General features: G+C 65.4%; 222 protein-coding genes, 4 tRNA genes, 3 rRNA genes, 2 other RNA genes and 1 pseudogene (1 of these 232 only partly in view). 116 read left to right on the top strand and 116 right to left on the bottom strand.

Going from position 1 to position 223,544, the window contains the following annotated elements; all coding sequences use genetic code 11:
* The 4 genes from KWG56_RS00275 to tkt all read right to left on the bottom strand — a co-directional run.
* A protein-coding gene (locus tag KWG56_RS00275) for a carbon starvation CstA family protein (protein WP_219353264.1) crosses the window boundary here: on the bottom strand, positions 1-512 show its 5' portion. 1,576 nt of this gene lie to the left of the window's left edge; only the first 512 of its 2,088 coding nucleotides appear in the window; it begins with the start codon at positions 510-512; its stop codon lies off the left edge, out of view.
* Positions 513-603: 91 nt separating this feature from the next.
* Positions 604-1,797 (bottom strand): formate-dependent phosphoribosylglycinamide formyltransferase, encoded by a 1,194-nt coding sequence (gene purT, locus KWG56_RS00280; protein ID WP_219353265.1) that lies wholly within the window; start codon positions 1,795-1,797, stop codon positions 604-606.
* A 34-nt stretch (positions 1,798-1,831) separates the two neighbouring features.
* Positions 1,832-2,698: an alpha/beta hydrolase gene (locus KWG56_RS00285; protein ID WP_244999579.1), complete on the bottom strand. Its 867-nt coding sequence runs from the start codon at positions 2,696-2,698 to the stop codon at positions 1,832-1,834.
* Positions 2,699-2,875: 177 nt separating this feature from the next.
* Complete coding sequence (tkt, locus tag KWG56_RS00290) at positions 2,876-4,867, bottom strand: transketolase (RefSeq protein WP_219353266.1); 1,992 nt, start codon at positions 4,865-4,867, stop codon at positions 2,876-2,878.
* Between the two features lie 96 nt (positions 4,868-4,963).
* Here tkt and KWG56_RS00295 point away from each other — a divergent pair, with 96 nt between their 5' ends.
* The 5 genes from KWG56_RS00295 to KWG56_RS00315 all read left to right on the top strand — a co-directional run bounded on the left by KWG56_RS00295 (position 4,964) and on the right by KWG56_RS00315 (position 7,424).
* Positions 4,964-5,218 (top strand): hypothetical protein, encoded by a 255-nt coding sequence (locus tag KWG56_RS00295; protein ID WP_219353267.1) that lies wholly within the window; start codon positions 4,964-4,966, stop codon positions 5,216-5,218.
* On the top strand, positions 5,218-5,538 hold the full coding sequence (locus KWG56_RS00300) for a cell division protein ZapA (RefSeq protein ID WP_201096655.1): 321 nt from the start codon (positions 5,218-5,220) through the stop codon (positions 5,536-5,538). The genes KWG56_RS00295 and KWG56_RS00300 overlap by 1 nt, the downstream gene beginning before the upstream one ends.
* 89 nt (positions 5,539-5,627) lie before the next feature.
* A non-coding RNA gene (ssrS, locus tag KWG56_RS00305) (6S RNA) lies at positions 5,628-5,788 on the top strand.
* Between the two features lie 207 nt (positions 5,789-5,995).
* Entirely contained in the window at positions 5,996-6,592 is a 597-nt protein-coding gene (locus tag KWG56_RS00310) for a 5-formyltetrahydrofolate cyclo-ligase (RefSeq protein ID WP_280638415.1), read from the top strand.
* Positions 6,593-6,602: 10 nt separating this feature from the next.
* Positions 6,603-7,424, top strand: coding sequence for a TIGR00282 family metallophosphoesterase (locus tag KWG56_RS00315; protein ID WP_219353269.1), 822 nt, complete (start codon positions 6,603-6,605; stop codon positions 7,422-7,424).
* Positions 7,425-7,430: 6 nt separating this feature from the next.
* Here KWG56_RS00315 and KWG56_RS00320 read toward each other — a convergent pair whose 3' ends face one another.
* The 5 genes from KWG56_RS00320 to purL all read right to left on the bottom strand — a co-directional run bounded on the left by KWG56_RS00320 (position 7,431) and on the right by purL (position 14,030).
* Positions 7,431-8,522, bottom strand: a complete 1,092-nt coding sequence (locus KWG56_RS00320) for a glycosyltransferase family 4 protein (protein WP_244999580.1) — start codon at positions 8,520-8,522, stop codon at positions 7,431-7,433.
* 64 nt (positions 8,523-8,586) lie between these two features.
* Positions 8,587-9,159 carry a tyrosine-protein phosphatase gene (locus KWG56_RS00325; protein ID WP_244999581.1) on the bottom strand — a complete coding sequence of 191 codons (573 nt, stop codon included), beginning with the start codon at positions 9,157-9,159 and terminating at the stop codon, positions 8,587-8,589.
* Positions 9,160-9,236: 77 nt separating this feature from the next.
* Positions 9,237-10,622 carry a cytochrome P450 gene (locus KWG56_RS00330; RefSeq protein ID WP_219353270.1) on the bottom strand — a complete coding sequence of 462 codons (1,386 nt, stop codon included), beginning with the start codon at positions 10,620-10,622 and terminating at the stop codon, positions 9,237-9,239.
* Positions 10,623-10,686: 64 nt separating this feature from the next.
* Positions 10,687-11,772 (bottom strand): glycosyltransferase family 4 protein, encoded by a 1,086-nt coding sequence (locus KWG56_RS00335; RefSeq protein WP_244999582.1) that lies wholly within the window; start codon positions 11,770-11,772, stop codon positions 10,687-10,689.
* Positions 11,773-11,813: 41 nt separating this feature from the next.
* The gene (gene purL / locus KWG56_RS00340) at positions 11,814-14,030 is read right to left on the bottom strand and encodes a phosphoribosylformylglycinamidine synthase subunit PurL (RefSeq protein WP_219353271.1); all 2,217 of its coding nucleotides are present in this window, start codon (positions 14,028-14,030) and stop codon (positions 11,814-11,816) included.
* Between the two features lie 111 nt (positions 14,031-14,141).
* On the opposite strand from purL, the gene KWG56_RS00345 reads away from it, so the two are divergent.
* Both KWG56_RS00345 and KWG56_RS00350 read left to right on the top strand, forming a co-directional pair.
* Positions 14,142-14,282 (top strand): hypothetical protein, encoded by a 141-nt coding sequence (locus KWG56_RS00345; protein ID WP_201096665.1) that lies wholly within the window; start codon positions 14,142-14,144, stop codon positions 14,280-14,282.
* Positions 14,282-14,527 carry a Tat pathway signal protein gene (locus KWG56_RS00350; protein ID WP_219353272.1) on the top strand — a complete coding sequence of 82 codons (246 nt, stop codon included), beginning with the start codon at positions 14,282-14,284 and terminating at the stop codon, positions 14,525-14,527. Before KWG56_RS00345 ends, KWG56_RS00350 begins: the two co-directional genes overlap by 1 nt.
* A 14-nt stretch (positions 14,528-14,541) precedes the next feature.
* Here the strand turns inward: KWG56_RS00350 and KWG56_RS00355 are convergent, their stop codons facing one another.
* Positions 14,542-15,336 carry a hypothetical protein gene (locus KWG56_RS00355; protein ID WP_219353273.1) on the bottom strand — a complete coding sequence of 265 codons (795 nt, stop codon included), beginning with the start codon at positions 15,334-15,336 and terminating at the stop codon, positions 14,542-14,544.
* A 150-nt stretch (positions 15,337-15,486) separates the two neighbouring features.
* On the opposite strand from KWG56_RS00355, the gene KWG56_RS00360 reads away from it, so the two are divergent.
* Together KWG56_RS00360 and KWG56_RS00365 are read left to right on the top strand one after the other, a co-directional pair.
* Positions 15,487-15,888: a hypothetical protein gene (locus tag KWG56_RS00360; protein WP_201096671.1), complete on the top strand. Its 402-nt coding sequence runs from the start codon at positions 15,487-15,489 to the stop codon at positions 15,886-15,888.
* A gap of 55 nt (positions 15,889-15,943) precedes the next feature.
* Positions 15,944-16,132, top strand: coding sequence for a hypothetical protein (locus tag KWG56_RS00365; RefSeq protein ID WP_201096673.1), 189 nt, complete (start codon positions 15,944-15,946; stop codon positions 16,130-16,132).
* A 16-nt stretch (positions 16,133-16,148) separates the two neighbouring features.
* On the opposite strand, the gene purQ is transcribed toward KWG56_RS00365, so the two are convergent.
* From purQ to KWG56_RS00380, 3 genes are all read right to left on the bottom strand, one after another.
* Positions 16,149-16,811 carry a phosphoribosylformylglycinamidine synthase subunit PurQ gene (gene purQ, locus KWG56_RS00370; RefSeq protein ID WP_201096675.1) on the bottom strand — a complete coding sequence of 221 codons (663 nt, stop codon included), beginning with the start codon at positions 16,809-16,811 and terminating at the stop codon, positions 16,149-16,151.
* A 33-nt stretch (positions 16,812-16,844) separates the two neighbouring features.
* Positions 16,845-18,059 (bottom strand): MFS transporter, encoded by a 1,215-nt coding sequence (locus KWG56_RS00375; RefSeq protein WP_201096678.1) that lies wholly within the window; start codon positions 18,057-18,059, stop codon positions 16,845-16,847.
* Positions 18,060-18,125: 66 nt separating this feature from the next.
* Complete coding sequence (locus KWG56_RS00380) at positions 18,126-18,605, bottom strand: YbhB/YbcL family Raf kinase inhibitor-like protein (protein ID WP_219353274.1); 480 nt, start codon at positions 18,603-18,605, stop codon at positions 18,126-18,128.
* A gap of 106 nt (positions 18,606-18,711) precedes the next feature.
* On the opposite strand from KWG56_RS00380, the gene KWG56_RS00385 reads away from it, so the two are divergent.
* Positions 18,712-19,878: an SAM-dependent methyltransferase gene (locus KWG56_RS00385; RefSeq protein WP_219353275.1), complete on the top strand. Its 1,167-nt coding sequence runs from the start codon at positions 18,712-18,714 to the stop codon at positions 19,876-19,878.
* 56 nt (positions 19,879-19,934) lie between these two features.
* Here KWG56_RS00385 and purS read toward each other — a convergent pair whose 3' ends face one another.
* Positions 19,935-20,171: a phosphoribosylformylglycinamidine synthase subunit PurS gene (gene purS, locus KWG56_RS00390; RefSeq protein ID WP_201096682.1), complete on the bottom strand. Its 237-nt coding sequence runs from the start codon at positions 20,169-20,171 to the stop codon at positions 19,935-19,937.
* Positions 20,171-20,929 (bottom strand): phosphoribosylaminoimidazolesuccinocarboxamide synthase, encoded by a 759-nt coding sequence (purC, locus tag KWG56_RS00395; RefSeq protein ID WP_201096684.1) that lies wholly within the window; start codon positions 20,927-20,929, stop codon positions 20,171-20,173. Before purC ends, purS begins: the two co-directional genes overlap by 1 nt.
* A gap of 292 nt (positions 20,930-21,221) precedes the next feature.
* Between purC and KWG56_RS00400 the strand changes: the two genes are divergently transcribed.
* The gene (locus tag KWG56_RS00400; protein ID WP_201096686.1) at positions 21,222-21,545 is read left to right on the top strand and encodes a DUF1476 domain-containing protein; all 324 of its coding nucleotides are present in this window, start codon (positions 21,222-21,224) and stop codon (positions 21,543-21,545) included.
* A gap of 185 nt (positions 21,546-21,730) precedes the next feature.
* Here the strand turns inward: KWG56_RS00400 and KWG56_RS00405 are convergent, their stop codons facing one another.
* From KWG56_RS00405 to purB, 4 genes are all read right to left on the bottom strand, one after another.
* Positions 21,731-22,357, bottom strand: coding sequence for a fasciclin domain-containing protein (locus tag KWG56_RS00405; RefSeq protein ID WP_219353276.1), 627 nt, complete (start codon positions 22,355-22,357; stop codon positions 21,731-21,733).
* Between the two features lie 106 nt (positions 22,358-22,463).
* Complete coding sequence (gene purU, locus KWG56_RS00410) at positions 22,464-23,315, bottom strand: formyltetrahydrofolate deformylase (protein ID WP_219353277.1); 852 nt, start codon at positions 23,313-23,315, stop codon at positions 22,464-22,466.
* A complete protein-coding gene (locus KWG56_RS00415; protein WP_219355365.1) occupies positions 23,315-23,794 on the bottom strand; it encodes a DNA-deoxyinosine glycosylase in 480 nt (159 codons plus the stop codon). Before KWG56_RS00415 ends, purU begins: the two co-directional genes overlap by 1 nt.
* Before the next feature lie 33 nt (positions 23,795-23,827).
* A complete protein-coding gene (gene purB, locus KWG56_RS00420) occupies positions 23,828-25,126 on the bottom strand; it encodes an adenylosuccinate lyase (RefSeq protein ID WP_219353278.1) in 1,299 nt (432 codons plus the stop codon).
* Positions 25,127-25,297: 171 nt separating this feature from the next.
* Between purB and KWG56_RS00425 the strand changes: the two genes are divergently transcribed.
* The 3 genes from KWG56_RS00425 (at position 25,298) to KWG56_RS00435 (ending at position 26,527) form a co-directional block, all read left to right on the top strand.
* On the top strand, positions 25,298-25,618 hold the full coding sequence (locus KWG56_RS00425) for a DMT family transporter (RefSeq protein ID WP_219353279.1): 321 nt from the start codon (positions 25,298-25,300) through the stop codon (positions 25,616-25,618).
* Positions 25,619-25,644: 26 nt separating this feature from the next.
* Positions 25,645-26,292 carry a glutathione S-transferase gene (locus KWG56_RS00430; protein ID WP_219353280.1) on the top strand — a complete coding sequence of 216 codons (648 nt, stop codon included), beginning with the start codon at positions 25,645-25,647 and terminating at the stop codon, positions 26,290-26,292.
* Between the two features lie 91 nt (positions 26,293-26,383).
* Positions 26,384-26,527 carry a hypothetical protein gene (locus KWG56_RS00435; RefSeq protein ID WP_219353281.1) on the top strand — a complete coding sequence of 48 codons (144 nt, stop codon included), beginning with the start codon at positions 26,384-26,386 and terminating at the stop codon, positions 26,525-26,527.
* On the opposite strand, the gene KWG56_RS00440 is transcribed toward KWG56_RS00435, so the two are convergent.
* Both KWG56_RS00440 and KWG56_RS00445 read right to left on the bottom strand, forming a co-directional pair.
* Positions 26,524-28,218 (bottom strand): lytic transglycosylase domain-containing protein, encoded by a 1,695-nt coding sequence (locus tag KWG56_RS00440; protein ID WP_244999584.1) that lies wholly within the window; start codon positions 28,216-28,218, stop codon positions 26,524-26,526. The genes KWG56_RS00435 and KWG56_RS00440 overlap by 4 nt on opposite strands.
* 93 nt (positions 28,219-28,311) lie before the next feature.
* Positions 28,312-29,124: a uracil-DNA glycosylase gene (locus tag KWG56_RS00445; protein ID WP_219353282.1), complete on the bottom strand. Its 813-nt coding sequence runs from the start codon at positions 29,122-29,124 to the stop codon at positions 28,312-28,314.
* Positions 29,125-29,322: 198 nt separating this feature from the next.
* Here KWG56_RS00445 and KWG56_RS00450 point away from each other — a divergent pair, with 198 nt between their 5' ends.
* The 9 genes from KWG56_RS00450 (at position 29,323) to KWG56_RS00490 (ending at position 42,546) form a co-directional block, all read left to right on the top strand.
* Positions 29,323-30,975 (top strand): electron transfer flavoprotein-ubiquinone oxidoreductase, encoded by a 1,653-nt coding sequence (locus tag KWG56_RS00450; protein ID WP_219355367.1) that lies wholly within the window; start codon positions 29,323-29,325, stop codon positions 30,973-30,975.
* Between the two features lie 68 nt (positions 30,976-31,043).
* Positions 31,044-32,891, top strand: a complete 1,848-nt coding sequence (locus KWG56_RS00455) for a tetratricopeptide repeat protein (RefSeq protein WP_244999585.1) — start codon at positions 31,044-31,046, stop codon at positions 32,889-32,891.
* 3 nt (positions 32,892-32,894) lie between these two features.
* Positions 32,895-33,764, top strand: a complete 870-nt coding sequence (locus KWG56_RS00460; RefSeq protein WP_219353284.1) for a 4-(cytidine 5'-diphospho)-2-C-methyl-D-erythritol kinase — start codon at positions 32,895-32,897, stop codon at positions 33,762-33,764.
* Positions 33,765-33,975: 211 nt separating this feature from the next.
* Positions 33,976-34,719 (top strand): fasciclin domain-containing protein, encoded by a 744-nt coding sequence (locus KWG56_RS00465; RefSeq protein ID WP_219353285.1) that lies wholly within the window; start codon positions 33,976-33,978, stop codon positions 34,717-34,719.
* Between the two features lie 99 nt (positions 34,720-34,818).
* Positions 34,819-35,712 (top strand): glycine--tRNA ligase subunit alpha, encoded by an 894-nt coding sequence (locus KWG56_RS00470; protein WP_201096703.1) that lies wholly within the window; start codon positions 34,819-34,821, stop codon positions 35,710-35,712.
* Positions 35,712-37,772, top strand: coding sequence for a glycine--tRNA ligase subunit beta (gene glyS, locus KWG56_RS00475; protein WP_219353286.1), 2,061 nt, complete (start codon positions 35,712-35,714; stop codon positions 37,770-37,772). Before KWG56_RS00470 ends, glyS begins: the two co-directional genes overlap by 1 nt.
* 218 nt (positions 37,773-37,990) lie before the next feature.
* Positions 37,991-38,947, top strand: coding sequence for a DMT family transporter (locus KWG56_RS00480; protein WP_219353287.1), 957 nt, complete (start codon positions 37,991-37,993; stop codon positions 38,945-38,947).
* Positions 38,948-39,111: 164 nt separating this feature from the next.
* A complete protein-coding gene (gene ppdK, locus KWG56_RS00485; protein WP_219353288.1) occupies positions 39,112-41,790 on the top strand; it encodes a pyruvate, phosphate dikinase in 2,679 nt (892 codons plus the stop codon).
* 228 nt (positions 41,791-42,018) lie between these two features.
* Positions 42,019-42,546: a porin family protein gene (locus KWG56_RS00490; RefSeq protein ID WP_219353289.1), complete on the top strand. Its 528-nt coding sequence runs from the start codon at positions 42,019-42,021 to the stop codon at positions 42,544-42,546.
* 103 nt (positions 42,547-42,649) lie between these two features.
* On the opposite strand, the gene KWG56_RS00495 is transcribed toward KWG56_RS00490, so the two are convergent.
* Entirely contained in the window at positions 42,650-42,910 is a 261-nt protein-coding gene (locus KWG56_RS00495; protein WP_219353290.1) for a hypothetical protein, read from the bottom strand.
* A gap of 145 nt (positions 42,911-43,055) precedes the next feature.
* On the opposite strand from KWG56_RS00495, the gene KWG56_RS00500 reads away from it, so the two are divergent.
* On the top strand, positions 43,056-44,249 hold the full coding sequence (locus KWG56_RS00500; RefSeq protein WP_219353291.1) for a M48 family metalloprotease: 1,194 nt from the start codon (positions 43,056-43,058) through the stop codon (positions 44,247-44,249).
* A gap of 9 nt (positions 44,250-44,258) precedes the next feature.
* On the opposite strand, the gene KWG56_RS00505 is transcribed toward KWG56_RS00500, so the two are convergent.
* From KWG56_RS00505 to KWG56_RS00525, 5 genes are all read right to left on the bottom strand, one after another.
* Complete coding sequence (locus tag KWG56_RS00505) at positions 44,259-45,410, bottom strand: beta-ketoacyl-ACP synthase III (RefSeq protein ID WP_219353292.1); 1,152 nt, start codon at positions 45,408-45,410, stop codon at positions 44,259-44,261.
* A gap of 112 nt (positions 45,411-45,522) precedes the next feature.
* On the bottom strand, positions 45,523-47,577 hold the full coding sequence (locus tag KWG56_RS00510) for a capsular polysaccharide biosynthesis protein (RefSeq protein WP_244999586.1): 2,055 nt from the start codon (positions 47,575-47,577) through the stop codon (positions 45,523-45,525).
* 75 nt (positions 47,578-47,652) lie between these two features.
* Positions 47,653-48,483 (bottom strand): HpcH/HpaI aldolase/citrate lyase family protein, encoded by an 831-nt coding sequence (locus KWG56_RS00515; RefSeq protein WP_219353293.1) that lies wholly within the window; start codon positions 48,481-48,483, stop codon positions 47,653-47,655.
* Positions 48,483-49,172, bottom strand: coding sequence for an SDR family NAD(P)-dependent oxidoreductase (locus KWG56_RS00520; protein ID WP_219353294.1), 690 nt, complete (start codon positions 49,170-49,172; stop codon positions 48,483-48,485). Before KWG56_RS00520 ends, KWG56_RS00515 begins: the two co-directional genes overlap by 1 nt.
* Positions 49,173-49,207: 35 nt before the next feature.
* On the bottom strand, positions 49,208-49,705 hold the full coding sequence (locus tag KWG56_RS00525) for a GAF domain-containing protein (protein WP_219353295.1): 498 nt from the start codon (positions 49,703-49,705) through the stop codon (positions 49,208-49,210).
* 146 nt (positions 49,706-49,851) lie between these two features.
* Here KWG56_RS00525 and KWG56_RS00530 point away from each other — a divergent pair, with 146 nt between their 5' ends.
* The 3 genes from KWG56_RS00530 (at position 49,852) to KWG56_RS00540 (ending at position 50,955) form a co-directional block, all read left to right on the top strand.
* Positions 49,852-50,016: a hypothetical protein gene (locus tag KWG56_RS00530; RefSeq protein ID WP_219353296.1), complete on the top strand. Its 165-nt coding sequence runs from the start codon at positions 49,852-49,854 to the stop codon at positions 50,014-50,016.
* A 292-nt stretch (positions 50,017-50,308) separates the two neighbouring features.
* A complete protein-coding gene (locus KWG56_RS00535; RefSeq protein WP_219353297.1) occupies positions 50,309-50,572 on the top strand; it encodes a hypothetical protein in 264 nt (87 codons plus the stop codon).
* A complete protein-coding gene (locus tag KWG56_RS00540; protein ID WP_219353298.1) occupies positions 50,569-50,955 on the top strand; it encodes a hypothetical protein in 387 nt (128 codons plus the stop codon). The genes KWG56_RS00535 and KWG56_RS00540 overlap by 4 nt, the downstream gene beginning before the upstream one ends.
* Here KWG56_RS00540 and KWG56_RS19005 read toward each other — a convergent pair.
* Complete coding sequence (locus tag KWG56_RS19005; protein WP_373274037.1) at positions 50,927-51,088, bottom strand: YlcI/YnfO family protein; 162 nt, start codon at positions 51,086-51,088, stop codon at positions 50,927-50,929. The genes KWG56_RS00540 and KWG56_RS19005 overlap by 29 nt on opposite strands.
* A 107-nt stretch (positions 51,089-51,195) precedes the next feature.
* Between KWG56_RS19005 and KWG56_RS00545 the strand changes: the two genes are divergently transcribed.
* The 3 genes from KWG56_RS00545 to KWG56_RS00555 are packed head-to-tail and all read left to right on the top strand — an operon-like array spanning position 51,196 to position 52,558.
* Positions 51,196-51,531, top strand: a complete 336-nt coding sequence (locus KWG56_RS00545; RefSeq protein WP_219353299.1) for a hypothetical protein — start codon at positions 51,196-51,198, stop codon at positions 51,529-51,531.
* Positions 51,528-52,052 (top strand): hypothetical protein, encoded by a 525-nt coding sequence (locus KWG56_RS00550; protein WP_219353300.1) that lies wholly within the window; start codon positions 51,528-51,530, stop codon positions 52,050-52,052. The genes KWG56_RS00545 and KWG56_RS00550 overlap by 4 nt, the downstream gene beginning before the upstream one ends.
* The gene (locus KWG56_RS00555; RefSeq protein ID WP_219353301.1) at positions 52,049-52,558 is read left to right on the top strand and encodes an HNH endonuclease; all 510 of its coding nucleotides are present in this window, start codon (positions 52,049-52,051) and stop codon (positions 52,556-52,558) included. Before KWG56_RS00550 ends, KWG56_RS00555 begins: the two co-directional genes overlap by 4 nt.
* Positions 52,559-52,649: 91 nt before the next feature.
* Here the strand turns inward: KWG56_RS00555 and KWG56_RS00560 are convergent, their stop codons facing one another.
* From KWG56_RS00560 to KWG56_RS00725, 34 genes are all read right to left on the bottom strand, one after another.
* Positions 52,650-52,907, bottom strand: a complete 258-nt coding sequence (locus KWG56_RS00560) for a hypothetical protein (protein WP_219353302.1) — start codon at positions 52,905-52,907, stop codon at positions 52,650-52,652.
* On the bottom strand, positions 52,891-53,223 hold the full coding sequence (locus tag KWG56_RS00565; RefSeq protein WP_219353303.1) for a hypothetical protein: 333 nt from the start codon (positions 53,221-53,223) through the stop codon (positions 52,891-52,893). Before KWG56_RS00565 ends, KWG56_RS00560 begins: the two co-directional genes overlap by 17 nt.
* The gene (locus tag KWG56_RS00570; RefSeq protein WP_219353304.1) at positions 53,220-53,741 is read right to left on the bottom strand and encodes a M15 family metallopeptidase domain-containing protein; all 522 of its coding nucleotides are present in this window, start codon (positions 53,739-53,741) and stop codon (positions 53,220-53,222) included. Before KWG56_RS00570 ends, KWG56_RS00565 begins: the two co-directional genes overlap by 4 nt.
* Before the next feature lie 147 nt (positions 53,742-53,888).
* On the bottom strand, positions 53,889-54,263 hold the full coding sequence (locus KWG56_RS00575) for a hypothetical protein (RefSeq protein WP_219353305.1): 375 nt from the start codon (positions 54,261-54,263) through the stop codon (positions 53,889-53,891).
* 67 nt (positions 54,264-54,330) lie between these two features.
* Entirely contained in the window at positions 54,331-55,248 is a 918-nt protein-coding gene (locus KWG56_RS00580) for a hypothetical protein (RefSeq protein ID WP_219353306.1), read from the bottom strand.
* A gap of 4 nt (positions 55,249-55,252) precedes the next feature.
* Positions 55,253-56,878, bottom strand: a complete 1,626-nt coding sequence (locus KWG56_RS00585) for an SGNH/GDSL hydrolase family protein (RefSeq protein WP_219353307.1) — start codon at positions 56,876-56,878, stop codon at positions 55,253-55,255.
* 76 nt (positions 56,879-56,954) lie between these two features.
* Positions 56,955-57,131, bottom strand: a complete 177-nt coding sequence (locus tag KWG56_RS00590) for a hypothetical protein (protein WP_219353308.1) — start codon at positions 57,129-57,131, stop codon at positions 56,955-56,957.
* Complete coding sequence (locus KWG56_RS00595) at positions 57,128-59,314, bottom strand: hypothetical protein (RefSeq protein ID WP_219353309.1); 2,187 nt, start codon at positions 59,312-59,314, stop codon at positions 57,128-57,130. Before KWG56_RS00595 ends, KWG56_RS00590 begins: the two co-directional genes overlap by 4 nt.
* The gene (locus KWG56_RS00600; RefSeq protein WP_219353310.1) at positions 59,302-59,721 is read right to left on the bottom strand and encodes a DUF6950 family protein; all 420 of its coding nucleotides are present in this window, start codon (positions 59,719-59,721) and stop codon (positions 59,302-59,304) included. The genes KWG56_RS00595 and KWG56_RS00600 overlap by 13 nt, the downstream gene beginning before the upstream one ends.
* On the bottom strand, positions 59,709-60,308 hold the full coding sequence (locus KWG56_RS00605; RefSeq protein WP_219353311.1) for a hypothetical protein: 600 nt from the start codon (positions 60,306-60,308) through the stop codon (positions 59,709-59,711). The genes KWG56_RS00600 and KWG56_RS00605 overlap by 13 nt, the downstream gene beginning before the upstream one ends.
* Entirely contained in the window at positions 60,308-61,006 is a 699-nt protein-coding gene (locus tag KWG56_RS00610; protein WP_219353312.1) for a hypothetical protein, read from the bottom strand. The genes KWG56_RS00605 and KWG56_RS00610 overlap by 1 nt, the downstream gene beginning before the upstream one ends.
* Positions 61,007-61,020: 14 nt before the next feature.
* Entirely contained in the window at positions 61,021-63,762 is a 2,742-nt protein-coding gene (locus KWG56_RS00615) for a phage tail length tape measure family protein (protein ID WP_219353313.1), read from the bottom strand.
* Positions 63,759-63,911, bottom strand: a complete 153-nt coding sequence (locus KWG56_RS00620; protein ID WP_219353314.1) for a hypothetical protein — start codon at positions 63,909-63,911, stop codon at positions 63,759-63,761. The genes KWG56_RS00615 and KWG56_RS00620 overlap by 4 nt, the downstream gene beginning before the upstream one ends.
* An 8-nt stretch (positions 63,912-63,919) precedes the next feature.
* Positions 63,920-64,492 (bottom strand): hypothetical protein, encoded by a 573-nt coding sequence (locus KWG56_RS00625; protein WP_219353315.1) that lies wholly within the window; start codon positions 64,490-64,492, stop codon positions 63,920-63,922.
* Positions 64,492-65,814 (bottom strand): phage tail tube protein, encoded by a 1,323-nt coding sequence (locus tag KWG56_RS00630; protein WP_219353316.1) that lies wholly within the window; start codon positions 65,812-65,814, stop codon positions 64,492-64,494. The genes KWG56_RS00625 and KWG56_RS00630 overlap by 1 nt, the downstream gene beginning before the upstream one ends.
* Before the next feature lie 30 nt (positions 65,815-65,844).
* Positions 65,845-66,276: a hypothetical protein gene (locus KWG56_RS00635; protein ID WP_219353317.1), complete on the bottom strand. Its 432-nt coding sequence runs from the start codon at positions 66,274-66,276 to the stop codon at positions 65,845-65,847.
* A 1-nt stretch (position 66,277) separates the two neighbouring features.
* Positions 66,278-66,967: a DUF6441 family protein gene (locus KWG56_RS00640; protein WP_219353318.1), complete on the bottom strand. Its 690-nt coding sequence runs from the start codon at positions 66,965-66,967 to the stop codon at positions 66,278-66,280.
* On the bottom strand, positions 66,967-67,314 hold the full coding sequence (locus KWG56_RS00645; RefSeq protein ID WP_219353319.1) for a head-tail joining protein: 348 nt from the start codon (positions 67,312-67,314) through the stop codon (positions 66,967-66,969). Before KWG56_RS00645 ends, KWG56_RS00640 begins: the two co-directional genes overlap by 1 nt.
* A complete protein-coding gene (locus tag KWG56_RS00650; RefSeq protein WP_219353320.1) occupies positions 67,311-67,652 on the bottom strand; it encodes a DUF2190 family protein in 342 nt (113 codons plus the stop codon). Before KWG56_RS00650 ends, KWG56_RS00645 begins: the two co-directional genes overlap by 4 nt.
* Positions 67,653-67,744: 92 nt before the next feature.
* Positions 67,745-69,844: a phage major capsid protein gene (locus KWG56_RS00655; RefSeq protein ID WP_219353321.1), complete on the bottom strand. Its 2,100-nt coding sequence runs from the start codon at positions 69,842-69,844 to the stop codon at positions 67,745-67,747.
* Positions 69,845-69,856: 12 nt separating this feature from the next.
* Positions 69,857-71,383 carry a phage portal protein gene (locus KWG56_RS00660; RefSeq protein ID WP_219353322.1) on the bottom strand — a complete coding sequence of 509 codons (1,527 nt, stop codon included), beginning with the start codon at positions 71,381-71,383 and terminating at the stop codon, positions 69,857-69,859.
* Entirely contained in the window at positions 71,383-71,592 is a 210-nt protein-coding gene (locus KWG56_RS00665; protein ID WP_219353323.1) for a hypothetical protein, read from the bottom strand. The genes KWG56_RS00660 and KWG56_RS00665 overlap by 1 nt, the downstream gene beginning before the upstream one ends.
* Positions 71,589-73,589 carry a phage terminase large subunit family protein gene (locus tag KWG56_RS00670; RefSeq protein WP_219353324.1) on the bottom strand — a complete coding sequence of 667 codons (2,001 nt, stop codon included), beginning with the start codon at positions 73,587-73,589 and terminating at the stop codon, positions 71,589-71,591. The genes KWG56_RS00665 and KWG56_RS00670 overlap by 4 nt, the downstream gene beginning before the upstream one ends.
* Entirely contained in the window at positions 73,589-74,245 is a 657-nt protein-coding gene (locus KWG56_RS00675) for a hypothetical protein (protein WP_219353325.1), read from the bottom strand. The genes KWG56_RS00670 and KWG56_RS00675 overlap by 1 nt, the downstream gene beginning before the upstream one ends.
* 214 nt (positions 74,246-74,459) lie before the next feature.
* The gene (locus tag KWG56_RS00680) at positions 74,460-75,215 is read right to left on the bottom strand and encodes a hypothetical protein (RefSeq protein ID WP_219353326.1); all 756 of its coding nucleotides are present in this window, start codon (positions 75,213-75,215) and stop codon (positions 74,460-74,462) included.
* A 274-nt stretch (positions 75,216-75,489) separates the two neighbouring features.
* Positions 75,490-77,181, bottom strand: coding sequence for a DNA primase family protein (locus KWG56_RS00685; protein WP_219353327.1), 1,692 nt, complete (start codon positions 77,179-77,181; stop codon positions 75,490-75,492).
* A complete protein-coding gene (locus KWG56_RS00690; protein WP_219353328.1) occupies positions 77,178-79,049 on the bottom strand; it encodes a bifunctional DNA primase/polymerase in 1,872 nt (623 codons plus the stop codon). The genes KWG56_RS00685 and KWG56_RS00690 overlap by 4 nt, the downstream gene beginning before the upstream one ends.
* Complete coding sequence (locus KWG56_RS00695; protein WP_219353329.1) at positions 79,046-79,408, bottom strand: hypothetical protein; 363 nt, start codon at positions 79,406-79,408, stop codon at positions 79,046-79,048. Before KWG56_RS00695 ends, KWG56_RS00690 begins: the two co-directional genes overlap by 4 nt.
* Positions 79,405-80,364 carry an AAA family ATPase gene (locus tag KWG56_RS00700; RefSeq protein WP_154725457.1) on the bottom strand — a complete coding sequence of 320 codons (960 nt, stop codon included), beginning with the start codon at positions 80,362-80,364 and terminating at the stop codon, positions 79,405-79,407. Before KWG56_RS00700 ends, KWG56_RS00695 begins: the two co-directional genes overlap by 4 nt.
* Positions 80,365-80,366: 2 nt before the next feature.
* Positions 80,367-81,047, bottom strand: a complete 681-nt coding sequence (locus tag KWG56_RS00705; RefSeq protein ID WP_219353330.1) for a DUF2312 domain-containing protein — start codon at positions 81,045-81,047, stop codon at positions 80,367-80,369.
* Complete coding sequence (locus tag KWG56_RS00710; RefSeq protein WP_219353331.1) at positions 81,044-81,823, bottom strand: hypothetical protein; 780 nt, start codon at positions 81,821-81,823, stop codon at positions 81,044-81,046. The genes KWG56_RS00705 and KWG56_RS00710 overlap by 4 nt, the downstream gene beginning before the upstream one ends.
* A 59-nt stretch (positions 81,824-81,882) precedes the next feature.
* Positions 81,883-82,575 carry a DNA methyltransferase gene (locus KWG56_RS00715; protein ID WP_219353332.1) on the bottom strand — a complete coding sequence of 231 codons (693 nt, stop codon included), beginning with the start codon at positions 82,573-82,575 and terminating at the stop codon, positions 81,883-81,885.
* A gap of 47 nt (positions 82,576-82,622) precedes the next feature.
* Complete coding sequence (locus KWG56_RS00720; RefSeq protein ID WP_219353333.1) at positions 82,623-82,811, bottom strand: hypothetical protein; 189 nt, start codon at positions 82,809-82,811, stop codon at positions 82,623-82,625.
* Entirely contained in the window at positions 82,808-83,200 is a 393-nt protein-coding gene (locus KWG56_RS00725; protein ID WP_219353334.1) for a hypothetical protein, read from the bottom strand. Before KWG56_RS00725 ends, KWG56_RS00720 begins: the two co-directional genes overlap by 4 nt.
* 29 nt (positions 83,201-83,229) lie before the next feature.
* Between KWG56_RS00725 and KWG56_RS00730 the strand changes: the two genes are divergently transcribed.
* Positions 83,230-83,580: a hypothetical protein gene (locus tag KWG56_RS00730; protein ID WP_219353335.1), complete on the top strand. Its 351-nt coding sequence runs from the start codon at positions 83,230-83,232 to the stop codon at positions 83,578-83,580.
* Between the two features lie 60 nt (positions 83,581-83,640).
* Here KWG56_RS00730 and KWG56_RS00735 read toward each other — a convergent pair whose 3' ends face one another.
* On the bottom strand, positions 83,641-84,336 hold the full coding sequence (locus KWG56_RS00735; protein ID WP_219353336.1) for a hypothetical protein: 696 nt from the start codon (positions 84,334-84,336) through the stop codon (positions 83,641-83,643).
* The gene (locus tag KWG56_RS00740; RefSeq protein ID WP_219373670.1) at positions 84,333-84,614 is read right to left on the bottom strand and encodes a hypothetical protein; all 282 of its coding nucleotides are present in this window, start codon (positions 84,612-84,614) and stop codon (positions 84,333-84,335) included. The genes KWG56_RS00735 and KWG56_RS00740 overlap by 4 nt, the downstream gene beginning before the upstream one ends.
* Before the next feature lie 104 nt (positions 84,615-84,718).
* Here KWG56_RS00740 and KWG56_RS00745 point away from each other — a divergent pair, with 104 nt between their 5' ends.
* Positions 84,719-85,279: a S24 family peptidase gene (locus tag KWG56_RS00745; RefSeq protein ID WP_219353338.1), complete on the top strand. Its 561-nt coding sequence runs from the start codon at positions 84,719-84,721 to the stop codon at positions 85,277-85,279.
* Here KWG56_RS00745 and KWG56_RS00750 read toward each other — a convergent pair.
* Positions 85,267-85,758: a hypothetical protein gene (locus KWG56_RS00750; protein WP_219353339.1), complete on the bottom strand. Its 492-nt coding sequence runs from the start codon at positions 85,756-85,758 to the stop codon at positions 85,267-85,269. The genes KWG56_RS00745 and KWG56_RS00750 overlap by 13 nt on opposite strands.
* A 539-nt stretch (positions 85,759-86,297) precedes the next feature.
* Positions 86,298-86,567, bottom strand: coding sequence for a hypothetical protein (locus KWG56_RS00755; protein WP_219353340.1), 270 nt, complete (start codon positions 86,565-86,567; stop codon positions 86,298-86,300).
* Here KWG56_RS00755 and KWG56_RS00760 point away from each other — a divergent pair.
* From KWG56_RS00760 to KWG56_RS00810, 11 genes are all read left to right on the top strand, one after another.
* A complete protein-coding gene (locus tag KWG56_RS00760; RefSeq protein WP_219353341.1) occupies positions 86,566-86,898 on the top strand; it encodes a hypothetical protein in 333 nt (110 codons plus the stop codon). The genes KWG56_RS00755 and KWG56_RS00760 overlap by 2 nt on opposite strands.
* On the top strand, positions 86,895-87,293 hold the full coding sequence (locus KWG56_RS00765) for a hypothetical protein (protein WP_219353342.1): 399 nt from the start codon (positions 86,895-86,897) through the stop codon (positions 87,291-87,293). Before KWG56_RS00760 ends, KWG56_RS00765 begins: the two co-directional genes overlap by 4 nt.
* The gene (locus KWG56_RS00770; RefSeq protein WP_219353343.1) at positions 87,290-89,032 is read left to right on the top strand and encodes a ParB/RepB/Spo0J family partition protein; all 1,743 of its coding nucleotides are present in this window, start codon (positions 87,290-87,292) and stop codon (positions 89,030-89,032) included. The genes KWG56_RS00765 and KWG56_RS00770 overlap by 4 nt, the downstream gene beginning before the upstream one ends.
* The gene (locus KWG56_RS00775) at positions 89,032-89,487 is read left to right on the top strand and encodes a LexA family protein (RefSeq protein WP_219353344.1); all 456 of its coding nucleotides are present in this window, start codon (positions 89,032-89,034) and stop codon (positions 89,485-89,487) included. The genes KWG56_RS00770 and KWG56_RS00775 overlap by 1 nt, the downstream gene beginning before the upstream one ends.
* Positions 89,488-89,498: 11 nt before the next feature.
* Positions 89,499-89,666, top strand: coding sequence for a hypothetical protein (locus KWG56_RS00780; protein ID WP_219353345.1), 168 nt, complete (start codon positions 89,499-89,501; stop codon positions 89,664-89,666).
* Positions 89,663-89,989 (top strand): Lar family restriction alleviation protein, encoded by a 327-nt coding sequence (locus KWG56_RS00785; protein ID WP_219353346.1) that lies wholly within the window; start codon positions 89,663-89,665, stop codon positions 89,987-89,989. The genes KWG56_RS00780 and KWG56_RS00785 overlap by 4 nt, the downstream gene beginning before the upstream one ends.
* Entirely contained in the window at positions 89,986-90,381 is a 396-nt protein-coding gene (locus tag KWG56_RS00790) for a hypothetical protein (protein ID WP_219353347.1), read from the top strand. The genes KWG56_RS00785 and KWG56_RS00790 overlap by 4 nt, the downstream gene beginning before the upstream one ends.
* An 87-nt stretch (positions 90,382-90,468) precedes the next feature.
* The gene (locus tag KWG56_RS00795; protein WP_244999587.1) at positions 90,469-90,900 is read left to right on the top strand and encodes a helix-turn-helix domain-containing protein; all 432 of its coding nucleotides are present in this window, start codon (positions 90,469-90,471) and stop codon (positions 90,898-90,900) included.
* The gene (locus tag KWG56_RS00800; RefSeq protein WP_219353348.1) at positions 90,900-91,229 is read left to right on the top strand and encodes a hypothetical protein; all 330 of its coding nucleotides are present in this window, start codon (positions 90,900-90,902) and stop codon (positions 91,227-91,229) included. The genes KWG56_RS00795 and KWG56_RS00800 overlap by 1 nt, the downstream gene beginning before the upstream one ends.
* Positions 91,229-91,507 (top strand): hypothetical protein, encoded by a 279-nt coding sequence (locus KWG56_RS00805; RefSeq protein WP_219353349.1) that lies wholly within the window; start codon positions 91,229-91,231, stop codon positions 91,505-91,507. The genes KWG56_RS00800 and KWG56_RS00805 overlap by 1 nt, the downstream gene beginning before the upstream one ends.
* A complete protein-coding gene (locus KWG56_RS00810) occupies positions 91,507-91,911 on the top strand; it encodes an ASCH domain-containing protein (RefSeq protein ID WP_219353350.1) in 405 nt (134 codons plus the stop codon). Before KWG56_RS00805 ends, KWG56_RS00810 begins: the two co-directional genes overlap by 1 nt.
* Positions 91,912-91,916: 5 nt before the next feature.
* On the opposite strand, the gene KWG56_RS00815 is transcribed toward KWG56_RS00810, so the two are convergent.
* Complete coding sequence (locus tag KWG56_RS00815; RefSeq protein WP_219353351.1) at positions 91,917-92,189, bottom strand: hypothetical protein; 273 nt, start codon at positions 92,187-92,189, stop codon at positions 91,917-91,919.
* Positions 92,190-92,275: 86 nt separating this feature from the next.
* Between KWG56_RS00815 and KWG56_RS00820 the strand changes: the two genes are divergently transcribed.
* From KWG56_RS00820 to KWG56_RS00835, 4 genes are read left to right on the top strand one after another with little or no spacing between them, the layout of a single operon-like run.
* Positions 92,276-92,497: a hypothetical protein gene (locus KWG56_RS00820; RefSeq protein WP_219353352.1), complete on the top strand. Its 222-nt coding sequence runs from the start codon at positions 92,276-92,278 to the stop codon at positions 92,495-92,497.
* Entirely contained in the window at positions 92,494-93,606 is a 1,113-nt protein-coding gene (locus tag KWG56_RS00825) for a phage Gp37/Gp68 family protein (protein WP_219353353.1), read from the top strand. The genes KWG56_RS00820 and KWG56_RS00825 overlap by 4 nt, the downstream gene beginning before the upstream one ends.
* Positions 93,603-93,797 carry a hypothetical protein gene (locus KWG56_RS00830; protein ID WP_219353354.1) on the top strand — a complete coding sequence of 65 codons (195 nt, stop codon included), beginning with the start codon at positions 93,603-93,605 and terminating at the stop codon, positions 93,795-93,797. Before KWG56_RS00825 ends, KWG56_RS00830 begins: the two co-directional genes overlap by 4 nt.
* Before the next feature lie 5 nt (positions 93,798-93,802).
* Positions 93,803-94,849 carry a tyrosine-type recombinase/integrase gene (locus KWG56_RS00835; protein WP_219373671.1) on the top strand — a complete coding sequence of 349 codons (1,047 nt, stop codon included), beginning with the start codon at positions 93,803-93,805 and terminating at the stop codon, positions 94,847-94,849.
* A gap of 49 nt (positions 94,850-94,898) precedes the next feature.
* Here the strand turns inward: KWG56_RS00835 and KWG56_RS00840 are convergent.
* Positions 94,899-94,974 (bottom strand) — tRNA-Ile (locus tag KWG56_RS00840).
* A 218-nt stretch (positions 94,975-95,192) separates the two neighbouring features.
* Here KWG56_RS00840 and KWG56_RS00845 point away from each other — a divergent pair.
* Positions 95,193-95,948, top strand: coding sequence for an SIMPL domain-containing protein (locus tag KWG56_RS00845; RefSeq protein WP_201100660.1), 756 nt, complete (start codon positions 95,193-95,195; stop codon positions 95,946-95,948).
* Between the two features lie 73 nt (positions 95,949-96,021).
* On the opposite strand, the gene panD is transcribed toward KWG56_RS00845, so the two are convergent.
* Positions 96,022-96,378 carry an aspartate 1-decarboxylase gene (gene panD / locus KWG56_RS00850; protein ID WP_219353356.1) on the bottom strand — a complete coding sequence of 119 codons (357 nt, stop codon included), beginning with the start codon at positions 96,376-96,378 and terminating at the stop codon, positions 96,022-96,024.
* Between the two features lie 224 nt (positions 96,379-96,602).
* Here panD and sppA point away from each other — a divergent pair, with 224 nt between their 5' ends.
* The 15 genes from sppA to KWG56_RS00925 all read left to right on the top strand — a co-directional run bounded on the left by sppA (position 96,603) and on the right by KWG56_RS00925 (position 113,069).
* The gene (gene sppA / locus KWG56_RS00855) at positions 96,603-98,384 is read left to right on the top strand and encodes a signal peptide peptidase SppA (protein WP_219353357.1); all 1,782 of its coding nucleotides are present in this window, start codon (positions 96,603-96,605) and stop codon (positions 98,382-98,384) included.
* 141 nt (positions 98,385-98,525) lie between these two features.
* Entirely contained in the window at positions 98,526-98,849 is a 324-nt protein-coding gene (locus tag KWG56_RS00860; RefSeq protein ID WP_219353358.1) for a hypothetical protein, read from the top strand.
* 12 nt (positions 98,850-98,861) lie between these two features.
* Complete coding sequence (locus KWG56_RS00865) at positions 98,862-99,623, top strand: peptidoglycan recognition protein family protein (protein ID WP_219353359.1); 762 nt, start codon at positions 98,862-98,864, stop codon at positions 99,621-99,623.
* Between the two features lie 32 nt (positions 99,624-99,655).
* Positions 99,656-100,033: RNase P RNA component class A (rnpB, locus tag KWG56_RS00870), an RNA gene on the top strand.
* Positions 100,034-100,527: 494 nt separating this feature from the next.
* Entirely contained in the window at positions 100,528-101,004 is a 477-nt protein-coding gene (locus tag KWG56_RS00875) for a division/cell wall cluster transcriptional repressor MraZ (RefSeq protein WP_201100664.1), read from the top strand.
* The gene (gene rsmH / locus KWG56_RS00880; RefSeq protein WP_219353360.1) at positions 101,001-101,966 is read left to right on the top strand and encodes a 16S rRNA (cytosine(1402)-N(4))-methyltransferase RsmH; all 966 of its coding nucleotides are present in this window, start codon (positions 101,001-101,003) and stop codon (positions 101,964-101,966) included. Before KWG56_RS00875 ends, rsmH begins: the two co-directional genes overlap by 4 nt.
* The gene (gene ftsL, locus KWG56_RS00885; protein WP_201100666.1) at positions 101,963-102,361 is read left to right on the top strand and encodes a cell division protein FtsL; all 399 of its coding nucleotides are present in this window, start codon (positions 101,963-101,965) and stop codon (positions 102,359-102,361) included. Before rsmH ends, ftsL begins: the two co-directional genes overlap by 4 nt.
* Positions 102,358-104,139: a peptidoglycan D,D-transpeptidase FtsI family protein gene (locus tag KWG56_RS00890; RefSeq protein ID WP_219353361.1), complete on the top strand. Its 1,782-nt coding sequence runs from the start codon at positions 102,358-102,360 to the stop codon at positions 104,137-104,139. The genes ftsL and KWG56_RS00890 overlap by 4 nt, the downstream gene beginning before the upstream one ends.
* On the top strand, positions 104,136-105,599 hold the full coding sequence (locus KWG56_RS00895; protein WP_219353362.1) for a UDP-N-acetylmuramoyl-L-alanyl-D-glutamate--2,6-diaminopimelate ligase: 1,464 nt from the start codon (positions 104,136-104,138) through the stop codon (positions 105,597-105,599). Before KWG56_RS00890 ends, KWG56_RS00895 begins: the two co-directional genes overlap by 4 nt.
* Positions 105,592-107,040 (top strand): UDP-N-acetylmuramoyl-tripeptide--D-alanyl-D-alanine ligase, encoded by a 1,449-nt coding sequence (locus KWG56_RS00900; protein ID WP_219353363.1) that lies wholly within the window; start codon positions 105,592-105,594, stop codon positions 107,038-107,040. Before KWG56_RS00895 ends, KWG56_RS00900 begins: the two co-directional genes overlap by 8 nt.
* Positions 107,041-107,049: 9 nt before the next feature.
* Entirely contained in the window at positions 107,050-108,159 is a 1,110-nt protein-coding gene (gene mraY / locus KWG56_RS00905) for a phospho-N-acetylmuramoyl-pentapeptide-transferase (protein ID WP_219353364.1), read from the top strand.
* A 4-nt stretch (positions 108,160-108,163) separates the two neighbouring features.
* On the top strand, positions 108,164-109,561 hold the full coding sequence (gene murD, locus KWG56_RS00910; protein ID WP_219353365.1) for a UDP-N-acetylmuramoyl-L-alanine--D-glutamate ligase: 1,398 nt from the start codon (positions 108,164-108,166) through the stop codon (positions 109,559-109,561).
* Complete coding sequence (gene ftsW / locus KWG56_RS00915; protein ID WP_219353366.1) at positions 109,558-110,736, top strand: putative lipid II flippase FtsW; 1,179 nt, start codon at positions 109,558-109,560, stop codon at positions 110,734-110,736. Before murD ends, ftsW begins: the two co-directional genes overlap by 4 nt.
* A gap of 13 nt (positions 110,737-110,749) precedes the next feature.
* The gene (murG, locus tag KWG56_RS00920) at positions 110,750-111,838 is read left to right on the top strand and encodes an undecaprenyldiphospho-muramoylpentapeptide beta-N-acetylglucosaminyltransferase (protein ID WP_219353367.1); all 1,089 of its coding nucleotides are present in this window, start codon (positions 110,750-110,752) and stop codon (positions 111,836-111,838) included.
* A gap of 91 nt (positions 111,839-111,929) precedes the next feature.
* Complete coding sequence (locus tag KWG56_RS00925) at positions 111,930-113,069, top strand: mechanosensitive ion channel family protein (protein WP_219353368.1); 1,140 nt, start codon at positions 111,930-111,932, stop codon at positions 113,067-113,069.
* Here KWG56_RS00925 and KWG56_RS00930 read toward each other — a convergent pair.
* The 5 genes from KWG56_RS00930 to KWG56_RS00950 form a co-directional block, all read right to left on the bottom strand.
* The gene (locus KWG56_RS00930; RefSeq protein ID WP_219353369.1) at positions 113,038-113,460 is read right to left on the bottom strand and encodes a surface-adhesin E family protein; all 423 of its coding nucleotides are present in this window, start codon (positions 113,458-113,460) and stop codon (positions 113,038-113,040) included. The two genes, KWG56_RS00925 and KWG56_RS00930, sit on opposite strands and share 32 nt — an antisense overlap.
* Positions 113,457-116,894 carry a chromosome segregation protein SMC gene (gene smc / locus KWG56_RS00935; protein WP_219353370.1) on the bottom strand — a complete coding sequence of 1,146 codons (3,438 nt, stop codon included), beginning with the start codon at positions 116,892-116,894 and terminating at the stop codon, positions 113,457-113,459. Before smc ends, KWG56_RS00930 begins: the two co-directional genes overlap by 4 nt.
* Positions 116,895-116,906: 12 nt before the next feature.
* Positions 116,907-117,509 carry a thioredoxin domain-containing protein gene (locus tag KWG56_RS00940; protein ID WP_244999588.1) on the bottom strand — a complete coding sequence of 201 codons (603 nt, stop codon included), beginning with the start codon at positions 117,507-117,509 and terminating at the stop codon, positions 116,907-116,909.
* A gap of 4 nt (positions 117,510-117,513) precedes the next feature.
* A complete protein-coding gene (locus tag KWG56_RS00945) occupies positions 117,514-118,158 on the bottom strand; it encodes a DsbA family protein (protein WP_219353372.1) in 645 nt (214 codons plus the stop codon).
* 96 nt (positions 118,159-118,254) lie between these two features.
* Complete coding sequence (locus tag KWG56_RS00950; protein ID WP_219353373.1) at positions 118,255-118,806, bottom strand: DUF721 domain-containing protein; 552 nt, start codon at positions 118,804-118,806, stop codon at positions 118,255-118,257.
* Between the two features lie 20 nt (positions 118,807-118,826).
* Here KWG56_RS00950 and mutY point away from each other — a divergent pair, with 20 nt between their 5' ends.
* A complete protein-coding gene (gene mutY / locus KWG56_RS00955) occupies positions 118,827-119,864 on the top strand; it encodes an A/G-specific adenine glycosylase (protein WP_219353374.1) in 1,038 nt (345 codons plus the stop codon).
* Between the two features lie 7 nt (positions 119,865-119,871).
* Here the strand turns inward: mutY and KWG56_RS00960 are convergent, their stop codons facing one another.
* From KWG56_RS00960 to KWG56_RS00975, 4 genes are all read right to left on the bottom strand, one after another.
* Positions 119,872-122,019, bottom strand: a complete 2,148-nt coding sequence (locus KWG56_RS00960; protein ID WP_219353375.1) for an amylo-alpha-1,6-glucosidase — start codon at positions 122,017-122,019, stop codon at positions 119,872-119,874.
* A gap of 127 nt (positions 122,020-122,146) precedes the next feature.
* Positions 122,147-123,262 carry a glycosyltransferase family 4 protein gene (locus tag KWG56_RS00965; protein ID WP_201100682.1) on the bottom strand — a complete coding sequence of 372 codons (1,116 nt, stop codon included), beginning with the start codon at positions 123,260-123,262 and terminating at the stop codon, positions 122,147-122,149.
* Positions 123,263-123,389: 127 nt separating this feature from the next.
* Positions 123,390-124,469, bottom strand: a complete 1,080-nt coding sequence (locus KWG56_RS00970) for a site-specific DNA-methyltransferase (RefSeq protein ID WP_219353376.1) — start codon at positions 124,467-124,469, stop codon at positions 123,390-123,392.
* Between the two features lie 96 nt (positions 124,470-124,565).
* Positions 124,566-126,647 (bottom strand): catalase, encoded by a 2,082-nt coding sequence (locus KWG56_RS00975; RefSeq protein WP_219353377.1) that lies wholly within the window; start codon positions 126,645-126,647, stop codon positions 124,566-124,568.
* A gap of 163 nt (positions 126,648-126,810) precedes the next feature.
* On the opposite strand from KWG56_RS00975, the gene murC reads away from it, so the two are divergent.
* Positions 126,811-128,253, top strand: a complete 1,443-nt coding sequence (gene murC / locus KWG56_RS00980) for a UDP-N-acetylmuramate--L-alanine ligase (RefSeq protein ID WP_219353378.1) — start codon at positions 126,811-126,813, stop codon at positions 128,251-128,253.
* A gap of 22 nt (positions 128,254-128,275) precedes the next feature.
* Here murC and KWG56_RS00985 read toward each other — a convergent pair whose 3' ends face one another.
* Positions 128,276-128,956, bottom strand: a complete 681-nt coding sequence (locus KWG56_RS00985) for a hypothetical protein (RefSeq protein ID WP_219353379.1) — start codon at positions 128,954-128,956, stop codon at positions 128,276-128,278.
* Positions 128,957-129,047: 91 nt separating this feature from the next.
* Here KWG56_RS00985 and murB point away from each other — a divergent pair, with 91 nt between their 5' ends.
* The 7 genes from murB to lpxC all read left to right on the top strand — a co-directional run bounded on the left by murB (position 129,048) and on the right by lpxC (position 140,108).
* Entirely contained in the window at positions 129,048-129,962 is a 915-nt protein-coding gene (murB, locus tag KWG56_RS00990) for a UDP-N-acetylmuramate dehydrogenase (RefSeq protein ID WP_219353380.1), read from the top strand.
* A 106-nt stretch (positions 129,963-130,068) separates the two neighbouring features.
* A complete protein-coding gene (locus KWG56_RS00995) occupies positions 130,069-131,010 on the top strand; it encodes a D-alanine--D-alanine ligase (RefSeq protein ID WP_219353381.1) in 942 nt (313 codons plus the stop codon).
* Positions 130,998-131,876, top strand: a complete 879-nt coding sequence (locus KWG56_RS01000) for a cell division protein FtsQ/DivIB (RefSeq protein WP_219353382.1) — start codon at positions 130,998-131,000, stop codon at positions 131,874-131,876. Before KWG56_RS00995 ends, KWG56_RS01000 begins: the two co-directional genes overlap by 13 nt.
* Before the next feature lie 153 nt (positions 131,877-132,029).
* Positions 132,030-133,247, top strand: a complete 1,218-nt coding sequence (ftsA, locus tag KWG56_RS01005; protein ID WP_244999716.1) for a cell division protein FtsA — start codon at positions 132,030-132,032, stop codon at positions 133,245-133,247.
* A gap of 721 nt (positions 133,248-133,968) precedes the next feature.
* The gene (locus KWG56_RS01010; RefSeq protein WP_219373672.1) at positions 133,969-137,217 is read left to right on the top strand and encodes a TonB-dependent receptor domain-containing protein; all 3,249 of its coding nucleotides are present in this window, start codon (positions 133,969-133,971) and stop codon (positions 137,215-137,217) included.
* A 236-nt stretch (positions 137,218-137,453) separates the two neighbouring features.
* Positions 137,454-139,019, top strand: a complete 1,566-nt coding sequence (ftsZ, locus tag KWG56_RS01015) for a cell division protein FtsZ (RefSeq protein ID WP_201100691.1) — start codon at positions 137,454-137,456, stop codon at positions 139,017-139,019.
* A gap of 189 nt (positions 139,020-139,208) precedes the next feature.
* Positions 139,209-140,108, top strand: a complete 900-nt coding sequence (gene lpxC, locus KWG56_RS01020) for a UDP-3-O-acyl-N-acetylglucosamine deacetylase (RefSeq protein ID WP_219353384.1) — start codon at positions 139,209-139,211, stop codon at positions 140,106-140,108.
* Between the two features lie 185 nt (positions 140,109-140,293).
* Here lpxC and pgeF read toward each other — a convergent pair whose 3' ends face one another.
* From pgeF to lgt, 3 genes are read right to left on the bottom strand one after another with little or no spacing between them, the layout of a single operon-like run.
* On the bottom strand, positions 140,294-141,064 hold the full coding sequence (gene pgeF, locus KWG56_RS01025) for a peptidoglycan editing factor PgeF (RefSeq protein ID WP_219353385.1): 771 nt from the start codon (positions 141,062-141,064) through the stop codon (positions 140,294-140,296).
* A 9-nt stretch (positions 141,065-141,073) separates the two neighbouring features.
* Positions 141,074-142,165, bottom strand: coding sequence for a class I SAM-dependent methyltransferase (locus tag KWG56_RS01030; protein ID WP_219353386.1), 1,092 nt, complete (start codon positions 142,163-142,165; stop codon positions 141,074-141,076).
* The gene (gene lgt, locus KWG56_RS01035; protein ID WP_219353387.1) at positions 142,162-143,031 is read right to left on the bottom strand and encodes a prolipoprotein diacylglyceryl transferase; all 870 of its coding nucleotides are present in this window, start codon (positions 143,029-143,031) and stop codon (positions 142,162-142,164) included. Before lgt ends, KWG56_RS01030 begins: the two co-directional genes overlap by 4 nt.
* A gap of 188 nt (positions 143,032-143,219) precedes the next feature.
* Here lgt and KWG56_RS01040 point away from each other — a divergent pair, with 188 nt between their 5' ends.
* The 3 genes from KWG56_RS01040 (at position 143,220) to KWG56_RS01050 (ending at position 144,881) form a co-directional block, all read left to right on the top strand.
* The gene (locus tag KWG56_RS01040; protein WP_201100696.1) at positions 143,220-143,507 is read left to right on the top strand and encodes an accessory factor UbiK family protein; all 288 of its coding nucleotides are present in this window, start codon (positions 143,220-143,222) and stop codon (positions 143,505-143,507) included.
* A 76-nt stretch (positions 143,508-143,583) separates the two neighbouring features.
* Entirely contained in the window at positions 143,584-144,087 is a 504-nt protein-coding gene (locus KWG56_RS01045) for a type III secretion system chaperone family protein (protein WP_201100697.1), read from the top strand.
* Positions 144,087-144,881, top strand: a complete 795-nt coding sequence (locus KWG56_RS01050) for a pyrroline-5-carboxylate reductase family protein (protein WP_219353388.1) — start codon at positions 144,087-144,089, stop codon at positions 144,879-144,881. Before KWG56_RS01045 ends, KWG56_RS01050 begins: the two co-directional genes overlap by 1 nt.
* Positions 144,882-144,884: 3 nt before the next feature.
* On the opposite strand, the gene KWG56_RS01055 is transcribed toward KWG56_RS01050, so the two are convergent.
* The 3 genes from KWG56_RS01055 to KWG56_RS01065 all read right to left on the bottom strand — a co-directional run bounded on the left by KWG56_RS01055 (position 144,885) and on the right by KWG56_RS01065 (position 147,650).
* Complete coding sequence (locus KWG56_RS01055; RefSeq protein ID WP_201100699.1) at positions 144,885-145,412, bottom strand: hypothetical protein; 528 nt, start codon at positions 145,410-145,412, stop codon at positions 144,885-144,887.
* A gap of 99 nt (positions 145,413-145,511) precedes the next feature.
* On the bottom strand, positions 145,512-146,891 hold the full coding sequence (locus KWG56_RS01060; RefSeq protein WP_219353389.1) for an ATP-binding protein: 1,380 nt from the start codon (positions 146,889-146,891) through the stop codon (positions 145,512-145,514).
* Positions 146,892-146,918: 27 nt separating this feature from the next.
* Positions 146,919-147,650: a response regulator gene (locus tag KWG56_RS01065; protein WP_370874350.1), complete on the bottom strand. Its 732-nt coding sequence runs from the start codon at positions 147,648-147,650 to the stop codon at positions 146,919-146,921.
* 88 nt (positions 147,651-147,738) lie between these two features.
* On the opposite strand from KWG56_RS01065, the gene KWG56_RS01070 reads away from it, so the two are divergent.
* The 7 genes from KWG56_RS01070 to KWG56_RS01100 all read left to right on the top strand — a co-directional run bounded on the left by KWG56_RS01070 (position 147,739) and on the right by KWG56_RS01100 (position 154,540).
* Positions 147,739-148,617 carry a branched-chain amino acid aminotransferase gene (locus KWG56_RS01070; protein ID WP_219353390.1) on the top strand — a complete coding sequence of 293 codons (879 nt, stop codon included), beginning with the start codon at positions 147,739-147,741 and terminating at the stop codon, positions 148,615-148,617.
* Positions 148,618-149,262: 645 nt separating this feature from the next.
* Positions 149,263-150,723 (top strand): 16S ribosomal RNA (locus KWG56_RS01075).
* A gap of 180 nt (positions 150,724-150,903) precedes the next feature.
* Positions 150,904-150,980, top strand: a tRNA-Ile gene (locus KWG56_RS01080).
* A 78-nt stretch (positions 150,981-151,058) separates the two neighbouring features.
* Positions 151,059-151,134 (top strand) — tRNA-Ala (locus KWG56_RS01085).
* 266 nt (positions 151,135-151,400) lie between these two features.
* Positions 151,401-154,180, top strand: a 23S ribosomal RNA gene (locus tag KWG56_RS01090).
* 89 nt (positions 154,181-154,269) lie between these two features.
* A 5S ribosomal RNA gene (rrf, locus tag KWG56_RS01095) occupies positions 154,270-154,384 on the top strand.
* Together the 16S, 23S and 5S rRNA genes with 3 tRNA genes alongside form the textbook arrangement of a ribosomal RNA operon.
* Before the next feature lie 79 nt (positions 154,385-154,463).
* Positions 154,464-154,540 (top strand) — tRNA-Met (locus KWG56_RS01100).
* 179 nt (positions 154,541-154,719) lie between these two features.
* Here KWG56_RS01100 and KWG56_RS01105 read toward each other — a convergent pair.
* The 4 genes and pseudogenes from KWG56_RS01105 to KWG56_RS01120 all read right to left on the bottom strand — a co-directional run bounded on the left by KWG56_RS01105 (position 154,720) and on the right by KWG56_RS01120 (position 158,705).
* Entirely contained in the window at positions 154,720-154,995 is a 276-nt protein-coding gene (locus KWG56_RS01105) for a hypothetical protein (RefSeq protein WP_219353391.1), read from the bottom strand.
* A 47-nt stretch (positions 154,996-155,042) separates the two neighbouring features.
* A complete protein-coding gene (locus KWG56_RS18670; RefSeq protein WP_244999589.1) occupies positions 155,043-155,414 on the bottom strand; it encodes a hypothetical protein in 372 nt (123 codons plus the stop codon).
* A pseudogene (locus KWG56_RS19010) lies at positions 155,391-156,260 on the bottom strand (DDE-type integrase/transposase/recombinase); the annotation flags it as partial. The gene KWG56_RS18670 and the pseudogene KWG56_RS19010, both read right to left, overlap by 24 nt.
* 210 nt (positions 156,261-156,470) lie before the next feature.
* Positions 156,471-158,705 (bottom strand): alpha-galactosidase, encoded by a 2,235-nt coding sequence (locus KWG56_RS01120; RefSeq protein ID WP_219353394.1) that lies wholly within the window; start codon positions 158,703-158,705, stop codon positions 156,471-156,473.
* Between the two features lie 239 nt (positions 158,706-158,944).
* On the opposite strand from KWG56_RS01120, the gene KWG56_RS01125 reads away from it, so the two are divergent.
* Positions 158,945-161,674, top strand: a complete 2,730-nt coding sequence (locus KWG56_RS01125) for a TonB-dependent receptor (RefSeq protein WP_219353395.1) — start codon at positions 158,945-158,947, stop codon at positions 161,672-161,674.
* A 114-nt stretch (positions 161,675-161,788) separates the two neighbouring features.
* Here the strand turns inward: KWG56_RS01125 and KWG56_RS01130 are convergent, their stop codons facing one another.
* The 4 genes from KWG56_RS01130 to KWG56_RS01145 form a co-directional block, all read right to left on the bottom strand.
* Complete coding sequence (locus tag KWG56_RS01130; RefSeq protein ID WP_201101221.1) at positions 161,789-162,520, bottom strand: FadR/GntR family transcriptional regulator; 732 nt, start codon at positions 162,518-162,520, stop codon at positions 161,789-161,791.
* Between the two features lie 68 nt (positions 162,521-162,588).
* The gene (locus KWG56_RS01135) at positions 162,589-163,503 is read right to left on the bottom strand and encodes a 2-dehydro-3-deoxygalactonokinase (protein ID WP_219353396.1); all 915 of its coding nucleotides are present in this window, start codon (positions 163,501-163,503) and stop codon (positions 162,589-162,591) included.
* A 2-nt stretch (positions 163,504-163,505) separates the two neighbouring features.
* Positions 163,506-164,132, bottom strand: a complete 627-nt coding sequence (locus tag KWG56_RS01140; RefSeq protein ID WP_219353397.1) for a 2-dehydro-3-deoxy-6-phosphogalactonate aldolase — start codon at positions 164,130-164,132, stop codon at positions 163,506-163,508.
* Between the two features lie 15 nt (positions 164,133-164,147).
* On the bottom strand, positions 164,148-165,029 hold the full coding sequence (locus KWG56_RS01145) for an SMP-30/gluconolactonase/LRE family protein (protein WP_219353398.1): 882 nt from the start codon (positions 165,027-165,029) through the stop codon (positions 164,148-164,150).
* A 217-nt stretch (positions 165,030-165,246) separates the two neighbouring features.
* Between KWG56_RS01145 and dgoD the strand changes: the two genes are divergently transcribed.
* The 11 genes from dgoD to KWG56_RS01200 all read left to right on the top strand — a co-directional run bounded on the left by dgoD (position 165,247) and on the right by KWG56_RS01200 (position 176,940).
* Positions 165,247-166,431 carry a galactonate dehydratase gene (dgoD, locus tag KWG56_RS01150; RefSeq protein ID WP_201101217.1) on the top strand — a complete coding sequence of 395 codons (1,185 nt, stop codon included), beginning with the start codon at positions 165,247-165,249 and terminating at the stop codon, positions 166,429-166,431.
* Positions 166,425-167,420, top strand: a complete 996-nt coding sequence (locus KWG56_RS01155) for a substrate-binding domain-containing protein (protein WP_219353399.1) — start codon at positions 166,425-166,427, stop codon at positions 167,418-167,420. The genes dgoD and KWG56_RS01155 overlap by 7 nt, the downstream gene beginning before the upstream one ends.
* Positions 167,420-168,937, top strand: a complete 1,518-nt coding sequence (gene araG / locus KWG56_RS01160) for an L-arabinose ABC transporter ATP-binding protein AraG (RefSeq protein ID WP_219353400.1) — start codon at positions 167,420-167,422, stop codon at positions 168,935-168,937. The genes KWG56_RS01155 and araG overlap by 1 nt, the downstream gene beginning before the upstream one ends.
* Before the next feature lie 18 nt (positions 168,938-168,955).
* Positions 168,956-169,957, top strand: a complete 1,002-nt coding sequence (araH, locus tag KWG56_RS01165; protein ID WP_219373673.1) for an L-arabinose ABC transporter permease AraH — start codon at positions 168,956-168,958, stop codon at positions 169,955-169,957.
* Between the two features lie 10 nt (positions 169,958-169,967).
* Positions 169,968-170,711, top strand: a complete 744-nt coding sequence (locus KWG56_RS01170) for an SDR family NAD(P)-dependent oxidoreductase (RefSeq protein ID WP_219353402.1) — start codon at positions 169,968-169,970, stop codon at positions 170,709-170,711.
* Positions 170,711-171,775 carry an aldose epimerase family protein gene (locus KWG56_RS01175; protein WP_219353403.1) on the top strand — a complete coding sequence of 355 codons (1,065 nt, stop codon included), beginning with the start codon at positions 170,711-170,713 and terminating at the stop codon, positions 171,773-171,775. Before KWG56_RS01170 ends, KWG56_RS01175 begins: the two co-directional genes overlap by 1 nt.
* Positions 171,776-172,185: 410 nt before the next feature.
* Positions 172,186-172,437: a hypothetical protein gene (locus tag KWG56_RS01180; protein WP_219353404.1), complete on the top strand. Its 252-nt coding sequence runs from the start codon at positions 172,186-172,188 to the stop codon at positions 172,435-172,437.
* Positions 172,438-172,620: 183 nt separating this feature from the next.
* Entirely contained in the window at positions 172,621-173,145 is a 525-nt protein-coding gene (locus KWG56_RS01185; RefSeq protein WP_219353405.1) for a hemerythrin domain-containing protein, read from the top strand.
* A gap of 34 nt (positions 173,146-173,179) precedes the next feature.
* Positions 173,180-174,196, top strand: a complete 1,017-nt coding sequence (gene galE, locus KWG56_RS01190) for a UDP-glucose 4-epimerase GalE (RefSeq protein WP_219355371.1) — start codon at positions 173,180-173,182, stop codon at positions 174,194-174,196.
* A gap of 270 nt (positions 174,197-174,466) precedes the next feature.
* Entirely contained in the window at positions 174,467-175,501 is a 1,035-nt protein-coding gene (locus KWG56_RS01195) for a glycoside hydrolase family 1 protein (protein WP_219353406.1), read from the top strand.
* 104 nt (positions 175,502-175,605) lie between these two features.
* Complete coding sequence (locus KWG56_RS01200) at positions 175,606-176,940, top strand: UDP-galactopyranose mutase (protein WP_244999590.1); 1,335 nt, start codon at positions 175,606-175,608, stop codon at positions 176,938-176,940.
* A 123-nt stretch (positions 176,941-177,063) separates the two neighbouring features.
* On the opposite strand, the gene KWG56_RS01205 is transcribed toward KWG56_RS01200, so the two are convergent.
* Entirely contained in the window at positions 177,064-177,813 is a 750-nt protein-coding gene (locus KWG56_RS01205; protein WP_219353407.1) for a Crp/Fnr family transcriptional regulator, read from the bottom strand.
* 181 nt (positions 177,814-177,994) lie between these two features.
* On the opposite strand from KWG56_RS01205, the gene KWG56_RS01210 reads away from it, so the two are divergent.
* Positions 177,995-178,210, top strand: coding sequence for a hypothetical protein (locus KWG56_RS01210; protein ID WP_219353408.1), 216 nt, complete (start codon positions 177,995-177,997; stop codon positions 178,208-178,210).
* 315 nt (positions 178,211-178,525) lie between these two features.
* Here KWG56_RS01210 and KWG56_RS01215 read toward each other — a convergent pair whose 3' ends face one another.
* Positions 178,526-178,687 (bottom strand): hypothetical protein, encoded by a 162-nt coding sequence (locus tag KWG56_RS01215; protein WP_219353409.1) that lies wholly within the window; start codon positions 178,685-178,687, stop codon positions 178,526-178,528.
* A 593-nt stretch (positions 178,688-179,280) separates the two neighbouring features.
* Here KWG56_RS01215 and KWG56_RS01220 point away from each other — a divergent pair.
* Positions 179,281-179,868, top strand: a complete 588-nt coding sequence (locus KWG56_RS01220; protein ID WP_219353410.1) for a DUF4142 domain-containing protein — start codon at positions 179,281-179,283, stop codon at positions 179,866-179,868.
* A 214-nt stretch (positions 179,869-180,082) separates the two neighbouring features.
* Entirely contained in the window at positions 180,083-180,292 is a 210-nt protein-coding gene (locus KWG56_RS01225) for a hypothetical protein (RefSeq protein ID WP_219353411.1), read from the top strand.
* Between the two features lie 29 nt (positions 180,293-180,321).
* Here KWG56_RS01225 and KWG56_RS01230 read toward each other — a convergent pair whose 3' ends face one another.
* Both KWG56_RS01230 and KWG56_RS01235 read right to left on the bottom strand, forming a co-directional pair.
* A complete protein-coding gene (locus KWG56_RS01230; protein WP_219353412.1) occupies positions 180,322-182,445 on the bottom strand; it encodes a glycoside hydrolase family 65 protein in 2,124 nt (707 codons plus the stop codon).
* On the bottom strand, positions 182,442-182,588 hold the full coding sequence (locus KWG56_RS01235; protein WP_219353413.1) for a hypothetical protein: 147 nt from the start codon (positions 182,586-182,588) through the stop codon (positions 182,442-182,444). The genes KWG56_RS01230 and KWG56_RS01235 overlap by 4 nt, the downstream gene beginning before the upstream one ends.
* 418 nt (positions 182,589-183,006) lie before the next feature.
* Here KWG56_RS01235 and KWG56_RS01240 point away from each other — a divergent pair, with 418 nt between their 5' ends.
* Entirely contained in the window at positions 183,007-183,552 is a 546-nt protein-coding gene (locus KWG56_RS01240) for a DUF6894 family protein (protein ID WP_425331936.1), read from the top strand.
* Positions 183,553-183,586: 34 nt separating this feature from the next.
* Here KWG56_RS01240 and KWG56_RS01245 read toward each other — a convergent pair whose 3' ends face one another.
* The 3 genes from KWG56_RS01245 to KWG56_RS01255 form a co-directional block, all read right to left on the bottom strand.
* Positions 183,587-184,345 (bottom strand): Crp/Fnr family transcriptional regulator, encoded by a 759-nt coding sequence (locus KWG56_RS01245; protein WP_219353415.1) that lies wholly within the window; start codon positions 184,343-184,345, stop codon positions 183,587-183,589.
* A 161-nt stretch (positions 184,346-184,506) separates the two neighbouring features.
* Positions 184,507-185,169 (bottom strand): HWE histidine kinase domain-containing protein, encoded by a 663-nt coding sequence (locus KWG56_RS01250; RefSeq protein WP_219353416.1) that lies wholly within the window; start codon positions 185,167-185,169, stop codon positions 184,507-184,509.
* Positions 185,166-185,855 (bottom strand): Crp/Fnr family transcriptional regulator, encoded by a 690-nt coding sequence (locus KWG56_RS01255; protein ID WP_219353417.1) that lies wholly within the window; start codon positions 185,853-185,855, stop codon positions 185,166-185,168. Before KWG56_RS01255 ends, KWG56_RS01250 begins: the two co-directional genes overlap by 4 nt.
* On the opposite strand from KWG56_RS01255, the gene KWG56_RS01260 reads away from it, so the two are divergent.
* A complete protein-coding gene (locus KWG56_RS01260) occupies positions 185,817-186,020 on the top strand; it encodes a hypothetical protein (RefSeq protein WP_219355416.1) in 204 nt (67 codons plus the stop codon). The genes KWG56_RS01255 and KWG56_RS01260 overlap by 39 nt on opposite strands.
* A gap of 56 nt (positions 186,021-186,076) precedes the next feature.
* Here the strand turns inward: KWG56_RS01260 and KWG56_RS01265 are convergent, their stop codons facing one another.
* Entirely contained in the window at positions 186,077-186,382 is a 306-nt protein-coding gene (locus KWG56_RS01265) for an energy transducer TonB family protein (protein WP_219353418.1), read from the bottom strand.
* Between the two features lie 136 nt (positions 186,383-186,518).
* Between KWG56_RS01265 and KWG56_RS01270 the strand changes: the two genes are divergently transcribed.
* Positions 186,519-187,412 carry an SDR family oxidoreductase gene (locus KWG56_RS01270; RefSeq protein WP_219353419.1) on the top strand — a complete coding sequence of 298 codons (894 nt, stop codon included), beginning with the start codon at positions 186,519-186,521 and terminating at the stop codon, positions 187,410-187,412.
* Between the two features lie 24 nt (positions 187,413-187,436).
* Here KWG56_RS01270 and KWG56_RS01275 read toward each other — a convergent pair whose 3' ends face one another.
* The 5 genes from KWG56_RS01275 to KWG56_RS01295 all read right to left on the bottom strand — a co-directional run bounded on the left by KWG56_RS01275 (position 187,437) and on the right by KWG56_RS01295 (position 190,837).
* A complete protein-coding gene (locus KWG56_RS01275; RefSeq protein ID WP_219353420.1) occupies positions 187,437-187,610 on the bottom strand; it encodes a hypothetical protein in 174 nt (57 codons plus the stop codon).
* Between the two features lie 54 nt (positions 187,611-187,664).
* Complete coding sequence (locus KWG56_RS01280; protein WP_219353421.1) at positions 187,665-188,354, bottom strand: MgtC/SapB family protein; 690 nt, start codon at positions 188,352-188,354, stop codon at positions 187,665-187,667.
* A 78-nt stretch (positions 188,355-188,432) separates the two neighbouring features.
* Positions 188,433-189,206, bottom strand: coding sequence for a metallophosphoesterase family protein (locus KWG56_RS01285; protein WP_219353422.1), 774 nt, complete (start codon positions 189,204-189,206; stop codon positions 188,433-188,435).
* Between the two features lie 11 nt (positions 189,207-189,217).
* Positions 189,218-189,997, bottom strand: coding sequence for a nucleotidyltransferase family protein (locus KWG56_RS01290; RefSeq protein ID WP_219353423.1), 780 nt, complete (start codon positions 189,995-189,997; stop codon positions 189,218-189,220).
* 99 nt (positions 189,998-190,096) lie between these two features.
* Positions 190,097-190,837: a Crp/Fnr family transcriptional regulator gene (locus tag KWG56_RS01295; RefSeq protein ID WP_219353424.1), complete on the bottom strand. Its 741-nt coding sequence runs from the start codon at positions 190,835-190,837 to the stop codon at positions 190,097-190,099.
* A 272-nt stretch (positions 190,838-191,109) separates the two neighbouring features.
* On the opposite strand from KWG56_RS01295, the gene KWG56_RS01300 reads away from it, so the two are divergent.
* The gene (locus KWG56_RS01300; RefSeq protein WP_219353425.1) at positions 191,110-191,328 is read left to right on the top strand and encodes a hypothetical protein; all 219 of its coding nucleotides are present in this window, start codon (positions 191,110-191,112) and stop codon (positions 191,326-191,328) included.
* A 336-nt stretch (positions 191,329-191,664) separates the two neighbouring features.
* On the opposite strand, the gene KWG56_RS01305 is transcribed toward KWG56_RS01300, so the two are convergent.
* The 6 genes from KWG56_RS01305 to KWG56_RS01330 all read right to left on the bottom strand — a co-directional run bounded on the left by KWG56_RS01305 (position 191,665) and on the right by KWG56_RS01330 (position 194,926).
* A complete protein-coding gene (locus tag KWG56_RS01305) occupies positions 191,665-191,892 on the bottom strand; it encodes a hypothetical protein (RefSeq protein ID WP_219353426.1) in 228 nt (75 codons plus the stop codon).
* Positions 191,868-192,626: a cysteine hydrolase family protein gene (locus tag KWG56_RS01310; RefSeq protein ID WP_244999592.1), complete on the bottom strand. Its 759-nt coding sequence runs from the start codon at positions 192,624-192,626 to the stop codon at positions 191,868-191,870. The genes KWG56_RS01305 and KWG56_RS01310 overlap by 25 nt, the downstream gene beginning before the upstream one ends.
* A 72-nt stretch (positions 192,627-192,698) precedes the next feature.
* The gene (locus KWG56_RS01315) at positions 192,699-193,208 is read right to left on the bottom strand and encodes a YciE/YciF ferroxidase family protein (RefSeq protein WP_219353427.1); all 510 of its coding nucleotides are present in this window, start codon (positions 193,206-193,208) and stop codon (positions 192,699-192,701) included.
* A 443-nt stretch (positions 193,209-193,651) separates the two neighbouring features.
* The gene (locus KWG56_RS01320; protein WP_219353428.1) at positions 193,652-194,296 is read right to left on the bottom strand and encodes a hypothetical protein; all 645 of its coding nucleotides are present in this window, start codon (positions 194,294-194,296) and stop codon (positions 193,652-193,654) included.
* Between the two features lie 46 nt (positions 194,297-194,342).
* Complete coding sequence (locus KWG56_RS01325; protein WP_219353429.1) at positions 194,343-194,687, bottom strand: hypothetical protein; 345 nt, start codon at positions 194,685-194,687, stop codon at positions 194,343-194,345.
* Positions 194,684-194,926 carry a hypothetical protein gene (locus KWG56_RS01330; protein WP_219353430.1) on the bottom strand — a complete coding sequence of 81 codons (243 nt, stop codon included), beginning with the start codon at positions 194,924-194,926 and terminating at the stop codon, positions 194,684-194,686. Before KWG56_RS01330 ends, KWG56_RS01325 begins: the two co-directional genes overlap by 4 nt.
* A 118-nt stretch (positions 194,927-195,044) precedes the next feature.
* Between KWG56_RS01330 and KWG56_RS01335 the strand changes: the two genes are divergently transcribed.
* From KWG56_RS01335 to KWG56_RS01405, 15 genes are all read left to right on the top strand, one after another.
* Entirely contained in the window at positions 195,045-195,659 is a 615-nt protein-coding gene (locus tag KWG56_RS01335; RefSeq protein WP_219353431.1) for an STN domain-containing protein, read from the top strand.
* Between the two features lie 96 nt (positions 195,660-195,755).
* A complete protein-coding gene (locus KWG56_RS01340) occupies positions 195,756-196,358 on the top strand; it encodes an energy transducer TonB family protein (RefSeq protein ID WP_219353432.1) in 603 nt (200 codons plus the stop codon).
* 7 nt (positions 196,359-196,365) lie between these two features.
* Positions 196,366-196,911, top strand: coding sequence for an RNA polymerase sigma factor (locus tag KWG56_RS01345; RefSeq protein ID WP_219353433.1), 546 nt, complete (start codon positions 196,366-196,368; stop codon positions 196,909-196,911).
* Positions 196,908-197,900: a FecR family protein gene (locus KWG56_RS01350; RefSeq protein ID WP_219353434.1), complete on the top strand. Its 993-nt coding sequence runs from the start codon at positions 196,908-196,910 to the stop codon at positions 197,898-197,900. The genes KWG56_RS01345 and KWG56_RS01350 overlap by 4 nt, the downstream gene beginning before the upstream one ends.
* Positions 197,901-198,042: 142 nt before the next feature.
* Positions 198,043-199,605 (top strand): ShlB/FhaC/HecB family hemolysin secretion/activation protein, encoded by a 1,563-nt coding sequence (locus KWG56_RS01355; RefSeq protein WP_219353435.1) that lies wholly within the window; start codon positions 198,043-198,045, stop codon positions 199,603-199,605.
* Entirely contained in the window at positions 199,605-199,952 is a 348-nt protein-coding gene (locus tag KWG56_RS01360; protein WP_219353436.1) for a hypothetical protein, read from the top strand. Before KWG56_RS01355 ends, KWG56_RS01360 begins: the two co-directional genes overlap by 1 nt.
* A complete protein-coding gene (locus KWG56_RS01365; RefSeq protein ID WP_244999717.1) occupies positions 199,925-201,334 on the top strand; it encodes a MotA/TolQ/ExbB proton channel family protein in 1,410 nt (469 codons plus the stop codon). The genes KWG56_RS01360 and KWG56_RS01365 overlap by 28 nt, the downstream gene beginning before the upstream one ends.
* A gap of 9 nt (positions 201,335-201,343) precedes the next feature.
* Positions 201,344-201,751, top strand: a complete 408-nt coding sequence (locus KWG56_RS01370) for an ExbD/TolR family protein (protein WP_219353437.1) — start codon at positions 201,344-201,346, stop codon at positions 201,749-201,751.
* A 5-nt stretch (positions 201,752-201,756) separates the two neighbouring features.
* Entirely contained in the window at positions 201,757-202,446 is a 690-nt protein-coding gene (locus KWG56_RS18675; RefSeq protein ID WP_244999593.1) for an energy transducer TonB, read from the top strand.
* A 50-nt stretch (positions 202,447-202,496) separates the two neighbouring features.
* Complete coding sequence (locus KWG56_RS01380) at positions 202,497-204,188, top strand: putative porin (protein WP_219353438.1); 1,692 nt, start codon at positions 202,497-202,499, stop codon at positions 204,186-204,188.
* Positions 204,189-204,198: 10 nt separating this feature from the next.
* Positions 204,199-204,738, top strand: a complete 540-nt coding sequence (locus KWG56_RS01385; protein ID WP_219353439.1) for a hypothetical protein — start codon at positions 204,199-204,201, stop codon at positions 204,736-204,738.
* Between the two features lie 112 nt (positions 204,739-204,850).
* Positions 204,851-218,131 carry a filamentous haemagglutinin family protein gene (locus KWG56_RS01390; RefSeq protein WP_219353440.1) on the top strand — a complete coding sequence of 4,427 codons (13,281 nt, stop codon included), beginning with the start codon at positions 204,851-204,853 and terminating at the stop codon, positions 218,129-218,131.
* Positions 218,132-218,193: 62 nt separating this feature from the next.
* Positions 218,194-219,018, top strand: coding sequence for a SapC family protein (locus KWG56_RS01395; RefSeq protein WP_219353441.1), 825 nt, complete (start codon positions 218,194-218,196; stop codon positions 219,016-219,018).
* A gap of 2 nt (positions 219,019-219,020) precedes the next feature.
* On the top strand, positions 219,021-219,680 hold the full coding sequence (locus tag KWG56_RS01400) for an OmpH family outer membrane protein (protein WP_219353442.1): 660 nt from the start codon (positions 219,021-219,023) through the stop codon (positions 219,678-219,680).
* Entirely contained in the window at positions 219,677-220,120 is a 444-nt protein-coding gene (locus KWG56_RS01405) for a hypothetical protein (RefSeq protein WP_219353443.1), read from the top strand. The genes KWG56_RS01400 and KWG56_RS01405 overlap by 4 nt, the downstream gene beginning before the upstream one ends.
* Positions 220,121-220,156: 36 nt before the next feature.
* On the opposite strand, the gene KWG56_RS01410 is transcribed toward KWG56_RS01405, so the two are convergent.
* The 4 genes from KWG56_RS01410 to KWG56_RS01425 form a co-directional block, all read right to left on the bottom strand.
* Positions 220,157-220,783: a response regulator transcription factor gene (locus KWG56_RS01410; protein WP_219353444.1), complete on the bottom strand. Its 627-nt coding sequence runs from the start codon at positions 220,781-220,783 to the stop codon at positions 220,157-220,159.
* Entirely contained in the window at positions 220,780-221,838 is a 1,059-nt protein-coding gene (locus KWG56_RS01415) for a sensor histidine kinase (protein ID WP_219353445.1), read from the bottom strand. The genes KWG56_RS01410 and KWG56_RS01415 overlap by 4 nt, the downstream gene beginning before the upstream one ends.
* Before the next feature lie 61 nt (positions 221,839-221,899).
* On the bottom strand, positions 221,900-222,598 hold the full coding sequence (locus tag KWG56_RS01420) for an MgtC/SapB family protein (protein ID WP_219353446.1): 699 nt from the start codon (positions 222,596-222,598) through the stop codon (positions 221,900-221,902).
* Positions 222,599-222,614: 16 nt separating this feature from the next.
* Positions 222,615-223,418 (bottom strand): hypothetical protein, encoded by an 804-nt coding sequence (locus KWG56_RS01425; protein WP_219353447.1) that lies wholly within the window; start codon positions 223,416-223,418, stop codon positions 222,615-222,617.
* Between the last annotated feature and the right edge of the window lie 126 nt (positions 223,419-223,544).

Raw genomic sequence — 223,544 nt, forward strand, 5'->3', positions numbered from 1 at the left:
ATGATCATCAGGACGCCGACCTGGGCGATGATGCCGGGGATGTTTCCCATCTCGGTGCGGATCATGTCGCCCAGCGACTTGCCGTCGCGGCGGGTGGACATGAACAGGACCATCATGTCCTGAACCGCGCCGGCCAGCACCGCGCCAACCAGGATCCACAGCACGCCGGGCAGATAGCCCATCTGGGCGGCCAGCACCGGCCCGACCAGCGGTCCGGCCCCGGCGATGGCGGCGAAATGGTGCCCGAACAGGACGTTCCTGGGCGTCGGCACATAGTCGAGGCCGTCGTTGCGCCGAACGGCGGGCGTCATCCGCGCCGGGTTCAGCTGCATGACTTTGTTGGCCAGATACCGGGCGTAGAACCGATAGGCGATGGCGTAGGTGCAGACGGCGGCGACCACCATCCAGACCGCACTGATGCTCTCGCCCTTGTGCAGGGCGATAACGCCCAGGGACACCGCACCCAATATGGCGATGGCCCCGAAGATGAGGGGTGTCTTCAACTTGCCCACGTCAGTTCCTCCCGGCCGTCTGGCTGGCGGCCCTGAGCGACTGTGTGAACCATAAGCGGGCGTCGCGCCAATCGACTAAAGTCGAAAAACCTCAGACCCTGACCACCTTCACGCGGCTGGCGGCTTCGCGGGCGCGTTCGCGGGCTTCGTCGGTGCCGGCGCCGCGCGCGGTGGCGACGCCCATGCGGCGGCGCTCGAACGCCTCGGGCTTGCCGAAAAGGCGCAGGTCGGCGGTGGGTACGGACAAGGCTTCGGCGACACCTTCAAAGGCCACGCCCTGGGCCTCCATCCCGCCATAGATGACGGCGCTGGCGGCGGGTTCGCGCAGGGTCACATCGACCGGCAGGCCCAGGATGGCGCGTGCGTGCAGGGCGAACTCGATCTGGGTCTGGCTGGCCAGGGTGACCAGGCCGGTGTCGTGCGGGCGGGGCGAGACCTCGGAGAACCAGACCTGATCGCCCTTGACGAACAACTCCACCCCAAAGACGCCAAGACCGCCCAGCGCTTCCGTCACCTTGCCCGCGATGTCCTGCGCGGCGGCCAGTGCGGCGGGCGTCATCGCCTGCGGCTGCCAGCTTTCGACATAGTCGCCCTTGACCTGGCGATGGCCGATGGGGGCGCAGAAGTCGGTGACGACCGTGCCATCGCGCAGCGAACGCACGGTCAGCAGGGTGATCTCGAAGTCGAAATCGATCCGGCCCTCGACGATGACGCGGGCGCCAGCGACGCGTCCGCCTTCCTGGGCATAGGTCCAGGCGTCGGCGATTTCGTCGGGGTTTTCGACGAAGGACTGGCCCTTGCCCGACGACGACATGACCGGCTTGACGAAGTTGGGATAGCCGACGGCCTCGGCGCCCGCCGCCAGTTCCTCAGCCGAGCCAGCAAAGGCGTAGGGGCTGGTCGGCAAGCCCAGGGTCTCGGCGGCCAGCTTGCGGATGCCCTCGCGGTTCATGGTCAGCTGCACCGCGCGGGCGGTGGGGATGACCACGGCCATGCCGGCGGCTTCGATGTCGGCCAGGACCTCGGTGGCGATGGCTTCGATCTCCGGCACGATGATGTGCGGGGCCTCGGCCATGATGACGCCGTTCAGCACCTGGGGATCGGTCATCGGGATGACGTGGCTGCGGTGGGCCACCTGCATGGCCGGGGCGTTGGGATAGCGGTCCACGGCGATCACCTCGGCGCCCAGCCGCTGCAGCTCGATGGCGACCTCCTTGCCCAGTTCGCCCGAGCCGAGCAGCATCACGCGCACGGCGGTGTCGGAAAGCGGGGTGCCGAGTTTCATGGCGTCAGGCTCCGGGTCGGTTTGAAAGTGCGGCTCATTGCGGGTCCACCGCATAGAGCTGGCGGAAGGCGTCCAGCGCCGCTCCATGATAGATGGTGGCGTGTGTTTCCGTCGGGCGAGGCGTGAAGCTCCAGTGCTCATTCGGCAGGGCGTACTGGCGCAGATTGGCGGTCAGAACATCCATCGGCGCCTGCATCATCTCGCCCTCGTCGCCCAGCGTCAGGATCAGGGTGCGCGGGTCGCCCGAATGGTCACGCAGGTGGGCGCCCGCCTGTCGCGCCAACCGGCCGCCGTCCCACCACAGGCTGGGGCTGACGGCGACATAGGCGTCGAACATCTGCGGCTCTTTCAGGAAGGTCTCGACCACGAACAGGCCTGCCAGAGACTCGCCCATCAGGGCCGTTTCGCCGCTGGTGCGGTAACGGGCGTTGATGAAGGGCTGGACCTCTTCGGACAGGAAGCGGCGGAAACGGTCTGACTGGCCCTGCGTCGGATAGCGGGCGATCAGTTCGGGGTCTTCGGTGGGCAGGGCCAGCTCGTTGCGGCGGTCCACCGAGGCGACGCCTACCACGATGACATCCCGCGTGGTCCCGACGATGGTCCCCAACTGGGCGATGCCCGAGATGTGGTGAAAGTCCTGATCCTGACCGCCGTCCAGGACATAGAGGATGGGATATCGCTCGCGCGACTGGTCATAACCGGGCGGCAGCCAGACGTTGATCTCCCGCGCTGCGCCCATGATGGCCGAGGGCAGGGCGAAGGACTGGCCGATGACGATGGGTGTTTCGACGACCTCGGGTGGTTGAGGCGGGGTATGGGCTGGGGTCTGGGCTTGGGCGGCAGGGGCGAAGTTCGCCGCCATGCCAACAGACAGAAGAAGACCAAGAGCGCCGAATTTCATCGTCTGTTCCACCGTCCCTTCTCCCCTTGCGGGAGAAGGTGGCCCGAAGGGCCGGATGAGGGGTTGGCTGATGCGAATATCGCGGTCGGCGTGACCCCTCACCCGACCGCGCAAGAACGACGGCTTTCGCCGCCGTGCGCGGTCTCCCTCTCCCGCAAGGGGAGAGGGAGACGTGTTTTACAGTCGCGCCTTGACGGCTGCGACCACGGCGTCGGAGGTGATGCCGAACTTCTCGTACAGGACTTCCGCCGGGGCCGAGGCGCCGAAGCTGGACATGCCGATGAAGGCACCGTCTTCGCCGATGAAGCGTTCCCAGCCCTGCTTGATCGCCGCTTCGATGGCGACGCGCACAGTGCCGCGGCCGATGACGGCGGCCTGATAGGCGGCGTCCTGTTGCTCGAACAGTTCGAAACAGGGGACCGAGACGACGCGGGTCGGCGTGCCTTCGGCCTCCAGAACCGATGCGGCGTCTAGCGCCAGGGCCAGTTCCGTGCCGGTGCCGAACAGGGTGACCTTGGCCTCGCCATTGGCGGCCTTGATCTCATAGGCACCCTTGGCCGTCAGATTTTCAGACGAGGCGACCGTGCGGACGGCAGGCGTCTTCTGGCGCGACAGGGCCAGGGCCGACGGGGCGGTCTTGGTCTCCAGCGCAATCTTCCACGCCTCCATCGCCTCGACCGTGTCGGCGGGGCGGAAGACCAGCAGGTTCGGAATGGCGCGCAGGGCGGCCAGATGTTCGACCGGCTGGTGGGTCGGGCCATCTTCGCCCAGACCGATGCTGTCGTGCGTCAGGACGTGGAGGGCGCGCACGCCCATCAGGGCACCCAGGCGGATGGCCGGACGGCTGTAGTCCGAGAAGACCATGAAGGTGCCGCCGTAGGGAATGACGCCCCCGTGCAACGCCAGACCGTTCAGGGCGGCGGCCATGCCGAATTCGCGGATGCCCCAGTTGACGTAGCGGCCTTCATATTTCGGCGCGTCGAGGATCGGCGTGCCCGCGACGAAGGTGTTGTTCGAGCCGGTCAGGTCGGCCGAGCCGCCGATCAGTTCGGGGATGGCGGCGAAGACCTGATCCAGGGCCGCGCCTGACGACTGGCGCGTGGCCTGTGCGGGCTTGGTCTCGATCAGTTCCGCGATCTTGGCGTTCAGCGCATCGAAGGCGCCTTCCGGCAGGTCGCCCTTGATGGCGCGGGTGAAGTCGGCGGCCTTGTCCGAAGCGGCGAGGCGGGCCTCCCACTTCTTGCGGTCCTTGGCGCCGCGACGACCGACCTTGTGCCAGGCGTCGGCGATGTCGGCGGGGATTTCGAACGGGGCGGCGGTCCAGCCCAGCGCCTTGCGCGTGGCTTCGATCTCGGTCGCGCCCAGGGCCGCGCCGTGGGTCTTGTGGCTGCCTTCCATGGTGGCGGCGCCGCGGCCGATCTTGGTCTTGCAGGCGATCAGGGTCGGCTTGTCCTGACGGGTGGCCCACTTCAACGCGGCCTTGATCGCGTCCAGGTCATGGCCGTCGATGGCCTTGACCGCCCAGCCAGCGGCCTTGAAACGGGCCTTCTGGTCGGTGGCGTCGGACAGGCCGACCTTGCCGTCGATGGTGATTTCGTTGTCGTCCCACAGTACGGTCAGCTTGTTCAGCTGATAGCGGCCGGCCAGGGTGATGGCCTCCTGCGACACGCCTTCCATCAGGCAGCCGTCGCCGGCGAAGACCCAGGTGCGGTGGTCGACCAGATCGTCGCCGTATTTGGCGGCCAGGTGACGTTCAGCCAGCGCGAAACCGATCGAGGTGGCCAGACCCTGACCCAGCGGGCCGGTGGTGACCTCGACGCCCGGCATGTGGCCGAACTCCGGGTGGCCAGCGGTCTTCGATCCCCACTGGCGGAAGTTCTCAAGCTCCTGCTTCGTCGCGGCCTTGTAGCCGGTCAGGTGCAGCAGGGCGTAGATCAGCATCGAGCCGTGGCCCGCCGACAGAATGAAGCGGTCGCGGTCGGCCCAGTCGGGGCGCGAGGCGTCAAACTTCAGGAATTTCGAAAACAGCACCGTCGCCACATCGGCCATGCCCATCGGCATGCCGGGGTGACCGGACTTGGCCTTCTCCACGCCGTCCATGGCGAGGACGCGGATGGCGTTCGCCATCTGCTCAGGAGTGGCCTTGGATGCGGCTTTGGCGTCGGTCACTGTGGAGACCTTTCGTCGTGATGCAGAAAATAAGGGGCGCGCCGCTTTACCCCGACGCGTCCTCGGGTTCTATACGCAATTTGTAAGGAGCGACCGATGGCAGACGCCACAACGGCCGCACGGGCCCGCATCGACCGGGCCCTGGCCGGCCTTGAACGCAAAATCCTGGAGTTGAAGGCTCGCACCGCCTCGACCTCGCCCGTCAGCGACGACGACCTTTTCGCGCCACGGGCCGATGGCGCGCGGGTGGCGGAGCTGGAGGCGGCGGGCCGCGAGGCGTCCGACGCCCTGGCGCGCGCCGCTGACGCCGTGCGCGACGTGCTGGCTGAATCCGAAGGGGAGGCCCGCTGATGGCGACCGTGACGGTGGACGTGAACGGCCGCCCCTATGCCGTGGGCTGCGCCGACGGGCAGGAGGAGCGGGTCCGCATCCTGGCCAAACAGTTCGACAACCAGGTGCGCCAGGTGGCCCAGGACGTGGGCCATGTCGGCGATCTGCGGCTGTTTCTGATGTCGGCCCTGATCCTGGCCGACGAACTGCATGAGGCGCGTCTGAACAGCGGCAAGCCGGGCCTTGTTCCGCCTGCCCAACCCGCGCCCTCGACCGATGGCGTGGCCGAGGCCCTGAACGCCGTCGCCGCGCGGATCGAGAAGATCGTCCAGGGAATCTAAGCCCCGTCGATCCCGCTTGTGCGCAGGCGTGATTTGTCATGACGGTGCTGGCGAAAGCCGTCGCGAAGGACTATCTATCGCGACGGCGGGTCATGCTGCGGCTCACGTCGAAGACAACATATCCTTCTGACCTTAATTCACTCTACGGGATCTGTCCCTGTCCGGGCTCGAGGGCCTGGGCATATGGAGCCCACCTGGCTACCCAGGTCGAGAGGATTTAAACGTTCCTCACGGTTCGCGCGGCGCCGCCAACTTTTGTTCTTTTAGTGCGCTAACGCTCGCGACGCGGTCGCTTGCTGCTTGAGCGCGAGCGCGCCACGCGCGCGTTCTTTTTCAGTGCGCTAATGCTCTCGACGCGGTCGCTTGGTGCTTGAGCGCGGCGCGCAACGCGCGCGTTTTTTACTGCCATGACGTTCGTGATGCGGTCGCGCGCTGTTTGAGCGCGGCGGGTTGGAACGTGCGCGGCTGCTCGTCGGGGCGGCGTCGGCGGTGTAAGACGCAAGCCATGAGCCTGGACAAACACGAGCAACGGTCGGCCATGCGGGCGCTGCGCAAGCGGTTGGCGCAGGTTGATCCTTCCGCCGCCGGGCGCGCCGCCGATCATGCGGACCGGCTGCCGGACGGCGCGTTCGTGGCCCTGTACCGCGCGATGGGATCAGAACTGGACGCCGACGCCCTGGCCGTCGCGCTGGAGGCCGCAGGGCGTCATCTGTGCCTGCCGGTGGTTCTGCAGCGGGATGCGCCGATGATCTTTCGCGCCTGGTCGCCGGGCGAGCCGCTGGAGCTGGACGCCGCCGGATGTCCCGCGCCCCTGCCTCTGGCCGAGACGGTCGATCCTGATCTGATCCTGACGCCGCTGTTGGCCTTCGACCCTTTCGGCGGGCGGCTGGGACAGGGCGGGGGCTATTATGACCGCACCTTCGCGGCGCGGCCTGACGCGATCCGGGTCGGTTTCGCCTATGCCGGACAGGCGGTCGAGCGGCTGGCGCTGGAAGATCACGACGTCCGACTGCATGGCGTTCTGACCGAGACCGGCTATACGGCTTTCCCATGAGAGATTTTGTATGAGACTGGCGTTTTTCGGCGACGTCATCGGCAAGTCCGGCCGTGATGGCGTCAGCGACTATCTTCCGGGCCTGAAGCGTGACCTGAAGCTGGACTTCGTGGTCATCAACGCCGAGAACGCCGCAGGCGGGTTCGGCATCACCGAGAACACGGCGCGCGAGCTGTTCATGGCGGGCGCCGACTGCCTGACGCTGGGCAATCATTCGTGGGACCAGCGCGAGGCCCTGACCTATATCGTGCGCGAGCCGCGTCTGATCCGACCCGCCAACTATCCGCGCCTGATGGATGCGCCGGGCGCGGGCGCCAATCTGTTCGAGACCCATTCAGGCCGCACGGTTCTGGTCATGAACGTGCTGGGCCGGGTGCATATGGACCCGATGGATGATCCGTTCGGCGCGGTCGAGCGCGAGCTGGCCGCCGCCCCGCTGGGCGCCGTCGCCGACGCCGTCATCGTCGATGTTCATGCCGAGGCGACCTCGGAAAAGATGGCCATGGGCCATTTCTGCGACGGGCGCGCGTCTCTGGTCGTGGGCACCCACACCCACGTCCCGACCGCCGACTGTCAGATCCTGCCCGGCGGCACGGCCTATCAGACGGACGCGGGCGGCTGCTGCGACTATGACAGCGTCATCGGCAACGAAAAGGACGAGCCGCTGCGCCGCTTCACCACCCGCATTTCGGGCGGGCGCTACACTCCGGCTTCGGGCCCGGCGACCATCTGCGGCGTCTTTGTCGAGACGGACGACAAGACCGGCCTGGCCGTCCGCGTCGAGCCGATCCGCGTCGGCGGGCGTCTGTCGCAGGCGATCCCGGTCGTCTGACGCCCGTCAGGCCGGAACCAGCACCGGCTTGCGCATCGCCAGCAGTTTCAGCCGCAGCGCGTCCAGATCGCGCGACCGGCGCTCGGGCAGGTGGTTGCTCAGCACATAGCGCTGTCCGGCCCGCGCCATGGCGGTGCGGCGTTCGGGGTCGAGGACCAGCGTCTCCATCGCATCGGTCAGGCTGGCGGGCGTCACCTCGTCCACATAGAGGGCGTGCGGGCCGCTGGCTTCGCGCAGGCCCCCGCGCCCGGAGGATATCAGGGCCGCGCCCGCCGCATGGGCCTCCAGCGCGGTCAGGCCCAGGGGCTCGGCCCAGACGGACGGGGTCACGGCGATGGCGACGGTCTTCATGATCTCGCGCACCTCGCCCAGAGAGGCCGAGCGCAGAATGGCCACCCGGTCGCCGAACCGCTCCAAGGGCGCGACGTGCGGCGCGGCCCAGGCCTGATGATCGTCCCAGTCGTTCAGCATCAGCACCGCGCGCCAGTTCGGATGGCGCTCCAGCACGGCCGGCAGGGCGGCGCACAGCACGTCCAGACCCTTTTCCGGCATGGCGCGGCCAGCGAAGGCGATGATCTGATCGCGATCTTCGGGTGCCGCCAGCCAGGGCTCGGCCTGAATGGGGTTGGGGATGCCGAAGCTCTTGTCCGCCAGACCGGGGTGCTGGGCGACGAAGCGGTCGCGCTCGGACTTGCTGACGAAGATCAGCCCGTCCTGAACCCCATAACGCGCCTGATAGCGCCAGCGGTCCAGCAGGGTCCTGGGCGTCTTCAGCGCATGGTGGCGGTACAGCAGGTTGGTCGCCCGGGGGAAACGGCGGGCCAGACGCGTGGCGTCCACCACCTTCTGATGCACCTCGATCAGGTCGGGGTCATAGGCGCGGATGTGCCGGGTCAGGGCCTCGATACGGATGTTGCGCCCTTCCGGCACGGTCTGAACGTCAAAATTCCCGTGGTCGTCGGCGCCCTCCGGGCAGAAGATGCGGATCGACGACCGATAGCGGCTGACCCCGGCCAGGGTCCGCACCACCGTCTCCATCGAGTTGGGGCGCGATTGCGAAAAACGGCTTCCGGGCGGAAGGACGATGGCGATCTTCACGGGGGCGTCCTGAACGACGTTGGCGTTGATCCCTAGACGCCGCCGACCGCGAAAAGCCTTCCGCCTAGCTGTTAGGAAAACCCAGTTCCGGCTCCATCCGCTCGAAGGTGCGGTTCATCGCATAGGCGTCGAGGTTGGGCAGGGCGATATGGCCGTAACGCAGCGACAACTGCGCCTCGGCCCTGTTCTCTCCGCCCTTCGACACGGCCGCGACATAGAAGGCGGAGGCCAGGCCCGTGCGGTCCGATCCGCCCGCGCAATGGATCAGCAGGGGCTTGGGCGCATCGCGCATGATGCCGATCAGGGTGCGGACTTCCTCGGGCGTCAGCTCTTCCTTGGCCGACATGCGGAAGTTGATGTGACGAATGCCCAGTCGCATGCTGTCGGCGACCTCATTGTCGTACCAGGGCGTGCCCGGATTGGGGCCGCGCAGGTTCAGAACCGTGCGGATGCCGTGCTGCTGCTCCATCCGGTCCAGCAGGCCGGGGCGCGGCTGGCCCGCGCGATAGATCTCGCCCGGAATGACCGTGTGGACATTCCCGGTCAGGTTCACCCCGACGATATAGATGGTCAGACAGCCTGCGACGGCGCCCAGTCCCATCAGGGCGATGCGAAGGGGCGAACGACGGCGGCTCATGCAGATCAGGCTCCAGCGAGATCACGGCCATAGGGGCGTATTGCGACGATCCGTTGACGCGCCGGGGACATTGGCGGTCAGACGGTCTTTCGCCGCGCCCGGAGACGAAGCCGCATCGGCTGGCTGCTGCGCAGGGTGATCTGGTGCACAGGGCGGGGCTCGACGGCGGTGACGGCCTCGACTTCGGCGACACGCAGGATGGCGGCCAGGGCGATCATGGCCTCCTGAATGGCGAAGGCGGCGCCGATGCAGACGCGCGGCCCGGCGCTGAACGGGATATAGGCGTAACGGTCCACGGCCTTGCGGTTTTCCGGCAGGAAGCGCTCGGGCTTGAAGGCGTCGGGCTGATCCCACAGCAGTTTGTGACGCTGCAGAATCCACGGCGAGATGATGACGGTGGCGCCCGCCTTGATCTTCTGCCCCCCGACCTCGTCGTCGGCCAGGGCGGTGCGGGCCATGGTCGGGGCGGGCGGGAACAGGCGCATCGTCTCCTCCAGCACGGCGCGGGTCCACGGCAGGTTGTCGGCCCATCTGGGCTGGCTGACGTCGAAGGCGTCGGCCTCGGCCTGAAGCCGGGCCAGATATTCCGGCTGGCGCGACAGCAGATGCAGGGTCCAGCCCAGGGCGCGGGCGGTCGTCTCATGTCCGGCCAGGATGAAGGTCAGGATGTTGGCGGCGACCTCTTCATCCGACAGACCGGGCCCGCCGTTCTCGTCGCGCGCCAGCAGCAGGGCGCTGAGCAGGTCGTCATGGGCCTCGCCGCCCGCCTCGATATGGGCGCGGCGCGCCTCGACCAGACGGGTCACCCGTCGCTCGAAGAAACGGGCCGAGCGGAAACTGGCCAGCCGTCCCAGGCGCGGGGCCCAGTCCGGCGCGCCCAGCACGTCCAGCGGATCAATCCGCGCCCCATTGGCCAGAAACTGGTTCAGGGCGCGCTCGAACCCGCGCGCCTCGCCGCCCAGTTCGTCAGAGAACATGGTCGCCGACAGGATGTCGAAGGTCAGGCCGGACATCTCGCTGTCGATGTCCAGCACACGCCCATGCGCTGACAGGGACCATGAGGCGACGCGGGCGTGGCAGACCTCGGCCATGCGGGCGTTCAGGGTGGCCATCTTGGCGGGCGTGAACAGGGGGGCCAGGATGCGCCGTGCGCGCCGCCAGGTGTCGCCCTCGGTCAGCAGCAGCCCCTCGGCCAGCATCGGCCCCAGAACCCGGCGCTGCAGGTCGCCCTTCACATAGTTTGATGCGTTTTCCGTCAGGACATGGCGAACGCCCTCGGGGTGGCTGACCACCAGGATTTCACCCAGGACGCTGTGCCCGTGCAGTTGCGGCTCGTTGAAATGCCGTTCCGACCACATGCGGATCGGGTCGCGCCAACTGATCCAGAGGAAGGGCAGCAGCGACAGCGGCTGCGTCCGGCGCGCCGGAGTGCGAGGAACGAAAGGCGTATCGACGACCGTCATCAGCGTGTCTGCTCCGCATGGCCCCGGCTGGAAGATAGGGTTGGACGCGAGGATGCGCCATGTTTCAGGTCCGTGCGCGGGTCTTTCGGGCCTCTACCAGCCGGGCGCGCAGGGCGTCCAACTGGGCCGCGCGGCGCTGGGGCGTATGTTCGGTCTGAACGTGCTGCTGGCCGCTGCGCGCCATCGCCAGCCGCAGTTCGGGATCGGCGATCAGTTGTTCGATCCGGTCGGCCAGGGTGGGCGCGTCCAGCGGCTCGACATAGAGGGCGTGCGGACCGCTGCCTTCGCGCAAGCCCCCGCGACCGGACGAGATGACCGCCGCGCCCGCCGCATGGGCCTCCAGCGCCGCCAAAGGGAAGGGATCAGGAAAGGCCGACGGGACCAGGGCGATGGCGGCGCCTTGCAGGGTGTTACGCACAGCGGCCCACGGCTGCTGCTTGCGCAGGGAGACACGGTCGCCGAAGCGGGCCAGCCGGTCGATCTGGGCCTGGGCCCAGTCGGCATGGGTGTGCCAGTCGATCACCAGCAGGTCCGCGCGCCAGTCGGGATGGCGCTCCAGCACCGGCTCCAGCGCGGCGCAGATCAGGTCGAAACCCTTCTCCGGCACGGCGCGGCCGGTATAGGCGATGACCGGCCCGCGCCCTTCGACCGGGGCGGCCCACAGGTCGGCGTCTATCGGATTGTGGACGGTGAAGCCGCGCGCGGCCAGGGCCGGGAAACAGTCGGCGAAGGCGCCGCGCAGATAGTCGCTGACGAAGACATGGCCGTCGAAGGCGCGGAAACGGTGCTCATAACGCATCCGCGCCAGCGGGCCGCGGCCGCCGCTGGCCTGATTGTGGCGGTAAAGGACGCTGGGGATATGCGGAAAGGCGCGGGCGATGGCGGCGGCGCTGGGACCGTGCTGGTGCAACTCCAGAAACTGCGGCGGATCACGGCGCAGGGCGCGGATGATGCGTCCGGTCCGCCCCAGGCCGGGCGCGACGGCGACCGTCCGCAGGTCGCCGCGATCCACAGCCCCCGCATCGCAATAGACGGTCACCTGATCCCGGTTGGCGCTGTAGCGCGACAGGGTGCGCGCCACCGTCTCGATCGAGTTCGGCTGGGTGCTGCAGAAGATCGAGCCGGGGCCCATGACGACGGCGGTTTTCATGCCTGCAGCCTGCTCATGAGCCCTCGGTCAAGGGAAGCGGTTCAGGCGGCGCTTCCCAGCCAGCCGGGCATCCAGCCTTCATGCCATTCGCGCAGGTGGGCGACGGGGATGCTGAACAGATCGCCCTTGTCGCCGCGAGAGGCGAAGGCGTCGCCCCCCGCATGGCCGACGACCGAAGCGTGCAGGCCGGCGTCACGTGCCTTGGCGATCAGGGCGTCTGCGTCCGGCACGGCGACCAGATAGCGGGCCTGATCCTCGCCAAACAGGAAGATATGGGCGTGAGCGGCGCTGGAGGCGTCCAGGGTCACGCCGACGTCAGACGCCAGCGCCAGATCCGCCGCCGCGCCGATCAGGCCGCCGTCGGACAGGTCGTGGACCACGGTCAGTTCGCCGCCTTCGATCAGGTCGCGCACGAAGTCGCCGGTCTTCTTTTCCAGCTTCAGGTCGACGGGCGGCGGGGCACCGTCCTCGCGGCCCAGAACCTCGCGCAGATAGATCGACGCGCCCAACTCCCCGTGCGTCTGGCCGATCAGGACCAGGGTATCGCCCTCGGCCATGCCGCTGAAGCCGGTCACCACGTCATAGTTGGGCAGCAGGCCCACCGCGCCGACGGTCGGGGTCGGCGGAATGGCGACGCCGTTCGTCTCGTTATACAGGCTGACGTTTCCGCTCACGACCGGGAAGACCAGTTCGCGGCAGGCCTCGGCCATGCCGTCGATGGCGCGCACGATCTGGCCCATGATCTCGGGGCGTTGCGGATTGCCGAAGTTCAGATTGTCGGTGATGGCGATGGGACGGCTGCCCACGGCGGTCAGGTTGCGCCAGGCCTCGGCCACCGCCTGTTTTCCGCCCTCATAGGGGTCGTTCTGGACATAGCGCGGGGTGCAGTCGGAGGTGACCGCCAGACCCTTGTCCGTGCCATGGACGCGCACCACGCCGGCGTCGGCGCCGGTCGATGAGTCCTGCAGGGTGTCGGCCATGACGTGGCGGTCGTACTGCTCCCAGATCCAGCGCTTTGACGCCATGTCGGGGCAGGCGACGACCTTCATCACCGCATCGGCCCAGTTCTGGGGGGCGGGGATGTCCGAATGGTTCAGCTTGGGCTGAAGCTCCGGCTGGACCCACGGGCGGTCGTACAGGGGGGCGTCGTCGAACAGGGGCGCCAGCGGCACGTCGCAGACCGTCTCGCCATGGTGCGTCAGCACCAGATGGCCGGTGTTCGTGGTCTTGCCGATGACAGCGAAGTCCAGGCCCCACTTCTGGAAAATGCGGTAGCCGACGTCTTCATAGCCGGGCTTCAGGACCGCCAGCATCCGTTCCTGGCTTTCCGACAGCATCATCTCATAGGCGGTCATGCCGGTTTCGCGCTGGGGCACCCTGTCGAGATTCAACTCGATGCCGACGCCGCCCTTGCCCGCCATTTCGACGGATGAAGAGGTCAGGCCCGCGGCCCCCATGTCCTGAATGGCGGCGACGGCGCCCGAGGCCATCAGCTCCAGCGTGGCCTCGATCAGCAGCTTCTCGGCGAAGGGATCGCCGACCTGGACGGTGGGGCGCTTGGCGTCCGACTCATCGTCGAACTCGGCCGAGGACATGGTGGCGCCGTGGATGCCGTCGCGGCCGGTCTTGGAGCCGAAATAGACCACGTCATGGCCCGCTTCCGGCGCGGCCGAGTAATAGATCTCATCGGCGCGGGCCAGGCCGACGCACATGGCGTTGACCAGGATGTTGCCGTTGTAACCGGCGTGGAAGTTGGTCTCGCCCGCAACGGTCGGCACGCCGACGCAGTTGCCATAGCCGCCGATGCCGGAGACGACGCCCTTGACCAGGCGTTTGGTCTTCTCGTGCGACGGATCGCCGAAACGCAGGGCGTTCAGCAGGGCCACCGGGCGCGCGCCCATGGTGAAGACGTCGCGCATGATGCCGCCCACGCCCGTCGCCGCACCCTGATAGGGTTCGATGTAGGAGGGGTGGTTGTGGCTCTCCATCTTGAAGATGCAGGCGTCGCCGTCGTCGATGTCGATCACGCCTGCGTTCTCGCCCGGACCGCAGATGACGCGCTCGCCGGTGGTCGGGAACTTGCCCAGGTGGATCTTGGAGGATTTGTAGGAGCAGTGCTCGGACCACATGACTGAGAAGACGCCCAGTTCGACATGGTTCGGCTCGCGCCCCAGCCGGTCGAGGACGACCTGATACTCGTTCGGGGCCAGGCCGTATTCAGCGGCCAATTCGGACATCGTCTTTTCAGGAGCGCTCATGGGCGGGGCTTCTAGCCGCAGACGGGGCAAATGTCAGCCCGCACGGCGCAAGATCGGGGAACATCGTTGAGGCCGGGCGGTTGATTCAGGCGAAAGCCGCAGGAGCCTTGCATGACCGACCGCCCAATCGACCCCGCCGCCACGCCGCAGGACGAGGATCTGCCCGAAATCGCCGCCGATGACGCGGGCGCCTCTGCTCTGGCTGAGCAGCCGCAACCCCACGCCGACGACGCCGATGAGGAGGACAAGTGATGACCGACAAGACCCGCCTTCCCGCCGCCGACCATCAGCAGATGGATCGCTCGAATGACCCGAAGATCACCAGGGCGCTGGACGAGGCGGCGCCGGAACTGGCTCTGCACAGCCGCCAGAGGCTGACCGGCTCGGCCGTTGGCGTGGGCAGCGTCGGCTTTGACGAAAGCGGCGCCTTTGACGTGGGCGCCGACGATCATGACCCCGAGGATGGCGCGATCACCGACGATCCGCCCAAGCCCTGACTTCGGCTCTGACTTCAGCCGCGCTCTACGCCCGGCCGCAGACGGAAGGTCAGCAGAACCCCCGCCAGCAGCACCAGTATGGCGGCGGCCAGGGCCGTGAAGGCCAGGGCGGGATTGTCAGGCTGTTCCGCCACAAAGGCGCCCAGCAGGCCCCAGGCGACGGGCAGGGGATAGGCCAGGGTCCGCAGGCGGGCGGTGACCCCTATCGCGATCAAGGCTGTGATCACCACCGCCGCCACGGCCCATCCGGTCGGCGTGAGCGTGGTCGGCAAGGCGTCGAAGGCCGTCGCCGTGGTGATCAGGTTCAGCGGCGCCGCCACCGTCAGCCAGCCCGCCAGGCCTGCCAAAGGCCAGACCGTCAGCATCCGGTCCCGATCAAACCGACCCAGCGCCTGGATCGTGCCGCCAAAGACTAGCAGCGGAACCAGCAAGGCGATCAGACTGGCGAAGATGATGATGACGCTGGCCGCCTTCAGGTTCATCGCCGCGACAATGATCCAGAAGCCGATGCCGAACAGGGTCACGACGGATGGCCAGCCCAGGCGGTTGATCAGGGTGCTCTCGCCCGTCTGCGGCAGCACCTGCCGCACCGCATAGGCCAGCAGGCCCAGATACAGCAGGCCCCAGATCGAGAAGGCGTAGCCTGCGACCCTGAGCGTCGTATTGCCGTCGGCTGCAAACTCGGCCTGGGTCAGGCCCAAGCCGGCCAGGTTCTGGATGATGGGCGCAGCGATGGCGAACAGGGCGGCCAGCAGGACGATCATGCGTCGAGTGCGCTGGGCGGGCGTGGGGCGAATGATCGAGGACATGACGGCTCCAACAGTGAAGGTCGAACCAGGATTACGCATCGGAAGGGCGGATGGTTCATTCGCCCGGCCATCTATGTCGCACTGTTCTGTCAGTCGGTGTAGTGGGGAGGGTGCGTCCCGGCCTGACGCGGTCGTTCCGAGCCCCCTCGCGTGTCCTGCAGAATTCTCGCCATCCGCGCGCTTCTGGCCGTCGCCCTGACGGCGGGTGGTTCCGGCGCGACGGTCCTGGCGCAGGAGCGGACGACGCCTTCCGTCAGCGTCAACGCCCAGCAGCTTCAGACCGCCTGGGCCCGGCTCCAGCAGGCCTTCACGCCTGAGCAGCAGGCCAATGAGGCGCGCGGCATCGCCCGCCTTCTGGCCTCGTCCGGCGTGCGGGTCGGATCATTGGAGATGGACGTCAAGAACATCGCCACAGGCCGTATTGTGCCGCGCGACGACCCCTCCATCCTGCAACGTCCCCAGGCGCATGAGGTGACGATCGTGGTCGACGGCCGTTTCTACACCTTCCGCCCCCTGTCCCGCGCCAGCCTGGAGGCGTTCAGCGGACGCTGAGGGAACCGGCGTGTCGGCTGTCCGCTAGTCCTGTCTGACCACAGGAGACACCGACATGGCCGAACGCCCTGAAGACAACGCCCCGCACTTCGAAACCGACGAAGTCGAAGCCAACCGCGCCATTGAAAACGGCCAGGGCGTCGGCGCACGCGAACTGGCGGCCCAGCGCGAACCGGGCGGCGTCATCACACCGGATGAAGACGAGGCGTCGGAAGACGGCGTGTCGCAGAGAAAGGACGACTGAAGCGTCGGCCCAGGCGTCAGGCTGCGGCGTAGATGCTCTGGAACAGGACGGCGCCGTCGGCTGAGCCCAGTTCGGCCTCGAAGGCGCGGTCGGGGTGGGGCATCATGCCCAGCACATTGCCGCGCGCGTTCTGCAGGCCGGCGATGTCGTTCACCGAGCCGTTGGGATTGTCGACATAGCGGAACACGACCTGGCCCTCGCCCTCGATCCGGGCCAGGGTTTCGGCGTCGGCGAAGAAGTTTCCGTCGGCGTTGCCCTGGGTCATGACAACCTCGGCCTGATCGGCATAGCCGGTGGTGAAGCGGGTCTGGGCGTTGGCGACCGTCAGGGCGATGGGCTTGCAGATGTATTTCAGGCCCTTGTTGCGCAGCAGGGCGCCGGGCAGCATTCCTGCTTCGCACAGGATCTGGAAGCCGTTGCAGATGCCGACCACGGTGACGCCGTCATCCGCCGCCTTCTTGACCGCCTGCATCACCGGCGACTGGGCCGCCATGGACCCGCAGCGCAGATAGTCGCCATAGGAGAAGCCGCCGGGAATGACGATCAGGTCCAGCCCCTTGGGCAGTTCCGTCTCGGCGTGCCAGACCATCGAGACGGGCTCGCGGGTGGAGCGTTCAATGGCGACCTTGCAGTCGCGATCGCAGTTGGAACCGGGGAAGACGATGACGGCGGCGCTCATGGCGCGGGCCTTTAGCAGGCTTCTTTCGACTTGTCAGGCCGTCGCGTGCTTGCGGCCCGTCAGCCAGGCGATGACGAAGATGACGAAGCCGCCCAGCGACAGGGCCACGCCGACCCAGGCGGTGGAGGTCCAGCCGTATCCCGCCGCGATGGCCATGCCGCCCAGCAGGGGGCCGATGGCGTTGGCGGTGTTAAAGGCCGAGTGGTTCAGCGCTGCAGCCAGGGTCTGGGCGTCGCCCGCCACATCCATGAGGCGCGTCTGCAGGATGGACCCCAGACCGCCGCCGCCTCCGATCAGGAAGATCACCACCATCAGCGCCCAAAGATTGGTCGCCGCGAACGGATAGAGGGCCAGGGCGATCGCGCTCCAGATCAGCAGGCCCCCCGCTGCGGGAAAACCGATATGGTCGGCGGCCCAGGCACCCAGGATATTGCCCAGGAACATGCCCACGCCGAACACGGCGAAGACCCAGGGCAGGACTTCAGGCCCGATGCCGGTGACCGCCTGAAGGGTCGAGGCCAGATAGGCATAGACTGCGAACATGCCGCCGAAACCGATGGCGCCGACGCCCAGCGTCAGCCAGACCTGCCCGCGCTTCAGAGCACCCAGCTCACGCAGAGGACTGGCGTCGGCGTGGGCCGGGTCGCGCGGCGCGAACAGGGCGACCAGGGCCATGGTGATGACGGCCAGCACGCCGACGATGGCGAAGGTCCAGCGCCAGCCGTAGGTGTGGCTGATGATATTGGCGAAGGGCACGCCGATGACCGTGGCCACGGTCAGACCCATCAGGATCGTCGATACGGCGCGTGTTCTGTAGGCCAGCGGCACGACCGAGGCCGCGACCAGGGCCGCCACACCGAAATAGGCCCCGTGCGGCAGGCCGCTGAGGAAGCGGAAGACCAGCATCCAGTGATAGGTGGGGGCCAGCGCGCTGGCGACATTGGCGACGGCGAACAGGGCCATGAAGCCGATCAGCAGCAGCCAGCGCGGCAGGCGCGCGCCCAGCACCGCCAGGATGGGCGCCCCGACCACCACGCCCGCGGCATAGGCGCTGATGACGTGGCCGGCGGTGGGGGCGTCGACGCCCAGACCTGCCGCAAAGTCCGGCAGGATGCTCATGGCCGCGAACTCGGTCACGCCGATGGCGAAGCCGCCCATGGCCAGGGCGATCAGGACAAGGGCCACCTGCCCTCCGGCAAGGGGCGGGTTGACGGATTCGCGGGGCGCCGCGACGTCGCAGGTGGTCATGAAGATCGTCCGGGGGAGGGGTGTTGCGCTGCAACATAGGTCGCCGCCCCCGTCGATCAAGCCGGGTCAGTGCTTGTTTTCGTAGGTCGCGGTTATGCTGGCCTTGGCCAGGGTGTGGAAATGCAGATTGAAGCCGTAGATGGCGCCCGAATTGTCGGCGTTCACATCCAGGCTTTCGACGTCCACGGCGAAGACGGTGAAGATGTAGCGGTGCGGGCCGTGGCCTGCGGGCGGGGCGGCGCCGCCAAAGCCGGGCTGGCCATAGTCCGTGCGCCCCTGAATGGCGCCCTTGGGCAGATCGCCGCCCGGCGATCCTGCGCCCGCCGGCAGTTCGGTCACTTCGGCGGGGATGTTGGCCACGGTCCAGTGCCAGAAGCCCGAGCCGGTCGGCGCGTCTGGATCAAAACAGGTGATGGCGTAACTCTTGGTCCCCTCCGGCGCGCCGGACCACGCCAACTGGGGCGAGGTGTTCCCCTTGGACTGGACCTGGGCGTCCGGCAGGACGCCGCCATCGCGGATATCGGTGGAGGTCAGGGTGAAGCTCATGGGCGTTGTCTCCGAAAAACTGGGCCGCATCTTAATGGAAAAGGCGGGTCGTTGTTGCGCGACGGAAATCCGTCACTAGCTTTGAAGCAGTTAGGAGGATGGGGCCATGTTGCAATCTCTTCTGGACAGAACCTTCCGCACCCGCGCGATCGCGGTGCGGCTGCCCGGCGGTCAAACCCTGAGGGCGGGACCAGGAGAGCCTGAACTGACGGCGGTGATCGAGGACCGCAAGACCGCCCTGGCCATCGCCGGCAATCCAGAATTGAAGCTGGGCGAGGCCTTCATGGATGGCGGGTTCCGCATCGAAGGCGGCGACATCTATGACTTCGTGGCGCTGGCGGCGTCGCAATTGTCCAGCCTGACGCGCCCGCAGCCCTTCGGCTGGCGCATCCGCCGCGCGATGGAGCAGGCCAACGACCGCCGCCACGCCCGGGCCAATGTGCATCACCACTATGATCTGACGGTGGATTTCTACCGGCTCTTTCTGGATGCGGACCTGCAGTATTCCTGCGCCTATTTCGAAACGCCCGATGCGACGCTGGAACAGGCGCAGGCCGCCAAGAAGCAACGGCTGATCGACAAGCTGGTGCTGTCGCCGGGACAGAGGGCGTTGGACATCGGCTGCGGCTGGGGCGGGTTGGGTCTGTCGCTGGCCAAGGCCGGGGCGCAGGTCACGGGCGTCACCCTGTCCACCGAACAGCACCGCACGGCCAACGAACGGGCGGCGGCGCAGGGCCTGGCCGACCGCGCCGATTTCCGGCTTCAGGACTATCGCGATCTGAACCAGCCGTTCGACCGCATCGTCTCGGTCGGCATGTTCGAACACGTCGGGGCGCCGAACTATCAGGAGTATTTCGACCATGTGGCGCGGCTGCTGACCGATGACGGGGTGGCGGTGATCCACTCCATCGGCCGCAAGGGACCGCCCAGCCGCACCCAGCCGTGGATCAGGAAATACATCTTCCCCGGCGGCTATATTCCGGCCCTGTCAGAGGTGCTGCCCGCCATCGAACGCGCGGGCCTGTGGGTCACCGACATGGAGGTGCTGCGCCTGCACTACGCCGAGACGCTGAAGGCGTGGCGCGAACGGTTCCTGGCCCGCCGCGACGAGGCCCTGGCCATGTATGACGAACGCTTCTGCCGGATGTGGGAGTTCTATCTCGCCGTCAGCGAAGTCGCCTTCCGCGAACTGGGCCAGATGGTGTTCCAGCTGCAGCTGACGAAGAAGCCGGACGCCGTGCCGCTCACGCGGGACTATCTGTGTCGAAACTGATCAGGCCTGTTCGATAGCAAAAGAGCCGCCCCGATGATCAGGGCGGCTCTCATGTCTTATGCGACCTCGATGCGGTAGCTTTCGATGACCGTGTTGGCCAGAAGCTGTTCGCACATCTTCTTGGCCTCGGCCTGCGGGTCTTCGACGCCGTCCAGATCGAACTCGATCAGCTTGCCGACGCGGGCGCCTGAGACGCCGGGCCAGCCCAGGCCCTGCAGTGCGCCTTCGACGGCCTTGCCCTGAACGTCCAGGACGCCGGGCTTGAGGAAGACGTGAACCTTGACCTTGGCCATCAGTGCAGCCCTCCTTGAATCACAGTCGGCATGCCCTTCATGATGCCCAGGCGGCGCGCGACTTCAGTATAGCTTTCAATGACATCGCCCAGGTCGCGGCGGAAGCGGTCCTTGTCCAGCTTCTCGCCCGAGGCGGTGTCCCACAGGCGGCAGCTGTCGGGGCTGATCTCGTCGGCCAGGATCACGCGGCTGAAGTCGTTCTCCCAGACGCGGCCGAACTCGATCTTGAAGTCGACCAGGGTGATGCCGACGGCGCTGAACAGGCCCGACAGATAGTCGTTCACGCGGACGGTCATCGCCAGGATGTCGTCCAGCTCCTGGGTCGAGGCCCAGTTGAAGGCCGTGATGTGCTCTTCGGTGACCATCGGGTCGTTGAGCTCGTCCTTCTTGTAGTAGAATTCGATGATCGAGCGGGGCAGGGGGGTGCCTTCCTCGATGCCCAGGCGCTGGCTCATCGAACCGGCGACGATGTTGCGGCAGACGACTTCCAGCGGGATGATCTCGACTTCGCGGATCAGCTGTTCGCGCAGGTTCAGGCGCTTGATGAAGTGGTTGGTCACGCCGATGCCGTTCAGGCGCGACATGATGAATTCGCTGATCTGGTTGTTGATCACGCCCTTGCCTTCAAGCACGGCCTTCTTCTGCGCATTGAACGCAGTGGCGTCGTCCTTGAAATACTGGATCAGGGTGCCGGGCTCCGGTCCTTCATAAAGGATCTTGGCCTTGCCCTCGTAGAGCTTCTTGCGCTTGCTGTTCATCGTCCGTCCCGCTTACGGGCGCCCTCAGAAACAAAAATCGCGCGGCCATGATGCAGGGCAAGTCCCGATCCTGGCGGCGCGTTTCGGAATCGTTCAGGCAGTCAATCTCGTTCGGCGTCTCCTTAGCCGAACGCGGCCCTCTATACAAATGAGGATGGACCGCAACGGTGCATGCAAAACCATGGGGACATTGCGACCCTGCGATGCAAGTCTGGTTGCGTTCGGGCGCGGGGGGGCTATAGACGGCGGATGTCCCGAGGTGATCGGGGTTCACGGAGCTATGCTGAGCGAGATGACGACCTTCGACGATCGGGAAAAGGCCTTTGAGGCCAAGTTCGCACTCGATCAGGAGCAGGAATTCAAGGCCATCGCCCGGCGCAACAAGATGCTGGGCCTGTGGGCGGCCGAGAAGATGGGCCTGTCGTCCGAGAGCGCGGATCAATATGCGCAGGCCGTCGTGCGCGCCGACTTTGAACAGCCGGGCGACGAGGACGTGTTCCGCAAGGTCGCCGGCGACCTGAAGGGCTCGGGCCTGACCGTTCCGGACAGCGAAATCTATTCCAAGATGGACGAACTGGCCTCCATTGCGCGCGAGCAGATCCGCGCAGGCGAGTAAGTCTTTGGTCTAAGGGCCAATCAGAGAACCGAAAGGGCCGCATCCGGGGGAAAATGCGGCCCTTTCTTTTTGCCGGGGACGTTGGGGGAAGTCTCGCCCGGCTTAGTGTGCGTCTCTCGCGCCCTTGAAGAACACGGCGCGCGCTATTTGGTTTCAGCTCAATCGGCTTGAGCCGAAAATTATTTTTACGGCATCAGCACCGTGTCCACGACGTGGACGACGCCGTTGGATTGACCCACGTCCGCCTGGGTGATCGTGGACTTGCCGCCCTTGGCGTCGGTGATGACCCAGGTGTTGTTCGGACCTGCCGAAACCTTGAGCTCTTCGCCCTGCACCGTCTTCAGCGTGGCCGTGCCGCCGTCGGCCTGGGCCTGGGCGGCGATGTCGGCTGCGGTCAGACGGCCAGCGACGACATGATAGGTCAGGATCTTGGTCAGATCGGCCTTCTTGGCCGGCTGCATCAGGGCGGTGCGCGTCGCTTCGGGGATCTTGTCGAAGGCGGCGTTGTCAGGCGCAAAGACCGTGAAGGGACCGGCGCCGTTCAGAGTGTCGACAAGGCCTGCGGCCTGAACGGCGGCGACCAGGGTCGACAGGTTCGAGGCCTTGGAGGCGTTGGCGACGATCGTCTGGGCCGGATCCATGGCCGCGCCGCCGACCATGGGCATCGGGGTTTCGGGCGTCATCGCCGTGGTCTCCACCGGGGCGGGCGCGGCGGTGTCCGCCGGGGTGCTGTTCTGGTTGCCGCAGGCCGCCACCGCCAGAAGAGCGGCGCCGGATACAGCGATGAGCATCGTATTGCGAAGGTTGGTCATAATGTTTCCATCCATTTTATCCGCTCTGAAGGCGGTCACGGAAACGTTACGCGCGGTGAGGCATAAAGGATGCACTGCAGACCATAAGAATTCGCAGCTTAAGCATTCAGTCTTCGAAAACCACCGTCTTTTTTCCGTGCAGCAAAACGCGGTCTTCCAGATGGCGACGAACAGCGCGCGCTAGAACACGGCGCTCGATATCTCGACCTTTGCGAATGAGATCTTCGGGCGTGTCACGGTGACTGATGCGCTCGACGTCCTGTTCGATGATCGGGCCTTCGTCCAGATCGGCGGTGACATAGTGGGCGGTGGCGCCGATCACCTTCACCCCGCGCGCATGGGCCTGATGATAGGGTTTGGCGCCCTTGAAGCCCGGCAGGAAGGAGTGGTGGATGTTGATGCAGCGTCCCTCCAGCGCGCGGCTGAGGTCGTCGGACAGAATCTGCATGTAGCGCGCCAGCACCACCAGTTCCGTGTCTGTCTCCTCGATCAGCCGCAGCAGGGTCTTTTCCTGTTCGGCCTTGGCGGCGGCGTCCCCCGCCTTCAGCGGCAGGTGGTGGAAGGGCAGGTCGCCCAGATCGACATGGCCGATCAGTTCGCGCGGATGGTTCGACACGATGGCCGTCACCTGCATGGGCAGTTCGTCGATGCGCCAGCGGTACAGCAGGTCCGCCAGGCAGTGATCGAACCTGGACGTCAGGATCATCACCTTGCGCGGTTCGCCGCCGCGCAGGGTCCAGTCCATCTCGAAACGCGCGGCCAGCGGCGCAAAGGCGTCGCGGATGGCGGGTTGGGCGTCGCCGTCGGCGGGTTCGAACACCACCCGCATGAAGAAGGTGTTGCTGGAGGCGTCGCCGAACTGCTGGGCGTCGGAGATGTTGGCGTCGCGCGCCAGCAGAAATGAGGAAACCGCCGCGACAATGCCGTGGCGGTCAGGGCAGGAAAGGGTCAGGATCATCAGGCGGCAGGCTTATCTGGGAGAAACTTCCCCAGTATGGCCCAGGTTTGCGCTTTTGCCGACAAGGATATTGCATGGGCGGGGCTGGATGACGGCAGATCGACCAGTTCGATCGCGTCCAGGCCGCCCAGAATCCGCCGCCCCATCCTGGCGGCCAGCCCGCCGTTGAAGGCGACGGCTTTCAGACGGGGCAGGCTTTCGACCAATCCACGCAGGTCCGCGGCCTCGGGCGATCGGATGGCCGCATCCAGACTGCCCGCCCGTTCCGCCGAGGCGATGACATCCCACAAGCCGACCCCGCGCCCCCTCAGGCGCGCCAGCCGCTGTTCATAGGGCAGGGCGGGCAGGTCTTCGCCCAGCACCCCGCCGATCAGCGGCCAGAAGCCATTGCGCGGATGGGCGTAATACTGCGCCGCCTTCAGTGATGCGTCTCCCGGCAGACTGCCCAGGATCAGCAGGCGCGTGTCCGCATCGACCATGGGTTCAAAGCCGATGCGGCGCGGATCGGACACTCAGTCCCCGAAGACCCGCTTGAACACCACGTCCACGTTCTTGGTGTGGTAGCCCAGATCGAACAGGGCTTCGAGTTGGTCGTGGGGCAGGGTGACGCGTTCGTCGGCCTTCAGGAAGTCGAGGAAGGCGCCTTCGCCGCGCCAGACCTTCATGGCGTTTTCCTGAACAGCGGCATAGGCCGCCTCGCGCGAAATGCCGGCCTGGGTCAGGGCCAGCATGACCCGCTGCGAGTGAACCAGACCGCCCAGGCGGTCGATGTTCTTCTGCATGTTCTCAGGATAGACGTTCAGCCGCTCGACCACGTTCGCCAGACGATGCAGGGCGAAGTCCAGGTGGATGGTGGCGTCCGGGCCGATGCCGCGTTCGACCGACGAATGGCTGATGTCCCGCTCGTGCCACAGGGCGACGTTCTCCATCGCCGGGGTCACGGCCGAGCGGACCAGACGGGCCAGGCCGGTCAGGTTCTCGGTCAGGATCGGGTTGCGCTTGTGCGGCATGGCCGACGAGCCCTTCTGACCCTTGTCGAAGAACTCTTCGGCTTCCAGCACCTCGGTGCGCTGCAGGTGGCGGATTTCCACGGCCAGACGCTCGACCGAGCTTGCGACGACGCCCAGGGCGGCGAAGAAGGCGGCGTGGCGGTCGCGCGGGATCACCTGGGTCGAGACGGGTTCGACAGCCAGACCCATCTGGTCGGCGACATATTGCTCAACCGCCGGATCGACGTTGGCGAAGGTGCCCACGGCGCCCGAGATGGCGCAGGTGGCGATCTCTTCCTTGGCGGTGATCAGGCGGCGTTTGGCGCGCTGGAACTCGGCGTGATAGCCGGCCAGCTTCAGGCCGAAGGTCACCGGCTCGGCGTGGATGCCGTGCGAACGGCCCACGGTCGGCGTGTATTTGTGCTCCTTGGCGCGGGTCTCCAGCGCGGCCAGAACCCGGTCGACGCCCTCGATCAGCAGGTCCGACGACCGCGCCAGTTGAACGGCGAAACAGGTGTCCAGCACGTCGGATGACGTCATGCCCTGGTGCAGGAAGCGGGCTTCCTCGCCGACGATTTCCGCCACATGGGTCAGGAAGGCGATGACGTCGTGCTTGGTGGTGCGTTCGATCTCGTCGATGCGGTCGGCGTCGAAGGTCGCGTCCTTGCCCTTGGCCCAGATGGCGTCAGCCGATTCTTTGGGGATCACGCCCAGTTCCGCCATCTTGGTGGCGGCGTGGGCCTCGATCTCGAACCAGATCTTGTACTTGGTTTCTTGCGACCAGATGGCGGCGGCGACGGGGCGGGAATAGCGCGTGATCATGGACGGGTCGTGTCGGTCTCAAGGGGCGTCGAGTCAAGGTTCGCCCGACCCCCAAGGTTGACTTTGGCCGCCAATGTCCCAGATTAGCCGCGCTTTCAGTGAGGACGACCTCCCCCTTTTCGGGTTTTGAATGCCGGGACGACCCGGCAATCAAGTTGGAAAGTGATTGTCATGGCCTGGGTTTATCTGCTCGCCGCTGGGGTTCTCGAAATCGTCTGGGCCTATCTGATGAAGGCCTCTGCCGGCTTCACCAAGCCGTGGCCGACCATCGGCATGGTCGTCTTCATGATCGGCAGTTTCGGCCTGTTGTCTCTGGCGATGAAGACCCTGCCGCTGGGCACGGCCTACGCCATCTGGACCGGCATCGGCGCGGTCGGCGCCTTTGCGGTCGGGGCCTTTATTCTGGGCGAGCCGCTGACGCCGCTCAGGATCGCGGGCGTGACCCTGGTGGTGTCGGGTCTGGTTGTGCTGAAACTCGCATCCAGCCATTGATGGCCGCGCAACAGGAGGCGCGCGTCATGGAATTGCTGATCGGACCCCGGACCTATTCGACCTGGTCGCTGCGCGGCTGGCTGGTGATGAAGGCGACGGGCGCAGATTTTGCGGTGCGTGACGCGCGCTATGACACGCCAGAGGCCAAGGCCGCGCTTCTGGCGGTGTCGCCATCCGGCTTCGTCCCCGCGCTGACGGTTGACGGCGAACTGATCTGGGACACCCTGGCCATCGCCGAATGGGCGGCGGAGCATTATCCGCAGGCGGGTCTGTGGCCAGCCGATCCGGTCGCGCGCGCCCTGGCCCGATCAGTGACAGCGGAAATGCACTCTGGCTTCAGCGCCCTGCGGACCTTCTGCGGCATGGGGCCGGATCATCCGATCTTTGGGGATGCGCGGGCTGAGACCCCGTCCGATCCGGCGCTGGACCGCGATCTGGCGCGGATCGTGGCGCTGTTGCGTCAGATGCGGAACCGGTTCGGCGACGACGGCCCCTGGCTGTTCGGCGCGCGCTCCATCGCCGACATCTTCTACACCCCGGTCGCTGCCCGGATTCGTCATTATCAGATCGACCTCAGCGGCCATGGCGACGACGGCGTGGCCCAGACCTATGTCGAGGCCCTGCTGGCCCATCCCGACTTCCGCCAGTGGGAAATGGAGGCGGCGCAACTTTAACGGGCGAAAACCAAGCGCGCTGACGTTCGATTAAGCGCCCGCTGCTATTCATGGCGGTGCACGGACCTGGCTGTTCGTGGGAGGCCGCAGAATGATGTCTTCGTCCGTGCAGACCCGTGCGGCGCCTGTGCAGGCCCCGCGCCCGCGTCGGCGGCTGCATCCCGTGGCGGGTTATATGCTGGCGCTTCTGCTCAGCAGCGCCCTGTGGGCCTTGCTGCTGGCTGCGGTCTTCTAGCGGTCGTCGCTGACGGCGGTGGTCTGGGCGACCATGATCTCATCTGCGACGGGCGGGGGCGGCACGTAATCCAGCGAGATCGGCACCAGGGTGGCGCCCGAGGCCACCGCATCCAGCGTGTTCAGCGGGCCGCCGAACATCCGCTGATAGATCCAGTAGGCGGCGACGACCTTTTCGACATATTCCCGCGCCTGGGGCACGTCGATCGTTTCGATCAGCAGCAGCGGGTCGGCGTCCGGCCCCAGTTTGCGCACTGCGGCCAGCATGGGGCCGGGCCCGGCGTTGTAGCTGGCCACGGCCCGCAGGATGTCGCCCTGGAACTCGGACCGCTGCAGCATCCGGTTCACATAGGTCTGGCCCAGCCGCATGTTGACGGCGGGCGTCAGCAGCTTGTTCGGGGTCGAGACGAAGCTGCGGTCGCCGGACAGTTCGGCGGCCGTCGTCGGCATCACCTGCATGATGCCATAGGCGCCGACGCTGGAGCGGGCGTTGGGGTTGAAGTCGCTTTCCTTGCGCGCCACCGCATAGACCAGCGCGCGTTCGATGGTGAAGCCGCCCTCGGGCTGCAGGTCCGGGATCGGATAGCGGTTGGCGTCGATGCGCGAGGCGTCGGTCTCGCGGGCGGGCGAGACGATGCGGGCCAGGGCGGCCCACATGCGCGAGGCGTCGCCTGCGGCGGTGCGCAGGCCGGAACGCATTTCACTGTCGCCGTCGGCGCGGCGCCCGACTTCGTAATAGGCCAGGGCGCGACGGGCGCGGGGCTCGTTCTGGACGAAGGCCTCCAGCGAGGCGGCGTCCACGGCGGCGTCGGGCGTATGGAAGGCGCGGCGCAGGCGCGGCTCGGCCGCATAGGGGCGCGGGCCCAGGTTCTCGATGACCGGCTCCTCGCCCAGCTGACGCAGGGCGATCTGGCCATAGAAGGTGGCGGGCCATTGGGCGGCGAGACGCAGATAGTCGGTCACGACATTCTGGCGAGCGGATTTGCCGGCGGCGCGTGCGGCCCACAGGGCGCCGCCAGAGCGGACCCAAGGGTCCTCGGTCGGGTCCTGGGCCACCCGGTCAAAGGCGTTGAAGGCCTCGTTGAACTCGCCCATGCGCCATTCGGCCAGACCCACCGTCCACCAGTCGCCGATCTCGCGGCCCATGGCGGAGGCGCCGGTCAGATCGTCGTTGTTATAGGCGATCCGCGCGGTCTTCATCGGATCTGCGGCGGCCCCGCCGCCTGACACGGCGTTGACGACGCTGTTCCAGGTGCGGCCCAGGAAACCTGCAGGCTTGATCGGTTCGATTGCGCCGTCAGGGCGGCGGCGCATGGCCAGATCATAGACGCGGCCGGCGATGGGCAGGTCGGAATATTCCTGCAGCCACTCGGTCAGTTCTTCGTAGGTGGCGTTGTAGTTGGGGTGGAACAGGCGTTCGAACTCGACCTGGCCCAGCAGGACGCGGTCCTGGGCCTGACGGGCGGCGACGCGGGCCGCCTCAAGGTCGCCGCGCCGCAGGGCGTCGAAGGCGGTGGTGTAGGACAGGCGGTCAGCAGAGCTCAGGGCCGTCGGGCGCGTATTGGCCGTGTTCGAAGCAGAGGCGGACGCCGCCATCGTCGCATAGGGCGTCTCGGCCTGCGCCGCGGCGGCGACGGCGGACAGGGTGAGCGCCAGCGTCGGCGCGATCATCGCGCGGCTGAATCTGAACAATGCGGCGGCCCCCTCGTTGGCGGCGGCCCCGTCCGTCTCGACTCAGGCGGGGTCCGTATGGCGATCGGTCGTCAGCATGGAAACATGCCGCAATCAGCCGTGATCCTCAACCGAGTCCGTTTCAAGGCGAACCGCCAGTGAAAGCAGATCGGCCCAGACCAGTCGTTTGACCTGCGGCTGCCGCAGCAGGAAGGCGGGATGCAGGGTCGGCATGACGGGGGCGGAAATCGCGCCTTCGTGCAGACGCCATTCCTTCCACTGGCCGCGCAGCTTCATGATCCCTTCGTCCGCCTGCAGAACGGACTTGGCCGTCGCCCCGCCCAGCAGCAGGACCGCCTTGGGCTTCAGCAGGGCGAAGGTCCGTTCCAGGAAGGGGGCGCAGACGGCCTGTTCCTGCGGCGCAGGGGGGCGATTGCCGGGCGGACGCCAGAAGACGGTGTTGGTCATGAAGACCTTGCCGGTCAGGCCCGCCGCCTCGATCATCCGGTCCAGCAGATGCCCCGCCTGACCCACGAAGGGCTGGCCGATTTGGTCCTCCTCGGCGCCGGGGGCTTCGCCGATCACCAGGACCGGGGCGTTGGCGTCGCCGCGGCCGAACACCGACTGGGTCGCGCCCATCTGGCGCAGGGGGCAGCCGTCGAAGGCGGCGACGGCGGCGGCCAGATCCTGCAGGGTCGCCGCCCCGGCGGCCAGACTGCGCGCCTGATCGATGGCGTCGGATGCATTGCGCCCGGCCAGGGGCGTGGCGACCGAGGCGGTCGCGCGCTGCACGGCCTGGACCATCGGCGGCGGGGCGATGTGGGTGTGGTCGACGGGCGCGTCCAGATAGCAGGCGTCGACGCCCGCATCCCGCCAGAAGGCGAGCAGGCTTTCCGTCGCAGCAATGTCATAGGGTTGCGCGTTCATGGTTCTGAGACACCGATAAGCCTTGACCGCCCTCGCGTCACCTTCCGATAAGCGGCATAACCACACCAAGAACCGGGATTTCAGGGGAAAATCATGGCCGAAGACGCCATCGAAGGCGGCGCAGAGAACGCCCGCCAGGAAGCGATCATCGACAATCTGCCGCCCATCGAGGCGCTGCAGGCGGTCGAACGCGAGGTCATGGAATATGATGTCGTCATCGTCGGCGGCGGTCCTGCGGGCCTGTCGGCGGCCATCCGCCTGAAACAGCGGGCGGAGAAAGACGGCAAGGAAATCAACGTCGCGGTGCTGGAGAAGGCGGCCGAGGTCGGCGGCCATATCCTTTCGGGCGCCGTGATCGACCCCAAGGCGCTGAACGAACTGTTCCCCGACTGGAAGGAACGCGGCGCGCCGCTGGAGACCCCGGTCACCAAGGACAAGTTCCTGCTGCTGGGTCCGCAGGGCGAAGTGTCGCTGCCCATGCCGCTGATGCCGCCCTTCATGCATAATCACGGCTGCTACATCGCCTCGCTGGGCAATGTGACGCGCTGGCTGGGTGAACAGGCCGAGGCGCTGGGCGTCGAAGTCTATCCCGGCATGGCCGCCAGCCACGTCGTCTGGGACCATGAGACGGGCCGGGTGAAGGGCGTCGTCGCCGGCGTCTTCGGCATCGACCGCGAGGGCAAGCCGACCGACGACTTCCAGCCGGGCATCGAACTGCACGGCAAATATGTCTTCATCGCCGAGGGCGTGCGCGGCTCGCTGGCCAAGACCATCATCGCCAAGCACAAGCTGCAGGACGGCAAGTCGCCGCAGAAATACGGCATCGGCCTGAAGGAGCTGTGGCAGGTGCCTGCCGAACAGCACCAGCCGGGTCTGGCTCAGCATTCGACCGGCTGGCCGCTGGACGAGCATACGGGCGGCGGCAGCTTCCTGTACCACTTCGGCGATCGCTACGTCGCCGTCGGCTATGTGGTGCACCTGAACTACAAGAACCCGTTCCTGTCGCCGTTCGACGAGTTCCAGCGCTTCAAGCATCACCCATCGGTCGCGCCGCATCTGGAAGGCGGCACGCGCATCTCGTACGGCGCGCGCGCCATTACCGAGGGCGGTCTGCAGTCGATCCCGAAGCTGGCCTTCCCCGGCGGCGTTCTGATCGGCTGTTCGGCGGGCTTCGTGAACGTGCCGCGCATCAAGGGCAGCCACAACGCCATGAAGACCGGCATGCTGGCCGCCGACGCCGCCTATGACGCGGTGCAAGCCGGACGCGAAGGCGACGTGCTGAACGAATACCAGACCGCCTTCGAGCGTAGCTGGGTCTATAAGGAGCTGGCGCTGGTGCGTAACGCCAAGCCGCTGCTCAGCAAGTTCGGCACGACCCTGGGCGGGGCGCTGGGCATGTTCGACATGTGGTGCCGCACTCTGCTGGGCGGCTGGTCGCCGATCCCGACGCTGAAGCACGAGAAGACGGACGCCGCCTCGACCGAGCCTGCGGCTAAGCACAAGGTCATCAAATACCCGAAGCCGGACGGCAAACTGTCGTTTGACAAGCTGTCGTCGGTGTTCATCTCGAACACCAACCACGCCGAGGAACAGCCCGCGCACCTGAAGCTGCTGGACCCGTCCAAGCCGATCAACGTCAACCTGCCCAAATACGGCGAACCGGCGCGGCTGTACTGCCCGGCGGGCGTCTATGAGGTGCTGTACGACGAGGACGGCCGGTCCAATCCGCGCTTCCAGATCAACGCCCAGAACTGCGTCCACTGCAAAACCTGCGACATCAAGGATCCGTCGCAGAACATCGTCTGGACCACGCCCGAAGGCGGCGGCGGCCCCAACTACCCGAACATGTGAGAAAACAAGGGCAGGGGGCGAGCGATCCGCCCCTTGCCCGTCGCATGAAAACCGTGAAGGGTCGGCGGATGACCACCTGCCGTTCGCGCCTGTTCGCCGCCTCCCTCACCGTTCTCGCCCTGGCGCTCGCCGGGCAGGCTGTGGCGCAGGAAACGCCTGCATCGGCCCCCGCCGTTCCGGTGCAGGCTGAGCCGACGCAGACCGAACCTGCCGATCCGGCTGCGGCCCCGGCAGAGGGGGAGGAGCCGGTCCCCCACATCATCATCGCCGAAACCACGCCGCCGATCCCCGAGGTCTGGTCGCCGATCCCGACGGATGCGATGGGCCGCAGCGCCTATGGCCTGTATCTGGCCGGTCGCCTGGCCTTGATGCGGGGTGACGGCGACATCGGCTCCGGCCTGCTGGCGCGCGCCAATGAGCTGGCGCCGGAACAGCCGCGCGTGCGCGAACAGGCCTTCACCTCGGCCCTGCTGACCGGGGACATGGATGTCGCGGCGCGTCTGGCCCCGGCCGCCGGGTCGGCCTCCGCCGCCTTTGTCGAGGGCGGACGTCTGGTGCGGGCGGTGCAGGACTTCGTCCACGGCCATCCGGCGGCGGCCAATGCGGCGCTGGAGATGCAGCCCATCGGATCGCCCCACGCGCGCGCCGGGCTGATGGTGGCGCCCTGGATCGCGGCGGCGGCGGGCGACTGGACCCGCGCCCTGGCCCCGGCCCCGACCGCAGGCGACGCCCTGACCCTGTCCTTCGCGCGCCAGAACCGGGCCATGCTGCTGGAGCGGCGGCGCGACTACGCCGTGGCCGAGGTCGAACTGAAGACCCTGTCCGAGATCCCGTCGGTCGGCATCCTGTTCAAACGCCCCTATGGCGAGTTTCTTGAGCGGCGCGGGCGGCTGGATGAGGCCAAGGCCGTCTATGAGGCCGCCGCCGCTGGCCCCAACGCTGATTTCGGCGCGCTGCGGGCGCTGGAGCGGATGCGCAATCGCGGACGCGCCCCGGCCCTGCCGACCCTGCGCGAAGGCGCGGCCGAAGCCCTGACCGCCGCCGCCGCGCAGGCCGCCGCCGAGCGCGGCAACGAGTTCGCCGCCGTCTATCTGCGTCTGGCCCTGAACCTGAACGACAGCGGCTCGACCCGGCTGCAGCTGGCCGGCGTGCTGGACCGCGCGGGTCTGAAGGCGGCCTCGCGCGCCGTGCTGTCCCAGGTCGGACCGCAGGATCCGGCTCTGTACGCTGCCGCCCGCGCGCAACTGGCGTTGAATCTTGAAGACAACAGCCAGCCGGACGAAGCCCTGGCCGCCCTGCGTCAGGCGGCCGCCGCTGCGCCGGAAGATCCCCGGATCACCCTGATCCTGTCCAGCCAGCTGACGCAGCTGAAACAGTATGACGAGGCCTTGAGCCTGCTGAACGGCCCGCTGCTGAACACGGCGGACCAGGGGGCGCAGATCCACTTCCTGCGCGGCGCGGTTCTGGAGGCGATGGGCCGCATTCCAGAAGCTGAGGCCGAGCTGTGGGCCGCCCTGCAACAGGACGGCGAGAACGCCAACACGTTGAACTATCTGGGCTATCTGTGGGTCGACAAGGGGCTGCGGGTTCAGGAAGGCGCCGAACTGATCGCCCGCGCGCACGCCCTCGATCCCGAAAACGGCAACATCCAGGACAGTCTGGGCTGGGCCCAGTTCAAACAGGGCCAGTTCGACACCGCCGTCGCCACTTTGGAAGAGGCGGTCGACAAGGAGCCGGCCAACGCCGAGATCAATGATCACCTCGGCGACGCCTATTGGCGGGTGGGGCGCGAGCGCGAGGCGCGCTGGCTGTGGAGCCGCGTCCTGACCCTGGACCCCGATGCCGAGCGCAAGGCCGAGGTCGAGCGCAAGCTTGAGGACGGCCTGAACGGCGTCGTCTCCGGCGCGTCGCAATAGGCCATGTCGATCCAGGCTCTGGCTCCGGCCAAGATCAATCTGTTCCTGCACGTCGGGGCGGTGGACGCCGAGAACTATCATCCGCTGTCCAGCCTGGTCGCCTTCGCTGAGGTCGGCGATCTGCTCACGGTGGAGCGGGCCGACCGGCTGTCGCTGAGCGTCGTCGGCCCGTTCGGCGCAGGCCTGGCGGCCGAGCCTGACAATCTGATCCTGCGCGCCCTGCGCCACCTGGGCCAGGCGACGGGCGCGGGCGAGCCGCCTCTGAAGGTCACGCTGGACAAGCGCCTTCCCATCGCGGCCGGACTGGGGGGCGGGTCGTCCGACGCCGGCGCCGCTCTCAATCTGGCCCGGCAAGCCCTGTCGCTGGATGTGTCGGACGAAGCGCTGGAAGCCGTCGCGGGCGTCATCGGCGCTGACGGCCCCATGTGTCTGCGCGCCCGCACCGCCTGGGCCGAGGGCAGGGGGGAGGTGCTGACCGACGAGCCGCGCCTGCCGCCGCTGCCGGTGGTGCTGTTCAATCCGGGTGTTCCGTCGCCGACGGGCGCCGTCTATCGCGCCTATGATGCGGGTCTGGTTCAGAGCGCAGACCGCCCGGTGCGGCCGCTGGATTGGTCAACGGCCTCCGTCATCGCCTGGCTGGCTCAACAGAGAAACGACCTGCAGCCCCCCGCCATCGCCCTGACGCCAGAGATCGGCGAGGCCCTGGCTGCCGTCGCTGCTGCGGATGGCGTGGCTCTGGCGCGGATGTCCGGATCGGGGGCGACCATCTTCGGTCTGTGCCAGACGCAGACGGAGGCGGATGCCGCCGCCGCAACCCTGGCTGATGCGCATCCGAACGCCTGGGTTCAGTCCAGTATTCTGGCGCTCAAGTAACCTTCAGACTTTGTGGCCAAACATCGGCCATATGGGCGTTTGACGGCGTGTTTCGCCCAGTTCTCGCCTAGATCATCACGAAAGTTTCAGGTTGTTTCACTTTCTCGGAACCGTATCGCCGGTCACCGATTGGGTTGGGCAGTTCCGATGACTGGAACGGGTCGTCTCCTCCCCGGACAACGATCCTCAAACAGAAAAAGGATACCCAGCCATGCTTCGTGCAAAACTGCTTGCCGCAACCGCTGTCGCTACCCTGATTGCTGCTCCGGCATTCGCTCAGGAAGCCGCCCAACCCGCCCCGGCTGAAGCCGCCGCCCCGGCCCAGGCTGCTGAAGCCGCCGCCCCGGCCCAGGCTGCTGAAGCCGCCGCCACCCCCGCCGCCGAAGGCACCGTCGTGGACGTGCTGAAGTCCAGCGGCCAGTTCACCACCCTGCTGTCCGCGCTGGATCAGGCGCAACTGACCGACACCCTGCAGTCGCGTCCGGCCATCTCCATCTTCGCCCCGACGGACGCAGCCTTCGCCGCCATGCCGGAAGCCGAGCGCACCCGCCTGCTGGACCCGGCCAACGCCAATGAGCTGCGTCAGGTGCTGCTGTACCACGTGATCGTCGCCGATGTTTCGCCCGACCAGATCCAGGGCAAGAAGGGCGGCGTTCCGACTGCATCCGAAGCTCAGATCCTGCTGGACGGCACGGGCTCGGCCATCAAGGCTGACAACGCCATCGTGGTCAGCGCCGAACTTGACGCGTCGAACGGCGCCGTCTTCCCGATCGACGCCGTGCTGAACCCGGCCAACTCGATGGCCGCCATGGGTGACGAAGAAGCCGTCCCTGCGGCTGAAGCGGCCCCGACCGACGCGGCGCCTGCTGCGACCGAGGCGACCGATCCGTCGGCCACCCCGCCGGTCGAATCGACTGATCCGGCCACGGAACAGACCGACCCTGCCCCGCAATAATCGCGGTTGATTGAAACACGCTCGCTTGGGTGTGTTGAAGCGGAAGGCGGCGGGCCCTATGGTCCGCCGTCTTTTTTGCAGCCCTTCCCCGAGCCCGATTTGAGCACCTCGACTGAACCGCTCGCGTTTCAGGACCTGATCCTGACGCTCCACCGCTATTGGGGCGAGCAGGGCTGCGCCATCCTGCAACCCTATGACATCGAGGTTGGAGCGGGCACGCTCCACCCCGCCACCGTGCTGCGCGCCCTGGGGCCCAAGCCCTGGAAGGCCGCCTATGTGCAGCCCAGCCGCCGCCCCGGCGACGGCCGCTATGGCGAGAACCCCAACCGGCTCCAGCATTATTATCAGTATCAAGTGATCCTGAAGCCGAACCCGGACAATCTGCAGGAGCTGTACTTGGGATCGCTGGCCGCGATCGGCATTGATCCCAAGCTGCACGACATCCGCTTTGTCGAGGACGACTGGGAGAACCCCACGGTCGGCGCCTGGGGTCTGGGCTGGGAGGTGTGGTGCGACGGGATGGAGGTGACGCAGTTCACCTATTTCCAGGGCGTCGGCGGCATCGAGGTGGACGTGGTCTCGGGCGAGCTGACCTACGGGCTGGAGCGTCTGGCCATGTATGTTCAGGGCGTCGACAATGTGTACGACCTGAAGTTCACCAAGGAGGGCCTGACCTATGGCGAGGTCTTCCTGGAGAACGAGCGCCAGCAGTCGGAAGCCAATTTCCACGGCTATGACGTCGATGGGCTGAAGCGCCGGTTCGAGGACATGGCAGCCGAGGTTTCGCGCCTGCTGGACATGCGCGGCCCGCAAGGCCAGCCGCTGGTCCTGCCCGCCTATGACCAGGTGCTGAAGGCCAGCCACCTGTTCAACCTGATGGATGCGCGCGGCGCCATCGCCGTGGCGGAGCGCCAAAGCTACATCGGCCGCATCCGCGAACTCTGCAAAGCCTGCGCCCTCGCTTACGTCGAACAAGAGCGGAAAACCGCCTGATGCCCCAGCTTCTCCTCGAAATCTTCTCCGAAGAAATCCCCGCCCGCATGCAGCAGGGCGCCGCGCGCGATCTGGAGCGTATGGCGACCGAGCGTCTGAAGGCCGCTGGCCTGACCTGGGATGCACTGACCACCTATGCCGGACCGCGCCGCCTGACGCTGGTGGTGGACGGCCTGCCTGCCGCCACGCCTGACCGCGAGGACGAGGTGAAGGGGCCGAAAGCCTCGGCGCCCGAACAGGCGCTGGAGGGCTTTCTTCGCAAGACCGGCCTGACGCGCGATCAACTGGTCGAGCGTGACGGCGTCCTGTTCGCCGTCATCAGCCAGCAGGGTCAGGCCACGCCCGGCCTGATCCCCGGCATGGTCGATCAGATCATCCGCAACTTCCCCTGGCCCAAGTCGATGCGCTGGGGTTCCGGCACGCTGCGCTGGGTGCGGCCGATCAAACGCATCCTGTGCATCTTCGACGGCCATGTCGTGCCGTTTGAGATCGACGGCATCCCGTCGGACGCGATCACCGAGGGGCATCGCTTCCTGGGATCAGGCGCGCCGTTCGCGGTCAGCGATTTCGTCGACTACCGCCACAAGCTGGAGCGCGAGCACGTCCTGATCGACGTGGCCGACCGCAAGCTGCGGATTCTGGAACAGGCCAAGGCCGCCTGCGCCGCGAAGGGTCTGTCGCTGGTCGACGACGACGGTCTGCTGGACGAGGTGGCGGGTCTGGCCGAATGGCCGACCCCGATCCTGGGCGACATGGACCCGCAGTTCCTGTCGCTGCCGCCCGAGGTGGTGCGCCTGTCGATGAAGGTGCACCAGAAGTATTTCGCCGTGCGCGATCCGTCGCATGAAGGTCTGGCGCCCAACTTCCTTGTCGTCGCCAATGTCGAGGCGACCGACGGCGGCAAGGCCCTGGCCGCCGGCAACAGCCGCGTCCTGTCCGCCCGTCTGAACGACGCCCGCTTCTTCTGGGACGAAGACCAGAAGGTCGGCTTCGACGCCTGGAACGCCAAACTGTCCGGCGTCACCTTCCACGCCAAGCTCGGGACGCTGGCGGAGCGGGTCGAGCGCATCGCCGCCCTGGCGCGCGAGATCGCCCCGCTGGTCGGCGCCGACGCCGATCAGGCGGAAACCGCCGCGCGCCTGTCCAAGGCCGATCTGGCCAGCGGCATGGTGGGCGAGTTCCCGGAACTGCAGGGCGTCATGGGCGGATACTACGCCCGTCTGGCGGGCCAGCCCGACGCCGCCGCCGACGCCATCCGCGACCACTATAAGCCGCAAGGCCCCGCCGACACGGTCCCGACCGCCCCGGTGACGGTCGCCGTGGCCCTGGCCGACAAGCTGGACACCCTGGTCGGCTTCTTCGCGATTGATGAGAAGCCCACGGGATCGAAAGACCCGTTCGCCCTGCGTCGCGCGGCGCTGGGCGTGATCCGGTTGGTGCTGGAGAATGGGGTGCGCGGCTCGTTGGTCGAGATGATGAAGCCAGCCGGAACGATGATCATCGCCGGCCGCAAGATGAGTGCGGATACGAAATACTCTGCTGATCTTCTCGCGTTCTTCGTTGATCGCCTGACCGTTCTCCTGCGCGATCGGGGCCAGCGCCACGACCTCGTGGCCGCCGTCTTCGCGCTGGGTGATGACGACCTCGTCCGCATCGTGCGTCGGGTGGAGGCGCTGGCGGCCTTCCTGGCGACGGACGACGGGGCGAACCTGTTGGCGGGGTACAAGCGCGCCTCCAACATCCTGCGCGCCGAAGAGAAGAAGGGGCCTTTGCCGACTGGCATGGTCCGCACCGGCCTGCCGAATCAGCCCGAGCCGGAAACGGCCTTGGCCTTCGCCGTCGGCGCGGCCCAGACCGCCGTGGACATCGCCCTTGACGCCGAGGACTTCGCCGCCGCCATGACGGCCCTGGCGGCCCTGCGCGCCCCGGTGGACGCCTTCTTCACCGATGTTCTGGTCAACTCCGACGTCGCCGAAGAGCGTGAAAACCGCCTGAAGCTGCTGGGTCAGGTCCGCAACGTCATGGGCAAGGTCGCCGACTTCGGCCAGATCGCGGGGTAGGTCTTTAGGGGCTTCATCCCAACACCGTCATTCCGGGGCGCCCATTGGGCGAACCCGGAACCCAGGAGGCTGGCATCAAGCGTCGAGTGCGTTCGGCGGAGCGCCTGTAGCCCTGGGTTCCGGGTTCTTCGCTGCGCTCAGCCCCGGAATGACGAGCTGAGAAGTTAACATAGGGCGTTTTGCTTCCCCTTCCTTCCCGCCCGGCCTAAAGCCCGGCCATGTCTTCCAGCCTGTTCACCACCCGTAGTTCGGTCTTCGCTCTGGCGACCCTGTGCTGCGCCCTGTGGGGCAGCGCGTTTCCGGCGATCAAGGCGGGGTTCGCCCTGCTGGCCGTGGCGCCGTCCGACATCGCCAGCCAGATGCTGTTCGCCGGTTGGCGGTTCGCGCTGGCGGGGTTGATCCTGCTGGTGCTGGCGGCGGCCATGAAGAAGACGGTGTTGCGCCTGTCGCTGGCGCAATTTCGGCAGGTGGGCCTGCTGGGCCTGACCCAGACCACGATCCAGTATGTCTTCTTCTATACGGGCGTGGCCCATGCGACGGGGGCCAAGGCGTCGATCACCAACGCCACCTCGACCTTCTTCAGCGTGATGCTGGCCCATTTCATCTATGCCAACGACCGGCTGAACGGGCGCAAGGCCCTGGGCTGCCTGATCGGGTTCGTCGGGGTCATGCTGGTCAATCTGGACCGGGCGGGGCCGAACGGCCTGGGTCTGGACTTCACCCTGCTGGGCGAGGGTTTCATCGTCATCGCCGCCTTCGTGCTGGCCGCCGCCTCCATCTACGGCAAGCGGGTGTCGCGCACCCTGGACCCGATGGTGATGACCGGCTGGCAGTTGACCATCGGCGGGGTGGTGCTGACGGTGATCGGGCTGGCGGGCGGCGGGCATCTGGCGGCGTTCGGCTGGGAGGCCACGCTGCTGCTGGCCTATATGGCGCTGCTGTCCTCGGCCGCCTTTGCGATCTGGAGCCTGCTGCTGAAGCATAATCCGGTGGGCATGATCGCGGCCTTCAACTTCCTGATTCCGGTGTTCGGGGTGGTGCTGTCGGGCCTGTTCCTGGGCGAGACGATCCTGAAATGGAGCTATCTGGGCGCGCTGATTCTGGTGTGCGCGGGCATCTGGCTGGTGACCCGGACGCCGCGCGCGCGACCGTTAGCGCTCTCAAAGACCGGATGAATTTGATCCTGCGGCGGAATGGCGAAGTTTGGTCACGTTTTGTTACGTGCGGCCTCGCCTTCGCGTTCGCAGCATTGTAGTCAGGGCCACCGCGAGCGGGGACAACCCGCCGCATCTTTACACGCGGGTGAAGGCCCGCCTGACCACGGCTCAGGGACTGCAAGATGACCAAGTGGGTGTACGGCTTCGGCGGAGGCTCCGCTGACGGTGATGCTTCGATGAAGAACCTTCTGGGCGGCAAGGGCGCGAACCTGGCCGAAATGTCCGCCCTGGGTCTGCCGGTGCCGCCGGGCTTCACCGTGACCACCGAGGTCTGCACCCACTATTACGCCAATGGCGAGACCTATCCCGCCGACCTGCAGGCGCAGGTTCAGACGGCGCTGGAGAAGGTTCAGGGCGTCGTCGGCAAGACGTTCGGCGATGTCGAGAACCCGCTGCTGGTCTCGGTGCGCTCGGGCGCGCGCGCCTCTATGCCGGGCATGATGGACACGGTGCTGAACCTGGGTCTGAACGACCAGACAGTCGAAGGCCTGGCCAAGCTGTCGGGTGACCGCCGCTTCGCCTTCGACAGCTACCGCCGCTTCATCACCATGTATTCCAACGTGGTGCTGGGCCTCAGCCACGACGACTTCGAAGAGGTGCTGGACCAGCACAAGGATCGTCTGGGCGTCACTGTCGACACCGACCTGAGCGCCGCCGACTGGGAGAAGGTCGTCGCGGACTACAAGGCCGTGGTCGAACGCGAGCTGGGTCACGCCTTCCCGCAGGACCCCAAGGACCAGCTGTGGGGCGCTGTCGGCGCCGTGTTCGAAAGCTGGATGAACGACCGGGCGAAATTCTATCGCCGCATGCACGACATTCCCGAAAGCTGGGGCACCGCCGTCAACATCCAGTCGATGGTGTTCGGCAATATGGGCGAGACCTCGGCGACGGGCGTGGCCTTCACCCGCAACCCCTCGACCGGCGAGGCGCGTCTGTACGGCGAGTTCCTGATCAACGCCCAGGGCGAGGACGTGGTCGCGGGCATCCGCACGCCCCAGTCCCTGACCAAGATCGGCCGCGAGGAGATGGGCGAAAAGGCCCCCTCGATGGAAGAGGCCATGCCGGAAGTGTTCGGCCAGTTCGTCGAGGTCGTCGGCAAGCTGGAAAGCCACTACCGCGACATGCAGGACATCGAGTTCACGGTCGAACAGGGCCGTCTGTGGATGCTGCAGACCCGCAACGGCAAGCGCACGGCCAAGTCGGCGCTGAAGATCGCCGTCGACCTGGCCGCCGAGGGCGTGATCTCGGAAGAAGAAGCCATCAGCCGCGTCGAACCTGCGTCTCTGGACCAACTGCTGCACCCGACGCTGGATCCCAATGCGGAACGTCGCGTGGTGGCGGCGGGCCTGCCGGCCTCGCCCGGCGCGGCGACCGGCAAGATCGTCTTTGACGCCGACGAGGCTGAACGTCTGGCCGGTCTGGGCGAGGCGGTCATTCTGGTGCGTGAGGAAACCAGCCCGGAAGACATCCACGGCATGCACGCGGCGCGCGGCATCGTGACGGCGCGCGGCGGCATGACCAGCCACGCGGCGGTCGTGGCGCGCGGCATGGGCCGGGCCTGCGTCTCGGGCGCCGGTGAAATCCACATCGACGAGGCCAAGGGCGTCTTCACCGCGCGCGGCCGCAGCTTCTCCGCCGGTGAAGTCATCACCATCGACGGGTCGAAGGGCGAGGTGCTGGACGGCGCCGTGCGCATGATCGAGCCGGAGCTGACCGGCGACTTCCAGACCCTGATGGCCTGGGCCGACAAGGCGCGCCGCCTGAAGGTCCGCGCCAACGCCGAAACCCCGCTGGACGCCAAGACCGCGCGCGGCTTCGGCGCCGAGGGCATCGGCCTGTGCCGCACCGAACATATGTTCTTCGACGACACCCGGATCGCCGCCGTGCGCGAGATGATTCTGGCTGACGACGAGGCGGGTCGCCGCACGGCCCTGGCCAAGATCGCCCCGTTCCAGAAGTCGGACTTCGCCGAACTGTTCGAGATCATGGCGGGCCTGCCGGTGACGGTGCGCCTGCTGGACCCGCCGCTGCACGAGTTCATCCCGCACACGGATGAGGACATCGACGCCCTGGCCGCCACCTCGGGCATCGACGCCGACAAGCTGAAGCGCCGGGCCAAGGAACTGCACGAAACCAACCCCATGCTGGGCCACCGCGGCTGCCGCTTGGGCGTCGCCTATCCTGAAATCTATGAGATGCAGGTCCGCGCCGTTCTGGAGGCCGCTCTGGACGTGAAGGCCAAGTCGGGACAGGCGCCGATCGTGGAGATCATGCATCCGCTGGTGGCGACCGGGCTGGAGATGAAATATCTCCGCGAACTGACCGATCGCACCGCCAAGGCTGTGTTCGACGAAGCGGGCCAGCAGGTCGATTATCTGGTCGGCGCCATGGTCGAACTGCCGCGCGCCGCCATCCGTGCGGGCGATCTGGCCGAATACGCCCAGTTCTTCAGCTTCGGCACCAACGACCTGACCCAGACCACCTTCGGCATCAGCCGCGACGACTCGGGCCGCTTCCTGCAGGCCTATCTGGACAAGGGCATCTTCGAGACGGACCCGTTCGTGCGTCTGGATCAGGACGGCGTCGGCGGCCTGATCGAGATCGCGACCGAGCGCGGCCGCGCCGCCCGCCCGGACGTCAAGCTGGGCATCTGCGGCGAGCATGGCGGCGATCCCGCCTCCATCGCCTTCTGTGAGAAGACCGGCCTGGACTACGTCTCCTGCTCGCCCTACCGCGTGCCGATCGCCCGTCTGGCGGCGGCCCAGGCCGCGCTGGACATCGAGCGTGAAAAGGACCGCTGAGATCTGATCTAGCCAGAGACTGAAGGGCGGCTTCTGTGGAGGCCGCCCTTTTTGCTTGAGGTCACAAAGTCGCCGTTCTTAGCAAAACGCTGTGTGTGGCTTTGTGCCAACAGGCATAGACTGCTTCGGTCTGGCTCTGGAACAGATCAGGCGGTCACCTATTTAAGCACTCGCTGGATGGGGCTGATGTTCCTTCGGTTCATCACATCTAGGAGTTAATAAGAAACAATGCGTAACATTCTTCTCGCCGCTGTCGCCGTTTCCGCAATCGCTGCGCCTGCCTTTGCTCAAACCAATCCTGAGCCGCGTGGTTACGGTTCGCTGGGTTACACTTATCTTGATGGCGATACCGCCACGACTGGCGCCGTCACAGGCCGCCTGGGCGTGAACATCAACCGTTACATCGGCGTCGAGACCGAAGCCTCGGTCGGCGTGAAAAAGGACGATGTGACGATCAACGGCGTTGATGGCCGGATCAAGCAGAACTGGGACGCCGCGGGCTATGTGGTTGGCCGCGTGCCGGTGTCCAATAACCTGGAACTGTTTGCGCGTGGTGGTTACGGCCACACCGAACTGAAGCAGGACGTTGTGGGCGCGCCGACTGACATCGGCGGCGACAGCTGGAACTATGGCGCTGGCGCCAACTACTTCCTCGACGGCGTGAACGGCGTCCGCGCCGACTGGACCCGTCGCGACTACCGCGATGATGGCGGCAAGGCCGACGCCTACTCGGTCAGCTACATCCGTCGCTTCTGATCTTCAGCTTCCGCTGAACAGAAAAAGGGCGCGCTCCGAAAGGGGCGCGCCTTTTGCATTTTCCAGGTGACTGTCGTCAGGCCCCCGTTTTCAGGCCCCGTCGTCAGGTCATGTCGCCGGCGAGGGCCCAACGTTGCGAGCCTTCGCCGAACGGGCGCACGAACATATCGCGATACTGTTCGAAGGCTTCGATGATCTTCTGGCGCAGGTCCGTGGGATTCACGGCTTCGCCACGCTGGCGTTTCATCGCCGTCACGCAGTCGACCACCAGATTCTGGTGCGCCGATCCGCCCATGCTTCGCAGCACGGCGGCGATGTCCTTGGCCAGGCTTTCCAGGACATGTTTCGGTGTTGTCTGAGCCATCTGGGCGCTCCCCTGTTCTCGACAGCAGAAGCCGTGACAAAAACGGGCCGGAGTTTCAAGCTTGGCCGCGCATTTGTGATCATGAAAGCGAATTAACCTGACATAACGCCGGTCACGCGTTCTGGTTCTCTGGAGGGAGGACGATATGAACAGTTTTGATCCGGCGGCGGCGACCGCCCATTGGCTGGCGACCCTGTCGCCGCAGGAGACGGCGCGGGCTGTGGCCTATACGCAGGGCTCGCACTGGCTGATCCTGTGGGGTTTTCTGGTTTCGGCCCTGGTCGCCTGGATCATCGTGCGGACGAACTGGCTTGTGGCGATCCGGGAGCGGGTCGAACGCAAGAAGCCTCGGCCCAATCTGGCGACCCTGGCGGTTGCGGCTGCCTATTTCGCGCTCAGCACCCTTATGGCCCTGCCGTGGGCCGTCTATGAGAGCTGGTGGCGCGAGAAGGCCTATGGCCTGACCAGCCAAGCGTTCAGGGGCTGGCTCAGCGAAGCGCTGATCGGAGCGGCCGTGTCGGTCGTGCTGTCGTCGCTGCTGCTGGTTGTCATCTACGCCCTGATCCGGCGGGCGCGGCGCCTGTGGTGGGCGTGGGGCGCGGTGGTGACTGCGGTGTTCATCGTCATCGGCCTGGTCGCGTCGCCGATCCTGATCGAGCCGATCTTCAACACCTATACGCCCGCGCCAAACGGCCCCGTCCGTGACGCCGTGGTCGAACTGGCCAAACAGACCGGCACGCCGTCGGACAAGATCTTCATCTACAACGGCTCCAAACAGTCGGACCGCTACACCGCCAATGTGTCCGGCCTGTTCGGCACGGCGCGCGTGGCCATGAGCGACACCATGTTCCAGCAGGGCGCCGACCTGTCAGAGGTGCGCGGCGTGGTAGGTCATGAGATGGGGCATTACGTCCACGCCCATGTGCTGTGGATGGTGGGTGTTCTGGTCATTCTGGCGGGGCTGGCCTTCTGGCTGACCGACCGGCTGTATCCCTTCGCGCGGCGTCTGTTGGGCGCGAAGCGGGTGGGGGACATCTCCGACCCGGCGGGCCTGCCGGTGCTGGGGCTGGTGCTGGCCTTCCTGGGTGTGCTGGCGACCCCGGTCTTCGCGACCATGACGCGTACCATCGAGCAAGACGCCGACCACTTCTCGCTCGTTCACGCCAATGAGCCGGATGGCCTGGCCAAGGCGCTGGTGAAGACGGCCGAATACCGCGCGCCCTCGCCCTCGGCCATTGAGGAGTTCCTGTTCTACGATCACCCCAGCGTCGAAAACCGCGTGCGCCGCGCGATGGAGTGGAAGAAGGCTCACCCCGAGACGGGCAAGCCTGTCTCCTAGGCCAGTCTCTCAGGCCCGTTTGCGAACGAAGACGGCGCCGGCGGAATAGCCGGCGCCGAAGCTGCAGATCAGCCCCGTGTCGCCCGGCTGGAACCCGTCGTTGTGCAGATGGAAGGCGATGATCGAGCCTGCCGACGAGGTGTTGGCGTAGTCGTCCAGGATGATGACGTTCTCATCTTCCGACGGTTCGCGGCCCAGCACCTTCTTGCCGATCAGGGTGTTCATGTTGATGTTGGCCTGGTGCAACCACAGGCGCTTCAGACCGTGCGGGTCCAAGCCCAGTTCGTCGGCGTAGTCGACGATCATGTCCGACACCATCGGCACCACGTCACGGAAGACCTTGCGGCCCTGCTGGACGAACAGCTTGTCGTTCTGCTGTCTGTCGTCGGCGACGGTGGCGTCCAGATGTTCGGTGTCGCGCGCCGCCCGGTTCAGGAAGCCGAAGTTGTTGCGGATGTTGTTGGAGAAGACCGTCTTCAGCCGTGCGCCCAACACGTCCCAGCCGCCGGGACCGGCCGTGTCCGACGATTCCACGATCACAGCCGTGGCCACGTCGCCGAAGATGAAATGGCTGTCGCGGTCGGTGAAGTTCAGGTGGGCCGAACAGACCTCGGGATTGACCATCAGCACCGCCTTGGCCGAGCCGGAAGCGATGAAGTCCGCCGCCGTCTTGATGCCGAAGGTCGCCGACGAACAGGCCACGTTCATGTCAAAGGCGAAGCCCTCGATGCCCAGGGCCTGTTGCACCTCGATCGACAGGGCGGGATAGGCGCGCTCCATATTGGAGGCGGCGCACAGGACGGCGCCGATCTCGCTGACCGGCTTGCCCCATGCGGCGATGGCCTGCTGGGCGGCCTTGACCGCGATCTCGGCCAGGATCGACAGGTCTTCGTTCGAGCGTTCCGGCAGGCGAGGGGCCATGCGCTGCGGGTCGATGATGCCGGTCTTGTCCAGCACGAAGCGACTCTTGATGCCCGACGCCTTCTCGATGAAGGCCGATGAGGAATGGGTCTTGGCCTCTAGTTCGCCGGCCTCGATCTCGGCGGCGTGACGCGCGTTCCACCCGTCGGCCCAGGCGTTGTAGCTGGCGACCAGTTCGTCGTTCGAGACGGATTGCTCGGGGGTGAAGAGGCCGGTGGCGGCGATGACGGCGTGGGGCATCTTTTGTTTCTTTGTTCCTATCGCTCAGCCCGCGGGGCCTCGCTGCTTGAGGAGCCTGTTCCTGTCGCGCGGCCTCGGTGGTTCGAAGCAGAGCGTTTCATATCTAAACCCGTCAATAGGATGGCGGAGGCTTTCGGTCGAGACTGGCGATCACGCCGGTGGCCCAACGTTGTATTTGTCCACGCGGCGCCCTGGGAGTCGGCTGGTCGCGGGCGGCGATCAGGATATTGACCAGATCCTCGGCCTCGCAAGGCCAGCCCTCGGGCGTGACATAGATCGGATAGGCGATCAGGGCGGCGTGGATCAGGTGGTCGATGCTGGCCCGGCGATGGCGGCGCGCGAATGTCATCCGGTCGTCGGTCAGACCCCAGCCCGCATAGAAGGGGCGGCCATAGACGGACACGGCCTTGCCTCTCATCAGGGCCTCGAACCCGGTCAGGGAAGTCAGGGTGGCGACCCGCTGGCAGGCCGCCAGACAGTCGATGATGTCCAGCCCATCCCCCGTCGCATCCACCGACGCCATGGCCGAGGCGTCCAGTTTGCCGGGACGGTTGCCCGCCAGCACATCCGGGTGGTTGCGATAGACCAGGAAGGCGTCCGGGTGATCGGCGCGCGCCGCCTCGACTAGGGCCGAGTTGGTGTTCAGGTCGGGGCCGCAGCCCAGCAGGATCGACTTGTCGTTCTCGACCTGGCCCACCACCAGCAGGATGTCGCGGTCCGTGGGCCAGCCGGTCGGGGCCTGACCCTTCAGATTATATTTCGACAGGCCCGCATCGACGACCCGCATCCGCAGTTTTGCGGCCCGCGCCAGTTGAGTGGGCGACAGGTCGTCAGTCTCGATCAGGGTTTCCAGCCGCGACGGGCGGGACGGGTCGTAATAGACGCCCTGATCATCCAGGGCGACCGACAGGGCGCCGACGAAGTCCGATCCCAGGCCGCGTGAGCGGATGAAGCCGTCCTCCATCCGCACGGTCGGACCGTGGAAGGCGGCGGCCGCCTGGCGCGTCGCCTCGCTCTCCTTGCCCGCCCACCAGATCAGGCGACCGTGCGTCGTCTGGGCATGGGCGGCGGCGCGGCGGGGCGACATGAAATAGCGCAGCGACGCCTTGGGCGAGTTCAGCAGGCGGCGCACCGGCGGACGCTTGGCCGGGGCGAAACCGACCGCTGCCCATGATCCCGCCAGCCGATCGGCCCTGTCGCGCAGAGCGATCAGTCGTTCCAGCGCCTGTTCCGCCTCGCACCTCTGGCCCGTGACCGGATCGACATAGCGGCTGTAGGCGATCAGGGCAGCGGCGGCGATCTGTTCGATGCTGCACCCCACGCCGCGACGGCCGGTCTCCACTGCATCCGTCGTCAGGCCCCAGCCGGAATAGAAGGGCGCGCCGAAACAGCGGACGGGCAGGCCGCGCAGCAGGGCCTCGAACCCCAGGGCCGAGGTCACGCAATAGACGGCGTCCACCGCATCCAGCAGGTCGGCGGGCCGCACATCGGCGTCAATCAGCGTCAGGCCTTTCAGGTCGGTGACACAGCCCTGTTTACGGCCAGCCGCGACGGCGGGGTGGCGTTTCAGGATCAGCTGGGCGTCCGGTTCATCCCGGCGCGCGGCGGCGACCATGTCCGCGAAGCTCTGCTGTGAAGCCAATCCATAGCCGATGGAGGCATCGCCGAACGTCTGATCCACGATCAGCACACGCCGTCCGGGCTTCAGCAGGCCGGGGTCCAGCGGCCCGCCCATATTGGTCTTGGACACCCGTGCGCCGACGATCCGGTCGATCAGGATGCGGGCGCGGGCGGTCATGGCCGCATCGCACCAGACGTCGGCGGTCTGGATCAACTGCTCCAGACGGCTGGGCCGGGTCGCATCGTAATAGACGCCCAGATCATCGACGATCAGGCTGAGGCTGGCCGCGCCCGCCTCTCCGATGCCGACCGAACGCAGGAAGCCGTCCTCCAGCGCGACATAGGGGCGGTCATTCTTTTGCGCCCAGCGCCGCCCGGTTGCGGCGGTCGGCTTCATGCCCCAGCCCAGCACGGCCTGTACGTCGGCACCGGGCAGGGCGCGCAGGTCGTAGTCAGGCAGGAAGGTCGCCAGGAAGGGCAACTTCAGCACGCCCGGCGCACAGACCCAGGCCGGCGTTCTGGCGGAATTTTCAGCAGTTGTGGGCAAGGATGATCCGACGTGGTGGAACATCAAGCTTTAGGGCGGTTGGTTGGGGGCGGCTAGGGCGCAGCCCGATCCTTTTTATCCCGCCCGCACCAGCAGAGCCTGGGCCTGCTCCAGATGCAACCGTTCGACCATCGCGCCATTGACGCGGATGGCGCCCAGACCCTCGGCCTCAGGCGCGGCGAAGGCGGCGATGACGGCGCGGGCCTGTTCGACCTCAGCCTCGGACGGCGAGAAGGCGGCGTTGGCGGGCGCGATCTGCGACGGGTGGATCAGGCTCTTGCCGTCGAACCCGTACAGGCGCCCTTGGGCGGCCTCGGCGGCGAGACCATCCGTGTCGTCGATGTGGTTGTACACCCCGTCGATGGCCAGAAGATTGTGGGTGCGGGCGGCGGCGACCAGCAGGGCCAGCCACGGTTTGAACGGTTCGCGATCCGGCGACGGGCCGGTCCCTAGCGCCTTGGCCAGATCATTGACGCCCAGCATCAGCCCGTCCAACGCGCCGCCTGCCTCGGCGATTTCGGTCAGGGTCAGCAGGGCGCGCGGCGTCTCGATCATGGCCCACAGGGCGGCGCCCTTGGGCAGCCAGGCGGTGATGGCGTGAACCGTCTCGGGCGTTTCGACCTTGGGCGCGACGATCAGGGCGGCGCCTGCCGCCTTCAGCGCCGCCAGGTCATCCAGACCCCAGGGCGTGTCCAGCCCATTGATCCGAACGCCCAGGCGCGGGCCGAAGCCGCCTGCCTGAACGGCGGCGGCCGCGGTGGCTCGGGCCTCTGCCTTGGCCTCGGGCGCAACGGCGTCCTCAAGGTCCAGAATGGCGACATCGCAGTCCAGGGTGCGGGCCTTCTCGACCGCGCGGGCGTTGGAGGCGGGCAGATAGAGAACGCTGCGGACGCGGTCGGCGCGCATCAGACGCGCCCCGTCACAGGCACCAGGGCGCCGGTCATCGCCCGGCTCTCAGGCGAGGCCAGAAACAGGATGACGGCCGCCAGGTCAGCGGGGGCCACCCATGCGGCGGGATCGGCGTCCGGCATGTCCTTGCGGTTGGCGGGCGTGTCGATGATCGAGGGCAGGACGGCGTTCACGGTGACGCGCGTGGACTTCAACTCGTCAGCCAGCGCCTGGGTCAGGGCATGGACCCCGGCCTTGGCCGCGCCATAGGCCCCCATGCCCGCGTCGGGCTTCAGCGCCGCCGCCGATCCGATGTTGATGATCCGCCCTTCATCGGACGCCTTCAGATAGGGCAGGGCGGCGCGGCTGGCGTTCAGGGCGGTGGCGACGTTCAGCGCGTGCATCCGGTCCCAGGCGGGTGCGGCGTCATCGGTGGTCTGCCAGACGAAACCGCCCGCGATGTTCAGCAGGACATCCAGCCTTCCGAAGCGGCTGATCACGCCGGTAATGGCGGCTTCGGCCTGTTTGGGGTCGGTCAGGTCCACCCCGCCCAGCGCCAGCACGCCCTGCGGAACAGGATTGCCCATGGCGTGGTCTATGACGGCGATCTTCAGCCCGGCCCCGCCGCCTGCGTCGCGCGCCGCCGACAAGACGGCCTGGCCCAGGGCGCCGTGTCCGCCCGTGATCGCGATCACCCGTTCCGACATTTCGTTCTCCATCACCGCCGGACCATAGAGGCAGATCAGTCGGCGGCGAAGACCCGGGACATGAGGCGTTCCAGCGCGGTCCGATCCTCGGCGTCGAAGGCGGCTTTCACTGTGGCGTCCACGTCGAACACGGCGATCAGGGCGCCGGACGCGTTCAGCACCGGCACGACGATCTCGCTCTCGGAACGGCTGTCGCAGGCGATGTGGCCGGGGAAGGCGTGAACATCCTCGACGATCTGGGTCGCCCGCGTCGCCGCCGCCGCGCCGCACACCCCGCGCCCAAAGGCGATCCGCAGACAGCCCAGCGTGCCCTGATAGGGACCGACCACCAGTTCGTCCGCCTTGTCCGGATCCACGACGTAGAAGCCGGTCCAGAAGAAGTGCTCAAACGCGTCCGCCAGCATGGACGACACCGTGGCCATCCGCGCCGTCAGATTCGGCTCGCCATCCAGCACGGCCAGAATTTCGGCCTCGACCTCGGCATAGCGGGCGGCCTTGTCGGCGGGGCGGTCGTCGCGGGCGACATAGGCCATCAGAACTCTCCTTCAACGGGCGGCGATATAGGGTGCTGGCGCGCGTGATGCGAGAGTGCAGGCGAGCGGTCTGCGTCCATTTCAGTCGCGCGGATGTGAAGCCACTCAAACCGCCGATACGCGTTGATCTTCGGGAGGACAGGCAGATGAAACCTGACCGCAGAGATCAAGTCGGCGCATCCGAAAGAATCGATCTGGTCCAACTGGCCGCCGAACTGGCGAGCCGGGGCTTCTATGTGATCGGCGAACTGCACGCCTCGCCGCCGACAGACAGGCCTGAACCCGACGCGCGAATGCCGCGCTCACCCTAAAGGGGCGGCCGCTTTTCCTGAACGAAAACCAGATCAGCGACCGTCAGCAGATCGCCAGTCGTGTCGAGAAACAGATCGGGAAAGGAGTGGTAGGCCCGGAGGGAGTGTTTCTCCACAGGAAATACAACGCGCTAGCAGGTCTAACCGGGGCTACTAGCCTTCAATCAATTCAAGCGGTTATGGCGCAGTGTCTAACCTGAAAGCCTCATTTCCGCTTCTCTATGTTCTCGTTGTGTTCTGGCTTGGTCGGCGCCATATGTCTTTCCCGGTCGGTGGCGCGACGGAGGACATCATGGGCCAGCCCCTATCAACCGAAGAACTGATGCGCCTGGACGCCGAACTGGCAGCGCGCACCGCACCCTTGCCAGGCGTCCCGCATCCAGCACCTCACCCCAGCCTGCCGCCGACTTTGGGGGCTGGATCGAACGTCGCCTATGTGTCGAAGGAAGAGAATGACCGCCTGGTCAGCGCCGCTCTCGCGCTGGGCATGGGCCAGTTCGCCAAGATGACGGCGGACGAGACGCACAGGTTCGCGGCCCGCCTTTCGCGGCGATGACCCACGAGACCGTTTCCGCGATGATAGAGCGCGGGGCCAAAATCCGATGGGAGTGCGAGATCAGTCCGCTTGCTCACTGTGGGGCGGCGGACCTGAACGCCATCGCGCAAGCCAAGGGCGGCGACTTCACCCTGGCTAACCGTCGCCCGGCCTGCCGCATCCCAGGCTGCCCCGGCCGCGTCCGGTTCATGGACAAGTCCCATGCATGGCCTCGACAGGTGGACACCATCACCGAAAACAACGGCGCATGGTGGGATTACAGCGCGGCCGAAAAAGAGCGGCTCTATGCTCTGGGCTGGTGGCTTGAAATGGGGAAATGGCAGCCACCGCCTGCGCCGGTCTATGGGGCCGGCGCTACTGCTTCGCCGCCTCGCGACGTTTGATCTCAGCTTCGACGGCGGCTTTCAGGAAATCAGATCGGTTTTCGCCTTCACGGCGCACGGCGTCGATCCGCGCGAACGTCCCCTCGGGGAAACGCCCCGGCATGTTTTCAAAGTTCAGCTTCGGACGCCCCATGCGCGGCGCGATAGCTGATATCTCCTGTGCCGACAAACTGATATCTCCTATTGCGCCGTAACTGATATCTGCTATTCGTAAGTGATATCAACTACGGAGGCAAGGCGATGAACGATGTAGTGCACCTCGGCGGGCGTCTCGCGGTGAGCGAGTTGGCCCCGACAGTGATCGTGCGACACGACCCGATGAATGACGAAATGGTGGTGAACGTGGCTCAGGTGATGACCGGCACGGAGCCGCTAGGCTCGCAAGCGGGCAAAGAAGCTGTCCGGTTGGCGCGCGTCATGGCCGCATCCGACGATCTGCTGGAAGCCCTGGTGCAGGCAAAGAAGGCTCTGTGGATCGACGCTCGCGCTCAGTGGACCATGGCCGACTTCAAGGCGTGGCCTGTTGTCCAGCAGATTGACGCGGCGCTGACGAAAGCGACCGGGGTGCCTCGATGACCGCTCAACCTTCCACGGTCTGTCGTGGATGCGATCAGCCGATCATCGCTGGACAGCTACGACGCGGCGACAACTGGCATGCCGCGTGCCATTCATCGGCTTTCAGCGAGATCGACCTCGCGAACCGCGCTCCGCGCCTATCGCGAATGCCGCGCGTCAAAGGGCTGACGCCGACACAGGTTCTGATCCTGACAGCAGCAGCCCGGTCCTCCGGCGGCACTGTCGGCTTCGGCGCAGGAGATAGGCGCGGCTCGCGCGTCGCGAAATACGACGACATGGGCCGCCCATGGATCGTCGCCTACAGCAGCCCGCAGTATTTCCTGAAGTGCCGGGGTCTCCTCGTTCAGGCGAACGAGCCGCACATCTACCGCATCACCGACGCGGGCCGCGCGATGCTTGCGCCCGCTAACTACGAGAAGTGCATTTGCGGCGCGCTGAGCCATGTGCAGGAAGCGGCGTGCGTCACCTGTGGTGAGGCCAAGGAATGGGACGCCAAGGCTACCGGGGAGGCGGGGCAATGAGAACGGTTCGTCAATGCGTCGAGCGCGACGGAGTTGGCATAGTCCCGCTGTCTCGTGGACTGGAAGCCGTCGTCGATTTAGTCGATCTGCCCCTCGTCGAACCGTTCAACTGGGCGGCGCTCTGCACCAAGACGGGTCATGCCTACGCACAGAGATCGAGGACGATCGAAGGCCGGGTAACGCACATTCTGATGCACCGGGCGATCATTGAACCGCCTCCTGGGATGGTGATCGACCATATTAATGGAAATGGTCTGGACAACCGACGCAGCAATCTCCGCATCTGTTCCCACAACGACAACATGAAGAATCAGGTCGTGCATCGGATCAATAAACTGCAGGCCAAGGGCGTGTACCTTCCAAAGGGCAAGCAGCGTTACCGAGCGACCATCACCTTCAATGGTCGGAAAATCCGCCTCGGCAGCTACGCGACCGTTCAGGAGGCGGCCGCCGCCTACAAGGGCGCGGCAATTGCTTTGGGCGGCGAGTTCGCAAACGACACCTAAACGTAAAAAGAGGCCGCCACCCTTTCGGATGACGGGCCTGTAGCGGAGCCTTGGGGCTCGACGCTGGATATGGGAATTCTACAGGTCCAGCCTAACCCGGCCACAGCTTACGCCACCAAGGCGGCTCGATCTGTCGAACCGCCGCTGCGTCCCGCGCCTCGCACCGTCTGATGGTCTCCAGCGCATCGGCCTTGTCGCGGTTGGCGATGTTCAGCTGACCGGTTTGTGCGACGCCGAACAACTGCCAGTCCAGCGCCGCGTCGCCGCTGTCGTCTAGCACCGCGCTCCGCACTGGCTCGGCCCAACGCGAGGCGATCAGGGTCGAGCAGCCGTCACGAGGGGCAAGCACCTGGATTGAGCTTGCACAGCCGCTCGCGAGCAAGACGGTCGCGAGCATCAGGATCGGTTTCACGGCGTATCGCATCTTGGTCCTCCTTGACCTGTTCGCGAGTGGATTGGGTTGCGGCGTCGTTGGCGTCACGGACGGCGCTGGCGTCCTGCGCGGCGGCTGTGCGCCCTTCGGCTAAGGTCTGGCCTGCGCGGGCCTCCTGACGGCCCTGAACGCCCCTGTATGAGCAGAAGGCGCCAAACAGCAGGAAGGCGACGAGGACGCCGACGATTAACCAGGCGGTCGGGGTCAGAGTGCGGATGACGGTCTGGATCATTTCGCCAACTCGAAATGCGGGCCATCCAGCAGGGCCGTTCCCCCGGCCGCCTTGCGACGGGCTTTGTAGGCTTCGACCGCCGCCTTCATCGCCGCAGGTCCGGGCGGCAGGTCGTTCAGCCTGCGGTCCCACACCCCGCCCCAGGTGATCTTGACGCCAAGAGCGACGGCGACCTCCCGCATTACGGCCGCGATCTCATAGAAGGGCTCGATGACCGCCCCGGCCTCAGTCCTCACCCGCCATTGATTGTCACCCCAGGTGAAAACGCCGTCGACGTAAGGAACCAGATCCAACGCCGTCGAGAACTCACCACCCTGCGGAATGATGTGTTTTGAGTTCATCGTCCTGGACACGCCGCGCCGCACCTTCTCGGCCTGCTCGGCCCAGGTGCGCGACTGTTCCTCGGTCAGCCCGAAATCGACGCTGGATCGCGCCAACGCCGCTGTGGCGACAGCCATCAGTCGCGGATCGACCGACCGCGCACGGTCCATCGACCGCTTGGAAAAGCGGAAGCTCATGTTCAATCTCCAGATTGTAAGGGGGAGTGCGTAGGCCTAGATTTCAGCAGTCGCGGATTGTGCTCGAACCGCTTCAGGCGGCTGGCTGGGCGAGGACAGACAAGCGGTCAGCCGCCTATCTCCTGATCTAGCCGCGAACCCGGTTCGTCAGCCCAGCCCCGCCAGTGCAGAAATCGCCGCCTTCAGCCCGGCGGCCAGTTCGGGTGTGATCGCGCCCACGGCAGACAAGACGACCGGGATACTGGCCAGAATCCACGGCCCGCGCCGCCGGATGAACTGACACAGCCGGTCCAGACGACCAGCCAAATCATGAACCACATCAGCAGCGGGCTTTAACTCGTCCAAGCCGTCAGCGATCCGGTTCATGGCCATCGCGATATGCTCGAGGCTCTCCGCCTCGGTGCAACGATTAGGCAGGCGCACAGGTTTAGCCCCGCGAGCAGGTGTATCAGCCATGATGGCCCCTCTCAGGTTTTGGGATGATGGCACGGCGGCGCGCTTGCTCGACGCTTCGTCAGGCATCCGCCCCTCCGAAATGTCAGAGCATGGTGGAAAGGGTCGGCTGACAGCTCAGCAAGACCGTCTCGATTTACGGATAGGTCGCCGGGTCGGTGAATGTGTCGCCGAAATATCGGCCGCCAGGACCGAAGGCCTGGTCAAAGAGCGCCTTGTCGATGGCGTCGACTTCCCCGAACGTCCTGCCCGAAACCGTCAGGTCTTCGAGATAGCTACGATAGAGAACCGCCGAACGGGATTTGTTGGCGCCGAACCCTGCATAAGGCGAAGGCATCTGCCCTATAGCCATAAGTGACACCCCGATTTGGTTTGCACCGGAGGGATTTCCTGAAGGGAGAGCCCACTTGCCGGCCACGTTTCGGAATGTGTTTCCTGTAGCCGAAACAGGCAGGGCCGGAACGGACCGGGAACCCTGTTGAGCCGATCCCGATCTGTTAACTGTCCGATCTTCTAGGATCAGGTTGTTGACGGTGGCCGAGCCACTATTGGACCAGATCAGGGCTTCGCTTGCTTCAGGTGAGCTTGCCAAGGCCAGCCGGGTCTTTCGCTCCCACGACGAGAAGTAGAAGACATGATCCAGATGGTTGAACAGATACACCCTAAGTTTCGTGTCAAAACCTCCCGCAGTCCTGCCGATGTAGGCACCCTTGCCAATACCTGTTTGAGTTGCCTGAGACATGACGACGTGAACACCGCCCTTGGTTGAGCGCTCGACAAACCCATCTCCGCCTGGAGACTGAGCCAGAACTCGACTGAACATCATAGCCCAGTCGGTTTTTGAACCGCTTCCGTGCAGTTCCGCCGCTTCCTTCCATGCGATGTTCGGGATCAGCGCGCCTTCTGCGGGTACGCCAACTAAAGGGTCTGCCGAGTGGGCGAAATCGATCAGAACAAGCGACCCACGGGTCAGCAGATAGTCGTCTCTGAGGACAGGGAGTTCATTGGTCGGATCGCTGAAGTTGGTCGTTACATTGAGGCGAAGTCCAGTCATCGGATCACCATCCTTTCGATTGCAAGAGCGTGGCCATTCGGCGGGCAATGACGCCATAACCTGCCGTGTTCAGATGAAGGCCGTCCGATAGGAGGGCTGTCGGGATGCAGTCCTGGGCGATGTCTTCGATATCGCGCGTAGTGGGCGTCAGGCCCGCGTCGGCAAGGCCGTAATCGATCAGGTGTCGGCGGATATCGACGAAGCGGCTGCCGTAACGAGCGGCCTGATCGTTGTTGTAGGCCACGATCTGCTGATAGGCCGGGGTGCCGACGCCTTCGGTGTAGCTGGTGTCCGAACCGGCCTTGGTCTTATTGATGACACCTAGGACGAAATATCGGTCGTGCCCCAGAAAGGCGACAGCCGACGCAACCTTCGCCTTTGTCGTCGTGGCGAGGTTTCCCGTGCCATCGTTCCGACCGATCCAGATCGACCAGACTTCATCTTGCCGCTCGACGCCCTGTGCGGGGATGAACGGGGTCGATGGCGCACAGTACCGGACGGCGCCTGCCGCCTTCCGGGTGAAGCTGTAGGTGTCGTCCGAAGCCCGTGTCAGAGCGCCCGATACGCCCGCCAGGGTTCCGTCGATGGTCTGCGCGCCCTGGTTGGTCAGAAGAGAGATTGTGCGCACCGTCACCGCCAGAGGCGTCACTGCAGCCGGTATCTCGTTAGCTGTCACGGTCAACAGGGTGGGATCACCACCTTGACGCGCGACGATAGCGCCAGACCCTTGACCGCCGATACCCATGTTGACCACGGCCCGACCGATGATCAGAGCAAGCTGCGTCGGGTATGGCGTTCCACCAGCGCCAGCCGTGAGGCTGTCGCCCAGGCAAACAATGATGCGCAGAGCGACATTTCCGGCGCGGTCCGCGTAGTCGGCACGCGCGGCGTGGGCGGCGGAACGGCCTGTGAGCGGCAGATTTGCGAGCGGAACGCCGAAGCCGATTTTCTTGTCCGGCCCTACGACCGCGAAGGCGTAGCCGCTTTCGGGCGGCAAGGGAGCCAGCATGCCGCCAATAGCGCCTGACAGCAGCCGATCTTTCAACAGCACATCAGGTTGATCGGCCATCCTGGTCGAGGCGGACAGCAGCACCTTGAATAAGGAAAGCAGGCCCGTTCCATCGACACGGGCCGTCACTCGACCCGCCTCATCAGTGATAGCGAGCCCGCCACCCTGTTCCGGCGTCAGGGCCGTAAACAGACCCCCCAGACCGTCCGATCCAAACATGCGGCCTCGCACCGCCTGCGCCAAAGCATCCAGATCAATCGCGCCTGCAGGTGACTTGAACTTGATCGGCTCAAACGTCCCATCGACGCGCCAACCGCCCGCGTGTTTGCTGGCTGTATCGACGGCCAAGATCGCCCAGCCGCTCTCAGTTGACATAGGCGCAAGCCGAAGGGCGACGAAATCCCGCGCCGCCGTCGCCTCATCGGCAATCGGCTGCAGCAAGGCCATCGCCGCCTCCAGATCGCCGACCGACGCCGCCGCCAGCCACACGTCAAGCGCCGCGCCGATCGCGCGGATCGCCGCCTTCTCCGGCTCATTGGCGCCCGACGCTGGAACGCCGTCCAGATTGAAGTCGCGATACACGCGCGCGAAGCGCTGCGCGAATGACGGATTGTCAGCCATGACACCCCCGATGATTAAAAGATGCGCACGCCGTGCGCGGGTCAGCCGCCCTCTCCGGGCGGCCCAGCCTGCCGCGTCAGTCCTCGCGGACGACAGCGCCGGGGAAATGCAGAACAGTCTCAGCCGCCACGTCGCCCACTGTGCGGATGACGGCCAGCGCCTGAGGCTGTTCCAAAGGCTGAACCGGCGTGACCGTCACGGTCAGACCGTCCTCGACCGCGCGGATGATCAGGAAAAGACGGCGCTCGATCATACGACAATCACCGCCTCGCCCGAGCCGCCCCAACCGCCGGGCGGCGTGGGGCCTTCAGGGTAATCACCCGTCGCGCTGGACGTGCTGATCCAGCCAAGAAACAGCCAGCCGCCATTCTGCATATGCGTCATCGCAGGCGACACCTCGACTTCCACACCATCCGCAGCGCGCCAGAAGACCCCGAAACTTGTCAGAGGCGGCAATCCGCCGATCGTCTGGGCCTCGATCTTCACCGTCGCGCCTCCGCGCGTGACACCGTTGACTTCCTGCACGCTGACAGAGTCGGCCGTTGAACTGATGGGATAGACCACATCACGGGTCATGAAGTCGGTCGCGACACCTGCCGTCACGATGGTGGCGTCAACGCCAAATGTGTCGGACCAGGGCGAGAGGCTTCCGCCGCCTGTCAAATATGCGGCCTGAACATCCAGATTGGCCGAAGAGACAAAGCCTGTTTCCAACAGGGCCGCCGCGCTTGGATCAAGATCCGCATAGTTGCCTTCGACCCAGCTGACCGCTCCGCGCACACGCCAGCGCGCGGACCATGTCAGGTCGTTCCGGCTCGGCCCTGCCGCCGCGATCCGCAGGCGGACGCCGGTCGCACCGCCGACACTGTCCTCAAAGACCAGCACCTCGCTGATCGTCGGCGCCGCCAGAACCGGCTGAACCGGCCTAGGCGAAGTTTGTGGTCCATCACCTTCTTCTGTGGCCGGATTCCAAGCGTCGATGTTGGGATCGGCTTCGATGAACGGCATTTCCACCACCCCGCGCGAGAATGCGGTTTTCACCCCTTTTTGCAGTTCGACGATGCGGGTCTCGTCCAGATCCTCGAACTCGACCGCCACCCAGCGCTCGCCCAGAACACGCACGCACGACAGTCGGCCGTCCAGTCGGCCGCGCAGAGATGCCCGCTCCCGGCTCATGTCCCGTTTGACCAGGCGCCGCACCTGACTGTTGATATTCACCACCTCAAAGGTGTCGGGCCGTGAGCGGCCGCCGCCATAAAGCGAGGCGTCCGTTTCGTCCGTCCAGGGATCGGTCGCGACCAGGGACCATTTATGGGCCTCGCTGACAAAGCTCGGAACAATCTCCGTGACCGCCTCTTGCGAAGCGACGTCGCCCGCCAGAACCATGTCCAGGATGTCGTCACGGGTCAGCGTCACGGATGGCGGGCGATATTTCCCGACCCACAGCTTCCAGACCCCGGCTTCCGTCTTGCTCAACCGGCCGTCGCAACCCTTGAGCAGCTTGTCCAGCGTGTCCTGCGGATCGTCGGTCAGTCCATAGTCGATCGAACCCCAGTAGCGTTTCGTCGTCCCGCCTGAGCGCAACGGCACCACCTCGTCGCAGATGTCGATCTCGCCCTTCCAATGCGCGATCTCGGGCGCGACCGTTGTTTCGTAATCCTCGCCCATGCCTTCCTGGTGGCAAAGGAAGTCCAGGATCATCAGCGCCAGATTGCCTCGACCCATCGCATCGACCGCGCGATGATTGACCGGATTGGTTCTGATCTGTGCAGGGTCTCGCGGGTCCCACACCGGCGACAGTGGCGCGACAACGGACCATTTGGGATCGCCGTTCGGGAAGTCGGTGAGCAGATTCTCCTTCTTCGCGTGACGATAGTCCGCGCCCAGGGTCGCCAGACCATCGCCTCTGTGGGCGTTGGTCCATTCTCCAGACGCCCCGAGGGCGGCGACCAAGGCGGGATAGGCCGTTTCAGTCTCGCGGCCCAGCCGGGTTTCGAGATGGATCAGGTCGTTGTTTCCAGCGCCATAGCCATGACCGCCCTCCACCCAGCCATCCGGCCGGACGACAAGGATGTCATCATGGCTCCAGACCTGCTCAACAGGCCCCTGAACCCTGCCGTGATGCCAGGCGATCACATCGTAGGCGTAGTTCGCTCGCGCCGTCCAAAGCAGATAGAAGCCGCCGATCCTTCTTCGTCCATATCCGCGACGTCGCGGCGGGATCGCCTGCCGCAAGCTGGTCTTGCCCGAATCCATGTCGGGCGCGCCGCCCATCAGGGCCTGGGATGCGGCATTCAGGGCGACAGCAGTTGCAACATAGGTCGCGGCGTAGGCGGCGGCGTAGATCGCCTTTGCCGCCACCAGGGACTTGATGCCCGCCGCCGCGATGACTTTTGCCGTCACGGCCTTGGCCGCCCACGCCGCTACCATCGCCATTGATCACTCCATCGCCATATCCGCGCGGCCTCGACCCGCAGGCCGAGCGCAACTCCGCGCCGTGCACGCGCCGCCCACCGTCGGCCCGTGTGGACCGCGCCAACCGTGACCGAACAGCCATCTTCACCAATCGCGCGAACCAGACCGACATCACCGGCCATCGGGGCGGCGACCTCGACCCCGCCCGCATTCGCCATCGCTTTTTCGGTCAGCCGCTCTATGCCGCCGGCGGCGGCGATGATGGCCTCGGCCTCGGTTTCCGTGTGATAGGTTCCGCGATAGTCGGCAGCGGGATCACGCCCGGAAATCAGCAGCCACCAGTCCGACGCGAACAAAAGGCAATCACTGCGGCCATAGATCAGAGGCTTGCCGATTTCCGCGCGCAGGAAGCTCTTCAGTTCGGCCATTTCCGCGTACTCTCGGGCGTCAGTTGTCCGACGCCGTCGCAGGCCGCATCCGTCGGCGAACGGCGCCGTTGATCCGCACCAACAAGCAGGCTGAACTTCGGACGCCTGCGACTGGCAGCGCCTGCCAGCAGAACCACGGATACAGACCGCTGCATGACGGTGGCGGATTTACGCTGACGGATGATCTGTGGTTGGCTCAGATGACCCCGCACCGGCCACCGCACGGGGCCAGCCGGACGGTAGCGATCATCCAGCACACACCAGCCCAGGGCGGCTGGCGCCCCCACCACCAGGCTGCGGTCGAGAAGATAGTTTTTCGCGGTTTCACGATCCACGCCGGACAATGTCAGGGACAGGGCCTGGGCTTCACCATTGATAAGGTGATCGACGTCCGGCATGCCCTCGCCCCAGCGGCCGACGCAGCTGTAGGTGGCCCCCGATGGGTCCAGCACGTTTGGCGCCATCGGGAAGTCGCCCGCGCCCGCATACAGCCGGATGATGTCGGGACCAATCTCGGCACGCAGGAAGAAGGCCAGATTGACCCGGTCCTGCCGCAACAGCCAAAGTTCAGTTTCGGACATGGCCATCAGGGCGCCTCGCCGGGATACATCTTCTCGACAAACAGCGCATCGGCCCGCGCGATCCAGTTACGCTCGAACGTGGGCCAAAGACCGCCGTTCGGGTCCTGCAACTTCATGGCGCACTTGGGATCGGAAAAGTTCACGGGCGTTCCCGCTGGATGCGAACGCCGGAACTGCGGGCCGATGCGCACGCGCCAGCGGCCGTCACCCAAGGCCTCGACCTGGTCCGTTCCGTGCAGTTCGTCCCCCATCAAAGGGCCTCGGTCGATCGAGAACATATCCCCGCCGATCAGCTGATGCGGCGTCAGGATGCGAATGGTCGCCTCATCATCACGAAACCGGACGGGCTCAGCCAGTTCAGCCACGCACGCCTGCCCGACAAAGCGCGAGCCGTCATCGAACGACGCACCATCGCTGAACCTGACTGGGGGAGGGGGCGTGCCGATACGCGCCAACTCGACCCAAGGCACATTGACAGCCCGCCCCCCGCGCAGCCGCAACGCCATCGCGCGCAAGGTACGATGGTGATAGCCGGTCCCCCCCTGCATTCTCAGCAGTGAAGCGGTCCACCATCCGCCGCCATCGACTGAAACGTCGATAGTCGGCAGTCCGTAGGGAGCGGCGCCCTCTTCCACCGCGTCCATCAGCCGCCAACGCAGCGACGCCGGCAAGAACGGACGCTCGGGGGGGAAGGTCTCGATCATCATGTCCCCCCGGTTCAGTCTTTGAGCATATGTTGCTGTCGCTGTTCCGCCGCCGCTGAAGACCGCACGACCCCGACGGCGATGTCCGCGCCGCCGACGGCCCCGCGTTGCGCCGCCGCCGCGTCGCCGCGCTCGATACGGCCCCACAACTCATCAGTCGTGACCGCGCCCTGCAGATAGTAATGCTGCGTCACGACCTGCCCGCCGCCGCCCGCCGCCTTCCGCACCATGTCCAGGGACCGGGCGTTCTCGATGACGCGCGATCCGCGCGGCAGGTCCAACAGTTCCGGGCCGCGTTCGCCGACCCAGGTCGGACCGCCCGTCCAGAAGTCCGTCCCCTCGGCGTTGCGGCCAAACAGGAAGTTGACGCCCTTTGAGAACCAACTGCCGACGCCGCCCGGACCGCCTTTCATCATGGCGGACCAGTCGAGGTCGATCACCATGTCGATCAACCTGTCACGCAAGCGGTCAGATGCCCGGTCAAACTGGCGGGCCAGCGCGTCCCCGATCCTGCCGCTGCGGTCCAGATCATCAGCGAAGCTCTTGATGCCGTCGCGCATGGCCCCTGTCGTCTCCGCGCGCATCAGCTGGCCATATTCAGCGACGGCCTGGTTGCGGCCCTCGCCGAAGTTCAGCGGCTTGTTGGGGTCGCGCTCGATCTCCCTCGCGCGGTTCTCGATCCAGTCTGAACGGTTCAGCCCGCGCAGGGCGGTGGCGTTGCCCGATGCTTGCGCAAGCACCATCTTCCATTCGCGTTCACGCACCGCTGCGCTGCGTTCCAGTGCTTGGGCGCGGGCTTCGTCGAAATCCTTGATTTGGGACTCTACCAGGTTGCGCGCTGTCGCTGTGTCGAGCCCCTTCTTTTCATAGTCGAGGATGCGCGCGGCAATATCCAAGGCTCGTTCGCGCGACTGCACGAAGCGGTCCTCGCCGGCCATCCGCATGATCTCCAGGTCGCGCTGCTGGCCCATTGCTCGGATTTCGCGGGCGTCCTGAACCGCCCGCGCTTCGATCAGGCGCTGCTGTTCTTCCAGCGCTTTTGTCCGCGCCTTTTCCGCCGACGTGCCGTCGTCGATCAACTGGCGCTCCCGCGTGCGAGCGGCGTTCGCATCCTCCAGTCGCTGCACCTCGGCATAGTCCTGCCTGGCACGCGCGATCTCCAGGTCGATGGTTGCGGTCCGATCTTCTTCGCGTCGGCTGCGCTGAAGCGCCTCCTTGCGTTCGCGCTCAGCTTCGCGCGCCGCCCGGTCGGCGGCGGCCTTTGCTTTTCGACCTTCCTGTTCGGTTTTCTTCTCGCGAGCCTCGCGTGCAACGCGGTCGCGTTCTGCCTGCGCTTTTGCGGCAGCCGCTTCGTTGACCCCGGCATCCAGCATCTCCCGGATGCCCTTTTGCCGTTCCTCGACCCACAGTTGGCTTTCAAACCCTTGCCGTTCCGCCGGGTTGTTAGACCAGTATGCGCGCGCCCGAAGCTTATCTATTCGCTCGTCCTGCGTCGTGTGCAGAAACTCGCCCAACTTATCGAGCGCGTCTGAAATGGATCGGCCGATATCATTCCAGACCTCTGTGATCTCACGTGCCCGATCTGCATGCCCTGAAACAGCGCTGGTCAGTTCATCCATCAACTTGATCTGGGCGCCTCGCAGGTCGCCTTGCTCGATCATGTTGTCGATGTCCCGAAGCTGCGCCTGGCTAAGCAGGCCGAACTGCTCCGTCATGGCGTGCGCGGCCTTCTTTGGGTCCTCCATCGCCTTCGCCAGGGATTTGGTCGCCTGCTCGGCGTCGAGCCCGGTAAAAGACGCATAATCCCGCGTGATGGAGATCAGACCGCTCAGCGTCTCTTTGCCGATGACGCCTGTCGCCAGATATTCGGTCGCCATCTCACGTGCGGCCTTGCGGGATATCTCCCCACTTTCAGCTGCGGCGACGGTCAAGTCCCTCAACTGCCCTGCAGTCAGCCCTGCGGTCCGACCTATGCCTGTCGCGGCGCTCTCATAGTCTGCGGCGGCCTGTTCAGCCTTCAGCCAGGCAACGCCCAGCAGGACGACGCCCGCCGCCGCCGCCGACAGACCGGCGCCTGCGGCGATCATGGCCGCATTGACCTTGTAGCCGCTGGTCGCCAGAGCATCCAGGATTTGCGGCCCCTGCTGAACCGCGATCATCGCGGGGTTCATGCCCATGGCGGCCGTCGTGAAGACATCCGCGCCCTGACGTGCAAGATTCAGGCGCGACGCCATGGCGAGACGGGTCAAGCCCTTCTCATTCCGCGCAATCGCTGCCGCTGTTTCGTCGAACCGGACGCGGGCCTGACCTTGAAGCTGGGCCAGTTCGCCTGTGGTGATCTTTCCGGCCTTCGCCAGAGTGTCATACTCCCTCAGCTCGTGGTTCAGCTTGTTCTGCGCCGCCGTCAGGGGATCGATCGCCGCACGAAGCGCCTCAACCCGCCGCAGATCAGTATCGTCCTGCATGAACACGCTGGCGGACGCCGCAGCCGATCCTCGCGCGTCGCGGTTCAGGCCGGGCGCATAACCGGCGTTGACGGCGAACTGCGACCGCTGCGCCTGGGCCGAGTCCTGCGCCGCCTGCGCCATGGCGCGATACTTCTTCTCCAGACGGTCGGCCGCTGCTGTCGCCTGGGCCGCCCCCTGTTCTGCAGCGGCGTAGGTTTCCTTGAAACCCTGCGCCACCTCCTGCTGGTCGCGTCGCAGTTCTGTCTTGCCTTCCGCTTTCAGGCGATAGGCGATTTGGCGCGTCGTCATTCGTCAGACTCCTTGCGCAGGCCTTTCAGCACAGCGCCTTCGATGTCAGGCAGGCAGGCCGACAGCAGGTCGGCTGTCGCCGCATCCATCGGCGTCAATCCGGCGAAGGCGATCCAGGCCGGGTAATCCAGCCCGATCACCCCGTTCATCCCAACCCTCAGTTGGCCGGCGCAGCTTTCGACGATTGACCAGACCTTTTGCCCCGCTTCGGTGCGCGGGTCGTTTTCGCGATAGGGGCACTCGGCGCAGTCCCCGCAGGCGTCGCAGAAGGCGGGACCTCCGTCGAAGTGCCAGTCGGCGAGCGCCCCGATCCTTTTTTTTCGGCGGCGGCGTCCACGATCGACTGGACATAGGTCCGGTCCAGCTTGTCGTAGATGTCTGGGCGCTGCTTCAACAAAGCGACGATATTATCCGCCGTCAGATCAGCGACGCCTTCTGCTGGCGGATTGGCTTCAATCCAGGCTGCAAGGGCCTCAGGCGATCCATGCGCAACGTCGGCCGACGGAACAGGAGCGGGATGACCAACGCCCTCCCATTCGACCAGACCCCAGATGGCGCAGCCGGTGATGAAGGCGAACTCGGGATCGCTACGATCGTCGCCCTCCATCACCATCCGCGCATGGCGCCGGGCTGATACGATGGCCTCCGATGGGCCATAGCGGAACAGCCCCCTGATGCCGGGAGCCAGATCGATCCACTTCGGCGGGATCGTCGCTGCAATCTGGAACATCAAGCGGCCGCCGGCACGACGTATTCTTCGACGTCGTTGTCCAGAATGAACGTGACCAGGCGGCCTGTGACCGGGTCCTGCGCCCCCTGCCAGTTATAGTCCGCCTGGATAGCGCCAGGCCCTGTGATCGGCCGTTTCGCCTTCGGCAGATAGACGGCGTGGGCGATGTGGCGCAGGGCGAAGGTCGAACCGGGGATGGCCCAGCTGAAAGCCAGTTCACAGGCCTCGCCGTTTTCCGCTTGCGCCTGCATTTCTGTGGAATCGTATCGGATGCCGACGGCGCCGCTGACCCCCGCCATGCCGTCGTCCACGCCGCCGATTCGACCGTCGCCGCGCCCGACCGTCGGAACCGGATCAGCGCCGTTCGTATAGTTGAACTGGCCGCTGACCAGAGAAGGACCGAACGGCAGGCCGTTGCGGCGCGCCGTGCCGGAAAAGGCGGAGAACTTGCGCATCGCCAGCGTCGTCGGAGCACCCTGGACCGAGACAGCCGCGATCGGCGTCTCTCCCTGTGCAATCGTGCCGATCGTCGCGTTCAGATTGCCGCTGCGCTGCAGCGGCACCCCGTAGGTGTTGGCCTTCAGCCCATAGTTGACGCTGTAGGCGGGCACTTCGGGCATGCCGACCTCGACCGAAGCGGATGGCGTTGTCAGGGACGTGACATCAACCTTCCACACATGGCGATACCCGCCCGTCGCAGCGCCGCCCGACAGCGTCGCGCCCGAAACGGTCACCGCTGCCGAACTCGCCGCCAAAGTGAAGCTGTTGCCTGCGACGCCGACAGCATCGTGCAACACATAGATCTTGCTGGCGTCTGGATCGCCCCAATAGGTCGCAGCGGCCACACCGACGATGGCGCTGGCGTTCAGGATGCGCACGGCGTTCGCAAGGGTTTGCTTCAGGTTCGGCCCGATCTTGATCTGATTGGTCCCGGCTGTGCCGGTCGTGAAAGTGAAAGCCTGACCGCCGACAGTGATCGTCGCATTGTTCGCGGGCTGCGAGTTGAAGGTCAGGGCTCCCGTCGCCGCCACGCCGGTCGCGGTCGTGGGCGAACCGAACAGCAGCGTGTACCAGAGACCGATATTGCGCGCGCATAGCGGCGCGACGATATCGCCCGCATTGTTGACTGCGTCACGACCCGGCTCTTGCGGCATCCGGCCGAAACCCAAAACGTCGCTTTCGATCAAGCCCTGTTCGTCACCAATATTGGCGCTGACAAAGGGCGTCATAAAATAAGCCAGTACGGAGGTCATGGCCCCGTAGGAAGCCTCCATGCCCAGCAAAAGGCGCGCATTGGCGCCGCGTGCGCGACCACCAGCCATATCCGTTCTCCATGAATGAGGTCGCTAGGATCAGCCCAAGCGACGCGTTGTGGTGTATTCGGCCGTCAACGTCAGGATGGCCGCACGAACCGGCCCCGCCGCCGCTGAGGCGACGTCGTCGGGAGAAGGGGCGTCTATCTCCGACCAGTTGCACAGCCCGTTCAGGCTGATGTCCGAGGCGTGCCTGTCGGCGAGCGCAGTAAGCATGGCGTCCAGCGCCGCAAAACGATCCGCGGCGCCCTCCGGCGCGAACACCTCGATCGGGATGGTATGCCGATAGGTGAAGGCGTGCGGCGAGAAACACTCCTCCGGCTCACCCGGATCGCCGTCCTGAACGATGACCTTTCCGCCGCTGCCGACGCGCTCCGGCCATGGCGCGCCGCGCTCAGGCTTGGAGGCCGGCAGGGCCGCTACCGCCATGGCGACCACGGCCTGCACCACCATTTCGCCGTGACGGGCCATCCTACCTCCAGTGCTTGTTCAGCAGATTGGGGAAGCGCGCCTCTGACGCCGCGCGGATCGCGTCGAGATCCAGCAGCTTCTTCTTCTTCACCATCGGCACGAGGGTGAACATGATGACGAACTGGCGCGTGGTCTCGCGATAGGACCGATGGCCCTTGTTCAGCTGGTTCGGCGTGGCATTGCGCCACCGACCACTGGACTTGCGGATCACCAGGCCGTCGAAGCCCGCATAGGCGACGCCGCGCTTCATCGCCGTCGTCGTGGTTTTCGTGCGCCAGTGTCCGGGATTGATCACCACCATCTTGCGACCGAACCGGGCCTCGACCTCTTGGGGATCCAGGGCGCGCCCGTTCCGCTTCTTCAGCACCTCGTCGGTCGGTATCCAGAGATAACGCCCGCCATTCGCCGGACGGATTGTGGCTCCCAGCCCGTAGCTCTCGATGATGCCCGGCGCCTTGGTCCAGATCAGCGCCGCCGCGTCCAGACTGGCCTGGGCGCGGGGATAGACCTCGTTTCGGATGGTCAGGGCCAACTTCTGGCCCAGACCCGCATCCAGGATGGCGTCGCGCCAATCTTCCTTCAGTTCGTCCGCACCGTCCTTGATGGCGGCGGTCATGAAACCGGCGATCTCGTCTTCCAGGCCGCGCTCCAGCCCATCCAGACTGTCTCGACCGCCGACGGAATGCCGCATCAGACCGTCAGCAGCTGCACGACGCAGCGCCACTCCAAGCCTTCGGGCTCCAGCCTCGGATCGGACAGGACGCGGTAGGAAGACAACGCTCCGCTCGGGCGTGTCACCTCGACCAGATCACCTTGTCCGGGGTCGGTAGGTCTCTGCTCATCCGACGCGCGCCAGAACAGCACCTCAGATCGCATCAGGATTTCGCTCTGGCCAAGGCCGGCGACGTCATCCTGGGTCTGATAACGGACCACGGGCGTGGTGACCGGACCCGCAGCTGCCGGCGTCCAGAGGGCTTGCAGCCCATAGACCCGGTAGATGGCGTCCAGCATCCGCGCCTCGCGGTCCGCCATCGTCATTGGACGGTCGGGATCAGCTTGACCAGGGACACGGCGTCCCCCGAGGCCTTGCCCAGCGGTCCGCTGTGACCGCACTTCGTGTTGCTGGTCGCCGTGGTGGTGAACACCTTGGCGGTGTCGTCCCAATAGACGGTGACCAGGGGACCCCAGGCCTGACCGGTGGCGGCGGCGACATTCCACACGCCAGTGGTCTTGGCCGAGAAAACCGCGCCTTCGGCGGCCGATACCTGCGGCACCACGACCTGGGTGCCGATCTTGACCGGCTTGCCCGAGACGACGCCGCCCGCCGGGGCGATGCAGTCCAGGGTGTCGCCGTGCTGTTCGTAGTTCTTGGACATGATGATGATCCTTCAGAACGCCGCTGGCCGGGCGACGAAAAGAGACGGGGCCGCATCAGTGGACGCGGCCCCGTCAGGCCGGGAGAGGGGGATCAGTCGCCCGCGTTGCGGTAACCGAAGCGGAAGTCCTGGGCGCCACAGCCGAAGTCATGCTCCAGCGAGATCTTGACGCCCTGCTGACCGAACACGTTCTCGACGCGCAGGCGCGGAGCGGTGAAGCCATCCAGCAGGCCCCAGGTCCAGTTCGCCCCGAACGCCTGGTCGGCGTACAGTTCCCAGCTGTTGCCGGTCAGCTGGCCCGCCACGACGGTCCGCAGTTTGCCTTCAAACGGGTTGTATTCACCGTTCGGACGGGCGGCGACCGCCTTGTCCGCCTCTGTTTCCTTGTCAGGCGACACCAGCAGGATCGAGGGCGGCGTGCCCATGACCGCGCCCGCCGGGGTCTTCTGCTTGCGTATCCCCGCGCGACCGGCTGACAGTGCCGCTTCGGTGATCGCCGTGCCCGTGCCGGCCTTGTTGCCGTGATCGGCATGGAAGACGGTCTTGTTGTCCTCCAGCAACTTCGGACCGTCGCCAGAGTTGACGGCCTTCATGGCGAAGAACGTCAGTTCCTCGAACAGAGCGATCATATTGCCCTGGCTGGCCAGGACCCGATCAATGGCGCCGATGTGGTCGTTGATCATCAGCTGACGCGACAGACCGAACTGGATGCCATAGGCGCCGACCGCGACGCGCTCATGCCCCTCGCCAAAGGTGCCGAACTTGATCTCGCCGGCTTCGGTGACAGGCTTCAGGGTCGGGAAATCGCCCGGCCGCAGCACTTCGTGCGGACGGAAGTCCACGAAGGTCATCTGCTGGGCGATGCTGCGATAGATCGGCTGGGCGACCCGGTACTGTTCCGCCAGGCGCTGATTGAGGGCGCCGGAGAGCAGCAACGGGAAGTCCGACGTGGTGTGGAACGCCCGCTCATACAGTTCAATACGCTCGGCCGTCGAACGGGGCGCGGTGCGCTCGCCCAGGCAGACCATGGCAAGGTCCGACAGATTATGCCGCGCATAGGGTTGCGCCTCGGCCGGCATTTCGGCCTGACCGCCGTTGCCGGTGCGCAGACCGTGCAGGATGGCGGCGCGGATGCCGCTGCGCTGCGTATCGACTTCGTCGGTTACGATCGAGGCGCGCGATCCGCCGGTCGGCAGGTTCTGGGTGTTGGCAGCCTGACGCGCGGCAGCGGCCTCAAGGATGGCGCGCGAGACCGATCCATAGTCCGCGCCCGTCGCTTCGAAGGCGGCGCGAACATTGCTCTCGACGCCCAGGCTGCGGGCCTGGTCCTGAAGCTGTAGCATTTCGGCAGGCGACAGGCTGCGGGCGGCCTCGGGAACGGCCGGCGCGGCGGGAGCGGCCGGTGCTGCGGGCGCCGGGGGAGTCGGAGCCGCACGGGCTTCCGGCGTCGCCGGGGGCGTGGGCGCGGCAGGCGCGGCAGGCGCACCGCCCCCTTGATCGGTATTGGGTTGGAACAAAGCGCGCGCTGCGCCGAAGGCGGCCAGCACGCCGCCCGCCAGAAGGGATCGTCTCATGTCATCCTCGGAGGGTTGGGGAGCGGCGGAACCGCTGGGATTGCCGGGGTTTAGGGACCGAACCCCGGCGTTCGGATCGGCAGGCACCGAGACGAGGGAGGCTTCCAGAAGCTCCCATTCCGTGGCCCGCCAGATTTCGTGGTCGTTCTCAAGGACCTCGACCAGCTTCCAGTTTCGCACCTGGTAGCCGATGGAGATCCCGGTCAGTTCGCTGCGCTGGACCATGCCCGCGAACTCTCGGCCGCGTGACGTATCGGCGAACCGGATGACGGCGCACAAGGCGGCGCCTTCCATCCAGATTCGTTCGACGACGCCGATGACATCGTTCGAGTTATGATTGAACAGGAACCGCACCTGGTTCTGGTTGACGCGGGCGAGGTCGATCGCCCCGGCGCCCATGTCCAGTTCCTCGGACCACCACAACCGCTGAACCCGCGCGCCGGTCGCCAGGACGGCCTCGACCGTGCGGGTTTCGGCGTTGTAGCTGCCGCCCGTGAAGGCGACGTAGCGGCTTTGCTGGGCGGCCGGCGCGCCACCGCGACGTTCCTGGACCGGCGCGGGCTGGTCGCGGAAAAGGGTGCGCGGCCCGCCGACGCGGGATGCCAAAACATTGTGCATGTCGGGTTCCTCTCAGTCCTCGATCAGGCCGAGGGCTTGGCTCAACAGGGATCGAAGGGCTTGGTCGCCGTCGCCCTTGGGTCTCAGATATCCGGCCGCCGGTTGCAGCGATCCGCTGCCGTTCACACGTCTGGGATCGGTGTCGATGGCGATGCCATACTTGTCGATCAGGGCGTTGATCTCAGCCTGAGCCTTCATGGCCCCCTCCATGTCCAGACCGTAGGCCGACAAGAGGCGGGCCATGGCGCCAGGGATGGCGCGGGCCTCGATCACCTTGGCCATGATCTCTTTAAGCGGATCGGTCAGGGCGCGCGGCGGCGCCAGGACTTCGTATCGAACCTTGGCGAGTTCGGCGTCGCCCTCCAGCACGCCCAGTCGCATCACGCGCCGGAACGCCGGCCCGATGAACGACGGGTCCAAGGTGTGCTGGGTCCAGTCGTCGAGCCGCGCGTGATAAGCGATGTTTTCGCTGCGCATGCTGGTGAAGTTCGACTGGCTGTAGTCGCCGGTGCCCAGATGGTAGGGGACCCCGATACCGGCGCAGACCTGCATGGCCTCCGTGCGCAGGAATCCATCACCATCGCCAGATGACGACGGCGCGATGGCCGTGGGCGCCTCTTCGCCCGGCTGACCGTAGATGATCATGCCGGGGCGCAGTTGCTCCTGATACTGGCCGCTGGCGCGCTTTTCCTGTTCGCCCCACGCAAACGCCTCGCCTCCATCGCCGGGTCGGCGGAACAGGGCCAGACAGGCTTCGATCCGCTTCTTGACGCGGATGGCGCGCTTCGTCTCCGACCTTTCGTGTTCGGTCTCAAGACTGGCGTGCATCAAAGGCACGCCGCGTGTCATGCCCGGCTCCAACCGTTCATAGACCAGGTCCACATCGCGGGCATCGACCCGGCGGCGCTTGCCTGCATTGACCATGATCAGGTCGCCGGGATGATCCTCCCAGATGTGATAGGCGACGACGCGATTGCTGCGGTCGAACTCGACGCCCATGACGATCTTGGCCCCGCCGTTCAGGGTCTGGGTCAGGGTGTGATCTAGATAGTCGCCCGAGATGACCATGACGCGCTGATCGGGCTTGCCGTCCTCCGGCATCCAAACCAGCAGGCAGTCGGCGTCGATCAGACCCGACGCGGCCTGACGCTGGATCCCGTAGAAATCGTCTCGACCATCCAGCGGTCGGGCGCAAAACTCATCCCAACGACGTTGAGCCCGCTCCCGAACGGCCGGATCGTCGTGCAGCACCCGAACCGTGATCCCGTCGCCGATCAGGCCGACGATCAGGTTCCGCTTTAGCGCCGCCAGCAGCGGATTGCTGCGGACCATGCGGCGTTGCCGCCCGCGCATCAGACCCAGATCGCCCGAAATGGCGGCGTCCGGCGACCGGGCGTCTCCGCGCCAATCGCGGTTCAACCGGCCTCGGTCGCCTGCGGCATAGGACCTCTGACGACGCAGATCATCCAGCCCGACCCGATAGGCTTCCCGCTGGTAGCCAAGGCGCGGCGAGACGGCGGAGATCAGACGATCAAACATCAGTCGTCTCCGAAGGTGGCGACCGTGGCGCCATATCGACGCAGGCCGGTGACGCCCGACGCCGCCTGCGCCCGTGTCAGGATCGCGATACGCTTCTCGATCTCTTCCGCCGTGTGGAAGGTCGTATCCTTGTCGCCGACCTTCACACGCAGCGTGTCGTTGGCTAGGGCGGCGTAGAGGGCCGCGATCTCGGCCGAATAGTCGGTCATGCGATCCAGTCCTCTCCGGCGCCTACGCCGATCCAGTCGTTGTCGTCACCGCCGCTGGTCCCAGCCTCGGTGCTGGACTGAGCAGGCGGATTGGCCGGTGTTTCCTCGGCCGTGCGAGCGGCGCTCGCGTCGGCGGAAGCCGTCGCCATCATCAAGTCTTCCAGGTCCAACTGACCGGTCTCGGGCGGACAATCCCGCTCGGCCTCCAGCTGATCCCAAGTCCGATCCGGCAGGCTGCGGACCCCTAAGCGGATTGCAGCGGCCTCGGCTTGAAGGTGGGTGTCCAGGCCTTCGTTCGCCTGCGAGGGGTCCTTGACCCATTGGTACACGGTGAAGCCGTCGCGGCGCTTGATCGGCTTGCGCCGCTCGGCCGTCAGTTGACGGAAGAACTCGTCATCCAACCCTTTCGGCAGGCCGATGAACCCACGCCCTTGCGGGTCCAGGCGGCCCAGGTTGCGATACAGCGCCATCTTCAGCGTGGACGTGCCGAAGTTGTAGAACCGGCGGCTATACTTCAGCAGCTTGCCCGCCCGGTTCCGTTCCTTGCGGACCCGTTCCAGCAGCGGCGCATTCTCTGAGTTGGCGCCCCGCACCATGATGACGCGGCCCGCCGGATGGCGTTTCGCGAAGCCCCAGACATCCTCGGTCCAAGCGTTGCCGTCGATGGCCAGCAGATCGACGCCCAGACGCCGCCCGTGAGCGTTCAACCAGGTCTGATCCAGCAGGCCGTCCAGCAACTTCTGGCATTTGGCGTCGCTGATGTGTCCGGGGAACACGCCGACATCCACGATCCAACGGCGGAAGTCCCGTCCGAACGCCACCACCTGCCACTCGACCCGGTCGCCCTGACAGTCGACCCCGATGGTGATCAGCAGGCCGCCGGCTGGAATGCGACCGCGTACGTAGTCGCTCTCGGATGCCCGATCCCGCAGGACCTCCCAATCCACGGCTTCGTCGGCCGACCGATACGGCAGGCCGGCGACATCGTTCATGAACACCTGCTCGCCAGCGGCGTCGCCCTTGGCGGCGAACCAGCGGCGCGCGATGCCTTCCCAACTCTGGAGCGGGAAGTAGGCGCACCACAGCCAGAACGACCGGTGCTGGCGCATCATGTGCGGACGCCGCGCAACCCAGCGAACCCGCGCGACCATGGCGGCGCGGTGATGCTCGTGAATCTCGCACCCGCATTCGATGCAGGTGAAGTGCGCCTTCTCTGGCGCGGCCTCGTCCAGCTGGGCCAGCATATTGGCCCATTCCAGCACCTGGTAGGCGTCACAATGGGGGCAGGGCACCTCCGGGTATTCCTGGCTCCCCGCCTCCAGATTCTTCGTGATCCGGCATCCCGGCATCACCAGAGGCGTCGAGACCTTGAAGATCTTGGCGAACTCGAAGCCCCAGGACCGGGTGTCGCCCTGCGTCTCGGGATCACCAGCCGAGTTCATCTCCCACTTGGCCAAGTCGTCCTGCACCTGGCGGGGCATGGACACCTGCGACAGCCCGGCCGGGGAGTTGGCCCCAGCGATCTGGATGGCGCCCTTACGGTCGATCCGTTCCTTGAACAGGACCGAGTTTGCGCCGTCGCGCGACTTCTCCGGGAACAACTTCCGCGCCGCCGCTAGCCCCCGGATCATCGGAGACAGCTTCATCTTCGACCAGCGTGACCCGTTCTCTTCGGTCGGGTGGATGTAGAGGAAGTCACCCGTGTCCAGGATCATCGACCCCAGCGTGAAGATATTCGCCAGAACCGTGCCGCCGACCTGCGCCGACTTGGATAGACTGACGATCCGGCAAGGATCGTCAGGGCCAAACGCCCCCAGGATGGCGTCGAACAAAGGGAACTGCGCCCGGCTGTAGGGGCCGGGAAGGGGGCTCTCCCGCTTGGAGAACACGATGTTCTCTTCCGCGAACGCCAAATAGTCGATGACCGGCGGCGGCTCCAAGGCGTCGCCTATCGCCGTCCAGGCCAGCGCGGCCGTGTTGGCGACATGGATGTTCATCACGCCGCCTCGGTCGAGGCGTTGGCGTCGTCCTCGATCGCCGCCGGCAACTCCGAACCGGCCCGCCGTGCGGCCTGCGCCGCACTGGCGCGCACCTTACGAAACTCGCCGCGCAACAGATGCAGCACGTCGCGCTGCGGGACCTCGAACCGGGCGGCAATGGCTTGGGCGAAATCGGTTAGCGCGCCCTCGAACACGTTGACCATGCCCAAGGCGACTTGGTCGTACCCGACGCGGACGTCGATCGTGCGGCAATACTCGCCCCGGCTGGCGAGTTCCTTTTTCAGGGCCTCTCGGTTCTTGAACTCTATCTCGCGCAGCTTTTCGCGCTTGATCTGCTCCTCGACCGTATCGACCACCGGCGCCATCGGAGCCTGCGTTGCCCCGGCGGGTTCGTTAGCGTGCCGCGCGAGCGGCGCTCGCAGCCGGGTCTTCAGTCCGTTGCCGAACCGCTGCCCGACATCGATCCGGGATCGCAGCTGGGCTTGGGCGATGTCCACTCGAACCCTGGCGCGCGGCCCGACGCCGTCCAGCGCCTCCTCGGTCATCTTGCCTTCCGAGATCCACTGGGACACCCGCCCCGGCGAAACTCCGCAAAGCGCTGCGAACTCGCCCTTAGAGACGGTTTCGGTGGCCGCCCCTTGAGCGTCGGTCAAAGCTAAACCTCCGTCCTTTAGGGTGGGCTTGAGTTTTAGGCTTTCGAAAGTGGCCCAGGCTGCTGAATGATTGCGCTCAGCCTCACCGCATAGGGGTGGCCCCGGGGAGGACCCGCGACCCCGACCCTAAGTCATTGATCGGGCACGAAAAACCCGCCGAACCGGAAGGGCTGGCGGGTCAAAGGCGCAACATTGAGCGCATCCCTTTAGTGCCTCAATCCGTGCCCGATTCGCAAGTGGGTCGGGGCTTGCGTTCGACGATAAGCACCGGCCGGGCCGCATCCAGCGCGACCACAAGGGCGGCCGCGTTGGCCTTGCGGGGGTTGCTCCCCGCCCCGAGGGAACGCAGCGTCCGACCCTCGCCAGCGACAGCCCGCAGCACCCGCAGCGCCCGCTGGGTCGGGTCGGCCCTCAACACCAGGGCCTCGGCCGTGGTCAATCGCACCCCGGCATAGGCGCGGAACAGACCCCGGGCGGCAGCCCCGTCCGATGACGACGCCTTGATCGAGGCCTCATTCACCCGTCCCAGCTGCGATCCCAGCTGCGACGCGCCGACGATTTCGAACAGCACGCGATAGGCCAAACCCGTGGCGGCCTGATCGTCGTTGATGTCCTCCGCCTGCTGAGCGGACCACAAGCCGTCACGCGATCCAAGCCGCAGTGCGCCGGCATCGTTGTAGGTGGCCACGTCCTCGCCGACGGCATGGGCTTGATCGACGATCTCATCCATCCCGGCCCGCAGTTCGCGGTTCACGGCGTCAGCGATGCGGCCTGCATCGATACGATCCTGGCGGCCCTCGACCGTGGCGCTGTGCGGCGCCTGGTGACCGCGAACGCAGAGGGCGGCGGCATGGCGCAGGCGACGACGTTGGCTGACGTCGCAGCCGATCACGTCGGCGTTCCGATAGAGGTGCAGGGCGAGTGGTTCGCCCTGTTCTCTTTCGATGAAGTTTTCTGGATTGTTTCTCATTTCACCAAATCCAAACCCAAAGGGATCAGCACACCGACCCCGCAAATCCCGCTCACAGCAGACGGACGATCGCTCACCCGTTCACGCCGCTCCGCCCGCACACCCGGCTTATGGAAGCCAACCCCGCCGCATCGTCCGTATCGTCCGTCATCGTCCGTTCTCCCCGCCACGACTGGCTTTGCGGGCCGGAGGATGGACGGACGGACAGAGGTTCGAAGGTCCGGCGAGGTCGCTCGCGGTGACCAGACCCAGACCTTGATCGTCCGTTCGTCCGTCATCGTCCGTCATCGTCGCCCTCCCAATCCGTGTCGGGAGGCAGGAACGCGCCGTCGTCCGGCTCGCTGGAGACGCCGCCAGATTCGTACCCGCCGGGGCCAGACCCGGTATCGGCCGCGCGCGCGGGCGAGGCCTCGGAACCGGACTGGGTCGGGCCGCCTGCCGGGGCGTCCTGCGGCGTGCGCAGACGGGCACCCATGCGGGTGATCTTGCCGTCGGTATCCTTGGACCCCAGCCCGATCTGAAGGTCGCTCAGCGTGCCCCCGAACGCCTTCTGGCTCATGGCCTTGTCGTGACCGTTCTCGGTCATCCACGCCTGGTAATCCTTGAACAGCACGGTCGCCCCGATGCGCGCGCCGTCCTCCCGGATCACCCGATCCTCGAACCACTGGACGAAGGGATTGGCCCCCTTGCGATAGTCTTCCAGCGCCTCTTTCAGGTCCGGCACATCCTTCAGACCTTCGTCCATCCAGGCCAGCACCCCCTCGATCAGCCAGTTCAGGATGCCGTCCGCTTCCCGCTTCAGCTTCTTGGGCAGGTCATGGTCGATCTGGTCTTCGGGCACGACCTTCAGCCAGCGCATGATCTTCAGGCGCCGCCAGATGCCGTTGTCCGTGTCGTTGATCGTCGGCTTGCGGTTGCACTCGATCACCACCTTGCCGACGGGTTCGAACTCGAACAGCGCCTCGCGCAGTTCCCGCGCCTTGATCTTCCCGCCGCCAGTGAACCGCTTGATCTCGCCGGTGGCCAGCTTGGACCCGCTGGGCGGCTCTCCGGCGCACAGCATGCGGCTATCCCCGGCCAGAGCGGCGATATCGGGCGAGGCCTCGGACCCGCGCTTGACGCCCGTGTCCAGGAAGGTCTCCACCCCGACGGTCGTGGCGTAGGTGCCAAGCGCATGGGCCGTGGCGTTCACCACGGTCGATTTCCCGTCGCCGCCCTTGCCCTGGTACACGATGAAGACCTGCTCGCCGGTCTCGCCCGTGGCCATGTAGCCGTGCGCCTTCTGTATCCAGCGGCGGTTCTCGGCCTTCGGGATCGCGTACTTCAGCACCCCGTCGAACAATGGTCGCGTGGCTTCGGGGCGATAGGCCGCCTCGCACAGCCGCGTCATCCGATCGGCGGCGCGGTGCCCCTCGGTCCAGACCACATGAGGCCCGACCACATCATCACCCTTGGCGTTGCGATGCGGACCGTTGCGGAAGCGGATCACCCCGTTCTGGACGTTCAGCGCCAGCGGGTCGGGATCGAAGGCGTCCATGTCGACGTCCATGTACGAGGCTGCCAGGTTCAGCATATTGCCGATCCGGCTGGCGTTCCCGGCCGACACGCCGAAGTCGCGCACCGCCTGGATCGACTTGGAGGCGTAGTTCTTGGCCTCCATTTCGGCGGCCCGGATTTCCATCTGGGCATGCATCGACCGCGCAACCTTGATGGCGTGCCGCTTGGCGCGGGCCTCGCCGGTCTCCAGATCCCAGAACGTGCCGTTGAAGACGATCCAGCCGCGCTTGCGCAGGTACAGCACCGTCGCCTCGCTCAGGTCGATCTCGCCGTCGGGCTGGATGATCCCTCCGGCCATGCGGATGAACCGCAACGCGTTGCCGTCGTCGTTCAGGTCGAACCGCGACATTTCATCGGTCGAAGGGGCCGCCGGCGCTGGACGTCCCCCGACGTCGTCGAAACCACTCACTGACGCACTCCATTGTCGGCCGCGCCCGCTGCAGCCCTCTGCTGTTGATCGTGGAAGCTGACGCCCATGGTCGCCGTCAGCGGCCTAAGCCGCAGCGACACGCCCTCGGGCAGCGCCAGCCGCTCCCAGGCCTGGACGGTCAGGCTGGTGAAATAGGCGGCGGCTTCGTCACCCCTGAGACGCGTCTCGGCCGTGCCGCCGACAACGCCTCGGAACTTCAGCGGAGCGGTGATCAGGTCGCGCCGGATGGCGAACCCGACCTCGGTCACGCCCTGATCGAGAAAGGCGAGCGGAATGCGCCACGGCACGCGCTCCGGGTCGGCACGAGGCGACACGGGATCGACCCGTCCGAACCGGTCCATCATCACCCCGCCGCTGAATGCGGTCAGGTTCAGGCAAGCGACGGCGCGCACCGGGCCGCTGCGGGCCATGCTGCTGGCCACCACCCACGCATCGGCGAAATCCAGACCCACGACGATCGGTCCCGACCCGTCCAGGGCGGTCAGCGCCAGGGCGCGGCCGTGCAGCGCCTGACCCATGAAGCCGCTGACGCGCGTCTCGCTCTGCGTCAGGTCGAACAGCGCCAGGACCTCGATCGGTCCGCCGCCGTCCACCGTCATCGGGGCCAGCAACATGGGCTTCAGTTCGCCGTCGCGGTCCGGCGCCTCGGGGTGAAACCGCAACCGGCCCAGCGCGCCGGGCACGCCATCGGGGTCCAGTGCGAGACCGCGCATCCACCGCCGCACCACGCCGTTGTCGGCCGAGGTCGCCTCGCGCCAATAGGCGGCGGCGTCCAGGGCGCGCTGGGCCGCATGGTGGCCGCGCACAGGCATGTCCGCCCTGCGCTCTTGCGCCCCGCCTGTCCGCCGCGATGGGTCCGCCTTGCGGGGGTACTGCGCACCCCACGCCATGGCCCGGTCCACCTGGCGGATCAGCTGCGCCTCGGTCATGGCGTCCGGCACATGTACCCGTCCGGCGTTCTCCAGCGCCGCACGGCCATAGGCGTCCTCGATCTCGCCGCCGGCCACCAGGGCGCCGATCCCGACCGACTCGCGGAACAGCACCGTGTCCCGTGTCCCGACGCGCGCCGAGGCGATGGTGGCGCAGACACGGTCCAGGATGATCTCCCCGAACCGCGACGCACGACCAGCCGCCGGCGCACGGGGCGTCATCGGCTTCACGGGCGCGGGCGGCGCGGGCTTCACCAGCAGGATCAGCCAGTCGGGCGCAACCGCGAACGGCAGGTCCTCGGGCGACCGTCCCTCGGCCCAGCGATAGACATAGCCGGGCGCCACGCCCTTCTCTGCATCGCCGGGATGGATGCTGGGCGGGGCCAGGATGTATCCGTCCTGCCCGCGCACATCGACCGGCGCCTTGTCCAGGCGCGAACGGTTGCGGATGATCGGTTCCGACGACGATTTGGGGCACCAGGCGAAGCACCGATGCTCGCCCCGCGCCGTCAGCGACGTCGGCGTGGCGGGCAATGGTCCGTGTTCGGCCTCTTTTGCCACCAACCAAGCCATGGCCTCCGGCCCATCAAGGTCCAGCACCCAAAAACCCGCCAAGGCTCCAGTCGCGATCGCCACATTCGACTGCGCCCCGGCCGTCACGGGCCGCAGCAGTTCGGCGTCCGTCGGCGTCCGCCCGCCCTTACGGGCATCCTCTCGCAACGCCTCGATCGGCTTCAGCGGCAGTTGCGCCGTCCCGGCCCAGCGCGAGGCGGTCAGCACGGAGTCGTGCGACGCCATGTGCAGCCCCACGGTGCGGCCATAGGGCGCCTTGGACTTCGCCCGCAGCGGGAAGACCGCGATCCTCGCCTTGGCATAGGCCTGGGCGGCACCGGACAACGACAGGCCGCGAACGGTCATGACTGACCTGCTGGCGGCGCAATGCCGGGCCGCATGGCGGTGTCCTGATCGCTCAGTGCTGCATGCCAGTTTGCGAGCGCTGCGGCTGTGCTGATCGTGTGATGCAGCGCCTTGTCGCGATCACCGGCCAAAGCGGCAAACGCCGCTTTCTGCGCGAGATAGCCGATCAGCCAGAACCAGTCCAAAGGCGACTTTCCGGCGTCATGATCTGATGAAAAGCGCGCGCGCTGATGCTGGGCTTCAGCAACGACACCGCGCGCGAAGTCCTCGACTTCTGGCGTGTTCAGTCGAGCCTTCAGCGCTGCATTCTCGTCCAGCAGGCAGGCTCTGCATCGGCAATCAGGCGGGCTGCAGATCATGGCCGACGCCCCCCAAATGGCACGACAACGTCCTGCCCGGCCGCATCATCCTCGGCCGCTTCCACGTCCGGCAGATCGGCCGCCAGGGGGAGGGGCCACGGCATGACCGTCAGCGCGGGGTCCTTAGCCCCCAGCGACCACAGGCGCGGCGTGCCGAGATCCGGGTGGGGATGGACGCTGGTCAGGATGCGGGCGAACACCGCCTCCCGGCCCATGTCCGACCCGAGGCGGGGACCGATGACGATTTGCCGCTTGATGTTCTCGCACACGGTTTTCATCAAAGCGGGCGAGGCGGAAGAGAAGGCCTCAGCCAGTCGCGCGAGAGCAAGGGCAGGCAGGCCGAACGGCGAGAGATAGCGCGCTAAGATGCGCTCGCGCTCTTCCTGCCCCGGCAGATCGACCGTGATGTGCATGTCGAACCGACGCCAGATCGCCTGGTCGATCCAGTCGGCATGGTTGGTCGCCGCGATCAGGAAACCTTCGTACTGCTCCAGACGCTGCAACAGGGTGCCGACGTACTCATTGCGGTCGTTGTCGGCCGCCTGGCCTGCCTTGCGGCGGTCGCTGGCCAAGGTGTCGAACTCGTCCATGAACAGGACGATGGGCGAACCATCGAACTGCGCCCGCGCCGCTTCGAACAGTGCGCCGATCGTCTGGCTGGTCTCGCCCATGTATTTGCCGATCATACGATCCGGCCGGACCGCCAGCATGGGCAGGCCCAGCCGCGCGGCCATGTGGTGCGCCAGCGTCGTCTTGCCGGTTCCTGGCGGCCCTTCGAACATGGCCCGGCGGCGCGGCTTGATGCCGACCGCCAGCAGTTCCTTGTCCGCCCAGATCTCGGTCAGCCATTCCAGCAGCGCTGCGCGTACAGGCGGCGGCAGGATCGGCTCATCCGCCTGGTCGGGCATGAACAGATCGCCGAACTCGCTTAGGTCTCTCTTGGAATGACGTGACATGATCAGCCTTGGCCCGTTCCCGGACCCATGCCGTCAGACCCGCTCTCCAGCCGCCAGCCCAGGTCCCAGCGCGGGCGCCGGTCGTCGCCGAAGGGGAAAGGATTGCGGATGACGGGCTCGTTTGCGCGGAACGCCTCACGGCCCAAGGCTTCGGCGCCGTCGCCATCGACATCGGGCGCCTCGGCCGGTTTCGCCGTCGGCCGCGTGGGTCGCCCCGGAGCGGGCGCTTGTCCGCCCGTCGCGGCTGGCCAAGGTGTCGAAAGATCGTGCGTCTCGACGTGCCCATCCTTGTCACGCGTCAGCTTCACGCCCTTGCCGCCAGCCTCAACGATGATCGACCCGTTGCTGGGGACCAGGGATTTCAGCGCTTCGGCGACTTCTTCCCGCGACGTGACGTCCACGGCCATCTGATTGACGTGCCGGAACAGCGGCGACTCGGCCTCGTCCCCCAGCGCATGCAGATAGGTGGCGATGATCGCTTCGGACTCTTGCCGATCATGCGGTTTCATCGCCCGCACCTTGATGACGTGGCGGATGGCCTTGGGCACGTATCCACGATGCTTGGCCTCAGCCAGGATCGCGGCGATGTCGTCGGTCATGGTCTGTTTGGCGGCGATCACCGACTCCACGCGTTCGACGATGGACATCAGCTCCTTGCCGGCGGCGGTGTTGCGTCCGGTCATGGCCGGGTTCCTTTCAGGTCAGAGGAGGGGGCAGGAAGACGCAGCGCGGCGCCGAAGCGGGCGGCGTCGTCGGGCCGGGTCAGGCGCGCCTGTGTGCCCGGCGGAATGTCGAAGATGATCGCCCGGCGGCGACCCAGGACGACGGGCAGGCGGGGCCCGACCCCGGGCTTGCACCAGATGAACCAGGCATAGTCGGTCGCGGTCGTACGGGTCGGGTCCCAGAAGCCCCGGTGCATCGGCAGGCGTTCGCTGAACGGCGCGAACACCGTCAGCTGCATCCCGTCGGGACCTTCGCCGTGCAGCAGGCGATGCCGCGCCTGCCCCGACAGGCAGACCAGCCGCAGCAGCATGGCCACGCCCCGACGCGCCCGCGCCCAGGCCTGCTGGATGAAGACCTCGACGTCGTCGAACGGCGGGTTGGTGATGATCCAGTCGGCCCCGCCTACGGAAGCGAACGGATCGGGATCGCCCGCCGTGAAATCGTGCGCGACCCAACCCCGTTCGGCGTACAGCGCCGGGTCATAGATGCAGATGTCGGACCCGTGGACGACGGGGAAATAATCGTCCAGGCCGTGCGCCATCATGCCGACGCCGACCGCGCATTCCCAAGCGCTGCGCGCGCGTGGGTCGATTTGCCGGATGATTTCGCCGCCCGCGCGTGATCCCCACGGACGGGTCGGGAAGAAATCGACGTCGTCGCCCGCTTCGGTTTCGCGCGTGTTCATCACCGCACGGGCGTTGGACGGCAGCATGTGGGGGGCGTTGCCGCGCGTCATCGCACCCCCCCCCGATGTCGGTTGGGATGCGAGCGCCGCTCGCAAGATCCGTTCGGCACTCACTTGTCGTCCCCCAGCATGGAGAGTTGAACCGTTCGAGCAGGCGGCTCGGCGAAAAGCCGGGGCTGGCGATAGGCTTCTTCGAGACGCCGGCACGCGATGTCGAAATATCCGGGATCTCGCTCGACCCCGACAAAGTTCATGCCGAGCCGAACGGCGGCGATGCCCGTCGTTCCAGATCCGGCAAACGGATCGATGATCGATCCGCACCCTTTAGGAAGCTGCCCGATGCACCATTCCATCACCGCCAACGCCTTTTGCGTCGGATGTTCCTTGCCGTCCTGCAGGGCGCGCGACCGGCTACAGGTCTTGCGTCGGATCGCCCCTTCGAACGAGCACCAGGCGAACTCGCAATCCGCGAGCGAGAAACCTTCCTGCCCCTTGTCCCAGACCAGCCACTTCGAAAGCGGGGTCGCGGGCAGCATGTCCGTGAAGTAGTTTCCGCCCCAAACGACGGCGTGCTTAGCAGCCTTCAGGACCAGCGCCATTACCTCTGGACTAGGGCGCTCATTGTCCCAACCGCCGTTGCCGTAATCGACCCAGCCCCAGCGTTCGCTGTTACGATTTCGATCGGCCTTGATGCCATAGGGCGGGTCCGTGACGACGGCGTCGGCCATGGCGAGCGTCGGCAGCACATCCAGGCAATCGCCCAGATGCATGACCGCCCCGCCGATGACTTCGACGCGGCTCATGCCCCCCCCCCCTGGGATGACCGCAAAAAGGATGACCAAGACGCCGATCACGCCGCGCGCTCCACGCGCAGCAAGGCTTCGGCCTCACCGAACTCCACATCGGCGAAGGCGCGGAAGGCGTCGGCCCGCGCCTGCGCCATGGTGGCGTCCTGACGCGTGATGGGGACGCCGCGCGGAATGCGCCGTGCGCAGAAGGCGGCTGTGGCGGACCGCATCTGTTCGTCGCGCGGCCTCATCCGAAGATGTCCTTGCGCGGCTCGACCGATCGCACGTCCGAGACGGGCATGGTCTGGAACAGGGGACGACAGGCCACGACCAGACGCGGGATGTCCCGCGCGGCGTCGCGCCGCTGATCCGGCGACTGTGCGGCAAACGCCTTGCCCAGGCGGATCAAGGTGATCAGATCCGCGCCGTTGTCGGTCTGGCTGGCGGGCAGGGGCTGTTTGCCCGCCTTGTGCGCGGCGCGCGCGAATGACGCGCCATGCCCTTCGGGGTCACGCGCGGCCTTTTCGGCATGACGCAGGAAACGCAACCAGCCCCCGACCTGGTCGGGCGTCAGCGCACGGTGACGACGCGGTCCACGCGGAGAAGCGAAGGGGGCGGTCGCCCTGTTTGCGTCTGCCATGTTACGAGGCTCCCGTAATGGAGGGTGAGATGGCGAAGGCATTGAAGGCTGTAGCGGCCGAGTTGACGGACACGGGCGTGCGCTTCGGCTTCGAACGGCTGGGCGAAAAGTTCACCTGGGATGCGAACGTCACCGCGCTCGAAGGGCTGGCGCAGGTCGCCATGCGCGGCATGATCGCCAAGGGGGCGGCGCTGCGACGGCCTGTCGAAGCAATCCAGTTTGCGGACAAACCCGATCGCGATGGCCAGCCGCCGGTCCTGACGGTCGAGACGGAAGACGGGGTCATCGCCCTGGACCTGACTTGGCAGCAGGTGACGGCGTTGTCGAAGCTGGCGGAGGGAATGCTCCACCACGCACCCACGACCGGCCGTCCCACCTGACCCAACCCAGCGAATGAAGGTCGAGCAGGCGCGCCCCGCGCGATGCATCGAAGGGGGCGGTCATCCGCGCTCTCCCTCGATTACGGCCCGCAGGTTGCCGAAGTTCGCCACAAGGCGGGTCAGGGCCGGATCGGCAAGCGCCGCCAGCGGGCCGTCCATCCACGTCACGAACCGGGTGTCGAACCCCCCGTAGGCGGGGGGCATGGGCTTCATCGGCGGCGCGGTTTCCCGCCCCGCCGACTCGCCTTCTCCTGCAGGTTCCACGCACACAGGAGAAACTTGATGGCCGCTCGCGACATAGACGGCGTATTCACACTCAGAATCCCGCAGGCCGGCGAAGCCAGGGTGGAGGTCTTTCCTGAGGGTCGTCCGCCCGTTCGCGTCGCGTTCACACGCCGCGTCAGGATACACCACGTCCATGCCCACGAGACCTTCGAGGCGAGCTTCGAAGTCCCCGCCGTCCGAGGCGAGGCGGACGTGGACATAGCCCGGCGCGCAATGACCGAACTGGAACTGCGCGTCCGCCGCTTTAAGGCCGGCTCCATCGTCCGGTGAGATAAAGGGGATGACGCGAATGCCTTCGCGTGGTGCGTGGCCCATCCAGCGCTGGAACAATCGTCCCACGACCGCATGGCCGAAGGTCAGGTCAAGCGTCCGTCCCTCGGCCGTGAACCGCAGGGTGAAAGCCGCGTTTTCGCGGGCGTACAAGGTCTCGATGTCGGCGCTCTCGCGCGACGCTGCGAAGGGCGCGCTCATTGCGCATCCTCGCGCGCCGGAGCGGCGTCGAGGTACGCTTCGCCATTGATCGGCTCGAAATCCGCATAGGCCAAATCGACGTTCAGGTCGTCTTTCGCGCCTTGGATGATCGCCGGTCGCACGGGATGCGGCACCACTCCACCAGTTCCACCACGCGACTTTGGCCACGTCCAAGCATGAACCCGCGACCGATCTCGACGTGTCCATCGGGCAAGGGTCTGGATCGAGAAGCGCTCGATCAGACGAGCAGCTGGTGTTTGGGTATTATGAGAGGTCATGGCTAAGGTTCTTGCCAGTGTCGCGATTATCGCGATACATGTCGCGAGTGATTCGCGTAGAAAGACAATCCCCGAGCGTCGCATTTTACGCGACACCTTCGCGCATGAAGCCCGAAGAGATCCGCTCACGTCTGCGTGCCACCGGCCGAAGCCAGGCCGCTCTGGGCCGTCATATCGGCGCCAGCAAGGATTCCATGTCCCGCCTCATGACCGGACAGCGCCGGTTGCAGGCGGTCGAGGTCGAGCGGATCAAGGAGTTCTTCGCCGAGGACGCTCCAGCGGGTCCTGCTTACGACACCCTGGATGTTTACGGGTATGTGCAGGCTGGCGGGGACGATCTCGTGTCGCTGGCTGACGGGCAGGTGATCGACCGAATCGAAGTGCCGGCCGGCCTCGTGCGAGGGTCGGCGATTGGAATCCGGGTAGTGGGGGACAGCATGGAGCCCCGGCTATTCTCGGGTGAGACCGTGATCGTGGGGCTGAACATGCCGCCCCAGAGGGACCGCGACTGCGTCGTGGAGTTTCGCGACGGCTCAGCGATCGTCAAACAGTACAAAGGACAGCGCGACGGCACTGTCTTCCTTCACCAATATAATCCCGACAAAGAGGTTAGGATCGACGCCTCCAAGGTGAAGGCGATCCATGCGGTGCTTTACCGCCGGTAGGTTTCTTCTCGGAGATTGATCAGCGCATCGTAATCCCTGCGGCGCCAAGCGTCACAGACTTTATGATCGCCCTCCGGTCCTAGCCAATGCATCTGGCAGTCAAACTGCCAGCGCTCCGGGAAGGCGCATCCGTCCTCAAGTCTTTGGTAGGCGCTCCGACCGGCCTCGCCTTCACTATTTCGGCTCCACGTCGCGTAGTCATTGATCGATGGCGCGTCATGGAATAGCGCCACACGCCCTCCATCCCGAGGCGCGATGAAAGCCGTCTCGCCGACATACGCGCCCATTCGATTCTTGGCGTTCACCACGCCACACACCGCCTTTGGCGTCGTCGCCAGATACCGAAGCTTTGCCGAGTAGGGGTCGAACAGCGACGCCGTGACCGCGTCCCGCGCGGCGTTCGTCGGGGTTCCCGGAATCCTGTCGCATGCAGAAATCCCAAGCCCCAGCGCAACCACCAATATTACCCGGTCGTGCATGCAACACCCCCCCCCAGCGCGAGACGTGACACACCTAAACCCTCTTGACGTGTCGCGATGAACGCGACAGTGTCGCGATCATATCGCGGCATACGCGATGTTGGAGCGCGACATGCACAACTCGTTTGGATCGACTTACCGCGACTCGCTCCCCTCAGCGAGAGGGGCCTCCATCCTTCCCTTCCGTCGTCCCGCCCCCACGGACGACGCCGATGCGATTGCAAGCATCATCCTGGCCATGGAGGCCGCCCCGGCCGCGCCGATTATCATGGCGGCCAAGGGCTTGGACGGCGCCCATTATGTGGGGGCCTCTATCCTTCCGTTCCGCCGTCGCCGACACTGGTCGCCGTTTGAAATCTGGTTGGTTGAGCGGGTCGATTTCGATGCGGACGCCGTCGTCGAAACCCAGGCCCTTTACGACGATTACTGCGCTTGGATGACTCGCCGCAGTCGGGTGCGCAACGCCACGACCCTCCGGCTGTTCGCGCGCTTGCTGACGGACCACGGCGTGCTTCACGCCGGACGGTCGCGGAACGGCTCTACGCTTCGGGAAGGCCTGTCCCTTCGAGCGCTTCCTGAACCAGGTCCACAGCCCGGCCTAAGGCGCGCATTTCGGGGTCTGACCAAATCTCTCCGATTCTGGGCCGCTCGGCCCTCAGACGCCGCTGCAAGGGCGTCAGGTCTTCGCTCAGCGCGCGCCGCTGATCGTCGGAGAGACGCCCGATGACCAACGTGATTGCATATCCCGCGCCCTCGACTGCCGCTTCCAGCGCCTCGATCCGCTCCAGCATCCGTTCGGCTTCCGACATGGTTCTCTCCTTTGCTGGCAGCAAAGACCATGGCGCGCGGCGCGGCAAGCACGCCGCCGCCAGTCCCGACGCTGTCGCCAGCGTCATCCTGGCGATGGAAGCCGGACCAGCCGCGCCGATCATCGTGGCGGCCAAGGGGCTGGACGGCGCCCATTATGTGGGTGTCTCTGTCGCGGCCCAGGCGCATCGGCTAACCCCGTCCGAGGCTTGCCTCGCGGCCGACTGCCTGATGTGCGATCCTTCGGTCCTGGGCTTCGCTGACATCGCCCAGCGCCTTCGTGACGCGGCCTATGCCGCCAGTCGCGCCTATCTGCGGAGCGGCCGCGGATGACGGGCTCGACCGCCCATGCGAGCGCCGCTCGTCCGATTCCGGTCACCGCTCAAGCAGCGGGCGACCGCGTCGTCCGCGATAGCGCACCAAAAAGCCTGCCGGACACCCTGTTCGAGATCGCCTACCGTCAGCTGACGCCCGTCCCGGCGGACTTCCCGCTGCGTCAGACCATGGCCGGTTACACCGAGACACAGGCCGTCGCCGTCATGGTCGAGACCCTGGCGATCAAGCCGGGCCTTCTGACCGCCCTGGAAGAGCCGGACGCTCGCCGCTGCTGGATCGCCCTGGCCCCCAATGGCCGCCGCCTCGCGCGCTTCGCCGGCCTCGACGCCGCCGCCGTCAACCTCGCCCTCGCCAGCCTGGATGCAGGCGGCTTTCAAAGGACCGCCGCATGAGCGCCCCCCTGACCCTCGCGCATGGCCTCAGCAACGCCGCACTGAATGGCGAGGACCTGCTGCGCGCCCTGGCGGCCCGCCCGATGGGCTCGCCTTTCGCCAGCCAGACCGAGATCGCCAAGGCGACGGACAGGGCGCCCAAGAACATCGGCCGCGACCTGTCGCAGCTGGAGGCGGCGAAACTGATCCAGGCGCCCGGCCCGGACTATGGCGAATGGTCGGCCGCCGCCCTGACGGATGCCGGTTGGGACGCCCTGTCGGCGCTGGACCGCGCCGCCGGCGTTTCGGACGGCGGCGGGCTGATCTTCTGGTCGCCCAGCCTGCTGGACGACAATCCGCTGAACCCGCGCAAGACCTATGACCCAAACTCGCTGGGGACGTTGGCCGACACGGTCGAAGCGGACGGCCAGATCATCGAACCCCTGTCGGTCTCGCCGGTCCGTGCAAACGGTCGGCGGGTCGTCTGGGCCGGGCACAGGCGCAAGCGCGCCGCCCTGATCGTCGAGGCGCGGTTCGCCGCGCGCGGCGAGGCTCTGCCGCCCGGCCTGGTCAATGGCGTGCCCTGCGTCGAACGCGACGCCACCCCGGCCGAAAGCCTGTTTATCGCCGTGGTCGAAAATGGTGCGCGCGAGAACCTTCCCCCGTGGGAAGACGCTCAGGCCTTGGCCGCCTTGGCGGCCGAGACTGGATGGTCGGGCCGCGAACTGGCCCGCCGCACCGGACGCGCGCCCAAGCTGGATCAAGGCGACGAAGAGGGCGTCCGCGACGTCCAGGAAAAGATCAAGGTTGTGAAAACCGCGCCAGCCGAACTGGTCGAGGCGCATGAAGCCGGGGCCATCACCTGGGAGCAGCTGCGCAGCGCCATGCGCAACGGCGGCCTGCCGACCCCAGCGCGGCCCGGTCCGCAAGCCGAGGACGTCTTTCCGCCTTCGGCCGGTGAACTGCGACAGGACGACAATCGCACGCCCGATGACCAGGTCGCCGGCCACGCGCCCGCGCATGAACCCACCATCGAACTGAACGCCGTTCAGCGCCTGACGCTGCTGGAGATCCTGCATGCGGCGCGGCATGCCCCGGACCGTCTGGTGGTCGGCGACGAAGGCGAGGGCGTCGCCTATGCCCCAACCGGCAAGTACTGGCTCGATCTGGTCGCCTCGACGCTCCAGACGCTTCGGCTGATCGATTTCAAGCACCATGGCCGTCCCTATGTCCGGGCAACCCCTGCGGGCCATCGCTGGCTGCAAGACGCCTATGGCCCCGACATCCACAGCGCCGATGCTGACACGGCCCGACGCTCGCTTATCAAGGCTCTTGCCCAGGCGAATGCGGCCTTCGGCGATGCCGCCTTCGTTCAGGGCTACACCACGGCCTGGCTGAACCCGCCCGCCCAGCCGGAACCGGCCGCACAGCCGACCCCGGCCGCCGCAACGGATGATGCGCCCCAAGTGGACGTCGAAGACGCCGTCGCCGCCCAGCTGCTGAACGACGCGCGCGCCCTGGTCGATCTCGACGACCCCGGCTCGACCTCGGTGCGCAACATCCTGGCGCGCGCGGGCCTGTGCGGCCCGTTCATGGCCTCGGACGGCGACCCTGGCGTGGTCCTGGACGGCGACGGCGCCACCACCCTGGTCACGGACGTCGACAACCAGCTGACCGACGACGTGGCCAAGGCCCGCGCCCTGGTGATGGCCGCCGCTCTCAACCGCTTCTGCGCCATCGACCCCAAGGAGGTCCTGTGATGGCCATGTCGCTAACCACGCGCCAGGCTGAATGCCTGGCCTTCATCCGCGCCACCATTGCCTCCCACGGTCGCGCACCCTCGCTTCAGGACATCTGCGACGAGATGGACCTGTCCTCAAAGAGCCAGGCCCACGTCCTGCTTACCGCGCTGGAAGAGCGCGGGGCCATACGGCGCCTGCCCAATCGCGCCCGCGCCATCGAACTATTGTCCGCCACGCCGCCCGCCGATCTTCGCGCCCTTGCCGACACGGCGTTGGACAGTCTGATCACCAACGCCCTGGGTGAACGCCTGCGGCGCCGGTGGGCCAAGGATGACGCCGGGACGGATGACAAGGCGATCCAGCCGCCTGCCGCGCCGCGCATCAGCCCGACCGCTCCGCCACGCCCCCGCACGCCGGAAGACGGCCGCACGATTCAGACCCCCGAGGACGGCCATCCCGTCCACACACGCTGAGGATCATCGCCATGGAACACCGCGTCCGCGCCGTCCTGCATTCCGGCCCCGTCGAACAGGATTGCCCCGACCAAGCGTCGGCCGCCGACCTGTTCGACCGCCTCCGCCAGATCGCCCCGACCATCCGCATCGAACGCCTTCTGGGCACCCGCGTCGTCGAAGTGGCGGGCGTGTCGTGAGGGGCGCGAACCCCTGTCCCTTTTGCGCCGCGCACAAGATCGGCGTCAGTCGCCGAGGCGGCGTCCGGTTCTGGGCGCGCTGCTTATCCTGCGAGGCTGAAGGGCCAACCAGCCGAACGCCCGAAGAAGCGATCGCGCGATGGAATGCCCGACACCGGGAAGAGGCTCAGCAGAAGGCGATCACCGCGATCCATAGAATCGTCACGCCGGACCAGGGCGAAAACCTCTCCGACGATGAACGCGCCATTTTCGCCGTGACGTCCTCGATCCTCTTCCCGCCGGACCGTTCCGGCCTTCGTCCGCATCGCAGGATCGACGCATGAACCGCCCCTGGTTCGAAGCCGCCCCCGCCCTCGCGGCCGCTGGCGTCCCCGACGACCGCATCCCCGTCACCCCTCTGAAGGCCAACCTGATGTCTGCCGACTACGCCCTGTTGCCCCGCATCGACACGGTCGCCAAGCCCCGCGTCTTCCCCGACCTCGCCGCGCTCGCCGCCTCGATCGAGCGCCAGCGCCAGGGGCAGGGCCTGTTCCTGGAAGAGGTCCAGGACCTCCAACCGCTCGGCGCGCCGGATCATGTCCGCGCCGTCAAGGTCTGGACGACCGACATCGACGGCCGCCAGGACCGCATGATCGGCTTCGCCTACCTCAAGGGCGCAGGCCGTGAACTGCTGGAATGGGCGCTGCGCCTCGCGCGGCGGCGGGCCGCCGCCTGATGACCCTTCTCCGTCTGCATCGGCTGGTTTTCTGGCTGATCGGCCGGGATCGCCTTCTCTGACCACCACCAACCCAAAGGCTACCGCATGACCCACGCCCTGTCCGCCGACATCGACCCGACCGACATCGCCATCGGCGCGCGCATCCGCACCCGGCGCGAGACCCTGCGCATCACCCAGGCCCAGCTGGCCGCCGGCTGCGCCGTCACCTTCCAGCAGGTCCAGAAGTACGAACGCGGCGTCAACCGCGTCTCGGCCGCCCGCCTGCTCCAGATCGCGGCCGTGCTGAAGACGACCGGCGCCGACCTGCTGGGCGAACTGGAAAACGCCGCCGACGACCTGGCGCTGGCCACCCCCGGCGCCATGGCGTTGCTGACCGCCTTCCGCCGGATCGAGGGCGGCGAGACCCGCGATGCGGTGCTGGCCATCGTTCAGTCGCTCGCCGCCGCCGATGCGCCCGCGCTGGGCCGCATCCCGTTCGACGACGTCCGCGACGGACCGAGCATGGTCGCCAACTGATGCGCGCGACCGATCACATGCGCCTGGAAAACCAGACCCGCGACGCCGCCAAGCGGCTGACCCGCACGGCCGCGCTCCCGTCCCTGACGGCGGTTCTGAACGCCCAGGAAGGCCTGGGCGTCGGCGTAGCATGGGCGGCCGAGGATATGACCCTCGGCGAGATCGAGTTCGTCGCCTACATCCCGCTCAAACAGCTGTCCGAGAACCGGGCCGAGGGCGCGCAAAACGGCTGCGAAGACTGCGCCGCCGCGAAAGGCCGCATCGATCTCGCGGTCGCGGCCCTGCTGCCGGGCTTCGTGCCGGGCGTGCCCGCGACGGGGCGCTGCTGATGCCCAAGGTCGCGACTATCAACTACGGCTTCGGCATCGCCCGGCTCTGGGGAGACTTTACGGCAGAGACCGTCGAACGGGTCTTCTACGAACACGCCAACCAGTGCTTTGGCATTAGAAAATCCATCAGCTGCTGCACCGTCACCTCGATCAAGGATGACGAGTTCCCCAAAGTGTTCGGCGTCAAGCCTGACCGCATCGCCGTCGTGCTGATGCACAGCGGCGACACGATCGTCTGGGGTCGCAGCGGCAAGAAGATCAAATCGGAGTTCGATTGATGGTCGCCTATTCGTTCAAAGGCCGGTTCGAACCCCGCATCCAGGCGCGCACGAAGCAACAGACGATCCGCGCCGTCGGCAGGAAGCGCCACACGCGGCCGGGCGAGCGCATGACGCTGACAACGGGCGACCGCTTCCATCCGCGCCTGATCGGCGAGGCGGTCTGCCAGTCGGTCGTTCCGATCCAGATGCACCTCGCCGTCGGGTCGATCATGCTCGCTTCGGTCGCGCAGCCGGCGCGCCTGATCACGGCTGTGGCCGATCTCGACGCCTTCGCCGTTCTGGACGGCTTCGACGACTGGGCCGACCTGATCGCGTTCTGGAAACAGACGCATCCGACCGCGCATCACAGCTTCGCCGGCCTGTGCATCAGCTGGGGCGACACCTTCAAGGTGGCGTCATGATCGGCCTATCGACCCATCCAGTCATGCGGGCCGGTTCGCCGCCGCGTGGGAGCCGGAACGCGAGGCCGATCCTCCGGGATTTCGTTCACCATCTGATGCAGACGGGGTCCAGTCGCGGTCAGGCTCATCATATACAGCTGCTTGCAGTTGTCGCATTTGCCGTAATGAGCGGTGTATCCGCGCATGTCGCGGGTCTCGGTAAGGCCCACCCGGCCCTTGCCGCAGGTCGGGCAGCGCGGCCGGACATCACTGTCCAGCCATTTGCGTACGGCCTTCATGATGCCGCCCCAGGCTGTGCGGACGGGGTTGAAAAGGGATGTGGGCTCCATAGACCTGACGTTGCCATAACGGCGGCAGTCGCGCCATGACCCAGCAGGATCGAACGACAACGCGCGGCGCCTATGACCGCATGGTCAGGGCCTGGTCACCGCCCAAGGCCAAGCGCGCCTGCGCCCGCGACCCCAAGGCCGGACCGGGATCGTGCGGCCATTGGTGGGAGGGATGCCCCAAGGCGGAAGAACGTGGGTGTTTCCTCGCCCATATGAAGGCCTGGGCCGCCGGTCCACGTCGAGGGGCGGCGTCATGAGCAAGATCGAATGGACCGAGCGGTCCTGGAACCCGATCATTGGTTGCGCCATCGTCTCGCCGGGCTGCACCAACTGCTACGCCATGCGGATGGCGCATCGTCTCGGCCAGAACCCGATGACGCCGAACTACGCAGGCCTGACCCACGTCGTGAACGACAAGCCAGTCTGGACGGGCGAGATCCGCCTCGCGAGTCATGACGCCATCACGGCGCCGATGAGGCGCAGGACGCCGACCACCTGGTTCGTCAACTCCATGTCCGACCTGTTCGCGGATGGGGTTGAAGACGACTGGATCGACGCCGTCTTCGCCGTCATGGCCCTGACGCCCCAGCATACCTATCAGGTCCTGACCAAGCGGCCTGACCGGATGCGGGACTATGCCTCACACGTCAGCCTGGAGCGGCTGGCCACGGCCTTCGGGCAGGGGGCGCTGCCGATCACGCGGAACGACGTTTATCGGGCCTTTGGCATGGCCGAAAAGTTCTCTTACGATCCGCCGACCCCGCGCCTGCCGCTCCGCAACGTCTGGCTGGGCGTGTCCGCCGAAGACCAGCGCCGCGCGGATGAACGCATTCCGATCCTGCTGGACACCCCCGCCCAGACCCGGTTCGTCTCGATCGAGCCGATGCTGGGGCGGATCAGCCTGGTCAGCGACCTGGGCGGCATCCAGTGGATGGGAGGGCAACGCGGCTGTGGAGGAACGCACGTCGGCAGGGGCGCGCCAGGTTGCCCCCGAACCCCGCACCACCATCACGACGCCCGCTGCCGACCCGGTCTCGACTGGGTCATCGTGGGCGGCGAGAGCGGACCAGGCGCTCGGCCCATGCACCCCGACTGGGCGCGTCAGCTCCGCAACGAATGCCACGCCGCCGACGTGCCCCTCTTCTTCAAACAGTGGGGTGAATGGGCTGTCCATCTTGATCGCGACATCGACGATGACGACTGGCGCGCGGACTACGGCCGGATGGAAAGAGGTCGCTATCGCTGGCTCAATCTGGAGGGCGGAATCGGCTTCCATGGCGAGCGGTTCCACGTCATGCGTCGTGTGGGCAAGAAGGCCGCCGGCCGCCTTCTGGATGGCGTTCAGCACGACGGCATGCCGGGATGACAAGCCGTGTCGCCTTCACCGCAGCGGACATCAAACGCGCCATGGGCGTGATGGAGAAGTGCGGCCATCAGGTCGCCGCCGTTGACTTCCCGAAAGAAGGCGGCTTTCGCTTGGTGTTGGGCGACCGGATGGAGGTCGCCGCAGCAAGGGCGACCGGGCGGAACGAGTGGGATGACGTTCTGCCCCAATGAACGGCATGGCGACCATCGAACTGGCCTATGTCCAGCGGTTCAAGGATCGCCATGGACGAATCCGCCACTATTACCGGCGCAAGGGGTACGCGACCGTCGGCTTGCCCGGTGATCCAGGCTCGGTCGAGTTCATGGCCGCCTATGCCCAGGCCCATGGCCGAGCGCCAAAGACCGATCCCGCGACGAAGGTCCAGCCGCGTTCGATCAATCATCTGATGGTCGAATACTATCGCTCGGCCGACTTCCTTGATCTGGAGCCCCAGACCCAGAAAACCTATCGCCAGATCCTTGACCGTTTCCGGGCCGGGGCCTGGGGCGGGCGGTCCGCCGTCTCGATCGAGCCGCAGCACCTCAACGGCATCTTTCACCAGATGGCCGATAGACCCGGCGCCCAGCGCAATCTGCGCAAGCGGCTGATGAAGGCTTTCGCCGTCGCCGTCGAACTGGGCTGGCGCAAGGATAACCCCGTGCGCGAGACCAAGGCCAGAAAGCGGAAGTCCAAGGGGTTCATTCCGTGGTCCGAGGCCGAGATCGCCACGTTCGAGGCCAAGTGGGGGGAGGGGACGCGGGAACGGCTGGCGCTCTATCTGCTGCTTTACACCGGCGTTCGTCGGTCCGACGTCGTCGGCATGGGCCAGCAGCACGTCAAGAACGGCCGGATCGCCGTGACCCAGGACAAGACCGATGTCCCGATCTGGATTCCGGTCCATCCACGCCTGAAAGCCGAGATCGCCCGTCACGGCGCCGGGATGACCTTCATCCTGACCCAGTACGGCAAACCCTTCTCCCCCGCCGGCTTCACCAGCTGGTTCGTGGAGCGAGCGGCGCTCGCAGGCGTGCAGGGCCGAACCCCTCACGGCCTGCGAAAGGCGGCAGGCCGTCGGCTGGCCGAGGCAGGCGCAACAACCAAGGAAATCGCCGCTGTTCTGGGCCACACCAGCCTGGATGAGGTCGAAACCTACACCCGCTCGGCCGACCAGGCGAAGCTGGCCGACATGGCCATCGCCAAGCTGGAAAAGGCCGAAAAGAGAACACCCCGTGTCAAACCCTGAGTGTCAAACCTCCTAACCTCTTTGTTTTTATTGCCGAAAACATAGGGGGTGGTAGGCCCGGAGGGACTCGAACCCCCAACCAGACCGTTATGAGCGGTCGGCTCTAACCATTGAGCTACAGGCCCCCGGGCGATTTGCGTCGCGGGACACCTCGCCTAGCAGGGGCGGGTGCGGCTTGCCAAGACAGTGTGTGCCCAACAGATGTCTTTCCGCGATGTCATGAAGATGAACGAAATCTGCCAATCGGGCGTTGGCGTACATTCAGGCTGGAAAGGCGAAGGTTGTCGCCATAACGGATGACGACCTCGTCAACCGCGATCGCCCCCACGGAGAGAATGATCACATGACCCGCACGTTCAAGGCCCTGGCTATGGGTGGCGCAATGGCCGCTGCTGTCGCCCTGACCGCCGCCGCTTCGCCGACCCTGGCGCAGACTGTCCAAACCGGAGTCCAGACCGTGCAAGCCGCACCCGCCCTGAATCTGTCGGCCTATGGCGAAGTGAAGATCAAGCCGGACATGGCCACCATCAGCTTCGGCGTTCAGACCGAGGCGACGACCGCCGCCGCCGCCCTGCGCGACAACGCGACCCAGATGACGCAGGTCATGGCCGCCCTGCGTCGTGCAGGCATCGCCGAGCGCGACATCCAGACCTCTGGCCTGAACGTCCAGGCCCAGTACGACTATGTGCAGAACGAACCGCCCAAGCTGCGCGGCTATCAGGCCATCAACCGCGTGACGGTGACCATCAATGACCTGAACAAGGTCGGCACGACGGCCGACGCCGTGGTCGCCGCAGGCGTCAATCAGGTCGACGGCATCAGCTTTGGTCTGAAGGATGCTTCGGCGGCTGAAAACCAGGCCCGCCAACTGGCCGTCCGCGCCCTGCAGTCCAAGGCGCAACTGTATGCCCAGGCCCTGGGCGTGCAACTGGGCGGCATCCGCTCGCTGAACGAAGGCGGCGGTTATTCGCCCCAGCCGCCTATGCCGATGCCGGCCCCCATGTTCGCTCGTGCGGCCATGGCGGACTCCACCCCCGTCTCGGCTGGCGAACTGACCGTTCGGATCGACATCAACGGCGTGTACGACATCGTCCGCTGATCGTCAGATCGCCCAAGAAGAAAGGCCCGCCGTCACCGGCGGGCCTTTTTGATTCTGGCAGGGCGCTGAATGATCAGGCCGAGCGTTTGATGTTGTTGTCGTCGTCCAGCAGGACGACGTTGGGCGTCCACTGGCGGGCTTCGGCGTCGGGCAGCTGGCCGTAGGTGACCACGATCACCTTGTCGTTCTTCTGCACCAGACGGGCGGCGGCCCCGTTGACGCCGATGACCTTGGACCCGCGCGGGGCCTGGATGGCGTAGGTGGTGAAGCGTGCGCCGTTGGTGATGTTCAGCACATCGACCTGCTCGTTCGCATAGATGCCCGCAGCATCCAGCAGGTCCATGTCGATGGCGATGGAGCCCTCATAGTCCAGATCGGCCTGGGTCACCGTGGCGCGGTGCAGCTTGGACTTCATCAGGGTGACCAGCATGGGTGCGGTCTCCGAATACACGCGGGGCGATAGGCCCCCGCTCGCAGGCGGCTGATATAAGGATTTCAGGGGCGGTCATCAATCGTCTCGTTGCGATGCAGCGAGAACGGCGCCGTGGTTGCGAATCCTGCACGCAGATTGCCTGACGTTCATTTGACCGCAGCCCCCGTCCCACTATGTTGGACGCTCGGTCGCTTCTGACCTGCGCGGGCCTGCCTTTCTTCATGAAACAGTTCTTCCTGACGGTTCTCGGCGTCTTCACCGGGCTGATCCTCTTCCTGGTCGTGGTGCCGGTGGTTCTGTTGACGATGGCTGTGGCAAGCTCGTCCAAGCCCACGACGCCCGCTGCGGCGGTGCTGGAGTTGGACCTGCGCGCAGGCGTGTCAGACCAGCCCTCGACCAATCCCTTCGCGGCCTTCAGCGGCTCTGGCCTGTCGGCGACCCAGGTGGTCGATGTTCTGGCCCAGGCGGGCGAGGACCGCAGCGTCAAGGGGCTGCTGATCCGCCTGCCGGAAGCGGGCATGACCCCGGCGACGGCGGATGAGCTGCGTCAGGCGATCCACCGCTTCCGCAAGTCGGGCAAGCCGGTCATCGCCCACAGCCAGGGCTTCGCGCCGGCGGGCGCGGTGATGTCCACCTATATGGTCGGAACCTCGGCGGATGAGCTGTGGATGCAGAACACCTCGGGCTTCCAGGCGACGGGCTTCTCGGCCGACAGCGTGTTCTTGGGACGCGCCTTCGCTAAATACGGCGTTAAGGCCGATTTCGAGCAGCGCTACGAGTACAAGAACGCCGTCAACGAATACACCCAGAGCGACTACACCGGTCCGCATCGTGAGGCGATGACGGCCTGGATGGACGCCATGTACGGCTCGGCCTTGGCCGGAGCGGCGCAGGACCGCAAGACTACGCCTGAAGCTTTGAAGGCGGTCATCGAGGGTGGTCCCTATACGGCCAAGCAGGCGCTGGAGAACAAGCTGATCGACAAGATCGGCCAGGCCGAAGAGGCCGAGGCCGCAATCAAGCAACGCGCGGGCAAGGGGGCGGAGATCATCCCCTTCAACAAATACGCCTCTGACAAGGGCGACCGTCTGGGTTCAGGCAAGAACGCCATCGCCATCGTCGGGGGCGAAGGCGCGATCGTGACCGGGCGCGGCGGTTCGGGCGGCGGCTTCGGCGGCGGATCCTCGATCCGGTCGGACGACACGGCCAAGGCCATCTACGACGCCATCGAGGACAAGGATGTGAAGGCCATCGTCTTCCGCGTCTCTTCGCCCGGCGGGTCGCCGGATGCGTCGGAACAGATTCTGGCGGCGGTGCGTGCGGCGCGGGCGGCAGGCAAGCCGGTGGTCGTGTCCATGGGCGCCTATGCGGCCTCGGGCGGTTACTGGATCAGTTCCGAGGCTGACTGGATCGTGGCCCAGCCCACGACCCTGACCGGCTCCATCGGCGTGTTCGGCGGCAAGTTCGTTCTGGCGGACGCTCTGGGCCGGTTCGGCGTGGACATGCGCCAGTTGTCGGTCGGCGGCGAATATGCCGACGCCTTCTCTCCGACCCAGACCTTCACGCCGCAGCAACGGGCCGCCTTCTCGACCTCGATGGACCGCATCTACGACGACTTCATCCAGCGCGTCGCCACGGGCCGCAAACTGCCGCCCGAGCGGGTGCGTGAAATCGCCAAGGGCCGCGTCTGGACCGGCGCCCAGGCCCTGCCGCTGGGGCTGGTCGATCAATTAGGCGGTCTGACCGAAGCCGTGGCCAAGGCCAAAGAACTGGCCAAGATCCCGGCGGACGAATCTGTGCGCTTCAAACACTTCCCCAAGTCGAAATCGACGTTTGAGGCCCTGTCGGAAATGTTCGGCGTCCAGACGGAAGGCGCCAAGGCGCTGGTCATGCTGGGCGGCGTCATGTCGGACCCGCAGGCCCAGGCCGTCATGCGCCGCATCGAGGGCGACCGGATGCGCAGCCAGGGCGCGGTGGTTCTGGCCGACCAGCCGCAGTTCTGATCGCGCGATCCCGCCCCGATCTGGTCACGGGGACGTGCGACGACACGCGCGTCCCTGTTCCGCCGGTTTCCATTGACGGGAAACCATGTTGGACCGACATTGGCTCTTCGGCGTTCTTCGGAGCGCCTGAAAGGATTATCCATGTTCCAGCCTGAACGTTTCGCCACAGTCGGCTTCGCCGCACGACGCCGACCCAATGGTTTCGTCGCCTCGGTGATGTGGGTGTTCGGCCTTGTCGCAGGCGCTGCGGCGGTCGCCGTCGGCGCGATCCTGGCCATCTTTACAGCGGTGACCGTGGCGGTGATCGCCCTGTTCGCGGGGGTGCTGGTCTTCCTGGCGGGTCTGGCCATGAAGGCGCGCCGCAACATGACGCAGCGCCGCCGTTCAAGCGATGCTGACGTGATCGAGGCCCACAAGGTCGGCGAGACGTGGGTCGCTTATGGCTGGGAGCGCGACGGCCGCTAGGGCTGGTTTCCGATGGTTCAGATCATCGCGGCCCCGTCGCCGAACTTCGATGAACGTCGGGCCCCGCCCGACATGCTGGTGCTCCACTACACCGGAATGCCGTCGGGCGAGGCCGCGCTGGCGCGTCTGCGTGACGCCGAGGCCCAGGTGTCGGCCCACTATCTGATCGAGGAAGACGGCCGCATCTTCGGCCTGGTGCCGGAAGAACGCCGCGCCTGGCACGCCGGTCGCGGCGTCTGGCAGGGGCAGGACGACTGCAACGCCGCCTCCATCGGCATCGAGATCGTCAATCCGGGGCATGAGTTCGGCTATCGCGCCTTCCCGGAGGCGCAGATTGCGTCGGTCATCGCCCTGATCGGCGACATCCGCGAACGCTGGACCGTGCCTGACAGCCGCATCATCGGCCATTCCGACCTGGCGCCGGAACGCAAGGATGATCCCGGCGAACTGTTTCCGTGGAAGCGCCTGGCCGAGGCGGGCCACGGCCTCTGGTTCGAACCGGCGGTTGAACGGATCAAGGCCCTGGGCGGCCTGCTGCAAAAGGGCGATGACGGCATCGGCGTGGTCGTGCTGCGCGCAGGCCTGCATCGACTGGGATACGGCATCAAACCGGGCGGCGACTATGACGCCGAAACTGAAGGCGCCGTTCGCGCCTTCCAGCGCCACTGGCGCCAGAGCCGCGTTGACGGCGTGGCCGACGGCGAGACTCGCGCCCGTCTGGTGGGCCTGCTGCAGCTGGCCAGCGCCGAGAGCGTGACGGGCGTGCTGGATTGACCTTCGCGCCGGTTGCGCGCATCTAGCGCGCGCCAGACGGCTGGGCGGTCGCGGCAGGGTTCGCCCCTGTCGAGGAAAGTCCGGGCTCCACGGTGAAAAGGCGGCGGATAACTTCCGCCCGGGGTGACCCGAGGGATAGCGCCACAGAAAGCAAACCTCCGGCCTTGCGAGGCCGGTAAGGGTGAAAGGGTGGGGTAAGAGCCCACCGCGTAGGCGGCAACGTCGACGGCATGGCAAGCCCCGCCTGGAGCAAGACCAAATAGGGACATCGCGCGGGTTCGCTCGCGGGGTTCACCGCCTCAGATGTCCGGGTAGGTCGCGAGAACCGATCAGCAATGGTCGGTCCAGAGGAATGATCGTCGCCGCTTTTCGGAGCGGAACAAAACCCGGCTTACAGGCCGTCTGGCATATTTTTTCGACAGGCTGCGCCGTGCGCGGCGTGCGGTCAGCCGCCCCGTGTGCGGCAGAGGCCGATCGCGGCCTGATTCACCGCCCGGCGTTAAGCTTTGCCGTATTTTACAATCGGACCCGCAGCAATCGACACGGCGTTCATAGAGCAATGATCTTGTTGTTCTTTCGCGGGCTTCGGACGGGGCAGATCTTATCCCCCGGTTTGCCGATAGGGGCGTGGCTCCACAGGTCCCAGCTCGTTAACCTTTTGTCGCATCAGCAAGATTAGAGTCATGCACAGGCTGTGAATACTTTGAATGTTCTTTTTATGTTCACGGTATTTGAGTGTGTTTCCCGCGCCGCAAGCCGGGAACATGGTTAAGAGTCAGCTTCAATCCCATTGAGGCCCATTTCATCCCATGCTATCCCAATTTTCATGATTGGGGCTGTGAGGCTGCGCGGCGGGCGCAAGTCAGGCATCTAGGGACGGGTCGAAAGGCTCGATTGGACAGGCGTGTTTCTCTCGACTTACGAGAAACAATTGGACGGCAAGCGTCGTCTCCTGATCCCCAACGACTTCCGCACGACCGAAAACGGCGCAGCTGGCGGCGTCTTCATCTTCCCCTCCATCGAAGCGGACTGCCTGGAAGCGGGCGGCGATCGCCTGTTCGCCGTCTATGCCGAGATGATCGAATCCCTGCCGTTCGGATCTGAAGAACGTTCGGCGCTGGAGTGGCAGGTGATGGGCGAGCAGGTGCGCCTGTCCTATGACGCAGGCGGCCGCATCACCCTGCCGGAGGCCCTGTGCGCCGAGGCGGGGCTGGAGGACACGGTCGTCATCGTCGGCCTGAACGATCGTTTCCAGATTTGGTCGCGTGAGAAGTGGACGGCCCGACGGGCCGAACAGCGCGCCCTGGCCAAGGCGGGCATGGCCCAGATCGGCGCGCTGAAGCTGGCGGCGCAGATGAAGCTGGCGGGAGGCGGTTCGTGACTGATGCTCCCCACGCTCCTGTCCTGTTGACCGAGGTGATCGAGGCGTTGAAGCCCGGTCCCGGTGATGTGGTCATCGACGCCACCTTTGGCGCAGGCGGCTATACGCGCGCCATTCTGGCGACCGGCGCTGCGGTGATCGCCCTGGACCGCGACCCCACGGTCCAGCCGCACGCCGATTCGGTCGCGCGCGACTTCCCTGATCGTTTCCAGCTGATCCGCACGCCCTTCTCGGGCCTGGCTGGCGCCTTCGCCGACAGCGGTAAGGCGACGCTGGACGGCGCCGTCTTCGACATCGGCGTCTCGTCGATGCAGTTGGATCAGGCCGAGCGCGGCTTCTCCTTCATGCGCGACGGGCCGCTGGACATGCGCATGTCCGATGACGGCGCGACGGCTGCCGACATCGTCAACACCTGGGATCACGGGCCGCTGGCCCACATCTTCAAACTGTATGGCGAAGAGCGTCAGTCGGGCCGGGTGGCCACTGCCATCCTGCGCCGCCGCGCCGAACAGCCTTTCACCCGCACGCTGGATCTGGCTGAGGTGGTCGAGAAGGCTTTGGGCGGACGTCGCGGCGCGCCGATCCATCCGGCGACGCGGGTGTTTCAGGCGCTGCGGATCGCGGTGAATGACGAACTGGGCGAACTGGAGCGCGGGCTGGAAGCCGCCGAGGCGACGCTGGCGCCGGGCGGACGTCTGGCGGTCGTCACCTTCCATTCGCTGGAAGACCGCATCGTCAAAGCCTTCCTGACCGAACGCACAGGCAACGCCCCCGCCGGTTCGCGTCATGCCCCGATGGCCGTTGATCCGCGCAAGCCCAGCTTCACCCTGCAGTTCAAGGGCGCGCGCGAGGCGGGTGATGAGGAGCGTTCGATCAATCCGCGCGCCCGTTCGGCCAAGCTGCGCGCGGCGATCCGCACGGATGCCCCTGCCTGGGCGCCGGGCAAGGGGAGGGCGGCATGACGGCCAGTCCCTTCGCCTATCGCAAGAGCGTGCTCCAGCGTCTGTTCGACTGGAAGGTGCGCGGCGTCCGCTGGATCGAGATCATCGGCGTGGTGCTGGTCGCCGTCATGATCATGTCGGTCTATGTGGCCAAGGCGGCGGCGGCGCGCGAAAGCGCCAAGATCGCGGAACTGGAACGCGACATCCGCGAAACCAACCAGCGTGTGCGTCTGTTGCGCGCCGAGGCGGCCCGGCTGGAGCAGCCTGCGCGGCTTGAGGCCCTGTCGCGTCAGGCCGGCCTGGGGCCGGTCGATGTGCACAAACAGGGCGGCGAAGGCACTTTGACGGCGCTTGCGCCCGAGCCCGCCAAACCGGCTGAACCCTCTGCGACCCCGGCTGCGGAGAGCGCGCAATGAGCGTTCAGGACCACCGCGGCTATCCGCCTCAACGGCCTGCGCCGTCTCTGGATGTCCAGGGACGGCTTGCGCCCTTCTGGCGCTGGGTGTCGGAGCTGGTCTGGCGTCTGGAGCATGGGTTCGAGCGCGCCCGCGCCGACGCCCGCCCGGAAGAAGACACCCGCGTCCGCATCTTCCTGATCATGATCGTTTTCTCGGTCGTGTTCGCCGGTCTGGCGGCAGGCGCATCCTACAAGGCCCTGTTCGCCGATACGGGCGGACGTTGGTCGGCGGGCAATCCGAACGCACTGAGCCGCGGCGACCTGACGGACCGCAATGGCGAGCTGCTGGCCACCAACGTCATCCACTACGGCCTCTACATCAATCCGAACGAGATCTGGGACCGCGACCTGGCCTATCGTCAGATCCGCCGCGCCCTGCCGCGCATCCCGTCCGAACGCCTGCGTCGGGTGCTGGCCGGTGATCGCCGTCTGATCGTGATGAACGGCCTGACGCCGGCCGACAAGGCGGCGGTGCATAATCTGGCGCTGGGCGGCGTGACCTTCGAGGCCGAGGATCGTCGCGCCTATCCGCTGGGCACATCGGCGGTGCACATCGTCGGGGACGCCGACACGGGCGGCCGCGGCATCTCAGGCGCCGAACTGGCCTTCAACGACGAAATCCGCGCGGCGGGCCAGCGGGGGGAAAGCTTCCCCCTGTCCATCGACCTGCGCGTTCAGGGCGTGCTGGAGAACGAACTGGCCGCCGCCGCCATCAAGGCCCAGGCCAAGGGCGCGGTGGGCATCGTCACCGACGTCCAGACCGGCGAAGTCCTGGGCATGGCCAGCTGGCCGAACTTCAGCCAGGCCAACCGTAATGCAGCGCCGGACGGCGCGACCCTGAACCGGGCGGTTTCGGGCCACTATGAAATGGGGTCGGTGTTCAAGACCTTCACCGTGGCGGCGGGTCTGGACCTGGGCCTGGCGGACATGAACACCCAGTTCGACGCCTCGCAGGCCCTGCGGATCGGCAACCGCAGCATCAAGGACTTCCACGCCCAGAACCGTGTGATGTCGCTGGAGGAAGTCTATCTGCACTCGTCCAACATCGGCACCTCGCAGTTGGCGGTGCAGATGGGGGCGAACCGGATGCGCGACTATTTCGACCGTCTGGGCCTGCTGCGCGCCTCATCGGTGGAGCTGAGAGAATCGGCCAAGCCGGTCGTGCCGCGCCGTTGGGATGACTCCACCCTGGCGTCCCTGTCGTTCGGTTATGGCATCATGGTCACCCCGGCCCAGGTCATTCAGGCCATGGGCGCCCTGACCAACGGCGGGCGGATGGTTCCGCTGAGCCTGCGCAAGGGCGGGGCGGTGGGCGCCCAGACGCCGCAGATCGTCACCGAGGAAACCTCGCGCACCATTCTGGACCTGATGCGCCGCAACGTGGTCAAGGGGTCGGGCGGCTTCGCCGATGCGCCGGGCCTGCGGGTCGGGGGCAAGACCGGCTCGGCCAACAAGCTGGTCAATGGCCGCTATGAAGCCAACCACGCGGTCGGTTCGTTCGCGGCGGTCTTCCCTGTCGACGGGCCGCTGAACGCCAAACGCTACGCCATCCTGATCGTCGTCGATGAGCCGGGCTCCTATCCCAAGACGGGCGCCTATGTGGCGGCGCCTGCGGTGCGCAACACGGCCGACCGGATCGCGGGCTTCCTGGGCGTCGAACGCCGCGAAGACCGCTGGCGCACGGCGACGGGCGAAAAGGTCCCGGCCTATCAGGATGTCGCGGGGGACGGGCTGTGAGCGCGCTGCACCTGTCAGACCTGCTGCGCCGCGACGTGGCCTCCGATCCGGTGATCACCGGCGTCACCGCCGACAGCCGCAAGGTCGCGCCCGGCGCCCTGTTTGTGGCCCTGCCCGGATCGGCGGCGGACGGCCGCGCCTTCATTCCACAAGCCCTGGCGCAGGGGGCGGCGGCGGTGCTGGCGCCCAGCGACACGCCGGATAATGCGGCCCCGGTTCTGGTCACCTCTGGGGACGTGCGCCGGGCCTACGCCATCGCCGCGCGCAGCTTCTATGGCGCACAGCCCAAGACCTGCGTCGCCATCACCGGCACCAACGGCAAGACCTCGGTCGCCACCTTCTGTCGCGAAATCTGGGCCGACATCGGCCACAAGTCCGCCAGCATGGGCACCCTGGGCGTCATCGGTCAGAAGGGCGACAAGACCTACGCCCTGACTGGCCCCGGCCTGACCAGTCCCGACGCCGCCGAGGCCGCGCGTCTGCTGGCCGAATTGGCGCGCAAGGAGGTCACCCATCTGGCGCTGGAGGCCTCGTCCCACGGCATCGACCAGCGGCGTCTGGACGGCGTGGCGCTGAAGGCGGCGGGCTTCACCAACCTGACCCAGGATCACCTGGATTATCACGGTACGATGGAGAACTATCGCACCGCCAAGCTGCGCCTGTTCGAGGCCCTGCTGCCGCGCGGACGCACCGCAGTGCTGAACGCCGATTCCGACGCCTATTCCGCCTTCGCCTCGGCCTCGATCATGGCGGGACTGGGCGTATTCGGCGTGGGTGAGCGCGGGCGCGACCTGACGCTGATCGGACGCAAGGCGACGCCCGAGGGACAGCGCCTGACGCTGGATGTGCGCGGTTCGGTGCGCGAGATCCTTCTGCCGCTGGCGGGCGCCTTCCAGGCCTCGAACGCCTTGGTGGCGGCGGGTCTGTGCATCGCGGCGGGTGACGCGCCGGACGCCGTCGTCGGCGCTCTGGAGAACCTGACCGGGGCGCAGGGCCGTCTGCAGCGCATCGGCGCGCGCGCGGCGGGGGCCAAGGGCGAGGTTTATGTCGACTACGCCCACACGCCGGATGGTCTGGAGACGGTGCTGAACGCCCTGCGTCCCCATGCGACGGGCCGCCTGATCGTCGTCTTTGGCGCGGGCGGCGATCGCGACCGGGGCAAGCGTCCGCTGATGGGCGGGATTGCAGGCCGCCTGGCCGATGTCGCCATCGTCACCGACGACAATCCCCGTTCCGAAGACCCCGCCTCAATCCGCGCTCAGGTTCTGGCTGGCTATCCTGACGCCCTGGAGATCGGCGATCGCCGCACGGCCATCGAAACCGCCATTGAAATGATGGGCGACGGGGATGTGGTGGTCATCGCCGGAAAAGGGCATGAACAGGGTCAGATCGTCGGCGGGGTGACCCATCCCTTTGACGACGCCACTGTCGCGTCCGAGGCCCTGTCCCTTAATGCCTGATACCTCCGCCCGCCCGCTCTGGACGGCCGCCGAAGTCGCCGCCGCCACGGGCGGCGTGCTGCATGGCGACGACCGCCCGATCACGGGCGTCACCTACAACAGCCGCGAGATCGTCTCCGGCGACCTGTTCCTGGCCCTGAAGGGCGCGCGCGACGGACATGAGTTCGCCGCCAGCGCCTTCGCCGCCGGGGCCGCCGCCGCACTGGTCGAACATCAGGTCGAAGGCGGGCCGCACGTCGTGGTCGCCGACACCCTGCACGGGCTCGAGGCGCTGGGCGTCGCCGCGCGCAACCGAGCGCCCCATGTGAAGCGCGGCGCCGTCACCGGCAGCGTCGGCAAGACCAGCGTGACCCAGGCTATCAAGGCGGGCCTTGATCTGGCGGGGCCGTCGCATGGTTCGATCAAGAGCTACAACAACCATATCGGCGTGCCGCTGACCCTGGCGCGGATGCCGGTGGAGACCGAGCGCGCCATCTTCGAGATCGGCATGAACGCGCCGGGCGAGATCGCGCCGCTATCGAAGTTCGTCGCGCCCCACGCCGCCTGCGTCACCACGGTTGGCCCGGTCCATATCGAAGCCTTCGCCGACGGCGAGGCGGGGGTGGCGCGCGAAAAGGCGACGATCTTCCAGGGTCTGGTTCCCGGCGGAACGGCTGTGGCCAACGGCGACGTGGCCTATGCCGACGTGCTGGCCGAGGCGGCGCGGGCGGTCGGCGCGCGACTGGTGACTTTCGGCGGCGATGCGGCGCATGACGCCCGCCTGATCGACTTCCGCCCGGATGCGGAAGGGGCGGCTGTGACGGCGGACCTGTTCGGCCAGCGGATCGAATATCGTCTGGCCCAGTCCGGCGTGCATTGGGGGCTGAACAGCCTGTGCGTCCTGGCGATGCTGGATGCGCTGGACGTGCCGCTGGAGACGGGACTGCAGGCCCTGGCCGGGTTCCAGCCGCTGTCGGGGCGGGGACAGACGCGGATCGTAAGCCTGCCGGGCGGCGGCTTCACCCTGATCGACGAAAGCTATAACGCCAATCCGCTGTCGATGACGGCGGGCTTCAAGAGCCTGGGCGCGCGGGCGATCGCGCCCGGCGGGCGCCGCATCGTCGTTTTGACCGACATGCTGGAGTTGGGCGAACAGAGCCGCGCCCTGCATGAAGGCCTGGCTGCGCCCATCGAGGCGGCGGGGGTGGATGTGGTTCACGCCGCGGGGCCTGAAATGCGCCATCTATACGATGCACTGCCCGCCTCGCGTCGCGGCCTGTGGCGCCCGACGGCGGCGGAGCTGGCGGCTGAAGCGTCCGCGCTGGCGGCGCCCGGCGATATTGTCATGGTCAAGGGATCGAACGGGTCGAAGGCGTCGCTGGTCGCCAGAGCCCTGGCCGATCTGAACAGCGCCGAAGGGGGCTTGCCCTCAGGCGGCGACGCGCCCGGCGCGGCGCGGTAGGGGAACCGAATGTTTTATCTGCTGTATCTCTATTACGCCGATGTGGCGCACCAGTATCCCCTGCTGAACCTGCTTCAGTATCAGACGGTGCGCGGCGCCCTGGCCCTGGCCACGGCGGCCGTGGTGGCGGTGGCCATGGGCAGCCGCTTCATCAACTGGATCCGCGCCAAACAGGGCCGGGGCCAGCCGATCCGCGACGACGGCCCGGTTTCGCACCTGTCCAAGGTCGGCACCCCGACCATGGGCGGCCTGATGATCCTGGCGGGCATCGGCGTCGCCGTGCTGCTGTGGGGCGACCTGACCAACCCCTATATCTGGATCGTGTCCGGCGTGACGGCGGCGTTTGGCGTGCTGGGCTTCATCGACGACTACGCCAAGGTGACGAAACAGACCTCGGCGGGCCTGACGTCCAAGCAGAAGCTGTTGGCCCAGACGGTCGTCGCCGTGGTCGCGGGCGTGCTGACGGTGCTGTGGATGACCCACTCGCCGACCTCGCCGGGGCTTGAGACCTCGATCGCCTTCCCCTTCTTCAAGGCCGTTCTGCTGAACATCGGCTGGTTCTATGTGGCGTTTGCGGCCTTCACCATCGTCGGCTTCTCCAACGCGGTGAACCTGACGGACGGGCTGGACGGTCTGGCCACCGTGCCGGTGATGATGGCTGCCGCCGCGTTCGGCGTGATCGCCTATCTGGCCGGCAACTTCGTCTTTTCTCAGTATCTGCAGATCCACCACGTGCCGGGCGCGGGTGAACTGGCCATCTTCTGCACGGCCATGATCGGCGGGGGCGCGGGCTTCCTCTGGTACAATGCGCCGCCCGCCAAGATCTTCATGGGCGACACCGGTTCGCTGGCCCTGGGCGGGGCGCTGGGCGCCATCGCCGTCACCACCAAGCACGAGCTTGTTCTGGGCATCATCGGCGGCCTGTTCGTGATCGAGGCCGCCTCGGTCATGATACAGGTCGGCTATTACAAGCTGACCAAGAAGCGCATCTTCCTGATGGCGCCGATCCACCACCATTTCGAAAAGATGGGTTGGCCGGAATCGACCGTGGTCATCCGGTTCTGGATCATCGCCGGGGCGCTGGCGCTGATCGGCCTGTCCACGCTGAAGCTGCGCTGATCCCATGATCCCCGTTCCCGGCTATGAGGGCAGACGTGTTGCGGTCTTCGGCCTGGGACGGTCGGGGATCACGGCGGCGCGCGCTCTGTTGGCCGGGGGCGCGATCCCGATCTTGTGGGACGACAGTGTTTCGGGCCGAATGCAGGCCCAGGCTGAAGGTTTCGAAGTCGAAGACCTGACCGCCGCCGACTGGACGGGCTTCGCCGCCCTGGTCCTGTCGCCCGGCGCGCCCCTGACCCATCCGAAACCGCACTGGACGGTCGACCGCGCGCATGAAGCGGGCGTGCCGGTTATCGGCGATGGCGAACTGTTCGCCCGCGCCCTGGCGGTTCTGTCGCCGGACCAGCGGCCCCGCGTGGTCGCCGTCACCGGCACCAACGGCAAGTCCACGACCACGGCCCTGATCGGCTGGGTGCTGAAACAGGCGGGGCTGACGGTCCATGTCGGCGGCAACATCGGCATCGGGGTTCTGGCCCTGCCGGAACCAACGCCGGACGCGGTCTATGTGATCGAGGTGTCCAGCTATCAACTGGACCTGACGACCAGCTTCACGCCTGACGTGGCGATCCTGACCAATGTGTCGCCGGACCATCTGGATCGCCATGGCGGGATGGAAGGCTATGTCGCGGCCAAGCGGCGGATATTTGCGGCGCAGGGACCTGACGCCGTCGCGTTGGTCGGCGTCGACGAAACCTGGGGGCAGGGCGTTTTCGACGCGCTGCACGCCGCCGGACGCCATACGGTCAGCATCAGCACGGATCCGTCGGCCGCAGGACAGGAAGGATATGCGGCGCGCGCCGGGGCTGTTCTGAAGGATGGCGAAGTCATCGCCGACCTGTCCGCAGCCCGCTCGCTGCCTGGTCGCCACAACGCCCAGAACGCCGCCTTCGCCTATGCCGCCGCGCGGGCGCTGGGCGTGTCGCACGAAGCCGCTGTCGAAGGCCTCCTGACCTTCCCCGGTCTGGCGCACCGGATGGAGGCCGTCGGCCATATCGGACCGGTGCGGTTCATCAATGATTCCAAGGCCACCAACGCCGACGCCGCGCGTCAGGCGCTGTCCAGCTATCCTAAGGTCTTCTGGATCGCCGGCGGCGTGCCAAAGGCGGGCGGCATCGCTGATCTGGCCGATCTGTTCCCCCGCGTGACCAAGGCCTATCTGATCGGTGAGGCGGCGGACGCTTTCGCCGTTACGCTGGGCGCCACACCGCATGTGGTGTCGAAGACGCTGGACGCTGCGGTGGCGGCTGCGACGACAGACGCCCGACAAGCAGGAGATGAGCAGATCGTGCTGCTGTCGCCCGCCTGCGCCAGTTTCGACCAGTATCCCGACTTCGAGGCGCGGGGCGAGGCGTTCCGCGCCGCCGTGCTCAACCTTGGCGCCGCGCCGGAGGCGACCGCATGACCGCGCCCTATACGCCGACCTTCTCGCGCAATGATCAGAGCCATGTGGCCCAGTGGTTCTGGACCGTGGATCGTGGACTGCTGAGCGCGGCCCTGGCGCTGATGGGGCTGGGCGTGGCGCTCAGCTTCGCCTCCAGCCCGGCGGCGATCCTGGCCGATGAATCGATCACCGATCCCTTCCACTATTCGTGGCGGATGATGGCGTTCGCGGGCATGGGGCTGACGGTCATGCTGGCCACCTCGCTGATGTCGCCGCGCGGCGTGCGGCGTGTGGCGGTGCTGGCCCTGTTCAGCGCCATCATCGTCATGGCGGCCCTGCCGTTCATCGGCGACACGGTGAAGGGGGCCGCGCGCTGGGTGAACCTGGGCCCGTTCAGCCTGCAGCCGTCCGAGTTCGCCAAGCCCGGCCTGATCGTCTTCGCCGCCTGGATGTTCGCCGAGGCGCAGAAGGGGCAGGGGGTGCCGGGCGTGACTATTGCGTTCGGCTTCTACGCCCTGACGGTCTGTCTGCTGTTGATCCAGCCGGACATCGGCCAGACCCTGCTGATCACCACCACCTTCATGGCCGTCTTCTTCATGGCCGGGGTGCCGTTCAAGTGGATGGCGGTGCTGGCCAGCGCGGGCATGGCGGGACTGGTGTCGCTGTATTTCGTCTTCGGTCACATGCGTGACCGTCTGAGCCGCTTCACCTCGCCCGAGACCACCGACACCCACCAGATCGACAGCGCATCCGAGGCTATCCGCGCGGGCGGACTGGTCGGGCGCGGCATCGGCGAGGGGGTGATGAAGCGCCGGGTGCCGGACCTGCACACCGACTTCATCTATTCGGTCGGCGCTGAAGAGTTCGGCCTGGTGCTGAGCCTGATCATGATCGGCCTCTACGCCTTCATCGTGGTGCGCGGGATGCGCCGGGCGATGAAGCTGACCGATCCGTTCGAGCAGACGGCGGCGGCGGGCCTGTTCATGCTGATCGGGCTTCAGGCCTGCATCAATGTGGCGGTGAACCTGAACCTGATCCCCACCAAGGGCATGACCCTGCCCTTCATCAGCTATGGCGGATCGTCCATGCTGGCCATGTGCGTGACCATGGGCTTTGCGCTGGCCCTGACGCGTCGTCGTCCCGGAGCGTATGAGCCGGGGGCGAGCCTGCCCGGTTCGCGTCGCCGTCTGCTGTAAAAACGAGGCCTGAATGTCCAAGCTCTGCGTCGTCGCCGCCGGTGGAACCGGCGGGCATATGTTCCCGGCCGAGGCCCTGGCGCGTGAACTGTCGGCGCGCGGCTGGCGCGTGGTTCTGGCGACCGATCACCGGGGCGAGCAATACGCCCATGCTTTTCCGGCCGAGGAACGTCTGGCGCTGGATGCGGCGACGGGATCGGGACCTCTGGGCTTGGTCAAGGCGGGCGTGGCCATCTTCAAGGGCGTGATGCAGGCGCGCACGGCCTTCGACCGTCTGGGCGCCGATGTCGTGGTGGGATTCGGCGGCTATCCGTCGGCGCCGGCGCTGGTGGCGGCGGTGACGTCGCAGCGTCCGACGGTGATCCACGAACAGAACGCCGTGCTGGGCCGCACCAACCGCATCCTTGCCCCCTATGTGAACGAAGTCGCTTCGTCCTTCCCGACCCTGGAGCGCGCGCCAGCCAAGGTGCAGGGACGATCGCACGTCGTCGGCAGCCCCGTGCGCGCCGATATCCGCGCCCTGTTCGACAGGGCTTATGTCGCGCCCGCCGCAGACGGCCCGATCCGCGTGCTGGTGACGGGCGGCAGTCAGGGCGCGCGCATCCTGTCGGAGACGACGCCCCGCGCCCTGGCGGCCCTGCCTGAGGCCATCCGACGTCGCCTGAAGGTGCAGCAGCAGTCCCGCCCCGAGACGCTGGAAACCGCCCAGCAGATCTATCTGGAGGCCGGGATCGAGGCTGAGGTCGCGCCCTTCTTCCGCGACATGGCTTCGCGCCTGTCGGCGGCGCATCTGGTGGTGGGGCGGTCCGGCGCCTCGACCTGCGCCGAACTGGCGGTGGCGGCCCTGCCGTCCATCCTGATCCCGCTGAAGATCGCCACCGACGATCACCAGCGCCTGAACGCCAAGGCTCTGGGCGATGCGGGGGCCGCCGAAGTCATTCTGGAAGACGATCTGACGGTTGAGCGTCTGACGGCAGCGCTCGAAGATGTGCTGGCCGATCCGGCGCGTCTGGCGGTCATGTCAGCGGCGGCGAAATCAGTCGCCATTCCCGACGCGGCGCAGCGTCTGGCGGACTTGGTCGAGGCGACCGCGAAACGCTGATCCGGCGTTCGCCCGCCCCTGCGTCGATCCACCTCTCCAGGAAATGGGCGAGAGAAGGAAAACCGTAAAGCTTGTGATGCGTTAGAGAGGCATGCCTCCCGAAATCATCGCCCTGACCCGCCAAGTCCGCGCCCTGTGGCACCAGTTCGACTGGCTGCCGGAATGGGCTGTGATCCTGATCGTTCTGCTGGTCTTCGTCGGCGGCGGCTGGATCGTGCACAAGATCGCCTTCGAAATCCTGCGCCGGGTCGTGCGCAACAAGGATGTCTTCTGGCGCGGGGTGGTCGAGCGGGCGCGGATCAAGCTGCGCATCCTGACCATCATCATCGGCATAGGGATCGGGGTCACGGTGTCGCCGATGCATCCGGAGCCATCCGCCGACATCCGTTCGATCCTGCTGTTCCTGTCGATCCTGATCATGGGCTGGCTGGCGTCCGGGGTGCTGGACATGTGGACGGTGATGCACCTGAAGCGGTTCAACGTCGCCACGGAAGACAACCTGGTCGCCCGCAAACACCTGACGCAGACCCGCATCCTGCAGCGTGTGGCCAAGGTGGTTCTGTTCATCGTCACGGTCGGCCTGGCCCTGATGACCATCGCCGGGTTCCGACAGTGGGGCGTCAGCCTGCTGGCTTCGGCAGGCGTCGTCGGCATCATCGCCGGCCTGGCGCTTCAGCCCATCCTGACCAACATGGTGGCGGGCATCCAGATCGCCCTGACCCAGCCGATCCGCATCGACGACGCCGTGATCGTCGAGGGCGAGTGGGGCAATGTGGAGGAGATCACCTCGACCTATGTGGTGGTCAAGCTGTGGGATTGGCGCCGGATGGTGCTGCCCCTGTCCTATTTCATCACCAAGCCCTTCCAGAATTGGACGCGCGAGAACTCGCGCCTGCTGGGCGTGGCCTTCTTCTATGTGGACTATGAGGCGCCGGTCGACAAACTGCGCGTCGCCTATGAGGGCATCGTTCAGGCGTCGAAACACTGGGACGGCGAGGTGCAGGTGATGCAGGTGACCGACATCACCGAGCGGGTGCTGCAGCTTCGGTGCCTGGCCAGCGCGCGGTCCGCCGGGGTGGCCTTCGATCTGCGCTGCGAAATCCGCGAGAAGCTGATGGCCTATATGCGCGATCATTGCCGCGAGGCCCTGCCGCGGGATCGTCTGGAATGGCCGCAAGGGGAGGCGGTGGCGCGCCCGCCTATTCCGCCAGCGCCTGCTGACCCAGCCTGACGGCATCATCCAGCGACATTGTGTCGGTCGGCTTCTGGCTCGCACAGGCCACGGCCAGAAGCTCGGCGGCATCCCCGCCCGGCGCCGCAGGATAGGCGGGGGCGGCGTCCGGCGTCGCGGGGCCTTCGGTCCCGTCGGCGCGCAGGGAGGAAAAGTCTAGCCGGTCCGCCGTCATGGCCCGGCAGTCGAACGCCCACCGTGACCAGCCCCCGACATAGAGAACGTGGCCGACCTTGAACCCCGTTTCGGTCACCTGAAGCTCGCGCATCCGGGCGATGTCGCCGTCGCGTGCGATAGAGTTCACATCGGCATAGATGGCGAAACGGCCGACGCCGACGGGCGCCAAAGCAGGACTGGGATCGGCCAGCAAGGCCAGCATCAGGGTGATCATGCGACCAGGGTCTCGGCTTGATTCAGGTCCACGCTGACCAGCTGGCTCATGCCGCGTTCGGGCATGGTGACGCCGTACAGGCGGTCCATCCGGCTCATGGTCACCGGATTGTGGGTGATGACGATGAAGCGGGTGTCGGTGCGCGAGCGCATTTCGTGCAGCATCCGGCAGAAGCGGTCGACGTTGGCGTCGTCCAGCGGGGCGTCCACCTCGTCCAGCACGCAGACGGGCGCCGGGTTGGCCAGGAAGACGCCGAAGATCAGGGCCGCCGCCGTCAGGGCCTGCTCGCCGCCGCTCATCAGCGACATGACCGACAGGCGCTTGCCGGGCGGGCAGGCGTAAATCTCCAGACCCGCCTCCAGCGGATCGTCGCTTTCGACCAGTTTCAGTTCGGCCTGGCCGCCGCCGAACAGGGCCTCGAACAGGGTCTTGAAGTTGGTGTTGATGACATCGAAGGCGGCGACCAGACGTTCGCGGCCCTCGGCGTTCAGCTCGTCGATGCCGTCGCGCAGCTTGGCGATCGCCTGGGTCAGGTCGATGCGCTCGGACTTCATGCTCTGCAGGCGGTCGCCGTATTCCACGGCCTCGTCCTCGGCGCGCAGGTTGACGGCGCCCAGGGCTTCCCGCTCGCGCTCCAGTCCGTAAAGCAGGTTCTCGGCCCCCGCCGCATCCGGCGGGCGGGCGATGGCGTCGTCGGTCAGCTTCTGGCCCAGCTCCTCCGGCGACATCTGGGCGGTGTCTCGGACGGTGGCTTCCGCTTCGGTCAGTTTTTCGGCGGCGGCCTCGGCGCGGGCGGCCAGTCCGGCGCGGGCCTCGCGGGCCTGCGACGCAGCGGTGTCGGCGGCGCGTGAGGCGCGGTCTGCGTCGCCCGCCGTCGTGTCGGCCAGGGCCATCGCGTCGGATGAGGCCTGCTTGCGCTGCTCGGCCGCAGTCAGCGTGTCCAGCAGCTTGCCGCGCTGTTCGGCGAAGCCCTGCGGCGCCACCTCAGCCTGTTTCAGCAGGGCGGTGGTCTTTTCGGCGTCTTTCGCTAGGGCAGATATGCGGGTGGTGCTGTCCTTGGAGCGACTGACCCAGCCGTCGCGCGCGCGGGTCAGGCTGCCGTGACGTTGCTCGCGGCCCTGCCGGTCGCGGGCCTCTGAGTCGCGGTCGGAGCGGGCGGTCTGGGCTGCGGTGCGGGCCGCATCGGCGGCGGATCGGGCGGCGGTCAACTCGTCACGCAGACCGGCGACGGTTTCGGACGGAGCGTCGACGCCCTGCGCGGCTTCCAGCGCGGCGCGGGCCTCGGCCACCTCGGCGTCGAGGCGGGTCACGGTGTCGTCCAGCGCCTGCGCCCGGGCTTCGCGGCGCGTCTGTTCGCGGGCCAGGTTCTCGACGCGGTCGCGGGCGGCGGTCACGGCCTTGTCGGCGGCGAAGGGTTTCAGGCGGGCGGCCTTCACCGCTTCCTCGGCGGCGCGGAAGGCGTCGGTGGCGGATTTCTGGGCCGCTTGGGCCTGATCCAGCGCCGGCTTGCCCTTGTCGATCTCGGCTTCCAGTTCGGCCAGCCGCGTGCGCTGCGCCAGACGGACGGCGGCGGGGCGCGGCGCCTCGGCGCGGCTGACGAAACCATCCCAGCGATAGAGGTCGCCCTCGGTCGTCACCAGACGGGCGCCGGGCGGCAGAGCCTGCGCCAACTGCGCGGCCTCAGCCCTGGCCGCGACGCCGCACAGGGCGAGGCGGGCGGTCAGCTGATCCGGCGCCTGCACATGGGCCGACAGAGGCCTGACGCCTGCAGGCCATGTCGGAACTGGCGCATCCGCCCCGCCCCAGTAGGCGGCGGCGCGGGCGTCCAGCGCGGCGTCCAGATCGTCGCCCAGGGCGGCGGCGAGGGCGGCCTCATACCCCCTGTCGGCGCGCACCCTGTCCAGCGCAGGCGGGTGGTCGCGCTTGCCGGTGACCAGCAGTTGGGCCAGACCCCGCGCCTCGGTCTGCAGGCGGCCCAGACGGTCCTCGGCCGCGCGGGCGGCGGTGCGGGCGTCCTGCTCCGTGCGGGCCAGTTCGCCGCGTCGAGCCTCGGCGGCCTCGACGGCTTCGCGGGCGGCGGACAGATCGGCCTGCGCCGTCTCCAGCGCCTGACGGGCCGTCTCCAGTTCCGGCGTCTCCAGCGGACCCAGGGCCTCACGTTCGCGCCTGGCCTGTTCGAACTGGCCGGTCACGCGCGACAGGCGGGCCTCGGCGTCGCGTTTGCGCGCGGCCTCGGCGTTGGCGCGGGCCTCGACGGCGGCCAGGGTTCCGGCCAGACGTTCGACCTCGGCGTCGGCGGCCTTGCGCGCGTCCTCTGCGGCGGCCAGCGCCTTGTCCAGTTCGGGGCCGCGCTCGGGTGCTGCGGCGATCTCGGCCTTCAATCGGGTCAGTTCATGATCCAGCCGGTCCAGTTCACGCCTGGCGTCGGCGGCCATATTGTCTTCGCGTTCAGCGTCGGCGGCGATGCGGGCGGCCTCGGCCTTCAGCCGGTCCACCTCGGCGCGGGCGGCCTGTTCGGCCATGTCCAGCCGGTCGCGTTCCAGACTGGCGCGGTGCAGCAAGGCGGAGGCGACGGCTTCCTCCTCCCGCGCGGGCTTCAGGGCTTCCTGAGCGGCCAGCGCAGCGGTTTGGGCCGCGGCGGCGGCGGTCGTGGTTTCGGCAACGGCGCGGTCGGCGTCGCGCAGTTCGGCGGCGGCGGCCTCGGCAGCCAGCCTGGCGTCGTTCCAGCGGACGTACAGCAAGGCGGCCTGCAGGGCGCGGATCTCGGCGGAGATCTTCTTGTATTTCTCGGCCTGCCGCGCTTCGCGCTTCAGGCGGTTCAATGCCGTCTCCAGTTCGCGGCCGATGTCGTCCAGGCGCTCCAGATTGGTCTCGGCGGCTTTCAGACGCAGTTCGGCCTCGTGCCTGCGGGTGTGTAGACCGGCGACCCCGCCCGCCTCTTCCAGAATGCGACGACGGTTCTGGGGCTTGGCGGCGATCAGTTCTGAAATCTGGCCCTGACGCACCAGGGCGGGCGAGTTGGCGCCGGTCGAGGCGTCGGCGAACAGCAGCTGGACGTCGCGGGCGCGAACCTCCTTGCCGTTGATGCGATAGGTCGAGCCCTGGCCCCGGTCGATGCGGCGCGACACCTCCAGAATTGGGCTGTCGGTGAAGGGCTGGGGCGCGCGGCGCTGGGCGTTGTCGATGGTCAGCTGAACTTCGGCATGACTGCGCGGCGGTCTGCCTGCGGCGCCTGCGAAGATGACGTCGTCCATGCCCTGGCCGCGCATGGCCTTGGCCGAGTTGGCGCCCATGACCCAGCGCAGGCTTTCAAGGACGTTGGATTTGCCGCAGCCGTTCGGCCCGACGATCCCGGTCAGGCCGGATTCAATATGCACTTCCGCCGGGTCGACGAACGACTTGAAGCCGACGAGCCGGAGGCGCTGGAACTGCATGGACCTAGAGCGTCACCGACGCAGCAGCGGGTCGATGGCGGCGGACAGGCCCGCAAAGGACACGTCCGTGACACGGCGGCCGTTGACGAACAGGGCCGGGGTGCCGTCGACGCCAGCCGCGACGGCGCCGTTCACCTGGGCCTCCAGTGCGGCGGCAGTGGCCGGCTCGTTGAGGCAGGCGCTGATCTCGTCCCGCGTGCGGCCCGACGCCGCCACCCCGCGTTCGAAATAAGGGCCGGTTCCCGTCGTCGGCAGGGCCGATTGGGCGGCGAAGAAGGCGTCGATGGTGGCGAAGAACTTGCCCGGCGCCGCGCACTGGGCCACGGCCGCCGCCGCCTGGGCGACGTTGACCGGCGGCGTCGGCAGGGTGCGATAGACGAAACGCACCTCGCCCCGGTCGATGTAGCGGGTCTTCAGCGCAGGCAGGACCTCGTCATGCCAGTCCGCGCAGTGCGAACAGGTCAGGGAGGCGTATTCGATGACCGTGACCTTGGCCGTGGACTGGCCCAGGACATGGTCCGCCGCCGTCACCGGCGGCGGAGGCGCGTCGGCGGCAAGGGCAGGCGCCGCCACAAGGGCGAGAGCAACCGACAGTCCCGTCAACGCGCGCTTCATCATCTTACTTGGCCAGGGCTGCGTCGATGGCGGCCGACAGGTCGGCCAGGCTGGCGCCTTCGCCGCCCGGCGAGATCACCTGGGTGTCGTTGACGTAGAAGGCCGGGGTGCCGGTCACGCCCTGGGCGCGGGCGGCCTGAACGCGCTTCTCCATCGCGGCGACGGCGTTCTTGTCCGTGACGCACTGGTTGAACTGCTCTTCCGACAGGCCAGCCGCCTGGGCGGTGCGCAGCAGCCATTCGCGCGGCGAGGTGGTGATCATCTCCTGCTGAGTCTTCATCAGCTGGTGGACGACGTCGAAATACTTGTCCGGGCCGGCGCAGCGCGCGACCAGGAAGCCGGCGGTGGCGGCGTCGACCGGCGGGGTCGGCAGTTCGCGGAAGATGTAGCGGACCTTGCCCGTGTCGACGTATTTGGCCTTGAACGCCGGGTAGGTGTTCTCTTGCCAGATGGCGCAGTGCGGGCAGGTGACCGAGGCGTATTCGACCACGGTGACCTTGGCGCCTTCAGCCGCGCCCTGGGCCATGTCGCCTTCAGCCGCGCCCTTGGCGCCGCCGCCGCAGGCGGCCAGGGCCATGGTCGCCATGGCGGCGCCGGTGATGGCCGCGCGGCGGCTCATGCGGGCGAGGCGGGATTCAGTCTGGGCCATGTGACTTCCTTGATCGGAGCGTTGCCGGATGATCGCGCGATTCCCCTGGAACCACGCAATCCATGATTAGTCGAGAACAGGTGCGGCGAAGTTTTGTCAATCTTGACTGTTTGGGCGCGACATCGCCGCGCGGCCCAACTTGGCCAGGGCCGCCTTCAGTTCGTCAGGCGCGGAGGCGATGGAGGCGGCCAGGTCGGCCTCTGCTGCGGCTGACAGGGGCGGGGGCTTGGGCGCACGTTTGGGGCGTTCGACCGCCTTGACCGGCGGCTTGACCGGCCCCTGGGCGATGCGCAGCTTGCCCACGGTTCCTTCGCCCAGGAACAGGTTCACCTTGGCCAGAATCTCCTCGGACTGGTGCTGGACCAGCAGGGCGGCGGCGCTGACGACGCGAAGCTCCAGAATGCCGGGCTGGCCCGCGCGGCCCTTGATGATGTTCTTGGGCGAGGTGATCCGCGCCAGCCGTTCGCCGACAATCTCGATCCACAACGGCTCCAAGGCGCTGGCGCTGCGTCCGAACTGGGCGTCCAGCTTCTTGATCAGGGGCGTCAGGGTCTTGCCTGCGCGGGGGGCGGCGCGCGGGGCCGGGCGGGTGCGGCGGCGAGACAGAATCTCGCGAACCTCGGCGTCTGTGGGCAGGGTGCGGCGCATAGGCCTATATAGCCCGACCTATGCCTGACGTCTCCCTGATCCGATCTGAACTGCTCGCCTGGTACGACGCCCACGCGCGAAGCCTGCAGTGGCGCGCGCCGCCGGGGGCGGGGACGCGGACCGAACCTTATCGCGTCTGGCTGTCCGAGGTGATGCTGCAGCAGACGACGGTGCCGCACGCCACGCCCTATTTCCATGATTTCACCCGCCGCTGGCCGACGGTTTCGGACCTGGCCGCCGCGCCGGATGCAGAGGTGATGGCGGCGTGGGCGGGGCTTGGCTATTACGCCCGCGCTCGAAACCTGCTGGCCTGCGCGCGGGCGGTGGCCAGCGACCACGGCGGGGTGTTCCCGGATACGGAGGCCGGGCTGCTGGCCCTGCCCGGCGTGGGCGCCTACACCGCCGCCGCCGTGGCCTCGATCGCCTTCGACCGCGCGGCCAATGTGGTGGACGGCAATGTCGAGCGGGTGATGGCGCGGCTGTTTGCGGTCGAGACGCCGCTGCCCGCCGCAAGGCCGGAACTGAAACGGCTGGCGGCCCAGTTCATCACCGATGATCGGCCCGGCGACTGGGCGCAGGCGCTGATGGATCTGGGGGCGACGGTGTGTCGTCCCAAGTCGCCGACGTGCGGCCTCTGTCCTCTGACCGATCAGTGTCTGGGTTTTGCGGGCGGGACGCCGGAGCGATTTCCGATCAAGACGAAGAAGGCCGAGCGGCCGCATCGTCTGGGCGTGGTCTATGTTATGATCGACGCCGAGGGGCGGGTGGCGCTGGAGCGACGGCCGGACAAGGGGCTGCTGGGCGGCATGATGGGCCTGCCCACCAGCGATTGGGCCGTTGGAGCGGTGGACGCGGCGGCGCCCATCGCCGCGGACTGGCGCGAGGCCGGGGCGGTGGAGCACGTCTTCACCCATTTCAGCCTGACCCTGAGCGTGCGGACGGCGCGGGTAGAAGGCGGCGGCGACTATGAATGGATGACCGTCGAGGCGGCGCGCGCCGCCTTGCCGACCGTCTTCGCCAAGGCGCTGGACCGGGCGGGCGAACCGGCCCTGATCTGAACGGACCTCAGCGCAGGGTCCGCACCGACAGATTGCCGCGCTTGTGCCTGGGCACGACCACGGCCCGACCGTCCACATGGCGGAAGTTCAGATCGACGATGGCGTCGCCGATCTCCAGGCCTGTGATGTCCAGCCGCTCCAGCCCTGACGGCAGGACCGGATCGGTCATGTTGATGGTTCCGTTCCAGGCGTCGATGGACAGGCCCAGCGAGGCCTGCAGCATCAGGAAGACGGACCCCGCCGCCCAGGCTTGCGGCAGACAGGCGACCGGATAGGCGATGGGCGGCTCGCCCGGCTCACGCGGGAAGCCGCAGAACAGTTCGGGCAGGCGCAGGTGGAAATGGGCGGCTGCGGCGTAGATTTCGGCCAGAATCTCGGCCACGGCGGCGCGCTCGCCGTAACCGGCCATGCCGGCCGCCGCCATGGCCGTGTCGTGAGGCCAGACCGAGCCGTTGTGATAGCTCATCGGGTTGAACCGCGCCTGGCCCAACTCCAGCGTGCGGATGCCCCAGCCGGTGCGGAACTCGGCGGTCAGCAGGCGTTTGGTGACGCGCCGTGCGCGCTCCACCGACGGCAGGCCGGTGAACAGCAGATGTCCCGCGTTCGAGGCGATGGCGCGGCACTGCTGGCCGTCGCCGTCCAGGGCGATGGCGTAGAAGCCTTCGTCCTCCATCCAGAACTGATCCTCGACCAGTTGGCGGACCTGTTCGGCGCGGGCGCGCCACTCGGCGGTGCGGTCGTCACCCAGCCGCTCGCCCAGATCACCCAGCGCCTTCCAGGCGGCGAAAGCGTAGCCCTGGACTTCCAGCAGGGCGATGGGACCCTTGGGGAAATGACCGTCGGCGTGGAAGATCGAGTCCTCTGAGTCCTTCCACCCCTGGTTCGACAGGCCCGTGTCGGCGCCGCGCTGATAGTCGATCAGGCCGTCGCCATTGCTGTCGCCATAGTCGCGCATCCATTCGGACGCGGCGATCAGGTTGGGCCAGAGCTTGCGGATCAGGTCCAGGTCGCCCGTGCGGTTGGCGTAGGCGCCCGCCAGGGCCACGAACAGGCAGGTGGTGTCCACGCCGCCGTAATAGAGGGCGAACGGCACCTCGTGCAGGGCGCTCATCTCGCCGCCGCGCGTCTCGTGCATGATCTTGCCGGGCTGGCCGTCCTGATAGAGCGAGGTTTCGGTCGCCTGTCGGCTGGCCAGATAGGTCAGGACCCCCTTGGCCAGGGACGGGTCCAGCCACAGCATCTGCCAGGCGGCGATGATGCCGTCGCGCCCGAAGGGGGTCGAGAACCAGGGCGTGCCTGCATAGGGATAGGGGCCTGTCGGCAGGTCGGTGGTCAACAGGGCCATGTCGGCGCGCGATTGGTCCAGCCAGTCGTTGAAGCGGGGGCTGCGTGGACCGCGCACCGAGGCGCCGCGTCGACGCTTCGCCCGCATGGCGATCCGGGCGTGGACGGCGTTGAGCCGCCAGCGTTGGGCGTCCGGCGCCTCGCAGGCGTCCAGGCCGCACTCAACATAGAGGTCCACGGTCTTGCCCTTGGGCAGGCTGAACATGAACTCGGCGCGCTGGCCGGTCAGGCGCGCGGGCGGTTCGGAGAAGGACAGGCAGCTGTGGCGCTCGACCTTGTCCAGGCCGGTGTAGCGGAAGGTGACGCGGCGCCCGTCCATGGTCGGCGCATGGACCGTTCCCCGCCTGGCCCGAGGCGTGCCGCGCACCTGGAAGATGTCGGCGAAGTCGACGCCGAAATCGAAGGCCAGCGGCAGCAGGACGTCCTCCATGCCGTGATTGACCATCTGGATGCGCTCGAACATCCGCTCGTCCCACAGGAAGCGCCGCCGCTCGATATGCAGCACGCCCGCGGGCGCAGAGCGCCCGCCCATCGGGGGCAGGGGGCGGTTGGTCGAATGGCAGGAGAAGAAGACATTGTCCTGACTGACGCCCGAGGACAGGCGCGACGGCCGCGCCAGACCGACTGTCATGACCCAGCGCGACAGGACCCGGGTGTCGTGAGCGAACAGGCCGTCCGCCCCGCCCTTCATGTCGCCCCAGCCGTCGGCGACCAGAAAGACATCGCCTTCCTTCAGGGCCATCAGCTGTTCGAGGCCAGAGGCCTCAACGGTTTCACCCGCCGTCATCTGGGTGGAATAGGCGTCGTCCATCAGGTCTCTCCGCCGTTATTGAGGCCTTGGCCGAGCGTTTCATCCAAATGCGGCGCTGACGGGCCGCTTGACCATTCAAATGAAACAGGCGGCTGAGGGTTCATCCTCGCCGCCTGATTTTCGAGCTTCACGCGCGGGTGGTGAAACTGCGCTCTTCCTTCAGGGGGCGGATAGGGCGCACGACATCCGGCAGGGGCGGCTCTGCAAATGGACGTCGGGCCAGCAGGTCGCCGTAAACATCCAGATAGCTGCGCGCCATGGCGGTGGACGAAAAGCGCAGGTCAAAGCGCGCGCGCACCGTCTCGCGGTCCAGCAGGCGGGTCCGGTCCGTGGCGGCGACGGCCTGTTCCAGCGTATCCACCAGGAAGCCGGTCCGTCCGTCTTCGATGATCTCGGGCGTCGAGCCGCAGCGGAAGGCGACCACCGGGGTGCCGCAGGCCATGGCCTCGATCATGACCAGACCAAAGGGCTCGGGCCAGTCGATGGGGAACAACAGGGCGTCCGCGCCGCCCAGGAAGGCCGACTTCTGGTGGTCGCCGATTTCGCCGATGAATTCGATCAGGGGGTTGTCCTGGATCAATGGGCGGATCGTCTCCTCCCAATACAGCTTGTCAGCGGCGTCGACCTTGGCGGCGATCTTCAGACGGCGGCCCAGCTTGGTGGCGATCTCGATGGCGCGGTCGGGGCGTTTCTCGGGCGAGATGCGGCCCAGGAAGGCCAGATAGCCCTGGGACTTGGCCGAAAACTGATAGTGGTCGGCGGGCATGCCGTGGTGGACGGTCGCTTTCCAGTTGGCGAAATGCAGCGGCTGTCTCTGGTTGTCGGAGATGGAGACCAGTCCGAAATCACTCCAGCGCGCATAGACGGCGGGCAGGTCCTTCATGTCCAGGCGCCCGTGCAGGGTGGTTATGGTCTTGTCCGCCCACGGCTGGAAAACCGGGAAGTGGATCATGTCGGTGTGGAAATGGATGACGTCGAACTCATCGACGCGGTCCAACACCTCGCCCAGCATCGACAGGTGCGCGGCCAAATCGGACTTCAGCGGGGCGGGGTCCAGGCGGATGGCCTGATCGCGAACGGGGACCAGCCGCGCCCGTGTCTGGGCATCGGCGCTGGCGAACAGGGTCACGTCGTGACCCAGATCGACAAGGGCGTCCGTCAGGTGCGCGACGACGCGCTCGGTCCCTCCGTAAAGCTTGGGAGGGACAGCCTCATACAGCGGCGTGACCTGGGCGATCTTCATGATGTGGTGCTCCGGCCTGCGGGAGCAGACCGTTGGCATCAACGAAGATCAGACTGTCACGTTCCTCCGCATCCCGGTGAATTGCGGAAGTAGGGTTTTCAGTTTTTCTGTCGCGGGCGGGGCGCCGTCACTGCATTCCGGCGCGAATTTCGGCGCGCAGGGCGTCAATGGATTTCAGGCCCTGATCGGTCTTGAAGCGCCAGTAGGTCCAGCCGTTGCAGGCCGGGGCGTTCTCCATCAGGGCGCCCAGCTTGTGGATCGAGCCGGTCAGGTCGCCGTGGATCAGCGAGCCGTCGGCGCGGACGCGGGCCTCGCGGTCGCCCTTGGGCGTATAGAGGCGGTCGCCGGGCTGCAGCAGGCCGGCCTCGACCAGGGCTCCGAACGGCACCTTGGGCTCGTCGCGCTTGGAGCCCATGACCTTCAGGTCTTCCAGGGCGGCGGGAATGACGGCGGCGATGCGTTTTTCAGCCACGTCGGCATAGGTTTCATCACGCTCGATGCCGATGAAATGACGACCCAGACGCTTGGCCGCAGCGCCGGTGGTGCCGGTGCCGAAGAAGGGGTCCAGAACCACGTCGCCGGGGCGGGTCGCCGACATCAGCACGCGGTGGAGCAGGGCCTCGGGCTTTTGCGTCGGATGGGCCTTCTTGCCGTCGGCGTCCTTGATCCGCTCTTCGCCGGTGCACAGGGCGAAGGTCCAGTCCGAACGCATCTGGGTGTCTTCGTTGAAGGCTTTCAGCGCGTCATAGTTGAAGGTGTAGCGCTTCTGCTCACGCGACCGCGCCGCCCAGATCAGGGTCTCGTGGGCGTTGGTGAAACGGGTGCCCTTGAAGTTCGGCATCGGGTTGGACTTGCGCCAGATGATGTCGTTCAGCACCCAGAAGCCCAGGTCCTGGATCGCCGCGCCAAGGCGGAAGACGTTGTGATATGAGCCGATCACCCAGATCGAACCTTCCGGCTTCAGCACGCGGCGGCATTCCGCCAGCCAGCCGCGGGTGAAGGCGTCGTATTCGGCGAAGCTGCCGAACTTGTCCCAGTCGTCATCGACCGCATCGACCTTGGAGTTGTCGGGGCGCAGCAGGTCGCCGCCCAGCTGCAGATTATAGGGCGGGTCGGCGAAGACCATGTCCACCGAGGCGTCCGGCAGGCTTTTCAGCACTTCGATGCAGTCGCCGCGGTGAACGACGTCGGTCTTCAGATCGGACATGGAAAGGCGGCCCCGAAACAAACAGAGCCATCATGGTGAATCGTTACGGTTAAGGCGGAGTAACCGACGCGAAAGATCGCGTCGGTTTCCGTTCTGTCAGGCCAGCATCCGCACCTTGGGCTCGCGATCCCACTGCCGGGTACGGGCCGGTTCGATGAAGGCCTTCGCCGATTGGGCGATGTCCACGACGCCGTCGTCAGGCTCTACCCCCGCCTTGTCCAGCAGCGGTTGGGCCTGGGGCGTGAAGCCGACGGCCTTCAGGTGACCGAAGGCGTCCTTGGCGAAGTCGACGGCGGCCCCTTCCTTCAGCAACTGCGCGCAGCCGTCGTCGGACAGGATGATGGCCACCGCGTCGAACAGGACCGAGGGACTGCCGGCCAACTGGCCATCGGCCGCCAGGGTCGACCCGTCCGCCAGCTTGGCCCCGCCGATCTTGGGCGCGACGATGAAGACAGAGCCGCCGTCGCCCTCAACCGCCTTGCGCACTGACGACACGACGGCGCCGTCCGAGCCGTCCGCGACCAGTATGGCGACCTTTCGGCCCTTCAGCGTGTCCGGGTACTTGCCCAGGATGCGCAGGGCAGGCGACGGCTCCAGATCGACCGGCGCGACCGCGGGGGACGACGCCTTGGGCAGCGGCAGGTTCAGGCCGTTGGCGACACGTTTGGCCAGGTCTTCATCGACGTTCCTCAGATTGCCCAGGATGCGCTGACGCACATGGTCCAGCGACACCTTGGACAGTTCGAACACGATCGCGCTGGCCAGGTGGGCCTGTTCCGGCGCGGTCTGTGAGCGGAAGAACAGACGCGCCTGGCTGTAGTGGTCGGCGAAGGTTTCGGCGCGCAGGCGGACCTTCTCACCCTCGACCGCAATGGGGGCGGTGCGGAAGCCGCCCTTGGGGTCTTCGCGCGGCCCGCCGTCCTCGCCGTTTTCGGCCAGACTGTTCGGTTCATAATTGGCGCGGCCCTTGAAGACCTGGGTCTGCATATGACCGTCGCGCTGGAAGTTCTGGAACGGACAACCCTTGGCCTGATTGATCGGGATCTGGTGGAAGTTGACCGTGCCCAGACGCGACAGCTGGGTGTCCTGATAGGAGAACAGCCGCCCCTGCAGCAGCGGGTCTTCGGAGAAGTCGATGCCCGGCACGATATTGGTCGGCAGGAAGGCCGCCTGTTCCGTCTCGGCGAAGAAGTTGTCCGGGTTGCGGTTCAGCACCATGCGGCCGATGACGCGGATCGGGTGATCCTCTTCCGGGACCAGCTTGGTGGGGTCCAGGATGTCAAAGGGCAGGGCGTCGGCTTCGGCCTGACTGAACAACTGGACGCCGAACTCCCATTCGGGGAAGTCGCCCTGGGCGATGGCTTCATAGAGATCGCGGCGGTGGTAGTCGGGATCGGCGCCCGCGATCTTGACCGCCTCGTCCCAGCAGGTCGACTGGGTCCCCAGCTTGGGCCGCCAGTGGAATTTGACGAAGGTCGGCGTCCCCTCGGCGTTGATCAGGCGGAAGGTGTTGACGCCGAAGCCTTCCATCATTCGCAAACTGCGGGGAATGCCCCGGTCGGACATGGCCCACATCAGCATATGGGTGCTTTCCGGCATCAGGCCGATGAAGTCCCAGAAGGTGTCATGGGCGCTGGCGGCCTGGGGATAGCCCTTGTCCGCCTCCATCTTCACCGAATGGATCAGGTCGGGGAATTTGATCGCGTCCTGAATGAAGAAGACGGGGATGTTGTTGCCGACCAGATCCCAGTTGCCTTCGACCGTGTAGAATTTGACCGCGAAGCCGCGCACGTCGCGCGGCGTGTCCACCGATCCGGCGCCGCCTGCGACGGTGGAGAAGCGGGTGAACAGTTCGGTCTTCTTGCCCACCTCGGTCAGGATTTTCGCCGTCGTGAACTCGGCCAGGCTGTCGGTCAGTTCAAAAAAGCCATGGGCGGCCGAACCGCGGGCGTGGACGATGCGCTCGGGAATACGCTCATGGTCGAAATGCTGGATTTTTTCGCGGAGGATGAAGTCCTCAAGCAGGGTCGAGCCGCGCGTCCCCGCCTTCAGGGAATTCTGATTGTCGCTGATCGGCGCCCCATGATTGGTGGTGGTGCGGGCCTCAGGCGCAGAGGCGGTTTGATGCAGTTCACCACCATCTCCCGCGGTCGCTTCCGTGATCTTCCTGGTCGTCATGCAAACCTCCCTGTCATCATGGATATGTGCAGAGCGAACGCGGCTGGGCCGCAATGGTCCCAGCGTCACGGAAGAAACTTCGGGGGACATGGACCAACAGAAAAGTTCGCGCCTAAGGCGTCGCGCCCTTCGCAGGGGCCGAGACGGCGTCTAAGAGGCTTGGATGATCGCACGCCTACGCCCCGTCCCCTTTGATCTCGGCCCAGTCCATTTTGTCGGCATCGGCGGCATAGGCATGAGCGGCATCGCCGAGATCATGTTGAAGATCGGCTATTCGGTTCAGGGGTCTGACGCCAAGGCCAGCGCCAACACCGAGCGGCTGGAGCAGTTGGGCGCGAAAATCTTCATCGGCCATGACGCCGCCCATGTGGGCGAGGGCGTGTCGGCGGTGGTCTATTCCACGGCGGTCAAGGCGACCAACCCGGAGATGATGGCGGCGCGCGAGCGTCGGATCCCACTGGTGCGGCGCGCCGAGATGCTGGCCGAGCTGATGCGGCTGCAGTTCTCGGTGGCGGTCGGCGGCACGCACGGCAAGACCACGACGACCTCGATGGTCGCGGCCTTGCTGGATGCGGGCGGGCTGGACCCCACCATCGTCAACGGGGGCATCATCAACGCCTATGGCACCAATGCGAAAGTCGGCGACGGCGACTGGATCGTGGTTGAGGCGGATGAATCGGACGGCAGCTTCCTGCGTCTGAAGTCGACGGTGGCCATCGTCACCAACATCGACCCCGAGCATCTGGACCATTACGGCGACTTCGAAGGGGTGCGGAAAGCCTTCATCGATTTCGTCGAGAACATCCCCTTCTACGGTTTCGCCGCCGTCTGTCTGGACCACCCGGAGGTGCAGCGTCTGGTCGCCGCAATCGATAACCGGCGTCTGGTGACCTACGGCGTCAATCCGCAGGCCATGGTGCGGGCCGAGAATATCGACATGGGGCCGGACGGCTGCCGGTTCGATGTGGTCTTCCAGGGCGCGGGCGCCGAAGCCGACGAGACGCGGATCGAGGGCCTGCACCTGCCGATGGCGGGCGGTCACAACGTCGCCAACGCCCTGGCCGCCATCGCTGTGGCGCGCGAGCTGGATGTGGCTGATGACGCCATCAAGGCCGGTCTGGCCGGCTTCGGCGGGGTCAAGCGCCGCTTCACCACCACGGGCGTGGTCAACGGCGTGCGGATCGTCGACGACTACGGCCACCACCCGGTCGAGATCGCCGCTGTTCTGAAGGCCGCGCGTCAAGTGGCCCAGAACGCCGATGGTTCGGGCCGCGTCATCGCCGTCGTCCAGCCGCACCGGTACACCCGCCTGCGCGACCTGATGGAAGAGTTCTCCACCTGCTTTTCCGACGCGGATTCCGTGATCGTCGCCGACGTCTATCCGGCAGGCGAAGCGCCGCTGGAGGGCGTGGACAAACATGCGCTGGTCGAGGGCGCGCGCCGCTTCGGCCACCGCTCGGTCCAGCCGCTGGAAAGCGTGCAGGCACTGCCGGGCGTGATCGCTGAAGAAGCCAAGCCGGGCGATCTGGTCGTGCTGCTGGGTGCAGGCGACATCACCGCCTGGGCCTATGCCCTGCCGGGGCAGCTTGAGGCGCTGAAGGGCTGAGCGGTCTGCGCGCTGTCTTAACTCATGCCAGGAACCGCAGGATCATGTGTCCGGCGATGAAGGTCAGGAAGCCGACGCAGACATAGGCTGTGGCGAACGAGAACAGCCATTCCTGACGATCCTGCAGGCGCAGGATTTCATCGGCGTCGGCGCCGCCCTTCTGGATCAGCTTCTTGTCCGCATCGACGAAGGGGAAGATCAGCGCCAGGGTGATCGCCATCGGCAGATAGATGATGACCAGCGTGGCCAGGGTGGTGAATGAACTGCGCCCTGCGCTGAATCGGGAGAGAAAGGCGTTCAGCCCCTCCTGATGGCCGATCGGCACATAGATCGCGAGCAAGGACGCGATGCCGATCACATAGAAGACGGCGTAGAGGGCGATCTGCCCCCGCGTCTTGGCGGTGCGCGGCGGCGGGGCGTGGGGTTCAGAGCCGATGACCGGCATTCTGTCGCCGATCTGCATCTCGCCCGACGCCAGCTTGCGCCGGATGGCCCAGAAATAGCGGTAGAAGGCGCGGTGCAGGATCGGCAGGCCGACGAAGGCCAGCAGCGCGGCTAGCATGAAATTCAGCACCGCATTGGACGATATGGCCCCAGCGCCGTGATTGTAGGCCAGGACCGAAAGGCCGATCCAGCCCAGCAGCAACACGGCCGTCAGCGCCATGCTGAGCGCGATGATCTTGAGCGCGGAGAGCAGTTTCATCCCGCGTCTTTAGGCGACGCCGCGCGGTGCAGGCCAGTGTGCAGGACGCGGCCTCTTTGATTTCCATGCCGACGCCGCTATCGGAGCAGACATGACCTGGCGTGATGATCTCCCTTCCGTGCGTGGCAAGCTGTTGCGCGATGAGCCTCTGGCGCCCTTCACCTGGTTTCGCGTGGGCGGGACGGCGGAACTGCTGTTCATTCCCGCCGACGCCGATGATCTGGTCGACTTCCTGAAGGGGCTGGACGCGTCCGTGCCGGTGACGGTGCTGGGGGTCGGGTCCAACGTCATCGTGCGTGACGGCGGGGTCGAGGGCGTGGTGATCCGTCTGGCGGGGCGTCCGTTCGCGGGCGTGACGGCGGAAGGCGACACCATCACGGCGGGCGCAGGCGCGCTGGATTCCATGGTGGCCAGGGCCTCGGCCAAGGCGGGGATCGCGGGGCTGGAGTTCTATGCCGGTATACCCGGCACCATCGGCGGCGCACTGACCATGAACGCGGGCTGCTACGGCGCCGAGACTAAGGATGTGCTGGTGTCGGCCTGGGGTCTGACGCGAACGGGGGAACGGGTCGATTATACGCTGGCCGACTTCGGCTACACCTACCGCCACTCTGAAGCGCCCGCCGACATCATCTGGATCGAGGCCGTCTATCGCGGAACGCCCGATGCGCCCGACGCTGTCGCCGCCCGCATCAGCGAGATCACCAGCCGTCGCGAAACCACCCAGCCGATCCGTGAAAAGACCGGCGGTTCTACCTTCAAGAACCCGCCCGGCCATTCGTCGTGGAAGCTGGTCGACGAGGCGGGCTGGCGCGGCAAGCTGCATACGGAAACCGGGGGAGGGGCCATGTTCAGCGACCTGCACTCCAACTTCATGATCAACCCCGGCGAAGCCACCGCTGCCGATATCGAAGGCCTGGGCGAAACCGTCCGCGCCGATGTGCTGCTGAAGACCGGCGTTCAACTGGACTGGGAGATCAAACGCATCGGCCGCAGGGTCGTCTGACGTCGCTGCGCGTTCCTTTTCGCGAACATCGAATTTGAGCGACAGGGCGATAAGGTTGATGACCTGTTAAGGACATTTGTTGCATCGGTTCCTGCTGGAGCCACGCATGACCCGTCCTTTCCAAGATCTGCATGTCGCCGTCCTGATGGGCGGTCTTTCCGCCGAGCGCGAAGTGTCGCTGTCGTCTGGCGAACAGTGCGCCCGGGCGCTGGAGCGGCAGGGCGTGCGCGTCAGCCGCGTGGACGCGGGGCGTGATCTGGCCAATGTGCTGGCCGGCCTGATTAAGCCTGACGTGGTGCTGAACTGCCTGCACGGCGCCTGGGGCGAGGACGGCTGTGTTCAGGGCGTTCTGGAAACGCTGAAAATCCCCTACACCCATTCCGGCGTGCTGGCCTCGGCCCTGGCGATGGACAAGGACAAGTCCAAGGCCGTGCTGCGGGCCGCAGGCGTCAAGGTGCCGGGCGGTGGTCTGTTTGACCGTCATGAGGTCGCCAGCCGCCACGTCATCGACCCGCCCTATGTCATCAAGCCGAACGCCGAGGGCTCTTCCGTCGGCGTCTTCCTGGTGCCCGAAGGCGCCAACCGCCCTCAGGCTGAGGTCGGCGCCCCCGACTGGGCTTATGGCGAACAGGTGATGGTCGAGCCCTATATCGCGGGCAAGGAGCTGTGCGTCACCGTGATCGGAGAGGCGACGGGACCGCGCGCCCTGACCGTGACCGACATCACCCCGACCAAGGGCTTCTATGATTATGAAGCCAAATATGCGCCCGGGGGCTCGGTCCATGTGCTGCCTGCAGTGCTGCCCGCCCATGTGTTCGAGACGGCGCTGCGCCAGGCCGAGCTGGCCCACACCGCAATGGGTTGCCGAGGGGTTTCCCGGTCCGACTTCCGTTATGACGATGTTAAGGACGATCTCGTTCTACTGGAGGTCAACACTCAGCCCGGCATGACCCCGACCTCGCTCGCGCCAGAGCAGGCCGCCTATTCCGGAATGAGCTACGAAGACCTGGTTCGGTGGATGGTGGAGGACGCCTCATGCCCGCGGTAGTTCGCGGCGGTCGGCGACAGAATTCTCAAGGCCCCAAGGGCGCAGGCTCCGGCGGGGGCGGGCGTTCGCGCGGCGGCTCTCAGAATGCGTCCGCCATCCCCGGAAAGATGGCCGCCATCGGCCGGATCGACGTTTCGCCTCGCACCATGATCATCGCCCTCGCGAGCGGCGCCGTGTTGTTGGGCGTGGTTCTGGCGACGGGCGCACGGGCCGAACGGATCGGCGCCTCCTTCTCGCACGGCGTCGATAATCTGACGGCCAGCATGGGCCTGACGCTGAACCGGGTGCATATCACCGGCGCCACGGCCGAGGCCGAACCCGACATCCGCCGCGCGTTGGACCTGCACGCAGGACAGCCGATCACCAGTCTGGATCTGGATGCGATCCGCGATCGAGTCCAGGCGGTGGGCTGGGTCAAGGAGGCGCGTGTCGTTCGCCTGCTGCCCGACACCCTGATTGTCGAGATCAAGGAGCATGACCGCCTGGCCGTCTGGCAGGAGGCTGGTCAGATCAAGGTGATCGACTCCCGTGGCCAGGTGATCACCGGCGCAGACGCGCGTCGTTATCCCAATCTGCCGCTGGTGGTGGGCAAGGGCGCCGACGTGGCCGCCGGGGACATCCTGCCGCTGTTGAACCAGCGTCCGCGCCTGATGGGCCGGATCGACGCCCTGGTCCGCGTGGACGAACGCCGCTGGGACCTGCGGCTTAAGGACGGCAGCCTGATCCAACTGCCTGCAACTGAACAGGAGGCGGCCCTGATCCGTCTCGATGCGCTGGATCAGCGCGAACGTCTGCTCGACCTGGGCTTCGCCCGCGTCGATTTGAGAACTCCCGACGAGGTCGCCGTGCGACCCGCCGGCGCCTGAGACGAGACTGGGATGAAGACGACGATGGCGGGCAAGCAGGGCGGCAAGGGCGGCAAAGGTGGTGATCGCGGGGCGTCTCTGGACCCGCGAGCCGGACGCGCGCCTGTAGTGGCGGCGCTGGACCTGGGCCAGTCCAAGGTCTCCTGCTTCATCATGAAGCCCGACGGCGTGCGTCACGCCGACCGCACCATCCGCGTTGCGGGCGCCAGCCACGTCCAGTCCAAGGGCATCCGGGGCGGAGCCATCATCAATATGGACGAGGCCGCCCAGGCCATCGGCCATGCCGTCGAACGCGCCGAACGCGCGGCGCAAAGCCCTGTGTCCGGCGTCGTCGTCACGACGGCCATCGGCCAGATGGCCAGTCACCGGGTGCAGGCCCGTGTCTCTTTGGGCGCAAACCCCGTAGGCGATGCCGATCTGGCGCGCGCCATCGGCATGGCCCTGGCCCAGATCCGCCTGCCCAATCGCCGACCGATCCACGTCCTGCCGATCGGGTGGTCCGTGGATGGCGCGCGTGGCGTGCATGATCCGCGCTCGATGCGGGGCGGCTCGCTGGGTCTGGACCTGCTGGTCGTTTCGATGGCCGAGAATGTGTTCACGACCCTGAGCCATTGCCTCGAACTGGCGCACCTGGACCTGCAGGGCGTCGCCGCGGCGCCGGTCGTTTCATCCCTGGCCGCGCTGGAAGAGGATGAGATGGATCTGGGCGCCGTCTGCATCGACATGGGCGGCGGATCCACCAGCGCCGCCGTCTGGGGCGGACGCTCTCTGCTGCACATCGAAAGCCTGAATGTGGGCGGGGATCATGTCACCTCCGACATCGCGCGCGGCCTGTCGACGTCCAAGGTCGGCGCTGAACGCCTGAAGACCCTGCACGGCTCGGCCATGGCCAGCGCCAACGAAGACCGCGAAATGCTGGAGGCCCCGCCGCGCGGCGAAGACGCCTCGGCTGGCCCGGTCATCGTGCCGCGCGCCATGCTAAAGACTGTGATCGCTCCACGCGTCGAGGAAACGCTCGAACTGCTTCGCGACCGCCTCAAGAACGCAGGTGTCGGCCTGGAGCCTGGCGCGGGCCTAGTCCTGACCGGCGGTGCCAGCCAGTTGAACGGTGTACGTGAACTGGCCGTGCGCGTGTTCGACCGCCCGGTGCGCCTCGGAAAACCCCAACGCGCACCCCACCTGGCCGACGCCGCCTCCGGTCCCGCCTTCTGCGCCACCGCCGGCGTCCTCCTCCGCGCCGCCTACGGCCCGCGCGAAGCCGTCTCCGCCCGCAAACTGATGGCGAGGCAGATTACGGCGGCGGATGCGCCGCGCGTCCACCGCGGCAATGTCGTGGGACGTGTCGCGGGCTGGTTGCGGGATAATCTGTAAAACTAACGGAGATGCTGACCCTGTCAGCAACATATGCGCTACGCAAAATCGCGGCGCAGATGCCGCATATAGTAGATATATGATAGGGACAGATTTCCGATAATCTGAGTTCAAGGTCTGAATATTGACGAGCACTATATAGTGCCAAGTCTGTTAATTTAGGTTCAGGACTCATTGATCCAGAAGATGAAGACGGCCATGAAAGTATGGGCGCCGGTCGTCGCAGGCCTTGTGCAGCTGGGAGTTCGGGCCGTCTTTGTTTGGCCGATACGCCTGGAAACATCGCTAGGCGGTCCAGTGCATGAAATGATCGTGGACAGCTTGTGCCGCACATAGACTGCCAGCAGTTCTCCGTTGTCGTGCATTCTCCCGCACTAAGTGGGCCTGTATTTGGCGGATTTGGTGGAAAAAATGTCAAGCTTGGTCTGCGGACCCTGCGGTGGGGAATCGAGACTTTCAAGCCCTCCGGCGCGGGGTGTTTGTGGCGTTTTGGCGACAGACTGAACACAATTTGCCTCACTAGGAGCTGTTTCACCTTGTGGCGGCCCCCCAATCTGGGCGACATAACGGCTGAACTTGAAACGTCGCGTCTGCGCGACTCGTGGGGCTGTTTTATATGCATAAGCGGAATTATTTGTTCGGGACGACTGTCCTTGCTGGGCTGTTGGCGGCCGCAGCGCCAGCCTTCGCTCAAACAACGGCGCCGTCATCACAGGATGCCGTGCTCGACGAAGTCCTTGTCACTGGTTCGCGTATCCGCCGTGATCCGACAACATCGCCTACGCCGCTGATCACCATTTCTCAAGAACAGCTGTTGAGCACGGGTCAGACCTCGGTCATCAACTATCTGGCGAATATTCCCGCCCTGTCGTCGTCGCAAATCCCGTCTGACACGACCGGCAGCGGTTTGAATGATGGCGGCTTGTCATTCGCCAACCTTCGCGCGCTGGGTTCAAACCGCACGCTGACTCTGGTAAATGGCCGTCGTCACGTTGGTTCATCTGCCGGCTCTCTGGCCGTTGATGTCGATACCATCCCGCGTCTGTTGATCAAGAACATCGAAATCGTCACCGGTGGCGCATCCTCTGTGTATGGCGCTGACGCTGTCTCGGGCGTTGTGAACTTCATCACGCGCGATGATTTCGAGGGGCTGGAGATCGACGCCAACTACGGCCAGATTAACTCCGGCGGCCAAACCAACCAGCGTATTTCAGCGTTGGCGGGTAAGAACTTCTTCAATGACCGCCTGAATGTCTACGTTCACGGCGAGTACGAAAACATTGAGGAAGTTAAGCCGCTTGACTTGCGCTGGATGCGTCGTGCGCCGACCTTGGTTGCGGTGGATGCCGACCCGACCAACGCCGCTAACGGCCCTGTGTATGATGGCGTCACTGATACTCAACTGTTCACAGGGCTGAGCCGGATTGATCGTCCGCGTTGGGGTGTGACTGTTCTCGCAAACGGCCAAGGCGGCTCCCCTCTGAGCAACCCGCTCATTCCGAACTCGCCTTGCACCACCTACAACAGCACGAACTGCTATGGCGTTAATCCGGGCAAGACCTTCTGGTATGATGGCGAATCCGCTCGTCAGGCCAACTTTGGGCAACGCATCGGCAATGTGGGCGTCAATCGTCCGCTGAACATTGGTGGTGACGGCGAAAACCCTGCCTTGTTCTCGACGGAATCGGCCCAGCCGCGTTCAGAATCCTCTCGTTTCCAGACTGGCGCTAAATTCGCGATTACTTCTAACATCTCGGCCTACGCTGAGGCGAAGTACATCAAGGAAAACACGTTCGACGTCAGCCAGCCGTCATTCTTTGATATCAACCTGATCGACTCCTACGACGCTAACGAAACCAATACTATCGTGAGTGCGTCGCAGTTCGATCTGCGCTGGTCGGACAACGCCTTCCTTCCGCAGAATGTAAAAGATGCCATCCGCACCAACATGGTGCAGAACTACTCGGCGCCTACCCGTGATGCTCCTGGCGTTCCAACCACAACGACGCTTCGCCAGTGGGCGCGCCACCAGATGTTCGGCCCCCAGCGGTCTCAAGACAACACTCGTGAATTGCAGCGCTATGTCGCTGGTGTCCGGGGGACGTTTGACCAAGTCGCCTTTGCCAAGAATGTCGATTTCGACATCGGCTACACCTACGGCAAAGTCGATAACGTCAATATCGAAGCTGGCTTGGATATCCTTCGCTTCAACTTAGCCGCCGACTCCGTTGTCGATACGGCAGGGGTCGTGTCTGGGCGCGCCGGTCAAATCGTCTGTCGCGTGCAACTTCTTCAAGCCCAAGGCGTCGCCGATATTATCGATAATGCTATCACCGGCGAAGATCTGCGTAATACGCCATACGGCCAGAAGAGCATCAACGACTGTAAGCCGTTGAATGTGTTTGGCTTGGGCAACCAAAGCCAAGAAGCGCTCGATTACATCGCGGCGTCTGTTTCTGTTCGCGAATTGAATGAGCAACATCAAGGTCTGGCGACCGTTTCCGGCCAGTTCTGGGACTTCTGGGGCGCTGGTCCCATCGGTGCTTCGCTGGGCTATGAGTACCGTCGTGAGTACACTGAAGGTCTGGGACGTGACCGCGATACGGCAGGTCGTCTGCTCTTCCTGAACGAAAGCCCAGACTTCCCTGGGGCGCATTACACCAGCAACGAAGTGTTCGGCGAACTGTCGATCCCTCTGATCAAGGACTCTTTCCTTGGCGAGTATGCTGAACTGAGCGGTTCGTACCGCTACGCTGACTACAGCACGGTGGGCAGCCTGGACGTTTATGGTGTGAACTTGGTCTATCGCCCGGTTTGCGACATCACGTTTAAGGCCAGCTACAATACCTCTGCTCGTGTGCCTGATCTGGATGAAAACTTCTCGCCCTTGGGCCAGACCTTCATCAACCTTGTCGATCCTTGCGCGACTGCTGTGATCAATGGTCCGTTCTCGGCGACCTATACGGCTGAAAACAAGGCGAACCGCATCGCCAACTGTACAGCCCTGGCTGCGGCTAAGGGGCTGAGCTATGACTTCGCCAGTGCGACGGCGACGCCGGAAGATGACTACACTCCGGATTACAGCGGTGGCGGCACCGCCGGCGTCATGGGCGGAAACCCGTTCCTGAAGCCTGAAGAGTCTAACTCCTTCACCTTCTCGGTCGTTTATCAGCCGCGCTTCATTCCGCGCCTGACGATCGCGCTGGACTACTTCCAGATCGAGATTGAACAGGTGATTTCGGCTGTCTCTGCGCAGACTGCGGCTAACAACTGCGTCAACGGCTCGGGCCTCAATAACGCCGCTTGCGACACCATCTTCCGTAAGTTTGATCCAGCGACGAACCCGCAGACTGTTCAAGAACGGTCACAGGCCTTCAAGATCGGCGCACCCCTTGGTGACCCGCTTGGTGGCTTCGTCCAAGGTTCGATCAACTACGCGGCTCTGAAGACGAGCGGGCTGGACTTTGATGCTCGTTATCGCTTCGACTTCGACGAAATGCTCGGCCGCAACTGGGGACGTCTGGACTATTCGATCGGAGGCACGTGGCTGATTGATCAGCAGGAGTACTTGGACTCCACCAATGCTGCGAATTACACAGAGTGGGCTGGCAACCTGCGTGCGGGCGGTTCTTACCCGCGCGTTCGTTTCAGTTCTTCGTTGACCTACACGCCTAATACGACGTGGAGCATTAACTGGACGGCTGATTGGCAGTCGGCACAAAATATCATCCGGCCGCGTGACTTCATCAATAATGCTGACAGCCGCCCGCAAGACTATATCGCAACCACTAACTTTGCGCGGCACGACTTTACGGTCTTGTGGAATGTCCGTCCTGATCTGACAGTTCGTGCAGGTGTGGTGAACGCGTTCGACGCGGAGCAAAATCCGTGGTTGGGCACGACCCTGTACAGCAACTTCGATCCCTACGGTCGTCGCTTCTTCCTGGGTGTGAACTTCCGCCCCTGGTAAGCTTCCGTTCAAAGAACGACGTGAGGGCGGCTCGTCGGAGCCGCCCTTTTCGTTCTGGTCGGTAATTCTGCAGCTAAGCTAGAGGTTTATGCTGTTCTTGGGCCCGACTCATATTACCGACGTAACCTTCTCTTAACCCTCATGGGCGCAATCCTTAACGCGCTCATAACCAATGTGATTCGGCGGGGTGGTCGCATTGGAGTGCAGGGGCAGGGTCGCAAGGTCGGAAAACAGATATGTCGCTTTCATTGGTCAAGCCGCAGAACACTGAACTGAAGCCCCGCATCGTCGTGTTCGGCGTTGGCGGCGCCGGCGGGAACGCCGTGAACAACATGATCGACGCCGGCCTTGAAGGGGTCGAGTTCGTCGTCGCAAACACGGATGCGCAGCATCTGTCGTTCGCCAAGACCGACCGTCGCATCCAACTGGGCGAAACCATCACCCAAGGCCTGGGCGCAGGCGCCCATCCTGAGGTCGGCATGAACGCCGCCGAGGAGTCCGCTGACGAGATCCACGCGCACCTGGAAGGCGCGCACATGGTCTTCATCACCTGCGGCATGGGCGGCGGCACCGGCACGGGCGCAGCGCCCGTCATCGCCAAGTGCGCGCGTGATCGCGGCATCCTGACCGTCGGCGTCGTGACCAAGCCCTTCACCTTCGAAGGCCGCCACCGCATGCGCCTGGCGGACTCGGGCGTCGCCGAGCTGCAGCGTTATGTTGACACCCTGATCGTCATTCCGAACCAGAACCTGTTCCGCGTCGCCAACGAGCGCACGACCTTCGCCGACGCCTTCGGCATGGCCGACCAGGTGCTGCACTCGGGCGTGCGTTCGATCACCGATCTGATGATCCTGCCGGGTCTGATCAACCTAGACTTCGCCGACGTCCGCGCCGTCATGTCCGAAATGGGCAAGGCGATGATGGGGACGGGCGAGGCCACGGGCGACGACCGCGCCCTGCTGGCGGCCCAGAACGCCATCGCCAACCCGCTGCTGGACGAGACCTCACTGAAGGGCGCCAAGGCCGTGCTGGTGAACATCACCGGCGGCCTGGACATGACTCTGCTGGAAGTCGATGAAGCCGCCAACGCCATCTCGGCTGAAGTCGACGGCGACGCCAACATCATCTTCGGCGCGGCATTCGATCCCGCGCTGGAAGGCAAGATCCGCGTGTCGGTCGTGGCGACCGGCATGGACGAAGGCGAGATCAAGCGCGTCGATCCGGTTGCCCCGTCCGCGCCGTTGGCCAGCCACGAAGCGCGCCGTTCGGCGGGTGGTCTGTATGGCACGCAGGCGCCGCGCGCCCCCGAGCCGACCCGTGACGTCTATCGCGAGCCGACCCGCGCCGAGGCCCCCCGTGCGCCTGAGCCCCGCATCGAGGCGGCTCCGGTCGTTCCGACCTTCATGGCCCCGCCTGCGCGCGAGCCGGAGCCCCGCCCTGAACCCGTGATCCGCGTCGCCGAGGCGCCGCGTAATCTGGAGCCGATCGTCGATCCCTGGGTCGAGGAATATGAGACCCGCGCTCCGGCGGCCCGCGCCCCGGAACCGCAGCCCGATCTGTACTCGCGCGCGCCGCAGCAACCGGCCATCGAAGATGATTACGATGATCGTGATCACCGTCGCAGCGGCTGGAGCCTGTTCGGTCGCGGCAAACGCACCCAGCCGCAGCCGGAGCCGACCTATGGCCGCGGTGCGCCGCAGATGCGCCAGACCAGCCAACCCTCGCACCAGCCCGAGCAGGAAATGGGTCAGGCCGACGACGACCTGGAGATTCCCTCATTTCTCCGCCGACTGGCCAACTAGGCGCTAAGCCCTGAAACAATGAACGCCCCGGAGCCTCCCGCTCCGGGGCGTTCTGCCTTTAGGGGGCTGTTTCGTATCGAAACAATCCGAAACCCGACTTTCATTTCGTGCTTGCAGCCCTGCCGCTAAATGGAGCGCAGGTCGCAATCCGCACGCAGCGGTGCGCGCAGTTAAGAAGCGAGTTTGAGTTTGTCGTTCAGACAAGATCACCACGAACGCACCATCATCGCGCCGGCCATCATCGCCGGTGTCGGGGTGCACACCGGCCGCCGGGTGCGGCTGGCGGTTCGTCCTGCGCCTACGGGCACGGGCATCGTCTTCGTGCGCACGGATGTAACCGACCGCGACAACCGCATCCCTGTTTCGGGCGAGGCCGTGGTGGATGCGCGCCTGAACACCATGATCGAGAATGCGGCGGGCGTCCGCCTGTCGACCATCGAACATTTGATGGCCGCCTTCTGCGCCCTGGGCGTGTCCAACGCCGTGGTCGAGGTGGATGGACCGGAGCTGCCGATCCTGGACGGTTCGGCGCTGGAGTTTGTCAAGCTGCTGGACCGCGCGGGTTTCCGGCCGCAGCCCCAGCCGCAGCGCTACATCGAGATTCTGGAGACGGTTCACGTCACCGAAGGCGACAAACACGCCGCCCTGATGCCGTGCGACCGTTATGAAATGCGGTTCGAGATCGACTTCCCGTCGGCGGCGATCGGCAATCAGGTCGTCGATTTTGTCGTGGATGAACCGACTTTCCGCGAAGAGATCATGGCTTGCCGCACCTTTGGGTTCGCCCATGAGGTCGAGGCGCTGCGTCAGGCGGGTCTGGCGCGCGGCGGTTCGCTGGAGAACGCCGTGGTCATCGACGGCGACGAAATCCTGAACCCCGGCGGCCTGCGCATGGAGCGCGAGTTCGTTCGGCACAAGGCGCTGGACGCCATCGGCGACCTGTACGTGCTGGGCGCGCCGCTGCTGGGCCGTTACGAAGGCTACAAGGCGGGTCACGCCCTGAACAACAAGCTGGTTCGCGCGCTGCTGGCGGCGCCCCATGCGTGGCGCGAAGTGACGCGTGTGCCGGAGTTGGCGCGGGCGGGATAGGTTCGCACTGACCTCTCCCTCCCACGCAGGGGAGGGCGGCTGAGCGCAGCGAAGCCGGGTGGGGCGACTGGGCCACGCCCCACAGACCTGTATGATATCCACCGTGCGTCCCTGCCGGGCCGCCCCCACCCCGTCGCTGCGCGACGACCCTCCCCGGGACGGGGAGGGAGACGGGATGTTGGTCGCTAAACCCCGATCACGCTGATCAGGCGTCCGAAATCCTGGTCTCCGCGCTGGAAGGCGCGGCGGTTGGAGAAGAACCGGGCTTCGTCAGCGCAGGTGTCGTGCCCGGTCCAGACGGCCTGGCCTACGCCTGCCTGCTGCAAGCGCCACAGGACGAAGCCGGGCAGGTCGAACTGGCGTTTGTCGGGCGCGACGCCAGGGTGGAAAAAGCGTTCGCTGCCCCGGTCGTGATGGGCGAAACGTTCTTCGAAATCGACGCCCACCTCATAGCTGGCCTGGGCGATGCACGGGCCGACGACGGCGAGGATGCGGCGCGGATCGGCGCCCAGGGCCTCCATCGCCGCGACGGCGGAGTGAACGACGCCGCCCAGGGCGCCCTTCCATCCGGCATGGACGGCGGACACGATGCGGGTCTCGGGATCGGCCATCAGGATCGGGGCGCAGTCGGCGGTCAGCACCGAGCACAGCAGGCCGGGATTGGCGGTGACGACGGCGTCGCCTTCTGGTCGGTCGCCATGCCAGGGACCGTCGGCGACTCGCGCGACGGCGGAATGAATCTGGTAGCAGCCGTTCAGGTGATCGGCGTCTGCGCCCATTGATTCTGCGACGCGACGGCGGTTCTCGGCGACGGCGGCGGGGTCGTCTTTTGAGCCGACGCCAGCGTTCAGCCCCTCATAGATGCCGGTCGAGACGCCGCCCGCGCGGGTGAAGAAGCCGTGCTTGACGCCAGCGGCGGTCAGCAGCGGGTGGGTGATGGGGGCAAGGTCGGTCATGGTCGTCTTCTACTCGGCATCCCATCCCGGCACGATCAGCGATCGGGGCGAGAAGATCGCGGCGGCCTTGAACAGGCTTCCCATCTGGTCGTCGGCGGTGAGGCGGTTCAGTTGGCGGTCGATGACGGGCGCCGCATCGGGCCGTCCCGACTTCAAGCGTTCAGCGCGGGCTTCGATCCCCAGGCGGCGCAGAAACTCGCCTTGTGGCAGGCAGCCGGTGACGTCGGCGCCGGTGCGAAGGGCGGCCTCCAGCACAAGGGGGAAGTCGGCCCATTGGGTCAGGTCGGCCTCGCCCGGATTGTCCAGCGGCGACACCTTCTGGTGGCGACGCAGGGCCTGAAGCGTATCGCCCGCCTCTGGCCGCGCACGGCCATAGTCGATCAGCAGGGCGGCGCCTGAGGCGGCCTTCATCAACAGGCCCAGATCGCGGCCGAAGACGGGCTGCTGCTCCGAAATCTCGAACACCTGACCGGGTTCGATGTCGAAGGAGGGCTTGTCGAAACCGCCAGAGATGGCGGTCAGGCCGAAGGTCAGGTCGTTGTCGTCTGTGACGCCGATGCGCCGCTCGGCCCAGCCGCCCTCGGTGCGGACGAACTGACGCGCGGGCATGCAGTCCAGCACCTCGTTGGCGATCAGGATGACAGGCGCGTCCGTCTCGATCCGCGTCAGGTCGCGCACCCAGCGCGGCGACAGATCGGCGCCCGCCAGAGCCCGGGCCTGCAAGTCACGCAAGGGGGCGCTGGGCTCGATCAGGATCAGGTCGCAGGCTTCCAGGAAGCCGGGCGCCAGACGCGCGGCCCGCAGGGCGTCGCTGATGAGCGTGCCGTCGCCGGGACCGACTTCGACCAGGCGGAACCGCTCGGGCGCGCCCAGGCGATGCCAGGTCTCGACCGCCCACAGGCCGATCAGTTCGCCGAACATCTGGCTGACCAGAGGGGCGGTGATGAAGTCGCCGCGTTCGCCCAGCGACGGGCGCGAGGCGTAATAGCCGCCTCTGGGGTCATGCAGGCAGCGGGTGACGTAGTCGGCGACCGTCATGGGCCCGGTCAGGGCGATCTCTCGCGCCAACCTGGACTTCAGGGTTTCGACCGGCGCGCTCATGCCGCGGCGGGCGGGCGATTCCAGGCCCGCCAGATCAGCCAGCCGCCGACCAGGATCATCGGGATCGACAGCATCATGCCCATGGTCAGGCCGAGCGGGAAGTGGGGCATGCCGTAGTCAGGCTCGCGCACATTCTCCAGTGCGGCGCGGCAGATGCCGTAACCGACGAGGAACAGGCCGGTGATATAGCCCGGCTTCTGCAGCAGCTTGAACTTCCAGATCGCCAGCGACAGCACTGAGAACAGCAGCAGGCCCTCAAGCCCGGCTTCATAAAGCTGGCTGGGGTGACGCGGGACGTCGCCGGCGGGGCAGAAGCCGTACATCTGTTCGATGCGGGCGTTGCAGAAGCGGATGGCCCAGGGAACGGTCGTTTCGCGACCCCACAACTCGCCATTGATGAAGTTGGCGATGCGGCCGAAGAACAGGCCCAGCGGCACGACGGGGGCGACCAGATCGCCCAGGCTGAGCATATTTATCTTCTGACGGCGGGCGAAAAGGATGATGGCGATGGCCACGCCCAAGAAGCCGCCGTGGAAGCTCATGCCGCCGGTCCAGAGTTGCAGCAGCTCGAACCGTTCGCCTAGCGTATGACCGGTGAACAGTTGGGCGAACATGACGGGCTTGTAGAAGAGGGCATAGCCGAACCGGCCGCCCAGGATGATGCCGAGCGTGATCCACAGGACCAGATCATCCAGTTGGGTGTTGTTGATCGGCGGGCGGCCTGGCGCCCACAGGCTTTCGCGGCGCGCCAGACGTGACGCGTACCACCAGCCCAAGACAATGCCGGCCACATAGGCCAGGGCGTACCAGCGGATCGGCAACGGACCCAGATGGATCAGGACCGGGTCGAATTCAGGAAAAGGCAAGGCGGGGATCCTCGTCGGTTCAGTCTTGGAAGCTTTAGCAAGCGACGGCGCCTGCGTCGCCTGTGAAGGCGATATGGCAGTGATGGGTGAACACGACGCCTTGATGGCGCCTCCGAAGCAGCAGAAAGAAAGGTTTCGTTCACCCTATTGGGTCAGATTTCGTTAACGACGTCAGGTCGGAGCCCGCCATGCAGACCCGCAACCCCCTTTTGGATGAGTTCGCCAAGCTGACCACGGGCGCCATGGGGCTGGCGCAGGCGGCGGGCGAAGAGGCCAAGACGGCCTGGCGCGCGCAGGCTGACCGGATCGCCGCCGAGATGGATTTGGTCCGCCGCGACGAATTCGACGTTCTGAAAGATGAAATCGCCGCCCTGCGCGCCGAGATCGCGACGCTGAAGGCGGCTGAAAAGCCCGCGAATAAGCCTCGCAAGGGAACGTCCACAGATGGAACTCCCGCAACGGACGCAGACAGTTGAGCCGAATCCGCGAACAGGCTTACCGTCCCGTTAACGCCCCCGACTCGTGGGGCCGCCGCCTGAATCGAGACGCTTGATGGACATCGCCCGGCCAGAGGAAACGGACGTGCCTTTCGACCCGCTGGAAGTGGTCGAACACGTTCTGACGGCCGAAAACCTGCCGTTCGACCGCACCAACGACGGTGATCTGGCGTTCGCGCTGGCCGGCGATTGGAAGGATTATGAGCTGTGGTTCGCCTGGCGTCCTGAAGGGGACTGCCTGCAGCTGTGCTGTGCGCTTGATCTGAAGGTGGCCAAGAGCCGCAAGGCCGCCGCCTATGAACTGGTCGGCATGATCAATCAGCGCACCTGGATGGGGCATTTCGAGGTCTGGGCTGAGGATGGCGAGATCGTCTTCCGTCACTCGCTCGCCCTGCCGATGGGCGAGCGTCCGACCCTGGCCCAGGCTGCGTCAATGATTGATGCGGCGGTTGAGGCTGCGGATCGCTATTATCCCGCCTTCGACTTCATGGTTCGGGGCAACAAGAAGCCGCAGGAGGCGATCGACGCCTGCCTGTTCGAGACCGTCGGCACCGCCTGATGGCTGTGAACGAAACCGTCGTTCTGATCGGGTGCGGCCGTCTGGGGTCTTCCATTCTGGAAGGCTGGCTGCTGACTGAAACAGTTGCGGCTGAAAACCTGATCATTCTCAGCCCGTCCGAGAAGCCTGTCGCCGAGGCTGCGCGGGCCAAGGGAGCACGGATCAATCCGCGGCTGGAGGCCCTGACCGAGGCCCAGGTCATCGTGCTGGCGGTGAAGCCGGCCAAATGGCGCGAGGTCGTGACGCCGCTGCTGCCGTTCCTGGGGGACCGGGCGGTGATCCTGTCTGTCATGGCGGGCGTGACGGCGCCGACGCTGGCTGAAGGCATCGGCGGATGGCCCATCGTGCGGGTCATGCCGACCACGGGCGTCTCACGCGGACGGGGCGTGGCCTCCGTCTGGTCGGCGGATGCGGATGCGCGCGCACTGGGACGAGCCCTGTTCGAGCCGATGGCGGAGACAGTCGATCTGAACGAAGAAGCTCTGATGGACGCGGCCACCGCCGTCGCCGGATCGGGCGCGGCCTATTTCTACGCCTTCACCGAAGCCCTGGCGCGGGCCGGGGAGGCGGCGGGTCTGGACGCGGCGACAGCCGATGTTCTGGCGCGAGCCACCCTGCGGTCCGCTGCGGATGCGATGGGCGATGATCCGCTGGAGGTTCTGATCGACCGCATCGCCTCGCCGGGCGGTTCGACCCGCGCCGGTCTGGACGCTCTGTCGCGAGACGGCCGCCTGACGGCCATGACCCACGACACGGTTGCAGCGGCGGTCCGCCGCAACCGCGAGATGGGCTGAACCCTAGAAACGACCGCGTTGCAGATAGGCGCTGAACCGCTCGAACGCGCGGTCGGCGTCCTGCCAGACGCCGTAACCCCAGACATCACGGATCGACGGCGAGAAGTATGAGAACTTCACCGCCCGGGTCTGGCCGTCCGCCGTCGTCAGCTGACCTTCGATCGCCGCGCCGCCGATGGAGATGCTGCGGATCGGGTCCAGTCCCGGCGTATCGCGCATCTGCTGCATGGTCGGGCGGTTGGGCTTGAGGTCGGTCAGCACCAGTTGAGCGCTGGCGCCGGGATAGGATTCCTCCAGCACGCGCACGACGTTGGACTGCAGGTTTGCAATCTGGTCATTGACCTCTCGCACGCCCAGCTTCTCGACCCTGGTCTGCAGATCGCGTCCGATGGTCACCGTGACATTGGACGGCGCCTGATTTTCGGACTGAACCTGTGTGGTGGCCTGAATTTGAGCCTGAGGCTGCGCCTGAGCCATGGCGGCGACCGCCAGGGTCGCGGCCAAGGGGGCGAAGAAAGCAAGTTTACGCATCTGTTCCATCTCCAACCCTGTCGGGATCGTAGATGCGCCTTGGCGTAGGTTTTCGCTAGTGGGGGTATCAGATTTGAAACGACACGGGTCGTTGGAGGCTCAGTCGGCCGCCGCTTCCGCTGGCGCTAGGGACACTGGGCCTGGAATCCGGATCACAGCCTTCAGTCCGCCCAGATCGCTGCGTTCCAGGGTGATGTCTCCGCCATGACTGCGCGCCACGTCGCGGGCGATGGCCAGACCCAGTCCCACCCCCTTGCGGTTCTGGTTTCGTGAATCGTCCAACCGCGAGAAGGGGCGGAAGGCCTCTTCGTGCATCTCGTCGGGAATGCCGGGGCCGTCGTCCTCAATGGCGATCTCGACGCCGCCGGATGTCAGGACGCGAGCCGACAGCCGAACATGGTCGCCGTGAGAAGCGGCGTTGCCGGCCAGGTTCACCAGGGCGCGCTTGAAGGCGAGGGGGCGCAAGATGGCGGTCAGGCCCTCTGGCGCTGACAACTCGACCTCGGCGCCGGCGCGCCGGGCGTCATCGGCGGCGGCGCCCAGCAGGTCGGGCACGGACACCGGCTGCGGCGTTTCTCCAGCCTCGCCGCGAGCGAAGGCCAGATATTCGTCGATCATATGCTCCATCTCGTCCAGGTCGCCGCGCATGGCGGCCTGGCGCTTGAAGGGCGGCGCCAGCGCCAGCTCCAGACGCAGGCGCGTCAGCGGCGTGCGCAGGTCGTGGCTGACCGAGGCGAGCAGGGCGGTGCGTTGGTCGATATGGCGCTGGATCCGGTCGCGCATGGCCATGAAGGCGGTGGCGGCGGCGCGGACCTCACGCGCGCCATGCGGTTTGAAGCGCGGCACCGTCTCGCCCCGGCCAAAGGCTTCGGCGGCGTCGGCCAGGCGCTCGATGGCGCGCACCTGATTGCGGATGAACAGGATGGCCACGCCCATCAGCAGCACGGTCGCAATCGTCAGCCACAGCACGAAGATATGGGCCTGCGTCGCCACGGCCCGTTCACGCGGGGCGATGATGCGTAAGACCCCCTGCGGCTCCTGCACCTGAATATCGACATAGGAGGGATAGCGGGTGGTGTCGAACCAGTAGGGACGGTCCAGGCGCGATTCCAGCGCATGATCCAGAACCCGGTCGACGACCCCGATGGGGCCACGCCGTTTCTCTGTCGGCAGGACGCGATCTTCCTGCAGGGCGATGGACAGGGACATCGACCGCTCGGCCCGGTCGGCCAGCCGCTGCAGTCCCTGCGGGCTGGGGTCGTCCTCATAGGACTCGACCGCCCAGGCGATGTCGCCGGCCAGGCCTTCGGACAGGCGCGCCGTCACCGTCTGCCAGTGGGCGTCGAAGAAGATCCATGTCACCGCCACCTGCATCACCAGCACCGGCAGCACGATGATCAGCAGTGAACGCCCCCACAGCGAGGTGGGCAGGCGCCGCTTCAGGAAACGCGGCCACAGATAGGCGGGCAGAAGCCGCATGTTTCCTCAGCCGGTCCGCTCGGAGCCTCAGTCGGGCGCCAGCATATAGCCGACGCCGCGCACGGTCTGCAGATAGCGCGGGTTTTTGGGGTCGCTTTCCAGCTTGCGGCGCAGTCGGGTGACCTGAACATCGACGGCGCGGCCGGTGATGTCGGCGGTGTCGGGCGACAGGCTCATACGTTCGACCGGCGCATGGGCATGAAGCGCGAGCGTCTTCAGCAGTTGCGCCTCGGCCTCGGTCAGACGCTGGGGCTTGCCCTCGCGGGTCAACTCCAGCCGCTCCATGTCGAAGACGGCGGCGCCCAGCTTGATCTCGCGCGGACCAATGGGCTTGCCCCCGGTGCGACGCAGAATGGCCTCGATCCGCAGCGCCAGTTCGCGCGGTTCGAACGGCTTGGACATATAGTCGTCGGCGCCGCGCGCCAGACCCTCGATCCGGTCCTCGGGATCGCCGCGTGCGGTCAGCAGCAGAACCGGCGTCTTGGACAGTTCCGCCTTGCCGCGAACCCAGGTGGTCAGATCGAACCCGCTCTCGCCCGGCATCATGACATCCAGCACCACCAGATCGAACTCTATAAGCTCCATCATGCGCTTGGCGGCGGCGGCGTGCGCGGCCCCGGTGACGCGATAACCCTCGCGCGCCAGGAACTCCTTGAGCAGTTCGCGGATGCGGTCGTCGTCGTCGACGATCAGCAGATGGCGGCCGACGCCGGGCCCGGCGATGGGGCCGGAGCGACCATAAGGGCGTGATTCCGTCATGCTCATGCGTCTTTCCTCCCGCTCAGGGCGTTGACCTGAACGATTCGGGCGGCTCTAACACCGTCAGTTTCGCGGGAGATGTGTTCCAATGGCCTTCGTTCCTTTCGACGATCGTGACGGCTGGATCTGGATGAATGGCGAGTTTGTACCCTGGCGGGAAGCAAAAACGCACGTTCTGACCCATGCTCTGCACTACGGCTCGTCGGTTTTCGAGGGTGAGCGTATGTATGGCGGCGAAATCTTCAAGCTGACCGCGCACTCGGAGCGGCTGAAACGCTCCGCCAACCTGCTCGATTTCGAGATCCCGTACAGCGTGGCTGAAATCGACGCGCTCTGCAATGAAACCTGCGCCAAGAATGGGCTGACGGACTGTTATGTTCGCCCGGTCGCCTATCTGGGCGCCGAACAGACCAGCGTCTCGGCCCTGAACAACAAGGTCCATCTGGCGATCGCCGTGTGGGACTGGCCCAGCTATTTCGATCCCGAAGTGAAGGCGAGGGGGCTGCGCCTGGAATGGTCCAAGTGGCGCCGTCCCGATCCGCAGACTGCCCCGACCACGGCCAAGGCGGCAGGTCTGTATATGATCTGCACCATGTCCAAGAATGCGGCCGAGCGTAATGGCTATGCCGACGCCCTGATGCTGGACTGGCGCGGCTATGTCGCCGAGGCGACGGGGGCCAATGTCTTCTTCGTTAAGGACGGCGTCATCCATACGCCCAAGGTCGACCATATCCTGGATGGCATCACCCGCCAGACGGTGATCGAGATCGCCAAGGCCAAGGGGATCGAAGTCGTGGTTCGCGACATCCTGCCGGAAGAACTGTCCGGCTTCTCGGAATGCTTCCTGACCGGAACCGCAGTCGAAGTGACGCCGGTGGCGGAGGTGGGCGACTATCGCTTCACGCCGGGCGCCCTTTCACTGGATCTGATGGATCACTACGGAAAACTGGTGCGTCGCCAGTTGTAATCCAGGCGCAGCAGGGACGGTGAAGCTTGAGCGATCCGGGGTCTGCCAGAATCTTCGCAAAAGCGTCAGATTCCGGTTGCGGACAAAAGGGGCGGTCCGTATAGAGCCGCCTCGCTCGGAAACGAGCTGGCCGACGGGGTCGCGGGGACAGCAGTTTCCACGGTTTCACGAAGGAAAGAGGTTGAAAAACTTCTTGCTTTCATCGGTTGGCTTCATTAGGTTCCGCGCTTCATTCGAAACGTCGAGCTACGGTTTCAGGGGTCAGCCTCGCAGCTTACTCCCGGCGATTTTTTGCGGTTTGAAGGGTTCGCTCTTCGGTCTGCAAAATCTCTGAAAAGAGCGATTGACATGAGGATCGGGCTTCACTAGATACCCGCCTCCGCCGACGACACCGGCGCTAAACAAGTCGGGCCGCTGGAGCGGTTTAGGTCTTTGACATTGTTGATTTGGAAAGAGAAACGCAGGCGGCGGTGTTCTTGCGATGGCCCTTCGAGGTCATCATACGACACTGACTATCTGCGGTCTTTTTGAAAAGATACCATGCGTCGGTCTTCGGATCGATGACGTGGGAACTCGTCAATAAAATACGTAGAACTAATGCCAAGCTTACTTCGGTAAGCTTCAAGCTTAGGTCAGAAGTCAACTCAACCTGAGAGTTTGATCCTGGCTCAGAGCGAACGCTGGCGGCAGGCCTAACACATGCAAGTCGAACGAACTCTTCGGAGTTAGTGGCGGACGGGTGAGTAACACGTGGGAACGTGCCTTTAGGTTCGGAATAACTCAGGGAAACTTGTGCTAATACCGAATGTGCCCTTCGGGGGAAAGATTTATCGCCTTTAGAGCGGCCCGCGTCTGATTAGCTAGTTGGTGAGGTAAAGGCTCACCAAGGCGACGATCAGTAGCTGGTCTGAGAGGATGATCAGCCACATTGGGACTGAGACACGGCCCAAACTCCTACGGGAGGCAGCAGTGGGGAATCTTGCGCAATGGGCGAAAGCCTGACGCAGCCATGCCACGTGAATGATGAAGGTCTTAGGATTGTAAAATTCTTTCACCGGGGACGATAATGACGGTACCCGGAGAAGAAGCCCCGGCTAACTTCGTGCCAGCAGCCGCGGTAATACGAAGGGGGCTAGCGTTGCTCGGAATTACTGGGCGTAAAGGGAGCGTAGGCGGACATTTAAGTCAGGGGTGAAATCCCGGGGCTCAACCTCGGAATTGCCTTTGATACTGGGTGTCTTGAGTATGAGAGAGGTGTGTGGAACTCCGAGTGTAGAGGTGAAATTCGTAGATATTCGGAAGAACACCAGTGGCGAAGGCGACACACTGGCTCATTACTGACGCTGAGGCTCGAAAGCGTGGGGAGCAAACAGGATTAGATACCCTGGTAGTCCACGCCGTAAACGATGATTGCTAGTTGTCGGGATGCATGCATTTCGGTGACGCAGCTAACGCATTAAGCAATCCGCCTGGGGAGTACGGTCGCAAGATTAAAACTCAAAGGAATTGACGGGGGCCCGCACAAGCGGTGGAGCATGTGGTTTAATTCGAAGCAACGCGCAGAACCTTACCACCTTTTGACATGCCTGGACCGCCAGAGAGATCTGGCTTTCCCTTCGGGGACTAGGACACAGGTGCTGCATGGCTGTCGTCAGCTCGTGTCGTGAGATGTTGGGTTAAGTCCCGCAACGAGCGCAACCCTCGCCATTAGTTGCCATCATTTAGTTGGGAACTCTAATGGGACTGCCGGTGCTAAGCCGGAGGAAGGTGGGGATGACGTCAAGTCCTCATGGCCCTTACAGGGTGGGCTACACACGTGCTACAATGGCGACTACAGAGGGTTAATCCTTAAAAGTCGTCTCAGTTCGGATTGTCCTCTGCAACTCGAGGGCATGAAGTTGGAATCGCTAGTAATCGCGGATCAGCATGCCGCGGTGAATACGTTCCCGGGCCTTGTACACACCGCCCGTCACACCATGGGAGTTGGTTCTACCCGAAGGCGCTGCGCTGACCGCAAGGAGGCAGGCGACCACGGTAGGGTCAGCGACTGGGGTGAAGTCGTAACAAGGTAGCCGTAGGGGAACCTGCGGCTGGATCACCTCCTTTCTAAGGATGCTTCTCCAGGCCGTCTCTCACGAGACTGTCTATTGAGGCTCCAATAAACGGCGGAACGCCGCCGTCTCCGTTTCTCTTTCCTCTTTCGTCACTGAGACATCAGCCATACGGGTTGTTGTATTGGTGACGCGATCGCGAGCCTGGGTCATTCGACCTGGCTGTCGCTGCCATAGGCCCGTAGCTCAGGTGGTTAGAGCGTACGCCTGATAAGCGTAAGGTCGGCAGTTCGAGTCTGCCCGGGCCTACCAGGTCATTCTGGTTTGCTGGGGCTGGTCTCCAGCCTAGGCAGTATCGATGACAGCTCTTCTGGCAGCGCACCCTGAGATGGGGCCATAGCTCAGTTGGTAGAGCGCCTGCTTTGCAAGCAGGATGTCGTCGGTTCGACTCCGTCTGGCTCCACCAGGCCGCCCCGCGGCCCTGGAAACGACCCGAGGTCCCCGCTTTGAAAGCGTTAGCGCACCCGTCGTTAAGCTCGCATGATCGCATCAAGTATTGCCCGTCGGCGCTCGCCGACAGGCATTGATATCGTAAAGGAAGAACGTGACCGGCTCCCCTGAGCTTTTAGGTCTTGTTCGAGAAGAAGACATTGTCTGACAAAAATCAGGCTTGGTCCCCCGGCAACTTTCCAGTCGGGCGGAATAAACCAAGCATGAGTTTTGCTGAGAAACGATCAAACGTTGAAGGGCTTCTGACGGATGCCTTGGCGTAGAGAGGCGATGAAGGACGTGGCAAGCTGCGATAAGAACCGGGGAGGCGCTAGCACCCTTTGATCCGGTTATTTCCGAATGGGGAAACCCACCTTTACAGTCTTCCAACTCTGCTCTTCGGGGCAGCGATTGGCGGATTGTTGAAAGGTATAATGAGCTGAATACATAGGCTTCATTAAGCGAACCCGGGGAACTGAAACATCTCAGTACCCGGAGGAAAGGACATCAACCGAGACTCCCGTAGTAGTGGCGAGCGAACCGGGACCAGGCCAGTGCTCTTGTGAAATAAAGACGAACGATCTGGAAAGGTCGGCCATAGTGGGTGAAAGCCCCGTAGTCATCAAACAGCAAGAGACTCGAGTAGGGCGGGACACGTGAAATCCTGTCTGAACATGGGGGGACCACCCTCCAAGCCTAAGTACTCCTCTACGACCGATAGTGAACAAGTACCGTGAGGGAAAGGTGAAAAGCACCCCGACAAGGGGAGTGAAACAGATCCTGAAATCGGAAGCCTACAAGCAGTCGGAGCCGCCAAGCGCGGTGACGGCGTACCTTTTGTATAATGGGTCAGCGACTTCATGTGTCGAGCAAGCTTAAGCCGTTAGGTGTAGGCGCAGCGAAAGCGAGTCTGAATAGGGCGCTAAGTTCGACGTATGACGACCCGAAACCAGGTGATCTATCCATGAGCAGGTTGAAGGTTAGGTAACACTAACTGGAGGACCGAACCCGTGAATGTTGAAAAATTCTGGGATGACTTGTGGATAGGGGTGAAAGGCCAATCAAACCTGGACATAGCTGGTTCTCCGCGAAATCTATTTAGGTAGAGCGTCCGACGAATTCCTTTGGGGGGTAGAGCACTGGATGGTTGCGGGCTGCGCGAGCGGTACCAATACTAACCAAACTCCGAATACCCAAGAGAACTATCGGGCAGACACACGGCGGGTGCTAACGTCCGTCGTGAAAAGGGAAACAACCCTAACCATCATCTAAGGCCCCCAAGTCACGGCTAAGTGGGAAACGATGTGGGATTGCTTTGACAATCAGGAGGTTGGCTTAGAAGCAGCCATCCTTTAAAGAAAGCGTAACAGCTCACTGATCAAGCGATCCTGCGCGGAAAATGTAACGGGGCTCAAGCCGTGCGCCGAAGATATGGGTTTGCAGTTTACTGCAAGCGGTAGCGGAGCGTTCCGTAAGCCGGTGAAGGTCAGGCGTGAGCCTGGCTGGAGGTATCGGAAGTGAGAATGCTGACATGAGTAACGATAAGAGTGTGAGAGACACTCTCGCCGAAAGACCAAGGGTTCCTGCGTAAAGCTAATCTGCGCAGGGTTAGTCGGCCCCTAAGGCGAGGCTGAAAAGCGTAGTCGATGGGAAGCAGGTAAATATTCCTGCACCAGCTGGAAGTGACGGATGGCTTAACTCGTACCCACTTATTGGATTGTGTGTGCGGGGGCGTTGTCCCAGGAAATAACTCCAGCAGAGACCGTACCCGAAACCGACACAGGTGGTCAGGTAGAGCATACCAAGGCGTTTGAGAGAACTGTGCTGAAGGAACTCGGCAAATTGCACGCGTAACTTCGGAATAAGCGTGACTCACCTTGCGCAAGCAGGAATGAGTGGCACAAGCCAGGGGGTAGCGACTGTTTAGCAAAAACACAGGGCTCTGCGAAGCAGCAATGCGACGTATAGGGTCTGACGCCTGCCCGGTGCCTGAAGGTTAAAGGGAGGAGTGAAAGCTCCGAACTGAAGCCCAGGTAAACGGCGGCCGTAACTATAACGGTCCTAAGGTAGCGAAATTCCTTGTCGGGTAAGTTCCGACCTGCACGAATGGCGTAACGACTTCCCCACTGTCTCCAGCACAGGCTCAGTGAAATTGAATTCCCCGTGAAGATGCGGGGTTCCCGCGGTCAGACGGAAAGACCCTATGAACCTTTACTATAGCTTCGCCTTGGCGTTAGCGACCGTATGTGTAGGATAGGTGGGAGACTATGAAACCGGGGCGCCAGCTCTGGTGGAGTCGTCCTTGAAATACCACCCTTACTGTCGTTGACGTCTAACCGAGGGCCGTTATCCGGTCCCGGGACATGGCGTGGTGGGTAGTTTGACTGGGGCGGTCGCCTCCCAAAGTGTAACGGAGGCGCGCGATGGTGAGCTCAGAGCGGTCGGAAATCGCTCGTCGAGTGCAATGGCATAAGCTCGCCTGACTGCGAGACTGACAAGTCGAGCAGAGACGAAAGTCGGCCATAGTGATCCGGTGGTCCCGAGTGGAAGGGCCATCGCTCAACGGATAAAAGGTACTCTAGGGATAACAGGCTGATTTTGCCCAAGAGTCCATATCGACGGCAAAGTTTGGCACCTCGATGTCGGCTCATCACATCCTGGGGCTGGAGCAGGTCCCAAGGGTATGGCTGTTCGCCATTTAAAGTGGTACGTGAGCTGGGTTCAGAACGTCGTGAGACAGTTTGGTCCCTATCTGCCGTGGGTGTTCGAAGCTTGAGAGGATCTGTCCCTAGTACGAGAGGACCGGGATGGACATACCTCTGGTGTACCTGTCATGGCGCCAGCTGTGCAGCAGGGTAGCTAAGTATGGAATAGATAACCGCTGAAAGCATCTAAGCGGGAAACTAACCTCAAAACAAGGCTTCGCTGAGGATCGTGGAAGACTACCACGTTGATAGGCCAGGTGTGGAAGCGCGGCGACGCGTGAAGCTTACTGGTACTAATAATCCGATCGGTTTGATCGTTTCTCAGCAAAACTCATTCGATGATCATCCTTGACCAGATGATCGTCACGACAATGTCTTCTTCGCAATCCTTCTGTCCGCCTCGTTGACCTGGTGGCTATGTCGGAGGTTCCCCACCCGATCCCATTCCGAACTCGGTCGTTAAGCCCTCCAGAGCCAATGGTACTTCGTCTTAAGGCGCGGGAGAGTAGGTCGCCGCCGGGTCTACCAGGCGGACAGAATGATTGCGCAGCCCCAAAAGGCTCTTCTCGAACCGTTCTTCCTTAACGACACTACCGTTTGCCGCGGGATGGAGCAGCCCGGTAGCTCGTCAGGCTCATAACCTGAAGGTCGTAGGTTCAAATCCTACTCCCGCACCCAAGATTTTAACCCGCTATATCCAATAGGATAGCGGGTTTTTCTTTGACCAAATTCCCCACCTCGAATCCACCCGTGGAAGCCACGCGGAAGCACCCAGCGCGCAAACCTAGGCGGGGAAGTGGAAATGACCACTTCTTCGCGAAAGCGCTGTGACCCTACGCGCTCAGATTGGGCCGATGTCACGCATCGACTACGAGATTGCCTTCCTCAAAAGGCCACAGACCAATCTGTTTTGCGAAATACTCTCCCAAAGTGGTCAGCTTCGGTGGGGTTTTGCCTACCGTCACGTTTCTGGGAATACTGTCCGCCGAGAAGTCGCTGGTGCCGATTCCGTAGGAGAAGCCGAGAAGTCCGAAACTGACCAGCTTTGGGACGCTCAGGTTCTTCAAAGTGAGAGCTAAGCGATAATCGGCTTGCTCTTCGTGAGTGAGCGCATTGAAGGTGCCCACGCTCATCGTTGGAGATCTGGTGGCGTCGTATCCGCGTCGGTTGGCAAAACCTGCTAGAACAATGATGCGTTGTCACCCAGGCTCGAAAGCAAGTCTAGGATCTCTCGCTTCCTGCTCGCGGTTGCTGCGGACGCCGCGCTGGCGGCTACGATGTCGGAGATGCGCCCAGTCTTGGCTTTCTGGGTAGCGCGCGCGGATGCGCGGAGGCCGTCCTCGATCAACGCGAGTTGTTCCGCGTCAGGGTTGTGAAGCAAGGCGCCCAATTGGACTGAAAGTGCCTTGAGGCGCAGGTCCAACTTAGTGACAAGCTGAGCCATGCGCTCCCCGCGATTAGCGGTGAGCACCACGTTCACGAGTTCGCCGAACACGCTACCTAAGCCAGGGGCGGCCACATCGACGATGCTGGTGATCGTGCGCAGGCTCATTTGCGCCCGATCCACCGCTGTCTCTTGGAGTGCGGGATTCACTGCTGCCACCGTCCGTCCCCCGTTGGTCCAGGGTTTGATGGCGGCGGCTCGTTCGTCGGATGAGGCGCAGGGTCTGGCATAGGCCCATTCGCGCAGGGTGGTCTGGATGAAGCGTTCGGCCTTTCCGTTGGTGCGCGGGGTGTAACGACGGGTTCGGACGTGGCGGGCTCCGGTCTGGCGCAGGTCTCGGCGAACAGGCCGGAGCGATAGGCCGATCCGTTGTCGGTCATGACCCGCTCGACGGCGACGCCGTGGCATCCCAGCCAGTCGAGGGCGCGCTGGGGAAAGTGGCGGTGCCTTCCTTGCGCTCCGAGGCCAGCAGTTCGGTGTAGGCCAGGCGCGAGGCGGCATCGATGCAGACGTGCAGGAAGTCCCAGCCGCCCTTGTGTGAGCGACCGGCGGTGCGATCGCCGGTGGCGCGATGACCCGCCCGTTCGAAGCGGCCCAGCTTCTTGATGTCCAGGTGGATCATCTCTCCGGGCCGGTCGCGTTCATAGCGGATGATCACAGGCTTCGGATCCAGCGACGACAGTCGTCCCAACACCAAGCCGACGCAGCGCCGCCCCTACCGTCGAACGGGCCAATGCCCAGCGTCCGCGCGATCCGGGGACCGGTCATGCGCTCGCGTCTGAGCCGTTCGATCTCGGCGACGCGAGCCGACGGGGTCCGATGCGGACGACGGACCGGCGCAGAGCTGCGGTCCGCATGGCCCGCGCCCAGACGATGGCGCTTCAGCCGTTTGCGAGCGGTCCGTCAGCAGGCTCGACCCGACGGCGTCAGCCGGGCATTCTTGTGCATGTTCATCCGAGAGGCTCCACTGACGGCTGGTTGGCTTCGCAACCCCAGCTGCTCAGCACCCCCTCGGGTGAACAACCTTCATAGCTTCGACATCTAGGTGTTTGGTCTCGAGCACAGATTAGGCTTTGATTGGCAGCGATGCCTGCATCTGTAAGCTCCGGCAGCTTGTACCCTCGTGTCGGAGAGCGTCCCCGACACGAGGGCGAGTGACTGGGGTTAAACCCTGTCCAACACAAATCCGGCGGCCTGGAAGTCGCCGCGGAGCGGGCTGTCGACGCCGTGCTCCATCCAGTAGGCGCCGCTGGCGCGGACGGGGTTGAGAGCAGTGGCGTCGGCGGCGGCCTGTGGGCCGGCGTAGGCGCGCAGGGCGTAGGTCGCCCGAGGATCCAGACCACGGAGCTGGATCAGCGATTGCGGGTCCAACTTGGTTGAGGAATGAACGAAGGCAAACAGGGCGGCCTGTGACTTGTCGGGCGAGACAGACAGGGTGACTGAGCGGTTCGAGCCCTTCTGCGGCGAGATCAGGCGGTAGAGGTCGCCGCGCTGCACCGTGCGCCGGATGGTCTTATATTCGGCGATCAGGCGTTTGGCGGTGGCGAAGTCAGCGTCCTGCCAGTGGTTCAGATTGGCACCGACGCCCAGTCCGCCCTGCATCGACGACAGGAAGCGATACTCCAGCGAAGTCGTGCGCTGGTTCACCCAGTTGGGCGAATCCGTCACCCACGCCATCATGACGCTGGGGGCATAGGCGTGACTGAAACCGTCCTGCATGGTCAGGCGGTCATAGGGGTCGGTGTTGTCCGACGGCCAGGCCTGATCGGTCATGGTCAGGATGCCAAGATCGACACGGCCGCCGCCACCCGCACAGGTTTCGATCTCCAGCTTGGGATGGCGACGGCGCAGTTCGGTGATGATCCAGTAGAGGTTCTTGGTGAAGGCGACATAGACCTGTTGCTGGTCTTCGACCGCGCGCTGGTCCCAGCCGGGTTCGGACCAGTTGCGGTTATGGTCCCATTTCAGGAAGGCGATGTCGTTCTGGCTGACCAGATCGTCCAGCACCTTCAGCAGGTAGTCGCGAACATCGCGGCGGGCCAGGTTGAGCACCATCTGGTTGCGGCCCTCGGTGCGCGGGCGCCCCGGCATGCTGAGAACCCAGTCGGGATGGGCGCGATAGAGGTCGCTGTCGGCATTGACCATCTCAGGCTCGACCCATAGGCCGAAGTCCATGCCCAGGCCTTTGACGCGGTCGATCAGCGGCTTCAGACCATTGGGAAATTTGTTGCGGTTGACGGTCCAGTCGCCAAGGCCGGCACGGTCGTTGTTGCGGGCACCAAACCAGCCGTCATCCATGACGAAACGCTCGACGCCGATGGTGGCGGCCTTTTCAGCCAGGGCGACCTGGCCGGGTTCGTCCACGTGGAATTCTGTCGCTTCCCACGAGTTGTAAAGCACGGGTCGCAGGGGCGCGTTTTCGCCGCCCGGCAGGATGGCGCGGCGCTGGAAACGGTGCATCAGGCGCGAGGCACCGCCCATGCCGTGGCCGGAATAGCCCGCGTAGAAGATGGGGCTTTCCAGCGTGTCGCCCGGCATCAGGCGATAGGCGAAGTCGAACGGGTTATAGCCGCCAACGATCCTGACGACGCCCAGCGGGTCCTGGTCCAGGGTAATGCGCCAGGATCCGCTCCACGCCAGGGCCCCGAACCAGACGGGGCCGTTTTCTTCGCCGGACACGCCCTTGCGGTCTATGGCGAACCACGGATTGTTCTGGTGGCCCGTGTCGCCCCTGCGGCTTTCCAGCACGGTCGAGCCGGCGGTCAGCGGGCGCGATTGCAACGTCCATTCGGCCGCCCAACGTCCGGTCAGATAATGAAGCTGGTAGTCTTCCTCGATCGGCAGGTTCAGGGCGGCGGCGGCCAGCTGGTCAATACGGATCGGCTTGCGCGTACGGTTTTCCACGACGGCAGAGCGGCCCAGGATGCCGGTCTCGGCATCCATGACGTAGCGCAGTTCGACATAGACGGCCTGGTTGATGTCCTTCAGGCGAACGGTGATGCCCTGGTCGGTGATACGGTGCGATTCATAACGTAGCACCAGGTCGCGTGCGCCGTCGGTGAAGGCGACCTTCAGGGCGGGTTCGACGAACATGCCGCCCCCGAAGGCGGGGAACTCCTGTGGGGTGACCGAGGTCGACAGGTCGACCGATGAATGATCGCGTATGCTGATCGGCGTGCCGGGCGTATCGCCATCCGCCAAGCGCCCTCCCCAATAGAGCGCTTGCACCTGACCCTGATTGTTGACGCCGAAGGCATAGGTGGTTTCACCCCCGTCGAGCCGGAACACCTTGGTGCTGGAATCATAGCGGGCAAAGGCGCTGGCCTGGGTGGTCCAGGCCGCCGAGGCGCCCAGCATGGAGAGGCAGACCAGCCTCCGGTTCATTGGTAGAGCAGTCATCAGGCGTTCCTCCCAGGATTCTTATTTATCTGATAAATCAGGCGTGGCTCGGGCTTGTCAACCGTGCGCGGCTCATCGCGGCCTGCGTTGCCATAATGCCGCAGGGTAAGGCCTGAAGCCGAAAAAACGCCGTCTTCGAAATTTTAGTTCCGATTTATCATATTTATGAGATATTGCTTTTATCGACGCTCGGAAAGGGCGCGGTTCGGCACTTCAAATGCATGTCTCTGGGGAGAGAAATGAAAGATAGTCATCGTCGCGGCGGCGCTGTCCTGCTGCATGGCGCAAGCGCCCTTGCTCTTTTTGTCGCGGCTCCGGCTCTCGCACAGACGGCTCCGTCTGGTGCCGCAGCGCAGCCATCAACCGTGGACGAGATCGTCGTAACCGGCACCCGCGCCAGCCTTGCGCGCGCTCTGGATGTGAAGCGCAACACGGTCGGCGTGGTCGACTCCATCGCCGCTGAGGACATCGGCAAATTCCCTGATCAGAACGTGGCTGAATCCCTGCAGCGGATCACCGGCGTGTCCATCGACCGCAGCGGCGGCGAAGGCAAGTTCATCACGGTTCGCGGCTTTGGGCCCGAGTTCAATACGGTACTGCTGAACAACCGTCTGCTGGCCACCGAGAATGCGGGCCGCGAGTTCAGCTTCGACATTCTGGCTTCTGAACTGATCAGCGGTGCCGAGGTCTATAAGTCGTCGGACGCGGTGCAGCAGGAAGGCGGCATCGGCTCGACCGTCATCGTGCGCACGGCGCGTCCGCTGGATCGTCCCGGCTATCATTTCGCCGGCAGCGCCGCTGCCAAGACCGACAGCACGGCGGATCGCACCACGCCGACCTTCTCGATGGTCGCCAGCGGCAGCAACGCGGCGCGTGATTTCGGTGCCCTGTTCAGCCTGGCCTATGATGAGCGTGACTCGCGCGCCACCAACATCAACACTGGCGGCTGGATTGCGGGCCAAAACCTGGACTTCAATGGTGACAAGACGATTGATCTGGCCAATGTCGCCCTGCCGCGTACGCTGAACTACACGGTGGAGAACAGCCACCGCGAGCGTATCGGCGGCACCCTGGCTCTGGACTGGGTGGTCAATGACAAGCTGAAGCTGACGGCGGACGCCCTCTACACGCAGCTACGCGTGAACTCGCGCTCGAACCAGCTTGGCTATTACACCGATCCAAGCGACATCGTTTCGGCGACGGCTAATGGAAATGGCACCGTCACCCATTTCGTGCGCTCGGCCAGTGGCGGTCTGGCGACCGACCAGATCGTCTTCGACTCGCCGCGTGACGCCAAGACCTATCAACTGGCCCTGCACGCTCGCTATACGCCCGACGATCGCTCGGTCCTGGATGTCGACCTGTCCCATTCGCAGGCGACGGACCAGAACAAGTCGGTCTTCTACGTCATCGGTTCGCGCAACACCGGCTTCAACCCGACGTTCGACCTGAACGCGGGCGGTCTGCCGACCATGACGAATGTGCTGTCGCCGACGGATCCATCGCGTCTGGTCCTGCACTGCTGCTCCGAGCGGGGCGGGGAGGTGACGGATGCGGTCACCCAGCTGAACCTGGATTATCGTCGTGACTTCGAAGGCGTGCTGCAGACCATCAAGGTCGGTGGCCTGGCGACCTATCGCAAGAAGGACATCACCTCGCTGCTGACGCCCGATCCGCTGGGTTGCTTCTACTGCGGGTATTACGCCTCCATGCCTGCGGACATCACCAGCGTCTTCCACGCCGGCAATATTCTGGGCAGCGGCGACATGAGCTGGCTGGACTACGACCTGGCCAAGCTGGTCGCCTACTACGGCAGCGACGCCGCAATCAGCCAGCGCAATGACCCGGCCGCAGAGGCTGCATTCCGCGCTGTCTATCAGGCCAACAACAACAGCCTGGCACCTCAGTATGATGCTCTGGGTTCGGGGTCGGTAGCTGAAACCTCGGGCGCTATATACGCCCAGGCTGAGTTCGGCGGCTATCACAACGACCACCGTTGGTCCGCCATTGCGGGTCTGCGTTACGTCTATACGGATCTGACGGCCGAGGGTAACTCGCGGCAACTGTTGTCGATCAAGCCGCGTCCGGGTGACCCGACCTCGGCCGATCCGACCTATTCTCCGCCGGTGCCGGTGTCTGCAAACAGCACCTATGGCTATCTGCTGCCGTCGATTTCGGCCCGATACAACATCACCGACGACATCGTGCTGCGGGGGGCTGCGTCGCGCACCCTGACCCGCCCGACCCTGACTAATCTGCGCCTGTCGCAGTCGTTCGACTTCCGACCGCCGCAATCCAGCACAGTCAGCGGCGGCAACCCCTATCTGAAGCCCTATCTGGCCTGGAACGGCGATGTGGGTCTGGACTGGTTCATCAACCGCGCCTCCTACGCCAGCATCGCGGTCTTCTATAAGGACGTGTCGAACTTCGTGTCGCTGGTCACGACGCCAACCGAGTTCTTTGGTTATCCGTTCCTGCAGACCCAGCCGACCAATGCGGAATCGGCAGAGGTCTATGGCTTCGAAGCGGCCGTCCAGTACACCTTCGACCAACTGCCAGCGCCGTTCGACGGTCTGGGCGTGTCGGCCAACTACACCAAGGTTGAGAGCAGCATTGGTTTCGACCCGTCGCTGAGCAGCCAGACCTTCAACGTCGAAGGTCTGTCGGACACGGCCAACCTGGTTGGCTTCTACGAAAAGGGTCCGATCCAGTTCCGTGTCGCCTACAACTGGCGTGACAAGTTCCTGCGTCGCACCTTCGGCGCCAACGGTCAGCCCGAGAATGTCGGCGCTTACGGTCAGTATGACCTGAGCGGCAGCTACAAGGTGACCGACAATATCTCGGTCTTCGCCGAGGCCATCAACCTGACCAACAAGCATAACCGCAGCTACTCGATCTACGAGGAGCGCCTGATCCAGCTGGAGGATACAGGCCGCCGCGTGACTGTGGGCGTGCGGGCTACCTTCTAACGCTCCAAGTCCCCCTTCTTGAGCGCACTTCGGCCGGACGAGCGATCGTCCGGCCTTTCTTTTTTGAGTATGGTGATGGGGGTGCGACAGCAGGTACGCCGTCCGCAGATATGCCTATTCGGCCGACAGGGCTGTCGCTTCCTGGATCAGCACCAGAACATCATTGATCAGGCCGTGCATGGTCGTGGCGGCCAGTTCGGCGTCACGCGCAACGATGGCGTCAAGGACGGCCTTGTGCGCAGGCAGGCTGGCATTGGAGCCGCGATAGCGGTTGGTGAACTGGATAGAGGTCTGCAGCGCCGTCGCCACGACTTCGCGGAACTGGGCGTAGAAGGGGTTTCCGGATGCCTCCAGGATGGAGACGTGGAAGGCGATATCTGACCACAGGGCGTTGTCGTCGCCGCGTTCAGCGGCCTCCATCCGGGCGAAGGCGCGGCGGATCAGTTCATGGCCCTCGTCGCTACCGGCCTGGGCGGCCAGGCGCGCGGCGCCCGGCTCGATGTTGACGCGCAGTTCGGTGAACTGGCGCAGCAGGGACAGCGAGAATTTCCGCTCCAACAACCAGCGCAGCACATCGGTGTCGAACAGGTTCCACGCCTCCTGCGGCGTGATGATGGTGCCCTGGCGTGGGCGCGCGCTGAGCAGGCCCTTGGCCGTCAGCATCTTGACCGCTTCACGCGTCACCGAACGGCTGACGCCGTGCTGTTTGGCCAGTTCGGCCTCGATCGGGAAGGGGCGGTCGTTGAACGCGCCGGTGACGATCATCTTCCCCAATGAGTCCAGCAGGCCGTAAGTCAGGTTACGACCCAAAGATGTGCGGATTTCCTTGGGGTCAGGGGCGTTCATGCATCACTGCTGGCAAATATGGCGGAGGTTCGCAACTGATTGTTGTTCGGCCAGATGTCGGGTGGGGTTCAATCGACAAGACGACGCAGCCCGGCCAATGAGGCCGCGTCGCCATCCATTTGCGCCGCCTGACGACCCAGTGTCTGGAGAGCTTGGACATAGCGCGTCGTCAGGGTCTCCGCACCGATCAGTGTGATCGGCAGATCCCCAAAGGCGGTCAACGCCTCAGCGGCTTCGGTGCCGATGATCAGGCCGGACAGATAGGCTTCGGCCCGGGCGGTGCTCCAGTTGGACCGCAGGCGATGACTGCGGACGGCGAACAAGGCGCTGGCTAGATCGCCCTGGGCGCCCCGCGTCAGTCCGTCAGCGAAACCAGCGCGGGCTTCGTCTGCGGCGATGTCGGCAGCCGTCGGCTGGGCCCCCATCAACAGGGTCGAGCGGTCCTTCAACAGAGCAAACAGTTCGCCGGTCAGGAAGGTCTGGAAGGCGACGATGCGGCCATCCACGATCTGCGCCCATTTGCCGTGCGTGCCGGGCAGGGCCAACAGATGTTCGCCCCTGGCAAGATCGGGTGACAGACTGAGCGCGCCGAAGATCTGTGTCTCTTCCCCCCGCATCACATCGGGGGTGCCGTCTGGCGTCGAACCGGCGACGCCTGGTGCGATGCGGATGTCATAGTCTTCCAGCGGGGCCTGAACCGCACCATGCGCCCAATCCTCGACGCCAGCGGGGCAGGGAGCATAGGGGGCTTCGACCAGACCGTTCACTGAGCCTGCCATGCCGCACAGGCGCACGCGCGAGACGCCGTGCGCGCCCCGCCACGGTTTGAGCGCGCGGCTCAGGGTTTCGGCGGGCGTGGCTTCGCGGTCGCCGATGCCGGCGCCCTCTGCACGGTCCACAAGGCGGCCCTCGGCATCGAACAGGCTCAGGCGCAAGCGTGTGGTGCCCCAGTCGCCCAGAACGGTCAGATCATTCGCCGCCATGATCAGGCGCCGCCACGCCAACCGGCGACGAAGGCGTTAGCGGCGGCGCGCACCTCGGCGACTGTGCGACCCGGTTTGAACAGGGCGCTGCCGATGCCGAAGCCGTCCGCACCGGCGTCGCGCCAGGTGTTCATGTTCCCAGGATCGACCCCGCCGACCGGGAAGACCGGCGTGGTCTTGGGCAGGACCGCCTTCAACGCCTTCAGTGTCGAGGGGCCTGCGGTCTCGGCCGGAAACAGCTTCAGCGCATCCGCGCCCGCGTCGATGGCGGTGAAGGCCTCGGAGGCGGTGTAGAAGGCGGGGAAGGAGATCAGGCCCGCTGCCTTGGCCGTGCGGATCACATCGACATTGGTGTTGGGCGAGATGATGATCTGGCCGCCCGCATCAGCGACGTCACGCACCGCCTGTGCGTTCAGCACTGTGCCTGCGCCAACGATGGCCCGGTCGCCCAGGGCGTCGGCCAGACGTCGGATGCTGTCCAGCGGCGAGGGCGAGTTCAGTGGCACCTCCAGGCATCTGAACCCGGCTTCATAGAGGGCTTCGCCAACCGGTACGGCCTCGTCCGGCGTCAGGCCGCGCAGGATCGCCACCAGCGGCAGGGTATCAAGGACTTCGGTCCACTGGATCATGAGGTGCAGGCTCCTTCAGCCGCCAAAGGCGTAGGGCGCAAGGCCGCGTACGCCGGGATCAATTTCAAACAGAGCGCCCGCCAGAGCCTCATCCTCACACCCGATGGCAGCGGAGGTTACGAACATCCGATCCAGATCCGGCCCGGCGAAAGTGCAGCTGGTGATCTGGCGAGCGGGCAGGGGGATGGAGCGGTCCAGGACGCCCTCAGGGCTGTAGCGGCTGACGCGCGCACCGTCCCATATGGCAATCCAGACGCCGCCTTCAGCGTCAGTGGTCATGCCGTCCGGGCTTTCTCCATCGCCCAGCGTGACGAAGGTCTGGCGGTTTTGCAGCGTGCCCTCTTCGGTGACATCGAAGCGATAGACGACGCCTGCCGCACTGTCGGTATGATAGAGGGTCTGGCCGTCCGGGCTGAAAGTCGGGCCGTTGGCGATGCGATAGCCGCTGTCGGCGGTGCGCCAGGTCAGGTCCGTGTCCAGACGATAGAGAGACCCTTGCGGCTGCGGACCGCTGCGCTGGTCCATTGTGCCCGCCCAGATGCGTCCATGACGGTCCGCCTTGGCGTCGTTCATGCGGTTGTCGGGCAGGTGAGGTTCCGGCGCGCCGATGGGGGTGATCGACAGGGGCTCCAGCGTCAGTTGGGCGAAGCCGCTCTTGAAGCCCGCGATGAAGCCGGGCGTCTCGCGTCGTTCAATCAGCCAGCCGATCTGCTCGGGCATGGACCAGGTCTGGACCGCACCGCTCGCCAGCGACAGCCGGTTCACGCGCGGGGCCTTGATGTCCACCCAATAGAGGGCGTTCTCGCGGGCCGACCACAGCGGTCCTTCGCCCAGAAGGTCGCGGTCCGGGCGGGCGATCACGGCATAGTCGGCGCGCGTCTGGGCGGCGGTGGTCATGGCGGGCGGCTCCGGGTGCGCGTCACTTGAGGGCTGAGAAACTAGGCGAACGGGCCGGTGAATGTCCATATTGCATATTTATATGATAAAAGATTGACGACCTCTGTTTTGGCATTCTACCCATAGGCTTCAGGGGCGGCGTGGCGTCGCCCGGCGAGATTGAGCGAGGCCCTGATGCGGGATGTCCTGTCCCCCGTCCCAGTCGGACAACGTGACCATGACTGAGGATTTTGGAGACCTGACCGTCGGCGCGACACGGTCGCGCGAGATCGTGCGCATCGAGACATTCGCTGTGGCACCGCGCTGGCTGTTCGTGCGTGTCGAAACGCGTGATGGCGCCGTGGGTTGGGGCGAGGCCAGTCTTGAAGGCCATGCCGAGGCGGTGGACGGCGCTTTCGCGTCCCTGCGGGACCGGTTCATCGGCGCGGATGCCGAGCGGATCGAGGACGTGTGGCAGATCGCCTATCGCGGCGGCTTTTATCGTGGCGGTGCGGTGCTGATGTCGGCCCTGTCGGGGCTGGATCAGGCGCTGTGGGATTTGAAGGGCCGCCGGTTCGGCGTGCCGGTCTGGCAGTTGCTGGGCGGACGGGTGCGCGACCGCGTGCCGGTCTATGCCTGGATTGGCGGCGACCGGCCCAATGACGTGGTCGAGGCCGCCCAGGCCCGGCTGGCGCAGGGCTTCAAGGCCGTGAAGATGAACGCCACCGAGGAGATCGGCTGGCTGGACGGTGCCCATGCGTTCGATGCGGCGCTGGAACGGGTCGCCGCGGTTCGTGCGCTGGACATGGATGTGGCGCTGGACTTCCACGGCCGGGTCCACAAGCCCATGGCAAAGCAATTGGCGGCGGCGCTGGAGCCGCACCGTCCGCTGTTCATCGAAGAGCCGCTGCTGTCCGAAAACATCGAAGGGCTGATCCAGTTGTCACGCCTGACGACCCTGCCCATTGCCCTGGGCGAGCGTCTCTACAGCCGGTGGGAATACAAGCCCTTCTTCGAATCCGGGGCGGTGGATGTGATCCAGCCGGATCTTAGCCACGCCGGTGGCCTGTCGGAGTGCCGACGCATCGCCACCATGGCCGAGGCCTATGATGTGGCGGTCGCGCCGCACTGTCCGCTGGGACCGATTGCTCTGGGCGCCTGCATGCAACTGGCCCTGACGACGCCGAATTTCGTCATTCAGGAAATGTCGCTGGGCATCCACTACAACGTCGGTCACGATCTGCTCAGTTATATGCGTAACCCCGAGGTCTTCGACGTGAAGGACGGCATGGTTGAGGCTCTGGCTGGAGCCGGGCTGGGCGTCGAGATCAACGAGGAGCTTGTGCGTGAAGTGGCGGCCCAGCCGCACAACTGGCGCAACCCGATCTGGCGCGGTGCCGACGGGAGTTTCCGCGAATGGTGATCGGTCGTCGTCATCTGTTGCTGGGTGCAGCGGCCGGCGGTGCGGCCTCCCTGTTGGGGGCCTGTCAGCCGCGTGACGAGCGCGTCCGCATCGGCTTCATCGTCAAACAGCCCGAGGAGCAGTGGTTCCAGGATGAATGGCGCTATGCCGGACAGGCAGCGGTCGCACGCGGCTTCAACCTGATCCGCATCGGTGCGACCGATGGCGACCGGGTGCTGACAGCGATCGACAATCTGGCGGCCAAGAACGCAGGCGGCTTTGTCATCTGCGCGCCGGACCCCAGACTTGGCACGGCCATCTTCCAGCGCGCCAAGGTCAACAACCTGAAGCTCATGTCCGTGGACGACCGCCTGGTCGGCCCGACAGGTCAGCCGATCGAAGACATCCCGCACGTCGGCATCTCGGCCTTCAAGATCGGCGAATTGGCCGGAACGTCCGCGCTGGATGAAGCCCACCGGCGTGGCTGGAAGACGGATCAGATCGGCGTGCTGCGCATCGCCTTCGATAGTCTGGAAACGGCGCGCGAACGCACCTTCGGCGCCCGCAGCGCGCTGCTGAAGGCCGGCGTGCCTGCCGCCAATATCGTCGATGCACCTCAGCGCACGACGGACACCGAAGGCGGTTTCACGGCGGCATCACCAGTGCTGACGCGTCGCCCGGATCTGCGCAACTGGATCATGGTCGGCCTGAACGACGAGGCGGTTCTGGGCGGCGTGCGCGCCGCCGAAGGGCTGAAACTGGGCGCCGACAGTGTCATCGGCGTGGGCATCGGCGGATCGGGCACGGCGGAGGCCGAGTTCGTCAAGGCCAGGCCGACCGGCTTCTTCGGCTCGGTTCTGCTCAGTCCACGCAAGCATGGCTATGACACGGCGTCGGCCATGTACGACTGGATCACACGAGATATTCGGCCCGCGCCACTGACCCTGACAACAGGGACGATGATGACGCGGGAAAACTTTAGACAGTTGCTTGCGGCGGAGAAGGCGTAATGACCCCAAGGGAGGAAGGGGCGCTGCTTTCATATTCCGGCGTCGGCAAGGTTTTTCCCGGCGTCGTGGCGCTGGACGGGGTCAGTTTCTCGGTGCGTCCGGGCGAGATCCGCGCCCTGATGGGCGAGAACGGGGCGGGCAAGTCCACCCTGTTGAAGATTCTGGCGGGCGAGTATCGGCCTGACAGCGGCGGCCTGACGGTCGCGGGCGAACCGGTCGCCTTTGCGTCCCCGCGCGACAGCGCTGCGGCGGGTGTGTCGATCATCCACCAGGAACTGCATCTGGCGCCGGACATGAGCGTCGCGGAAAACCTGCTGCTGGGTGCCTATCCCACCAGGGGCGGCCTGCTGGACAAGGCTGCCATCCGAGCAAAAGCCGCTGAAATCCTGAAGCGGCTGGGCGAAGACATCGACCCCGACACGCCGGTCAGCGCCCTGTCTATCGGCAAGCGTCAGATGATCGAGATCGGCAAGGCGCTGCTGCGCGACGCCCGCATCATCGCCTTTGACGAACCGACCAGTTCGCTCAGCGCGCGCGAGACCCAAACCCTGATGCGGATCATCCGCGACCTCGCCGCCGAGGGGCGCGCCATCCTCTATGTCAGCCATCGGATGGAGGAGGTCTTCGCCCTGTGCGACAGCGTCACGGTCCTGCGTGACGGGCGCCATGTGGTCGACTATCCGCGCATGGCGGATCTGCCTGAGGCGCAGTTGATTTCCGATATGGCGGGGCGCGCCATCGCCGACATCTACGACTATCGCGCCCGTCCCCTGGGCGATGAGGTGATCGCGGCTGAAGGCCTGCTGGGGCCGGGGCTAAGCCGTCCGGTCGATGTCACCGCGCGTAAGGGCGAGATTCTGGGCTTCTTCGGCCTGGTCGGTGCCGGGCGGTCTGAGCTGTTCAAGCTGCTGTACGGTGCCGTGGCCCCGACAGCTGGCCGGGTGCGTCTGCACGGCGCGGCTGCAGCGGTTAACAGCCCGCGTGACGGCATCGCCGCCGGTATGGCCCTGTGTCCTGAGGACCGGAAAGGGGAGGCCATCTTCCCGCTGGGTTCAGTACGTGAAAACATCGTCGTTGCGCCGCGTAATCTGGGCGGGCGCATCAAGGCCTTCCTGAATATGGGCGCAGAGGCGAAACAGGCCGATGACCTGATCGCCCTGATGCGGGTCAAGACCGCCTCGGCGGCGACCGCCATCGGCTCCCTGTCAGGCGGTAATCAACAAAAGGCGGTCATCGCCCGCTGGCTGGCGGCTGAGTCCGACATCCTGCTGATGGATGAGCCGACACGGGGCATCGACGTCGGCGCCCGCAGCGAAATCTATGGCCACATCTATCGTCTGGCCGAAAGCGGCAAGACGGTCCTGTTCGCCTCCAGCGACATGCCCGAGGTGATGGGTGTTGCCGACCGTATCGTGGTCATGTGCGAAGGCGCAGTCGCAGGCATCGTGTCGCGCGACGAGGCCACGCCCGATTTTCTTCTCAGGCTGGCGCTGCCCGACGCCGCCGGTTCCGTCTGATTGTCCGAAAGTCCGATGATGTCGAACCCTCTGTCCTCAATTCGTCGCTTCAGCGCCGCCGGACCTCTGGTGATGCTGGCGGTTCTGTTTGTCCTGCTTTCTGTCTTCGTGCCTGATTTCCTGGGCGTGCGGAACATGCGGGGTCTGATCCTGTCCGTGACCCTGGTCGGCACCATCGCCCCGACCATGATGCTGGTTCTGGCGCTGCGAGAGGTTGACCTGTCGGTCGGCTCGACAACCGCGCTGGCGGGCGTGCTCTGTGCGGTGGTCATGGCCTCGACCAACAGCATCCTGCTGGGCGTCGGCGCGGGGCTGACGGCGGGAGCGCTGGTCGGGCTGATGAACGGTTTCGTCGTGGCCAAGTTCAAGCTGAACTCCCTGATCGTCACCCTGGCGACCATGGAGATCGTGCGTGGTCTGGCCTTCCTGGTGTCGGGCGGTGAAGCGGTCTCGATCCCGGTCGAGCGGTTCTATGTGCTGGGTTCCGGGTCGTTCCTGGGCATCAACTATCCGATCTGGATTGCGCTGATCTGTTTCGTGGTTTTCGCCATCGTCCTGAACCGCACAGTGTTCGGCCGCAATGTCCTGGCCATCGGCGGTAACCCCGAAGCCGCGCGTCTGGCCGGGGTTCCCGTGAATCGCGTCCGGGTTCTGGTCTTCGTGCTGCAGGGTCTGGCGGCGGGCGTGGCAGGCATCGTCCTAGCCTCGCGCATCACCAGTGGTCAGCCGAATACCAGTCAGGGGCTGGAGCTTGCGGTCATCTCGGCCTGCGTGCTGGGCGGGGTTTCGCTGTCTGGCGGCATCGCCACCATCACCGGCGTCATTGTCGGGGTTCTGATCATGGGCGCGGCCCAGAATGCGCTGAACCTGCTGGACGTGCCGACCTTCTACCAGTTCGTGGTGCGGGGCGGCATTCTGCTGGCGGCGGTGATGTTTGACCGCCTGCGCCAGTCGCCGGGTCTGTTGAGCACCGGTTTGCTGCGCCGCCGCGCTTCTGCCTCCACGCCTTCCAAAGCCTGAGTCCGCGTCCATGAAGCCTCGTTTCGAAAACCGCGCCGTCATCATCACCGGTGCCCTGGGCGGCATCGGTCTGGCCGTTGCCCGCCGCTTTGCCGCCGAAGGCGCGCGTCTGACGCTGCTGGATCTGAATGCCGATCAGGGCGGGGAGGTCGTGGCGGAACTGAAGATCTTGGGCGCGGCTGACGTCCTGTCTCTGGCCTGCGACATCGGTGATGAGGCGGCAGTTGCAGCAGCGGTGCAGGCTTCGGTTGATCGTCACGGCAGTCTGGATGTCGTGGTCAATGTCGCGGGCCAGATGATCTATCGCCCCATTGCCGAACTGACCGGCGACGACTGGCGTCGGCTGTTGAACGTCAACCTGATCGGCGCGGCCCTGCTGACCGGCCATGCCCTACGTCTGATGCAGCCGGGCGGATCGGTGGTGAACATCGCCTCGATCCACGCGCGTCAGACCAGCCCGGATGTCGCCCCCTACGCCGCGGCCAAGGCGGGCTTGCTCAGCCTGACCCGCACAGCCTCCATTGAAGGTCGCGCCAAGGGCATTCGCGTCAACGCTATCCTTCCCGGGGCCATCGACACCCCCATGCTGTGGGACAGTCCCAATATCGCATCGGGCGCAGAGGTGCTGGCGCCCGGTGATGTGGGCCAGCCGGATGATGTCGCCGGACCAGTCCTTTTCCTGGCCTCGGACGACGCCCGGTTCGTCACCGGCGTGTCGATGGAGGTCGACGGCGGTCGCCTGGCCAAGCTCTGATGGGCGTCGAGATCAAGCCCTGGGGGCGGCTGGATGACGGTCGCCCGGTCCAGTTGGCGACCCTGAGCAATGGTCGCGGCTTCGAGGCGAAGATCAGCGACTATGGCGCTCGCATCGTCTCCATCCTGGCGCCGGATCGTGACGGAACGCCCGGTGAGACCGTGCTGGGGTTCGCGGCGCTGGAAGATTATCTGACCGACGCCTATCGCGCGGCGGGCCCTTACTTCGGCGCCACTGTTGGCCGCTACGCCAATCGCATCGGCGGCGCGCGTTTCACGCTGGACGGGCAGGAATATCGGCTGGCCGCCAACGAAGGTGACAACCAACTGCACGGCGGACCTGTGGGGTTCAATCAGGCGGTCTGGACCATGACGCCTTTGGTCGGTGAGATCGGCGTGCGCCTGATCCATCACAGTCCTGACGGCGATCAGGGCTTCCCTGGCGCCGTCTCCGTCTCGCTTGAGGTCGTGGTTTCGTCAGATGCGAACACCCTGATCCTGCGCTACTGCGCCACAACGGATCGCCCGACCCATATCAACCTGACGACCCACCCCTATTTCAATCTCGCGGCCGGAGTGGAACGAACCATCCAAGAGCATGAAATAACGGTCTTGGCCGACCGCTATACCCCAGCCGATGACGCCTGCATTCCGACGGGTGAAATCGCGCCAGTCCGCGATGGTGCGCTGGACCTGACGGCTCCGCGTCGATTGGGCTCTGTCATCCAACAGGGCGCACTGGCCGGAACACGGGGGCTGAACCACAACTATGTGCTGAGCGATCAACCCGCAGAGGCTCCTCGACACGCCGCCACCCTGTCTCACGCCGCGACGGGGCGTCGCCTTGAGGTCTGGACTACGGAGCCGGGGCTGCAGGTCTATTCAGGCGGTTACCTGCCCGAATTGGAGGGCCGAAACGGCGAGCAGATCAATCCAGCTGCGGGCGTCTGTCTGGAGACCCAACATTTCCCGGACACGCCCAACCAGCCGCACTTCCCAACGACGCAGATCTATCCGGGCATGACTTTTCACTCAAGGACCGAGCTGAGATTCTCGATAGTTTGAGGTTGCCTGCCATGGACGATGCTTCGGCCCGCCAGCCATTGTCGTGGACTAATAGCCGGCAAGACCTTCAGTTCCAAAAGGCCGTGGTCAAATATGTGCGGAAAGGGCGTCTGCAGGGGACGTCGTCCCAGCCTCATAGCTCTCGCCGCAGCCCTGCGTGACCATGTGGTCTGAGCCTGACCAGCATGGAGCTTGAGGCTAGGGATCGGCCTTGAAGTCACGATGACCGGCACGCGACTCAGCTGTCCGTCGACGGCCTTGGCGAGCTTGGTCAAAGCCGTTGGCGCGACGGTTAGACGACACACGACCTGCGAGAGCATCGCGGAGTTAAGGGGCGGGTCTTGCGGTGCGGACGTTCGAGTGTTGCGGAATTCTCCGCCCAACTAAAAGCATCGAGACATCTCCGATGAATGATAAGCACGATCGAAACCGTCAGGCCTCCGGCCCTGACGGCTTGCGACTTTGCCGGCATCCGCCAAGAATTGGCCGCGCTGTTGGCTGGCGAAGGTTTCGACATCGCGGTTGCAGCCGATCCGCCGTTTGCAGAAGGTCCAACAGGACTACCAACGCATGGGTGCGAAGTCGAAAGCCAGCAGGCTGACCTCTCCATCAAACGGACTGCTCGCCACGAACGCCCGTATAAGACGGACGGGATTTCCTGAACTCGAGCCCTCAACACATCCCTGACTGGTTCAAGTTAACTCAGGTGCAGGGGCTCTCTAGGGGCGCCGATTGGCTGACCGTCGCCGATGGCGGATGCCCGTCCCAGGGCGCGAGTCGGGTGCGCGACATAGGAACGAACGCCGGTGGCTGGTCTTGTTTGGGCTGACATTCCGGAGACACACATGTCCATCATCGACAAGATCGCCGCCGCCGTGACCCCCCAGCCCGATGACGAAAAGCGCGCGCAGGCGACCGCCGAAGCGAGGTCAGCGGCGACCCCCGGCGACTGGCTCAGCCTTGTCCTCGATCATCATGATCTGATCCGCGAAGGCTTCGCTGTGGGCAGGGTCGCGAGGAGCGCCGCTGACCGCAAGGAGGCGATGAAGGCGCTGGCCATCATCCTGAACGGCCACTCCCTGGCGGAGGAATTGGTCCTCTATCCCGCGCTCGGTCAGGCCGATCACAAGGCCCATGCGGCGCAAGCCTATCTCGAGCAGACGGTCGCCAAGAACCAGATGGCTGAGCTGGAGAATATCCCGCCGTCGCAGGCAGCCTGGCTCGACAAGTGGGAGCACATTGAAGGCGCGGTCCTGACCCACATGTATCAAGAGGAGTCCGGCTGGTTCCTGGACTTAAAGAAGAACGCCCCGGATGAGGCGCGTCTGACCTCCCGCTACGCCGAAGAATACGAGCGGTACGTAGCGTGAGCGCGCCTATGCACCTTGTCATCGGGGTGTGGCGATGACGAGCTGCGGGATTTTAGTCACGGGTGGCGCTGGCTACATAGGCTCGCATACCTGCAAGGCCTTGGCCCAGACCGGCTACGCGCCCGTGGTCTACGACGATTTGAGCAACGGGCATGAAGAGGCGGTGCTGTGGGGGCCGCTCGTGCGCGGGGACATCCGCGACACGGCGCGTCTCACCAAGGCCATGGCCGACCACGACGTGTTCGGTGTGATCCATTTCGCAGGGCTGATCGAGGTAGGCCAGTCTGTGCACCGCCCGGACCTCTACTGGGACTGCAATGTGAACGGCGTCGCGGCCGTGCTCGAGGCGATGCGCTCGGCCGAGGTCGGGCGGCTGATCTTCTCCTCAACCGCCGCCTGTTACGGGACGCCGCCAAACGACTCGCCCCTGTCCGAAGATGATTCCCTCAATCCCATCAACCCCTATGGTGACAGCAAGCTGGCCGGAGAGCGGATGATAGCCGCCTACTGCGCCGCCTTTGGGTTGACGGCGGTCGCGCTGCGCTACTTCAACGCCAGCGGCGTGGATGCGGAGGGTCAGGTCGGAGAGGCGCACTATCCCGAAACTCACCTGATCCCGCTCGCCATCGAGGCCGCGCTTGATGCCACCCAGCCCCTGACGGTGTTTGGCGACGATTTCCCGACAGACGATGGGTTCTGCATTCGAGACTATGTCCATGTCACCGATCTGGCCCAGGCGCATGTGCTGGCTCTCGAGGTTGAGTTGGGCGCGTCAGGATTCGAGGCCATGAACCTGGGCCGGGGCAGGGGCTCATCAGTGATGGAGGTCATCGACGCCGTCGCCAAGGCCTGCGGTCGGAGACCCGCCTATTCCCTAGGGCCGAGGCGCGCGGGAGATCCTCCGATGCTGGTCGCCGAACCGTCCCGAGCGATGGCTCGATTGGGGTGGACGCCAGCCTTCACGGATCTGCAGGCGATCGTCGACTCGGCCGTCGCCTGGCGCCGCCATCGCCGGTTCGGTGCGCCGGCCTCTCTGAAGAGCGTTGCGTGACGGGGGCAGGTCCCGCGCTGTGGGGCGGGCATGAGTGCACGGTCAACCGTATTGGCGATATCTGGAGCGATCAAACCCTTTTGACGGGGCATGAGCATCGGATCGAAGACCTTGATGCGTTCGCCGCACTCGGATTGTCGGCCGTGCGCTATCCCGTGCTCTGGGAGCGGACTGAGACGACGCGAGGCGTACGTGACTGGACGTGGCCAGATGTGCGGCTGCAGCGTCTTCGAGAGCTCGGACTTCAGCCAATCGTCGGCCTGATTCATCATGGCTCCGGTCCGGCCTTGGACCAATCTGCTGGACCCGGAATTCGCCAAGGGATTGGCGGAGCACGCGGCACGAACGGCGGAGCGCTATTCTTGGGTCATGGACTGGACGCCAGTCAACGAGCCGCTGACGACCGCCCGGTTCAGCGCGCTGTACGGCCACTGGCACCCTCACCGACGCGACGAACGGGATTTTTGGGTCGCGTTGCTGAACCAGATCGACGCCACGCGGCTGTCGATGCAGGCCATCCGGGCCGTGATCCCGCAGGCTCGCCTGATTCAGACCGAGGACTTCGGCGTAACCTTTGGCACCGAGGTCTGGGCGTCGCAAATCCGGTTCGAAAACGACCGTCGCCTGATGACCTGGGACCTTTTGTTCGGTCGCGTCGTCGAGGGGCATTCATTGTATGACCACCTGTTCAGGTTAAGCCTCGGCGACCGCCTGGATGAGATTGCGAACGACCCGTGTCGGCCCGATGTCATCGGCCTTAACCACTACGTCACGTCCGATCGTTTTCTCGATCACCGCCTGGAGCGCTATCCGCAGGCCTCGCACGGCGGCAACGGATCGCTCGCTTACGCGGATGTCGAGGCGGTGCGCGCCCTGCACGGTGGACAGGGCGGGTGGCGGGAGCGCCTGCGGTCGCTCTGGGACCGGTATGGCGCGACGCTGGCCGTAACGGAGTGCCATCTCGGGGCGGATCCCGCCGATCAGGTGCTGTGGTTCGAAGCCTGTTGGAGGGATGCCCAGACGCTGATCGAGGAGGGTCTCGACATCGAGGCGGTGACCGCTTGGTCGCTGCTGGGCGCGGTGGACTGGGATAGTTTGCTGACGCGCCGCGAGGGTCGATACGAACCCGGCGTGTTCGACGTGTCGACCGGCCAGCCGGTCGCGGGTTTGCTGGCAGAGCGGCTGAGGGCCGTTTCCTGCGAAGGGGCGGGCACCGTCTCGACCCCGGGGGGGGGGGGGTCGCGCGACGACCGACGTTGCTTCTTCCCGGAGGTGGACGACCCACCGCGCGGGTGGGCCGCATGACCCCATCGCCAAGCCGCCCAGTTTGCAAATTCAATCCGCATAATAATGCCTCGGGACGCGCGCCACATTGGGTCGCCTCCCAGGTCGAGTGGGAGTAACGCCTAATGTCGCCTATCGCCGCCGAAGACCGCACCCTGGCCCAGGCCGAAGTCATCGATCTCACCTCGGGGCAGGGGCGCCGCGATCCGGTCGTTTGTTTCTCGCACTTGCGCTGGGACTTCGTGTTTCAGCGCCCGCAGCATCTGATGACCCGGTTCGCCCGAACGCGGCCTGTCATTTATGTCGAGGAAGCGCTGCCGGATGAAGGGTCTATGCCGTGGGTCCAGGTGCGTACCTGTGAGGCCAGCGGCGTTGTCGTGGCGATTCCCCGGCTGCCTGTCGGGCTTTCCGAGAGCGAAGTCACGGCGACGCTCCAGACGCTGATCGCGGGTCTGCTGGCCCAGCGTAAGATCGAGCGGCCGGTCCTCTGGTACTATACGCCGATGATGCTGTTGTTCACCCGCGGGATCGAAGCGGCGGCGGTGGTTTATGACATGGACGAGCTGGCTGACGTGGATGGCAAACTGGTGCCGATGCCGATCAACCGGACGACGTTGAACCTCCTGTACGGTCTCGATTTGCATGACGACGACGCTGCCGAGGCCTGGCTGGCGTCGCGGGCCGAGCCGGTTGAGGTCGTGAAGACCAGCGAGGACGTCGTCGTCTCCGCCGTAGGCCGCGAGCTCTACGAGACCTTTTTCCAAGGCTATACACGCAAGCAGTGGGGGCTTGATCCCTCCGAACTCGACAAGTCGGTGACCGCTCGCGTACCGACGCGCACCAATACCGATGACCGCTATTTCACCGACATCTTCCAGGCCATGCCGCTGGAAGGCTACACTAGAATGTTCGAGCGGATGCTGGATCACGAGAACATCCGCGTTGAGACCGGGCTCGATTATCGCGATATCGTCGATGGGGTGTCGTTTGACAAGCTGGTCTACACAGGGCCGATCGACGAATTCTTCGATCATTGCTACGGGCCGCTGCCCTACCGCTCGCTGCGGTTCCAGCACGAGACGCTGGACAGGCCCTGGTTCCAGTCGGTAGCGACGGTGAACTCGCCCGCCGAAGCGACGCCTTACACGCGGGTGACCGAGTACAAACACCTAACGGGCCAGAGCCACCCGATGACCAGCGTGACCTTCGAGTATCCGACCTCGGAGGGCGACCCCTATTATCCGATCCCGCGCGCGGAAAACCAGGCGCTGTTCAAACGCTATGAGAAACTCGCGCAAGCTAGACCGGACGTCATCTTTTCGGGGCGGTTGGCGACCTACCGATACTATAACATGGACCAGGTTGTCGGCCAGGCGCTCGCCACTTATCGCAAGATGGATCGCATTCAGCCTGTCATAGCGACCGAGCTGCCAGATATCGCGGCCTCCGCCCGTAGTTAAGCGGCCGCAACCATGAGCACCCGCGAGGCCTGCCTGCATTCAGATCCTCGCGGAGACCGTCGGAAGCGAGGTGACGCGATAATGCACGCCGCCCCCTTTCGCCGCTCATGTGGGGCCCATCTGTCAGGCGGCGGTGTCTTGGAGTTGCGTGTCGCGCGACTCATCGCCTGCCGGGCGAACCTTGTGATCGCCGCAGCCGCAGGAGGCTGCGCGCAGCCCGGCCAGGTCCAGGATCTGAACCTTGCCCCGGCCAAATCGGACCAGACCCTTTTCCTGAAGGCGCCCAGCAGCGGCGTTGACGCTGGTTCTCTGTACGCCAAGCATGCCGCCGAAATCGGCCTGGGTCAGGCGCAGCGGAGCGCCATTGGCCCCGCAATACAGTCGGACCAGCCATTTCGCCAATCGCTCCTGAACAAGGTGAGAGGCGTTGCAGGCCGCTTCCGCCGCCAGGTTGCTCAATCGACCCGATGACTGCCGGGCCACCAGACGGGTCAGCCAGTCGCGGCCAAGACTTTCGACAAGGCAAGCGGCCGGGATCCGGCAAAGGGTGGTGTCGATCAGCGCCCTGGCCTCCGGCTGGTCGCCTGTGGGGTCCAGGGCCTGATCCCATCCGTGGACGGATCCGGCGACAATCGTCGCGACGCAGATCCGGTCCCCATGGGGGAAAAGGCCGAGAACCCCGGCCAGGACAAAGGACAGAAAACCCTTTTCGACAAGGGGTTCGCCCGCAGGGATTGACGCCAGACTGCTGTGCGCCTGAGCTGTTGATTGAACGCCAAGCGGAAGCGCCTGGAAAACGGGATGGTCGCTGAGGTCAAGACGCGGGCGATGAATCCCTCCGCCTGTATTGATGAGGCTGATCATAGTTTGCATGTCGGACTCCTCAGCACAGAGTGACGCACCAGGGCTCAAACGCACTTACATGGGTTAGGAAGACAGGCAAGAGCCCGATAATCCCCCTGATGACCGCCCATTCCTCCATTCTGGGTCCGGTATTGTGCAGAGGGAACGTGGCTCCAGGTGCTGAATTTCAGCTCCAGACCAAGGAGGTTCCATGACCCGTTACACAATCTGCTACAGCGCTCACGGCACCGACGTGCTGAGAACTGAATCCGTCACCGCAGAAGAGGCCCATCTGGCGATCGCCCAGGTGCAACGGCGTCTTGGCGCGAGCCAGATTTTTCGAGAAGCCAAGGTATTTGAGGACGGGCAGCTGCGCTTCAATGTTTCGGCGGACCCCAAGGGCGTCGCCGCGATAGGGGCGAGGTAAGGCCGGGCGGTCCGTGGCGGCAGGGCGATCTGGCCGAAACGCGTTACCTGCGGCCCAGGGGCCAGGGTCGCCTCAGGACCAGGCGACCCTGGCCTCGGTCAGAAATGCGCATCCGGGGCGTCCGACCGAAGACAAAATCCAGCACACGACCCAAAAGGCCTTTTGCGCGGCTCAGTCTGTATCCGGCTTTCGACATGAACCTATCCTGCCCCTTTACTGAGGCGCTCCCCACAACATGGGTTAGGAAGTCGTCGATCGGTTCTGATCGCTACGTCTGATCCGGACGACAGCTTAAGCCCAGTTCGCATTCCGCGATCAAAGTGCGGCGTCGGCCCGAGCCTGGGAAGCCTGATCGGACTGTCCCGCGGCAGGTTCTACAGCCTCCTCGGTTTCGCCCGGTGCAGAGGTGAAGACGTAGAAGCCGCGATTGGCCAGCGCGGCCAGAAGTTCATGATCATAGGGACTATCCGACGACACGGGACCTGGCTTTCTTTTGGCCTTTATTCGGCGGGCGTAACGGCGATCACGCGCCCCATGTTGCCAAAGTCCGGTGTGCGACTTTTTGACCTTGAAAGGGCCGTTCAGGTTCAGCGCATGGGCGGGATCGGAACACGCCGGTGATCGGCACGCTGTCTCTGACGGCTTCCTACCAGCCCACATCTCTTGGAGGAATGGACATGAAATTCTACGAGATCCTAGTCGCGGACGTTCAGGGCGCAGAGCGTAGCCTGAAGGTGGCTTCGCCCACTGACGTGCAGGCAGCCGACGCCGCTGCGCCCCTGATGAAACGAGGCGAATTCATTCTTTCGATCCATGAGGCGCCGGATGACGGCCTTCAAAGAACGGACGGGCCGCCCCAAAGACCCAGGCTGAGGAACTCGCCCCAAAAACGCCCGGCATGGCGGCCCGCAGGGATGTAACGTGATGGCGGTGGGCCGGCGGCGTCATCGCGCTATACAGGCTGGGCAGCAGGGGGACACGGGCCTTAAGAGGGGCACGCGGCGCACATGCTGGAAACTGGAACAGAGTTCGACGCGCTTGTGTGGTCACACCAATCCAATCTGGAGTTCATGGCTATGCGCTATGCCCTGACTATGGTCGCCGCCACCGCAGCCCTGATGGCGGCCTGCAGCCCGCAAGGCGGGAATAAAGCCGTCGATAAGGCCCAGGATGCGGTGTCCGCACCGGTCGGCCGGACCTCCGCCGCCACAATGGGGAGCAATATGGTCAGCGCCTATGTGCCCGCGGCGGCCATGGGCGACATGTACGAAATCCAGGCGGCTGACATCGCCCTAGAACGCGCCACCCACACGGACGTCAAGGCGCTCGCCCGGATGATCAAGGCTGATCACACAGCAGCCAGCGCCGACCTGAAGGCCGCAGCGGCGACGGGAGCGCCCGATGTGACCCTGCCTGCGCAACTAGATCAGCGCCGCCAGGGCCTTCTCGACAATCTGAAATCCGCGAGCGCGGCGGACTTCGACAAGGTCTATACTGACCAGCAGGTCGCCGCTCACAAAGAGGCCGTGACCCTGCATCGCGGCTCATCCGACAATACCGACGCCCCCGATCTGGCCCGCCATGCCCAGACTGTTCTGCCCAAGATCGAGGCGCACCTTCAAAAGGCGCAGGACATCCAGGCGGCGATTTCAGGTTGATCGCCATGCCTCCAGGCTGAAGGACTTTGAAGGGCGGATGGCTTTCACCAGGTCACGGTGGCGGCTTCCGCCCGGTCTTAAGCCCTGCAGCCTGGGGCGTCCAGCAAGGACTGAGTCCGTCGCAGGCAGCAGTCTGTATGTCGCGCTTGCGACACAGCGAGGCGGCGGGCCGATGCGGGCGTTTATCGAACGAGGCAGGAGCCGAGAGCGATCAATGCCCTATCTGGTCAGCTACGAAATCAAGAGCCGGGACATCGCGACCTGCGTGTCGGACGACCGGGCCGCCTTGCGGCTCGCGGCGGTCTTTGAGGCCCAAGGGCTGATCGGTGTGACGATCCAGGACGCCAAGAGCGGGGAGGTGTTTTCGCCCCTGGCGTTCCGTCTTCAGTGTGAGGCTGACGGGGCCAGCCAGAGAGCAGACTGACGACGGCAACTGATCCGCGGGGGCGACGGTCAGGAATAGGACAGCTCAGCGCGTTCTGCGCCGTGCCGCGCCACAAGGCTGGCTGGCCGATCTCTTACCCAAACCCTCTCAATCCTGATCGCCTCCCAACCGGCAGGCAGGGTGACCGGCCGACGCGCCCAGTCCTGCGGCGCGCCCTCGTCGACTTCCAGACCGGTCAGGCCGTAGCAGAGGCCCAGCAGCATGCCGCCGAGGTTGGCGAAGAACGGGCCCGCCGCAGGCCCGTCAGCCCTGTCCGCGCGATATTCAAGGCATTGATGGAACCGGGGGCTGTCATAGGCGGTGAAACCTTCTTCGAAGAGTTTAAGCGCAAGCTCGCGATCTCCCGCCATCGTCGCCCAGACGCAATAGAGCGCAGGCAGCATCGGTGATCCCACATAGTCGGGCCAGAGCTTGAGGTAGAAGGCCAGCGTCTTGCGACGCACGGACGGCGAAGCCGGATAGGCATAGGGAAACAGGCCTGCGAGGGGAGAGGGTGTGGCGCCCTTATCTTCACGCACATCATAGTCCTCATGAGCGGCGATGACCCCATCGGCGCGAACCGGCAGGTAAAGCTCGGCCAGCACCGCCCTCCAGGCTTCGGGCACGGCCCGCTGCAACTGTTCGGCGACCCGCACAGCACGCCTTAGGACATCGGACCCCGCCATCAGGGTGAAAGCGTCGTTGTCCGGGGGAGACGGAACCTCTGCCGGACCCATCGAACGGGGCAGTTCATAACCCCTCGCCGTGCGGCTCACGCGACTGACGAACCAGTCGGCGACCCCGCTGAGAACGGGCCAGGCGTCCTCTTCCAGAAACCTCCGGTCGCCGGTGGCGTCGGCAAAGAGGGAGAAAGCGCGGGCGACATGCAGGGAGACATGGTCCTCGTGATGGGCGGCGTCGCCTGCGCCCGGCGTCGCTTCCTGACCGGCCCCAGGCGCGGCTTCCCATGGATACTGCAGCCCCTGACGGTCCGAAAGACGCGCATTGGCCGCCGCCGCCGCGCGCCCACGGCTTCTGAAGTCCAGCATGGCGCGCGCTGCGTCCGGCTGCATCAGAACCAGGGGCGGCAGGCAAAAGGCGTCCACATCCCACATCACATGCCCGTAATAGTAGTGATAGTCGCGCCAGGTCGCGAGACCGAAGATCGAGGTGGAGGCGGGCGAGGCGGGGTGGGCTGAAGCGTTCAGATAATAGAAGGCGGCGTCGATCAGGGCTTGGTGATGATCGCTGGCGCCGACCACGACGATGCGGCCTTTCCAGATATCCGCCCAGGCCAGACGGTTGCAGCGTCTCAAGGCGGTGAAGCCGTCCCGGCCTGCGCGCGCCACACGCCGGACGGCTTCCTCATCGGGCCGCGCATGCAGGGTGGAGGGGACAAGGGCTGCCAGCTGGCGGAAACGCGCTGACCGGCCCGACGCCAGCCGGAGCGTGTATTCCGTACAAAGGGGACCGTCATCGCTCCAGGCCAGAACCTGACGTTGGGAGGCCTTGGGGCCTTCAGTGATGAGGGCGGCACCGCATTGGCTAAGGCCCTCCGACGTCTCCCACAGGAGACTGCCGTCACAGGCGGGTTGGGGCTCGCCCGGCGTGTCCGTGCGCCGATGGGCGATCTGTCCGGTAAGTCCGTCTACGGACGTCAAGGCTCGAAAAATCAGGTCGCACGGCCCCTCTGCCGTCACCCGTACTTCCTGGGCGACGATCGAGGGGGCGGTTCGGCTGGCGAAGGTGATGATCTTCACCGTGAGGCGGTGAGCGCCGACCCGGTAGGTGAAGTCAGAGTGAAGCTCACCCGTGGCGAAGTCATAGGTCTGGGCAAGATCACCGATCGCCCAGGGTTGGTCGCTCATCCAGACTCCGTTGATCGCGAGATCGCCGGCGAGAGGATAGGGTGCGGCGGCAGCGGCTTCGATCCTGCGCTCGGGGTGGGCGCCGACCAGGCCGCTGACCAGCACCATCCCGGCAACGAGCGGAACCTCGCGCACCCGCAAGCCGATCAGGCCGTTGCTGACGTAGGCGGGCAGGTCCCCATCGCGAGGGCCGGAAGCTGTGAGCGGGCGAAGGGGCGGCGCATCGCCGTCGACAGCCGATCCGGGGGGCGGGGCGGAGACTTTCGCCGTTGCTGGCGATTTCACTGTCGGTTTTCCGACTTGGGCTGCGACTGGCCCTGAGGTCGCTCCTCGCCGGCATGATGTTCCATCCGACCGCTTTCGACTTCGGTGCGGGAGAAGACCTCCTCCTGCCCGTCGACAAGCAACTCCTCGGCAGAGTCATTCAAGGCCTAGGCCTCGTCATTCGCGCCCGTTTCCGGGGGTGAGGGAAGCAGATCGGGTCGGTTCTCCTGCACGGAGGAGGAAGCCTCTTTCGGGGTGGTCGTCTCTGATCGGGTCATCTGTCGTCTCCACTGGAAATCCAGCACCACAAGATGAAACATCTCCGATCTGGAAGGTTCAGCCGGGCGGGGTTTGAGGGCATTTCAAGAGTAAATGTCGTCTTCTCGACCCAAGATGTGAAAGGGAACCTGAGAGCGGGACCACAGCTTCCCTCCGCATGTCTCATCCCCTCCAGGAGAAGGACGCCCACTGGCGTCGTCGCGGCCATGGCGCCAGGCCGATCTTCGATCCGGGTCTTTCTGAGCCTGTGATGGCCGAGGCTGGAGCCGACAAATGATGATGATCTCAAAGGTGCAGCCCTAGATGCAGACCTTCATATTCGAGACCGATGCCGGGCCCGGCGATACTCGATTTCGATGGGAGGCGAGCTTGGCCTCCGTTCGAGACGCCCAGGTGGAAGCGGTTCGCACCCTGGGAGAAATGTTGCGGGATGACGGGCCCGAGTTCTGGAAGTCGGAAGAGACGGGGATGACCGTCTTCTCGGCCAATGGCGAAATCCTCTTCAGGCTTCTCCTGAGTTCGGTGGTTTCGCCGACGCTGACAGACCCCACAGCCGACATCACGCGCGACGACCCGGACGCCTGCCGCAAGGCTCTGTGGGAAATGCGGGAGATCGCCGCCGCTGCATCGCTTCAGGACAGTCCCATGACCGATCAGGAGGCGCTCCGCACGCTCACCGCCATAGCGGGCTGGGTGCAGGCCGAGGCGCCGACGGACGGATCGGCTTGCGGGGACGTGGTCGGCTTCGTGACTGACGTGACCGCCGGGGTCGATATTGACGCCCTGGACCGTCATCAGGCGATGGAGCTGTTTCGACAGGTCGAAGACAGGCTGGCTCGCCCGACCTGATCCGGCGTCAGGAGGCTTCGCAGGGCAGCCTGTGTCAGTCGCCTGTGGCGATCCGCAGCTTGCCGCCCGACCCGATGTCGCGTTGCAGATAGGCGGCATCAAAATCGGCCTGACGGACCAACTCGGTCCAATCATGGACCTGGACGCTGCGTCCGGCGAGGGTCACCACGGACCGAAGCGTTTTCAGGGTTCGGTTGACGTGAACAGAGGTCATGCCCGTCGCGTCGGCGATCTGGTTCTGGGTGAGGGGGAAATCGAACGACACCGCCCCAATCTGGCGGACCCCCTGGCGCATCGCCGTTTCACACAGCAGATGAGCGATGCGGCCTGCCGCATCCCGGCGCCCGATGTTTACGACCCACTGCGACAGGATGGCGGCGTCGACCATGCAGTCCCGCCACAGCGCCTCCGCAAGGGCAGGATGCCGGGCCGACGCAGATTGAAGCGCTTGATGAGGGATTTTGAGAATCTTCGTCCGAGAAAGGGCTTGCAGGGCCGATGTCGCCTTCGGCTCCACGACAGACTGCAGATTGGCCATGTCGCCTGGCACATGAAGCGCCGTGATCTGTCGGTCACCCTGGGCGTTCTGACCAAAGCGACCCAGGACACCCGTAACCACAAGGCTGGCGAACTCCGTCATCTCACCCAGAGCGACGTGGTCTGCGTTCGCATCGACCTGGGCTGCATAGGCGGGCAGATTGAGCACGGCCTGCTGTTCATCCAGGCGAAGCCGCGAGCGCAGATTGAGACGGTCCAGGAAGACCTGAAGGTCGGCGCGGTTCTGGTGGGGCAATCGGTCTCTCCGCTGTGCAGCGGGAGCAACAGCCCACGACCGCAGAGGCCTGCAGGCACATCTCGACGGTTTATGGACCATGGGCTTGAGACGAAGCGACCGCACTAACCTATGATAGGAAACGAAATTTCGGGCTCTGACTGTTCAGCTTGAGGGAGACGTCAGAGTGTGGCGGAGCCGATCTGATCGGTAAGCGGGAGCCTGAGCGTGAAGCGCAGACCGTCCTGTTCGAACGCCAGATGAGGTTCGCCGCCCACCTCACGAGGAAGCGCTTTGAAACCGAAGCCGCGTGGTCTTTCTCCGGACGGCAGGGGCGGGCCCCTCTCTTTCCAGGTCAGGAGCAGGATCGCGTTCTGGGCCTGGTTTTTGATGGTCCAGTCGATATGGATGCGACCTTTTTCGCTCCTGAGCGCGCCGTGTTCCAGCGCGTTGACCGCCAGCTCGTGGATCGCTAGGCTCAGCACCTGGGCAGGTCGGGGCAACAGCAGGACCTGCGGACCCGAGAGATGGGCCTGATGGCCCTCCCGGGCGGTATAACGCAGCAGCTCATCGGACAGCAGATCGTGAAGCTGCATCACGCCCGTCACGTCCGCCGCCGCCTGAGCGCGCGCCAAGGCGTCGAGGCGATCTTGCAGATGGGCGACATAGGACGACAGGTCGCGCGGGGTCTCGGCGGTCTTGCGAATGATGACGCGGAGCAGGGCCAGGGTGTCGCGCAGACGATGTCGCAGCTCCCTGGGACCCTCCCTTTGCTCAAGCAGACGACGAAGGCGCAGATTGTCAGCCTCCAGGCGGGCGACATAGCAGGCATCGATCTCGGTCATTGCGCGCTCCACTGGATTTCAGGGGATGACGACGATCTCGCCGTGTCGGCGTGAAGATAGTTGGGGTCGAAAAAGGAGAAATCCCGCAGTTCCGTGAGATCGTGAATGATGAGCTGACGGTTGCGAAGACTAACCAGGCCCCGGCTTCTCATATCCTGAAGGGACCGATTGACGTGCACGGCGGACAGGCCGAGCAGATCCGCCAGCTCCGACTGCGTAAGCAGCAGATCGCATCTCGAATGGTCGCATAGGCCGACAATCTGCTGACGAAGATGCAGTTCGCAAAAGAGGTGTCCGAGCCGTTCGGACGCCGTGCGCCTGCCCAGGCTGACGGTGTGTTCTCGCTCGATGGCGATCGCAACCAGCAAATCCCACCACAGGGCCTGTTCGATCCTTGGGCTGACCCGCGCCGTCGCTCTGATGGCATGCGGCGGAATCTGGGCCAGGGTCACCTGTGTGACGGCGCCTATGGAATGATCGGCGAATGCGGGAAGTATGCCGAACGGCTCAACGAGATCGCCGGGCAGGAGGACTGACAGAATCTGGCGCTGGCCGTTCTCGAGGTCCCTGTATGTGCAGGCCCATCCTTCGAGCACCAGGGTCAGGAACTGGGGGCTGGCGCCCTCGCGCTGGATGTCGCCCCGCGCGTGAACCTGACGAACCCCGCCAGCGAGTGCGTGCAGCAAGGCCTCGTCGCCCTTCTCCAGAAGGGCGCCATGCCTCAGTTTGCGGATGAAGATGTCCAGTGGGTGGTCTCCGGATGGCTTGGGGTGCCTGGAGAAAAAGACAACCAGAACCGGACGGTTCCGCTTCAGGATGAGGTCGCCGCCGTGCGCGCCCCGGCGGCGTGACGGCGTTGATCCGTCTAGAGTCGGGTACCGGTCTCTAGTCCAGCTGTTCGCTGGCCTCAGGGTGTGAACTGGATTGTTCGTGCGAACTGGAAATCCTGTGGGCTGGGGTCCACCGTCGCGTCTTGCATCAGGGCGACGGCCGCCTCTCCAAACCCCAGGCCGGGATGGGTTTCGCCCAGCACGCGGCAGTCCTCCACCCTGCCGTTCGCCCGCGCCGTGCATTCCAGAGTGACGGCGACGCTGAGGCTGGGCGCGGGATGGTTTTCCAGCCGCTCGGCTTCACGCGGCGGGGCCAACACGGTCAGGTCCAGCTTCGGCGATGCGTCCAGCATCAATGCGACGGACAAGGCGATGATGATCATGCTGAAACCCTCCGCGCTCTTAACATTCCAGGCCGCGCCACGTTCCCTCGTCTTGTGGGAGGACGACCGTCCACTTGAGCGGGAACGGCCCCGTGAGGGCCGAGTTGTCTAAACACCCTCAGCCCAAGGAGACGTCATGGCCGATCGCCTGATTTTACAGGATCCGCGCAAGCAGTATCCGAAGCCGCCTTTTCCGAAACAGCCACAGTCCGCGCCGGGCCTTGTCGCGCGGATGGACCCCGCGCCGGACCATGGCGAGACCAGCTACAAGGGTTCCGGCAGGCTGGCCGGTCGCAAGGCGCTCATTACCGGAGGGGACAGCGGCATCGGCCGCGCCGCCGCTATCGCCTATGCGCGGGAGGGGGCGGACGTGGCGATCAGCTACCTGCCCGCTGAAGAAAAGGACGCCGTCGAAGTGATCGCTCTGATCGAAGCCGAAGGCCGCAAGGCGGCGGCCCTGCCGGGCGATGTTTCTGAAGAGGCCTGGTCGCGCGAACTGGTGGCGAAGGCCGTCACGGCCCTGGGCGGACTGGATATTCTGGTCATCAATGCGGGGCGCCAGCAATATCGGGACAGCATCGCCGAGGTGTCGAGCGAAGACTTCGACAAGACGTTGAAGACCAACCTTTATGCCCTGCACTGGATCGCGCAGGCGGCGGTCCCTCATCTGCCGCCGGGCGCCTCAGTGATCACGACGGCCTCAATCCAGGCCTATGAGCCGTCGGCCATCCTGCTGGATTACGCTACGACCAAGGCGGGTATCGTCGCCTACACCAAGGCTCTGGCCAAGCAGTTGATCGACAAGGGCATCCGCGTCAACGCCGTCGCCCCCGGGCCCTTCTGGACCGTGCTGCAGCCGTCGGGCGGTCAACCGGATGAAAAGGTCGAACAGTTCGGCGAGCACAGCGCTTTTGGCCGACCGGGCCAGCCCGTCGAGATCGCCCCCGTCTATGTTCTTCTGGCGTCACAGGAAGGCAGCTACATCACTGGAGAAGTCTATGGCGTGACCGGGGGCGCCGGAATCGCCTGATCCCTGAGGTTGGGGGAGCGGCTGTCAGCCTCCGCCTCGGATATAGGCGATTGCGACGGCGGCCAGCACGGTTACGATCGTAATGCCGATGACGAACATGACCGCAGATATCCTGAAGGCCGCCTTGGCGGGGCGGCTTAAGGGGCGATCATATTCGATGGGAGCCTGACGGGGCGCCTTGGGGGCATTGTCTTCCATAGGGGTGCAACGTCTGCCGGTGAGCGGGGTTCAATCGATCAACTGAGCCCCGCCTCAGTCATCGCGCGGGTCGATCTGAAAACACACGACGCCAGGCGCCGCCTGGAGCTGTTGCGCCAAGGTTTTGAGACAGCGGTCTCGGGTGGTCTGCACGCGCCAGGTTCGACGGATACGGCTTCCCCCATGGGTCAGGTCGATGCGGCCCTGGCGAGCATGGGCGTCCAGCGACAGCAAGGCTTTTTCGATCTCGTCCTCGCAGGTCGCATCCTTGGCCCAACTCACCGCCACATCCACAGTCAGGCGGACAGGAAGTCTGCGCCTGACCAGCCGCAGGCCGATCAGGATGAAGGCGGTGGCCAGCGTCCCCGCCAGACCCAGCGAGAACAGGCCCGCGCCAAAAAGAAGGCCCAGCGCCGAAGTCATCCAAAGCGAGGCTGCCGTCGTCAGTCCGTGGATGGAGAAGCCGGAGCGGAAGATGACGCCGGCGCAGAGGAAGCCGACGCCGGTCAACACGCCATGCGCCATGCGTGTGGGATCGGTGACGATGTTCTCGTCGGGCAGGGCGCGGAAGGCCCAGTCTCCCTGAGACATGGCGGCCAGCATCAGAAGCGCCGAGGCCAGGCTGACCAGAATATGGGTCCGCAACCCGGCGGCGCGCCCCCGCCATTCGCGCTCGAATCCGATCAGACTGCCGGCGGCGATCGCACCCACAATCGGGAGAATGGCGTTCTCGAGGCTCATCATGACAGGGACAACGGCAGGGGGCGCAGCCCGTTCCGGGCGGCAGGCTCCGTGCGGCGCAAGGCCGCCTGCGGGTCACCGTCAGACTTCAAACACCCGATAGGGCGTGTCCCCCAGCGTCTTCAGCACGGGCAGGGCGACGTTATAGACGGGAACCCCCTTGTTGGTCCGGCCTTCAGGCCCGCCGCGATGCGCGTGACCATGTACGACCAGGCTGACATTGTCATAACGGTCGATGGTTTCCGCCAGACGGGACGAGCCGAGAAAGGCATGGATTTCGGGCGGCTCGCCCAACACGGTCTCCACAACTGGGGCGTAATGCAGCAGCACGACGGACCGTTCGGTACGCAGCAGGCGGATGGAGTTTTCGATGGCGTTGGCGTCGTCCACCGCTTCTTGCACGAAATGCTTGATCGAGGCCTCGCCAAAGGAGCTGAGCATGTAACGGCCGAAACCGCCGACGAACCCCTTTCCGCCCGCAAAGCCGACGCCGTTGATCTCAAAGGCATGGCCGGTCAGCATTCTGACGCCGGCGTCCGACAGCATCTGTGTGACCTGCTCGGGCTGGCCGCATTCGTGTTCGTGGTTGCCCAGAACCCCGACGATGGGAATCTTGCACAGCCGCAGGTCCTCCAGCAGCCGTTCGACTTCTGCGGTCTTGCCGTAGTTGGTCAGGTCGCCGCACAGGCACAGGACGTCGGCGTCATCCGATACCCGTTCGAACAGGTCCCGATAGGCGCGGTCAGAGGTTTCGCCGACATGCAGATCGCCGACGGCGGCCACGCGAAGCCGGGCCTTTGGTCCCGGTTCCAGGCCCGGTTGCGGGGTCTGGGGATCGAGCGGTGCTGAGGTCATGGTTCGCTCCTTCAGGGCACAGGATCGTGGCGTTCTTCCAGGCCTTTGCCGACCACGTCTCCAAAGCCCCATTCGGCGACATCGGCCACATAGTCGCGCGGGCTGAACAGACGACCGCGACACACCCTGACGCGTGGCGCCGGCAGATTGATCTGCGCAGTCAGCCTTTCGGTCAGCTCCTCCATCAACCAGCGCGGCACCCGGTCACGTTCGGTCGGATAGGCGAATCGGAAGTTCAGCAGATGCGAGGCCAGCACCTCCCAGTAGAGGTCCATCTGGTCCAGCAGGCTTTTCCAGTCGATGGCGTCCGCCTGTTTGAGGATGACGTGGTTCACGTCGGCGCCGTCGTAACGATATCGGTCCTGAATAAAGACCTTCGACAGGATCAGGGCGGTTGGCGGCGTGATCTGCACCTCCTGCCCGTAGACGGTGATGGTGTCCTGGCTGAACCAGCTGTCCGAGACGGCGATGGTCCCGTTGGACATGGCGAAGATGACGTCGAAGAAATGCTTGTCGTCCTTCCAGACCTTGGCGATCCAGCGTTCATCCTCGACGTCAGTGCGATAGCCCCGCGCCTGGAAGAAGGCGAGGATGCGGGGATAGTCTCCAGGCTTGCAGAAGACGTCCAGATCCTTGGTCGGGCGGCGGATGCCGGTGTAGGCGGTCACGGCGTAGGTGCCGGACAGCAGGAAGGGGATGCCCGATGTCTTCAAAAGCCTGAGGCTCTCCTCGTAGAAGGCCTGGGCGTCGGGCGGTGGTTCGAAACTGGGATCAGGGACCGTGTCTGACATGGCGCGCTCCTGCCGGCGAGGGCAGGGAAACGGTGCGGGCGCGCGCCAGTTCCTCCGGCGTGGCTGTATGCTCGGAAGGGGGCGGGGTTTTCGACCGGCTCAGACCGGGGCGGAATGCAGTCTCAAATAGGTGGGGTTGAACTCCGCGATCTTCTCCAGCGCGGGCTTGTCCAGAAGGCTCACACGGCCCGCGCGCCACTCGACCAATTGGCGGTCACGAAGCTCTTTGAGCACCCGGTTCACATGGACCGCCGACAGGCCGATGCAGTTGGCCAAGTCGTTTTGGGTCAAGGTCAGGCTGAAGCCGGTTTCGTCGGCGAGGCCGACAATCTCCAGTCGGGCCTGAAGTTCGCAAAACAGGTGGGCCATGCGCGGCAAGGCCCCCTGCCGCCCCAGGCGATGAAACCATTCGCGCTGGATCGCCCCGTCAATAGCGGTTTCCAGCCACAGCAGCCGCCCCAGATGGGGATAGTCGTCCAGCAGGTCGACCAGTCGGTTATGGGGCAGGGCGGCTGTGACACAGTCGCTGATGGCGACGACGCCATAATCGATCTGTTTCATGACCAGGCTGTGCAGGTCCAGAAAATCGCCCGCGATGCTAAGCTGGGTTATGGATCGCCCGCCGGCTTCCAGCCCGCTGAGGCGCGCCGCGAGGCCGGAGATCAGCAAGGTCGATGTCTCGGGCCAGATCCCGGGATGCAGGATTTCCGAGCCGGCCAGATAAAGGCGAGGGGAGTCAAGAAGCGCGGTCAGGGCCAATCGTTCGTCCGACGACAGACTGTCACGGCGTTCCAGTTTGGCGATCAGGGCTTGGGCAGGTTTCTGGCCTGGGCCTGTCATCCTTCGCCTCGCAACGTCCTGGCCCCTTTCATCATCAGGTTCTGCATTCGATCTCATGCGCCTCGCCGAAATGCGGGTCGGAAAACGCGATCACAGCCGCGATTCCAGCTGCTTAGCTTGCTCGTAAGCGTCGGAGAATGTGACTTTGTTCCCGGCCGTTCGAGGGGCAGGCGGCGTCGTCTCGTCGCGGCGTTCTGAACCTGCAACCCCTCTTTCGATAAGTCCGCTTTCGAACTTTGCGAACGCGCGCGGGAGCAGAGGATTGGATTTCGATGACCCGCTATCTAGAAAGCCTGCAGCGGCGCAGCTCGGTTCATAATGTTGAAGTCACCGAGGGCGGATTTGTGATCGTCAGGAAGGCGCCGGACTGTCGGGCCTTCGACGGATTGGCGCGTGAGGTGATCAAGAGTGCGGGGCGGGACTATGTTGCCCTGCCTTTTACCGATGGGGCCGTGGGTTATGCCCGCATCATCATCCTGCTTTTCAACTGAGGCCGGGTTTAAACGGCACGCCGACGCAGCACGCCATCCTCGTTTATTGAACCCGGGCCAACCGAGGTTGGCGTGGCACCGCCGAGGTCGGGCCATCACGGGGGACGCCGAGATCTGCATTGGGCCCCGTCATGTTTGTCTGTTTTCTCGACACCCGCACAAGCCGCGTTGCTCATCTTGAGGTCCGGCCGTTTTGCGCATGATGCAGCATGAGGCCGTCGTGAACGCCCGCATCTATGAGGGCGACCGATTGGTTGGTTCAGCGCCTAGTCCCCAGGCTGAGCCCTAGATCTCAAAAGCCGACTCTGGCTGCCCGCTGGCGCTTGTGTCGCCGCTTTAAGAACAGGGTGAGGCCGAACTCTCTATGCGCCACACAGGCCTGCCGCCTACTCTCTGGGCTATCACACTGAGTTTGAAGGGCGCCGTTTCGAGGGCGGATTTTTCCTGCATCAACTCCGACAGGAATTGAACGGCTTCGCTATAGGCGTCTTGGTCGGACGTCGCTGCACCCGCCAAAGGCGTCTCTGATCCGTAGCCCATCACGATGTATTCGTAGGTCGCCATGACGTTCTTCTACGCTTTTCGGCAGTCTTTGGGTGATGATGAAGGGCGCGGCATTGGATGGTGAAGTCCGATTTGTCCTGAGCTGAGCCATTTTTAACCGAGTAGAATCCCTCAAATTCGATCTGCGTCTTTATCCGGAAGCTCATCAGCGGAGGCGGAGACGCTTTTGATCTGTGCGCAGGGCGTCCCGGATGCCGCCTATGACCAGGCTTCGCATACCTCGGAACACACGGCGGTTTCGATCTGTTGACTGTATCGGTCGTGGTACAGGGCCAGCAGGCGATCGTGATCGTGTCTGATCCACTGCAAAGCGCGTCTGTGACGACCACGACGCGATAGCCCAGGTCAACGGCGCCGAGTACGGCGGCCAGAACACAGACATCCGTTTCGCCCCCGGTCACCACCAGAGTATCGACACCCGCGCGGTCAAAGTCTGCGTGCAGCGGGGTGCCGAGCCAGGGGGAGTAAACCCGCTTGTCCAGCACCTGGGCGGGCGGCACGAACCGCGCTAAGGCTGGAACCAGATCGATTTTGGACGGCTCCAGGCGGTCCTGGGTCATGTCCGCCCAGCGTCGCCAATAGCGCCGCCAGGTTCCAGAACAGTCGTCAGCGCGTCTGGCGGGAATGAACCGGGTGAAATAGATCCGGTCCGGCCGGTGCGCGCACAGGGCCTCTATGGTGGGAAGCACCTTGTCCATCCATGGGGTGCGCCAGGCCGTGTCTTCGGCGAACAACCGCTGCATGTCTATGCAGAGATGGACCGCCGAAGACGGGATGGGGGAGTGAAGCCCTGCGCCCATCCCGGATCAGCCGCCGGGCTTGTCCGAACCCTGGGCCTTGGGATTGGCGCGGGCGTCGGCGAGGGCGGTCAGGCTCTCATCGGTGCGGGCTTCTTCTTGCAGGGTTTCATCCAGCAAATCCGCCGCTGCATCCAGACCCAGCACCAGAGCCCAACGCTTCAGCGTGCCGTAGCGGGTGATTTCATAATGTTCGACGGCTTGGGCTGCGGCGATCAGGCCTGCATCAAGGGCGTCTGCGCCCTTGTATTCCTCAAGGATCTCATCGCCCTCCGCGAGAATGCCTTCGATCGCCTCGCAGGTCTTGCCCATGGGGCGCTTGCCCAGGATTTCGAAGACCTGCTGGAGACGTTCGATCTGGCCCTGTGTTTCCTCGCGGTGTTTCTCGAAGGCGGCCTTCAACTCGGGGGACTGGGCGCCACGAGCCATGCGCGGCAAGGCCTTCAGGATTTTGCGCTCCGCGTAATAGATGTCCTTCAACGTATCGTAGAACAGGTTGTCGAGGGTTTTCTCGGTCATGTGAAACTCCGTCTGATGGACTGCAAAAACCCAAGGCGACGGTTCGATGTTCCGACTGTCGGACAGGCGACTCTCGGCAAAGGCCTGAAGACGAAGCCGACCGTCTCAAGCTCCTGCGTCGGGCTTTCTCTTGAAGGTCTCGCCGATGACGCCTGCATCTGGCCCGTCCGGTCCTGCGGCCTGCCTGGCCTTCCTGCCGGTTTTTACAATCTCTGCATCAGGTGTCGTGGCGTCGGGCCGACCGCCAGGGATGGCGCCGTTCTTTTCCCGACCTCGGGTCTGTTTTCGGTCGTTCATGGTTGAATTCGCCTATGTCTATGGAAGTCCTGCTTCGGCGGCCGAAGTCGTCGGCAACTGCGCCGGGAGGGGTCCTGTAGGACGCGCCGGCGGGCAAGTTCAGCAAGGGACGACCGCCAGCCCTCAGGCTGGCGGTCGATTTTGGATCAGCGGTAAAGCCCGCGCTCACGGGTGATGTCGTCGGTCGAATAGGGAGCGGCTTGCGGATCGAAACCGGACCAGCCCGCGTCACGATAGGCCTGGCCCCGAACCGCAGCATCGAAGCCGCGTTGGCCATCCAGAATTGCGCCGATGGCGCCTTCATCATCGGTTTCCGCCTTGACGCTGACGAGGGTTCCGCCTCGACGCACGCCTTCGGCATAGACGTTCGCCTCCTCGTCGCTGTGGCCCGCTTCCTTGAGTGCGCCAAGCAGGCCGCCTGCCGCGCCACCGGCGGCGGCGCCGACCACGGCGCCGATCGCTGTCGAGGCCAGCCAACCCGCCGCCACGACCGGACCAAGACCCGGAATGGCCAGCATGCCCAGACCAGCCAAAACACCCGCACCTGCGCCGACGGCGCCGCCGGTCGCCGCGCCCTTGCCTGCACCGGTGGCGACGCTGCTGTCGCGATTATCGTGGTCGGACAGAGGGCCGTCTGCGGCGTTGTCAGGGTGGGAATGCCCATCGTGCCAGTTGTCGGCATTGTTCGAGACGAGGCTGATCTTGTCCGATGAAATGCCTGCCGCCTCAAGGTCGCTGACGGCGTTGAGGGCTTCGTGGTGGCTGTCGAAAAGTCGTGTGACGGTCGCCATGGGACGTCTCCTGAAGTTATGAAATTGAGGTGAGGCGGTCGCAGCCCTAGCGGGCGGTCACGACGCCTTTGTAATCGACCGAAACGGTCGCGCTCTCGCCGTTGCGGACGCCCGTCGCGGACCAGACGCCCTGCGTGTCCTGGCTCAAGGGGCCGACGTCGGCGTAGCCCGCCTTTTCGATCGCGCTGCGAGCCTGGTTCTCGGTGAAGGAGCTCGCGCCCGGCGTGAGTGTGTTTGCTGGCGCGCTTTCGTCGGAACGGATGGCCGAGTTCATCGGCGCCTCGGCCGTCGACACCGCAGGGCCTTCAACAGGCGCTTCAGCTTCATGCCGGTTGCCGCAGGCCGCCAACAGACCTGAGATCGCCAACAGGGTGAGACTGGTTCTGATCATGTGTTTTCCTTTCGCGATGAGAAAAGGAAAACACCGGCAAGGGCCGCCGTTCCGTGTGTCCAGTCGGACACTTGGGGAACCTTCGTCGTCGATGTGCCGACGAGATCGCTCCATAGACGCCACTCGCTCACGGATTTCGCGTCGAAGCGTTCGCTGACGAGGAGGTCGATCAGGCCGACGGCGGCGGAGCGGGGCCCGATGTGATTGTCGAACGGACGCGGGCCCGCCTTCCAGCCCATAGCGGATCAGCGGCGATCGGCGGGAGCGCACTCGCAGCGTTGCGCAGCCGTATGGGATCGGCGAAGGACGGAGATGCTTTTGAGAGTTCGCTTTTGTCGGGTTGTTGTGGCGGTCGTCTTGGCCGCCGCGTCGGGGGCTTCTGTTCAGGCGCAAGGAACTGAGCGGCGGTTCGAGATTCCGAGCCAGCCCCTGGCGCAGGCGCTTTCAGAGTTTGCTGGGCAGACCGGGCTGCAGATGTTGTACGACGCGCCCTTGGCTGCGGGGCGACAGTCGGCGCCGGTGTCCGGGACCATGAGCCCGCGTTCAGGGCTGGCGTTGATGCTTCAGGGGACGGGGCTGTCGGCGCGGTTCACCAGTGCGGGGGCGGTCGTAATCTATGCTTCGACGACCTCGACGGTGACGCTGAATCCGCTGACGGCGGTGGCGGCGCCGATGGTGGGGCGCAGTCAGACCGATCCTGTCTTCATCGCCTATGCTGATACCGTGCGGCGAACGGTGTCGGAGGCGGTGCGCGCAGATGATGCGCTGACAGATGCGGGCTATCGGTTGAGCATTCGTCTGTGGGTGGCAGCGAATGGCGCACCGGATCGGGCGGAGATCCTGGGCGGTTCAGGGGATGCATCGCGAGATGCGCGGTTTGTCGAACGCACGCGTGCGACGATGCTGCCGCCGCCGCCGGAACAGTTGCCACAGCCTATGCGGATCGAGTTTTCGGTGCGTGCGCGAAACTGACGCCATCGATGTCACTGTTCTGTCGCCGTCGCCGCGCTAGAGGGCCAATCGGTCCACGGCAAGCGAGACCGATTCCGCGCAATGGCGAAACAGTGGTTGATAGGCAGTCTGATCTCTGCGGCCCTGCACGGCGGCATGGCGGCGGCAATTCTGGTGTCTGCACCGCCTGTCATGTCCGGCGCCCAGACCGAGCCTGAACCCGCCATCATGGTGGATCTGTTTCGACCCGGCGATATGGCTTCGGGAGGCGCGCCTGCGAAAGCCGAGCGGAAACCTGATGTGTCTGCTGCAAGCAATGCGGCGGTTTCCAGCATCACGCCGTCCTCAAAATCCTCTGCGGAGAAGGGTGCTGGCGCGTCATTGGCGAGTGGAGAGCCGATTTCGGCCTCGCCCAGTCCGGCGGCGCTGTCTGACTATTATCGCAGGCTGGAGACGCATCTGGCGCGGTTCCACACCTATCCGGTGCTGGAGCGAAGGCGGCCGCAGGGGCTGGCTCGGGTCGGGCTGATCGTCAATCGCGACGGTCATGTTCTGGACGCCTGGATCGAGAGCAGTTCGGGTTCGCGGGAGTTGGATGAGGCCGCCTTGCAGACCGTGCGCCGGTCCGATCCCTTGCCCTCGTTGCCCGGCAATCTGCCGGGCTCCATCGATCTGATCGTGCCGTTGAACTTCGACGCCGGTCTTCGAGTTGCGTCATAGGCCAGGCGTGACCGACACCAGCCAGATGCGACTGCGTGGGCACCTTGTGACCCACTATGACAGCCTGTTGTCGCGCGTGGCTGCGCGACTTGGGTCCAGAGAGCGCGCGCGCGACGCCCTGCAGGACGCCTTTGTCAAACTGTCCGGCGATGGGGTGCTGGAGGAAGTGCGGCACCCGACGACCTATCTGTTTCGCATGGCGCTGAACATCGCCGCAAACAGCCGCCGCAAGGACAGTCGGTTGCTGGGGTTCGACGAGGTGGCCAGTCTTCTGGACGTGCCGGACGATGCAGCGGACCCTTCGCGTGTGCTTGAGGCGCGCTCTGAGGTTCAGATCGTCGAACAGGTCATGGCCGCGATGTCGCCGCGCCGTTTCGAGATTTGTTCAGCGGCCTGGCTGGAGGGAGAAAGCACGCTGGACATCGCTCAGAAGCGCAAGATGCCGTTACGCACTGTCCAGCACGAATTGCGTCAAGCGTCGCTCGAGATTCAGAAGGCGTTGGCGCGTCCGAAGATTGTGAACTTGCGCCAATCCGGATCTGGCGTGTCATGACTGAGAGGGGACGCGAAATAGGCCAGCAGGATGCAGACGCCCGGATGATCGAAGACGGCCTCGCAGAAGAAGCACGCGCCTGGGTGACCTTGCTTCAGTCGGGCGAGGCGACGCAGGCGGATGCGCGTGCGCTGGCCGGTTGGCGCATGACGTCGCTGGAGCATGAGCGGGCCTTCGTGCTGGCGGCGCGTGCGCACCAGATCACACGTGAAGCCATTCGCAGCCTGAAGGGCGAACGGGCGCCGCGCGTTGAACGAACTGTCGGCAGGGCGCCGGTCAACCGACGTGTTCTAATCGGCGGTGGTGCGGCGCTGGCCGCGGGTCTGGCGACAATCGCCGTCTTGCGTCCCGACACCTTTACGTCCGGCCGCATGGAGGAAATCCAGACGGTGAAGGGCGAACGGCGCACCGTCGACATGGGGCACGGCGTCAGCGTCGAACTGAACACCCTGTCGCGGGTCGCTTTGCGCGATGATCTGGGGCAGGGCGGATTTGAGCTGTTGCGCGGCGAGGCGCTGGTGTCGATCGCCTCATCGGCCAACCCGGTTCAAATCATGGCGGGGGCGGCCCGGATCATCGCGGGCGGGGCGCGTCTGGGGCTGCGCAATCTGTCGGGTGACCTTTCGGCCGTCTGTCTGGAGGGGCAGGCGCGTGTCCTGTTGAAGGGGCGCGAAGCGCTGCTTTCAGCGGGTCAGAAAGTCGTCTGGAGCGCGGGTGAACTGGGCGCGGTGACGCAACTTGCGCAGGCGGCCGGCAGCGAATGGTGGCGCGGCGTCCTGGTGTTCAATAACGCGCGTCTGGGCGATGTGATCGGCGAACTGAACCGTTATCGCGAGGGACGGATCGTCGTCGCCAACCCCGCCATCGCAGACCGGCGCATCAGCGGCGCCTTCTATATCAACCGACTGGACCAAGTGGTTGAGCAACTGCGTCTGGCCTATGGCGTAAAGATCGTCCGTATGCCGGGTAATATCCTGATCGTGTCCTGATTAGGTGCGCCGCGGCGCCGAATAATGTCGTGAAAACTTCACCTTAAATCTTTGCGCGGGTCGTGGCCCGCTGTGTCTCTCCCCTGACGACCAGTAGCGAAACGCCCTGTCCTTGTGATGGGCGCGTCTCACCGGGGGATAGATGTTTCGAACGACCAGACACCACGCCCTTGCGGCGTCAGTGGCGCTTGCGGCCATGGTCGCCGCCGCGCCCGCACTGGCGCAGGACACTGGTCCTACTTTCGATATTCGCGCCTTTCAGGTGAAGGGCAACACCGTCCTGTCGCCGGAAGCGGTCGAACGGGCGGTCTATCCATACATGGGGCCGGGGCGGACGGCGGACGATGTCGAATCCGCCCGCGCGGCCCTGCAGTCGGCGTTCGAGGACGCAGGCTATATCGCCGTTTCGGTCTATACGCCCGAGCAGTCGGTCGAGGGCGGCATCCTTCAGTTGGAGGTCGCCGAACAGGCCATCGGCCAGGTGCTGGTCGCGGGGACGCGCAAGCCGGACGCCATCCGCGCCCAGGCGCCGTCGCTGACGCCTGGCCACACGCCCAATCTGCCAGACTTCCAGCGCGATGTGATCGCTCTGAACCAGATCGCCACCCGTCGTGTGACGCCGGAACTGCGCGCAGGCGAGGCGCCCGGCACGCTGGATGTCGTGCTGACGGTCGAGGAAAGCGCGCCCTACGGCGCCTCCATCGAGGCCAATAATTTCCGTTCGGCAGCGACCACTCCGTATCGTGTTGCGGCCAGCCTGCGTCACGACAACCTGTTCGGACGCGGCGACAGTCTGTCGGTTTCGGCCCAGGTGGCGCCGGAACGGATCGGTGACGGCAAGGTCTTTTCGGCCAACTATCTGCACCGTCTGGGCGCGGGCGCGCAGTTGCTGTTCTACGGCGTCTCATCCGACAGCGACATCGCTGTGGTCGGCGGCACCAGCGTGATCGGCAAGGGCACGATGCTGGGCGCGCGCTACATCCGGTCGCTGGGATCAAGCGACGGCTTCTATCATTCGATGACCGTCGGCATCGACTGGAAGGATTTCTCCGAGGACGTGATCCTGGGGGCCGACCGGGCGTCGGCGCCGATCGAATATTTCCCGCTAATGGCCTCGTGGCGCGGCGACTGGACCGGTGAAGGCCGAAAGAGCGACCTGACGATTTCGACCACCTTCGGTCTGCGCGGACTGGGTGAGGCCTGGGAGGCGTTCGACGCCAAACGCTACAACGCACGTCAGAGCTTCTTCGCCGTCAAGGTCGATGCTCAGCATACGGAAGAACTGCTCCACGGCCTGCAACTGAACACGCGCCTGACCGGGCAGTGGTCGCCTGCGCCGTTGATCTCCAATGAGGGTTTCTCGGTCGGCGGATCATCGACCGTGCGCGGCTATTTCGAGTCTGAAGCCCTGGGCGATTACGGTGTCGCCTTCCAGAACGAGCTTCGCAGCCCCAGCCTGTTCAACGGTTTGCCCGGGCTGACCGAACTGCGGCTCCATGCCTTCTGGGACGCGGGCTACGTCAACCTGCATGACCCGCTGCCAGGCCAGGGGCCTGACCTTTTGATGAGTGCAGGCCTGGGCGGCCGCATCCGTCTCTTCGAACACATCAACGGCGCGCTGGATGTCGGCGCGCCTCTGATCTCCGGCACGAACAGCGTCGCCGGCAACGTCTTCTTGCGCTTCCGCATCTTTGGGGAATTCTGATGTTTCTGACGGCACGTTTCAAGAAGGGCGTCGCAGCTGGCGCGCTCGCGGTCATGGTGCTGGGCGCGGCGACGCCCGCCTTGGCTTCGGGCTGGTGGCAGGGTGATTATTCGTATCGGACGAAGATCAATGTGAACGCTCAGGGTGCGGGCGTGACGGCGGATGTGAACCGGGCGCCGGTTCTGGTGCGTCTTCACACCGGCAACTTCGACTTCGCCGATGTGAAGAAGGACGGATCGGACCTGCGGTTCGTGGCGGCGACGACCGCACGCCCCTGGCCTTCCACATCGAGAAGTGGGCGCCGGATGAGCAGCAGGCCCTGGTCTGGGTCGATGTGTCGGGTCTGAAGCCCGGCGCGGCCCAGGCGATCTACGCCTACTACGGAAACGAAAAGGCTCAGAGCGGCCAGCACGTCTCTGGAACCTATGGCCCGGACTATCGTCTGGTCTGGCATTTCGATGCGGCGGGCGCCCCGCGCGACGCCACCGCCAACGGCCTGAACGGTGCGGGCGGCGAAGGTCGCAACGCACGCGGCCTGATCGGCTCCAGCCTGTCGCTGGACGGCGGCGCAGGCGTGTCGGTTCCGGCCCAGGCCTTCACCGGCGGCCCTGTCTCGGTCAGCTTCTGGGTCAAGCCCGCTGCTGACGGCCAACTGTTCGCCGCGCCGGGCCTGAGCCTGGTTTCGGACGGAGCGACCCTGTTCCTGGACGCCAACGGCCAGCGCAGCGCGGGCGCCGCCCTGCCGACCGGAACCTGGGCCCATGTCGCCGTGGTCAACGACGGCGCTAAGTCGACGCTGTACGTCAATGGTCAGGCGGCGGGCGAGGTCGCGGGCGTGATCGGCGCCGGGCCCGCCGTCCTGGGCGCGGGCTTGCGCGGCGAGGTGGACGAATTCCGGGTGGCGGGCGCGGCCCTGCCGCAGTCCGTCTTCCAACTGGCGGCGGCGTCGGAAGGGCAGGGGGCGAAGCTTCTGAGCTTCGACACGGCCGAACAGACAGAGAGCGGGGGCCACAACTATTTCGGCATCCTGTTCAAGGCCCTGACGGTCGACGCCTGGGTGGTGATCATCATCCTGGGCTTCATGCTGGGCCTGGCCATCTGGGTCATGATCTCCAAGGGTCTGCTGCTGGGCCGCACCGCGCGCGCCAACGAAGACTTCCTGAACGCCTATCGCCAGTCGGCCCGCGCCTCGAACGGCCATGACGGTCTGGGCGTCCTGCCGCCGACCCTGGCCGAGCATTCACCTCTGGCGCGCCTGTATCAGATCGGCCGTCAGGAGCTGGGCGTGCGTCTGGCCGAGGGACAGGCGTCGGGCAGCCGCTTCGCCATCCGCCCGCAATCCATCGCTGCCATCCGTTCGGCCCTGGACGCCGGCCAGGTGCGCGAGAGTCAGAAGCTGAACAAGTGGATGGTGCTGCTGACCATCGCCATCTCGGGCGGACCTTTCATCGGCCTGCTGGGCACGGTTCTGGGCGTCATGATCACCTTCGCCTCGGTGGCGGCGGCGGGCGAGGTCAACATCAACGCCATCGCCCCCGGCATCGCCGCGGCCCTGCTGGCCACGGTGGCGGGTCTGGCCGTCGCGATCCCGGCCCTGTTCGGCTACAACTATCTGCTGAGCCGGGTCGAGGACATCTCGGCCGACAACCAGATCTTCGTCGATGAGCTGGAGAAGCGCATCGCCGAGACCTGGCAGGACGCCCCTGCCGCTCCTTTGGCCGCCGAATAGGAGGCGGCCATGCAGGTCCAGGGCAAGAAGCCGTACAACGAGATCAACATCACGCCGCTGGTCGACCTGACCTTCGTGCTGCTGATCATCTTCATTCTGCTGACGACGGCGGCGGTGCAGGGGATCAAGGTCGACCTGCCGTCGGCCTCGGCGTCCCAGTCGCTGAACGAGCCCAAGTCGCGGGTCATCGCCGTGGCCAATGACGGCACGGTGTCGATCGACGCCGTGCCGGTGTCGATGGCCGAGCTGGAGGGCGAACTGCGCACCTCCATCGCCTCGGAGCCGGAGACGGCGGTGATCCTGCGCGGCGACCGGGCGGTCCAGTACGATCAGATCATGCAGGTGCTGGACCTGTGCTCCAAGGTGGGCGTCGCCAGCCTGGGCATGGCCTCCACCCGTCCGCCGGGCGAGGGCTGAGAGCCATGACCTACGCCTTCATGGCCGACGAGCCGCCGCCCCCGCGCCGCCGCTCGAAGATCAGCTGGCCGGTCGTAATCGTCGTCGGGGTTCTGGCGGTGATCGTGGCGGTCACCTTCCTGCGTCCCTCCACGGTCAGCGAGCGTCAGCGCGAGGACAAGACGGTGCGGGTGGTTCTGCCGCCCCCGCCGCCTCCGCCGCCGCCAGAGGTCAAGCCGCAGGAGCAGCCGCCCGAGCCCAAGCCCACGCCAATGGACCAGCCGGTCGATCAGGCTCCGCCCCCGCCTGACGCTCCGGCCCAACCGACCCTCGGCGACAGCGCCCTGACCGCCCGCGAAGGCGCCGGACCCTCCAACTACGGCCTCGCCGTCGGCGACGGCTCCGGCACGCGCATCGGCGGAAGACCCGGCGGCGGTGACGGCGGCTTCGGCGCCTACGCCAATCTGGCGCATGGGGCGATCCGTCAGTGGGTTCAGGCGGACGCCGTGCTGGCGCGGGGCAGCTACACCGCGCGGCTGATGGTGACGGTGTCGCCTGAAGGTCGGATCGTTTCGGCCCGTCTGCTGAACTCAACCGGCGACGCTGCGCGCGATGCGCGGCTGCAGGAGCGGGTTGTCGGACTGCAACTGCCGCAAAAACCGCCTGCCGGACTGCCGGTGATGCGGATCGAACTCAACGCCCGCGCGGGCGGCTGACGGCCATGCCGCGCCAGCCCGCCGAACCCAGAATGCTCAAGGGAACGCCCATGAACCGCCTGTCTCGTCTGAAACCCGCCCTTCTGGCCTGCACCGCCGGGCTGTCGCTGATGGCGGCCAACCCCGTCATCGCCGGAGAGGTGGATTCGACCCGTCTGCTGGAGCTGATGGTGGCCAAGGGCCTGGTCACGCGTGAAGAGGCCGACGGCCTGATCGCCGAAGCCTCCACGCGTCCTGCACCTCTTCCGCCCGTCCCCGCTGGCGGCGTCGTCAACGGCGTCCAGACCATCCCCTATGTGCCGTTGGTCGTGCGTGAGCAGTTGAAGGCGGAACTGCGCGCCGAACTGGGAACCCAGGCTCAGGCCCAGGGCTGGTCGGCGCCCGGCCAGACGCCGGAATGGACCCAGCGCATCACCCTGAGCGGCGATGTCCGCGTGCGCGCCGAGGGCCTGTTCATGGACAAGGCCAACAGCGACATCTTCGAGGACTTCGGCGCCATCAACGCGGGCGGCGGTCAGAACATCAATGACAAGACGCCGGGCTATATTGCTCCGCCCTACCTCAACACCCTGGAAGACCGGCAACGCGCTCGGGTCCGCGCGCGTCTGGGCATCAATGTCCGCATCGACGACTGGATCTCGGCCGAGGTGCGGATCGCGACCGGTAACGACAGCTCACCCGTCTCGACCAACCAGACCCTGGGCGGCAATGGCGAGTTCGGCAAATACGCCCTGTGGCTGGACCGCGCCGCCATCCATATGACGCCCGTCGAGAATGTCGATCTGAGCCTTGGCCGGTTCGCCAATCCATTCTGGACTTCGGACCTTCTGTTTGACGACGATCTCAACTTTGACGGCGTCGCGGTTTCGGCCCGCCACGGGTTCGGCGAGAATCTGAACCTTTTCGGCACGGTCGGCGCCTTCCCGATCTTCAACACCAGCCTGAACTACGGCACGCGCAATGCGGCGGTGGGCCAGGGCAGGTCGTTCAAGAGCCAGGACAAGTACATGGGCGCCGTTCAGTTCGGCGTCGACTACCGCCCGATGGACCGGGTGCAGGTCAAGGCGGCGGCGGGCTACTTCTACTTCGACGGCGTCGAGGGCGAAGTCTCCAGCCCCTGCTACTGGTACGAGCAGACCTGCGACACTGACGCGACGCGTCCGGCCTTCCAGCAGTTCGGCAACACCCTGTTCCCGATCCGCAGCGTGATCGCCGACCCGAACAATCCGGTCGGCAGCCCGGAGGTGCAGTATTTCGGTCTGGCTTCGGCCTATGAGGTGCTGAACCTGCGCGCCCAGATCGACTATGCGCTGGACCAACGCACCACGGTTCGTTTCGAGGGCGATTACGTCAACAACCTGGGTCTGGATCGGGCGCTGGTCGCAGCGCGCGCCGTCAACAACCTGGGCCCGATGGTCAACGCCACGACCTTCGGTCCGTGGGACGGCGGCGACACCGGCTGGTCGGCGCGCCTGAGCGTGGGGCAACTGGACATCGTCCAGCGCGGCGACTGGAACCTGACGGTCGGCTATCGCTATCTGGAATCCGACGCGGTTCTGGACGCCCTGGCCGAAAGCGATTTCCACATCGGCGGCACCAACAACCGCGGCTGGACGGTCGGCGGAAACTATGGCCTGGGGCGCAACACCTCGGCCGGGTTCCGCTGGATATCGGCAGAGGAAATCGCTGACGCGCCCTTCTCGGTTGATCGCCTGCTGATCGACCTGGCGACCCGGTTCTAAGAGACCGGCCGTGGCGATGATGTTCCTGACCAGAACGGCGGCGGCCCTGTATCCCCACAGGGCTGATCGTCCCATCGCCGCGACCCAGACGGCGCACGGCGTTTCCGGTTCCCGCCGGTTCCTGCGACCCGCTTCGTCGTCTTTCCCGTCCGGTATGCGATGTGCCGGACGGGAGCTCATTCGCGTCGTGCTGATCGGTGTGGCTCTGTCCGCGCCGGTCGGTGCGTCGGCCCAGTCGCCGCGCTCGTCGGCCCCAACGCAGATGAGCCCGGTGGTCGTGCCGCCTTCGACCGAAGGGCCTTGTGTTCAGGTGGATGTCGGGGGCTATCGCGCGGGTCATCTGGATTGCGCGGTTCAGCGGCTTCAGGCAGCCGCGCGGCAAAGTCAGGCTCAGGCCCGAACAGGGATCGATGTTCCGACCGCCGGTGCGCCTGATGTCCAGGTCGGCGTCGCCAGCCAGTCGGGCGTGAGCCTGCGGTTGGGGCCGAACCTTGGCGTCTCGGCGCAGGCCTGGCGTCCCGACCGTCCAGCAGCGCCGCCACGCCGATGAGCATCCCGAGTTTCATTTCGATTTTTCACGCCCGCCGCATGGCGCCTGGCGTCCTTCTCAATCCTGCCCGCGCCGCCGTGATCCTGGCTGTTGCGCACCTGGAGTTCGTCCGATGATGTTCCAAGCTCAATCGCTGCGTAATCGTCTGTTGATCGGCGCGTCGCTCGGCTCAATGCTTCTGGCGGGCGTCGCAGAGGCGCAGAATGGCCGCATCTCGGGCGGCCGAAGCGCAGGTGTTGATCCGGCGGCCGCCGCTGCACGCGCGGCCCAGACCGAGGCTTTGCGTCAGGGCGACGCCAACGCGGCCACACGTCGCGCGCTGGAGAGTTTCACGCGCGCCGCCGCAACCCGCCAGGCCATGACGGATGCGCAGACGGCGGCCCGCGCCGCCGCCTTCGCCGCACAGAGCACTGTCCCCAATGGTCTGGGGCAAGGTGGTTTGCAGGTCGCCGAGGGCGTCACTCTGGACCCCAGTCTCTGGGTCGGGGCCAACGGTCCGAAACAGACGATCGGCGCCGATGGCCGCACTCTGGTCACCGTCGACCAGACCCGCGAAAAGGCGATCCTGACGTGGGACAGCTTCAACGTCGGGCGTGAAACCGATCTGGTCTTTGCGCAGGACGCCTCCAACTGGGTCGTGCTGAACCGGGTGACCGACGTGTCGGCGGACCCGACCCGGATCCTGGGCAACATCAAGGCCAACGGATCGGTCTTCATCATCAACCGCAACGGTGTGATCTTCGGCGGGTCGTCGCAGGTCAATGTTCGCAATCTCGTCGCCTCGACGGCGGATATCTCGAACATTCAGTTCATGGAGCGGGGCATCCACTCCAACGTGGTGATGCCGCCGGAGTTCTGGCTGCCGCCGATCACTCTGCCCGCCTTCACCAATGCGGGCGGCGATGTGATGGTCGAGGCCGGCGCCCGCATCCAGACCATCGCCCCCGCGACTGTGGTCGAGGGTGGCGGCTATGTCATGCTGATGGGCAAGGCGGTCGAGAACCGCGGGACGATCGTGACGGATCGCGGCCAGACCATTCTGTCGGCGGGTGACAACTTCCAGGTTCGCGGCGGTTACGGCACTCTGGCCAACCAGGCCTCGACCACCCGTGGGCAGGAAATCGCCATCACCCTGGATGCGGGCAGCACCAACGGGCGTGTTGTCAACACCGGCGTGATCGAAGCCCGCGAAGGTGACATCACCCTGGCCGGTCATACTGTCGTTCAGGGCGGCGTGGCGGTGTCCACCACCTCGGTGAACACGCGCGGCACGATTCACCTGCTGACTGACCTGTCCGATGCGACCAGCAGCATCACCCTGACCGGAAACAGCCTGACGCTGATCCTGCCGGAGCTGGACAGCAAGACGACGGCGACGAACGCCCAGCGCGATGCTCTGATCACGGAATCCCTGACCGCCACGGGCCGCCCCTCGCTGCTGAACAACCAGGGCATCGGCCGTCTCATCTATCTCCAGCCTGACCGCAAGGACCTGTCGCGAGTCGAGATCAGCACCGGCGGCGAGGCCATCTTCGAGGGCGGATCACAGACCATCGCCCAGGGCGGGCAGATCGCGGTCGTGGCGATGAAGCGCACCACCATCGACAGCGGCGCGCTGCTGGACGTTTCGGGCGTCCAGGATGTCATGATGGACATGGCGTCCAACAATCTGAAGATAAACGTCCGGCCCTTCGACATGCGCGATTCCGCGCTGAACCGTGAAGGCGACGGCATCCGCAGCACCGACGTCTGGATCGATGTGCGCGATCTGGTCCTGATGCCCAGCGGCACGGGCGGCCATGTCGGGGATCGTTATTATACGCCGGGCGGTCTGCTGGAAGTCGGCGGTCACCTGGGCAACACCGCGCATGGCATCGGCGAATGGACCTCCGTCGGCGGTGTCATCAACATCAACTCCAACGAGATCATCATCAAGGACGGCGCCGTCCTCGATATCTCGGGCGGGTCGATGCGCTATGCAGGCGGCTATATGCAGTCCACCCGGATGATGGGTTCGGACGGCCGGATGTATGACATCGGCCAAGCCCCTGCGGGCGTGAAGATGCTGTCTATCGGCGACGCCTTCGTTCGCAGCCATGACCGTTGGGGCGACGCCTATACGCAGGTCTATGGCCGCCCGCTGTTCAGCGGTGGACGCAGTGCGCGTTGGGAGGACGGCTACACCGTCGGACGTGATGCGGGCGTCATCACCCTGTCGGCGCCGACGGTGCTGATGCAGGGACAGATCATGGCCGACGTGATCGTCGGTGAACGTCAGATCAATGCGCGGCCGCAGACCTCTCCGACGCTGAACGAGAACGGCGTCGTCAATGGAATGCCTAACCGCCTGGATGGTTACGGCCTGCCGCAGAACGTCTCGCCTCTGGCGGGCGGTCTCTATATCGGCGCGGGCCTGGCCCAGAACTATTCGCCTGCGGCCCAGACGGTTACGCCGTTCGACAACAAAGTGGTCATCGGCGACGCGGCGACCGTGGCGGGCGGCGTCAAGCAGAACCAGGTCTTGATCTCTGCGGACACCATCAATGATGCGGGGCTCGGCGCCCTGCGCATCGCGGGCGGCAAGATCACGGTCCAAAACGACGTGATCCTGGCCAATGGCGGGCAACTGGCCTTCGCCGCGACGGAGATCGCGGTCAACGCCGATCTGACCGCGCGCAGCGGCTCGATTTCTCTGGCGGCGATCCAGCCCTGTTCGTCGGGCTGTTCGACGGTGACGGATCTGAGCGTGGGCGAGGGCGTGCGGCTGGATACGCGCGGGCTGTGGGTCAATCTGGCGACGGGCACCGACCGGGCCGACATGGCGCATCTGGATGGCGGCGCCATCGTGCTGGACAGCCGACAGGGCGATCTGCGCCTGGGCAAGGGCAGTGTCGTCGACGCCTCAGCGGGCGGCGCGATCCGCGAGGATGGTTCGTTCGTCAGCGCCAATGGCGGCGACGTGGGACTGGGTGTCGGTTTCCTGGTTCGCGAGAACGCCAACGAAATGGTTCTGGGCGGTGAAGTCCGTTCCTATGGTTCCGGCGACGGCAAGGGCGGACGCCTTACGCTGTCGGCGGCTGGGCGACCGATCACGATTGGCGAATCCGTTCTGGGCGGCGGCGATGTCCTGCATGCAGGTCAGCCGCTGCCAATGGACCTGCAACTGAGCGAGGCTCTGGTTCTGGGCGCGGGTTCGGAAATGCCCTTCGACTACAACTACGTCGTCGATCGCGTTGGGCCGGGCGAAGCCTTCCCGACAGACACGGACTTCAGTTTCGATGGGCTGGAGCTGACCCGGGACTGGGAAGTGCCGCCAGGCATGGTGATCTACGACAACGACTGGATGGAGTATTACGAAGGCGACATCCTGCCTGCAGGTTCGTCACTGGCCTTCGGATACGGCACTGTGCCAGCCGGCTACATCCTGCCTGCCGACCTCTTCCCAAATGGCGTGCCGATCGCACCGCTCTCGTTCAACTACACCAAGGGATCGGTGCTGGACGTCGAGCTGAAACTGCCCAAGGGCTTCACGCTGGCGGCAGGGACCATCCTGCCGGTGGATGCGTCGGTGGCCAAGCCGCTGCATCTGGATGCGGGCTTCTTCCAGAGCGGTTTCTCCAACTACGACATTCGCGCGGGCGGCGACCTGCAGGTTCGCGGCGTCATCGATGTGACCGCGCCAGTGCGTCGCTACACCACGACCAGCGCCGACATCGCCAGTGGCGCAGCGCCCGAAGACGCCATGGAGTTGTGGCTGCCCGAGATGTTCCGCGAAGATGCGGTCAACGGGCGCTTCATTCAGCGCCGTGGCGCAGGCCTGACCCTGACGGCGAACGGTGTCGGACCCCGCAACTGGATCAGCCCCTTTGGCGGCGTGATCAGCGATCCTTTGAGCACGGGTAATGTCACCGTCAGCGCCGACAGCGTGATCCGTGTCGATGACGGACAGTCCGTCAACCTCAACGCCGCCCAGAGCATACTGATGGACGGACGGATCGTGGCGCGCGGCGGCTCGGTCAGCATGACCGCCGGACCTAAGGAAAACACCAACCGAGACTATGCGGGCAATGTGATCCACTACGACGCCTCGCGCGCCATCTGGCTGGGTGAGAACAGCGTCGTTGACGTTTCCGGCCAGGCCCGCACGGCGATCGACGCACGCGGTCTGCGCTACGCCAATGTCTCCAGGGGCGGTTCGATCACGATTGGCGGCGAGACGTCCGCCTATGTGGTCGTGCGTCCGGGCGCGGTGCTGGACGCCTCGGGTGCTGCGGCCGAAATCGACTATCTGTCGACCACCCTGCCAGAGACGCGCAACACGCTGAAACTGGCGACGGATGGCGGTTCGATCGCCTTCTGGTCGCAATATGGCGCCTTCCTTGACGGCGACATGCGGGCCCATGCAGGCGGCGAGGGGGCTTCGGGCGGGTTGCTGTCCGTCACCCTGACCACGCCCTACCTGCCTGCGTTGGGTTCGCCGACGCGCGACATGCCTGACTATATGCGCCAGTTGCGCAGCATCTATCTGGATCAGACGCACGAGACCTCGTTGCGCTCCGACATCCGCTTCGGCGACTGCATCACCGGCTGCTGGACGCCGGGGCAGACCAGTGCTGAGGCGGAACTGAGCAATGAAGGCGTCGCCAACTTCGTCGGACAGGCCCGTGTGGGCGTGGATCAGATCAAGAAGGGCGGTTTCGGCAGCCTGGCGCTGGTCTCGGATGACGTCATCCTGCTGAACGGCGCAATCGATCTGAACCTGTCACGAAACCTGACGCTGACAGGCACGATCGCCAATCTGGATGGAGACGCAGATGCACGCCTGAGCGCCGCCTATGTGAAACTGGCCGGCGCCGGTCGAATGCTGGGCAACGAGCAGGTGTTCCGCCAGACAGGGGCTCTGGCCCTGATCAAGCGTCCTGAAATCGGCCGGGGTGATCTGACAATCACGGGCGGACTTGTTGACATCGGCAGCGCGCAGTTCGGGGTCAATGGCAGCATTGGCTTGAGCAACGGGCGGATGCGCGACTACGAATATGCTGCGCCAAGTGTCGTCAATATCACGAGCCGTAGCGACATCCGCATGATCGGCGGCGACCTGAACGCGCTGAGCAATATCGCGCTGACGGCGGCCCAGATCTATCCGCTGACCAATGCGAACGCAGGCATCTACGCGGGCAAGTTCTCGTATCGGATTCCGGGCAATACCAGCATCTGGAACACCCTGATGGCGGGGGGGACAGTCAGTTTCCACAAGCTGGAGGGCGTGACGCCGTCGGCCCCGTTGTCCCTTTACGGCTCGCTGACCGTGGGCGCTGACATCATCAACCAGGGCGGGGTGCTGCGTGCGCCTCTCGGATCGATCCAACTGGGTGTCGGCGGCTATTCCTTCGTGCCCGGCCCCGAAGCGCTTGAGCCCGGCCAGACCAGCTGGAGCCAGGTGGCGATGACCACGTCCGAGATCAATCTGCTGAACGGCAGCCTGACGTCGGTCAGCGCACGCGATCTGGTCATTCCATTCGGCGCCACGACTGATGGCCTGACGTGGCTGCTGAACGGTGTCGAGAAGGCGGCGACCAATCTGGTGCAGGGCGTCACGGTTCTGGGTTCGCTGCGCGCCGACGAAGGTTCGGTGCTGGACCTGTCCGGCGGCGGCACGCCTGCGGGGGGCGCCTTCATCAACGGGCGCGGTGGTTCAGTCGATATCCTGACCACGGCCTTGGCCAACGTTAACCCCGCCTTCCAGGGGCTGAGCCACGCCGACAACAAGGTTTACGCCATCGTCCCCGACTACAAGGGGTCGGTGACGCCCACGGCGCTGGCGGGTCATGCCCAGCCGGGCGTGGGCCAGCAGATCGTGATCCCGGACGGCGTGCCGGGTCTGCCTGCCGGAGCCTATATGCTGCTGCCGGCCGAGTTCGCCCTGATGGAAGGGGCGTTCCGTGTCGAACTGGGTTCCAGCCTGCGTGCGGGCGCAGGGGGACTGAACACCCTGGCGGATGGCTCCGTGCATCTGGGCGTAAAGACCACTTTCGCGCATACGACGGCCGAGAACGCCTTGCCGGTCGAGGCCATCCTGACCTCGTCCAAGACGGTGCGGACCTATTCCCAGTATAATGAAACCAGCTTCGGCGACTTCCTGATCGCGGCGCCGGCAAAGGCGCAGTTCGACAATCCGCTGTCGTTGTTGCCGCAGGATGGCAAGGCCTTCATCCTGGCCCTGACCCCGCCCCGTGATGACAGCGACCGCCCCGTCTTCTCGTTCAAGGGCAAGGGGCTGTTCGATGCGGCAAAGGGCGGCATCGGCGGCTCGCTGGCCGTGATCGGCGGCAATCCCTATAGCATGGGGAACCTGACGCTTGAGATCCTGGGTGCAGGCGGCGTGGCCGCGCCGGGCGCATTGTCACTGTATGCGGCCGATCTGAACGCTGTCGGCGCCAAGGTCATGACCATCGGCGGCGTGGCGCAACGGTCGCTGGGCGCCAACATCAACGACATCCTGGTCACGGCGGGCGGCGGCTTGCCGAACGGCATCGGATTCAGCTCGGGCTTCGGCGGCGTGACGATGCGGGAAGGTGCCGAGCTGATCGCGCCGCAGGTCCTGCTGATTACGAACGGCGAGGGTAATATTTTGGTCGAGAAGGGTGCGCGGATCAGCACCCTGGGCAAAGGCGATCCAGCCTTCTCGTCGGCGATGGGCTATACGTTGCGGGCGGACAACATCAACCTGTTGTCGGTCTCCAACGGGCTGCTGGAATACACCTCGGTGGCAGGTTCTTCTGGCTCTGGCGCCGTCACGGTTGAGGATGGCGCCTCCATCTACACCGACGGCACGCTCAGCTTCGTCAGCCCCGGTGCGGTGCGCCTGGGCGAGAACGTCAACTATGGCGCGCGCTACCTCGGTTTCTCGACCGGCTCGGTCAATCTGGGCGCGACGGAAGCGCTTGCCGAGGCGGCGGCGCAAGGCATTCTGCCAGGCGGCATCGCGCTGAACCAGACCGTGCTGGACCGCCTGATGCGCGGCGATGCGGCCAGTGGCGCACCGCGTCTGGAGCGCCTGATGCTCAGCGCCAACCAGTCGATCAACTTCTATGGTTCGATCAGTCTGGACACGCGTGACGCGGCGACCGGCAAGTCCAGCCTGCAACTGGTGCTGAATACGCCTGCCCTCTATGGCCACGGCACGGCGGACGATGTTGCGCGCATCACCACCGGAACCCTGGTGTGGAACGGCCTGCTCGGCAATCACGGCACACCCATCAACCCCATCCCCACGGTCGCCTTGCCGGGCGCAGTCATCGCCAATGGTCCCGGCACGGGTCTGGGCAAACTTGATCTAGTCGCTGAGCGGATTGTGCTGGGCTATCAGGACGGCGTTCTGATTGATGCAACACTTCCGCTGAACCGCCTGGCGCTGGGCTTCAGCTCGGTGAATCTGACGGCCTCGGATCGGATCGAAGCCAACCATTATGGCGATCTTGCCGTCTATCAGTCTCAGCCTGTCTATGGTCAGGCGGGGCAGGGCGGGGTTCTGAACCTGACGACGCCGCTGCTGACCGGGCAGGCGGGTTCGCGTCTGCACTACAAGGCGGGCGAGACGATCAATGTCCGCCGCCCCGAAGGGCTGGCCGCATCAACCGGCAAGGTTGAGGCTGCTCTGGGCGCTGAAATCCGCCTGACAGCGGGCACGGTTCTGGCCGACACCACCATCGCCCTGCCCAGCGGCAAGCTGGTGATGACGGCGACGACGGGCGATATCCAGCTTCTGGACGGCGCCCGCCTTGATCTGGCCGGACGCGATACGAAGTTCTTCGATGAGACCCGCTACAGCTGGGGCGGTGATGTGGAGCTGGAAAGCACCCATAGCTCGGTTCAGCAGGCCGCCGGTTCGACCATCGACATCAGCGCCGACTACAATCATGCAGGCTTGCTGAAGGTCACGGCGCTGCAAGGCGCGGTGGCGCTGAACGGCTCCATCAATGGGCGCGCCCGCAACGGCGACAAGCCTGCCGATCCGGCAATGCGCAATGGTTCGATTGATGTGCGTGCTGGAAGCCTGAACGACTTCGCCACCCTGAACCGTCGTCTGACGGAAAACGGCGTCACGGAATCGCGCAGCTTCGTCATCAAGACCGGCGACCTGACCATCGGCGACGAGGTTCAGGCCCGCCATGTCTCCATCTCGGCGGATGGCGGCGACCTGACGGTGACGGGAACAATCAACGCCAGCGGTTATCGTCCCGGCTCGATCCGGCTGTCGGCGCGCGACGATCTGACGTTGGCTTCAACTGCGGTTCTGGATGCCAGCGGCAAGACCCTCATTGTGGATGGGTATGGCGCCGTGATCGACGCCTCCAACCGCGCCACGGTCGAGCTGACCTCGGCGGGCGGTCTGTTGACCCTGAACTCCGGTGCGACGCTGGACCTGTCGGCGGCAGACGGCGTCAAGCGCGGTCAGGTCGAGTTGAACGCCCGGCGTCTGGGCGCCGACGATGTGGCTATCGACGCCCGTGGCCCGCTGACGATCAAGGGCGCGAACAGCCTGTCGGTGAACGGCTTCCGCACCTACCAACCAACAGGCGGGGTCATTGATCAGGCCCTGATGGACGGCGTGCATGTCGACAGCACCGCCTTCATCAACGCGGCCCTCGGCAATGCCGCCCTGCTCAGCCGAATGTCTGGCCTGACGACCTATGCCGACGCCTTCCATCTGCGTCCGGGCGTCGAACTGCGCAGCGCGCCCGGCGACAGCCTGCGCGTGTCCGGCGATTTGAACATGGCGGGTTACCGCTACGCCAGCCTGAACGCAGCGACGCCCCTGACCCAGGTTTACGGTTCGGGTGAAGCGGGCGTGCTGTTGATCCGCGCCGCCGACAAGCTGGATGTCTACGGCAGCATCACGGACGGCTTCGCCGAACCGGCGCGCACGCCTGATGACAACGGCTGGGTCCTTTATCCCGGAACGCAGGGCATAACGACGGAGTGGGTGGCCGATCACCAACTGTCGGCTCCGCTCAAGCTGGCTGAGGGGGCGCAACTGCCGATGGGGGTCAGCCTGACATTCGACGCCCCGGTCAAGGGCTTCAGCGTCAAGCGCAACACCCTGATCGGCGCCGAGGTGCAACTGGCCCAGTCCTACACCCTGAGCCAGGACTGGGTGGCGACATCGACGATCCGCCTGCCGGACGGCAGCGTCATCGCCAAAGGCGCGATCATGACGGCGGGAACGGTTCTACCCGCCCAGTGCACTCTGGGGGCGGGCGCCGTCCTGCCGATGGACGTTGATCTGATGGCCACGACCTGGCCCAAGGGCACGCCCTTGCCCAGCGTGGTGACACTGTCCGCCTCGACCCAACTGCAGATCGGCGACATCCTGCCGCGTGACAGCAAGATCGAGATCGATGGTCCGTTCGGTCTCATCAGCAAGCCACTGGTTCTGACGTCGCCCTACACCCTTGTCGGCGATCCCACGCTTTCGACCGCCAGCACCATTCCGGGCGGCGCCAACTCGACCGCTGTGCTGACGTTTGATGTCATGATCCGGTCAGGCACGGCCCTGCGTCGCGACAGCGGGGTGATCCCGTTCGGCTTTGAGTCGAACTCGAGCATGTCCGCCCCGACCGGCGGCTGGGTTCCCACGGCGCCCATCTGGGCCAGCAAGGCTGCCTTCACTGCGGGAGCGGCGCCGATCTGGACCCCAGGTCAGACCGTGACCACGAGCCTGGCGGCGGGCGTCTGGTTCGGCGCGGGCACCGTCCTGCCACGCCAAAGCGCGGGCACGGCGGGTAACCTGTCGATCCGCGCCACCCTGGTTCCGGCGGGCACGCCGTTCAACCTGTTCAACACCGCCAACGTCTTCCTGAACGCAAACGTCGTCGTGCCTGCGGGCGCCGTCATCCCCGTCGGCGTCAACATGCAGCCGGTCGGCGGCGTCATGCAGAACACCCGTCCGATCCAGGCGGACGGAACCCAGGGACGCATCTGGGCCGTGGCTCCGATGCTGGAGCGGGGCTCGCAGTCCTGGTCGATGCGCCTGGTCGCCGGCGCTGATCTCGGCTCTGCGGATAGTCGCGCCCTTCGCGCCGCCAGTGAAATGGCCCCAGCCGGTCAGACCGGTAATCTGACGCTGTCCGACCGCCACTTCTTCAATCCGCAGGCGACAACTGAATCAGGCCTGCCTGCCGCCCAACTTACGGCGCTGAAGCGGATGCAGAACTTCAGCGTCATCCGCACCGGAACCGGATCTCTGGATCTGCTGGCCGGTGGTTCCTACGAACAGTTGTCACTGTACGGGGTCTATACGGCGGGCACGCCGTCTGAGGACATCGGCGGGCTGACGCTGGACGGCTACAACGTCTTCAATCAGCCTCGCGCCATTCTTGCGGGCGGTGCGAACCTGGCGAATCCATGGATCGGTGCGGGCTTCGACGGCTATGCCGCCTCCATTCAGGACTACCGCGCCTGGTATCCTGAAAACGGCGGCGATGTTCTACTGGCCGTACAGGGGCGGATGATTGGTTACGCCACCGGCCGTTCAGGCGGTTCTCAGCGCGTTGGCAGCGGCTCGGTCGGCAACTGGCTGTGGCGTCAAGGCGGCTATGGGGTGAGTGAGGGTATGACGCCCCAGATGGGCGAGGACATGCCTACCGCCTGGTGGATCAACTTCGGCGGCTATGTTCCGAATAATTCGGCCAGCATCACCACCACGGTCAACTTCAACGCCCCCATGCTGGAAGGTTTCATGGGCGTCGGTGCCCTGGGCGGAGGAAACCTGACGGTTCGCTCCGGCGGCGACGCCGGGGTGGTTGCTGACTGGTCGCGTGTCGGCCATAGCACTCCAGACAGCAATCGCGCGGCGATCGCCAGCACGGGTCTGAACTTCGCCGTCGGCGGCACAGGGCGCGTGACCTCTGTCACCCGCACCTCCGGCGTGGTCACAAATGGAACCCTGGTCCAGACGGGCGGCGGCGACATCAATATCCTGATCGGCGGTCGTCTGAACGGCGGCGCGGATATGCTGGGGCAGGACCTGGCGGGATCGGTCGTCAGCCTGCGTGGCGACATCAATCTGATCGCGGGTGCTGTCGGGCGGATGTACTATTCCTCCGCTCAGATCGCCATTGATCCACGCAAGCAGGACCTGACCAGCACGGTCATGCAAACTCCGGTGGGCGGATTGACGGTCGTCATCGGTGACGGCGCTGTCCGATTGGATGCGCGCGGGGATCTGGTGTTGGCCGGCGTTGGCGATCCGGGCTCGATATTGCCTTCTGTGGCAGGGGCTTCGCTGGGCTATCTGAACGACCAGGGCGTCTTCGTGCGGCCTGACGGCTTCATGATGAACTCCAGCTTCTCGCTGTGGCATGACGACACCAGCATCAATCTGTTCAGCGCAGGCGGCAATGTGACGCCGGTGACGCTGGCTGGGGGCAACGCCAAGGCGCGCGATGGCCGCTACTGGTATCCGCCGATCCTGAAAGTGGTCTCGGCCAGCGGCGACATCTTCTGGGATGGCGAGCGTTGCGACGATTACACCTGCAACCTCAATCCGCTCGAACTGGCGCCTTCGCCTGTAGGACAGGTTCAGTTTCTGGCCAGACGCGCGATTGCTGCGGGTGGTTACCGAACGGCTGACGGACAGGGCATCCATGCTGCGGGCCTGCCGATCGCCCTGTCGGGCATGTCGAATGCACTGGACCTTTTGCCCAACCCATTCCGTCCGGCGTTTGTCACGGGCTTCGAGCGCACGCCTAGTTTCAACATCAACACGCCGTCGCCGTTTACGGGAAACAATCCGAACGCTATCGGATCCCTGCTCAGTTTCCAGGATGATACGGCCACCGGCACGCTGTTGCAGGCCAGCAAGCCGCCTGCGCTCTTCTATGCGGCAGGCGGTGACATCAGCAATCTGAACGTCGGTTTCGTCACCTACATCGGGCAAAACACATTTTATGTGAACTCGGGCGCAGCCAAGATTCGGGCCGGTCGGGACATCGTCAATCTGGGCACCGGGCCGGCGATTGGTTGTGGTCTGTACGCCGGTATCGATTGTCGCAGCGTGATGAGCATTCCAGGCGTCTTCGGTGCCGGTGGTCTGGTGGTGCATAATGATCAGTCCGACATCACCCTGATCTCGGCGGGTCGTGACATCATCTATGGCAACATGACCGTCGCCGGACCGGGCAATCTGGTCGTGGAGGCGGGGCGCAATATCTATCAGTCCGACAAGGGGCGTTTCACCTCGGTCGGTCCGCTGTTCAACCTGTCGCCATCGACCCGCAATGGCGGTGCGGGCATCAGCGTCATGACCGGCGTTGGCGCAGGAGGCCCTCAGTATGACGCCTTCAACGCCCTCTATCTGGACCCGGCGAACAAGGCCGAGATCGGTCGTCCTCTGGCCGATCAACCGGGCAAGGTGGTTAAGACCTATGAGGTCGAACTGGCCAAGTGGTTGTCGGATCGCTTCGGCTACAAGTCCACCGACAGCACCGACGCCCTGGCCTATTTCGGCAAGCTGGACGAGGGACAACGCGCGGTCTTCGCCCGACTGGTCTATTTCGACGAGCTGAAGGCCGGTGGTCGCGAATACAACAACACCGACAGCAGCCGCTTCGGCTCCTATCTGCGCGGTCGTAACGCCATTGCGGTCCTGTTCCCCGACAAGGACGCGCAAGGACACGACATCTCCTATGCTGGCGATCTGACCATGGTCGGCGGCTCGGCCATCCGCACCCTGTTCGGCGGCAATATCGAGGTGCTGGTCGCCGGTGGTCAGGCCATCGTCGGCGTAGGGGGCGCGATACCGCCATCGACCGCGGGCATCCTGTCCATGGGTTCTGGCGACATCGACATCTATGCCCAGGGATCAGTGCTGCTGGGCCAGAGCAGGGTCTTCACCACCTTCGGCGGCGACCTGTTCATGTGGTCGGCGACGGGCGACATCAACGCCGGTCGCGGCTCGACATCGACCGCCGTCTATCAGCCGCCGCGCCGGGTCTATGACAATCTGGGCAACGTGACCCTGTCGCCGCCGACCCAGAACACCGGCGCCGGCATCGCCACCCTGGCGCCCATCCCGGAAATCCCGGCGGGCGACATCGATCTGATCGCACCCCTGGGCACGATCGATGCGGGCGAGGCGGGCATCCGCGTCTCCGGTGACGTCAACCTGGCGGCGCTGCAGGTGTTGAACGCGGCCAATATCGAGGTGAAGGGCAGCGCGGTCGGCATCCCGGTGGTGGCTGCGGTCAACACTAGCGCGCTGACGGCGGCGTCCAACGCCACCAGCACTGTCGCCGCAGAGGCCACGCGCCTGGCCGAGCGCGCCCGCCCGATCACCCGCGACATGCCGGCGATCATCACCAGCCGCTTCCTCGGCTTCGGCGAAGGCTGATCGTTCGTAACGAAGGGCGTGTTCGATCGACGCGCCCTTCTCGATTTTTCTGGAGTAACCCGATGACCACCCTGACCCCGGAGGCCTCTGCGCTTCCGCTGTTCTATCGTGATCCCCAGCCGCTTTCGTCGGCGGCCCATTCAGAATGGCGCCTGCGGGACGGCGACGTCAGTTTCGCCGCCGACACCGCCTATGCGCCCATCGTCGTGGGTGAAATGGCGGCGGCCAGCGCGGCCTATCCCGTGCTGTTCTCCGGCGACACGGCCCAGCCCATCGTCGTCCTGGGCATGCAGCAGTCCAACCTGTTCGTGACCGACGGGCGTTGGGACGCCGCCGCATACGTTCCGGCTTATGTGCGGCGCTATCCGTTCGGCTTCATCGCCACGGTCAATCCTGAGGGCTTCGCTCTGGCCATCGACGCCGGGTCTGATCGGGTGGTGAAGACGGGCGGGCAGGGCGCGCCGCTGTTCGAGGATGGCCAGCCCACGGAACTGACCCGTCAGGCCCTGTCCTTCTGCGACGCCTTCCAGGGCGAGGCTGCGGCGACGCAGGCCTTTGGCCGGGCGCTGAAGGCGCAGGGCCTGCTGATCGACCGGCGCGCCGCCGCCACGCTGAAGGACGGCCGAAAATTGGGTCTGGACGGGTTCCAGATTGTCGATGTCGAGCGTTTCAACGCCCTGCCGGATGATGTGGTGATCGACTGGCACCGCAAGGGTTGGCTGGCGATGGTGCATTTCCATCTCGCCTCGCTGGATCGGTTCCGCAACCTGCTCGACCGGATGAACGACAGCAAATCCGGCGTCATCGGCGTGTCACCCGAAGATGCTTCTGCTCCCGTCGTACGGCCTCAGGCCGCCGCTTCGAAAACCAAGTCTGCGAAAGCCTGACCATGATTTCCCGTATTCTTCTGTCCGCTGCGGTCATCGTCGCGATGCCTGCCGTCGCCTCTGCCCAGACTATCGGCGGCGCCCGCCAGGCCGTCACGCCTGCGCCTGCGCAAAGCCAGTCGCTGGGCGGACCGGTCATTCCCGGCGTCTGTCTTCTGTCGCGTGAAGCCGTCTTCGCCAACGCCGCCGTCGGTCGTGTCGCCACTGCCCGTCTGGCGGAACTGACCCAGGCCGCCCAGGCCGAGATCGACGCCGAGCGCGCGCCCATAGAAGCCGCCGCACGCGCGCTTGAAGGTCAACCGGAAACCGACCAGCTTCGCGCCCAGGCTCAAACCCTTTCACAGCAATGGCAGGCGCTTCAGCAGAAGGCCACCCACAATGGCCAGGAGATCGAAGCCACCCGCATGGTTGTGATGGAACGCATCGCTAACGAAGCCCAGCCGATCATCGCCCAGGTCTATGCCGAGCATCAGTGCGGCCTGCTGTTCGACCGCGCCTCTGCTCTTGGCGGCAATTTCGCCAATGACCTGACGGCAGGTGTGGTGACGGCTCTGGACGCGCGGATCTCCACGATCAGCTTTGACCGCGAGCCCCTGTCGACGGCGCCAGCCGCCGCCGCATCCTCGGCGCCCGCAACTCAAGCCCCGGCCCGCCGCCGATGATCACCACCGCGTCCATAGGCAAACGCCTTCTGGCTCTGACAGCGGCGCTGGGCTCGGTGTTCACCGTGGGCGCGGCCTCCGCCCAGACCGAGCCAGGCGCCGCTCAGCCCCCGCCGGCGGAATGGCTCGCCTATGCTGAGAACGTTACGGAGGCGGTGACCTCCTGGCTCGAAGCCGATACGGACGCGGCAGCCCGCATGCGTGTTCGTCTCGACTCGCTGCGCCGCTCTACCGATACGCCAACAGCCTTGATGGAAGTTCGCATCTGGCTCGCACCTGACGGTCGTGTCGCCCGCATTTTCGGCCCCCTGCCTGACGACGCAGAGGCCGCAGCCGACATGACCTTGATCGCCGCATCAGCATTGCTCCCGGCTCCGCCTGCAGACATGCAGCAGCCGCTTCGCGTGGGTGTTCAACTGGAGCCCGACTTCGTCCATTAAACGCTGGAACCTGGCCGATCTGAAACCAGCGGCTCGTCAGCGCTCGAGCGCAACCAGTTCGTCGGTCATGCGCACCAGATCGGTCAGTGAGGCGGCGCCCATTTTCTTCATGGATTTTGCGCGGCGGACTTTGACGGTGATTTCCTTGACGTCCAGTTCAGCGGCGATCTGCTTGTTCAACTGGCCCCGCACGACCAGACGCACGACCTCGCGTTCACCAGGGGTCAGGCTGCGCCAGCGGTCTTGAAGGGACGAGGTCGAGACGGCTTGCGCCAGTCGCTGGCGGTCACGCTCTAGGGCGACCTGAACCGCGTCCAGCAGGTCCTGATCGCGGAAGGGCTTGGTCAGGAAGTCGACGGCGCCGTCCTTGATCGCCTTGACGCCCATGGCGATGTCGCCGTGACCGGTGATGAATATGACCGGCAGGCGCACGCCCAGCCGCTCCATCTGCTGATGAAAGTCCGTTCCGCTCTGGCCCGGCATCCGCACGTCCAGGATCAGGCAGGCGGGGCCCTCGCCGCGCGGCGCGGCCAGAAAGTCCTGCACTGAGGCGAAGACGCGGGTGTGCAGGGACACGGAATCCAGCAGATCCGCAAGGCTGGCGCGCAGCGAGGCGTCGTCGTCGATCACATAGACGGTGGGCGCTGGCTGATCCGGGGTCATGGCTTGTCTCCGGCGACGGGCAGGTCGAAGGCGAAACGGGCGCCGCCCAGAGGCGAGGTCTCGGTCCAGATGCGCCCGCCATTGGCCTCGACGATGGTGCGGCAGATGGTCAGGCCCAGGCCGAAACCGCCGGTCTTGGTGGTCCAGAAGGCGTCGTAAAGATGCTCCGCCGCCTCGGCTGACAGCCCCGGGCCGTTATCGGCGACGGCGACCGTCAGGCGGTCTTGGACCAGACGGGTGGTGACGGTCAGTCGGGGGCTGAGTTTCGGGACGGCGGATGCGGCCTCGATCCCGTTCAGCAGCAGGTTGCTGACCACCTGCTGCACCTGCACCCGGTCGGCGAAGGCGGCAGGCAGGCTCTCAGACAGGTCCGCATTGATCACCGCACCGCTGGCGCCCGCCGCTGACGACGACAGGGCGATGATCTCGGTCACGGCGGCGTTCAGATCAAAGATGGACGAGGCGGGCGCCTCGTTGCGGGCCAGACGCCGCACGCGATCCAGGATCTCGCTGGCGCGATCGGCGTCGCGGGTGATGCGGTCGACGGCGGCCAGGGCCTTTTCGGTGTTGGGCTGGGGCTGGGTCAGCCAGCGGCGTCCGGCTCCGGCGCTGGCTGCGATGGCGGCCAGGGGTTGGCTGACCTCATGGGCGATGGAGGCGGTCAACTGGCCCAGCGTCGTCAGACGGGCGATGCGGGTGATGCGTTCGCGGGCCTCGTGTATCTGGGCTTCGGCGCCCTTCAGCTTCAGGCCCAGATAGGCGGTGACGCCGATGGCGACCACGCTGATGCCGGTGTTGATCAGGCCGATCTTGTAGTCGCCGGACGGCGTCAGCACGAAGCTGAGGCAGGTCAGGACCACGCAGGCGACGGCCAGCGCCGCCACCGCCCGCACGCCTAGAAACCGCGTCGCCACCAGCATGACCGCCGTGTGGAAAATGGCCACGGCGACGGCGTAGTCGGTCAGGGTGTCGGCGATGAAGATGGCCGCGACGGCGAACACCAGGGCGGCCAACACGACGGCGTAATTCGATCTGATCCGTGCGGCGCTTGGCAAGCCCGTCATCTCCGTTGCTGCGCCCAGCTTAGGTCAAGGCGCAGGTCTTGTCGCCCGCCTGTCAGGCTTCGGCGATGCGCCAGCGGGCGGCGGTGATGCGGGGCTCCAGGCTGAGGCGACCGACGATCTGTTCGACCAGACGGTCCTGCCGATTCTCGGCGTGGATGGCGGCGCGCACCTCGACATTGGTTGAACCTTCCAGATCGGCGCTGACCAGTTCGCGGATGTGAAGCGTCTCGCCCAGTCCGCCCAGCAGCAGGGCGCGGACATGGGCCTCGGCGTCGCTGCGGCAGACCACGCTGACGGCGTAGCAGCTTTCCAGTTCGGTGTGGCGGGCGGGCTGGCGGTCCAGCAGGCGCACCAACGGGCGCAGCAGGGCGTTGACCGCGATGATGAAGGCGGTGGCGACGGCGGCGTGGAAGAAGAAGGCGGCCCCGCACATGGCCCCCACCGCCGCCGAACACCACAGGGTCGCCGCCGTGTTCAGGCCGCGTACGTTCAGCCCTTCCTTGAAGATGATGCCGCCGCCCAGAAAACCGATGCCTGACACGATCTGGGCCGCCACGCGGGTCGGGCTGGCGTCGCCGTCGAACTGCGCCGAGAACTGCACGAAGGTGGCGGCGCCCAGGGCGACCAGAGTGTTGGTCCTGAGGCCCGCCAGTCGTTGCCGCCATTGCCGCTCGAACCCGATCAGGCCGCCCAGCAGGAAGGCGCCGCCCAGCGCCAGGACCGCCTGTCCCAGTGTGTTGAAATCGGTCATGTCTCGTCCTTTCGTCTCAGTTCCAGCCAGGACCGGCGCCCCGGAAGGTCAGCCCCAGCGTCAGCGTCGTCTCGCGCCCCCCGTCCGGCAGGCCGACCAGCAGGTCGACGTCCACCGGCCCCCGGCGCGGGGTCCATCGCAGCCCCGTCTGGACGCCTAGGGGCTCTGCGTGACGTTGATACGTCTCCGCCATCAGCAGCAGGCCGGGGCGCAGGTCGTATTCGATCTGGGCGCCATAGAAGGCGGCGTTGCGATGCTGGGCTGACGGATCGTGGTCCCAGGCCAGGTTGGCGTTGAAGCGGGCGCGGTCGCTGATCCTGATCGTAACTGGCAGAGTGACGGCGGCGCCCTCCAGCGCGCCGGTGCGGAGGCTGTAATGAGCGGCGGCGCCGACGGCCCAGTCGACGCGCGCGCCTTCGGTCCCAAGGTTCAGCTTCAGCGCCGGTCCGACGGTCGTGTTCCAGCGGCCGTCTTCGCGCACGCCGATCAGGTCGCCGCCGACCTCCAGACGCGGCAGGGCCTCCAAGGTGCAGGCGGGCGAGGCGTTGACCAGTCGGCTGTTGCGGCTCCAGGTCGTCCAGCTTTCGACATGGCACTGACCGGGCGTCTCGACCCCGGCGTCGTCGATGACGTGCGGCCCGGCGCCCGCATTGGCCCGGGGAACCCCGATCAGGAAGAAGGCGCCCAGCAGGGCCAGATAGACGCCAAGCGCGATCAGCCGACGCCAGACGAGGCGCAGGATGGACAGGGAGGTGTAGCGGGTGAAAACCGTCTTTCGAACGAGGGAAGGACGGGCGAAGGAAGGCAAGATGAAGGACATGAGAAACGCTTTCGGCAGGGCGACGGCAGGCAGCCGTCATCGGGCCGAAACCGCGCTCAGTCGGTGTCGGCCGGGTTTAACGGGACGGCCTTTCGGCCGCCGCGACTGGATGGGTCGTCCATCGGA

Origin of the sequence: Brevundimonas nasdae (assembly GCF_019395145.1) — a bacterium.
GTDB lineage: Bacteria > Pseudomonadota > Alphaproteobacteria > Caulobacterales > Caulobacteraceae > Brevundimonas > Brevundimonas nasdae.

What these genes read in the sequence shown, in the direction of transcription:
- purT (WP_219353265.1), bottom strand. Translation starts at nt 1,797, where the DNA reads ATGAAACTCGGCACCCCGCTTTCCGACACCGCCGTGCGCGTGATGCTG.
- KWG56_RS00285 (WP_244999579.1), bottom strand. Translation starts at nt 2,698, where the DNA reads ATGAAATTCGGCGCTCTTGGTCTTCTTCTGTCTGTTGGCATGGCGGCG.
- KWG56_RS00295 (WP_219353267.1), top strand. Translation starts at nt 4,964, where the DNA reads ATGGCAGACGCCACAACGGCCGCACGGGCCCGCATCGACCGGGCCCTG.
- KWG56_RS00300 (WP_201096655.1), top strand. Translation starts at nt 5,218, where the DNA reads ATGGCGACCGTGACGGTGGACGTGAACGGCCGCCCCTATGCCGTGGGC.
- KWG56_RS00315 (WP_219353269.1), top strand. Translation starts at nt 6,603, where the DNA reads ATGAGACTGGCGTTTTTCGGCGACGTCATCGGCAAGTCCGGCCGTGAT.
- KWG56_RS00325 (WP_244999581.1), bottom strand. Translation starts at nt 9,159, where the DNA reads ATGAGCCGCCGTCGTTCGCCCCTTCGCATCGCCCTGATGGGACTGGGC.
- KWG56_RS00330 (WP_219353270.1), bottom strand. Translation starts at nt 10,622, where the DNA reads ATGACGGTCGTCGATACGCCTTTCGTTCCTCGCACTCCGGCGCGCCGG.
- KWG56_RS00335 (WP_244999582.1), bottom strand. Translation starts at nt 11,772, where the DNA reads ATGAAAACCGCCGTCGTCATGGGCCCCGGCTCGATCTTCTGCAGCACC.
- purL (WP_219353271.1), bottom strand. Translation starts at nt 14,030, where the DNA reads ATGAGCGCTCCTGAAAAGACGATGTCCGAATTGGCCGCTGAATACGGC.
- KWG56_RS00345 (WP_201096665.1), top strand. Translation starts at nt 14,142, where the DNA reads ATGACCGACCGCCCAATCGACCCCGCCGCCACGCCGCAGGACGAGGAT.
- KWG56_RS00350 (WP_219353272.1), top strand. Translation starts at nt 14,282, where the DNA reads ATGACCGACAAGACCCGCCTTCCCGCCGCCGACCATCAGCAGATGGAT.
- KWG56_RS00355 (WP_219353273.1), bottom strand. Translation starts at nt 15,336, where the DNA reads ATGTCCTCGATCATTCGCCCCACGCCCGCCCAGCGCACTCGACGCATG.
- KWG56_RS00365 (WP_201096673.1), top strand. Translation starts at nt 15,944, where the DNA reads ATGGCCGAACGCCCTGAAGACAACGCCCCGCACTTCGAAACCGACGAA.
- purQ (WP_201096675.1), bottom strand. Translation starts at nt 16,811, where the DNA reads ATGAGCGCCGCCGTCATCGTCTTCCCCGGTTCCAACTGCGATCGCGAC.
- KWG56_RS00375 (WP_201096678.1), bottom strand. Translation starts at nt 18,059, where the DNA reads ATGACCACCTGCGACGTCGCGGCGCCCCGCGAATCCGTCAACCCGCCC.
- KWG56_RS00380 (WP_219353274.1), bottom strand. Translation starts at nt 18,605, where the DNA reads ATGAGCTTCACCCTGACCTCCACCGATATCCGCGATGGCGGCGTCCTG.
- KWG56_RS00385 (WP_219353275.1), top strand. Translation starts at nt 18,712, where the DNA reads ATGTTGCAATCTCTTCTGGACAGAACCTTCCGCACCCGCGCGATCGCG.
- purS (WP_201096682.1), bottom strand. Translation starts at nt 20,171, where the DNA reads ATGGCCAAGGTCAAGGTTCACGTCTTCCTCAAGCCCGGCGTCCTGGAC.
- purC (WP_201096684.1), bottom strand. Translation starts at nt 20,929, where the DNA reads ATGAACAGCAAGCGCAAGAAGCTCTACGAGGGCAAGGCCAAGATCCTT.
- KWG56_RS00400 (WP_201096686.1), top strand. Translation starts at nt 21,222, where the DNA reads ATGACGACCTTCGACGATCGGGAAAAGGCCTTTGAGGCCAAGTTCGCA.
- KWG56_RS00405 (WP_219353276.1), bottom strand. Translation starts at nt 22,357, where the DNA reads ATGACCAACCTTCGCAATACGATGCTCATCGCTGTATCCGGCGCCGCT.
- purU (WP_219353277.1), bottom strand. Translation starts at nt 23,315, where the DNA reads ATGATCCTGACCCTTTCCTGCCCTGACCGCCACGGCATTGTCGCGGCG.
- KWG56_RS00415 (WP_219355365.1), bottom strand. Translation starts at nt 23,794, where the DNA reads ATGGTCGATGCGGACACGCGCCTGCTGATCCTGGGCAGTCTGCCGGGA.
- purB (WP_219353278.1), bottom strand. Translation starts at nt 25,126, where the DNA reads ATGATCACGCGCTATTCCCGCCCCGTCGCCGCCGCCATCTGGTCGCAA.
- KWG56_RS00425 (WP_219353279.1), top strand. Translation starts at nt 25,298, where the DNA reads ATGGCCTGGGTTTATCTGCTCGCCGCTGGGGTTCTCGAAATCGTCTGG.
- KWG56_RS00430 (WP_219353280.1), top strand. Translation starts at nt 25,645, where the DNA reads ATGGAATTGCTGATCGGACCCCGGACCTATTCGACCTGGTCGCTGCGC.
- KWG56_RS00435 (WP_219353281.1), top strand. Translation starts at nt 26,384, where the DNA reads ATGATGTCTTCGTCCGTGCAGACCCGTGCGGCGCCTGTGCAGGCCCCG.
- KWG56_RS00445 (WP_219353282.1), bottom strand. Translation starts at nt 29,124, where the DNA reads ATGAACGCGCAACCCTATGACATTGCTGCGACGGAAAGCCTGCTCGCC.
- KWG56_RS00450 (WP_219355367.1), top strand. Translation starts at nt 29,323, where the DNA reads ATGGAATATGATGTCGTCATCGTCGGCGGCGGTCCTGCGGGCCTGTCG.
- KWG56_RS00455 (WP_244999585.1), top strand. Translation starts at nt 31,044, where the DNA reads ATGACCACCTGCCGTTCGCGCCTGTTCGCCGCCTCCCTCACCGTTCTC.
- KWG56_RS00460 (WP_219353284.1), top strand. Translation starts at nt 32,895, where the DNA reads ATGTCGATCCAGGCTCTGGCTCCGGCCAAGATCAATCTGTTCCTGCAC.
- KWG56_RS00465 (WP_219353285.1), top strand. Translation starts at nt 33,976, where the DNA reads ATGCTTCGTGCAAAACTGCTTGCCGCAACCGCTGTCGCTACCCTGATT.
- glyS (WP_219353286.1), top strand. Translation starts at nt 35,712, where the DNA reads ATGCCCCAGCTTCTCCTCGAAATCTTCTCCGAAGAAATCCCCGCCCGC.
- KWG56_RS00480 (WP_219353287.1), top strand. Translation starts at nt 37,991, where the DNA reads ATGTCTTCCAGCCTGTTCACCACCCGTAGTTCGGTCTTCGCTCTGGCG.
- ppdK (WP_219353288.1), top strand. Translation starts at nt 39,112, where the DNA reads ATGACCAAGTGGGTGTACGGCTTCGGCGGAGGCTCCGCTGACGGTGAT.
- KWG56_RS00490 (WP_219353289.1), top strand. Translation starts at nt 42,019, where the DNA reads ATGCGTAACATTCTTCTCGCCGCTGTCGCCGTTTCCGCAATCGCTGCG.
- KWG56_RS00495 (WP_219353290.1), bottom strand. Translation starts at nt 42,910, where the DNA reads ATGGCTCAGACAACACCGAAACATGTCCTGGAAAGCCTGGCCAAGGAC.
- KWG56_RS00500 (WP_219353291.1), top strand. Translation starts at nt 43,056, where the DNA reads ATGAACAGTTTTGATCCGGCGGCGGCGACCGCCCATTGGCTGGCGACC.
- KWG56_RS00505 (WP_219353292.1), bottom strand. Translation starts at nt 45,410, where the DNA reads ATGCCCCACGCCGTCATCGCCGCCACCGGCCTCTTCACCCCCGAGCAA.
- KWG56_RS00515 (WP_219353293.1), bottom strand. Translation starts at nt 48,483, where the DNA reads ATGCGCGCCGACCGCGTCCGCAGCGTTCTCTATCTGCCCGCCTCCAAC.
- KWG56_RS00520 (WP_219353294.1), bottom strand. Translation starts at nt 49,172, where the DNA reads ATGTCGGAACGGGTGATCGCGATCACGGGCGGACACGGCGCCCTGGGC.
- KWG56_RS00525 (WP_219353295.1), bottom strand. Translation starts at nt 49,705, where the DNA reads ATGGCCTATGTCGCCCGCGACGACCGCCCCGCCGACAAGGCCGCCCGC.
- KWG56_RS00530 (WP_219353296.1), top strand. Translation starts at nt 49,852, where the DNA reads ATGAAACCTGACCGCAGAGATCAAGTCGGCGCATCCGAAAGAATCGAT.
- KWG56_RS00535 (WP_219353297.1), top strand. Translation starts at nt 50,309, where the DNA reads ATGGGCCAGCCCCTATCAACCGAAGAACTGATGCGCCTGGACGCCGAA.
- KWG56_RS00540 (WP_219353298.1), top strand. Translation starts at nt 50,569, where the DNA reads ATGACCCACGAGACCGTTTCCGCGATGATAGAGCGCGGGGCCAAAATC.
- KWG56_RS19005 (WP_373274037.1), bottom strand. Translation starts at nt 51,088, where the DNA reads ATGGGGCGTCCGAAGCTGAACTTTGAAAACATGCCGGGGCGTTTCCCC.
- KWG56_RS00545 (WP_219353299.1), top strand. Translation starts at nt 51,196, where the DNA reads ATGAACGATGTAGTGCACCTCGGCGGGCGTCTCGCGGTGAGCGAGTTG.
- KWG56_RS00550 (WP_219353300.1), top strand. Translation starts at nt 51,528, where the DNA reads ATGACCGCTCAACCTTCCACGGTCTGTCGTGGATGCGATCAGCCGATC.
- KWG56_RS00555 (WP_219353301.1), top strand. Translation starts at nt 52,049, where the DNA reads ATGAGAACGGTTCGTCAATGCGTCGAGCGCGACGGAGTTGGCATAGTC.
- KWG56_RS00565 (WP_219353303.1), bottom strand. Translation starts at nt 53,223, where the DNA reads ATGATCCAGACCGTCATCCGCACTCTGACCCCGACCGCCTGGTTAATC.
- KWG56_RS00570 (WP_219353304.1), bottom strand. Translation starts at nt 53,741, where the DNA reads ATGAGCTTCCGCTTTTCCAAGCGGTCGATGGACCGTGCGCGGTCGGTC.
- KWG56_RS00575 (WP_219353305.1), bottom strand. Translation starts at nt 54,263, where the DNA reads ATGCCTGACGAAGCGTCGAGCAAGCGCGCCGCCGTGCCATCATCCCAA.
- KWG56_RS00580 (WP_219353306.1), bottom strand. Translation starts at nt 55,248, where the DNA reads ATGACTGGACTTCGCCTCAATGTAACGACCAACTTCAGCGATCCGACC.
- KWG56_RS00585 (WP_219353307.1), bottom strand. Translation starts at nt 56,878, where the DNA reads ATGGCTGACAATCCGTCATTCGCGCAGCGCTTCGCGCGCGTGTATCGC.
- KWG56_RS00590 (WP_219353308.1), bottom strand. Translation starts at nt 57,131, where the DNA reads ATGATCGAGCGCCGTCTTTTCCTGATCATCCGCGCGGTCGAGGACGGT.
- KWG56_RS00595 (WP_219353309.1), bottom strand. Translation starts at nt 59,314, where the DNA reads ATGGCGATGGTAGCGGCGTGGGCGGCCAAGGCCGTGACGGCAAAAGTC.
- KWG56_RS00600 (WP_219353310.1), bottom strand. Translation starts at nt 59,721, where the DNA reads ATGGCCGAACTGAAGAGCTTCCTGCGCGCGGAAATCGGCAAGCCTCTG.
- KWG56_RS00605 (WP_219353311.1), bottom strand. Translation starts at nt 60,308, where the DNA reads ATGGCCATGTCCGAAACTGAACTTTGGCTGTTGCGGCAGGACCGGGTC.
- KWG56_RS00610 (WP_219353312.1), bottom strand. Translation starts at nt 61,006, where the DNA reads ATGATCGAGACCTTCCCCCCCGAGCGTCCGTTCTTGCCGGCGTCGCTG.
- KWG56_RS00615 (WP_219353313.1), bottom strand. Translation starts at nt 63,762, where the DNA reads ATGACGACGCGCCAAATCGCCTATCGCCTGAAAGCGGAAGGCAAGACA.
- KWG56_RS00620 (WP_219353314.1), bottom strand. Translation starts at nt 63,911, where the DNA reads ATGAACGGGGTGATCGGGCTGGATTACCCGGCCTGGATCGCCTTCGCC.
- KWG56_RS00625 (WP_219353315.1), bottom strand. Translation starts at nt 64,492, where the DNA reads ATGTTCCAGATTGCAGCGACGATCCCGCCGAAGTGGATCGATCTGGCT.
- KWG56_RS00630 (WP_219353316.1), bottom strand. Translation starts at nt 65,814, where the DNA reads ATGGCTGGTGGTCGCGCACGCGGCGCCAATGCGCGCCTTTTGCTGGGC.
- KWG56_RS00635 (WP_219353317.1), bottom strand. Translation starts at nt 66,276, where the DNA reads ATGGCCCGTCACGGCGAAATGGTGGTGCAGGCCGTGGTCGCCATGGCG.
- KWG56_RS00640 (WP_219353318.1), bottom strand. Translation starts at nt 66,967, where the DNA reads ATGCGGCATTCCGTCGGCGGTCGAGACAGTCTGGATGGGCTGGAGCGC.
- KWG56_RS00645 (WP_219353319.1), bottom strand. Translation starts at nt 67,314, where the DNA reads ATGACGATGGCGGACCGCGAGGCGCGGATGCTGGACGCCATCTACCGG.
- KWG56_RS00650 (WP_219353320.1), bottom strand. Translation starts at nt 67,652, where the DNA reads ATGTCCAAGAACTACGAACAGCACGGCGACACCCTGGACTGCATCGCC.
- KWG56_RS00655 (WP_219353321.1), bottom strand. Translation starts at nt 69,844, where the DNA reads ATGCACAATGTTTTGGCATCCCGCGTCGGCGGGCCGCGCACCCTTTTC.
- KWG56_RS00660 (WP_219353322.1), bottom strand. Translation starts at nt 71,383, where the DNA reads ATGTTTGATCGTCTGATCTCCGCCGTCTCGCCGCGCCTTGGCTACCAG.
- KWG56_RS00665 (WP_219353323.1), bottom strand. Translation starts at nt 71,592, where the DNA reads ATGACCGACTATTCGGCCGAGATCGCGGCCCTCTACGCCGCCCTAGCC.
- KWG56_RS00670 (WP_219353324.1), bottom strand. Translation starts at nt 73,589, where the DNA reads ATGAACATCCATGTCGCCAACACGGCCGCGCTGGCCTGGACGGCGATA.
- KWG56_RS00680 (WP_219353326.1), bottom strand. Translation starts at nt 75,215, where the DNA reads ATGAGAAACAATCCAGAAAACTTCATCGAAAGAGAACAGGGCGAACCA.
- KWG56_RS00690 (WP_219353328.1), bottom strand. Translation starts at nt 79,049, where the DNA reads ATGACCGTTCGCGGCCTGTCGTTGTCCGGTGCCGCCCAGGCCTATGCC.
- KWG56_RS00695 (WP_219353329.1), bottom strand. Translation starts at nt 79,408, where the DNA reads ATGATCTGCAGCCCGCCTGATTGCCGATGCAGAGCCTGCCTGCTGGAC.
- KWG56_RS00700 (WP_154725457.1), bottom strand. Translation starts at nt 80,364, where the DNA reads ATGTCACGTCATTCCAAGAGAGACCTAAGCGAGTTCGGCGATCTGTTC.
- KWG56_RS00705 (WP_219353330.1), bottom strand. Translation starts at nt 81,047, where the DNA reads ATGACCGGACGCAACACCGCCGCCGGCAAGGAGCTGATGTCCATCGTC.
- KWG56_RS00710 (WP_219353331.1), bottom strand. Translation starts at nt 81,823, where the DNA reads ATGACGCGCGGCAACGCCCCCCACATGCTGCCGTCCAACGCCCGTGCG.
- KWG56_RS00715 (WP_219353332.1), bottom strand. Translation starts at nt 82,575, where the DNA reads ATGAGCCGCGTCGAAGTCATCGGCGGGGCGGTCATGCATCTGGGCGAT.
- KWG56_RS00720 (WP_219353333.1), bottom strand. Translation starts at nt 82,811, where the DNA reads ATGAGGCCGCGCGACGAACAGATGCGGTCCGCCACAGCCGCCTTCTGC.
- KWG56_RS00725 (WP_219353334.1), bottom strand. Translation starts at nt 83,200, where the DNA reads ATGGCAGACGCAAACAGGGCGACCGCCCCCTTCGCTTCTCCGCGTGGA.
- KWG56_RS00730 (WP_219353335.1), top strand. Translation starts at nt 83,230, where the DNA reads ATGGCGAAGGCATTGAAGGCTGTAGCGGCCGAGTTGACGGACACGGGC.
- KWG56_RS00735 (WP_219353336.1), bottom strand. Translation starts at nt 84,336, where the DNA reads ATGAGCGCGCCCTTCGCAGCGTCGCGCGAGAGCGCCGACATCGAGACC.
- KWG56_RS00740 (WP_219373670.1), bottom strand. Translation starts at nt 84,614, where the DNA reads ATGACCTCTCATAATACCCAAACACCAGCTGCTCGTCTGATCGAGCGC.
- KWG56_RS00745 (WP_219353338.1), top strand. Translation starts at nt 84,719, where the DNA reads ATGAAGCCCGAAGAGATCCGCTCACGTCTGCGTGCCACCGGCCGAAGC.
- KWG56_RS00750 (WP_219353339.1), bottom strand. Translation starts at nt 85,758, where the DNA reads ATGCACGACCGGGTAATATTGGTGGTTGCGCTGGGGCTTGGGATTTCT.
- KWG56_RS00760 (WP_219353341.1), top strand. Translation starts at nt 86,566, where the DNA reads ATGGTTCTCTCCTTTGCTGGCAGCAAAGACCATGGCGCGCGGCGCGGC.
- KWG56_RS00755 (WP_219353340.1), bottom strand. Translation starts at nt 86,567, where the DNA reads ATGTCGGAAGCCGAACGGATGCTGGAGCGGATCGAGGCGCTGGAAGCG.
- KWG56_RS00765 (WP_219353342.1), top strand. Translation starts at nt 86,895, where the DNA reads ATGACGGGCTCGACCGCCCATGCGAGCGCCGCTCGTCCGATTCCGGTC.
- KWG56_RS00770 (WP_219353343.1), top strand. Translation starts at nt 87,290, where the DNA reads ATGAGCGCCCCCCTGACCCTCGCGCATGGCCTCAGCAACGCCGCACTG.
- KWG56_RS00775 (WP_219353344.1), top strand. Translation starts at nt 89,032, where the DNA reads ATGGCCATGTCGCTAACCACGCGCCAGGCTGAATGCCTGGCCTTCATC.
- KWG56_RS00780 (WP_219353345.1), top strand. Translation starts at nt 89,499, where the DNA reads ATGGAACACCGCGTCCGCGCCGTCCTGCATTCCGGCCCCGTCGAACAG.
- KWG56_RS00790 (WP_219353347.1), top strand. Translation starts at nt 89,986, where the DNA reads ATGAACCGCCCCTGGTTCGAAGCCGCCCCCGCCCTCGCGGCCGCTGGC.
- KWG56_RS00795 (WP_244999587.1), top strand. Translation starts at nt 90,469, where the DNA reads ATGACCCACGCCCTGTCCGCCGACATCGACCCGACCGACATCGCCATC.
- KWG56_RS00800 (WP_219353348.1), top strand. Translation starts at nt 90,900, where the DNA reads ATGCGCGCGACCGATCACATGCGCCTGGAAAACCAGACCCGCGACGCC.
- KWG56_RS00805 (WP_219353349.1), top strand. Translation starts at nt 91,229, where the DNA reads ATGCCCAAGGTCGCGACTATCAACTACGGCTTCGGCATCGCCCGGCTC.
- KWG56_RS00810 (WP_219353350.1), top strand. Translation starts at nt 91,507, where the DNA reads ATGGTCGCCTATTCGTTCAAAGGCCGGTTCGAACCCCGCATCCAGGCG.
- KWG56_RS00815 (WP_219353351.1), bottom strand. Translation starts at nt 92,189, where the DNA reads ATGAAGGCCGTACGCAAATGGCTGGACAGTGATGTCCGGCCGCGCTGC.
- KWG56_RS00820 (WP_219353352.1), top strand. Translation starts at nt 92,276, where the DNA reads ATGACCCAGCAGGATCGAACGACAACGCGCGGCGCCTATGACCGCATG.
- KWG56_RS00825 (WP_219353353.1), top strand. Translation starts at nt 92,494, where the DNA reads ATGAGCAAGATCGAATGGACCGAGCGGTCCTGGAACCCGATCATTGGT.
- KWG56_RS00830 (WP_219353354.1), top strand. Translation starts at nt 93,603, where the DNA reads ATGACAAGCCGTGTCGCCTTCACCGCAGCGGACATCAAACGCGCCATG.
- KWG56_RS00835 (WP_219373671.1), top strand. Translation starts at nt 93,803, where the DNA reads ATGGCGACCATCGAACTGGCCTATGTCCAGCGGTTCAAGGATCGCCAT.
- KWG56_RS00845 (WP_201100660.1), top strand. Translation starts at nt 95,193, where the DNA reads ATGACCCGCACGTTCAAGGCCCTGGCTATGGGTGGCGCAATGGCCGCT.
- panD (WP_219353356.1), bottom strand. Translation starts at nt 96,378, where the DNA reads ATGCTGGTCACCCTGATGAAGTCCAAGCTGCACCGCGCCACGGTGACC.
- sppA (WP_219353357.1), top strand. Translation starts at nt 96,603, where the DNA reads ATGAAACAGTTCTTCCTGACGGTTCTCGGCGTCTTCACCGGGCTGATC.
- KWG56_RS00860 (WP_219353358.1), top strand. Translation starts at nt 98,526, where the DNA reads ATGTTCCAGCCTGAACGTTTCGCCACAGTCGGCTTCGCCGCACGACGC.
- KWG56_RS00865 (WP_219353359.1), top strand. Translation starts at nt 98,862, where the DNA reads ATGGTTCAGATCATCGCGGCCCCGTCGCCGAACTTCGATGAACGTCGG.
- ftsL (WP_201100666.1), top strand. Translation starts at nt 101,963, where the DNA reads ATGACGGCCAGTCCCTTCGCCTATCGCAAGAGCGTGCTCCAGCGTCTG.
- KWG56_RS00890 (WP_219353361.1), top strand. Translation starts at nt 102,358, where the DNA reads ATGAGCGTTCAGGACCACCGCGGCTATCCGCCTCAACGGCCTGCGCCG.
- KWG56_RS00900 (WP_219353363.1), top strand. Translation starts at nt 105,592, where the DNA reads ATGCCTGATACCTCCGCCCGCCCGCTCTGGACGGCCGCCGAAGTCGCC.
- mraY (WP_219353364.1), top strand. Translation starts at nt 107,050, where the DNA reads ATGTTTTATCTGCTGTATCTCTATTACGCCGATGTGGCGCACCAGTAT.
- murD (WP_219353365.1), top strand. Translation starts at nt 108,164, where the DNA reads ATGATCCCCGTTCCCGGCTATGAGGGCAGACGTGTTGCGGTCTTCGGC.
- ftsW (WP_219353366.1), top strand. Translation starts at nt 109,558, where the DNA reads ATGACCGCGCCCTATACGCCGACCTTCTCGCGCAATGATCAGAGCCAT.
- murG (WP_219353367.1), top strand. Translation starts at nt 110,750, where the DNA reads ATGTCCAAGCTCTGCGTCGTCGCCGCCGGTGGAACCGGCGGGCATATG.
- KWG56_RS00925 (WP_219353368.1), top strand. Translation starts at nt 111,930, where the DNA reads ATGCCTCCCGAAATCATCGCCCTGACCCGCCAAGTCCGCGCCCTGTGG.
- KWG56_RS00930 (WP_219353369.1), bottom strand. Translation starts at nt 113,460, where the DNA reads ATGATCACCCTGATGCTGGCCTTGCTGGCCGATCCCAGTCCTGCTTTG.
- smc (WP_219353370.1), bottom strand. Translation starts at nt 116,894, where the DNA reads ATGCAGTTCCAGCGCCTCCGGCTCGTCGGCTTCAAGTCGTTCGTCGAC.
- KWG56_RS00940 (WP_244999588.1), bottom strand. Translation starts at nt 117,509, where the DNA reads ATGAAGCGCGCGTTGACGGGACTGTCGGTTGCTCTCGCCCTTGTGGCG.
- KWG56_RS00945 (WP_219353372.1), bottom strand. Translation starts at nt 118,158, where the DNA reads ATGGCCCAGACTGAATCCCGCCTCGCCCGCATGAGCCGCCGCGCGGCC.
- KWG56_RS00950 (WP_219353373.1), bottom strand. Translation starts at nt 118,806, where the DNA reads ATGCGCCGCACCCTGCCCACAGACGCCGAGGTTCGCGAGATTCTGTCT.
- mutY (WP_219353374.1), top strand. Translation starts at nt 118,827, where the DNA reads ATGCCTGACGTCTCCCTGATCCGATCTGAACTGCTCGCCTGGTACGAC.
- KWG56_RS00960 (WP_219353375.1), bottom strand. Translation starts at nt 122,019, where the DNA reads ATGGACGACGCCTATTCCACCCAGATGACGGCGGGTGAAACCGTTGAG.
- KWG56_RS00965 (WP_201100682.1), bottom strand. Translation starts at nt 123,262, where the DNA reads ATGAAGATCGCCCAGGTCACGCCGCTGTATGAGGCTGTCCCTCCCAAG.
- KWG56_RS00970 (WP_219353376.1), bottom strand. Translation starts at nt 124,469, where the DNA reads ATGTCCGATCTGAAGACCGACGTCGTTCACCGCGGCGACTGCATCGAA.
- KWG56_RS00975 (WP_219353377.1), bottom strand. Translation starts at nt 126,647, where the DNA reads ATGACGACCAGGAAGATCACGGAAGCGACCGCGGGAGATGGTGGTGAA.
- murC (WP_219353378.1), top strand. Translation starts at nt 126,811, where the DNA reads ATGATCGCACGCCTACGCCCCGTCCCCTTTGATCTCGGCCCAGTCCAT.
- KWG56_RS00985 (WP_219353379.1), bottom strand. Translation starts at nt 128,956, where the DNA reads ATGAAACTGCTCTCCGCGCTCAAGATCATCGCGCTCAGCATGGCGCTG.
- murB (WP_219353380.1), top strand. Translation starts at nt 129,048, where the DNA reads ATGACCTGGCGTGATGATCTCCCTTCCGTGCGTGGCAAGCTGTTGCGC.
- KWG56_RS00995 (WP_219353381.1), top strand. Translation starts at nt 130,069, where the DNA reads ATGACCCGTCCTTTCCAAGATCTGCATGTCGCCGTCCTGATGGGCGGT.
- KWG56_RS01000 (WP_219353382.1), top strand. Translation starts at nt 130,998, where the DNA reads ATGCCCGCGGTAGTTCGCGGCGGTCGGCGACAGAATTCTCAAGGCCCC.
- ftsA (WP_244999716.1), top strand. Translation starts at nt 132,030, where the DNA reads ATGAAGCCCGACGGCGTGCGTCACGCCGACCGCACCATCCGCGTTGCG.
- ftsZ (WP_201100691.1), top strand. Translation starts at nt 137,454, where the DNA reads ATGTCGCTTTCATTGGTCAAGCCGCAGAACACTGAACTGAAGCCCCGC.
- pgeF (WP_219353385.1), bottom strand. Translation starts at nt 141,064, where the DNA reads ATGACCGACCTTGCCCCCATCACCCACCCGCTGCTGACCGCCGCTGGC.
- KWG56_RS01030 (WP_219353386.1), bottom strand. Translation starts at nt 142,165, where the DNA reads ATGAGCGCGCCGGTCGAAACCCTGAAGTCCAGGTTGGCGCGAGAGATC.
- KWG56_RS01040 (WP_201100696.1), top strand. Translation starts at nt 143,220, where the DNA reads ATGCAGACCCGCAACCCCCTTTTGGATGAGTTCGCCAAGCTGACCACG.
- KWG56_RS01045 (WP_201100697.1), top strand. Translation starts at nt 143,584, where the DNA reads ATGGACATCGCCCGGCCAGAGGAAACGGACGTGCCTTTCGACCCGCTG.
- KWG56_RS01050 (WP_219353388.1), top strand. Translation starts at nt 144,087, where the DNA reads ATGGCTGTGAACGAAACCGTCGTTCTGATCGGGTGCGGCCGTCTGGGG.
- KWG56_RS01055 (WP_201100699.1), bottom strand. Translation starts at nt 145,412, where the DNA reads ATGCGTAAACTTGCTTTCTTCGCCCCCTTGGCCGCGACCCTGGCGGTC.
- KWG56_RS01060 (WP_219353389.1), bottom strand. Translation starts at nt 146,891, where the DNA reads ATGCGGCTTCTGCCCGCCTATCTGTGGCCGCGTTTCCTGAAGCGGCGC.
- KWG56_RS01065 (WP_370874350.1), bottom strand. Translation starts at nt 147,650, where the DNA reads ATGACGGAATCACGCCCTTATGGTCGCTCCGGCCCCATCGCCGGGCCC.
- KWG56_RS01070 (WP_219353390.1), top strand. Translation starts at nt 147,739, where the DNA reads ATGGCCTTCGTTCCTTTCGACGATCGTGACGGCTGGATCTGGATGAAT.
- KWG56_RS01105 (WP_219353391.1), bottom strand. Translation starts at nt 154,995, where the DNA reads ATGAGCGTGGGCACCTTCAATGCGCTCACTCACGAAGAGCAAGCCGAT.
- KWG56_RS18670 (WP_244999589.1), bottom strand. Translation starts at nt 155,414, where the DNA reads ATGAGCCTGCGCACGATCACCAGCATCGTCGATGTGGCCGCCCCTGGC.
- KWG56_RS01120 (WP_219353394.1), bottom strand. Translation starts at nt 158,705, where the DNA reads ATGACTGCTCTACCAATGAACCGGAGGCTGGTCTGCCTCTCCATGCTG.
- KWG56_RS01125 (WP_219353395.1), top strand. Translation starts at nt 158,945, where the DNA reads ATGAAAGATAGTCATCGTCGCGGCGGCGCTGTCCTGCTGCATGGCGCA.
- KWG56_RS01130 (WP_201101221.1), bottom strand. Translation starts at nt 162,520, where the DNA reads ATGAACGCCCCTGACCCCAAGGAAATCCGCACATCTTTGGGTCGTAAC.
- KWG56_RS01135 (WP_219353396.1), bottom strand. Translation starts at nt 163,503, where the DNA reads ATGGCGGCGAATGATCTGACCGTTCTGGGCGACTGGGGCACCACACGC.
- KWG56_RS01140 (WP_219353397.1), bottom strand. Translation starts at nt 164,132, where the DNA reads ATGATCCAGTGGACCGAAGTCCTTGATACCCTGCCGCTGGTGGCGATC.
- KWG56_RS01145 (WP_219353398.1), bottom strand. Translation starts at nt 165,029, where the DNA reads ATGACCACCGCCGCCCAGACGCGCGCCGACTATGCCGTGATCGCCCGC.
- dgoD (WP_201101217.1), top strand. Translation starts at nt 165,247, where the DNA reads ATGACTGAGGATTTTGGAGACCTGACCGTCGGCGCGACACGGTCGCGC.
- KWG56_RS01155 (WP_219353399.1), top strand. Translation starts at nt 166,425, where the DNA reads ATGGTGATCGGTCGTCGTCATCTGTTGCTGGGTGCAGCGGCCGGCGGT.
- araG (WP_219353400.1), top strand. Translation starts at nt 167,420, where the DNA reads ATGACCCCAAGGGAGGAAGGGGCGCTGCTTTCATATTCCGGCGTCGGC.
- araH (WP_219373673.1), top strand. Translation starts at nt 168,956, where the DNA reads ATGTCGAACCCTCTGTCCTCAATTCGTCGCTTCAGCGCCGCCGGACCT.
- KWG56_RS01170 (WP_219353402.1), top strand. Translation starts at nt 169,968, where the DNA reads ATGAAGCCTCGTTTCGAAAACCGCGCCGTCATCATCACCGGTGCCCTG.
- KWG56_RS01175 (WP_219353403.1), top strand. Translation starts at nt 170,711, where the DNA reads ATGGGCGTCGAGATCAAGCCCTGGGGGCGGCTGGATGACGGTCGCCCG.
- KWG56_RS01180 (WP_219353404.1), top strand. Translation starts at nt 172,186, where the DNA reads ATGATAAGCACGATCGAAACCGTCAGGCCTCCGGCCCTGACGGCTTGC.
- KWG56_RS01185 (WP_219353405.1), top strand. Translation starts at nt 172,621, where the DNA reads ATGTCCATCATCGACAAGATCGCCGCCGCCGTGACCCCCCAGCCCGAT.
- galE (WP_219355371.1), top strand. Translation starts at nt 173,180, where the DNA reads ATGACGAGCTGCGGGATTTTAGTCACGGGTGGCGCTGGCTACATAGGC.
- KWG56_RS01195 (WP_219353406.1), top strand. Translation starts at nt 174,467, where the DNA reads ATGGCTCCGGTCCGGCCTTGGACCAATCTGCTGGACCCGGAATTCGCC.
- KWG56_RS01200 (WP_244999590.1), top strand. Translation starts at nt 175,606, where the DNA reads ATGTCGCCTATCGCCGCCGAAGACCGCACCCTGGCCCAGGCCGAAGTC.
- KWG56_RS01205 (WP_219353407.1), bottom strand. Translation starts at nt 177,813, where the DNA reads ATGCAAACTATGATCAGCCTCATCAATACAGGCGGAGGGATTCATCGC.
- KWG56_RS01210 (WP_219353408.1), top strand. Translation starts at nt 177,995, where the DNA reads ATGACCCGTTACACAATCTGCTACAGCGCTCACGGCACCGACGTGCTG.
- KWG56_RS01220 (WP_219353410.1), top strand. Translation starts at nt 179,281, where the DNA reads ATGGCTATGCGCTATGCCCTGACTATGGTCGCCGCCACCGCAGCCCTG.
- KWG56_RS01225 (WP_219353411.1), top strand. Translation starts at nt 180,083, where the DNA reads ATGCCCTATCTGGTCAGCTACGAAATCAAGAGCCGGGACATCGCGACC.
- KWG56_RS01240 (WP_425331936.1), top strand. Translation starts at nt 183,007, where the DNA reads ATGCAGACCTTCATATTCGAGACCGATGCCGGGCCCGGCGATACTCGA.
- KWG56_RS01250 (WP_219353416.1), bottom strand. Translation starts at nt 185,169, where the DNA reads ATGACCGAGATCGATGCCTGCTATGTCGCCCGCCTGGAGGCTGACAAT.
- KWG56_RS01265 (WP_219353418.1), bottom strand. Translation starts at nt 186,382, where the DNA reads ATGATCATCATCGCCTTGTCCGTCGCATTGATGCTGGACGCATCGCCG.
- KWG56_RS01270 (WP_219353419.1), top strand. Translation starts at nt 186,519, where the DNA reads ATGGCCGATCGCCTGATTTTACAGGATCCGCGCAAGCAGTATCCGAAG.
- KWG56_RS01275 (WP_219353420.1), bottom strand. Translation starts at nt 187,610, where the DNA reads ATGGAAGACAATGCCCCCAAGGCGCCCCGTCAGGCTCCCATCGAATAT.
- KWG56_RS01280 (WP_219353421.1), bottom strand. Translation starts at nt 188,354, where the DNA reads ATGATGAGCCTCGAGAACGCCATTCTCCCGATTGTGGGTGCGATCGCC.
- KWG56_RS01285 (WP_219353422.1), bottom strand. Translation starts at nt 189,206, where the DNA reads ATGACCTCAGCACCGCTCGATCCCCAGACCCCGCAACCGGGCCTGGAA.
- KWG56_RS01290 (WP_219353423.1), bottom strand. Translation starts at nt 189,997, where the DNA reads ATGTCAGACACGGTCCCTGATCCCAGTTTCGAACCACCGCCCGACGCC.
- KWG56_RS01295 (WP_219353424.1), bottom strand. Translation starts at nt 190,837, where the DNA reads ATGACAGGCCCAGGCCAGAAACCTGCCCAAGCCCTGATCGCCAAACTG.
- KWG56_RS01300 (WP_219353425.1), top strand. Translation starts at nt 191,110, where the DNA reads ATGACCCGCTATCTAGAAAGCCTGCAGCGGCGCAGCTCGGTTCATAAT.
- KWG56_RS01305 (WP_219353426.1), bottom strand. Translation starts at nt 191,892, where the DNA reads ATGGCGACCTACGAATACATCGTGATGGGCTACGGATCAGAGACGCCT.
- KWG56_RS01315 (WP_219353427.1), bottom strand. Translation starts at nt 193,208, where the DNA reads ATGACCGAGAAAACCCTCGACAACCTGTTCTACGATACGTTGAAGGAC.
- KWG56_RS01320 (WP_219353428.1), bottom strand. Translation starts at nt 194,296, where the DNA reads ATGGCGACCGTCACACGACTTTTCGACAGCCACCACGAAGCCCTCAAC.
- KWG56_RS01325 (WP_219353429.1), bottom strand. Translation starts at nt 194,687, where the DNA reads ATGATCAGAACCAGTCTCACCCTGTTGGCGATCTCAGGTCTGTTGGCG.
- KWG56_RS01330 (WP_219353430.1), bottom strand. Translation starts at nt 194,926, where the DNA reads ATGGGCTGGAAGGCGGGCCCGCGTCCGTTCGACAATCACATCGGGCCC.
- KWG56_RS01350 (WP_219353434.1), top strand. Translation starts at nt 196,908, where the DNA reads ATGACTGAGAGGGGACGCGAAATAGGCCAGCAGGATGCAGACGCCCGG.
- KWG56_RS01355 (WP_219353435.1), top strand. Translation starts at nt 198,043, where the DNA reads ATGTTTCGAACGACCAGACACCACGCCCTTGCGGCGTCAGTGGCGCTT.
- KWG56_RS01360 (WP_219353436.1), top strand. Translation starts at nt 199,605, where the DNA reads ATGTTTCTGACGGCACGTTTCAAGAAGGGCGTCGCAGCTGGCGCGCTC.
- KWG56_RS01370 (WP_219353437.1), top strand. Translation starts at nt 201,344, where the DNA reads ATGCAGGTCCAGGGCAAGAAGCCGTACAACGAGATCAACATCACGCCG.
- KWG56_RS18675 (WP_244999593.1), top strand. Translation starts at nt 201,757, where the DNA reads ATGACCTACGCCTTCATGGCCGACGAGCCGCCGCCCCCGCGCCGCCGC.
- KWG56_RS01380 (WP_219353438.1), top strand. Translation starts at nt 202,497, where the DNA reads ATGAACCGCCTGTCTCGTCTGAAACCCGCCCTTCTGGCCTGCACCGCC.
- KWG56_RS01390 (WP_219353440.1), top strand. Translation starts at nt 204,851, where the DNA reads ATGATGTTCCAAGCTCAATCGCTGCGTAATCGTCTGTTGATCGGCGCG.
- KWG56_RS01395 (WP_219353441.1), top strand. Translation starts at nt 218,194, where the DNA reads ATGACCACCCTGACCCCGGAGGCCTCTGCGCTTCCGCTGTTCTATCGT.
- KWG56_RS01400 (WP_219353442.1), top strand. Translation starts at nt 219,021, where the DNA reads ATGATTTCCCGTATTCTTCTGTCCGCTGCGGTCATCGTCGCGATGCCT.
- KWG56_RS01405 (WP_219353443.1), top strand. Translation starts at nt 219,677, where the DNA reads ATGATCACCACCGCGTCCATAGGCAAACGCCTTCTGGCTCTGACAGCG.
- KWG56_RS01410 (WP_219353444.1), bottom strand. Translation starts at nt 220,783, where the DNA reads ATGACCCCGGATCAGCCAGCGCCCACCGTCTATGTGATCGACGACGAC.
- KWG56_RS01420 (WP_219353446.1), bottom strand. Translation starts at nt 222,598, where the DNA reads ATGACCGATTTCAACACACTGGGACAGGCGGTCCTGGCGCTGGGCGGC.
- KWG56_RS01425 (WP_219353447.1), bottom strand. Translation starts at nt 223,418, where the DNA reads ATGTCCTTCATCTTGCCTTCCTTCGCCCGTCCTTCCCTCGTTCGAAAG.